The 226,984-nt window shown below is 56.6% G+C and carries 213 protein-coding genes, 1 tRNA gene, 1 other RNA gene and 1 riboswitch (1 of these 216 cut by a window edge); of the genes, 123 read left to right on the top strand and 92 right to left on the bottom strand.

The features are described 5' to 3' along the window. The 7 genes from ACFOSS_RS02145 to ACFOSS_RS02175 all read left to right on the top strand — a co-directional run. A partial coding sequence (locus ACFOSS_RS02145) for a cadherin domain-containing protein (protein ID WP_377150367.1) occupies positions 1-3,578 on the top strand: 3,578 nt, incomplete at its 5' end. A 240-nt stretch (positions 3,579-3,818) separates the two neighbouring features. Then, positions 3,819-5,963 (top strand): type I secretion system permease/ATPase, encoded by a 2,145-nt coding sequence (locus ACFOSS_RS02150; protein WP_377150368.1) that lies wholly within the window; start codon positions 3,819-3,821, stop codon positions 5,961-5,963. Further along, positions 5,956-7,347 carry an HlyD family type I secretion periplasmic adaptor subunit gene (locus ACFOSS_RS02155; RefSeq protein ID WP_377150369.1) on the top strand — a complete coding sequence of 464 codons (1,392 nt, stop codon included), beginning with the start codon at positions 5,956-5,958 and terminating at the stop codon, positions 7,345-7,347. Before ACFOSS_RS02150 ends, ACFOSS_RS02155 begins: the two co-directional genes overlap by 8 nt. A gap of 24 nt (positions 7,348-7,371) precedes the next feature. Next, positions 7,372-8,673 carry a TolC family outer membrane protein gene (locus tag ACFOSS_RS02160; protein WP_377150370.1) on the top strand — a complete coding sequence of 434 codons (1,302 nt, stop codon included), beginning with the start codon at positions 7,372-7,374 and terminating at the stop codon, positions 8,671-8,673. Positions 8,674-8,766: 93 nt separating this feature from the next. Further along, positions 8,767-9,465, top strand: coding sequence for a transglutaminase-like cysteine peptidase (locus tag ACFOSS_RS02165; RefSeq protein ID WP_377150371.1), 699 nt, complete (start codon positions 8,767-8,769; stop codon positions 9,463-9,465). Between the two features lie 3 nt (positions 9,466-9,468). Beyond that, a complete protein-coding gene (locus tag ACFOSS_RS02170; RefSeq protein WP_377150372.1) occupies positions 9,469-11,394 on the top strand; it encodes an EAL domain-containing protein in 1,926 nt (641 codons plus the stop codon). Between the two features lie 115 nt (positions 11,395-11,509). Then, the gene (locus ACFOSS_RS02175) at positions 11,510-12,301 is read left to right on the top strand and encodes a substrate-binding periplasmic protein (protein ID WP_377150373.1); all 792 of its coding nucleotides are present in this window, start codon (positions 11,510-11,512) and stop codon (positions 12,299-12,301) included. A 3-nt stretch (positions 12,302-12,304) separates the two neighbouring features. On the opposite strand, the gene ACFOSS_RS02180 is transcribed toward ACFOSS_RS02175, so the two are convergent. Continuing rightward, on the bottom strand, positions 12,305-12,691 hold the full coding sequence (locus ACFOSS_RS02180) for a VOC family protein (RefSeq protein ID WP_377150374.1): 387 nt from the start codon (positions 12,689-12,691) through the stop codon (positions 12,305-12,307). A gap of 12 nt (positions 12,692-12,703) precedes the next feature. After that, positions 12,704-12,862, bottom strand: a complete 159-nt coding sequence (locus ACFOSS_RS02185; protein ID WP_377150375.1) for a hypothetical protein — start codon at positions 12,860-12,862, stop codon at positions 12,704-12,706. 103 nt (positions 12,863-12,965) lie between these two features. On the opposite strand from ACFOSS_RS02185, the gene sgrR reads away from it, so the two are divergent. After that, positions 12,966-14,657, top strand: a complete 1,692-nt coding sequence (gene sgrR / locus ACFOSS_RS02190; RefSeq protein ID WP_377150376.1) for an HTH-type transcriptional regulator SgrR — start codon at positions 12,966-12,968, stop codon at positions 14,655-14,657. Positions 14,658-14,659: 2 nt separating this feature from the next. Here sgrR and ACFOSS_RS02195 read toward each other — a convergent pair whose 3' ends face one another. The 5 genes from ACFOSS_RS02195 to ACFOSS_RS02215 form a co-directional block, all read right to left on the bottom strand. Further along, a complete protein-coding gene (locus tag ACFOSS_RS02195) occupies positions 14,660-15,136 on the bottom strand; it encodes a Dps family protein (protein ID WP_377150378.1) in 477 nt (158 codons plus the stop codon). Positions 15,137-15,251: 115 nt separating this feature from the next. Further along, positions 15,252-15,650, bottom strand: coding sequence for a phosphate-starvation-inducible protein PsiE (locus ACFOSS_RS02200; protein ID WP_377150379.1), 399 nt, complete (start codon positions 15,648-15,650; stop codon positions 15,252-15,254). Between the two features lie 59 nt (positions 15,651-15,709). Further along, positions 15,710-17,680, bottom strand: a complete 1,971-nt coding sequence (locus ACFOSS_RS02205) for a transglutaminase TgpA family protein (RefSeq protein ID WP_377150380.1) — start codon at positions 17,678-17,680, stop codon at positions 15,710-15,712. Positions 17,681-17,763: 83 nt separating this feature from the next. Beyond that, on the bottom strand, positions 17,764-18,786 hold the full coding sequence (locus ACFOSS_RS02210; protein WP_377150381.1) for a DUF58 domain-containing protein: 1,023 nt from the start codon (positions 18,784-18,786) through the stop codon (positions 17,764-17,766). Positions 18,787-18,788: 2 nt separating this feature from the next. Continuing rightward, a complete protein-coding gene (locus ACFOSS_RS02215; RefSeq protein ID WP_377150382.1) occupies positions 18,789-19,694 on the bottom strand; it encodes an AAA family ATPase in 906 nt (301 codons plus the stop codon). Between the two features lie 180 nt (positions 19,695-19,874). On the opposite strand from ACFOSS_RS02215, the gene ACFOSS_RS02220 reads away from it, so the two are divergent. The 15 genes from ACFOSS_RS02220 to ACFOSS_RS02290 all read left to right on the top strand — a co-directional run bounded on the left by ACFOSS_RS02220 (position 19,875) and on the right by ACFOSS_RS02290 (position 33,274). Continuing rightward, the gene (locus tag ACFOSS_RS02220) at positions 19,875-22,712 is read left to right on the top strand and encodes a DUF2339 domain-containing protein (protein WP_377150383.1); all 2,838 of its coding nucleotides are present in this window, start codon (positions 19,875-19,877) and stop codon (positions 22,710-22,712) included. 272 nt (positions 22,713-22,984) lie between these two features. Further along, positions 22,985-23,137, top strand: a complete 153-nt coding sequence (locus ACFOSS_RS02225) for a hypothetical protein (RefSeq protein ID WP_377150384.1) — start codon at positions 22,985-22,987, stop codon at positions 23,135-23,137. Positions 23,138-23,248: 111 nt separating this feature from the next. Next, the gene (locus ACFOSS_RS02230; RefSeq protein WP_377150385.1) at positions 23,249-23,590 is read left to right on the top strand and encodes a hypothetical protein; all 342 of its coding nucleotides are present in this window, start codon (positions 23,249-23,251) and stop codon (positions 23,588-23,590) included. After that, positions 23,587-24,930 (top strand): translesion error-prone DNA polymerase V subunit UmuC, encoded by a 1,344-nt coding sequence (gene umuC / locus ACFOSS_RS02235; protein WP_377150386.1) that lies wholly within the window; start codon positions 23,587-23,589, stop codon positions 24,928-24,930. Before ACFOSS_RS02230 ends, umuC begins: the two co-directional genes overlap by 4 nt. Before the next feature lie 109 nt (positions 24,931-25,039). After that, entirely contained in the window at positions 25,040-25,447 is a 408-nt protein-coding gene (locus tag ACFOSS_RS02240; RefSeq protein ID WP_449301173.1) for a VOC family protein, read from the top strand. Between the two features lie 444 nt (positions 25,448-25,891). Next, the gene (locus ACFOSS_RS02245; protein ID WP_377150387.1) at positions 25,892-26,557 is read left to right on the top strand and encodes a hypothetical protein; all 666 of its coding nucleotides are present in this window, start codon (positions 25,892-25,894) and stop codon (positions 26,555-26,557) included. A gap of 213 nt (positions 26,558-26,770) precedes the next feature. Then, positions 26,771-27,364 carry a hypothetical protein gene (locus ACFOSS_RS02250; RefSeq protein ID WP_377150388.1) on the top strand — a complete coding sequence of 198 codons (594 nt, stop codon included), beginning with the start codon at positions 26,771-26,773 and terminating at the stop codon, positions 27,362-27,364. Positions 27,365-27,717: 353 nt separating this feature from the next. Beyond that, positions 27,718-28,359 (top strand): LysE family translocator, encoded by a 642-nt coding sequence (locus ACFOSS_RS02255; protein WP_377150389.1) that lies wholly within the window; start codon positions 27,718-27,720, stop codon positions 28,357-28,359. 266 nt (positions 28,360-28,625) lie between these two features. Next, positions 28,626-29,159 (top strand): hypothetical protein, encoded by a 534-nt coding sequence (locus ACFOSS_RS02260; protein ID WP_377150390.1) that lies wholly within the window; start codon positions 28,626-28,628, stop codon positions 29,157-29,159. Positions 29,160-29,424: 265 nt separating this feature from the next. After that, positions 29,425-29,781 (top strand): DUF4156 domain-containing protein, encoded by a 357-nt coding sequence (locus tag ACFOSS_RS02265; protein WP_377150391.1) that lies wholly within the window; start codon positions 29,425-29,427, stop codon positions 29,779-29,781. Positions 29,782-30,300: 519 nt separating this feature from the next. Next, positions 30,301-30,720, top strand: a complete 420-nt coding sequence (locus ACFOSS_RS02270) for a DUF3465 domain-containing protein (protein ID WP_377150392.1) — start codon at positions 30,301-30,303, stop codon at positions 30,718-30,720. An 11-nt stretch (positions 30,721-30,731) separates the two neighbouring features. Then, on the top strand, positions 30,732-31,034 hold the full coding sequence (locus ACFOSS_RS02275) for an excalibur calcium-binding domain-containing protein (protein ID WP_377150393.1): 303 nt from the start codon (positions 30,732-30,734) through the stop codon (positions 31,032-31,034). Between the two features lie 50 nt (positions 31,035-31,084). Further along, complete coding sequence (locus ACFOSS_RS02280) at positions 31,085-31,699, top strand: DUF2314 domain-containing protein (RefSeq protein WP_377150394.1); 615 nt, start codon at positions 31,085-31,087, stop codon at positions 31,697-31,699. 165 nt (positions 31,700-31,864) lie between these two features. After that, positions 31,865-32,344 (top strand): MgtC/SapB family protein, encoded by a 480-nt coding sequence (locus ACFOSS_RS02285; RefSeq protein WP_377150395.1) that lies wholly within the window; start codon positions 31,865-31,867, stop codon positions 32,342-32,344. 306 nt (positions 32,345-32,650) lie between these two features. Then, entirely contained in the window at positions 32,651-33,274 is a 624-nt protein-coding gene (locus ACFOSS_RS02290; RefSeq protein WP_377150397.1) for a DJ-1/PfpI family protein, read from the top strand. Positions 33,275-33,305: 31 nt separating this feature from the next. Here the strand turns inward: ACFOSS_RS02290 and ACFOSS_RS02295 are convergent, their stop codons facing one another. The 3 genes from ACFOSS_RS02295 to ACFOSS_RS02305 all read right to left on the bottom strand — a co-directional run bounded on the left by ACFOSS_RS02295 (position 33,306) and on the right by ACFOSS_RS02305 (position 35,124). Further along, positions 33,306-33,800, bottom strand: a complete 495-nt coding sequence (locus tag ACFOSS_RS02295) for a type II secretion system protein (RefSeq protein WP_377150398.1) — start codon at positions 33,798-33,800, stop codon at positions 33,306-33,308. Between the two features lie 262 nt (positions 33,801-34,062). Further along, positions 34,063-34,953 carry a cation transporter gene (locus ACFOSS_RS02300; protein WP_377150400.1) on the bottom strand — a complete coding sequence of 297 codons (891 nt, stop codon included), beginning with the start codon at positions 34,951-34,953 and terminating at the stop codon, positions 34,063-34,065. 9 nt (positions 34,954-34,962) lie between these two features. Continuing rightward, positions 34,963-35,124, bottom strand: a complete 162-nt coding sequence (locus tag ACFOSS_RS02305; protein ID WP_377150401.1) for a hypothetical protein — start codon at positions 35,122-35,124, stop codon at positions 34,963-34,965. Between the two features lie 111 nt (positions 35,125-35,235). On the opposite strand from ACFOSS_RS02305, the gene ACFOSS_RS02310 reads away from it, so the two are divergent. From ACFOSS_RS02310 to ACFOSS_RS02325, 4 genes are all read left to right on the top strand, one after another. Continuing rightward, entirely contained in the window at positions 35,236-35,835 is a 600-nt protein-coding gene (locus ACFOSS_RS02310) for an HAD family hydrolase (RefSeq protein WP_377150647.1), read from the top strand. A 506-nt stretch (positions 35,836-36,341) separates the two neighbouring features. Beyond that, positions 36,342-37,550 carry an acetate kinase gene (locus ACFOSS_RS02315; RefSeq protein WP_377150402.1) on the top strand — a complete coding sequence of 403 codons (1,209 nt, stop codon included), beginning with the start codon at positions 36,342-36,344 and terminating at the stop codon, positions 37,548-37,550. Between the two features lie 135 nt (positions 37,551-37,685). Further along, complete coding sequence (gene galE / locus ACFOSS_RS02320; protein ID WP_377150403.1) at positions 37,686-38,699, top strand: UDP-glucose 4-epimerase GalE; 1,014 nt, start codon at positions 37,686-37,688, stop codon at positions 38,697-38,699. A 135-nt stretch (positions 38,700-38,834) separates the two neighbouring features. Then, on the top strand, positions 38,835-39,866 hold the full coding sequence (locus ACFOSS_RS02325; protein WP_377150404.1) for a hypothetical protein: 1,032 nt from the start codon (positions 38,835-38,837) through the stop codon (positions 39,864-39,866). Positions 39,867-39,929: 63 nt separating this feature from the next. On the opposite strand, the gene rpiA is transcribed toward ACFOSS_RS02325, so the two are convergent. The 4 genes from rpiA to zapA form a co-directional block, all read right to left on the bottom strand. Beyond that, positions 39,930-40,589 carry a ribose-5-phosphate isomerase RpiA gene (gene rpiA, locus ACFOSS_RS02330; RefSeq protein WP_377150405.1) on the bottom strand — a complete coding sequence of 220 codons (660 nt, stop codon included), beginning with the start codon at positions 40,587-40,589 and terminating at the stop codon, positions 39,930-39,932. A gap of 61 nt (positions 40,590-40,650) precedes the next feature. Beyond that, complete coding sequence (locus ACFOSS_RS02335; RefSeq protein ID WP_377150406.1) at positions 40,651-41,238, bottom strand: 5-formyltetrahydrofolate cyclo-ligase; 588 nt, start codon at positions 41,236-41,238, stop codon at positions 40,651-40,653. A 4-nt stretch (positions 41,239-41,242) separates the two neighbouring features. Then, positions 41,243-41,426, bottom strand: a non-coding RNA gene (gene ssrS, locus ACFOSS_RS02340) — 6S RNA. A gap of 14 nt (positions 41,427-41,440) precedes the next feature. Continuing rightward, positions 41,441-41,758, bottom strand: a complete 318-nt coding sequence (gene zapA, locus ACFOSS_RS02345) for a cell division protein ZapA (RefSeq protein WP_377150407.1) — start codon at positions 41,756-41,758, stop codon at positions 41,441-41,443. Between the two features lie 168 nt (positions 41,759-41,926). Here zapA and ACFOSS_RS02350 point away from each other — a divergent pair, with 168 nt between their 5' ends. The 3 genes from ACFOSS_RS02350 to ACFOSS_RS02360 are packed head-to-tail and all read left to right on the top strand — an operon-like array spanning position 41,927 to position 44,941. Further along, on the top strand, positions 41,927-42,496 hold the full coding sequence (locus ACFOSS_RS02350) for a UPF0149 family protein (protein ID WP_377150408.1): 570 nt from the start codon (positions 41,927-41,929) through the stop codon (positions 42,494-42,496). A gap of 55 nt (positions 42,497-42,551) precedes the next feature. Further along, a complete protein-coding gene (gene ubiH / locus ACFOSS_RS02355) occupies positions 42,552-43,748 on the top strand; it encodes a 2-octaprenyl-6-methoxyphenyl hydroxylase (RefSeq protein WP_377150409.1) in 1,197 nt (398 codons plus the stop codon). A 2-nt stretch (positions 43,749-43,750) separates the two neighbouring features. Further along, positions 43,751-44,941, top strand: a complete 1,191-nt coding sequence (locus ACFOSS_RS02360; protein WP_377150410.1) for an FAD-dependent oxidoreductase — start codon at positions 43,751-43,753, stop codon at positions 44,939-44,941. Here ACFOSS_RS02360 and ACFOSS_RS02365 read toward each other — a convergent pair. Continuing rightward, positions 44,915-47,308, bottom strand: a complete 2,394-nt coding sequence (locus ACFOSS_RS02365) for a putative bifunctional diguanylate cyclase/phosphodiesterase (RefSeq protein WP_377150411.1) — start codon at positions 47,306-47,308, stop codon at positions 44,915-44,917. The genes ACFOSS_RS02360 and ACFOSS_RS02365 overlap by 27 nt on opposite strands. A 271-nt stretch (positions 47,309-47,579) precedes the next feature. Between ACFOSS_RS02365 and gcvH the strand changes: the two genes are divergently transcribed. Then, entirely contained in the window at positions 47,580-47,975 is a 396-nt protein-coding gene (gene gcvH / locus ACFOSS_RS02370; RefSeq protein WP_377150412.1) for a glycine cleavage system protein GcvH, read from the top strand. A gap of 216 nt (positions 47,976-48,191) precedes the next feature. Here the strand turns inward: gcvH and ACFOSS_RS02375 are convergent, their stop codons facing one another. After that, positions 48,192-49,022 carry an ATP-binding protein gene (locus ACFOSS_RS02375; protein ID WP_377150413.1) on the bottom strand — a complete coding sequence of 277 codons (831 nt, stop codon included), beginning with the start codon at positions 49,020-49,022 and terminating at the stop codon, positions 48,192-48,194. After that, complete coding sequence (locus ACFOSS_RS02380; RefSeq protein WP_377150414.1) at positions 49,012-49,716, bottom strand: DnaT-like ssDNA-binding domain-containing protein; 705 nt, start codon at positions 49,714-49,716, stop codon at positions 49,012-49,014. Before ACFOSS_RS02380 ends, ACFOSS_RS02375 begins: the two co-directional genes overlap by 11 nt. A 220-nt stretch (positions 49,717-49,936) precedes the next feature. Between ACFOSS_RS02380 and ACFOSS_RS02385 the strand changes: the two genes are divergently transcribed. Continuing rightward, complete coding sequence (locus ACFOSS_RS02385; RefSeq protein ID WP_377150415.1) at positions 49,937-50,932, top strand: response regulator; 996 nt, start codon at positions 49,937-49,939, stop codon at positions 50,930-50,932. Here the strand turns inward: ACFOSS_RS02385 and ACFOSS_RS02390 are convergent. After that, on the bottom strand, positions 50,926-51,420 hold the full coding sequence (locus ACFOSS_RS02390; RefSeq protein ID WP_377150416.1) for a MarR family winged helix-turn-helix transcriptional regulator: 495 nt from the start codon (positions 51,418-51,420) through the stop codon (positions 50,926-50,928). The two genes, ACFOSS_RS02385 and ACFOSS_RS02390, sit on opposite strands and share 7 nt — an antisense overlap. Before the next feature lie 117 nt (positions 51,421-51,537). Between ACFOSS_RS02390 and ACFOSS_RS02395 the strand changes: the two genes are divergently transcribed. The 3 genes from ACFOSS_RS02395 to gstA all read left to right on the top strand — a co-directional run bounded on the left by ACFOSS_RS02395 (position 51,538) and on the right by gstA (position 53,801). After that, positions 51,538-52,683 (top strand): aminotransferase-like domain-containing protein, encoded by a 1,146-nt coding sequence (locus ACFOSS_RS02395; RefSeq protein WP_377150417.1) that lies wholly within the window; start codon positions 51,538-51,540, stop codon positions 52,681-52,683. A gap of 19 nt (positions 52,684-52,702) precedes the next feature. After that, positions 52,703-53,134, top strand: coding sequence for a Cu(I)-responsive transcriptional regulator (cueR, locus tag ACFOSS_RS02400; RefSeq protein WP_377150418.1), 432 nt, complete (start codon positions 52,703-52,705; stop codon positions 53,132-53,134). 61 nt (positions 53,135-53,195) lie between these two features. Further along, the gene (gstA, locus tag ACFOSS_RS02405) at positions 53,196-53,801 is read left to right on the top strand and encodes a glutathione transferase GstA (RefSeq protein ID WP_377150419.1); all 606 of its coding nucleotides are present in this window, start codon (positions 53,196-53,198) and stop codon (positions 53,799-53,801) included. A gap of 102 nt (positions 53,802-53,903) precedes the next feature. Here gstA and ACFOSS_RS02410 read toward each other — a convergent pair whose 3' ends face one another. Then, positions 53,904-54,206, bottom strand: coding sequence for a DUF2845 domain-containing protein (locus ACFOSS_RS02410; RefSeq protein ID WP_377150420.1), 303 nt, complete (start codon positions 54,204-54,206; stop codon positions 53,904-53,906). A 510-nt stretch (positions 54,207-54,716) separates the two neighbouring features. Between ACFOSS_RS02410 and nifH the strand changes: the two genes are divergently transcribed. The 9 genes from nifH to fdxB all read left to right on the top strand — a co-directional run bounded on the left by nifH (position 54,717) and on the right by fdxB (position 63,580). Continuing rightward, positions 54,717-55,598 (top strand): nitrogenase iron protein, encoded by an 882-nt coding sequence (gene nifH, locus ACFOSS_RS02415; protein WP_377150422.1) that lies wholly within the window; start codon positions 54,717-54,719, stop codon positions 55,596-55,598. A 59-nt stretch (positions 55,599-55,657) separates the two neighbouring features. Continuing rightward, positions 55,658-57,106, top strand: a complete 1,449-nt coding sequence (gene nifD, locus ACFOSS_RS02420; RefSeq protein ID WP_377150423.1) for a nitrogenase molybdenum-iron protein alpha chain — start codon at positions 55,658-55,660, stop codon at positions 57,104-57,106. Positions 57,107-57,170: 64 nt separating this feature from the next. Then, positions 57,171-58,733, top strand: coding sequence for a nitrogenase molybdenum-iron protein subunit beta (nifK, locus tag ACFOSS_RS02425; protein ID WP_377150424.1), 1,563 nt, complete (start codon positions 57,171-57,173; stop codon positions 58,731-58,733). Positions 58,734-58,792: 59 nt separating this feature from the next. After that, complete coding sequence (nifT, locus tag ACFOSS_RS02430; RefSeq protein ID WP_377150426.1) at positions 58,793-59,014, top strand: putative nitrogen fixation protein NifT; 222 nt, start codon at positions 58,793-58,795, stop codon at positions 59,012-59,014. Between the two features lie 16 nt (positions 59,015-59,030). Beyond that, a complete protein-coding gene (locus ACFOSS_RS02435; RefSeq protein ID WP_377150427.1) occupies positions 59,031-59,726 on the top strand; it encodes a NifB/NifX family molybdenum-iron cluster-binding protein in 696 nt (231 codons plus the stop codon). A 300-nt stretch (positions 59,727-60,026) separates the two neighbouring features. Further along, positions 60,027-61,424, top strand: a complete 1,398-nt coding sequence (nifE, locus tag ACFOSS_RS02440; RefSeq protein ID WP_377150429.1) for a nitrogenase iron-molybdenum cofactor biosynthesis protein NifE — start codon at positions 60,027-60,029, stop codon at positions 61,422-61,424. Between the two features lies 1 nt (position 61,425). Then, positions 61,426-62,805 (top strand): nitrogenase iron-molybdenum cofactor biosynthesis protein NifN, encoded by a 1,380-nt coding sequence (gene nifN / locus ACFOSS_RS02445; protein ID WP_377150430.1) that lies wholly within the window; start codon positions 61,426-61,428, stop codon positions 62,803-62,805. Beyond that, entirely contained in the window at positions 62,798-63,262 is a 465-nt protein-coding gene (locus ACFOSS_RS02450; protein WP_377150432.1) for a NifB/NifX family molybdenum-iron cluster-binding protein, read from the top strand. The genes nifN and ACFOSS_RS02450 overlap by 8 nt, the downstream gene beginning before the upstream one ends. A 33-nt stretch (positions 63,263-63,295) precedes the next feature. After that, the gene (gene fdxB / locus ACFOSS_RS02455) at positions 63,296-63,580 is read left to right on the top strand and encodes a ferredoxin III, nif-specific (RefSeq protein ID WP_377150433.1); all 285 of its coding nucleotides are present in this window, start codon (positions 63,296-63,298) and stop codon (positions 63,578-63,580) included. A 79-nt stretch (positions 63,581-63,659) separates the two neighbouring features. Here the strand turns inward: fdxB and ACFOSS_RS02460 are convergent, their stop codons facing one another. From ACFOSS_RS02460 to ACFOSS_RS02475, 4 genes are all read right to left on the bottom strand, one after another. Further along, the gene (locus tag ACFOSS_RS02460) at positions 63,660-64,082 is read right to left on the bottom strand and encodes a DsrE family protein (protein WP_377150434.1); all 423 of its coding nucleotides are present in this window, start codon (positions 64,080-64,082) and stop codon (positions 63,660-63,662) included. Between the two features lie 30 nt (positions 64,083-64,112). Further along, positions 64,113-64,460, bottom strand: coding sequence for a hypothetical protein (locus ACFOSS_RS02465; RefSeq protein ID WP_377150435.1), 348 nt, complete (start codon positions 64,458-64,460; stop codon positions 64,113-64,115). A 151-nt stretch (positions 64,461-64,611) separates the two neighbouring features. Further along, the gene (locus tag ACFOSS_RS02470) at positions 64,612-65,520 is read right to left on the bottom strand and encodes a DUF2628 domain-containing protein (RefSeq protein WP_377150436.1); all 909 of its coding nucleotides are present in this window, start codon (positions 65,518-65,520) and stop codon (positions 64,612-64,614) included. Between the two features lie 131 nt (positions 65,521-65,651). After that, a complete protein-coding gene (locus tag ACFOSS_RS02475; RefSeq protein ID WP_377150437.1) occupies positions 65,652-67,139 on the bottom strand; it encodes an HDOD domain-containing protein in 1,488 nt (495 codons plus the stop codon). Positions 67,140-67,423: 284 nt separating this feature from the next. Here ACFOSS_RS02475 and ACFOSS_RS02480 point away from each other — a divergent pair, with 284 nt between their 5' ends. From ACFOSS_RS02480 to nifM, 7 genes are all read left to right on the top strand, one after another. Further along, positions 67,424-67,768 (top strand): hypothetical protein, encoded by a 345-nt coding sequence (locus tag ACFOSS_RS02480; RefSeq protein WP_377150438.1) that lies wholly within the window; start codon positions 67,424-67,426, stop codon positions 67,766-67,768. Between the two features lie 32 nt (positions 67,769-67,800). Beyond that, entirely contained in the window at positions 67,801-68,709 is a 909-nt protein-coding gene (gene nifU, locus ACFOSS_RS02485; RefSeq protein ID WP_377150439.1) for a Fe-S cluster assembly protein NifU, read from the top strand. A gap of 14 nt (positions 68,710-68,723) precedes the next feature. Next, positions 68,724-69,932 carry a cysteine desulfurase NifS gene (nifS, locus tag ACFOSS_RS02490; RefSeq protein ID WP_377150440.1) on the top strand — a complete coding sequence of 403 codons (1,209 nt, stop codon included), beginning with the start codon at positions 68,724-68,726 and terminating at the stop codon, positions 69,930-69,932. 238 nt (positions 69,933-70,170) lie between these two features. Continuing rightward, a complete protein-coding gene (gene nifV / locus ACFOSS_RS02495) occupies positions 70,171-71,304 on the top strand; it encodes a homocitrate synthase (protein ID WP_377150441.1) in 1,134 nt (377 codons plus the stop codon). A gap of 17 nt (positions 71,305-71,321) precedes the next feature. Continuing rightward, positions 71,322-71,642 (top strand): nitrogenase-stabilizing/protective protein NifW, encoded by a 321-nt coding sequence (locus ACFOSS_RS02500; RefSeq protein ID WP_377150442.1) that lies wholly within the window; start codon positions 71,322-71,324, stop codon positions 71,640-71,642. Next, the gene (locus tag ACFOSS_RS02505) at positions 71,639-72,109 is read left to right on the top strand and encodes a nitrogen fixation protein NifZ (protein ID WP_377150443.1); all 471 of its coding nucleotides are present in this window, start codon (positions 71,639-71,641) and stop codon (positions 72,107-72,109) included. Before ACFOSS_RS02500 ends, ACFOSS_RS02505 begins: the two co-directional genes overlap by 4 nt. Further along, positions 72,106-72,990 carry a nitrogen fixation protein NifM gene (gene nifM / locus ACFOSS_RS02510; protein ID WP_377150444.1) on the top strand — a complete coding sequence of 295 codons (885 nt, stop codon included), beginning with the start codon at positions 72,106-72,108 and terminating at the stop codon, positions 72,988-72,990. Before ACFOSS_RS02505 ends, nifM begins: the two co-directional genes overlap by 4 nt. Before the next feature lie 191 nt (positions 72,991-73,181). Here nifM and ACFOSS_RS02515 read toward each other — a convergent pair whose 3' ends face one another. Continuing rightward, complete coding sequence (locus ACFOSS_RS02515; RefSeq protein ID WP_377150445.1) at positions 73,182-73,718, bottom strand: flavodoxin; 537 nt, start codon at positions 73,716-73,718, stop codon at positions 73,182-73,184. A 187-nt stretch (positions 73,719-73,905) separates the two neighbouring features. Between ACFOSS_RS02515 and ACFOSS_RS02520 the strand changes: the two genes are divergently transcribed. Further along, the gene (locus ACFOSS_RS02520) at positions 73,906-74,079 is read left to right on the top strand and encodes a hypothetical protein (RefSeq protein ID WP_377150446.1); all 174 of its coding nucleotides are present in this window, start codon (positions 73,906-73,908) and stop codon (positions 74,077-74,079) included. Positions 74,080-74,260: 181 nt separating this feature from the next. Here the strand turns inward: ACFOSS_RS02520 and ACFOSS_RS02525 are convergent, their stop codons facing one another. The 9 genes from ACFOSS_RS02525 to ACFOSS_RS02565 all read right to left on the bottom strand — a co-directional run bounded on the left by ACFOSS_RS02525 (position 74,261) and on the right by ACFOSS_RS02565 (position 81,041). Continuing rightward, complete coding sequence (locus ACFOSS_RS02525) at positions 74,261-75,586, bottom strand: citrate transporter (protein WP_377150447.1); 1,326 nt, start codon at positions 75,584-75,586, stop codon at positions 74,261-74,263. Between the two features lie 90 nt (positions 75,587-75,676). After that, the gene (locus ACFOSS_RS02530; protein WP_377150448.1) at positions 75,677-75,937 is read right to left on the bottom strand and encodes an RnfH family protein; all 261 of its coding nucleotides are present in this window, start codon (positions 75,935-75,937) and stop codon (positions 75,677-75,679) included. Next, positions 75,934-76,626, bottom strand: a complete 693-nt coding sequence (locus ACFOSS_RS02535; RefSeq protein WP_377150449.1) for an electron transport complex subunit E — start codon at positions 76,624-76,626, stop codon at positions 75,934-75,936. The genes ACFOSS_RS02530 and ACFOSS_RS02535 overlap by 4 nt, the downstream gene beginning before the upstream one ends. Positions 76,627-76,628: 2 nt before the next feature. Further along, on the bottom strand, positions 76,629-77,243 hold the full coding sequence (rsxG, locus tag ACFOSS_RS02540; RefSeq protein ID WP_377150450.1) for an electron transport complex subunit RsxG: 615 nt from the start codon (positions 77,241-77,243) through the stop codon (positions 76,629-76,631). Beyond that, positions 77,240-78,217, bottom strand: coding sequence for an RnfABCDGE type electron transport complex subunit D (locus ACFOSS_RS02545; protein WP_377150451.1), 978 nt, complete (start codon positions 78,215-78,217; stop codon positions 77,240-77,242). The genes rsxG and ACFOSS_RS02545 overlap by 4 nt, the downstream gene beginning before the upstream one ends. Then, the gene (rsxC, locus tag ACFOSS_RS02550) at positions 78,214-79,653 is read right to left on the bottom strand and encodes an electron transport complex subunit RsxC (protein ID WP_377150452.1); all 1,440 of its coding nucleotides are present in this window, start codon (positions 79,651-79,653) and stop codon (positions 78,214-78,216) included. The genes ACFOSS_RS02545 and rsxC overlap by 4 nt, the downstream gene beginning before the upstream one ends. After that, positions 79,646-80,182, bottom strand: a complete 537-nt coding sequence (locus ACFOSS_RS02555; RefSeq protein WP_377150453.1) for an RnfABCDGE type electron transport complex subunit B — start codon at positions 80,180-80,182, stop codon at positions 79,646-79,648. Before ACFOSS_RS02555 ends, rsxC begins: the two co-directional genes overlap by 8 nt. 15 nt (positions 80,183-80,197) lie before the next feature. Beyond that, complete coding sequence (gene rsxA / locus ACFOSS_RS02560; RefSeq protein ID WP_377150454.1) at positions 80,198-80,776, bottom strand: electron transport complex subunit RsxA; 579 nt, start codon at positions 80,774-80,776, stop codon at positions 80,198-80,200. After that, complete coding sequence (locus ACFOSS_RS02565) at positions 80,730-81,041, bottom strand: hypothetical protein (protein WP_377150455.1); 312 nt, start codon at positions 81,039-81,041, stop codon at positions 80,730-80,732. The genes rsxA and ACFOSS_RS02565 overlap by 47 nt, the downstream gene beginning before the upstream one ends. 71 nt (positions 81,042-81,112) lie before the next feature. Here ACFOSS_RS02565 and nifL point away from each other — a divergent pair, with 71 nt between their 5' ends. Together nifL and nifA are read left to right on the top strand one after the other, a co-directional pair. Next, on the top strand, positions 81,113-82,642 hold the full coding sequence (gene nifL / locus ACFOSS_RS02570; protein ID WP_377150456.1) for a nitrogen fixation negative regulator NifL: 1,530 nt from the start codon (positions 81,113-81,115) through the stop codon (positions 82,640-82,642). Further along, positions 82,642-84,231 carry a nif-specific transcriptional activator NifA gene (gene nifA / locus ACFOSS_RS02575; RefSeq protein WP_377150457.1) on the top strand — a complete coding sequence of 530 codons (1,590 nt, stop codon included), beginning with the start codon at positions 82,642-82,644 and terminating at the stop codon, positions 84,229-84,231. The genes nifL and nifA overlap by 1 nt, the downstream gene beginning before the upstream one ends. A 52-nt stretch (positions 84,232-84,283) precedes the next feature. On the opposite strand, the gene mscK is transcribed toward nifA, so the two are convergent. Beyond that, complete coding sequence (gene mscK / locus ACFOSS_RS02580; RefSeq protein WP_377150458.1) at positions 84,284-87,685, bottom strand: mechanosensitive channel MscK; 3,402 nt, start codon at positions 87,683-87,685, stop codon at positions 84,284-84,286. 155 nt (positions 87,686-87,840) lie between these two features. Next, positions 87,841-89,250 carry a pyruvate kinase PykF gene (gene pykF, locus ACFOSS_RS02585; protein ID WP_377150459.1) on the bottom strand — a complete coding sequence of 470 codons (1,410 nt, stop codon included), beginning with the start codon at positions 89,248-89,250 and terminating at the stop codon, positions 87,841-87,843. 563 nt (positions 89,251-89,813) lie between these two features. Here pykF and nifB point away from each other — a divergent pair. Both nifB and ACFOSS_RS02595 read left to right on the top strand, forming a co-directional pair. After that, positions 89,814-91,238 (top strand): nitrogenase cofactor biosynthesis protein NifB, encoded by a 1,425-nt coding sequence (gene nifB, locus ACFOSS_RS02590; protein WP_377150460.1) that lies wholly within the window; start codon positions 89,814-89,816, stop codon positions 91,236-91,238. A gap of 180 nt (positions 91,239-91,418) precedes the next feature. Further along, positions 91,419-92,021 carry a nitrogen fixation protein NifQ gene (locus ACFOSS_RS02595; RefSeq protein ID WP_377150461.1) on the top strand — a complete coding sequence of 201 codons (603 nt, stop codon included), beginning with the start codon at positions 91,419-91,421 and terminating at the stop codon, positions 92,019-92,021. Here the strand turns inward: ACFOSS_RS02595 and ACFOSS_RS02600 are convergent. From ACFOSS_RS02600 to ACFOSS_RS02610, 3 genes are all read right to left on the bottom strand, one after another. After that, positions 92,014-92,511 carry a hypothetical protein gene (locus tag ACFOSS_RS02600; RefSeq protein ID WP_377150462.1) on the bottom strand — a complete coding sequence of 166 codons (498 nt, stop codon included), beginning with the start codon at positions 92,509-92,511 and terminating at the stop codon, positions 92,014-92,016. The genes ACFOSS_RS02595 and ACFOSS_RS02600 overlap by 8 nt on opposite strands. A gap of 218 nt (positions 92,512-92,729) precedes the next feature. Next, positions 92,730-92,806: transfer RNA gene (locus ACFOSS_RS02605), tRNA-Pro, on the bottom strand. Positions 92,807-92,930: 124 nt separating this feature from the next. Beyond that, entirely contained in the window at positions 92,931-94,277 is a 1,347-nt protein-coding gene (locus ACFOSS_RS02610) for a dihydroorotase (RefSeq protein WP_377150463.1), read from the bottom strand. A 77-nt stretch (positions 94,278-94,354) separates the two neighbouring features. Here ACFOSS_RS02610 and ACFOSS_RS02615 point away from each other — a divergent pair, with 77 nt between their 5' ends. Beyond that, positions 94,355-95,236, top strand: coding sequence for a 6-carboxytetrahydropterin synthase (locus ACFOSS_RS02615; RefSeq protein WP_377150464.1), 882 nt, complete (start codon positions 94,355-94,357; stop codon positions 95,234-95,236). 87 nt (positions 95,237-95,323) lie between these two features. Here the strand turns inward: ACFOSS_RS02615 and ACFOSS_RS02620 are convergent, their stop codons facing one another. Then, on the bottom strand, positions 95,324-97,342 hold the full coding sequence (locus ACFOSS_RS02620) for a methyl-accepting chemotaxis protein (RefSeq protein ID WP_377150465.1): 2,019 nt from the start codon (positions 97,340-97,342) through the stop codon (positions 95,324-95,326). A 228-nt stretch (positions 97,343-97,570) separates the two neighbouring features. Here ACFOSS_RS02620 and hinT point away from each other — a divergent pair, with 228 nt between their 5' ends. From hinT to ACFOSS_RS02650, 6 genes are all read left to right on the top strand, one after another. Further along, complete coding sequence (gene hinT / locus ACFOSS_RS02625; protein WP_377150466.1) at positions 97,571-97,927, top strand: purine nucleoside phosphoramidase; 357 nt, start codon at positions 97,571-97,573, stop codon at positions 97,925-97,927. Between the two features lie 106 nt (positions 97,928-98,033). After that, positions 98,034-98,678, top strand: coding sequence for a hypothetical protein (locus ACFOSS_RS02630; protein WP_377150467.1), 645 nt, complete (start codon positions 98,034-98,036; stop codon positions 98,676-98,678). Further along, positions 98,678-99,496, top strand: coding sequence for a phosphotransferase (locus ACFOSS_RS02635; RefSeq protein WP_377150648.1), 819 nt, complete (start codon positions 98,678-98,680; stop codon positions 99,494-99,496). The genes ACFOSS_RS02630 and ACFOSS_RS02635 overlap by 1 nt, the downstream gene beginning before the upstream one ends. Then, positions 99,496-100,341, top strand: coding sequence for a DUF6279 family lipoprotein (locus ACFOSS_RS02640; RefSeq protein WP_377150468.1), 846 nt, complete (start codon positions 99,496-99,498; stop codon positions 100,339-100,341). Before ACFOSS_RS02635 ends, ACFOSS_RS02640 begins: the two co-directional genes overlap by 1 nt. Positions 100,342-100,452: 111 nt before the next feature. Beyond that, positions 100,453-100,992 carry an alpha/beta hydrolase YcfP gene (gene ycfP / locus ACFOSS_RS02645; protein WP_377150469.1) on the top strand — a complete coding sequence of 180 codons (540 nt, stop codon included), beginning with the start codon at positions 100,453-100,455 and terminating at the stop codon, positions 100,990-100,992. Positions 100,993-101,055: 63 nt separating this feature from the next. After that, positions 101,056-102,369 (top strand): NAD(P)/FAD-dependent oxidoreductase, encoded by a 1,314-nt coding sequence (locus ACFOSS_RS02650; RefSeq protein WP_377150470.1) that lies wholly within the window; start codon positions 101,056-101,058, stop codon positions 102,367-102,369. Positions 102,370-102,467: 98 nt separating this feature from the next. Here the strand turns inward: ACFOSS_RS02650 and ACFOSS_RS02655 are convergent, their stop codons facing one another. The 4 genes from ACFOSS_RS02655 to ACFOSS_RS02670 are packed head-to-tail and all read right to left on the bottom strand — an operon-like array spanning position 102,468 to position 107,679. Beyond that, entirely contained in the window at positions 102,468-102,974 is a 507-nt protein-coding gene (locus ACFOSS_RS02655) for a DUF2919 family protein (protein ID WP_377150471.1), read from the bottom strand. Beyond that, complete coding sequence (locus ACFOSS_RS02660; protein WP_377150472.1) at positions 102,971-103,630, bottom strand: CsiV family protein; 660 nt, start codon at positions 103,628-103,630, stop codon at positions 102,971-102,973. Before ACFOSS_RS02660 ends, ACFOSS_RS02655 begins: the two co-directional genes overlap by 4 nt. A 7-nt stretch (positions 103,631-103,637) precedes the next feature. Next, complete coding sequence (gene mfd, locus ACFOSS_RS02665) at positions 103,638-107,096, bottom strand: transcription-repair coupling factor (protein ID WP_377150473.1); 3,459 nt, start codon at positions 107,094-107,096, stop codon at positions 103,638-103,640. Positions 107,097-107,109: 13 nt separating this feature from the next. Continuing rightward, positions 107,110-107,679: a PilZ domain-containing protein gene (locus ACFOSS_RS02670; RefSeq protein WP_377150474.1), complete on the bottom strand. Its 570-nt coding sequence runs from the start codon at positions 107,677-107,679 to the stop codon at positions 107,110-107,112. Positions 107,680-107,759: 80 nt separating this feature from the next. Between ACFOSS_RS02670 and ACFOSS_RS02675 the strand changes: the two genes are divergently transcribed. The 3 genes from ACFOSS_RS02675 to lolE are packed head-to-tail and all read left to right on the top strand — an operon-like array spanning position 107,760 to position 110,927. Next, positions 107,760-108,995 (top strand): lipoprotein-releasing ABC transporter permease subunit, encoded by a 1,236-nt coding sequence (locus tag ACFOSS_RS02675; RefSeq protein WP_377150475.1) that lies wholly within the window; start codon positions 107,760-107,762, stop codon positions 108,993-108,995. After that, positions 108,988-109,674: a lipoprotein-releasing ABC transporter ATP-binding protein LolD gene (gene lolD / locus ACFOSS_RS02680; RefSeq protein ID WP_377150476.1), complete on the top strand. Its 687-nt coding sequence runs from the start codon at positions 108,988-108,990 to the stop codon at positions 109,672-109,674. The genes ACFOSS_RS02675 and lolD overlap by 8 nt, the downstream gene beginning before the upstream one ends. After that, on the top strand, positions 109,674-110,927 hold the full coding sequence (gene lolE / locus ACFOSS_RS02685) for a lipoprotein-releasing ABC transporter permease subunit LolE (protein ID WP_377150477.1): 1,254 nt from the start codon (positions 109,674-109,676) through the stop codon (positions 110,925-110,927). The genes lolD and lolE overlap by 1 nt, the downstream gene beginning before the upstream one ends. 102 nt (positions 110,928-111,029) lie before the next feature. On the opposite strand, the gene ACFOSS_RS02690 is transcribed toward lolE, so the two are convergent. The 3 genes from ACFOSS_RS02690 to ACFOSS_RS02700 form a co-directional block, all read right to left on the bottom strand. Next, positions 111,030-112,667: a methyl-accepting chemotaxis protein gene (locus tag ACFOSS_RS02690; RefSeq protein WP_377150478.1), complete on the bottom strand. Its 1,638-nt coding sequence runs from the start codon at positions 112,665-112,667 to the stop codon at positions 111,030-111,032. Between the two features lie 127 nt (positions 112,668-112,794). Beyond that, positions 112,795-113,412 carry a DedA family protein gene (locus ACFOSS_RS02695; RefSeq protein ID WP_377150479.1) on the bottom strand — a complete coding sequence of 206 codons (618 nt, stop codon included), beginning with the start codon at positions 113,410-113,412 and terminating at the stop codon, positions 112,795-112,797. 165 nt (positions 113,413-113,577) lie between these two features. Then, a complete protein-coding gene (locus tag ACFOSS_RS02700; protein WP_377150649.1) occupies positions 113,578-114,078 on the bottom strand; it encodes a DUF2062 domain-containing protein in 501 nt (166 codons plus the stop codon). Positions 114,079-114,142: 64 nt separating this feature from the next. Between ACFOSS_RS02700 and ACFOSS_RS02705 the strand changes: the two genes are divergently transcribed. From ACFOSS_RS02705 to fbp, 6 genes are all read left to right on the top strand, one after another. Beyond that, positions 114,143-116,353, top strand: a complete 2,211-nt coding sequence (locus tag ACFOSS_RS02705) for a DNA internalization-related competence protein ComEC/Rec2 (RefSeq protein ID WP_377150480.1) — start codon at positions 114,143-114,145, stop codon at positions 116,351-116,353. Positions 116,354-116,393: 40 nt separating this feature from the next. Next, positions 116,394-118,160: a lipid A ABC transporter ATP-binding protein/permease MsbA gene (gene msbA, locus ACFOSS_RS02710; RefSeq protein ID WP_377150481.1), complete on the top strand. Its 1,767-nt coding sequence runs from the start codon at positions 116,394-116,396 to the stop codon at positions 118,158-118,160. After that, positions 118,157-119,149 (top strand): tetraacyldisaccharide 4'-kinase, encoded by a 993-nt coding sequence (gene lpxK / locus ACFOSS_RS02715; protein ID WP_377150482.1) that lies wholly within the window; start codon positions 118,157-118,159, stop codon positions 119,147-119,149. The genes msbA and lpxK overlap by 4 nt, the downstream gene beginning before the upstream one ends. After that, positions 119,133-119,321 carry a Trm112 family protein gene (locus ACFOSS_RS02720; RefSeq protein ID WP_377150483.1) on the top strand — a complete coding sequence of 63 codons (189 nt, stop codon included), beginning with the start codon at positions 119,133-119,135 and terminating at the stop codon, positions 119,319-119,321. Before lpxK ends, ACFOSS_RS02720 begins: the two co-directional genes overlap by 17 nt. After that, positions 119,318-120,067: a 3-deoxy-manno-octulosonate cytidylyltransferase gene (gene kdsB / locus ACFOSS_RS02725; protein ID WP_377150484.1), complete on the top strand. Its 750-nt coding sequence runs from the start codon at positions 119,318-119,320 to the stop codon at positions 120,065-120,067. Before ACFOSS_RS02720 ends, kdsB begins: the two co-directional genes overlap by 4 nt. Positions 120,068-120,198: 131 nt before the next feature. Next, the gene (gene fbp / locus ACFOSS_RS02730) at positions 120,199-121,209 is read left to right on the top strand and encodes a class 1 fructose-bisphosphatase (protein ID WP_377150485.1); all 1,011 of its coding nucleotides are present in this window, start codon (positions 120,199-120,201) and stop codon (positions 121,207-121,209) included. A 59-nt stretch (positions 121,210-121,268) separates the two neighbouring features. Here fbp and gltA read toward each other — a convergent pair whose 3' ends face one another. Further along, on the bottom strand, positions 121,269-122,561 hold the full coding sequence (gene gltA, locus ACFOSS_RS02735) for a citrate synthase (protein ID WP_377150486.1): 1,293 nt from the start codon (positions 122,559-122,561) through the stop codon (positions 121,269-121,271). A 621-nt stretch (positions 122,562-123,182) separates the two neighbouring features. Here gltA and ACFOSS_RS02740 point away from each other — a divergent pair. The 4 genes from ACFOSS_RS02740 to sucD are packed head-to-tail and all read left to right on the top strand — an operon-like array spanning position 123,183 to position 129,306. Then, on the top strand, positions 123,183-125,984 hold the full coding sequence (locus tag ACFOSS_RS02740) for a 2-oxoglutarate dehydrogenase E1 component (RefSeq protein WP_377150487.1): 2,802 nt from the start codon (positions 123,183-123,185) through the stop codon (positions 125,982-125,984). A gap of 21 nt (positions 125,985-126,005) precedes the next feature. Further along, on the top strand, positions 126,006-127,211 hold the full coding sequence (odhB, locus tag ACFOSS_RS02745; protein WP_377150488.1) for a 2-oxoglutarate dehydrogenase complex dihydrolipoyllysine-residue succinyltransferase: 1,206 nt from the start codon (positions 126,006-126,008) through the stop codon (positions 127,209-127,211). Between the two features lie 56 nt (positions 127,212-127,267). Continuing rightward, positions 127,268-128,437, top strand: a complete 1,170-nt coding sequence (gene sucC / locus ACFOSS_RS02750) for an ADP-forming succinate--CoA ligase subunit beta (RefSeq protein ID WP_377150489.1) — start codon at positions 127,268-127,270, stop codon at positions 128,435-128,437. Further along, the gene (sucD, locus tag ACFOSS_RS02755; protein WP_377150490.1) at positions 128,434-129,306 is read left to right on the top strand and encodes a succinate--CoA ligase subunit alpha; all 873 of its coding nucleotides are present in this window, start codon (positions 128,434-128,436) and stop codon (positions 129,304-129,306) included. Before sucC ends, sucD begins: the two co-directional genes overlap by 4 nt. A 290-nt stretch (positions 129,307-129,596) precedes the next feature. Here sucD and asnS read toward each other — a convergent pair whose 3' ends face one another. From asnS to bioA, 3 genes are all read right to left on the bottom strand, one after another. Continuing rightward, on the bottom strand, positions 129,597-130,997 hold the full coding sequence (gene asnS, locus ACFOSS_RS02760; protein ID WP_377150491.1) for an asparagine--tRNA ligase: 1,401 nt from the start codon (positions 130,995-130,997) through the stop codon (positions 129,597-129,599). A 131-nt stretch (positions 130,998-131,128) separates the two neighbouring features. Then, positions 131,129-131,875: a HAMP domain-containing protein gene (locus ACFOSS_RS02765; protein WP_377150492.1), complete on the bottom strand. Its 747-nt coding sequence runs from the start codon at positions 131,873-131,875 to the stop codon at positions 131,129-131,131. A gap of 97 nt (positions 131,876-131,972) precedes the next feature. Further along, a complete protein-coding gene (gene bioA, locus ACFOSS_RS02770) occupies positions 131,973-133,247 on the bottom strand; it encodes an adenosylmethionine--8-amino-7-oxononanoate transaminase (RefSeq protein WP_377150493.1) in 1,275 nt (424 codons plus the stop codon). Positions 133,248-133,348: 101 nt separating this feature from the next. Here bioA and bioB point away from each other — a divergent pair, with 101 nt between their 5' ends. The 6 genes from bioB to ACFOSS_RS02800 all read left to right on the top strand — a co-directional run bounded on the left by bioB (position 133,349) and on the right by ACFOSS_RS02800 (position 138,684). Then, the gene (gene bioB, locus ACFOSS_RS02775; RefSeq protein ID WP_377150494.1) at positions 133,349-134,440 is read left to right on the top strand and encodes a biotin synthase BioB; all 1,092 of its coding nucleotides are present in this window, start codon (positions 133,349-133,351) and stop codon (positions 134,438-134,440) included. Beyond that, a complete protein-coding gene (locus ACFOSS_RS02780) occupies positions 134,385-135,602 on the top strand; it encodes an aminotransferase class I/II-fold pyridoxal phosphate-dependent enzyme (RefSeq protein WP_377150495.1) in 1,218 nt (405 codons plus the stop codon). Before bioB ends, ACFOSS_RS02780 begins: the two co-directional genes overlap by 56 nt. Beyond that, positions 135,595-136,380, top strand: coding sequence for a malonyl-ACP O-methyltransferase BioC (bioC, locus tag ACFOSS_RS02785; protein ID WP_377150496.1), 786 nt, complete (start codon positions 135,595-135,597; stop codon positions 136,378-136,380). The genes ACFOSS_RS02780 and bioC overlap by 8 nt, the downstream gene beginning before the upstream one ends. Continuing rightward, positions 136,377-137,060, top strand: a complete 684-nt coding sequence (gene bioD / locus ACFOSS_RS02790; RefSeq protein WP_377150497.1) for a dethiobiotin synthase — start codon at positions 136,377-136,379, stop codon at positions 137,058-137,060. The genes bioC and bioD overlap by 4 nt, the downstream gene beginning before the upstream one ends. A gap of 225 nt (positions 137,061-137,285) precedes the next feature. Continuing rightward, positions 137,286-138,170, top strand: coding sequence for a protease HtpX (htpX, locus tag ACFOSS_RS02795; RefSeq protein ID WP_377150498.1), 885 nt, complete (start codon positions 137,286-137,288; stop codon positions 138,168-138,170). A gap of 91 nt (positions 138,171-138,261) precedes the next feature. After that, a complete protein-coding gene (locus tag ACFOSS_RS02800; RefSeq protein ID WP_377150499.1) occupies positions 138,262-138,684 on the top strand; it encodes a CBS domain-containing protein in 423 nt (140 codons plus the stop codon). A gap of 54 nt (positions 138,685-138,738) precedes the next feature. Here ACFOSS_RS02800 and ribB read toward each other — a convergent pair whose 3' ends face one another. After that, a complete protein-coding gene (gene ribB / locus ACFOSS_RS02805; protein WP_377150500.1) occupies positions 138,739-139,395 on the bottom strand; it encodes a 3,4-dihydroxy-2-butanone-4-phosphate synthase in 657 nt (218 codons plus the stop codon). An 89-nt stretch (positions 139,396-139,484) separates the two neighbouring features. Next, positions 139,485-139,629: riboswitch (FMN riboswitch) on the bottom strand. 49 nt (positions 139,630-139,678) lie between these two features. After that, positions 139,679-139,954, bottom strand: coding sequence for a peptidylprolyl isomerase (locus ACFOSS_RS02810; RefSeq protein WP_377150501.1), 276 nt, complete (start codon positions 139,952-139,954; stop codon positions 139,679-139,681). A gap of 174 nt (positions 139,955-140,128) precedes the next feature. Here ACFOSS_RS02810 and tamA point away from each other — a divergent pair, with 174 nt between their 5' ends. Both tamA and tamB read left to right on the top strand, forming a co-directional pair. Beyond that, a complete protein-coding gene (gene tamA / locus ACFOSS_RS02815) occupies positions 140,129-141,850 on the top strand; it encodes an autotransporter assembly complex protein TamA (RefSeq protein ID WP_377150502.1) in 1,722 nt (573 codons plus the stop codon). Further along, positions 141,847-145,629: an autotransporter assembly complex protein TamB gene (gene tamB, locus ACFOSS_RS02820; protein WP_377150503.1), complete on the top strand. Its 3,783-nt coding sequence runs from the start codon at positions 141,847-141,849 to the stop codon at positions 145,627-145,629. The genes tamA and tamB overlap by 4 nt, the downstream gene beginning before the upstream one ends. Before the next feature lie 44 nt (positions 145,630-145,673). Here the strand turns inward: tamB and ACFOSS_RS02825 are convergent, their stop codons facing one another. Beyond that, the gene (locus ACFOSS_RS02825) at positions 145,674-147,254 is read right to left on the bottom strand and encodes a hypothetical protein (RefSeq protein WP_377150504.1); all 1,581 of its coding nucleotides are present in this window, start codon (positions 147,252-147,254) and stop codon (positions 145,674-145,676) included. 108 nt (positions 147,255-147,362) lie between these two features. On the opposite strand from ACFOSS_RS02825, the gene ACFOSS_RS02830 reads away from it, so the two are divergent. After that, positions 147,363-149,069, top strand: a complete 1,707-nt coding sequence (locus ACFOSS_RS02830; protein ID WP_377150505.1) for an FAD-dependent oxidoreductase — start codon at positions 147,363-147,365, stop codon at positions 149,067-149,069. A 72-nt stretch (positions 149,070-149,141) separates the two neighbouring features. On the opposite strand, the gene ACFOSS_RS02835 is transcribed toward ACFOSS_RS02830, so the two are convergent. The 6 genes from ACFOSS_RS02835 to ACFOSS_RS02860 form a co-directional block, all read right to left on the bottom strand. Continuing rightward, positions 149,142-149,771 (bottom strand): hypothetical protein, encoded by a 630-nt coding sequence (locus ACFOSS_RS02835; protein WP_377150506.1) that lies wholly within the window; start codon positions 149,769-149,771, stop codon positions 149,142-149,144. A gap of 112 nt (positions 149,772-149,883) precedes the next feature. Next, positions 149,884-150,645, bottom strand: coding sequence for a substrate-binding periplasmic protein (locus ACFOSS_RS02840; RefSeq protein WP_377150507.1), 762 nt, complete (start codon positions 150,643-150,645; stop codon positions 149,884-149,886). A 97-nt stretch (positions 150,646-150,742) separates the two neighbouring features. Further along, on the bottom strand, positions 150,743-151,474 hold the full coding sequence (locus tag ACFOSS_RS02845; RefSeq protein WP_377150508.1) for a peptidase: 732 nt from the start codon (positions 151,472-151,474) through the stop codon (positions 150,743-150,745). 22 nt (positions 151,475-151,496) lie between these two features. Beyond that, complete coding sequence (locus ACFOSS_RS02850) at positions 151,497-152,288, bottom strand: transglutaminase family protein (RefSeq protein ID WP_377150509.1); 792 nt, start codon at positions 152,286-152,288, stop codon at positions 151,497-151,499. Further along, on the bottom strand, positions 152,285-153,217 hold the full coding sequence (locus ACFOSS_RS02855; protein WP_377150510.1) for an alpha-E domain-containing protein: 933 nt from the start codon (positions 153,215-153,217) through the stop codon (positions 152,285-152,287). Before ACFOSS_RS02855 ends, ACFOSS_RS02850 begins: the two co-directional genes overlap by 4 nt. After that, complete coding sequence (locus ACFOSS_RS02860) at positions 153,211-154,647, bottom strand: circularly permuted type 2 ATP-grasp protein (RefSeq protein ID WP_377150511.1); 1,437 nt, start codon at positions 154,645-154,647, stop codon at positions 153,211-153,213. Before ACFOSS_RS02860 ends, ACFOSS_RS02855 begins: the two co-directional genes overlap by 7 nt. A gap of 416 nt (positions 154,648-155,063) precedes the next feature. On the opposite strand from ACFOSS_RS02860, the gene ACFOSS_RS02865 reads away from it, so the two are divergent. Further along, positions 155,064-155,486 carry a YeeE/YedE family protein gene (locus ACFOSS_RS02865; protein WP_377150512.1) on the top strand — a complete coding sequence of 141 codons (423 nt, stop codon included), beginning with the start codon at positions 155,064-155,066 and terminating at the stop codon, positions 155,484-155,486. 10 nt (positions 155,487-155,496) lie between these two features. Next, on the top strand, positions 155,497-155,967 hold the full coding sequence (locus ACFOSS_RS02870; RefSeq protein ID WP_377150513.1) for a DUF6691 family protein: 471 nt from the start codon (positions 155,497-155,499) through the stop codon (positions 155,965-155,967). An 89-nt stretch (positions 155,968-156,056) separates the two neighbouring features. Here the strand turns inward: ACFOSS_RS02870 and ACFOSS_RS02875 are convergent, their stop codons facing one another. Continuing rightward, a complete protein-coding gene (locus tag ACFOSS_RS02875; RefSeq protein ID WP_377150514.1) occupies positions 156,057-156,557 on the bottom strand; it encodes a YfbU family protein in 501 nt (166 codons plus the stop codon). 220 nt (positions 156,558-156,777) lie between these two features. Here ACFOSS_RS02875 and ACFOSS_RS02880 point away from each other — a divergent pair, with 220 nt between their 5' ends. The 4 genes from ACFOSS_RS02880 to ACFOSS_RS02895 are packed head-to-tail and all read left to right on the top strand — an operon-like array spanning position 156,778 to position 159,869. Next, complete coding sequence (locus ACFOSS_RS02880) at positions 156,778-157,320, top strand: hypothetical protein (RefSeq protein WP_377150515.1); 543 nt, start codon at positions 156,778-156,780, stop codon at positions 157,318-157,320. A gap of 6 nt (positions 157,321-157,326) precedes the next feature. Continuing rightward, complete coding sequence (locus tag ACFOSS_RS02885; RefSeq protein ID WP_377150516.1) at positions 157,327-158,301, top strand: glycosyltransferase family 2 protein; 975 nt, start codon at positions 157,327-157,329, stop codon at positions 158,299-158,301. Further along, entirely contained in the window at positions 158,298-158,669 is a 372-nt protein-coding gene (locus ACFOSS_RS02890; RefSeq protein WP_377150517.1) for a GtrA family protein, read from the top strand. Before ACFOSS_RS02885 ends, ACFOSS_RS02890 begins: the two co-directional genes overlap by 4 nt. An 18-nt stretch (positions 158,670-158,687) precedes the next feature. Further along, positions 158,688-159,869: a hypothetical protein gene (locus ACFOSS_RS02895; RefSeq protein WP_377150518.1), complete on the top strand. Its 1,182-nt coding sequence runs from the start codon at positions 158,688-158,690 to the stop codon at positions 159,867-159,869. Between the two features lie 116 nt (positions 159,870-159,985). Here the strand turns inward: ACFOSS_RS02895 and ACFOSS_RS02900 are convergent, their stop codons facing one another. From ACFOSS_RS02900 to ACFOSS_RS02935, 8 genes are all read right to left on the bottom strand, one after another. After that, positions 159,986-160,492, bottom strand: a complete 507-nt coding sequence (locus ACFOSS_RS02900) for an ASCH domain-containing protein (protein WP_377150519.1) — start codon at positions 160,490-160,492, stop codon at positions 159,986-159,988. A 3-nt stretch (positions 160,493-160,495) separates the two neighbouring features. Next, a complete protein-coding gene (locus ACFOSS_RS02905; RefSeq protein WP_377150520.1) occupies positions 160,496-161,341 on the bottom strand; it encodes a formyltransferase family protein in 846 nt (281 codons plus the stop codon). Next, positions 161,332-162,675, bottom strand: a complete 1,344-nt coding sequence (locus ACFOSS_RS02910; protein ID WP_377150521.1) for a DUF4910 domain-containing protein — start codon at positions 162,673-162,675, stop codon at positions 161,332-161,334. The genes ACFOSS_RS02905 and ACFOSS_RS02910 overlap by 10 nt, the downstream gene beginning before the upstream one ends. 118 nt (positions 162,676-162,793) lie before the next feature. Then, positions 162,794-163,486: a type 1 glutamine amidotransferase gene (locus tag ACFOSS_RS02915; protein WP_377150522.1), complete on the bottom strand. Its 693-nt coding sequence runs from the start codon at positions 163,484-163,486 to the stop codon at positions 162,794-162,796. A 219-nt stretch (positions 163,487-163,705) separates the two neighbouring features. Next, the gene (locus ACFOSS_RS02920) at positions 163,706-164,104 is read right to left on the bottom strand and encodes a carboxymuconolactone decarboxylase family protein (RefSeq protein WP_377150523.1); all 399 of its coding nucleotides are present in this window, start codon (positions 164,102-164,104) and stop codon (positions 163,706-163,708) included. A 69-nt stretch (positions 164,105-164,173) separates the two neighbouring features. Next, a complete protein-coding gene (locus ACFOSS_RS02925; protein ID WP_377150524.1) occupies positions 164,174-164,542 on the bottom strand; it encodes a MerR family transcriptional regulator in 369 nt (122 codons plus the stop codon). A gap of 105 nt (positions 164,543-164,647) precedes the next feature. Next, positions 164,648-165,115, bottom strand: coding sequence for a thioredoxin-dependent thiol peroxidase (gene bcp, locus ACFOSS_RS02930; RefSeq protein ID WP_377150525.1), 468 nt, complete (start codon positions 165,113-165,115; stop codon positions 164,648-164,650). Continuing rightward, a complete protein-coding gene (locus ACFOSS_RS02935; RefSeq protein ID WP_377150526.1) occupies positions 165,103-165,654 on the bottom strand; it encodes a glycine cleavage system protein R in 552 nt (183 codons plus the stop codon). Before ACFOSS_RS02935 ends, bcp begins: the two co-directional genes overlap by 13 nt. Positions 165,655-165,781: 127 nt before the next feature. Here ACFOSS_RS02935 and dapA point away from each other — a divergent pair, with 127 nt between their 5' ends. The 3 genes from dapA to purC all read left to right on the top strand — a co-directional run bounded on the left by dapA (position 165,782) and on the right by purC (position 168,561). Next, positions 165,782-166,669, top strand: a complete 888-nt coding sequence (dapA, locus tag ACFOSS_RS02940) for a 4-hydroxy-tetrahydrodipicolinate synthase (RefSeq protein ID WP_377150527.1) — start codon at positions 165,782-165,784, stop codon at positions 166,667-166,669. After that, the gene (gene bamC, locus ACFOSS_RS02945) at positions 166,662-167,783 is read left to right on the top strand and encodes an outer membrane protein assembly factor BamC (RefSeq protein WP_377150528.1); all 1,122 of its coding nucleotides are present in this window, start codon (positions 166,662-166,664) and stop codon (positions 167,781-167,783) included. Before dapA ends, bamC begins: the two co-directional genes overlap by 8 nt. A gap of 64 nt (positions 167,784-167,847) precedes the next feature. Next, complete coding sequence (gene purC, locus ACFOSS_RS02950) at positions 167,848-168,561, top strand: phosphoribosylaminoimidazolesuccinocarboxamide synthase (protein WP_377150529.1); 714 nt, start codon at positions 167,848-167,850, stop codon at positions 168,559-168,561. 115 nt (positions 168,562-168,676) lie between these two features. Here purC and ACFOSS_RS02955 read toward each other — a convergent pair whose 3' ends face one another. The 7 genes from ACFOSS_RS02955 to ACFOSS_RS02985 all read right to left on the bottom strand — a co-directional run bounded on the left by ACFOSS_RS02955 (position 168,677) and on the right by ACFOSS_RS02985 (position 173,341). Further along, complete coding sequence (locus tag ACFOSS_RS02955) at positions 168,677-168,907, bottom strand: hypothetical protein (protein ID WP_377150530.1); 231 nt, start codon at positions 168,905-168,907, stop codon at positions 168,677-168,679. A gap of 36 nt (positions 168,908-168,943) precedes the next feature. Continuing rightward, complete coding sequence (locus ACFOSS_RS02960) at positions 168,944-169,621, bottom strand: M15 family metallopeptidase (RefSeq protein ID WP_377150531.1); 678 nt, start codon at positions 169,619-169,621, stop codon at positions 168,944-168,946. Between the two features lie 7 nt (positions 169,622-169,628). After that, positions 169,629-170,762, bottom strand: a complete 1,134-nt coding sequence (gene dapE, locus ACFOSS_RS02965; RefSeq protein WP_377150532.1) for a succinyl-diaminopimelate desuccinylase — start codon at positions 170,760-170,762, stop codon at positions 169,629-169,631. Positions 170,763-170,783: 21 nt separating this feature from the next. Continuing rightward, complete coding sequence (locus tag ACFOSS_RS02970; RefSeq protein WP_377150533.1) at positions 170,784-171,131, bottom strand: ArsC family reductase; 348 nt, start codon at positions 171,129-171,131, stop codon at positions 170,784-170,786. 70 nt (positions 171,132-171,201) lie between these two features. Beyond that, entirely contained in the window at positions 171,202-171,447 is a 246-nt protein-coding gene (locus ACFOSS_RS02975; RefSeq protein ID WP_377150534.1) for a DUF2498 family protein, read from the bottom strand. A gap of 82 nt (positions 171,448-171,529) precedes the next feature. After that, on the bottom strand, positions 171,530-172,570 hold the full coding sequence (ompA, locus tag ACFOSS_RS02980; RefSeq protein WP_377150535.1) for a porin OmpA: 1,041 nt from the start codon (positions 172,568-172,570) through the stop codon (positions 171,530-171,532). Positions 172,571-172,762: 192 nt separating this feature from the next. Then, entirely contained in the window at positions 172,763-173,341 is a 579-nt protein-coding gene (locus ACFOSS_RS02985) for a hypothetical protein (protein ID WP_377150536.1), read from the bottom strand. Positions 173,342-173,630: 289 nt separating this feature from the next. Between ACFOSS_RS02985 and ACFOSS_RS02990 the strand changes: the two genes are divergently transcribed. The 7 genes from ACFOSS_RS02990 to carB all read left to right on the top strand — a co-directional run bounded on the left by ACFOSS_RS02990 (position 173,631) and on the right by carB (position 181,845). Beyond that, positions 173,631-173,894, top strand: coding sequence for a helix-turn-helix domain-containing protein (locus ACFOSS_RS02990; protein ID WP_377150537.1), 264 nt, complete (start codon positions 173,631-173,633; stop codon positions 173,892-173,894). Positions 173,895-174,040: 146 nt separating this feature from the next. After that, the gene (locus ACFOSS_RS02995; RefSeq protein WP_377150538.1) at positions 174,041-174,844 is read left to right on the top strand and encodes a M48 family metallopeptidase; all 804 of its coding nucleotides are present in this window, start codon (positions 174,041-174,043) and stop codon (positions 174,842-174,844) included. Further along, on the top strand, positions 174,832-175,335 hold the full coding sequence (locus ACFOSS_RS03000) for a GNAT family N-acetyltransferase (RefSeq protein WP_377150539.1): 504 nt from the start codon (positions 174,832-174,834) through the stop codon (positions 175,333-175,335). The genes ACFOSS_RS02995 and ACFOSS_RS03000 overlap by 13 nt, the downstream gene beginning before the upstream one ends. A gap of 82 nt (positions 175,336-175,417) precedes the next feature. Next, positions 175,418-176,029, top strand: coding sequence for an FKBP-type peptidyl-prolyl cis-trans isomerase (locus tag ACFOSS_RS03005; protein WP_377150540.1), 612 nt, complete (start codon positions 175,418-175,420; stop codon positions 176,027-176,029). A gap of 108 nt (positions 176,030-176,137) precedes the next feature. Next, on the top strand, positions 176,138-176,950 hold the full coding sequence (gene dapB / locus ACFOSS_RS03010; protein ID WP_377150541.1) for a 4-hydroxy-tetrahydrodipicolinate reductase: 813 nt from the start codon (positions 176,138-176,140) through the stop codon (positions 176,948-176,950). A gap of 519 nt (positions 176,951-177,469) precedes the next feature. Further along, positions 177,470-178,600 carry a glutamine-hydrolyzing carbamoyl-phosphate synthase small subunit gene (carA, locus tag ACFOSS_RS03015; RefSeq protein ID WP_377150542.1) on the top strand — a complete coding sequence of 377 codons (1,131 nt, stop codon included), beginning with the start codon at positions 177,470-177,472 and terminating at the stop codon, positions 178,598-178,600. Between the two features lie 14 nt (positions 178,601-178,614). After that, the gene (carB, locus tag ACFOSS_RS03020) at positions 178,615-181,845 is read left to right on the top strand and encodes a carbamoyl-phosphate synthase large subunit (RefSeq protein ID WP_377150543.1); all 3,231 of its coding nucleotides are present in this window, start codon (positions 178,615-178,617) and stop codon (positions 181,843-181,845) included. 85 nt (positions 181,846-181,930) lie between these two features. Here carB and ACFOSS_RS03025 read toward each other — a convergent pair whose 3' ends face one another. Both ACFOSS_RS03025 and ACFOSS_RS03030 read right to left on the bottom strand, forming a co-directional pair. After that, the gene (locus ACFOSS_RS03025) at positions 181,931-182,392 is read right to left on the bottom strand and encodes an LEA type 2 family protein (RefSeq protein ID WP_377150544.1); all 462 of its coding nucleotides are present in this window, start codon (positions 182,390-182,392) and stop codon (positions 181,931-181,933) included. A gap of 20 nt (positions 182,393-182,412) precedes the next feature. Beyond that, complete coding sequence (locus tag ACFOSS_RS03030; protein WP_377150545.1) at positions 182,413-183,207, bottom strand: PhzF family phenazine biosynthesis protein; 795 nt, start codon at positions 183,205-183,207, stop codon at positions 182,413-182,415. A gap of 142 nt (positions 183,208-183,349) precedes the next feature. Between ACFOSS_RS03030 and putP the strand changes: the two genes are divergently transcribed. Together putP and glgC are read left to right on the top strand one after the other, a co-directional pair. Further along, the gene (gene putP, locus ACFOSS_RS03035) at positions 183,350-184,873 is read left to right on the top strand and encodes a sodium/proline symporter PutP (RefSeq protein WP_377150546.1); all 1,524 of its coding nucleotides are present in this window, start codon (positions 183,350-183,352) and stop codon (positions 184,871-184,873) included. Positions 184,874-185,107: 234 nt separating this feature from the next. Next, positions 185,108-186,352 carry a glucose-1-phosphate adenylyltransferase gene (gene glgC / locus ACFOSS_RS03040; RefSeq protein WP_377150547.1) on the top strand — a complete coding sequence of 415 codons (1,245 nt, stop codon included), beginning with the start codon at positions 185,108-185,110 and terminating at the stop codon, positions 186,350-186,352. Positions 186,353-186,514: 162 nt separating this feature from the next. On the opposite strand, the gene ACFOSS_RS03045 is transcribed toward glgC, so the two are convergent. Continuing rightward, positions 186,515-187,138 carry a hypothetical protein gene (locus tag ACFOSS_RS03045; protein WP_377150548.1) on the bottom strand — a complete coding sequence of 208 codons (624 nt, stop codon included), beginning with the start codon at positions 187,136-187,138 and terminating at the stop codon, positions 186,515-186,517. Positions 187,139-187,203: 65 nt separating this feature from the next. Between ACFOSS_RS03045 and ACFOSS_RS03050 the strand changes: the two genes are divergently transcribed. Further along, entirely contained in the window at positions 187,204-187,863 is a 660-nt protein-coding gene (locus tag ACFOSS_RS03050; RefSeq protein ID WP_377150549.1) for a DUF2845 domain-containing protein, read from the top strand. A 38-nt stretch (positions 187,864-187,901) separates the two neighbouring features. On the opposite strand, the gene ACFOSS_RS03055 is transcribed toward ACFOSS_RS03050, so the two are convergent. After that, entirely contained in the window at positions 187,902-188,111 is a 210-nt protein-coding gene (locus ACFOSS_RS03055; RefSeq protein ID WP_377150550.1) for a DUF1107 family protein, read from the bottom strand. Between the two features lie 174 nt (positions 188,112-188,285). On the opposite strand from ACFOSS_RS03055, the gene ACFOSS_RS03060 reads away from it, so the two are divergent. Then, positions 188,286-190,172, top strand: a complete 1,887-nt coding sequence (locus ACFOSS_RS03060) for a Na/Pi cotransporter family protein (RefSeq protein WP_377150551.1) — start codon at positions 188,286-188,288, stop codon at positions 190,170-190,172. Between the two features lie 144 nt (positions 190,173-190,316). Then, positions 190,317-191,789 carry an inorganic phosphate transporter gene (locus tag ACFOSS_RS03065; RefSeq protein ID WP_377150552.1) on the top strand — a complete coding sequence of 491 codons (1,473 nt, stop codon included), beginning with the start codon at positions 190,317-190,319 and terminating at the stop codon, positions 191,787-191,789. A 50-nt stretch (positions 191,790-191,839) separates the two neighbouring features. On the opposite strand, the gene ACFOSS_RS03070 is transcribed toward ACFOSS_RS03065, so the two are convergent. Further along, positions 191,840-192,322 carry a GNAT family N-acetyltransferase gene (locus ACFOSS_RS03070; RefSeq protein WP_377150553.1) on the bottom strand — a complete coding sequence of 161 codons (483 nt, stop codon included), beginning with the start codon at positions 192,320-192,322 and terminating at the stop codon, positions 191,840-191,842. An 83-nt stretch (positions 192,323-192,405) separates the two neighbouring features. On the opposite strand from ACFOSS_RS03070, the gene yfcD reads away from it, so the two are divergent. Then, positions 192,406-192,906, top strand: a complete 501-nt coding sequence (gene yfcD / locus ACFOSS_RS03075; RefSeq protein WP_377150554.1) for an NUDIX hydrolase YfcD — start codon at positions 192,406-192,408, stop codon at positions 192,904-192,906. 38 nt (positions 192,907-192,944) lie between these two features. On the opposite strand, the gene corA is transcribed toward yfcD, so the two are convergent. Further along, complete coding sequence (gene corA / locus ACFOSS_RS03080; protein ID WP_377150555.1) at positions 192,945-193,892, bottom strand: magnesium/cobalt transporter CorA; 948 nt, start codon at positions 193,890-193,892, stop codon at positions 192,945-192,947. Positions 193,893-194,114: 222 nt separating this feature from the next. On the opposite strand from corA, the gene ACFOSS_RS03085 reads away from it, so the two are divergent. Next, complete coding sequence (locus ACFOSS_RS03085; RefSeq protein WP_377150556.1) at positions 194,115-194,741, top strand: DUF922 domain-containing protein; 627 nt, start codon at positions 194,115-194,117, stop codon at positions 194,739-194,741. A 51-nt stretch (positions 194,742-194,792) separates the two neighbouring features. On the opposite strand, the gene mnmC is transcribed toward ACFOSS_RS03085, so the two are convergent. Next, on the bottom strand, positions 194,793-196,772 hold the full coding sequence (gene mnmC / locus ACFOSS_RS03090; RefSeq protein WP_377150557.1) for a bifunctional tRNA (5-methylaminomethyl-2-thiouridine)(34)-methyltransferase MnmD/FAD-dependent 5-carboxymethylaminomethyl-2-thiouridine(34) oxidoreductase MnmC: 1,980 nt from the start codon (positions 196,770-196,772) through the stop codon (positions 194,793-194,795). A 118-nt stretch (positions 196,773-196,890) separates the two neighbouring features. Here mnmC and fabB point away from each other — a divergent pair, with 118 nt between their 5' ends. Continuing rightward, on the top strand, positions 196,891-198,105 hold the full coding sequence (gene fabB / locus ACFOSS_RS03095; protein ID WP_377150558.1) for a beta-ketoacyl-ACP synthase I: 1,215 nt from the start codon (positions 196,891-196,893) through the stop codon (positions 198,103-198,105). 301 nt (positions 198,106-198,406) lie between these two features. Here fabB and ACFOSS_RS03100 read toward each other — a convergent pair whose 3' ends face one another. Further along, positions 198,407-199,606 carry an HD-GYP domain-containing protein gene (locus tag ACFOSS_RS03100; protein WP_377150559.1) on the bottom strand — a complete coding sequence of 400 codons (1,200 nt, stop codon included), beginning with the start codon at positions 199,604-199,606 and terminating at the stop codon, positions 198,407-198,409. 137 nt (positions 199,607-199,743) lie between these two features. Here ACFOSS_RS03100 and rsuA point away from each other — a divergent pair, with 137 nt between their 5' ends. Next, positions 199,744-200,433, top strand: coding sequence for a 16S rRNA pseudouridine(516) synthase RsuA (gene rsuA, locus ACFOSS_RS03105; protein WP_377150560.1), 690 nt, complete (start codon positions 199,744-199,746; stop codon positions 200,431-200,433). Between the two features lie 20 nt (positions 200,434-200,453). On the opposite strand, the gene ACFOSS_RS03110 is transcribed toward rsuA, so the two are convergent. The 3 genes from ACFOSS_RS03110 to ACFOSS_RS03120 form a co-directional block, all read right to left on the bottom strand. Next, positions 200,454-201,347, bottom strand: a complete 894-nt coding sequence (locus tag ACFOSS_RS03110) for a DMT family transporter (RefSeq protein WP_377150561.1) — start codon at positions 201,345-201,347, stop codon at positions 200,454-200,456. A gap of 70 nt (positions 201,348-201,417) precedes the next feature. Then, on the bottom strand, positions 201,418-202,560 hold the full coding sequence (locus ACFOSS_RS03115) for a PilT/PilU family type 4a pilus ATPase (RefSeq protein WP_377150562.1): 1,143 nt from the start codon (positions 202,558-202,560) through the stop codon (positions 201,418-201,420). Positions 202,561-202,698: 138 nt separating this feature from the next. Beyond that, positions 202,699-203,055 carry a DMT family protein gene (locus tag ACFOSS_RS03120; protein ID WP_377150563.1) on the bottom strand — a complete coding sequence of 119 codons (357 nt, stop codon included), beginning with the start codon at positions 203,053-203,055 and terminating at the stop codon, positions 202,699-202,701. 134 nt (positions 203,056-203,189) lie between these two features. On the opposite strand from ACFOSS_RS03120, the gene ACFOSS_RS03125 reads away from it, so the two are divergent. Together ACFOSS_RS03125 and ACFOSS_RS03130 are read left to right on the top strand one after the other, a co-directional pair. Continuing rightward, positions 203,190-204,158, top strand: coding sequence for an iron chelate uptake ABC transporter family permease subunit (locus ACFOSS_RS03125; protein WP_377150650.1), 969 nt, complete (start codon positions 203,190-203,192; stop codon positions 204,156-204,158). Then, on the top strand, positions 204,151-204,912 hold the full coding sequence (locus ACFOSS_RS03130; RefSeq protein ID WP_377150564.1) for an ATP-binding cassette domain-containing protein: 762 nt from the start codon (positions 204,151-204,153) through the stop codon (positions 204,910-204,912). Before ACFOSS_RS03125 ends, ACFOSS_RS03130 begins: the two co-directional genes overlap by 8 nt. Here ACFOSS_RS03130 and ACFOSS_RS03135 read toward each other — a convergent pair. Further along, positions 204,902-205,966 (bottom strand): 3-deoxy-7-phosphoheptulonate synthase, encoded by a 1,065-nt coding sequence (locus tag ACFOSS_RS03135; RefSeq protein WP_377150565.1) that lies wholly within the window; start codon positions 205,964-205,966, stop codon positions 204,902-204,904. The two genes, ACFOSS_RS03130 and ACFOSS_RS03135, sit on opposite strands and share 11 nt — an antisense overlap. A gap of 146 nt (positions 205,967-206,112) precedes the next feature. On the opposite strand from ACFOSS_RS03135, the gene ACFOSS_RS03140 reads away from it, so the two are divergent. The 4 genes from ACFOSS_RS03140 to ACFOSS_RS03155 all read left to right on the top strand — a co-directional run bounded on the left by ACFOSS_RS03140 (position 206,113) and on the right by ACFOSS_RS03155 (position 209,966). Then, entirely contained in the window at positions 206,113-206,493 is a 381-nt protein-coding gene (locus ACFOSS_RS03140; protein ID WP_377150566.1) for a diacylglycerol kinase, read from the top strand. A gap of 297 nt (positions 206,494-206,790) precedes the next feature. Continuing rightward, a complete protein-coding gene (locus ACFOSS_RS03145) occupies positions 206,791-207,003 on the top strand; it encodes a cold-shock protein (RefSeq protein ID WP_377150567.1) in 213 nt (70 codons plus the stop codon). Positions 207,004-207,163: 160 nt separating this feature from the next. Further along, the gene (locus tag ACFOSS_RS03150) at positions 207,164-209,407 is read left to right on the top strand and encodes a YgiQ family radical SAM protein (RefSeq protein ID WP_377150568.1); all 2,244 of its coding nucleotides are present in this window, start codon (positions 207,164-207,166) and stop codon (positions 209,405-209,407) included. 76 nt (positions 209,408-209,483) lie between these two features. Beyond that, complete coding sequence (locus ACFOSS_RS03155) at positions 209,484-209,966, top strand: DUF2059 domain-containing protein (RefSeq protein ID WP_377150569.1); 483 nt, start codon at positions 209,484-209,486, stop codon at positions 209,964-209,966. Here the strand turns inward: ACFOSS_RS03155 and ACFOSS_RS03160 are convergent. The 4 genes from ACFOSS_RS03160 to adhE all read right to left on the bottom strand — a co-directional run bounded on the left by ACFOSS_RS03160 (position 209,921) and on the right by adhE (position 216,327). Further along, complete coding sequence (locus ACFOSS_RS03160) at positions 209,921-211,657, bottom strand: bifunctional diguanylate cyclase/phosphodiesterase (RefSeq protein WP_377150571.1); 1,737 nt, start codon at positions 211,655-211,657, stop codon at positions 209,921-209,923. The two genes, ACFOSS_RS03155 and ACFOSS_RS03160, sit on opposite strands and share 46 nt — an antisense overlap. Positions 211,658-211,753: 96 nt before the next feature. Further along, the gene (locus tag ACFOSS_RS03165; protein ID WP_377150572.1) at positions 211,754-212,233 is read right to left on the bottom strand and encodes a YchJ family protein; all 480 of its coding nucleotides are present in this window, start codon (positions 212,231-212,233) and stop codon (positions 211,754-211,756) included. 68 nt (positions 212,234-212,301) lie between these two features. After that, positions 212,302-213,567 carry an HD-GYP domain-containing protein gene (locus ACFOSS_RS03170; RefSeq protein WP_377150573.1) on the bottom strand — a complete coding sequence of 422 codons (1,266 nt, stop codon included), beginning with the start codon at positions 213,565-213,567 and terminating at the stop codon, positions 212,302-212,304. Between the two features lie 102 nt (positions 213,568-213,669). Beyond that, complete coding sequence (gene adhE, locus ACFOSS_RS03175; RefSeq protein ID WP_377150574.1) at positions 213,670-216,327, bottom strand: bifunctional acetaldehyde-CoA/alcohol dehydrogenase; 2,658 nt, start codon at positions 216,325-216,327, stop codon at positions 213,670-213,672. Positions 216,328-216,944: 617 nt separating this feature from the next. Here adhE and ACFOSS_RS03180 point away from each other — a divergent pair. The 7 genes from ACFOSS_RS03180 to ACFOSS_RS03210 all read left to right on the top strand — a co-directional run bounded on the left by ACFOSS_RS03180 (position 216,945) and on the right by ACFOSS_RS03210 (position 225,152). Next, positions 216,945-217,583: a YchE family NAAT transporter gene (locus ACFOSS_RS03180; protein WP_377150575.1), complete on the top strand. Its 639-nt coding sequence runs from the start codon at positions 216,945-216,947 to the stop codon at positions 217,581-217,583. Positions 217,584-217,813: 230 nt separating this feature from the next. After that, positions 217,814-219,493, top strand: coding sequence for an ABC transporter substrate-binding protein (locus ACFOSS_RS03185; RefSeq protein ID WP_377150576.1), 1,680 nt, complete (start codon positions 217,814-217,816; stop codon positions 219,491-219,493). Positions 219,494-219,582: 89 nt separating this feature from the next. Further along, a complete protein-coding gene (gene oppB, locus ACFOSS_RS03190; protein ID WP_377150577.1) occupies positions 219,583-220,503 on the top strand; it encodes an oligopeptide ABC transporter permease OppB in 921 nt (306 codons plus the stop codon). A 14-nt stretch (positions 220,504-220,517) separates the two neighbouring features. Beyond that, positions 220,518-221,423, top strand: coding sequence for an oligopeptide ABC transporter permease OppC (gene oppC / locus ACFOSS_RS03195; protein ID WP_377150578.1), 906 nt, complete (start codon positions 220,518-220,520; stop codon positions 221,421-221,423). Positions 221,424-221,433: 10 nt separating this feature from the next. Beyond that, on the top strand, positions 221,434-222,396 hold the full coding sequence (gene oppD, locus ACFOSS_RS03200; RefSeq protein WP_377150579.1) for an ABC transporter ATP-binding protein: 963 nt from the start codon (positions 221,434-221,436) through the stop codon (positions 222,394-222,396). A gap of 3 nt (positions 222,397-222,399) precedes the next feature. Next, entirely contained in the window at positions 222,400-223,389 is a 990-nt protein-coding gene (gene oppF, locus ACFOSS_RS03205) for a murein tripeptide/oligopeptide ABC transporter ATP binding protein OppF (RefSeq protein ID WP_377150580.1), read from the top strand. 380 nt (positions 223,390-223,769) lie between these two features. Next, positions 223,770-225,152 carry an amino acid permease gene (locus ACFOSS_RS03210; RefSeq protein ID WP_377150581.1) on the top strand — a complete coding sequence of 461 codons (1,383 nt, stop codon included), beginning with the start codon at positions 223,770-223,772 and terminating at the stop codon, positions 225,150-225,152. 170 nt (positions 225,153-225,322) lie between these two features. Here ACFOSS_RS03210 and ACFOSS_RS03215 read toward each other — a convergent pair whose 3' ends face one another. Beyond that, positions 225,323-226,984 carry the 3' portion of a transglycosylase domain-containing protein gene (locus ACFOSS_RS03215; protein WP_377150582.1) on the bottom strand. 1,527 nt of this gene lie beyond the right edge of the window, so only the last 1,662 of its 3,189 coding nucleotides appear in the window; its start codon lies off the right edge, out of view — the gene reads right to left on this strand; its stop codon occupies positions 225,323-225,325.

Below are 226,984 nucleotides of genomic sequence, written 5' to 3' on the forward strand. Positions count from 1 at the left end.
TGACTCCGGTTAACGACGCCCCGGTGGCGGTGGCGGACAGCATCACCGTCGCCGAAGGCGGCACGGCCACCGTGCTGGTCGGCGGCGCCGGCAGCGTGTTGAGCAACGACAGCGACGCCGAGCAGAACAGCCTGTCGGCGATCCTGGTCACCGGACCGGCGCACGGCAGCCTGACGCTGAATGCGGATGGCACCTTCAGCTACGTGCATGACGGCAGCGAGACCACGGCAGACAGCTTCAGCTACAAGGTCAACGACGGCACGGCGGACGGCAATACCGTGACCGTGAACATCACGGTCAGCCCGGTCAACGACACCCCGGACATTGATAACAGCCTGGTATCTGTGGCTGAGGATATTCCCTCTGGCACTACCTTGGTCAACATCAACGATCGCTTTACCGGTACCGATCTGGATCGTGATGGTCAGCAGATCAATTATCAGATTACCGCGGGTAATGAGGCGGGCTTGTTTACGATCAATAGCTCGACCGGCGTCATTACATTGGCTGCCGGTCAGCATCTGGACTATGAAACAGTGCCTCAGCATGTTCTGACGGTGACAGCCAGCGACGGTAGCCTGAGCGATACCGCGACCGTGACCATCAACGTCGGCAACATAAACGATAACGCGCCGAATGTTCTCGACAGCTCGGTTACCGTTGCCGAGAGCACAGCCGCGGGAACCGTGCTCGTTAACGTCAATGACAGTTATACGCTCAACGACACCGATCGGGATGGCCAGGCAATTCGATACCAGATCACTGGCGGGAACGCAGCCGGGTTGTTTGTGATCGACAGTGCAACGGGAGCCATCTCTCTGGCGACGGGTCAGCACCTGGATTATGAGACGGCCCAGCAGCACCAACTGACCGTGAGTGCCACGGATGGTACGCGGAGTGATACCGCAACCGTGACCATCAATGTGGGTGATAGCAATGACAATGCGCCGACCAGCAGCAATACCATCCTTGATCTGGTTGAAGATCTGGGCAATACCAGCTCAGCGTATGCTCTCGGTCTGGCGAATTTTGGTGTCTTCCAGGATCAGGATGCAGGTAATAGTCTGCAAGCTGTGCGTATCGACGCGCTGCCAGGGAATGGCACCCTCTATCTGGATGGAGTGGCAATCACGACCAGTATGGTCTCGTCCGGTGGCCTGGTTGTCAGCGCGGCGGATATCAGTGCCGGCAAGCTGACATTTGATCCCACCGATCACAGCGATGTCGACAGCGCAGTGACCTTCCATGTCAGCGATGGCACCAACTGGAGCAGTCAAAGCTATACCACCACGATCAATCTTGAAGCCGTGGCGGATAAGCCCACCTTGTCGGTGTCGATCTCTTCTGTCACGACAGGCGGGGGGTTGGCACCGGACGAGACGCAAAAAGGCAATGGCCTGACACTCAACTACTACGATAATGTGGCGGGGCTCAATACCGGCAATGCGTCTTCTACTACCAGAGTGGAGTCGGTTCTGGAGTCTACGACTCCGACCTCGCAAACTGTCGCTACCAACTTGGGGACTCGACTCGATGTCCCTGAAGATGATGCCTACAGTGCCAATGGGCTGATCTATCTGGAGGCAGGGCACACCTATACCTTTACCGGCTATCATGACGACACCCTGAGGCTGGAAATCGGCGGTACCGCCATCATAGCGGTTGGCTACAACCATTGGGGGAACTATACCGCCAGTTATGTGCCGGCGGTCAGTGGTTACTACTCGTTCGAGATGTTTGCCTACAACGGCAATAATGTTGGAGCCATCTCGGTCATGGTATCGGTAGACTCTGGCGCGGCGGTTGATCTGTCGACCAGCAACATCCCGCTCTATACCGATATCAGCCAGGTTGATGCGCTGGGATTGCAACATGCCGGCATGACGTCGGTGGGTGATGGTGGCTATTACGCCTCAACCTATAACCACGGCATGGTCGGTACCACGATTCATCTTGCCTCCATTTCCGCGACCACGGCAGATACCGATGGTTCCGAAACGCTGACACTGGTCGTCAGCGCCCTGCCTGAGGGCAGTGTGCTTTCTGATGGTACTCATACCTTTGTGGCCACCACCGCAGACAGTGCTGTGGATATTACCCAATGGGATGGCTCAGCCTTGTTGTTTACCCCGCCACTGGGCTTTACCGGTACCGTGGATATGGTGGTGACGGCGACTACCACAGAAGCAGCCAATGGTTCCCAGTCTTCAACCCAGAGCACCTTGACGGTAACGGTCGATGCGGACTCCATTCAGACATTGAATGCCAGCTATACCGCCGTCGCGACGTCGGCGATGGGGTTAAGTGGCGAATACTACGGCTATAACGACAGTGCTTCGCCCGGTAACAATTACCAAAAAGAGAGTGGTGACGGCTCGGTTGGCAATCTCGATAGTGTCAGCGATGCCAGCCGTATTATTTTTACCCGGACCGGCATCACGATTGGGGCCAGCAATCCCGTCGCGGCCAGTGATTCCAGTATGGATGCACGCTTCGTTGCGACCAGCCTGAACTATGGCAGTGTCACCAGCGGTAACCTGGGCGCCTCGGCCCAGACGCTGTACTACAAGAACGTCACATCCGGCAATCTGTACAACTTCCTGCATAACAGTGGCAACGGGCACGATGCCTCGTCTTTGTATGCGACCAACAACTATGGCAATACCACGGATGCGATCATTCGAATTCTGGGGTCGGTCTATTTTGGTGAAGGAAGTTACCAGTTCAAGGTGACGGCGGATGACGGCTACAAGGTCTATATCGATGGCGTCGAGGTTGTTACCTATGATGGTAATGTGGCGACGGCCACCACGACAGGGGCGAGTGTCTCCCTGTCCGAAGGTTTGCATCAGGTAGAAATTGTCTACTGGGATCAAGGTGGTGCGGCAAACTTCAGCATGTCTTACAAAGAGACAGCGGATAGCAGTTGGTCTCAATTCAACAGCAGTAACCTGTTGATGTTGCAAGAGGGCTACACCCTGAGTGACTTGCAGGATGTCGTTCAGGACAGCACGGGAACCTGGATGATTCGAACCGGCGAATCGGTCACAGGTACCACGGGGCAGGACTTGATCACGGGTAGCGAGGGTCGGGACATCATCCATGGCGCCGCAGGCAATGACGTGCTGCAAGGCGGCGGTGCGGCAGACCAGCTGTATGGGGACTTGGGCAACGACATTCTGGTGGGGGGAGAAGGCAGTGACACCCTGACAGGTGGCGGTGGTAAGGACATCTTCTCATGGCAGCAGGGTGATCAGGGCAGTGCATTAACGCTGGCCACCGATCACATCACCGATTTTGACAAGAGTGCGGATGTCATCGATATCAGTGACTTACTGGATCATGGTGGTGATAAGAGTGCGGATGTGCTCAAGTCCTACCTCTCGATTGGTGCCGACAATAACAATGTCACGATCGAGATTCACGATCCAGAAGGGACGGGAGCGGCAGGTGCCGTGGTCGAGAAGATTGTGCTCGATAATGTCAGCTTCAGCGATATCACGGGCTCCAGCAGCAGTACCGCGGATCAGGTGTTGAATTACATGCTGAACAACGGCTTGCTGGATATCGATAAATAACGAAGGCGTCACAGATGGCAAAACCCGGCTCGAACGAGTCGGGTTTATTTTTGTTTATCACCCGGCATTACGCTGGCCGCGTTTATCCTGTCATCACGACCTGCCAGTTACGAGTGAACGTGGTAAGGTGGGTTGATCTTTGATTGTCAAATTTATGCTAAGCTATTGTCACAAAAATAAAAATTATATTAAGAATCACTGGATTCTGATTACTGTCTAGCTTGTCCGGATGGAGAAAGAATGGAACGCTCCCGGGAACACACCGATCAACTGCTGGAATGTCTGGTCTTTTTGTCCAAGTTTTACGCGGTGCCGAATAGTCGTGATGCCCTGATTGCAGGTTTGCCACTGGTCGATGGCCGTCTGTCTGTCCCGCTATTTTCACGCGCCGCCGAGCGGGCCGGGTTTGCTTCGCGTATCTATAACTCGGACATTGCATCCATTTCGGCATTATTGTTGCCATGCATCCTGTTATTGAAGGATGGCGGGGCTTGCGTTCTGTTGTCGCATGATGAAGCAAGTGGTCAGTGCCAGATCATCTTGCCCTTGCTGGGTGGTGGGCAACAGGAGCTCTCCCTTGAGAGCCTGAATCAACAGTATGCCGGCAGCTGCATACTACTGAAGAAGCAGTTCAAGTACGATGCCCGCTCTCCGAAGGTGCTGGAAACCCGTCATGGCCACTGGTTCTGGAGCACCTTGCTGGAGTCCAGAGGCATCTACCGTGATGTGTTGATAGCGTCGATCCTGATCAACCTCTTTGCCATCGCCAGCCCGCTCTTCACCATGAATGTCTATGACAAGATAGTGCCTAATCTGGCATTTGATTCGTTATGGGTACTGGCGATCGGGGTATCGATCATCTTCCTGTTCGACTTTTTGATGCGGCAACTGCGCAGCTACTTCATCGATATTGCCGGTAAAAAATCCGACGTCCTGCTGTCGGCAAAGATCTTTGCCAAGGTGATGGGGATTCGAATGGAGGCCAGACCAGCCTCGACGGGAGCGTTTGCCAAACACTTGCAAGAGTTTGAAGCGATTCGCGAATTCTTCACCTCGGCCACGGTGGCGGCCTTGATTGACCTGCCGTTTGCATTCTTTTTCCTGCTGATTATCTGGATCTTCGGCGGCTACATGGTGGTCGTTCCGCTGGTTTGTATTGTCTTGCTATCGGTTTACAGCTTCTACATCCAGGAGCCGCTAAAACGCAGTATCGAAGAGGGCTCACGCCTTGCTTCACAGAAATACGCCAATCTGATTGAAGGTCTCGCCGGGCTGGAAGCGGTCAAGGTATTTGGTGCCGAGGGCAATTTTCAATACAAATGGGAACAGGCGGTTAGCCACATGGCGAACTGGGGAATCGAAACCCGCCGCATCACGAACCGTATCGCGACCTTGGCCAGTTTTTGTCAGCAGATGGCCACGGTGGCACTGGTGGTATTGGGTGTATACCTGATTTCGGAAGGTGAGTTGTCCATGGGCGGCATGATCGCTGCCGTGATGCTCTCGAGCAGGGCCATAGCCCCACTGGTTCAGCTCTCGGTATTGTCTACCCGCTATAACCAGGCCAAGTCAGCGCTGGATATTCTTGGCAAGATCATGGATAGCCCAAGCGAACAAGAAGATGACCGGCAGTACATTCAACACACGGTATTGCAGGGGCAAATCGAATTCGACAACGTGACGTTTCGCTATCCCGATAGCGAACAGGATTCGCTGCGCAACGTCAGCTTGCATATTCGGCCGGGAGAAAAAGTGGCCATTATCGGGCGAGTCGGAGCCGGCAAGACCACGTTGGAAAAGCTGCTGCTCGGTCTGTATCGACCGCAAAGCGGAGCCATCCGTATCGATGGTTACGATTTGGCCCAGTTACACCCCGCGGTCATCAGACGTAACATCGGCTGTGTACCGCAGGACATCACGCTGTTTTTTGGTTCTATTCGCGACAATATCATCGTCGGTAACCCGCTGACCGATGACATGCGGGTCCTGCGAGCCGCGCGGCGTGGCGGGGTGACGCAATTTACCAATCGTGATCCCAATGGCCTGGAGCGACAGGTTGGTGAAGGAGGGCGGTTGCTATCCGGGGGGCAGCGGCAGGCCATCGCCTTGTCGCGGGCTTTGCTCAACGATCCGCCTATCTTGTTGCTCGATGAGCCAACCTCCAACATGGATAACCGTTCCGAAGGGTTGGTGAAAGAGGAACTGGCCCGACTAGGCGCCGATACCACACTGGTTTTGATTACCCACAGAACCACTATGCTGGATGCCGTCGAGCGACTGGTCGTCTTGGACATGGGCATTGTGGTCGCCGATGGCCCCCGGGATCATGTCTTGCAACTGTTGAAAGAGGGCAAGGTGCGGGCGCGGGAGGGGCAAAATGAGTAAAAAAACCGGTTTGCCTCATGCCGAGCAGCTGGAGTTTATTGATGACAGCTCAGCGGCCATTTTGCTCAATACCCCCACTCAGGCTCGGATCTTGCTGTGGTGCTGTTTTGCGTTCTTCGTGGTGGCCATCCTCTGGGCGGGGTGGGCCGAGCTGGACGAGGTGACGTCCGGCCAGGGCAAAGTGATTCCATCCCGACAACTGCAGGTGGTGCAGAACCTGGAAGGCGGTATCGTCAAGCAGGTGTTTGTCAAAGAAGGGCAGATAGTGCTGCAGGGTCAGGAGCTGATGCAGATTGATGACACCCGTTTTCGCTCCGATTTTCGCGAGCGCGAGCAGGAGATCATCAGCCTGAAAGGCGATGTCTCCCGACTCAAAGCCGAGCTGGCAAGCCTGAAGGTGAATAACGATGCCAAGCTCAGTTGGCGAGAGCAGATAGTGGTGGAGTTCGAAACCATCGTCTTCCCGGATAGTTTTGATAACGTATTTCCCGAGGAGGCCAAGCGGCAGAATAACGCTTATACGGTGTCCCTGAATAATCTCAATAATGAACTGTCGATTATGGCGCAGCAGATTGAGCAGAAGGAAAACGAGATATTTGAAATCAACAACCGTATTCGCACTCTGGGGCGCAGCGTGGATTTGGCAAGCCAGGAATTGGCCATGAATCGACCGCTGGCCAAGGAGGGCATAGTGCCGCGGGTTGAATTGATCAAATTGGAACGCCAGGTCAACGAAATGCGTGGCGAATTGGAAAATGCGCGTTTGTTGCTGCCCAAACAAAATGCGTTACTGCGTGAGACCATCCTCAAACGCAATGATGTCGCGTTGAAGTTCCGTGTCGATGCACAAAAGGAACTGGATGAAAAACAAAGCAAACTTTCCCAGCTCTCCGAGGGGCAAGTCGGGCTCAAGGATCGGGTAGAACGCACCAGTGTGCTGTCTCCGGTCAAGGGCACAATCAAGACCATCAAGGTAAATACGGTCGGTGGGGTGGTGCAACCCGGGATGGATTTGATTGAGATCGTTCCCATTGAGGACAATTTATTAATTGAAGCCAGAGTGTTGCCAAAAGATATTGCCTTCCTGCGTCCGGGTTTACCGGCGGTAGTGAAAATTTCGGCCTATGATTTTGCTATCTACGGCGGGCTGAAAGGCACGCTGGAGCATATTAGTGCCGATACGATTCAGGATGAAAAAGGGAATGCGTTTTACCTGGTTCGTGTTCGGACTGATAAGAGCTATCTTGGCGAAGCCAGTAAACCGATGCCGATCATTCCCGGCATGATGGCCAATGTGGACATCATTACTGGCAAGAAGAGTGTGTTGGAGTACCTGTTAAAACCCATTCTTCGGGCCAAGCAAAGTGCGCTGAGAGAGCGCTAGTTCCAACAATCAAGGAGACTGGAAATGAAACACAGACTACTGGTCGTGGCGATCGCCGCGGCGCTGGGCTCGATGAGCTCAATAGCCGCAGCCGATAGCCTGGAACAGAGTGTGGCGAACACCTTGCTGAGTCATCCGCAAATCAAGGAAGCTTACGACCTCTATCAAGCCCGAACCCATCAGGTGGATCAGGCCAGGGCGGGTTATAAGCCCAAGATTGACCTCAGTGCTGGAGTGGGGCCGGAGTGGATTAAATCGGTTGGTGCTGATGACAGAACCGACTTGACCCGCAAGGATGCCAGTGTGTCGCTCACCCAGATGCTGTTCGATGGTTTTGATACCAGCAGCAATGTGGACCGTACCACCTCGGAAGCCAAGGCACAAAAGCTGATGCTGATGTCGACTGCGGAAGATGTCGCTCTGCGTGTGACCGAAGTGTACCTCAACGTGCTCAAGCAGCAGGAAATTTATGAGCTGTCCAAGGAAAACCTGGCAACTCATGAGCAGATCCTGAGCGATATCACCAAGCGTACGACCTCTGGCGTGGGATCCTCTGCGGACCTGACTCAGATTCAGGGCCGTGTGGCTCGTGCCTACTCGAACATGGCGGCAGCCCAGAACAATCTGGATGATGCCAAGGCAGAGTTTATCCGGGTAGTGAACAACGAACCTGCCGATCTGATCGAGCCAACGTCCGACAGCGTGACCCTGCCGGCCTCATTGGATGATGCACTCAAACAGGCGACCGGCAGCAATCCTGTGCTGCTCTCATCGCTGGAGGATATCGAGGCTGCCAAGTATCAACACGAGGGCGCCAAGGCCAATAACTATCCGAAGGTAAATATCGAAGCGGGTCAGAGTTGGTATGACGATGCCGATGGCGCCGAGGGCTCTAAAGATGAAGCCAGCGTCATGCTGCGCGTACGCTACAACCTCTATAACGGGGGAGCAGACAGCGCCAACATGAAGGCTACTTCAGCACTCTATTCCCAGGCCAAGGACATTCATCTGAATGCCTACCGTCAAGTTGAAGAGGGCACCCGTCTGGCGTGGCAAGCGTTGCAGACCCTGCGTAACCAGAAGGACTATCAGCAGCAGCACGTCGAGTACAGCTATGAGACGGTCCGGGCTTACAAACAACAGTTCACCTTGGGGCAACGTACCTTGCTTGACGTGTTGAACACCGAGAACGAATTGTTTGAAGCCAGAACCAGTCTGATCGGTACCCAGTATGATGAGCTGTATGCCCAGTATCGGGTGTTGAATGCGACAGGCTCGTTGCTGGACTCACTCAAGGTGCAAAAGCCGGCTGAATGGGCTCAGTAATCTGCGTTAAACGTGTGTATGTGTGTGGTTATGGCAGGTGGTTGACACCTGCCACCCTCTCTTTTGCCTGCAAGTTGGCTAACGGAGCCCGCCATGGTTCCTGAACGCCGTCGCCTGCTGTCGAGACGCTGGTTCTACCTGTTGTTGTTGCTGCCCGGATTATTGTTTGCCTTGCCGCTGGCCGAGGAAGACCTCAACGCGATACGCAGCGTGACCGATTTTTACGGTCAACGCGCCGGCAAACGTATGCAGGCATGGCGCGAGTTGATCCAGCGCGGCAAACAGCAGCAGTGGGATGAAAAAAGAGCGTTGACCGAGGTGAACCGCTTCTTTAACCAGATGAAGTTTCTCAGTGACGTCGTGCTCTGGGGCAAGAATGACTATTGGGCGTCGCCGATGGAGTTTATCGGTGCCGGCGGTGGTGATTGCGAAGATTACAGTATTGCTAAATATTTCAGCCTGCTCGAGTTGGGGCTGAATGATGAAAAGTTGAGAATGGTTTATGTCAAGTCTTTGACATATCAGCAATTTCACATGGTCGTTGCCTATTATCCTACTCCGGCAGCGATTCCTTTGATTCTCGATAATATCGACGTGGCGATTAAACCGGCGACACAACGCAAGGATTTAGTCCCGGTCTTCAGTTTTAATGGTTCCCACTTGTGGTTGATGAAAGAACGCGGACAAGGTCAGCTGGCAGGCAGCTCTTCGCGGTTGACGTTATGGAATGACCTGAGAAGCCGTTTTAGCAGTGAAAAGTTGAAACGTCCCAAATTGAATCTGGATGATTGAATTATGACTCTATACCGACAACTCCTGGTCACCATGCTGGCACTGTTTGCCACCTTGTTTGTGGCGGCCTATCTGGTGCAGTTCAACTCGACCCGGGCTTATCTCGCCGGTCAGCTTGAGCTATCTGTCACCAGTACAGCCAATTCGTTGGGGCTGGCTTTGACACCGTATCTGGAAACAGGTGATGCGGTGGGGGCCGAGTCGGTCATCAATGCCGCCTTTGACGGTGGTTTCTACCGGCGGCTGCGGCTGGATCTGCTTGCCAGCCAGAGCGTCATCCAGCGTGAAAACAGTGCCGATATTCAGGGCGTGCCGCAGTGGTTCCTGTCGCTGCAGCTGTTCAAGCCGGTGAGTTTCGAATCGATTCTGACCTCGGGCTGGCTGCAACTTGGCAAGCTCAGAGTAGAGGGGCACCCGGGGCAGGCATACTACGAGCTGTGGAACGGCATGAGCCGGCTCTTCATCGCCTTCGTCGTGACGTTCCTGCTGGTCACCGTTCTGTTGATGCGGGCGTTGCAATACCTGTTGCGGCCGCTGGACGAGATCTGTGTACAGGCCACCGAGATAGAACAACACCATTTTGGACATGTCATCCCATTGCCGAGAACCCTTGAGTTGCGCAAGGTTGTCCAGGCGATCAATACCATGGCGACCAAGCTGGCCCAGCAATTCAAGGAGCAAGCCGAAGCCGCGGAGCAACTGCGTGAACGGGCGTTCCGTGATGCCGTCTCCGGATTGGGCAACCGCGCCTATTTTGTCGGCCAGGTGAATGCCTGGCTGGCAGAGTCGGGACAGGGTGGCATCATGCTGGTGGCGGTCGACATGCTGGACGAAGTGTATCGTGAAGAGGGCTACGCGGCGCGTGACAGCATGGTCAAGGCGGTAGCCAACAGTATGCAGGATGTGCTCAAGGTCTATCCCGGACATGCATTGGCGCGGATCTCGGCGACAGAATACGCGGTGTTGTTACCGGCGCTGGAGATCGGTGAACTGGCAGAGGTGGCGGATCAGCTGAACCGTTCCATTGCCGAACTGGTGATCAACCCGATCGAGCGCGACATCGCCATTTCGGTGATCGGCGTGGCCCCCAGAGAGCGGCACGATGATCTCTCCGTAATGCTGACCAAGGCGGACAGCGCATTGCGTCGTGCACGCAGTGAGCGTCTGGGCACCGTGGTGGTGGACAGTCGTGGTCAGCATGATGATATCGGTCGTCTGGGCTGGCGCGACTTGTTGCTGAACGCCCTGCACAGCAAGCAGTTGGTCTTCAAGGTTCAGCCGGCTATCCTGCTGGCCAACCAGCAACCCCATCATGCCGAGCTGTTTACCAGCATTCATCGCGATGGCGAGGATTTCTTTGCCGGCCAGTTCATGCCGGCGGTGGAACAATTCAAGCTGGGGTCCGAATTTGACCGTTATGTGCTTGAGCAAATTGGTGATGAGCTGAGCCGGCACAAGGGGCTGCGTCTGGCCGTGAACCTGACGCAACATGCCATCTCATCTGCAGCATTCCACGAATGGCTGGATGCGTTCCTCGTCGCCCATGGGTCGCTGGCGGGCCGCCTGTTCCTCGAGTTGCCAGAATCGGCCATAGTGCATGCCCGCGACCACGTTGAGACGCTGCTGCAGATTATCCGGCGGCACAAGTTTGAATGGGGCGTGGATCAGTATGGACGTAACTTCCAGTCACTCGATTATCTCGAATCGCTGCATCCTGCCTATGTGAAGATCGATCACGGCTACACCGGCATGGTGTTGAAGGAGGAGGGCGATCAGGCGTTTCTCTCCGCCGTGTGTCGCGCTGCGCACAATGCCGGCATCGTCACCATCGCCACCCGGGTCGAGAGTCAGGAGCAGGTCAATGCCTTGTCCCGCCTGTTCGTCGATGGCTATCAGGGATTCATCTCGCCGCCTTATCCTCTGGGCTAAGCCAACAGGGAGCCTGGGCTCCCTGTTTTTTTGCCGATAACAGAGGTCGTGGCCACAGCCTCAGTCTCAGCCACTACACTCTAGAGGACGTGATGCATATCCAGTGAGGTACCGGATGCGAGGAACTCTGCGCCAGCTGTTTATCGCTTGGCTCATCCTGTGGTGGTCGGGAGCCGGTGCCGCCGTCACCGCGGTTCCTGTCCGCCTTGGATATGCCAATCAGCCCTTCGAGCCTTATCAGCGTGGCTATGGTGAGCAGCAGGAGGTGCCGCCGGGACTGGCCGTCGATCTGATTGTCGATACGGCACGGGAGCTGGGTATCCGGTTGAAGATCGACAGAATGCCTCTTCGCCGTCTGGTTCAGGAGACGCGTTATGGCGGGCTGCAGGGGGCCTTCAGCTTCTCCTATTCACCAGAGCGACTTGGCTACCTGGCCTATCCCATGACCCATGATGGCGAAATCGATGGCAACAAGGCGCTGTTTGCGGTGGATTATTACTTTTTTACCCGCCCGGGTTTTGATACTCACCTGTTGGCGTTGGGTCCTCAGGCGCTGGCGCACTACCGCGTAGGGGTATTGAAGGACTCTGCGGCCGCGCAATATCTGGATGCGCTGCATATCCACTATGACGCAGCGCGAACGGCCGAGTTAAACCTGGAAAAGTTGCGTCGCGGTCGGTTGGATATGGTCCTGGGGCCGGAGGAGCCGACGCTGCGCCAGATCCGTGAATTGGGATGGTCACGCGAGATCCGCCGATCCAGCCGGCCGCTGTTTCACTGGAACTACTTTTTAGTCTTCAAGCGGGAGTTCTATCAGCAGAACTGGCCGCTGTGCGAAGCCTGGTGGCGCCAGATTCAACAGCGACGAGACAGCGTGATACAGGAGCGGATGCCCCTGTATCGCTGAGGCTCAGGCACACAGTTCGATGCGGTTGAGCTCCGGGTCCAGAATACAGCTCTCATAGTAGCCGTCCCCGGTGACTCGGGGGCCGCTGACACAGGTATAGCCATCTTGCTGCAGTTTGCGGGTCAGGTTATCCACCGCTTCCCGGCTACCGAGCGACAGCGCGATATGACCGAGTCCGAGAAACTGACGCTCGGCGTCATTGTGTCCGGTGCTGACCTGGTCCCACTGCATCAATTCGATGCGGCAACCCGAGCTGAAGCGCAAAAAATAGGACTGAAAACCGCGTGCGTTGGTGTATTTGTGGTTGGACTGCAACTGGAAATAGTGCTGATAAAAGGTGCGCATTTTCTCCAGATCCTGACACCAGATAGCGACATGCTCGATAACCATATGGACTCCTTGTTAGAAATGGCGCCGATAGAGCGCATCGGGTAACTGCAGTGCATGCCACTGCATCAGTTGCTCAAGTCGAGCCAGATTCTCCCGTGCCAACCCGCTGCCATTAAGACCCAGCCACAGGTGGAAAAAGTGCAGTTGTTGCTGACGGTTTGCTCTTTTCATCATGTACTCCCGCTGGATGATGTGCTTGCTTTTCGAAAGCGATCATCGCTGTAATATGGGGAGAGAAAAATTGCTGACTTAATGCAATTGGAGTTCCTCTTTTATGTCGGGTCGCCTGGAACACTATTATCAGAAATTGCTGGAGCAGTATGGGCTGGAGCCTGCCGCAACCACGCTGCAGCAGCTGGCAGATCTGCTGTTCTGCTCGCGGCGCCATGTCCGCTCCCTGCTGCGCAGCATGGAGCAGGCGGGCTGGATCCACTGGCTGGCCGAATCGGGAAGAGGGCGGCAATCCCAGTTGCAATGCCGCCTCGCCCTGGATGCGTTTCGTCGCCACCAAGCGCGTCATCTGCTTGCCGAAGGCAAGTTGCAGCAGGCTGTGGCTACGGTGGGCGCCTCGGCAGAGGAGGTGTCGCGCTTTATTTTGTCCGAGTGCGGCCGTGTCACCGAGGGCGAGCGTCAGCTGTTGCGGGTTCCCTATTACCGCCCGTTACCAAACTTGCTGCCGGGATTGCCGCTGCGACGTTCCGAAGCCCACCTGGTTCGACAAATCTTCAATGGCCTGACGCGGGTAAATGAGGAAAATGGGGAAGTAGAGGCGGATCTGGCGCACCACTGGCAGGCGCTCACGCCGTTGTGCTGGCACTTCTTCTTGCGCCCGGCGGTACGTTTCCACGATGGCCGCCGCTTGCAGGCAGACGACGTTGTCGCTTCGTTGCAAGCCGCCAGCCATTTACCGCTATTTGCACATTTACAGCAGATCCGGGCCCTTTCCCCCCGTCAGATCGAAATTAACCTGAGTTGCGAGGATGGCCATCTGCCCTGGCTGTTGGCGCAGTGCGAGGCCATGATTCAGCCGGCCAGTCATCTGCGGCAGGGCCTGGTGTCCGGGCGTCTGCCGTTGGGGACGGGCCCCTACCTGGTCGCGGAGAACAGCAGCGAACGGCTGCGCCTGCTGGCATTTGATGACTACTTCGGCCTGCGTGCCTTGCTGGACGAGGTTGATATCTGGATGTGGCCGGCCCTGGCACAGCAACTGGAGCTGGGAAATCGGCAGGTCTGCGGTCTGGAGGTCAGCAGCGGCCAGGAGGAGGGCTTCGACAACCAGGAGATGGCGCTGGAGCAGGGGGGATATTTCCTGCTTTACGATCCGCGCAGCCAGCAATTGGCCAGTCCCCAGAGCCGGCGCTGGGTGCAGCAACAGTTGGCGCCGTGGCAACTGATGGCGGCGGTGCCTGCGGCATTTCGCCGTTACTGGGCGCCAGCCTACAGCCTGCTGCCACAATGGCTGCATGCGGCGCCCGATCCGGAACCCTCGACCCTGTCGGCTCCCGGCATCCAAAAATTGACACTGGTTTACTATGAACAGCAGCCGGAATATGCCTTGCTGGCTGAGCAGATGGCAGCACGCTTGCGGCAATCCGGTATCGAACTGGAGTGCCAGGAGCTGGATTATGCCAGTTGGTGGCGTGGTGATGGGCAGGCAGATTTATGGCTGGGTTCGGTCAACTTCCAGGCGCCCGCCGAAACCGGCCTGGCCGCCTGGTTGCTGGGTACCCCTTTGTTGCGGTCGGTGATCAGTGGCGGGGATGCGGCCACACTCGCGTCCTGGCAGCGACAGTGGCAACAGGGCACCTTGGCCCCGGTGACGTTGATGCAGGAGGTGATGACGCTGGGCTGGTTACAGCCACTGTTTCACCATTGGTTGCGGTTGCAAGGAACAGCCCAGGCGCGAGGCATGCGCCTCAACAACCTGGGCTGGTTTGATTTCAAATCGGTCTGGTTAAAGCCGTGAGCTTATTCGAGCAGGCTGCGCAGCATCCAGGCTGTCTTCTCGTGCAGCTGGATACGCTGGGTCAGCAGATCGGCGGTGGCCTCATCCTGCGCCTTGTCTACCAGTTCGAACAGTGAACGGGCAGTACGCACCACCGCCTCCTGGCCGCTGACCAGCTGGGTGATCATCTCGGTGGCCTTGGGTACTCCGTCGCTCTCGGCAATCGAGGTCAGGGCGCTGAACTCCTTGTAGGTGCCGGGGGCGAAGAAGCCGAGGGCGCGTATCCGTTCCGCGATCAGATCCACCGCCAGTGCCAGCTCGTTGTACTGGGTTTCGAACATCAGGTGCAGCGTCTGGAACATGGGCCCGGTGACGTTCCAGTGAAAGTAGTGCGTCTTCAGGTACAGGGTATAGGTGTCAGCCAGCAAACGGGAGAGGCCGTCGGCAATGGCGTGACGATCCGTTTCACTGATACCAATATTGATGCTTTGTGTGCTCATATTCGTTTCTCCATCAGAAGGTCAGGGGTCATCTGCTACTGGAGACACTATAAGACCCAATCATTCGTAAGGACAATGAATCCTTTCGTTTGCACCAATCTAAAAATTAGAACGACTATTCACTTTTGTCGTAAGGAAATCGATAGTGGCCATAGCGGATCACAAACACGCAGACGGCCAGCAGCAGGGCCGTGCCCGCCACGCCGATCAGTCGCAGCGAGTCCATCTCTTTCATGTCCAGTATCAGATAGCGCGCCAGCGCGACGATGGCGATGTATAGCGGGATGCGGATCGGCAGCTTGCCCATTTCCAGATACATGGCCACCATGGCCAGCACTTCCAGATAGATAAACAGCATCAGCAGGTCGGCCAGGGCCACGTTCATCACCGCGATCATGGTGTAGACCTGATGCCCGATGGCGAAAATGGTGGCGATGGCCACGATGATCAGGCCGAACAGTTGTGCCCATTGCAGGAGTTTATGCCCCAGATCCTGCATCATTTTTTGTGCCATGTGTGAATGCCTTGTTATAAAAATGTGGCTTGCATGATGACAATAAAGTGTGACCTGTATCAAGTTCTTTGCGCTAGCTGGCGCTGCAGTTGTCGTAGCTGCTGGCGTAGCGGGGCCAACGATGTGCCGGGGGGGGCGGCATAGCGGTACTGCAGGAAGTGGCTTGTCAGTGCCGCCAGTGCCGGTGCGGCCGGACAGTCCGCCAGCTCCAGGCGCTGCAGATACTGCAGTGGTGTCTCGGTCGGCGAGCGAGGGTAGCCTCCCTGTGCCAGCCGGCGGCAGGCCTGATGGTAGAGTCGTACGGCCGGATCCTGCTTCACCCGAGCGCGCAGCAACCACTGCAGGCCGGCAACCAGCGCCAGGCACGCCAGAGCACCGCCCAGCAGTAGCAGGGCGCGCATCCACAGCGCATCGCCGAATAGCCGCTTGAGCAGCGCCGTCTGCCGGTTTTGATCGTAATTCAGGATCCAGACGGTCCATTGATAATCGACGTTGGCGAGCCACAGTCGCAGCGTATTCAGCAGCATGACGTGGCGATAGCGGGACAGGCTGAACGGATCCTGGGCCAGAAAATCGCCTTCGCCGAGCAGGGTATCCAGCCCCTGGGTCAGCCGTCCTGGAGAGACCCACAGCGTCGGGTCAACGCGTTGCCAGCGGTTATCCAGCCATACTTCGACCCAGGCATGGGCATCGAACTGATGCACGCTGAGCAGTTGCTGCTGTGGCTGGTATTCACCGCCCAGATAACCGCCGACCAGGCGGGCCGGTATGCCGGCGGCACGCAGCAGGAACGCCAATGCACTGGCATAGTGAGCACAAAACCCTTCGCGTTGCTGAAACAAAAACTGGTCCAGGCCGTCGTTGTGAGCCATCGCCACCGGGCTTAGCGTGTAGCTGAACGGATGCTGGCTGAAAAAGTCACGCGCCTGCTGCAGGACGAGGCGATCATCCTGAGCCTGCTGACGCCAGCGGGCGGCCAGGGCGCGCGCCTGGGGATTTCCACCGTGTGGCAGTTGCAGGTTGTCCATGCGCCGTTTGGCGCTCAACCTCGACTCCTGGGGCAGATCCGCGGGCCAGTCCAGATCAAATCGTGCTGCTTGAACCAGCGGCAACCGGCTGAGCAAGGTGCCGGTCGGCGTCGCGACCGCCTCGGCAGTGCGGCTACGACTGCCTTCGAGGGTATATAACCAGTGCTGATTACTCGGTTCGACGTACAACGCATAGCCGACTGGTGCCGAAGCTGCGGGGGGCGTCGGGTAACGACCACTCAGCGCCTGTTGCTGCCACAGGAGCTGAATATAGGACTGGCTCCAGGCATGGCCGTCGAACTGCTCATAGACCAGGGTTCGCCAGTAGCGAGCCTGGGGCGGTTGCCCGGTAAAGCGGGCTCGAAACACCAGTTCGCTCGATTGCGTCAGCTGGCTGATCTGTTCCGGATTGATCTGCTCGCTCAACCCGGTCCTGGCTTGCCGGGCATCCGGCATCTTCCACAGCGGATCGAGGCGCGGCATGATGACGAAGAACAACAGCATCAACGGCAGACTCTGCACCAGCAGCAGAGCGGCCTGGCGCAGCTGCTGTCGTGCCGGCGCAGGGAAGTAGAGCGACAGCAAGGCGGCCATGTTCAGTGTCACCATCGCCAGCAGATAGAGCACCATCAGCCAGTGCTGGTGGTAGACAAAGGTCAGGGCACCGAGAAAAAACAGGGCCAGGATGTGACCACCGATATCGCGCCTATGTCGGCACTCGACAAATTTCAGTGCGCTGGCCACGACCAGCAGGTTCAGCATCGCGACCAGCAGACCGGCGTGGCGCGACAGCAACAGTATGCCCAGGCCGCACAGCAGTGCGATGCCGTTGAGCAGGAGGCGTGACGGTAAAGACCATCGGCGCAGCAGGCTGCCGATGCGCCAGCCGATCGCCAGCAGACTGACCAGATAAACCACCAGGTTCAGCTCGCTGTAAAGTGGTGCCAGTGCCAGCAGATAGCTGACACACAGGCAAGCCAGCGTCACCTGTTTCTGTTCCATCCTCTGATGCCATTCAAGCTGCATGGGGACTCTGCCTCGTCAATCGTGCTGGCTGGGGGCGGCGTGCCCATGGCACGGGTGTGTTAACCGACATACAGCGCCAGCCGCGTCAAGGCCTGTTCCCGGTGCGCATCGCCACAGCCCGGTGCCAGGTGTTGGCCGCCCAGCTCCAGCCCGTAGGCGGTGCCGCGCTGTTCCAGCTGCAGCACGGCATGGGTCAGGTAGCCGAGGCGCTCCTCGGTATGCTGGCCGGGTGTCATCTGCCAGCGCAGCCAACGTCCCTGTTCCGGAGCGCCGGCAAACGCCTTGCTGTGCCAGCCGCGGCCTTGTGCCAGTTGTTTCCACGCCACCCGGCTCAAGGGTTCGCCGGGCCGATAGGGTTGCAATCCGGCCAGTTCGCTCTCCGGACTGGCCTGTGCGGCGCGGCCTTGGGCCGGCGCTGTGTCCGTGGCGAGGCCATCGTCTGTCCCGGCGGCAGGCTCGCCAGGACCGGGATGCAGCACCGGTGTCCACGCCAGCGGGCGCGGATAGATCAGCCAGCGGCTGTCTGCGGCCAGCGAGGTCCAGCAGTGCAGCAGGCCCAACGGATAGTCGCTGCCCAGATGCAGGCGCCCCGGGGTCAGCCAGCCGCGCCGTCGCGGCTGGAAGAGGACGCCCAGCGTACCGCTGTCAAGGCTGCTGGCCAGCTCTTCACCGGTCGCGTCGGCACATCGGATCTGCAGCGCATAGCGCGGTCGGTCGCTCTCGAGGCGCAATGCCAGCCGGGACACCTCGCCGACAAACCCCGCTGCCGTCGGGAGCAGGGTCAGACGTAAACCAGCCAGATTGCGGTAACAGTGGCCGACCACGGTGACAAACAGGCTGGCCAGCAAAAAGGCGAGGGCGAGGATCAGGTTGTTTTGATAGTTGGTGCCGAGCAGGAACAGCGCCAGCACCAGTGCCAGATAGAGCAGGCCGAGACGGGTCGGCAGAATAAACAGCTGGTGATGGCGCAACTGCCACTGCCGTGCCGGCGGCAGGCGCTTGTCCAGCCAGCGCCGATAGTAGCCGCGCAATGTGGCAAAGCGCGAGGGCGGCGGCGTGGCGCTGCTCGAAGGCCGCGTCATGGTCACTGCACCGGATCGACGCTGGCCAGCAGCGCCTGGCTGAAACTGGCCGGGCTGCCGATGGCCACCGGGCCACTGCGCATGCGGTGTTCGGCGACGGCGGCAAACACCGCCTGTACGTCATCGGGCAACACATGGTCGCGGTGCGCCAGAAAGGCCCAGGCCCGTGCCGCTGCCAGCAGAGCCTGGCTGGCACGTGGCGACAACGGGTTGGGTACCCGGCCCGGTTGCCGGCTGAGGTTGACCAGTGCCAGCAGGTACTCCAGCAACGCCGGCGAGGCGTTGACGTTGGCCACCGCCTGCTGCAGTTGTAGCAACTGGTTGGCGTCCAGCAGTGGTGTAATAGGTGCATCTTCATGGCGTAACAGCATCTGCAGTTCGGCTTCGCGCTGCGGATAACCCAGCTCGATGCGCATCAAAAAACGGTCCAGCTGGGATTCGGGAAGCGGATAGGTGCCGGATTGATCCTGCGGGTTTTGCGTGGCAATGACGAAAAAAGGCGCCGGCAGCGGTCGGGTGACGCCATCGAGCGAAATCTGGCGTTCGGCCATTGCTTCGAGCAAGGCACTCTGGGTGCGTGGGCTGCCGCGGTTGATTTCGTCAGCCAGCAGCACCTGGCAGAACACCGGGCCGGGGTGGAACACAAATTGCTGGCTGGCCGGGTCGAGGATCGACAGACCGAGCAGATCGGCCGGCAGCATGTCCGACGTAAACTGCACCCGTTGATACTCGAGGCCGAGGATGGTGGCCAGGGCGTGGGCCAGCGTGGTTTTGCCCATGCCGGGCAGATCCTCGATCAGCAAGTGGCCCCGTGCCAGCAGGCAACACAGCGCGAGCCGGATCTCATCCGGCTTGCCAAGGATGGCTTGATTGAGGCGGGTCAGTACCGGATCCAGCGACGGTGTCATGGCAGTGTCTCTTGGTAGTGTTTGCTGAATTATGAACACATTTTATCGCGACTGTCTGTGCTCATCTGTGTGAAGTGTCTGATTCATTTGAATATATCCTGCTTCGGGCTTGAGGTCATCGCCGGAACTGCCTAACCTGAAGCTCAATCTGCAGAGGGTGCAAGGCGCGGGGGTGAGGAGATGGATGGCATCATTTGGCTGGGGTTGCTGGCGGCGGTCGTGATCCTGGTTGGTAGCTTCGGCGGCTTGCTGGCCATCGGTCGCTGCTCGGCGCTGGAGCAGGATCTGCGCAAACTGCGCCAGCGTCTCGAGGCGCTGGAGGCGCGCGTTGGCGTGCCTGTCGCAGCGGCTGCACGCCAGGACGCGCCGTCCCAGGCGCCGGCAGAGTGGCTATCCGGCACGGCACAGCCCACCGCATCGCCACCGCTTTCCCCACCTCTTATCTCTTCGCCGCCTATCTCTTCGCCGCCGCTCACTGCCACCACCAGCTCATCGCCAGTACCTGACCCGGCGCGCGACACAAACCCCGTGCCGGCCGCCATGGCTGCGGCAAGCGAGCGGGCGCCGGACGTGACCGCAGACGAGGCTCCCCCTGCGGCGGCGCCCAGCGCCCGGGTCCAACCGCATGCCGATGCTCTGCGTTTCGAGCAGGCGGTGGCCTCGCGTTGGCTGGTCTGGGTCGGTGGCTTGGCACTGGCGCTGGGGGCGGTCTTTCTGGTCAAGCTGGGCATCGATGAAGGGCTGTTCGGCCCGCTGGCGCGAGTCTGTGCCGGCCTGGCGCTGGGAGTTGGTCTGCTGGTCGGTAGCGAAGTCGTGCGCCGTCGCTCGGCGCCGCTGCCTGACAGCGAGCTGGATTATGTCCCTGCGGCACTGGCCGGTGGCGGTGTGGTGGCCGGTTACGCCAGCCTGTTGGCGGCCTTCGATCGCTATCAGCTGTTACCGGCCGTGCCGACCTTCATCTTGCTGGCGCTGCTCTCCTTGTCGGCGCTGCTGCTGGCGCTGCGTCAGGGACCTCTGCTGGCGGTGCTCGGGCTGTTTGGTGGCTACCTGGTGCCGGTACTGGTCTCTACCGGCCACGGTTCGCTGCCCGGACTGCTCGGCTATGTCGGCTTGATCTCGGCTGCGGGTCTGCTGTTGCAAAGTCAGGTGCAGCGCCGCTGGCTATGGTGGGGCACCCTGTTGGCCCACGGCCTCTGGCTGCTGCTGGTGCCGGAGCTGTATCAGGGCGAGCAGGGGTTCCTGTTTGCCTATCTGCTGGGCAGCCTGTATCTGTTTTGTGCCTTGCCGGCGCTGGGCTGGCGCTGGCAGTTGCGCTTCTGGCACTGGCCCTTGTCCTGGCGGCCTTGTCGCCCGGCGGTACTGGATGTGCACTGGGTCTGGCTGTTCGCCGGTTTGTTGTGGCTGGCGTGGATGCGCTGGCTGGCCATGCCGCTGCTCGGCTGGAGCATGCTGGCAGTCCTGATGCTGGCGGCGGCCTGGCTGGCATGGCGCAGCCCGGCATTGATGCTGTTGCCGCTGTGGTGTGGCCTGCTGCTGGTGTTGGCCACCCTGACCGCCAGCAGCCACTGGGGTTATCTGCCGGCGTTGAGCCGCCCCGAGCTGGCGTCGTCTGCGCTATGGGCGCTGTGGCGGCCGGCGATGGTGCTGGCCCTGTTGGCGGCCCTGCTGGCGTGGCCGCGGTTGCGGCACGGCCCGCATTGCGGTCTGTGGGGGAGCCTGCTGGCGGGGCTGCCACTGCTGGTGCTGGCGTTGATCTACTGGCGCCAGTCTGGCGTCGATGCGCTGCTGGTGCGCGGCGACGGCGGGCTGTGGGCCGATGCCCATCTGCTGTGGCCGCTACAGGCATTGGGCTGGTTCCTGCTCTGCTCCTGGCTGGTCTGGCGTCATCAGTGGCCGCGTCTGGCGGCGCGAGTGGCCTTGCTGGCTGGCGGCCAGGCGGCGCTGACGCTGGCGTGCTGGATGTTCTTTGCCGAATCCAGCCTGACGCTGGCGCTGGCGGTGCAACTGGCCGCCTTGGCGCGGTTGGCGCAGCGTGAGGGGGACCTGATCCCGCACTGGCTAATCAAATTGCTGGCGATGCTGGTGGTCGGCCGTCTGTCACTGAACCCCTGGTTGCTGGAGTATCCGCTGCAGGGCGTCGCCGGAGTGCACTGGTCGCTGTACGGCTATGGCATTCCGGTGCTCTGCCTGTGGCTGGCCGCGCGCTGGTTGCCGTGGCGTCCCGGCCAGCAGACCCAACGCTGGCTCGAGGCGGGGGTCATCCAGTTGCTGACGCTGTGGCTGGCGGTGGAGGGGCGCTACTGGCTGACTGACGGCCAACCCTGGTCAGCCCCGTTCGGTCTGCTGGATACCGCGTTTCTCTCGGCCGGCTGGGGGGCGATGGCACTGATTTATGGCTGGAAGAGCCGGCTGGGTGGCCCGCTGGCGGCGGTCTACCGCTGGGCGGCGCCGCTGTTGCTGGGCCTGATGCTGCTGCTGACCACCTTCGGCTCCTCGCTGTGGTTCAACCCCTGCTGGCGTCCCGAGCCGGTCGGCAGTTGGCCGTTGCTGAACCTGACGCTGGTGGCCTGGGGCATGCCGACGCTGATCGCCCTGCTGGCGATTCGCCTGCTGCCGCTGCCGCGAGGCCTGGAGCGGCTGGTTGCCGGATTCGGCTTTGTCTGTGGCTTGCTCTACCTGACGCTCATGGTGCGCCAAGTCTGGCAGGGGACCCTGCTCAATAGCCCCAGCCTGCCCAGTGGTGAGCAGTACAGCTACTCGGCGCTGTGGTTGCTGACCGCGGTGGTGGTGATGTGGCTCGGCGGGCGCTTTGGCCAGATGCGCTGGCGTCAGGCCTCGCTGCTGATTCTGCTGCTGGCGGTGCTGAAAATCTTCCTCTGGGACATGGCCGATCTGACCGGCCTGTACCGGGCGCTGTCGTTCCTCGGCCTGGGCTTGTGTCTGGTCGGGGTCGGCTGGTTCTATCAGCACAAGGTGTTGCCGGCTGCCCGCCAGCAGGTTTTGCCGCCGCTGGAGTAACTGGAGTAACTGGAGTAACTGGAGTAACTGGAGTAACTGGAGTAACTGGAGTAACTGGAGTAACTGGAGTAACTGGAGTAAGTGGAGTAAGTGGAGTAAGTGGAGTAAGTGGACGGCGCTGGCGCGGAGACGCCGCCGGACCCAGCCGGTGCTGGATGACGGCGGGAACCTGCGCCACCGGCGCGGGTCGAAGAGAAAAGGGTTCGTGCTCGGCTCGCGACGATGCGGCGCCGGCACGACAGGGCAAGGCCCCGCTGGGGCAAGGAGGAGCGATGCGACGTCTGACCCGCTGGCGCGTCCATCGGCGCAAGGTGCGCCGCGCCACGCTGTTGCATGGCTGGCTGAGCCAGAATCACCTGCATGTCGGCGTCGGCTTGCCGCCACGCCCGCCATCGCCGCTCATCGATCCCGTTACGGCCGACTAGCGACGGCCTCTGCGGCAGCGGCCGCGGTGCCTTGAGTTGTGGCCGAGTCAGCAATATACTGTAAATAAATACAGTATATTGTCGAGGCATCTCATGACGCAGGCACCGCGGATGACCGGCTTTCCTTCGCCGGCCCAGGATTTCATGCAGCAGGAGCTGAGTCTGGATCGGCTCTGCATGCCCCATCCCGAGTCCACCTTTCTGGTCCGTGTCGCGGCCGGCGGCGGTCACGGCTACCCGCTGCAGGCCGGGGATGTGCTGGTGGTGGATCGCGCGCGCCTGCCACGGCGCGGCGACTGGGCGCTACTGGATCACGATGGCCAGTTCAGCGTGCAGCCGCTGCCCGCCACGGTGCCGTATGATGCGGCCGCTGACGATCCCGCCAGCCTCGGCAACAACTGCACGCTGTTTGGCGTCGTCACCTACCTGCTGCGGGCGGTGAGTGCGCCATGAGCCGCTGCTATGCGCTGGTGGATTGCAACAGTTTCTACGCCTCGTGCGAGCGGCTGTTTCGCCCGGATTTGCGCCAGCGGCCGGTGATCGTGCTCAGCAACAATGACGGCTGCGTGGTGTCGCTGAGCCGCGAAGCCAAGGATCTCGGCATCCCGATGGGGGTGCCCTACCACCAGATCCGCGACTGGGCGCAGCAGCAGGGCGTCGCCGTCTTCTCGTCGAACTATGCGCTGTACGGCGATCTGTCGAACCGCGTGATGCGCACGCTGGAGCAGCTGGCGCCGCGCATCGAGATCTACTCCATCGACGAGGCGTTTGCCGATTTGGGTGGCATGCAGCGCTGGGATCTGACGCAGTGGGGGCGTCAGGTGCGGCAGACGGTGCTGCGCCATTGCGGCCTGCCGGTGTGTGTCGGCATCGCGCCAACCAAGACGCTGGCCAAGCTGGCCAACCATGTTGCCAAAGGGCAGCGCGCCCAGGGCGGCGGCGTCATCGTCTGGCAGCAGGCGGCACAGTGGCAGCCGCAACTGGCGCAGACCGAGGTCGAGGCGATCTGGGGCATCGGCCGTCGCCTGGGGCGTCAGTTACGGCTGCTGCAGATCGACAGCGCCGCCGATCTGGCTGCCGCCCACCTGCCAACGCTGCGCAAGCAGTTTTCGGTCAGCGTCGAGCGCATCGCCCGCGAGCTCAATGGCGTCGCCTGCCTGGGCTATGCGCAGATGCCGGCGGCGCGCGCGCAGATCCTCTGCTCACGCTCGTTTGGCCGTCGCCTGACGCAGCAGCAGGATCTGGCCGAAGCGCTATGCCACTTTGCCTGTCAGGCCGCCGAGAAGCTCCGCGCCCAGCAGCAGCGCTGCCGCGAGCTGACGATCTTCATCCGCACCCATCCGTTCGCTGCCAGCGGCCAGACGCCGCGTCCGGCCTATGCCAATCAGGCTGCCTGGCGCTTTCTGGAGCCCACCGCCGACAGCCGCGATCTGATGCAGGCCTGCCACGCCCTGCTGGCCAGCATCTGGCGCCCCGGTTACCAGTACCTGAAGGCCGGCGTCATCCTGCGCGACTTCTACGCCGCCGGCAGCTTCCAGCCCGAGCTGTTTGTCCAGGCGCCACCGCGGCCGCGCAGTGCCGAGCTGATGCAGGTGATCGACCGCATCAACCGGCGCGGCGGCGCCCCGATCCGCTTCGCCGGCCAAGGGCTGGATCCGCAGTGGCAGATGCGCCGCGAACACCTGTCGCCGGCCTATACCACCGACTGGCGCCAGCTGCCGCTGGTCACGCTCGGCCCGTGCGCCGCCACGCTGATGCGGCGCTCGCCAGCCACCGAAAACCCAGTGCCGTAGAACTCGGCACCCGCTGTGCGCCAGCGCGGGCAGGAGTGCAAAGCGGCGCCTCTGCTTTGGAGTACAATCAACCCCTTACTCTCTAGCGGAATGTTGAACGGAGACGACGATGACGCAGCAGGTGCAGCAGCAGATCGGCAATGTGGCGCTGGTGGTGGAAAATTACGATGACGCGATAGCGTTTTATACCGACAAGCTCGGCTTTGAGCTGATCGAAGACACCGATCTTGGCAACGGCAAGCGCTGGGTGCAGGTGGCGCCGGCACATTCGACGGGCACCCGCCTGCTGCTGGCTCAGGCCAGCAACGCCGAGCAGGCGCGCTGCATTGGCCAGCAAGCCGGTGGCCGGGTTTTTCTGTTTTTAGAGACGGATGATTTCTGGCGTGACTACACGGCGATGAAAAGCCGAGGCGTCGAGTTCATTGAAGCGCCGCGCGCCGAAGCCTATGGCACTGTGGTGGTATTCAAGGATCTTTACGGCACCAAGTGGGATTTGCTGCAGCGTCGCTCCGACTGATCACGTCACATCGCTATGCTACGTCCGGGGGCGCGTGCGGATTAAAAAACCCAAGCGCACGCACTTTTCCGGGTCGTTGCAGTTTCCACGCTAAAACGATTGCGCTAGCCTAGGGACTCAAAAAGCGCAAGGTGCCTGTTGGCGCTGACAGGTCGCGCCACCCTCCACCCATCGGCACTGTGACAGCCGCAAGTCAGGGGCGGTAGCCATGATGTTTGCCAAGCGTCGCTCGGTAACGGCCCAGGCTCCAGCACGTCCAGATGCGATCTAGACGGCCATTTTGCCGCCTATTCCGCCGCGAGTTGGCTCCACTGGAAAAACTGTGCAGGGATAACGGGATGGGAGTGCTATCTCTACGCGCGTTGGCGGAATAAATGGCGAGAATATTCAGAATATGTGGCATGCCGCCGCTTAAAAAAGGTTGTTATATTCCTTGAGGTAGCAATGGACTATGTAATCGAAACTCTCAAATCTTTCAATGCCAAAATTGAGCGCTTAGAGCGTTCAGGCTTCGCAAAGAAATTTGAGAATGAAGTACCTGAGGTTATGGCTAAATTTGAGTCTCCCATTAATTTCCAAAGCCATGGTGACGGTAATTTTACTCTGGGCGGAAAAATTGAATCTTGGGTGCCTGATTACAACGAAGATGAAATCGACGCGGTAGTGTTAACTTATCGGGTTCTGACTCAAAACAATGACCGGATCTCCTTGGCTTCACTCGCTAAGATATACAATTCCGATTGGTTCCCAGAAGAAGGCATGCAGAGATTTAACGAAGCCAGAGAAAAAGTGAATGAATATCTCGATTCTCCTGCAACAGTGTATTTCGAAGACGGCTGGATTACTATCCGTTCTCTCATGGATATAATAATCTATGGCGGCTTAGCTCATACCAACTTAAAAAAAGAAAGAATATTCAATTCATGGGTACGCTCGGGCGCTTCTGGTTTTTTCAAAGTAGAATTTATGGCTGCGCTCAAGTTTATGCTTTCATACTTCAAGTATTTCAAAGAACTAAATGAAGTTACCATCCAAGTAATAGAATATAACAAGCAGCTAAACGCGGACTCCGGCGCTGTCGCGCCTCTGCCAGCACGTAGGTTGGGCTGAGCTTGCGAAGCCCAACGTTTACCGAGCCGCTAACGGCTTTTATACATTAACACTGCTGACTATTAAACCGACGATTACTGCCAGGCCATGGTATTGAACTTAACCGCAGTAAACGTTGGGCTTCATTTCATTCAGCCCAACCTACATGCTGAATTTATTCGCCATTTTCACTTAAGCCGGTATGGTAAGAAATAAAAAGGGAAAAGAAAGTAGATGCAAAGCATAAATGTGCGGAGAATTCGATTAGGATTATGCTTATTCTTAACAATGCCGTTGGCCGCATATGTCCTGTTATTGATGATTTATACGCCGCTTGAGGCGTATTGGCCGCTTAAAGTTGATCATTCAACGACTGGACTAGACAAGTCGTTCGAACTCTTCTCACCGATGCCATATAGTGCCGGATTTGGTTTTGAGGTTGATGGTCAGATTTTTGATGTGAATCATGTCGAAACTAACATAAATAAACTTCCTGCTTGTACCATGCGCCTGACAATAACGCCTATCTTTGCAGTGGGGCAGGATGAACGCACCTATGAGTTTGATTGTTTTAACCGATATGTTGGCAGCTACTCTGGTACGACGTATCCTCCAGGTGATGTCATATTACCGGTAGGTTTTTTCAAGGTGAGTTATTCGGTGCAGATCGATACCCCTGAATCTCATAATGTGACGTTGAGAGTTGCTTATTCGGGTGCGGAAGGGGGCTGGTCTGTTTTATACGACATAATCCACTTGATGGCTTGTTACATAATATTCCCATTTTATATGGTGTTTTCCTTCATTAATTCAATTTTTAATTCATAGAAATGACTTTTTGTATGTAATATTATCATAGCACCTACAGCACGTAGGTTGGGCTGAGCTTGCGAAGCCCAGCGTTTACCGAGCCGCTAACGGCTTTTATACATTAACACTGCTGACTATTAAACCGACGATTACTGCCAGGCCATGGTATTGAACTTAACCGCAGTAAACGTTGGGCTTCATTTCACTCAGCCCAACCTACATGCTATTCATCATTTCATCGATATGTTGCGGATGGAACATATCCAATAAATTGGTGTGGCGATGCGTATATTCGCCAGCAATCGTACAATTAACATGCCTGCGATTACGCTTCGCTAATCGCACCTACGGTTCTAGATCTAGGGGGTCATATGTTTGGTATTCATGATATAGCGCTATTCATTATTTCCGGCTTTCTTTTAAATTTAACCCCTGGCCCAGACTCCATTCTCATCATGTCGAGAAGTGCCTCTAACGGTTGGCGCGCGGGTTCTGTTGCAGCTTTCGGTGTTTGCACTGGTTGTTATGTGCATGTGTTTGCTGCGGCACTTGGTCTTTCTGCGATCCTTGCTAGTTCAGCGATGGCTTTCACGATTGTAAAATTAATCGGAGCTGCTTATTTGGTTTACATGGGCTTGTCGGCTTTATTTTCCCATTCAAAAACAAAACCAGACAAACCAGAAAATAAACGTGAAATGCAATTTAGCCATAAATCCATATTCATTCAAGGCTTCCTGTCAAACGCCTTGAATCCCAAAGTTGCCTTGTTTTTCTTGGCATTTGTTCCTCAGTTTATCGACCATGACGCATCAAACAAGGCGCTTGCATTCCTTATTCTCGGCTCAATGTTTATTTTCAATAGCCTGATTTACTGCAATCTGCTGGCTGTGTTCACTGCTGTCGCAAGCAGTCGTTTAAAAGTAAACCAAACTATTGCCAACATACTAAATAAAACTATTGGTGCTTTGTTCATTTCCTTTGGACTGAAATTGGCATTCATGACTAGAAATTAACAAAAAATGGGTGTGGGCAGCACGTAGCACCTAGGTTGGGCTGAGCTTGCGAAGCCCAACGTTTACCGAGCCGCTAACGGCTTTTATACATTAACACTGCTGATTATTAAGCAAAAAATTACGGCTAGACCATGAAGTTTAACTTAACCGCGGTAAACGTTGGGCTGCATTTCATTCAGCCCAACCTGCGTGCTGGGGCGCGCATAAAGCCGTGTACCCAATAACAAAATGTTAGATGGACACTATGCGCAGGGAAAATGGAAAATATGCATAACATAATTAAATACGAAATAACCAAACATGATCTTATTGATTTTCATCTTTATTACGCAAAAAATTCTAAAGCCATCAAAAATCAAATAAGAGGGGCGCAAATTACTTTACTTGTAATGTTTGCAGTTTCAATTGTCTGCTTTTGCATTATTTTTGATGGGCTACCCAGGGTGTTTTCGATTGCTTTCGTTCTTTTATTTGGATTTGTGCAAATAATTACATATGAATATCGGCAAAACAAGAAAATTATCCGTTATGTAAATAAACTTGTTGCAAGCAATACTAGCAAGCACTTTTTAGGAAGAAAGTCCCTAACAATAAACACTGATTCAATAATATTTACCGACGAAAACACTGAATTAAAATTTTCAATCACCCCTGACGTAACCCTCAAAGAATCAGAGAAAAGTTATTTTATTTTCAGAAGCGAAACCCCTGCGGTAATCTTACCAAAGAAATTCATATCCAATGAAAGTGGAACGGAAGAACTCCTAAATAATCTGAACAAAAAATCACCTGGTAAATAGTTTAAGCACCTGGGTTGGGCTGAGCTTGCGAAGCCAAGGTTGACCAAGCTTCTAACATTTTTTAAATTCACGATGCAGATTGTTAAACCGCAGATTACGACTAGATCACAGTATTTAATTTAACCGCGGTAACCGTTGGACTTCACTTCATTCGGTCCAGCCTAAGTGCTTTTTTTAATCAAAAATATAAGATAATATCGCGCAGAGTTTAATGATGTGAATTGCGCACACATTTTTGTCGGTGTAGCTGTTTTAGGGGTTAATTATGTATAGAATAGTTTTTTTTGCTTCACTCTTTACGTTAGCTGGTTGTTCAGCGACTGAATTAAATTCGAAAGGTTCAACCGTCCGTATCATCGATAATGAAATTTTAGCTGCCGAGATCGAAGAATCATGTCAGTGGTTAGGTGAAGTTAATGGGTCTCAAGGGAATGTTTTTACCGCAGATTTAACTTCAGAATCGAATATGATGGCTGGTGCTCGGAACATTCTTCGTAATCAAGCCGCTGGAATTGGTGCTAATACCGTCATAATCCAAAGGCATCAATCGGTTGAATCTGAAGCGTTTATTGGTACTGGAGGGCATACATTCATTGGACAAGCGTTTATCTGCAAACGTTGAACAAGCACGCAGGTTGCGCTGCATTTCATTCAGCCCAACCTGCGTACTGCTGCATTTTTTATAGGGTGATTTTTGCCGCTAGCAGAGTAGGCAATCACCTCTCGGTCACCCCTGGTTTTTTCTTGGTCAGCATCGGTTTTGGTTTGCCATCATATAGGTACTTAATAAATAGCATGTTGATTGTGACATTGATTCTGCCGTCGATCATTACGGTTCTATGTTGGTTTGGTGTGGTTGCCAATATTAAAAATGAATATCATGGCAGCGTTTTTTCGAATGATTGGCTGTTTAATCCTGAACAGCTGGAGCCGCCGGGGCTAAAATATCGGCTGGCTATTATAGTGATCTCGCCAATATGGTTCTTTGGCGCTTGTTACTATTACTATTGGCGCTAGCTGATGCGGTGCTGAGGAATTCTATACTCAAGCGCGCTGGAGCGTTGCGTGATCACCGCATATCTGGGTTGATTCGTCATTGAGTGGTTATGTTTATGATGTCATCGCCTGATGATTTTCTGTTATGAGCGTGGTTATGAGGTTATTCTTCTGGTTGGATATGGTGTTACTGGCGCTGGCGTTAAATATCGCAACAGCGTTGGCCGGTGAGTCTGACGAACAACTTGCTGTTGCCTTTGCAAATCAACAACGCAATCTGCAAATCCAAGGCGAAGGCCTGGTATCTGCCATGCTGCCTGACGACACCACAGGTTCACAGCATCAGCGTTTTATTCTCAGATTAACCAGCGGGCAAAGCTTGTTGATTGCGCATAACATCGATTTGGCGCCCAGGATCGCGGATTTAAACATCGGCGATAGGGTTGAGTTTTATGGTGAATACGAGTGGAATCCGGAAGGCGGTGTGGTGCATTGGACACATCATGATCCTGATGGTCGTCACGCGGCGGGTTGGTTAAGACATAATGGTAAACTCTATCAATAAAGGATTTTATTTTGCGTAAATTTATTCTCTTAATCGCTATCGGCGTCGGCTTGTATCAATATTTCAATAAGCCGGGCGCAACGGTGTCGGAGCCCATTTATTATGATGATGTTGGTATCAGCGCTTATCAAACGTCGACTTCGACCTCATCTTCTGTGGTCGCTTCGACGCAATTTAGTTGTCAGGGCAAGACCCACTGTAGTCAAATGGGATCATATGAAGAGGCTAAATTCTACTTGGATAACTGTCCTGGAATGAAAATGGACGGTGATGGCGATGGGATTCCATGTGAACAGCAATTTTCATCATGGTGATCAGTGAACGCCCCGGTTATTCAACCCCGTGGATATAAGGAAGATAAGCCATGCGGCTATTGGTCATTGCCCTGCTGGCGTTAGTGTCACTGTTTCCGCTGCTGCTGTTCACCACCAACGTCTGTGGTTTAAATAATGATGCCGGGGCCGTGGTGTCCGTTATTCTTGGCTGGGTTGTACTGCCCATCATTCTGTTGCACTACTGGCAAGGCAAACCTGATCCGGCAGTGATGGCGGTGGCTGTCGACGATCCGATCATGCAGGCCCACATCGCCCGCGCCACAGCCCAGTTGCCGCGCTTTATCGACGGTTTGCAGCGCGGTGAATGGGCGGCCTATATCAAGTTCCCGTATGCCTTCGATGGCGAGATTGAACATGTCTGGGGCGAGGCCCATGCCTATCAGGATGGCGAGTTTGTGACCTCGCTGGCGTCAGCGCCGGTCGGCGCCCTGCCTGAAACCCTACCTCCGCGCCTCAGGATCCCGGTAGCCGAGATTGAGGACTGGACCCTCACCGATGCCCATGGCCGCAGCCAGGGCGGGTATACACTGTTGGCCACGGCGCTGTTATATGAACAGCGCTACGGCAAGTTGCCGCAGCGCTATGCCGACGAGCTCAGGCGCTTCGTCGATTTTTCCTGGCCGCTACCCCCTCATCAGGTTTGATATTCACTAGGCACCTTTTTTCGGTCGCCTGATACAGGACAGCGGCCGGGCCGGATGGTGGTGCTCGGCCCACTTGCGTTGAGCATGCTGGTGTGGCGAGATCAATCCGGCGGCACAGCGCACAGGGCGCGCAAACCGGATCGTGCAATCAAGGGAGAGATCACTATGTGGCAGCAAATTCATGCGGTGTTGGTGGCGGAGTTCTCCGATGTGACCGATCTGGCCGGCCTGGTCAGAATTGTCGTGCGTTTGTCGGTCGCGGCGCTATTGGGGGGGCTCTTGGGGCTGGAGCGGCAGCAACAACGGAAAAATGCCGGTGTGCGTACCCATATGCTGGTCTGTATCGGCGCGGCACTATTTGTCCTGATTCCGCAACAGGCGGGGGCATCAGTTGGCGATATTAGCCGCGTGCTGCAAGGGCTGGTGGCAGGGATTGGCTTTTTAGGGGCGGGCGCCATTATTCAGGGCGCATCGCAGACTGAAACCAAAGGCTTGACGACGGCAGCGGGCATCTGGGTCACGGCCGCCGTCGGGATTGCCGCCGGCATGGGACGCGAATTAACCGCCATCATCAGCACGCTGGTGGCGCTGTTTATCTTGTCCGTCATCCCGCGCCTTTATGCGCTGGGGGCGAAAAAACCCTGATGTGCTCGTTCTGTGCATCCAGTGTCAGTTATGCGCTGGGGGCGAAAAAACCCTGATGTGCTCGTTCTGTGCATCCAGCGTCAGCAACCGGTATCGGCAGCACGCTCCAGGCGTGCCACCAGGCATGGGTCACCAGGTGGCCGACAATGCCGAGCCGCATCGCTCGTCCACCGTCGCTGGCGGCACCCTGTGTAGCGTCGACTGAGCGCCGCTTGTCCGCACTAGGGGCCGCTGCGGCGGCGTGCTAGGGTAGCGTCCGGACAAGAAGGGGGCGGCAGATATGTGCCGCCGGCAAGGGAGAAACGGATGAAACGGGCGTTGCTGGTGTTGTGTCAGGGGGTGGAGGAGTATGAGGCGAGCGTGTTTACCGATGCGCTGGGCTGGACCACCACCTATGGGCTGGAGCCGATTGCGCTGCTGACGGTCGGGCTGCGACCCAAGGTGCGCTGTGCCTGGAATTTCACCATCGAGCCGCAATGCCAGCTGGAGCAGGTCGACGTCGCGGCCTTCGATGCGTTGCTGATCCCCGGCGGCATGGGGCGGGCCGGCTTCTATGAGGATGCCTATGATGGCCGGCTGCTGGCGCTGATCCGCCAGTTCGATGCCGAACGCAAGCTGATCGCCTCGGTCTGCGTCGGCGCAATGCCAATTGCCCGCAGTGGCGTACTGCAGGGGCGCCGCGGCACTACCTATTGCCGCAGCCCGGAGCGACAGCAGCAGATGGCGGCGCTCGGCGTGCAGGTGCTGGCCGAGCCGCTGGTGGTGGATGACAACATCATCACCTGCAGCAGTCCGGGACAGGCGTTGCAGGTGGCATTCATGGTGGTGGAGCGATTGAGCTCGGCGGCGAACCTGGCGCGCATCCAGGAGGGGATGGGCTTTGATGGGCGGTCGTCATGGCCTGAGCGGCCTGAGCCGCGGTGCACATGACGACCGTTCTGTGTGTTTGTTACACCCGCTATCAGCAGCCGGAATAGGTGGTGATGAGCGGTAGCGCGCCCGAGGCGGTGGCATCAATGTAGGTGACGTTACACTTCGTCTCCCGGCTGCTGGCCGAGGCATAACCGCCCACGGGCCAGATGCCGATGGTGTTGGGGGCGGTATCCAGCGAGGCGTAGATGAAATCGACGCCGGTGGCATTGACGGCACTACTGGCCGAAATGTCGAGTAGCAGGAACAGGTCCTGGCCGTTTGGATATCCGTACACGGTGCGGACTGTCTGGCCCGGGGTGATGGTCACGACGGCTGCGCTGGCATTTTCCACGCCGGCGATCACGGCCTTGTCATAAACCATGCTGGCAGCGCTCTGCACTGCTGCCTTGACGCCGTTCAAACTGGAGACACGGGCATCAGCCTGCAAATCGAGAAACTTTGGGGCGGCGACCACAGCCAGGATCCCCAGCAGAACAATCACTATCACCAGTTCAATCAGGGTAAAACCGTTTTGACGTTGCATAACTCATCCTGTCTCTGTCTTGGGAAGATGTGGCCAGCCTATCGCTACCCACGGCTCGTGGCTATTGTTTAGCATAGACAGGATCCCCGGCGTGATCGGTATCAGAAAAAGGTGCCGCTTGAGGCAGAACATATCGATCTCCTGGCGCGCGGGGGCTGCAAACCACAGTGACCGCAGCCGGGCAGTCAGCAGACGGGCCCATTATGGGCCCGTCTGTGTTTACGATCCGCCAGGGATGCCGTTGTGACGTGCGGGCCTGGCCTCAGGCCAGGCCGAGCACCAGTTCGACGCTAAGCAGCGGTGCGCAGTCGTGGGTCGCCTCACGCACCCGCCGGCACAACGCCTGGGCCTCGTCACGGCTGATGCCGGGCGCCTCGGGGTGCCAGTACAGCTGGATGCGCACGCGCCGCCCCTGTTTGGTCAACCGCGACTCCAGATGGCGTTGCTCGTCGCCGCGCAACACCGCATGGATGCGGGTCTCCAGCTGCTGCTGCCAGTGACGGTCCGCCGGCAGGCACAGCAGTTCGCAGCCGCCCTGATAGCTGACGCGCAGTGCCGATGGCAGCGTCAGCGCCACCATGATCAGGCTCAGCAGCGGGTCGATATAGCTGGCCAGCGGCTGCAGGCGCGTGCCCTGCAACAGAAACGACAGACCAAACGCCAGCATGACGCCAAGGCTCAGCAGGGCATCAAAGCGGAAGTAGTACTGCTCGGTAGCCAGGATCGGTGAGCGCAGGCGCCGGGCCACCCCGCCCAGCCACAGCGAGACGCCGCCACATACCAGCAGGCCGGTGAGGCCGTAGCCGATCAGTGGCCAGTCGCGGGTAGCGTAACCGCCCTCCAGCAGGCTGAGCAGCGACTTGCCCAGCGTCAGCAGGCAGATCAGCGTCAACACCACGCCCTTGAGGGTCAGCAACAGCGGTTCACAGGCGGCGAGGCCATTGGGCCGCAAGCGGCTGGCCGGTTCGCGCAACCGATCGACGAGACCGGATTCCACGGCGATCATACTGGCGCACAACAGCGAAAACAGCGCATCCAGCCAGACGGCCTGGGAGTCGGAATAACAGGCAATGACGATGCCGAGCAGCGCAAAGCTGCCGTCGACCAACACCAGCAATCGCAGGATGCCGGCTTCATGAGTCAGAGAAAACATGCTGCCCCCTTAACCGCGACGGTTAACGGGACCTTGGACATGCAACGAGGAGAGGGACCAACCTACCGGGACGGGGATGACGAACGGGGTGACGAGGGGACGGTTAAGACTCTGCAGTAACCTGTGGTATAGCTCGTAGAGCATAAGATAGGGCAAACGCTCTGTTTGCATAACGCCTCCTGGGGCAAAAATGGTATCGTGTCGTTCCTGCGCCAATTGGCGCGCAAGCAGTATGACAAGCAAGCCCGGCCGCAACAAGAGGCGGACCGACAAGGAGGGGGCGTGAACCTGATTTTTGATTTGGGCAATGTGCTGGTGCGGTGGGATCCGGTGGCGATCACCCGCAGTGTGGTGCCGGGACCGGGCGCGGTGCGTCTGGCCGAGCACCTGTTTGCCCATAGCGACTGGCTGGACGTGGACCGTGGCGTCCTGACGCTGGAGCAGGCGACAGCCCGTGCCGTCGAGCGCACCGATGTGGATGAGCACATCGTTGCCGGCGCCTTTGCTGCCGTGGCGCCGTCGCTGCAACCGTTGCCCGAGAGCGTGGCGCTGCTGCGTGAGCTTCAGTCTCAGGGTCATGCGCTGTATGCGTTGTCCAACATGGGCCACGACAGCGCCCACTGGCTGGCACAGCATGCGCCGTTCTGGGATGCCTTTCGCGGCGTCGTCATCTCGGCGCAGGAGCAACTCATCAAGCCCGAGGCGGCACTGTTCGAGCGCTTGCTGCAGCGCTATGCGCTGAGTGCCGCCGAGTGCGTGTTCATCGACGACTCCCAGGCCAACGTCGATGCGGCGCGGGCGTTGGGCATGACGGCACTGCACTTTACCGATGCGGCCAGCTGTCGCGCCGAACTGGTTCAACTGGGAGCATTGCCCGCCTGAGGCGTGGCAAGCTCACGGATGAAACCAAGCATCATGCTGGAAGCACAACCGGGCCTGGATGGGGTTGCGAACCGCCTGCGAACACGCAGTAAGCGTTTTCATTCTGACCAGGCAAGAGTGTGAGCCTGATCCTAATCAATAAACAGCCGGATCCGCCCGGTTGTCGGCTTTAGCCGCTGCGCTGAAAGTGGTACTTTTAGCGCGACTTGAAACAAATTGATACAGAGGCTGGCCGGCCCGGGGTCCGTCATCTGTCTGTCAGCTCCCTGACAATTCCGCTGCGCCGGTTGTCGGAAACCCGGTCGCCATGGCATCTGACGCGCCGTTTCGGCCGCCACCAGACGCCGATGTGCGTTGGCATGGTTTCTGATGGTGTAAGCGGGGTTGCTCCGGGCTGTTTGCCGGGACGATTAATTTGGTGGCCATCGCTGGATGCCTGATGGGCGTTCACCCTGACCTTGAACAGCGTTGGCATCGCAGGATGCCTGCAGCAAAGCGAGGAGAGAATGGATACAAGCAAAAACCAGACTGTGCTGGTACTCAACTGTGGTAGTTCTTCACTGAAGTTCGCGATCATCAATCCCGAGAGTGGACAGCAGTACCTGAGCGGTCTGGCCGAGGCACTGACCCTCCCGGAAGCCCAAATCAGCTGGCGTTTCGGTGAGGACGGTGACAAGCAAAAAGCGGCCCTCCCTTCCGGCGCCGATCACACCGCCGCCCTGACCTTCCTGGAAGAGCAGGTGCTGCATGGCCAGCAAGGATTGCTGGACTCGCTGGTGGCGGTAGGGCACCGCGTGGTGAACGGCGGCGAATACTTCTCTGAACCTGTGCTGGTGAATGATGAAGTCGAGCAGATCATCGAAAAATGTATCCCGCTGGCGCCACTGCACAACCCCGCCCACCTGCTGGGGATCCGCGCCGCCCGCCGTCTCTTCTCCTCCTTGCCTCACGTCCTCGTCTTCGATACCGCTTTCCACCAGACCATGCCTGCGGCCGCATTCCGTTATGCACTGCCGGACGAGCTGTATCACGAGCACGGCGTACGCCGTTACGGCATGCACGGCACCAGCCACTACTATGTCGCCGTCAAGGCCGCTGAATGGCTGGGCCAGCCGGTGGAGGAGACCAACGTCATCACCGCCCACCTGGGTAATGGTGCCTCGGTCTGCGCGGTGAAGAACGGCAAGAGCGTCGACACCAGCATGGGCATGACTCCGCTGGAAGGGCTGATGATGGGCACCCGTTGCGGTAACGTCGACCCGTCTATCGTCTTCTTCATGGTCGATGAGCTGGGGTACACCCTGGATCAGGTCAAGGATGTGCTGAACAAGAAGTCCGGTCTGCTCGGTATCTCCGGCAAGACCAGCGATTTTCGTGGTATCACCCAGGGCGTGGAAGAGGGCGACGAGAATGCCAAGCTGGCCTTCGACATGTTCTGCTACCGCCTGGCCAAGTTCATCGCTTCCTACTATGTCAGCCTGGGCCGTGTCGATGCGCTGGTGTTCACCGGTGGCATTGGCGAGAACTCGCTGATGATGCGCAGCCGTGTGCTGGAGCTGCTGGCACCGTTCGGCTTTGTCGAAGACGTCAAGGGCAATGAAGCCGCGCGCTTCGGTAACGGTGGTCTCATCACCGTTGCGGATTCAGCCAAGGCATTTGTCATTCCGACCAACGAAGAGCTGGTGATCGCCCAAGGCGCCGCGCGTTTCGCCTGACCGGTTTGTCATACCGCAAAGCCCGCCGATTTGGCGGGCTTTTTGTTTCGGTTGGCAGGGGATGGGTTCCGGTTGCCGCTGCAGTCGGCTACCATGGGGCCGCTGGTTTATAACGAATAACGAAAGGAATGAGTCATGCAAGTACTGGTTACCGGCGGTGCCGGCTATATCGGCAGCCATACCGTGGTTGAGCTGCTCAACGCTGGCCATGATGTTGTGGTGGTCGACAACTTCTGCAACTCGCAACCTGTGGTGCTGGATCGTATCGAGACCATCTGTCAGCGCCGGCCGGTATTCTATGAACTGGATGTGCGCGATGGTGCGGCACTGGACAAGGTGTTTGCCGCCCATGCCTTCGATGCGGTGATCCACTTCGCCGGTCTCAAGGCGGTAGGGGAGTCGTGCCGTATTCCGTTGACCTATTACCAGAACAATATCGCCGCCACGTTGACGCTGTGCGAGGCGATGAGCCGCGCCAATGTTTTCAATCTGGTATTCAGTTCGTCGGCTACCGTATATGGCGACCCGCAGTCGGTGCCGATCCGCGAGGATTTCCCGTTGTCGGCGACCAATCCGTATGGCCGTTCCAAGCTGATGGTCGAGGAGATTCTGCGCGATCTGGTGCGCGCCGATGAACGCTGGGGGGTGGTGCTACTGCGTTACTTCAACCCGGTCGGCGCCCACAGCAGTGGTCTGATTGGTGAAGACCCGAACGGCATTCCGAATAACCTGCTGCCGTTTATCACTCAGGTGGCGGTCGGACGCCTGCCGCAGTTGTCGGTATTCGGTGATGACTATGCGACCCCGGATGGCACTGGCGTGCGCGACTATATCCATGTCGTCGATCTGGCGATCGGCCACCTCAAGGCCTTGCAGCGTATCGTCAGCGACCGCGGTGTGTTCACCTACAACCTCGGCACCGGCAAAGGCTACTCTGTACTGGAGATGGTCAAGGCATTTGAGGCTGCATCCGGTACGGCGATCCCGTACCGCATCACGCCGCGCCGGCCAGGTGATATCGCCGAATGCTGGGCCGATGCGGCATTAGCCCGTGACGAGCTGGGCTGGCGCGCGGAACGGGGTCTTGAGCAGATGATGCAGGATAGCTGGCACTGGCAATCGAGCAATCCGCAAGGCTATAAGTGCTGATCGGAGCTGAAGCACGATTTCCGCATTCAGCGCTAGAGTCAGGTGCAGTCCGGCAGTAAATAACGTACTATGCCTGTCTCTGCGCGGAGGTCCGCCAGGGTGTTTACAAAAAGAATGCGGTGAGCTTTTATCTCTATGATGCTCTATTTCCTGTCGTTTTTTGTGCTCTGTTTCGCGATGACGGGCGTGGCCCGTCGTTATGCCATCTGGCGGCATGCGATGGCGATCCCGGAATTCCGGCATCATCATCTGGAGCCGGTACCTCGTGGCGGCGGCATTGCGCTGGTCATCACCATGATTACGCTCAATCTGCTGATGTACCGCTTTCACCTGATCGATATTGCGACGGCACGTAGCCTGAGTTTTTCCGGCTTCTTCCTGCTGCTGGCGTGTATTGCCAACGATCTCAAGCCTCTGCCTCCCCTCGGGCGCTTCGTGCTGCAGGTTGTTGCCGTGGTCTTGGCATTGATCTGGTATAACCGTGATCTGATCGTCATCGTACTCGACAGTTACCTGTACTTATCGGGTCTCTGGATCCCGGTGCTGGGTTTGCTGCTGCTCGGGCTTATCAAGCTGAATAATGTCATGAACGAGGTGGATGGCATGGTCGCCAGCCAGGCGTTCACCATGGTGTTTGCATCCGCCTGTCTGCTGGCTATCTCGGGGGAAGAGCAGTGGACTGTGCCGTTGATTCTGATCTGTGCTCCTATCCTCGGTTTTCTGGCGTGGAACTGGCCGCCGGCGCGCATCATGATGGGGGATGCCGGCAGCAGCTTCCTCGGTCTGTTCATCAGCCTGCTCGGCCTGCACCTGGCCGGAGATACCTCGATCAACCTCTGGGTCTGGCTGGTGATGATGTCGGTGTTTATCAGTGACGTTGTGACTACGCTGGTGTGTCGCCTGTTGCGCAAGCAGGAGTGGCGGCCATCACTGCATAAGATGCACGGCTATCAGATCCTGGCGCGCCGCTGGGACAGTCACTTCTATGTCACGCTGTTGCTGTGCGTATTGAACTGGCTGTGGCTGTTCCCGCTGGCCTGGCTGGCGATGGAGTTCGAGAACTATGGTCTTTTCATCTGGTTTGCATCCTTGCTACCGCTGGTGGCCGGGACTCTCTATCTGCAATATCGTCCTGATGACGAGCATGAACCCCATGCTCAGCTCTGAGCCTGAGGCGCAACCAGATAACAAAAAGCCCGCGGATGCGGGCTTTTTGCATTTATCAGCCGCTTAGCGGCTCAGGGTGCGCACCCCTTCCGGTGCGCCGACCAGCAGCACATCTGCACCGCGATGGGCAAACAGCCCGACGGTGACAACGCCAACCAGATTGTTGAGGGTGTTTTCCAACCCCTTGGCATCGGTGATCTGCAGACCGTGGACATCGAGGATGTCATTGCCATTGTCGGTGACAACGCCCTGACGGTAGACAGGGTCGCCGCCGAGTTTACGCAGTTCGCGCGCCACATATTCGCGCGCCATCGGAATCACTTCGACCGGCAGCGGGAACTTGCCGAGCACGTCCACTTGCTTGCTGTTATCGACGATGCAGATGAAACGCTTGGCAACCGCGGCAACGATCTTTTCGCGTGTCAGCGCGGCACCGCCGCCCTTGATCATTTCCATCTGGGCGTTGATTTCGTCGGCACCATCGACATAGATGTCAAAACCGTCAATGTCATTCAGATCCATGACCGGAATGCCAAGCGCCTTGAGGCGTTCGGTTGAGGCGATGGAGCTGGATACCGCTGCCTGGATCTGATCCTTGATGCTGGCGAGCGCATCGATGAAAAAGTTGACGGTAGAGCCGGTGCCGACACCGACAATGGTGCCTGGCTGAACATAGGCCAGTGCTGCCTGACCGGCCGCTTTTTTCATTTCATCTTGAGTCACTTGCTTCTCCTGCGTGTGTGGCTGCGGCGGATTATAGCGAAGAAGTGACGTCACTGCAGCGTCAAGCTGGCCAGTGCCAGCGACGGGCCGGGGTGAGAATTTCCGGTAGCGGTACATCCCAGCTCTCCACCGGAATCTGTTCGACCTGCTGGCAATCGTGTGCCAGTCCGATCGGGTAGGGGCCCAGGCGGTGATGATGCCAGCTGCTCAAGGTTCGATCGTAGAAGCCGCCACCCATGCCGAGCCGGTTACCGAGCTGGTCAAATGCAACCAGCGGCGTGAACAGGATATCTATGCTGGCTTTGCTGATGATGTGCTGACAATTGAGCTCGGGCTCGGGGATGCCAAAGCGGTTGCTGCTCATGGGGGTCGTCGGTGTGAAATCGACAAACAGCAGATGTCCCTTGCTGAACGGGTGCAACACCGGCAGGCAGACGGCGATGTCATGCTGCCAGCACCAGGCAATCGCCTCCCGGGTATCGAGTTCACCATCGCTGGCCAGATAAAGCGCCACTCTGCGGGCGCGGCGAATCAACGGATGCTGTTCGAAATGGGGCACCAACGACAGTGCTGCCTGCCGTTGTGTCTCGGCAGGCAGTTCACGTCTGAGTTGGCGGACAGTATTACGCAGGGATTGTCTGGTAATCATGGAATGGAACCCCGGTGGTGCCGTTGCAGGTCGTGGCCCTTGAACCCAAAAGGTTCAAGGCGGAAATCTGGATCCAACCGTAGGCTTCTCGGTACGAGCCGAGCATGCTCAATAGTCAGAAGGCGACTTCCTAAGGTAAACATATCGGCTCAGGGACTTTAACCCGCTGACGCACACCCCAGGGAGAATCTTTTACTAAAATTTATTGGCGCAACAGTCTTCCCTGCTCCTGCAGGGCTTCTTCTATGGTCGTTTGCAGCATTCTGATGCGCTGATCCATAGTTTCAGAGTATTGGCGGTTCTTGTTTTTTTCAAGTGCCAATTCATGACAAAAATTAAGTGCCGCCATAACTGCCAACTGCTCGTTGTTGCTGCTACGGGAACGTTGACGCATTTGAGCCAGCAGCTCGTTAAGCTCGGCAGCGGCAGCGCGCAAAGCACCACCCTGACCGGTTTGGCAAGAAAGCTTATAGATGCGTCCCATGATATTGATTTCTACCGCTTCAATCCCGGTGGTCATGCGATCCTCAGTGTCTCTTCTTGCTGCGGGGGCTGGATTCTTAAGGGGCGACTATATAGTGCAGATCCCCAAGTTTCAAGGCTTGGCTGGCCGCCAAACAGTGGCAGTGATAGGATCATCGCCTTTATTCCGAGTGAATGCCGATTTCTTGTTCAGGGGAACCAAATAATGAGCACACACAATCTGTTTGAGCACTACGAAGAGGCCTCAGCCCTGCTGTCATCCCAGGATGTCATGGCTTCTCCGGCGGAGTTGCATGGCGTGCTGTGCGGGTTGTTGTGTGGTGGTGCTCCGATAGCCAAGAGCCTGTGGTTGCAGGAGTTCAATGATCTGGTTAACGACGGAGCTCCCTTGCCGGAAGGGGTGACCAGCTGGTTGCGCGAGCTGTTTGCCGAGACCTTGGCGGGTTTGAGCGAGCAGAAGAGCCTGGTCCTGCTGCTGCCGGATGATGACGAAGGGCTGGATGAGCGTCTGCTGGCCATGGCCGAATGGGCTCAGGCATTTTTGGCCGGGTTTGCCGTCATGCAGCGTGACCTGAACAAGGTCTCGGAAGAGTTGCAGGAGATGCTGGGTGACATCAGTCAAATCACCCAGCTCGATCAGGAGCTGGAAGAGAATGCCAGCGAGACCGAAGCCGATTATGTCGTCATCTACGAACACCTCAAGTTGGGGACCATGATGGCCTTTGAGGAGTGCGGGGTACGTCTTGCCGACGACGCCTCACCGACCATCCACTGAGATAGACCCAACTGTTACGCAGCTGATCCAACCGGCCAAGTGTAGGAATGCAAGCATGATGCAGTATGACTTTGTGATCGTCGGTGGTGGCATGACCGGCGCTACCATGGCGCTGGCACTGGCTTGCATGGGGCGCCGCTCAGGTCGTGCCGCCCGGATCCTGTTGCTGGACCAGCGGCGACTGGGGGCGGGAGCGCATCAAGGGTTTGATAGCCGGGCGATAGCCTTGTCCTACGGTAGTGAACTGGCCCTGCAGCAACTGGGCCTCGAGCGGGCGTTTCTGGCGCGTTGCGGGACCATCTCGTCCATTCATGTCAGTGACCGTGGCCATTACGGTCGGGTTGTCATGCGTGCCGATGAGTACCAGTTGCCGCATCTGGGGCGAGTTGTCGAGCTGAGCGATGTCGGACACGGCTTGCTGCAGGCGTTGCAGCAGGAGGCGCAGATTGAATACTGGGCGCCAGTCAGTGTAACGGCACTCACCCATAGTGATGCAGGCATGACACTGCAACTTGCCGATGGCCGGCAACTATGGAGCGCACAAGTGCTGCTGGCCGATGGCGGTGAGTCCCATTGGCGTGCAGCGCTGGGTTTGCGCTGGCAGGAGGTGCATTTTGCCCAGCAGGCACTGGTTACCACGGTGCAGAGCCAGAGCGCATTGCCCGGTCGCGCCTGGGAACGGTTCACTGACGAAGGGCCGTTGGCGTTGCTACCGCTGGGCGATGGCCGTTTCTCGGTGGTCTGGACACTGGCGCCAAAGCGGGTCGAAGCGATGATGGCACTGACCGATGCCGCCTTGCTGCAGCACTTGCAACACCGATTTGGTTATCGCGCCGGCCGGTTCTGCCGGATTGGGCAGCGTACAGTCTATCCCCTGGTCATGCGCCAGGCGCTGGAGGTGGCTCAACCCGGTTGTGTCTTGCTCGGTAATGCAGCACACCAGTTGCATCCCGTTGCCGGACAGGGTTTCAATCTGGCGCTGCGCGATGTGATGACCTTCTACCGCTTGCAATCGGCGTGCTGGCAGGCTGGGGCCGCAGCCGGCGGTGCTGGGCTGGCTGAGGCGTACCAGCAACAGCGGCATGCCGATGTGACGCGCACGCTGGGTCTGACGCAGAGTCTGGCGACCCTGTTTGCCAGTAATGCCGACCCGCTGGTCTATGGCCGAAACCTCGGCCTGTGGGCGATGAACCGTTGTGCCGATCTGAAGTGGGTGTTGGCCCGTCAGGCACTGGGAATGCTGGAGTCATGACTATGAGCAAGCAGAGTGATGTCATTATCGTTGGCGCCGGCATGGTCGGGCTGGCGTTGGCACTGGGTTTACAGCGTCTTGGGTTGAAAGTTCGGGTGTTGGAAAAGACGTTGCTAGCGGATACTCAACATGCGGATCACCGGGTGAGTGCGCTGAATCTGGCGTCGGAACGCATGTTGCGTCATCTCGGTGTCTGGGACCTGATCGCCGCGCGACAACCCTACCGGCAGATGCAGGTATGGGAGCAGGATGCGCATAGTCGGCTCTCCTTCTCGGCCGATGAGCTGCTGCAACCGGCGCTGGGACACATAGTGGCCAATCAGGCGGTGGTGGAGGCCTTGTTCCAGGCCCTGCAGAGCAGTGGTACCGAGGTGCGCTATGGTTGTGAACCGTTGCAGATTGAGGCGAGCGCCGAGGGCGTGAGTGTCAGGCTGGAGCATGACACGTTACAGGCTGCCTTGCTGGTTTCAGCTGAGGGGGCGCATTCCAGGCTTCGGGCTCACTATCATTTTCCGATGCTGGAGTGGGACTATGGTCATACCGCCCTGGTCGCCACCATAGCGACAGCCTTGCCCCATGAAGCGTGTGCCAGGCAGGTGTTTCTCCCCTCTGGCCCGCTGGCGTTGTTACCGTTGCCCGATGCACATCACTGCTCGATTGTCTGGTCGCTGCCGCCACAAGAGGCACAGGCGCTGCTGGCTCTGGATGCACCGGCATTTGCTCACCGTGTCTCGGTGGCCTCGGATATGGTGCTTGGCATGTGTCAACTGCTGACGCCGCGTCAGTCATTCCCATTGCGAGCCCGAATGGCGCGCGACTTGCTCCGCGGTCGCTGCCTGCTGGTGGGCGACGCGGCCCATACCATACACCCCCTGGCGGGACAAGGCGTCAACTTGGGGCTCATGGATGCGGCCGCCATCATAGAGGCGTTTGCCCGGTTGCCGAGTGGCAGCCAGTGGGATGGTGAATTGGCGTTTTTGCAACCCACCTTGCGCTGGCGCAAAACGGAAGCCGCTCAGATGCTGGCGGGCATGGAGGGCATCAAACAACTGTTTGCCACCGGAGGCGTCGTTCCTCCGCTGCGTCAGCTGGGTATGGCGGCCCTGCAACGCTCACCGGCGCTCAAGCGCCGGTTGATGCGTATTGCAATGGGGCTGGATGGCGAGTTACCGCTTATGGCTCGGGGTGGCTAATCCTAGCTGTTGCAGTTGAGTGAGGCTCGGTGTTGTGAGCTGGCTGCGCAGATCGCATTCGCCGATCGGAGCCATCAGCAGATTGCCTTGCAGCCGATCACAGCCGTATTCCTGCAACAGGCTGGCTTGTTGGCTGCTTTCTACCCCTTCACCAATGACGCGTTTACCCATGGAGTGGCTCATGCGAATGATGGAGCTGACCATCTGGCGATCGATCTCGCTATCGAGCATCTTGTCGGTAAAGCTGCCGTCGAGTTTGATCAAGTCAAACGGTGAACGGCTCAGGTAGGTCAGCGCCGAGTAGCCGGTACCAAAATCATCCAGCGTCAAGCGGAAGCCGGCCTGGTGCAGGCGGCGCAGCGCATTCTGTCCGGCGACGTAGTCGACCCGCAGCGCCTGTTCATTGACTTCGATAGCTACCCGGCCGGGAATAATGTGGTAAGTCAGTGTCAACTTTTCCAGAACGGATAATAAATCGGGATCCAGCAACTGATGGCCACTGAGGTTGATCGCCAGTTGCAAACCGGCCAGCCCGGCGCTATCAAGCTGACGCAGCTGGTTGAGTGAACGTTCGATCACCCAGTGACTCAATTCGCGCCCTTGTCGGCTGGCATCGAGGATCGGCATGAATTCGCTGGGGGCAATTGGCCCTTCCAGAGGGATCTGCCAGCGACACAAGGCTTCGATCATGGTCCAGCGGCCAGTGTCCGTAGCCATAATCGGTTGAAACTGCAACTGCAGTTCACCGTTGCGCAGCGACAGCGGAAAGCGTTGCTCGATAAACTGGGTGCGTACCGATTTCTGCTGCAGCATGGGGTTAAACAACTGATAGTACTGTTCGTCCTGGCGTGCGACTTCATTGAGTGCCAACTCAGCTTGACGCAGCAGTTCGGTCGCATCACAGCTGTCATTGTCGACATGCACTATCCCGGCAGCAAAGTGCAGCGTCTGTGGATAATTCCCCAGGCGAATGGCGTGATCCAGACGCTCCTGAAGCTTGCTCATCACCAGGTGCAGCTGATCTTTGTCTTGCAGGTGGGTCAGCAGGATGGCGAACATATTGCCCTGCAGATAACACAGCAGATCTGATTCCCGCATGGTATTGCGTAACACTTCCGCCACCTGCTGTAGTTGCCGCTCACCATCACCGGGTTGCACCAGCCGTTGTCGCATGCCGCGCACTTCCAGCAAAATGAGGGCTAACTGATCGGGATGGCGCTGCAGTGAGGCGATCTGACGGCGGACCTCAAAAATAAAACAATCCCGGTTGGGAAGCCCGGTCAGGGCATCATGCAGGTTACGCTGCTCCAGCAGGTGACGCTGTTTCTCCAGTTGCCGTTTTTGTTCATCAAGCTGGTGATGCAGACGACAGGAGAGGGTATGTAGATCGCTGATTTCATCAAGCTGCGGGTGCGGATCTCCTTGCACCATGGGCTCAAGCGCCAGCAGTTCACGGCGAAAGCCCAGTACGCGTTTGACTAGCACCATGATCCAGCACAGCAGCAGCAGACAAAGCAGCGCCAGCGCCATGAGCTTGCCGTCAATCCCTCCGGCATGCCATAACCCGCCGGACGCCGAAGCGGGCAGGAACAACATCAGGAATTGCTCTTCTGGTTGTTCCTCTGGCGCCATGTTCACCAGCACAGGATGTCGCTCTTCAAGCACACTCTGCTCCAGCAGTCCGATCAGGTCTCCCAGGGTGCGTAGCGGCCGAGGGTCCAACCCCTGCAGTGCGTGCTTGAGTTTATCGCCGACTGCAGTGGCGTTGAGCGAACTCCAGACGCTGTTCATCGACAGGCTGGCCCAATCCGGTTGGTTGTTTTCGGCATAGGGTAGGGCGCCGACAAAAAACAGGGGTGCCTGCATCTGGAGCGAAAGTTGTGCGAGGGTCTCATCCAGTGGGGAGATCAGCAATAGCCGGCCGGTTGATTGCTGTTGATGCAGACTGATGGTCTGCAGCAGCAGACAGCGGCGTTGGCAACTGATGCGCATCTGGATCCCGGAGCGGGGTTGCAGCTGTCTGAGCATGTCGTTGATCATGTCAACGTCAAACATCTCTTCGTGTTGCAGACGCGGCAGTGCCGTGTTGTCGGCAATCCATTGTACCAGCAGCAGCGGCGAGGGCAGATCAGACGCCTGTTGCGGAGTTTGTTGCCAAAAGTGTTTAGCGCTAGCTCTGTCGCGAGCGGCCTGTTGCTGCAGCAGGTAATGCAGCCAACGATCGGCGTCCCGCTGGTCGCCGAGTTGTGCTACGTACTGACGCTGATCGCTGATATAGCTGCTCCCGATCACCACAATACCGGTGATAAGCAGCACGGCGACTAACAATTGCAGTTTGAGAGGGAAGAGGCGTTGATTGAAAAACACGCTGTAATTCTCGTAATGGCCCACAGATTCGGGCGCTTCAGCCTTGATGCATGATGTAACGATAGTGGAAAGCAAGTCGCTCGCCCAGCAGCAGAGCCTGCTTTTCTCGATGTGATCCCGAATTCGAGGTCACATTTCTCATAACAAAATGCCGCCCGATTCAAGAAATTGGTGCAAACCTTTTCAACATGTCTCGAGCCGCTGTCTACACTGCGATGAGATAACAAGCCAACCTGCTGGTGTTGGTTGGTCGGACAGGTAGGAGTAGAAGATGAGTCATGTGCCTAGCGAACTGCTCTACACCTCAACCCATGAATGGTTGCGGATTGAAGAAAACAACGAGGCGGTGATAGGCATTACTTATCATGCCCAGCAGTTGTTGGGGGATATGGTGTTCGTCGAATTGCCAGAGTTGGGGACTGTGTTGGTGGAGGGCGATGATGCGGCGGTAGCCGAATCGGTCAAAGCGGCCTCGGATGTCTTCACCCCGGCGTCCGGCGAGGTGATCTGTATTAATGACGAACTGGAAGGGGCTCCAGAACAGATCAACCGCGATCCTTATGGTGCTGGCTGGTTATTCCGCTTGAAGTTGACCGATCTGGATGAGCTGGATGAGTTGATGGATGCCGAAGATTACCAGCAGTTGATCGAGAGCGAGCGCGACTAGTTCTACACAGGGTAAAGTGATTTATTATGCATTTTTGATGGTGATTAACACGATTAAATGCAATGTAAAACGTTTGCGCATTGCGTTAATTGTGGTAACTTATGCTCATTCAACGAGGGCGTGTCTCTCTTGAACATGCGATCGTGTATCGCGATTCCGTAGCACTTGTTTCTGCCCGGGTTGATCCCGGGCTTTTTTTTATTCGCACTGCGGCCGTTAACCTGGATAGTTACCGATATGAGGGCGACGGCTAGGCCCCGACAGATGAATATCGACCGGATTGAATGCCTTGATCGCCTCAAAGCAGAAGTCGCCCAGCGCTTGATGGAGTGAGGCGGGCGCATGGTTGGTAATCAAAATCACGCTTCTGGATAAATTCTTGCGACGACGCAACAGATGACCGAGGAAACTCGATTGGCTTTCCAGCAGCTTAGTCCGGTTGGAACCTATCTCGTCAATGATGAGCAGGTCGACCTCTTCCAACGCACGTCGGTAGCGGTTCCGCTCCTCCTGATCCTCGATCACACCAAAGAACAGCCGATCAACAATGGATGACCATTGCTGAAAAATGACCGACTTTTGGTGTTGGGCGATCAACTCATGCGCAATGGCGCCAGCAAGTGTGGATTTGCCAGTTCCATAACCACCGTAGATCAGGACACAGCTGCCACCATGGGCGGCCCAGTGTTCGAAGCCGCTGATAAAGGAGTGGGCGGTCTGGATGGCGTACTCCAGTGCTGGATCTTGATGATCCATGCGCGAGAAGAGCCAGTCCGGGCTCAAGTCTGCCTGCGCAATCAGCCGGGCGATGCGCTGCTGGCGGGCTAACTGCTGCTGTTGCTGGACATCCCGATTGGCTTGAGCCTCGTAGAGTTTGCGCAACTCATCATAACTGAGATCATGTTGCGAGGAGGCGTTGCGGCGTAAACGCTGGATGCGTTGCATCAGGGCATTCATCTGCTGATTCAACTGGGGATCCCGTTCCTGTCGTCCAGCTTCTGTATCCTGGCCGGCACTGTTAGTCGTGCGTTCGTATTCATTCTTCATGATCGGGTATTCCTGATTGAGATAGCGCATTGAGGCGCCGTGCTTCATCGATCATCTGCAGCGCGCGCTCACTGGGTTGACCAGCCTGTTCTGGCGACGCGGCAAGCGTCACGCTCTGGAAGCCGACGCGTGCAGTTTGTTCGGGATCGTGGCGCAAATAGCGACGCACCTTGAGTTTCTTGATGAATTTCAGCATCCACTGGTGATCGGTGGCATAGACTTCTGGCCGACCCAGCCAGTAGGCGATGAACTCGCCGAGCTCATCTTCGGCATACTGGCTGTCCGCCAGGCCACATAACTTGGCTAAATCGCCAAACTGGCTCCCTGGTCGCCAATCTGCCTGCATCGGTACCGCACTGGCCGCCACCGGCAGCGCAGCGCTGACCTGAGGTAACAGCGGTAAAAGCAGCTGGCAGCCGTGATAGTTAACGGGCGCAGCCGCCAGGGGATCCCGTAACAGTCCGGCATGCAGCAGTTCCTGCAGCAAGGCAGTGAGTTGACTGGCGTTGACTTGATAACTAAAACCGCCTATCTGTCGTGGATCTTCGACCGCAAGTGCCCGGCCGAGTACCGGATAGTTGATTACCACATAGCCCTGAGCATCTGCTTGCCTGCGCAAATGCAGATAGTACAGGCTGCGAGCCGGGTGGCTCAGCGTTGGCAGATTAAGTTGAGAGTACTCGGCTGGTGTCATCGGTCAGGCAGGGAAAAAATGGTAGGCCATTATCGGCCAAATGCCGTGCTTAGCCAATATTTTCACCGCGGAGTCTTGACTAGGCTTGCGCGTCACCACATTTTGCGAGCTATTACTCAAGACATAGAAAAAGCCACGGCTATTCAGGCCGGCGCCTTTTGTTATACCGGCCTGTTGTCTACGCTCTATACGTAACAACGCATTTTTTAGCAGGCAGCGTATGTTGTATTCGGAAAAACAGAAAAAAATTCTGATTATCGATGATGAGCCAGTATTCCGGGCTACGCTGACCGCTTTTCTCCAGCAACAGGGCCACCTGGTTTACCAGGCTGAGAACGGCGTCGATGGTTTGGCTGCGGTGGCGGTCTATCACCCTGAACTGGTGATGTGCGATCTGAATATGCCGCGCATGGACGGTCACCAGGTCATCCAGATTATCACCCAGCGTTTCCCCGAGTTGCCGGTCATTGTGGTGTCTGGTGTCAGCAACCTTGAGGCGGTGACAGGAGCTCTGCGTGCCGGGGCGCGGGACTATTTGATGAAACCGTTGCGCAACTGGCAGCTTGTTGCGGAGGCTATCGACGAGGTGTTTACCCACCTTGTCGAGCAGGACGATGTAGGTGAACTCAATCACCACCTCCACCGACTGCAGCGGGATGACATCGCCGCGACGCAATTACTGCAGGCGATGGCTCCACCGCGGGAGCAGAGGTTGCAAAACTGGCAGGCGCGGTATCAAAGCAGCAGCCCGTTGCTGATCCCCGAGTTTCTCGAGCTCAACGGGCAACTGCTGGTGATTGTCATGGAGCTCTCGTTCATGGGGGCTGATGCGGCCTTTATCGGGGCCATGATCCGCTTCCTGTTGCATGGACCTTATCGCCAATACCAACAGGGGGAGAGCCGTCTGCTTGCTTCGCCAGGCAATGTGCTGGAATACCTGAATTGGAACCTATATGAATCCGGATTGCCCGCCAACGTCAACATGGCGGTATTGCTGTTTTCCCAACATGATGAGCAGATCCGTTTTGCCAACGCCGGGTTGAGTTCCCCCTCCTGGTTACAGCGAGCCAATGGCATGCCGTTGGGAATGCTACGCCAGACGGATTACCCCACCTTCCAGCGCGTGCTCAACAAGCCGTGCCAGCTCTCATTTCACAGTGATAACGGCGACTCGTTGCAGATTGAATTGACATCAATGCTGCAACGGCATCACTGATCCTCGGCCGTATCCGAGCGGCGCAAGGTATCGGTATCCTCTGCCAGGTGGGCAAACTGGGTCATGGCGATGGAGTGCATGATCTGGCGCCAGTGCTGTTCTGCCTCGGGTCCTAACTGCTCGAACACTTGTGACATTAACAGCCGTTGCTTGCCGGACAGCCGCTCTTCCATGGCGATGCCTTCGGTGCTGAGTTGTAAGCGCTTGATGCGTCTATCCCGCGGGTCGGGGTGAACCGCGATGAGGCCGGATGCGATGACGGTTCGCAATGGGCCGTTCAACGCCTGCTTGCTGACACCGAGAATGCGTAGCAGCTCATTGATGCTCAGTTGCGGATAGCGGCCGACAAAATAGAGAATGCGGTGATGTACCCGCTGCAGCCCCTGTTCTGCCAATAAGGTATCCGGGCCAGTCGTGAAGGCGCGAAACGCAAAGTGAAACAGCTCGAGAGCCTGATTAAGAGGCGCGCGTTTATTTTGTCCCTTCATATTGACTTGCTGTCATCCGCTGGCAAGATAGGTCAACCTAACTGACGTATTTAACCTGCCATTCTGCCGGAATGCAACCGCAGCATGGCTTTGCAGACGCTTTGACAGGAGGTCAGCATGTTTGCCGAGCGGATCCAGCACCTAACCTCATCCATCATTCGCGAGATCCTCGCCGCGGCGCAACAGCCGGGTGTGATCTCCTTTGCTGGGGGGTTACCGGCAGCAGGGAGCTTTCCGGAGCCGGATTGGTCGGTGTTGCCTACCTATGTCAAACAGTACGGCATGAGTGAAGGGGAACCCGAACTGCGTGAGGCCATTGCCGCCGATGCGCGCGCCAAGGGCATCCGTTGCGAAGCGAACCAGGTACTGGTGTTATCCGGCTCCCAGCAGGGGCTGGATCTGGTGTCAAAACTGTTTATTGACCCGCACAGCAGCGTGCTGGTGGAATCGCCGACCTACCTGGCGGCGTTACAGTGTTTTCGACTGTTCCAGGCCGATTGCCAGGGGGTGCCTTTGAAGGCTAACGGTCTGGATATGGCCACCTTCGAGAGCCAGGTCCGTGACCACAAGCCCCGTTTTGCCTACCTGATTCCGAGTTTCCAAAATCCGTCCGGCACCTGTTATGACCAGGCTGCGCGTCATGAGACGGCGGCCATGCTCGACAAGTACGGTTTGCCGTTGCTCGAGGATGAACCCTATTGCGAGCTGGATTACGACAATGTAGAAAAGCCGCCAATTTGCTCGCTGTTGCAACGAGCTCCCTGGATCTATCAGGGCAGCTTCTCGAAGATTTTAATGCCGGGCTTACGGGTCGGTTACTTGATTGCCCACCCGAGCCTGATAGCACCGCTAGTCCGTCTGAAGCAGGCGGCAGACTTGCACACCAACCGGCCTGGTCAGTGGCTGGCGCTGGATTATTTGCGCTCGGCTGAAAAACCACAACGCCTGGCCAGGCTACAAGGCTTCTATCGCGAGCGTCGTGACGCCTTTGCCGCTGCCCTGGAGAGCGAGTTTGCGGATATTGCCGAGTGGCAAGTGCCGTCAGGTGGCCTGTTTTTCTGGTTGAAACTTAAACAGGTTCGTGACACGCGCCCCTTGCTGCAACCGGCACTCGAGGCGGGTGTCGCATTTATGCCAGGTGAGGCGTTCTTTGCCGAGGAGCAACCGCCGCTGGGCTATCTACGGCTGAACTTTAGCCATACTGAGCCTGAACTGATGGTGGAGGGCTTGCAGCGCCTGCGCAAGGTGCTGGAGAGCGCTTGAGCCAACGGGGAGGGGGAGCATGAGCCAGAAATCAGCACACTGGTTGATTGGTGATGTCGCCGCGGCCAGTGGTTTGACACCCAAGATGATTCGCCACTATGAGTCTCTGGGTCTGATCTCCCCTCCTGAGCGCAGCCAGAGTGGTTACCGCTACTACGATCAACCCGTGATTGATGAACTGGTGTTTATCCGTCAGGCGCGCGAGCTGGGGTTCGGTCTGCCGCAGATTGCCGACTTGATGCGCCTGTGGCGCAATGAATCACGGCATGCTTCCGAGGTACATGCGCTGGCGACGCGCCATCTGGCTGAGCTGGATCGCAAGATTAGCGAATTACAACGCATGCGGACCATCCTGACCCAGGCCGTCTCCTCTTGCCCTGGAGACCAGCAGTCGGATTGCCCGATTCTCGACCAGTTGGCGCCTGCGGCAAAAAAAGGTTGCCATTCCTGAGGCGCTCGGTTAATCCTCAGCAGAGGCTGTAGCTTTTTTCTGTATTCTGCGAGGAGACCCCATGAAACTCTATTTTGCCCCTGGTGCCTGCTCATTGGCTTCGCACATTGTGCTGTGTGAGCTGGGGCTGCCGTTCACGTTGGAGCGGGTAAACCTGCGCGATAAAACCATCGCTGATGGTCGCGATTTTCGGACGATTAACCCGTTGGGTTATGTTCCGGCGCTGGAACTCAATGATGGTGAGATCCTGACCGAGGGGTCGGCGATCCTGTTTTATCTGGCTGATCTGGTGCCGTCAGCGCATCTGGTGCCACCGGCCGGTGAAGTATCGCGTTACCGGTTGCTGGCCTGGTTGAATTTTATCGGCAGCGAATTGCACAAGAATTTTTCACCTTTGTTTGCCAAGGACACGCCGGCGGAATACAAGGCGGTGGTCAGTGAACGCCTGGCCGCCCGTTTTGCGCATGTAGATGGCGTCTTGGCCTATAGTCCCTACCTGGCGGATGACAGCTTCTCGATTGCAGACGCTTACCTGTTTGTCGTCAGCAACTGGGCGTCTGTGGTCGGGTTCGATCTGTCGCCTTTCCCGCACCTGCTGGCTTTCCGCGAGCGTATTCTGGCGCGTCCGGCGGTACAAGCCGCGATGAAGAGCGAAGGGCTGCTGTGACGATGAGCAAGCCTTGAGATGAGATAGCAAAGAGGGGGCCATGGGCCCCCTCTTTGTTAGCCTGGCTCGCCACGCAGCCCTGGCGTCAGCATACGTTGGTTATCAGTCGTGGCGGGCGCCATTCTCGATCGCAGTGATCAAGCCGTTGACTACGGTGACGCGCTGCATGAACTGGCCTTTACCCATATCAATGGTCAGGATCTCGCCAATCTTGACGGTTTGCTGGTTGCCGTCATTGTCTGTGCGGGTCTCCAGCTTGTCCTCGCGATCGAGCGGGCTACCGCATTTGGCCACCAGCTCGCTCTGCGAATCGCCGGTGGCAATCAGTGCATTGCCACAGCGTAGCGCGTCGGCCTGAGCGGCAGAGGCGGCCAATGCCAGGAAAAGCCAGTATTTGGGTGTCATGGTATTTATCTCCACAGCTAAATGTCCGCTTCTTATACGCCGGTGCTGACAGGCTTTCAAGCCATATGAGTCCCAATTCTGGCTTGAACGTATTCACAACTTTCATGTTCTGCGGCAGTGCCCTGGCTCGCAATGCAGCTCTGCTAAGGCCGGCTGTCATGACTCCGTGGCGGCGGACCGGAGTCGTCAGCGAGCATTCAGGGAGGAGCCTGGCGTGTTGCTGAACAGGATGTATGCTGCCTTTTGCTTCCAGCGCACAGGGCGAGCGCTGCAGGCGCCATGCATTCCGTCTGCGGCCTAACGTTTGGCACGCACGCAAAAACTGACAAAAATGTGCATTTCATGTGTGAACAAACGCACAAAAAGCACGGACTTTGTTCTCTTCATCGCGGGAGCTTTTCGGTGCTTCAGTTGAATATTTAATAAAAAACAATTAGTTAAGTTATTTTCACGCTTTGGTATGCGCTGTGCACTCTTGTAGACGTCAACTGTCAACAAGGAGATATCGACATGGCGCTTCGTCAATGTGCAATTTACGGCAAGGGTGGTATCGGTAAGTCTACCACTACACAAAACCTGGTGGCCGCACTGGCCGAAATGGGCAAGAAGGTGATGATCGTCGGTTGTGACCCCAAGGCCGACTCTACCCGTCTGATCCTGCACGCCAAGGCTCAGAACACCATCATGGAGATGGCGGCCGAGAAGGGCTCCGTTGAGGATCTGGAACTCGAAGATGTGCTGCAAATTGGCTACGGTGGCGTGCGTTGTGCCGAATCCGGTGGTCCTGAGCCAGGAGTCGGCTGTGCCGGCCGTGGTGTTATCACTGCCATCAACTTCCTCGAAGAAGAGGGTGCCTACGATGCCGATTTGGACTTCGTGTTCTACGACGTACTCGGTGACGTAGTGTGTGGCGGTTTTGCGATGCCAATTCGCGAAAACAAAGCCCAGGAAATCTACATCGTCTGTTCCGGCGAGATGATGGCGATGTATGCAGCCAACAACATCTCCAAGGGCATCGTGAAATATGCCAAGTCCGGTAGCGTGCGTCTGGGCGGCCTGATCTGTAACTCCCGCAAGACCGACCGTGAAGATGAACTCATCATCGCGCTGGCCGACAAGCTGGGCACTCAGATGATCCACTTCGTGCCGCGCGACAACATAGTGCAACGTGCCGAAATCCGCCGTATGACCGTCATCGAGTATGACCCGAAGGCGCAACAAGCCGACGAATACCGCTCTTTGGCCCGCAAGGTGGTCGACAACAAGCTGCTGGTGGTTCCGACCCCGGTCACCATGGATGAGCTGGAAACGCTGTTGATGGAATTCGGCATCATGGACGAGGAAGACGAGAGCATCGTTGGTAAGACCGCCGCCGAAGAGGCCATGGCCTGAGTGATGTCGGGGCCGGCGCTGCGTCGGCCCGGGCATCCTTCGCCAGAAGGAGATACAGCATGACTGATAGAACGCGTGAACAGAATGAAGCGTTGATCCAGGAGGTCCTCGAGGTCTACCCGGAGAAGGCGCGCAAGGACCGGGCCAAGCACCTGACCGTCAACGATCCTTCACTGGAAAAAGCCAGCAAGTGCATCACCTCCAACCGTAAGTCGTTGCCTGGCGTCATGACCATTCGTGGTTGCGCCTACGCCGGCTCCAAGGGGGTAGTGTTCGGGCCGATCAAGGACATGATTCACCTGTCCCATGGTCCGGTAGGGTGTGGCATGTACTCCAGCGGTGGCCGTCGTAACTACTATACCGGCCTGACCGGGGTCGACAGCTTCGGCAGCATAAACTTCACCTCCGATTTCCAGGAGAAGGACATCGTCTTTGGCGGCGACAAGAAGCTGCTGCAGATCATCGACGAGATGGAGACGCTGTTCCCGCTCTCCAAGGGCATCACAGTCCAGTCCGAGTGCCCGATCGGCCTCATCGGCGACGACATTGAAGCCGTGTCCAAGAAAGCCAGTGCCCAGACCGGCAAGGCGGTGGTGCCGGTGCGCTGTGAAGGCTTCCGTGGCGTATCCCAGTCATTGGGTCACCACATTGCCAACGACGTGATCCGTGACTGGATCCTGCCGAACCGCGATGACGTTGCCTTCGAGGGGACGCCGTATGACGTTGCCATCATCGGTGACTACAACATCGGCGGTGACGCCTGGTCCTCGCGCATCCTGCTCGAAGAGATCGGTCTGCGTGTGGTCGCTCAGTGGTCAGGTGACGGTACGCTGCCAGAGATGGAGAACACCACCAAGGTCAAATTGAATCTGGTGCACTGCTACCGCTCGATGAACTACATCTCCCGTCACATGGAAGAAAAGTACGGGATCCCGTGGATGGAGTACAACTTCTTTGGCCCGACCAAGATTGCCGAGTCACTGCGCAAGATTGCAGCCCAGTTCGACGAGACGATTCAGAAGAATGCCGAAGCGGTGATCGCCAAGTACGAGGCGCAGACCGCAGCCATCATCGCCAAGTACAAGCCCCGTCTGCAAGGCAAGCGGGTCATGTTGTACGTCGGCGGCCTGCGTCCACGCCACGTCATCGGTGCCTATGAAGATCTGGGCATGGAAATCGTCGGTGCCGGTTATGAGTTTGCGCACAACGATGACTACGACCGGACCCTGCCGGAGCTGAGCAACACGGCGCTGCTGTTCGATGACGTCACCGGGTATGAGTTCGAAGAGTTCGTCAAGGCGGTGAAGCCGGATCTGGTCGGTTCGGGGGTCAAGGAAAAGTACATCTTCCAGAAGATGGGTATTCCGTTCCGTCAGATGCACTCCTGGGACTACTCAGGTCCGTACCATGGCTACGATGGCTTTGCGATCTTCGCCCGTGACATGGACATGACGCTGAACAACCCGTGCTGGTCACAACTGACCCCGCCCTGGAAGAAGTCTGCCTGATCGGCAGGGAACGCAATCCTTTAACCCGTCAGTTCACAGATGAGTGGCGCGGGAGGAGATGGATATGAGTCAGAATGTAGAGAACATCAAAGCCTGTTATCCCCTGTTCGAACAGGATGAGTATCAAAGCCTGTGGGAAACCAAGAAGCAGGGTTTTGAAGAGGCACACAGTGATGCCAAGGTCCTCGAGACCTTTGAATGGACCACCACGGCCGAGTATCAGGAGCTGAACTTCAAGCGTGAAGCCCTGACTATCAACCCGGCCAAGGCCTGCCAACCGCTGGGCGCGGTACTGTGCTCCCTGGGGTTTGAGAAGACGTTGCCCTATGTGCACGGCTCTCAGGGCTGTGTGGCGTACTTCCGTACCTACTTCAACCGTCACTTCAAGGAGCCGGTCGCCTGCGTCTCCGACTCCATGACCGAAGATGCGGCGGTATTTGGTGGTCACGGCAACATGAATGATGGCTTGCAGAATGCCTTTGCGCTCTACAAGCCGGAGATGATTGGTATCTCCACCACCTGTATGGCGGAAGTTATCGGTGACGACCTGCAGGCCTTCACCAACAACGCCAAGAAGGACGGTTTCGTTCCCAACGAGTTGCCGTTGCCTTATGCCCATACTCCGAGCTTTGTCGGCAGCCATGTCACCGGCTGGGACAACATGTTCGAAGGTTTCTGCCGCTCACTGGCCCCGGCGGCCGCTAGCGTCGGCAGCAATGGCAAGCTGAACCTGGTCACCGGTTTTGATACCTATCTGGGTAACTACCGTGTTCTCAAGCGCATGATGACCGAGATGGGCGTGCCATTTAGCCTGCTCTCCGATCCGTCAGAAGTGCTGGATACTCCGGCCGATGGTGAATACCGCATGTATTCCGGCGGTACCACCCAGGCCGAGATGAAAGATGCGCCGAACGCCATCGACACCCTGCTGCTGCAACCCTGGCAACTGGTGAAGACCAAGAAAGTGGTCACCGACACCTGGGGCCAGCCGGCCACTGCTGTGGATGTGCCGATCGGCCTGGCAGCGACCGATGAGCTGCTGATGAAGATCAGTGCGCTGACCGGCAAGGCGATCCCGGAGTCTCTGGCGCTGGAACGTGGCCGCCTGGTGGACATGATCACTGACTCCCACACCTGGTTGCATGGCAAGAAGTTTGCCCTGTACGGGGATCCGGATTTCGTCATGGGACTGACCAAGTTCCTGCTCGAGCTGGGTGCCGAACCGACCGTGATTCTGTGTCACAACGGTTCCAAAAAGTGGGAAAAGGCACTGAAGAAGGTGCTCGAAGCCTCACCGTATGGCCAACAGAGCGAAATTTATGTCGGTTGTGACCTGTGGCATCTGCGCTCGCTGATGTTCACCAACAAGCCGGACTTCCTGATCGGTAACAGCTATGGCAAGTACATCCAGCGCGACACCCTGGCCAAGGGGAAAGCGTTTGAAGTGCCGTTGATTCGCCTCGGCTTCCCGATCTTCGACCGTCACCATCTGCATCGCATGACCACCTGGGGTTATGAGGGCGCCATGTACATTGTCACCACCCTGGTGAACGCCGTGCTGGAGCGCCTGGATGAAGAGACCATGGTGCTCGGCAAGACCGACTACAACTTCGACCTGATTCGCTAAGGTCCCTGCGGGTGGAGTCTGTCTCCACCCGCTTTTTTGTCTGCGTCAAGGAGAGACCCATGCCGAATGTCATGTTTCGTCAGCAGGCCGATGGCCTCTACTGCTATATCGCCAAACGCGATCTGGAAGCCAAGATCACCGCTATGGAATTCGAAAGTGCCGAATGCTGGGGCGGACGATTTGAGCTGGCCGATGGTCAGGCTTTTTATCTGCAACCGCTGAATCAGATGCCCGCGTTGCCGACCACGTTGCGCGTCACCCGCGCTGACGGTGACGACTAACTAGAAGGAGCCCCCCATGAGTACGCTTCTTGAGAGTCAGGTTTACTGGCGCTTGCTGGCACTGGCCCAGCAGCTACCCGCTATCGAGCAGGGACAGTTGTTTGACTGGGTCTGTTCGTTGCTCTCCGGGCCGCTGAACAGTGCGGCACTGGAAGCCTTGACGCTTCCACAACTGCATGCGGCGGCACGGCCAGAGATGGCCTCGCTGTCGACAACCCAATGGACCGCCATGCTGGCAACCTTGCAGGGTGAACTGCCGGCACACCTCGAGCCCAAGCCGGTGGCTGGTTCCGCTCAGGGGGCCTTGCGGGCTGCCTTTGCCTCGACGGATGGTCTGAGAATCAATGGTCACTTTGGCTCCTGCCCGCTGTTTTTTGTCTATCAGCTGACGGCCACCGAGCATCGCTTGATCGATATTCGTCGTTTCAGTGCCCGGGATGCCGATACCGCCGGTAGCGAGAGCAATGAGGCGCGCGCCGAACTGCTGGGCGATTGTCAGCTGCTGTTTTGTGAGGCCATTGGCGGGCCGGCTGCCGCCCGGGTGATCCGCCACGGTATTCATCCGGTGAAGATCAAGCGCGATCCGGTGATCGCCGTTCAGGTCGCCGAGTTGCAGCACCTGCTGGCCGGGCAATTGCCGCCCTGGCTGGCCAAGGCGCTCGGGCGCAAGGATGACCTGGCCAGCCGTTTCGATCTGGAGACCGAAGAGTAAGGTGTCGATCCGTTCCCAGCCCGGATCGGTCCGCGATCAGTCACATGCAGTGTGTAACCCGTGATAAGGCTCGGGGCGGCTCTGGCTGGGGGGCGATCCGCCCCGATGCCTTCCCGACCTGTTCACCACCTTGTCCGTAACGACAGCCGTGTGTGGTGGAGCCGACAAGCGTGTGGAACTGTGTCGCATGTCGGAAATACTACAATAAATAAACCATAAAAATCATGTAATTAGAGTTGGTTTGTCCTTTGCAGTTCATTCATCAGGCGCAATGGCGCCAGTGCAGTCGCAGGAGGCGTTATGAAGGGAAATGAAATTGCTGCCTTGATGGATGAACCGGCCTGTCAGCATAACAACAAGAGTAAGTCCGGTTGCAGCGCACCCAAGCCTGGCGCAACGGCAGGCGGCTGTGCCTTTGATGGGGCACAGATCACCCTGTTGCCGATTGCCGATGTGGCGCATGTGGTTCATGGCCCCATCGGCTGTGCCGGTAGCTCGTGGGACAACCGTGGCAGCCGTAGTTCTGGTCCGCAACTCTTCCGCCTGGGCTTTACCACCGACTTGAGCGAACAGGACGTCATCATGGGCAAGGGTGAACGTCGCCTGTTTCACGGCATCCGCCAGCTCGTTGAGCGTTATCACCCGGCCGCCGTGTTTGTTTACAACACCTGCGTGCCGGCGATGGAAGGCGACGACATCGACGCCATCTGTCGTTTGACCTCGGAGCGTCTCGGGCTGCCGGTGATCGGTGTCGATGCCGCCGGTTTCTACGGCAGCAAGAATCTGGGCAATCGGATTGCCGGTGACGTGATGGTCGATAAAGTCGTTGGCCAGCGCGAGCCGGCCCCCTGGCCTGAGGATGCCGCCATTCCCGCGGATCGTGGGCATAGCATTGCCTTGATTGGTGAATACAACATCGCCGGCGAGTTCTGGCACGTGCTGCCACTGCTGGATGAGCTCGGTGTCCGCGTATTGTGCACCCTCTCCGGTGATGCCCGTTTTGCCGAGGTTCAGACCATGCATCGCAGCGAGCTGAACATGCTGGTTTGCTCCCGGGCGCAGATCAATGTGGCGCGCAAGCTGGAGGAGCGTTACGGCACCCCCTGGTTCGAGGGCAGCTTTTACGGGGTCCGTGACATGTCTGACGCCTTGCGCTGCATTGCGACCATGCTGGGGGATAGCGATCTGCTGGCCCGCACCGAAGCGCTGATCGCCAGGGAGGAGGCGCGGGTCGATCGCTTGTTGGCCGAGTTCCGCCCCCGCCTGCAGGGCAAGCGTGTGCTGCTGTATACCGGTGGCGTCAAATCCTGGTCTGTGGTGTCCGCCCTGCAGGATCTGGGCATGGTGGTGGTCGCCAGCGGCACACGCAAGTCGACCGAGGAAGACAAGGCGCGGATCCGCGAACTGATGGGGGAAGATGCCATCCTGCTGGACGAGGGCAACCCGCGCCAGCTGCTGGATACCGTCTATCAGCAGAAGGCCGACATGATGATCGCCGGTGGCCGCAACATGTTTACCGCCTACAAGGCCCGGTTGCCCTTTCTCGATGTCAATCAGGAGCGTGAACATGCCTTCGCCGGTTATGACGGCATGGTTGAGCTGGCACGCCAAATTTGTCTGACCCTGGAGAGCCCGATCTGGGCCCAGTCGCGCAGCAAGGCGCCATGGCAGGGTGCAACACAGATGACAGGGGGTTGAGATGGCGCTGGTGATCAAGAACAGTAAACCGATGGCCACACGGCCAATCAAGAGCGGCCAGCCACTGGGGGCGATCCTCGGCAGCTTGGGGCTGGAGCGCTGCATTCCGCTGATTCATGGTGCTCAGGGCTGCAGTGCCTTTGCCAAGATATTTTTTATCCAGCACTTTCATGAGCCGATTCCGTTGCAATCCACGGCGATGGATCCCATCGCCACCATCATGGGGTCGGATGAGAATATTGTGCAGGCGCTGGCCACCCTGTGTGAACGTAACAATCCGCGTCTGATCACCTTGATGAGTTCCGGGCTCGCCGAGGCGCAAGGCGCCGTGCTGACCCGCGCCATCAAGAGTTTCCGTCAGGCCTGGCCGCGTTATGAGCGCGTCGAGATAGTGCACGTCAATACCCCTGATTTTTATGGTTCGCTCGAGAATGGTTATGCCAGCCTGGTGGAGAGCCTGATTGAACAGTTAGTGCCCGAACAGTCGGTGCGCGCGATCCGCAAGAAACGCGTCAACCTGCTGCTCAGTCACATGCTGACACCGGGTGACATCGAGTTGATCCGGGATTATGTCGAGGCGTTCGGTTTGCAGCCGGTGCTGGTTCCGGATCTCTCCGCGTCGATGGATGGTCATCTGGCGCGTGGTGATTATCTGCCGGTTTCGCAGGGGGGCAGCGATCTGCAGTCACTGCGACAGCTGGGGCAGAGCGTTGCCACCCTGAGCATAGGGGCGTCGATGCAGCGTGCTGGTCAATTGCTGCAGGCGCGCAGTGCTGTGGCCTGTCATCACTTTCCGCACCTGATGACGCTTGCCGAGATGGATAGATTCATCCTGACGTTGCAGCAATTGAGCGAGCGGCCGGTCCCCGGCTGGATTGAGCGCAGTCGTGGCCAGCTGCAGGACGCCATGATCGATACCCACAGCTGGGTCAATGGCCGGCGGTTTGCCATCGGCGCCGAAGCCGATCTGCTGGTGGCCTGGCTGGCCTTTGGTCACAGTGTTGGCTTAAAACCGGTCAGTATCGTCTCACCGGTCAATCAACCCTCACTCGCCGGTTTACCCGTCGAGTCGGTACAGATTGGTGATCTGCAGGATCTGCAGGATGGGATAGCGCGGGCGGGCGGCACAGATTTGCTCCTGGTCAATGCCCATGGCGCCGATCTGGCGGCCGAATTGTCCTGTCCGTTGTTACGCATTGGCTTTCCTATCTACGACCGCTTCGGCGAGTTTCGCCGCGTGCGCCAGGGCTATGCCGGCATGCGCGATACCTTGTTCGAACTCGGTAACCTGATGCAGGCGGATTACCACGGCCTGCCAGCCTATCACTCGCCATACAAACAGCACTTTGCTGACATGGCGCCGGAGGTGACGTGTGTCTGAACACATTGAGCGTCAATTGCAATTGGCTGATGGACTCTCGGCATCCCTGCGGGTGGCCTTTGCCAGCGGAGATCACAAGCGGGTCGATCAACATTTCGGCTCCTGTGAGGCATTGATGGTGTATGGGGTGGCGCCGGATCGGGCCGAGCTGCTGCAGGTCACCGAGTTTCGCGTCGAGCATGGGCACAGCGTGAGCAAATTGGAGACGCGCATGGAGGTGATTGCCGGTTGTTTCGCCGTGTTTTGTGTCGCCGTCGGGGAATCGGTGTTTCGCCAATTGCTGGCGGCCGGTGTTCGCGCCATTCGCGTCGACAGCGGCACACCTATCAGTCAGTTGATCCGCCAGTTGCAGCAACAGTGGCCGGCCAATGCCGACAGTGGGCGGCGTCAGCAACGGCGCGAGCAGCAGGATGATCGCCTCGCGGAACTGGCTAATTCGAGCTGGGATGATGAATAACCCGTACCACCCAATCTAAGGAGAGCATCTACCATGAGCATGACCATATCCGGTCTGACCCGGGGCGGCAGACCCTGGCAGCCGAAGTTTGTTACGGCTGTCAATTACGAGACCTGCATTGGCTGCGGCCGCTGCTACAAGGTCTGTTCCCGCGATGTATTTGATCTTAAAGAGAAAAGTGACGTCATGGGCGATGACTTTGATGATGAGGATCAGGACGATGTCGCCATGGTCATGACGGTCTCCGATGCCGATGATTGTATCGGTTGTGGCGCCTGTTCGCGGGTATGCCCCAAGAACTGCCACAGCTATTGCTGATGGCTCACTCCCGGAATTTCCACACCACCAACCGAGGGAAACCTCATTTGCCCGGCCAGTCGGCCGGGCTTTTTTTCGGTTACCAGGAGAGGGTGCGGGTGTCTGGTGCAAACAGGGCGGCCCCGGTGAGATCCGGATTACTGACCTGGATACCGGGGAGAACCTGCGCGGCCTTGACACCATATTTTTGCATGCACATGGCGCAGATCAGCACCTTGCCACCGGCGGCCAGCGTCGCGCTGAGCAGTTTTTGCTGTTCCGGATATTTGTCGGCGTTGGCCGTGTTGGCGACCAGCACGCCCCCATCATTGAGGAACAGTGTCAGCGGATGGCCCCGGTCGAGCTGATTTTTGCCAAACGAGATGGCCATCAGGGCCCGGTGCGCATCCTGAGTCGTCATATTGATAAACAGGGGATCGCCTTTGGTGGTGGCTTGAGCAACGCTGGCGCCAACCATACAAAGCCAGATCACCATCCAGCCAGCACGAAGCAGTGTCATCATGGTACCTTCTCCTTGTGTGCGGCGGCCCGGCTATTCGGGCATGCCAGCGTCAGTGTAGTGGCTTATCAGGCGCGACAGGGTGTCATCCAGCTGGGTCTCGATCCGCGCCAGTTCGAGTCCATAGTGTTCGAGCAAGCGGATGGCTTGATCGCGATTGAGCGTCCGTTCACCGAGTAAAAATTCACGCTCAGGTAGTTGCTTGTCATATCGGGGCACAAATTCAAACTGCACGCCATTCAGCGGGTGTCGCAGATAGACCTGCTCGGCCAATTTGCAGAAAGTCTCGATATGCTGGCGGCCATCCGGTCCCAGACATCCCGGCTCGATACGAAACAGCAAGGTCATGGCGGCGAGGGGGGGCGACGAGAGGTCGGGCATCAATAGGCTCCTGTCAGCGAAAACAGAGGGTTAATAAGGCTGATGTCTGACAGGTTAGCCGCTTGACGCCGATTTTCCGATGTTGGATGTGCGACGTTGTGAGCCAGATGGGTAACTGGGGGAGCAGACACGCTGCTCCCCGCGCTGTTCGTTACGGACATTGTGCCGGGCGTTGCCGTTGCGGGATCTGATCCGCCTGGCAATGCCAGCGCAGAGCACCCTGGTCGTCGCTGTGTGCCTGCAGACGTAAACTGGCGTTGGGCAACTGGTTCACGCTCGGCTTGATCACCAGTTGGCCCTGTTGGGCGTCGTAGTCGATGTAGCCAATCGTCGAGTGCGGGGCCAGCTGGAAGCCGATTTCATCCAGCGTGGATGGCAACTGCTGGTGCTGCCGGTAATAGTCATCCAATTGCAGGGTCAGGCGTTGCGTCTCGAGCATGGCGCCATTGAGCCTGGCGCGAACCGTGTAGTCCTGATACGCCGGGATGGCGATGGCCGCCAGAATACCGATCAGGAACAGCAACAGAATCGGCAACACCACCAGAACCAGGCTACTGGTACCGCCACGGGCTTGCAACAGTCCCAGTCGACGTCTGGCATCGGGCTCTTGCAACCTGAGCTGCGCCAACTTGCGTTGGCAGTGCTGATAATAGAGTCGGGTGGCGAGCATGGGTGGTAATAACAGCACCAGCAACCAGAGAATCAGCGCGCCACCCGTCGTCACCGCCGGCGAGTCAGGTGCGATCAGGCCGGTGATAAAGCCAATCAGGAAAGCCAGCAGCGACGGGGCGAAAAAGTAGACCAAGGCGGCCAGCCACATCTTGCGATACAGCAGCCAGAAGAAGGTGACAAACAGCGATGGCCAGTGCCAGCCGAGACTGGAGCCTCCTTGTGCAAAGCGGGCAAACCGCTGCAGGTACCACTGCTGGTTATTCGGCCCCAGCAACGCCGCGAGTTCTTGCTCCTCGGTGATGGGCTCTCGGCCGGGGATGGGGGTGTGACAATGAGGGCACTGTTGCGCCTCATCCTGAAGGGGCTGGCCACATTGCATACAGTACATCTGACACTCCTGGTCTGGATTTATTGTTATTCCCTGGTGGGTGGATCCGGGGCGTAACTATCCTAGCCGAGGTGATCTTGCTGGCTACGGCCGTTATGCCAGAGTGTGCGGCCAGACACACAATCGCCGGCTCAATTGCTCGCTGCAGAGCCCTCCTTGTTTTTGACCACGGCAGACAGACAGAGGTTGGTCTGTTGCACGAAGTGGGTAAAACTAAAAAAGTCATCGCGCGACAGCACCTTGCCTGAATCGGCGCGGTCGGCATAAAAGACGCCGATAGCCTGCTGATCGATGACGATCGGTGCCAGTAAAAACCCCTTGTGGCTGACTGCGGCGCGCATTTCGGGGCTGACAAGCGGACTCCAGCGTGGCTCATTGAGCGAGGTGACCCACACCGGCTCCTGGTTGAGCAGCAACTGGCTGAACAGGTTGTTGCGTTCACTGACATCCAGCGTGAAGCGTTGGCGTAGCAGTTCGCCGTCGCGTCCGGCGATGAAGCGCGGGGTCAATTTTTTCTTGTCCCGGCTTAGCATTAGCACCAATACCCGATCCATGCCGACGCCTCGGGATATCCCTTCCAGCGCCGTGTGAATCATCAGGTTGATGTCGGCTTTCTCCATTGTCATGAAGGTCAGTTCGCGCAACATACGCAACTGCAGGGCCTCGTTGCTCTCCACGGCCTCCACCGGGATTTCCGCCTCCGGTTGCAACAGCGCATTGGCGCCCTTGTCGAGAAACGGTGTCAGCATCTTGGCGCCATAGCTGGACACCATGCGTACCGCCTCGTAGTTGCAACGCTTGAGGCGTTGACGCACTTCTGCCACATCCAGCTCCATGGTCTTGGCCAGCGTGGCGATGCCCTGTTGCAGTTGCGCTGGCGTGGTACGCGGATCCAGCATCAGGGCGCTGAAGTTGTCGGCCTGGCCGATCGCTTGCAACTCCGGGGTTCGACGCTGAGGATCCTGCAGTGAACTGATTAACAACTTGCCCATGTTCCAGGACTGGGCCAGCCCTATCGTCAGCTTGCTGAATGTCGTGCCGAGGGCTTCGCGGACTATCTCGTCCTCCTGTTGCGGTGAGTCGAGCTGACGCAGGCGTTCATCCAGCTCTTCGGCCATAGGCCCGCCTGAACTCCAGAAGGCGCTTTCCCCCAGATGACGCAACAAGGTGGCAATGAAGGCTTCCTCCTGCGTCTCCTCGCTGTATGCATCGAGCAGCATGCGCGACACCATGCCGGCATGGAACGATTGTGCCATCAGTCGCAGCAGGCGCTCATAGACACCGCTGCTGATTTCTCGATTCCGCAACAGGCTGTCGACCAGGGTGGCGGTGATGCAGATGTGTTTAAGCGCATTGAAGCCCAGCAACACGGCAGCCCGACTCATGGTGGTGATCTGGGTACCGCTGCGCCGGTAGGTCACGCTGTTGGCGACGCGCAGAATGCGGGTTGTCAGGCCGTGATCGTGCAGCACGGATTGTCCCAGATTGGCCAGCGAGGCGGTGTCGTCATTGGCCATCTGTTCCAGCATGCGTACCGTCGAACACAAGGCGGGCATTTCGCGGACGCTGATGCGTTCAACCCAGGCATCTGTACCCCGGGTAGTGGATTTACTGCTCATGGTGCGCTCACTTGGCGAGTCAAAAGTAACAGGTATGCCTTAAGCATATGTCTGGGCAGGAAAAATGCGAAAGCCGGCACCGAGGAAGGCGGAGCCGGATCCCATTTGCCATCCGGATTGCACCTGGCTGTCGAAAGTGTGACAAAGCCGACAATACCGGCCGCCATTGTGGCCCATAAAACGCATCTTTAAATGCTAAGTACATGAGTTTAAACGTTTTATTGGTTGGCTCGCCATTTGCTCTTCATCTTGCTGTCGTCATCGGATGTCACGAGGAGAGCCCCATGATCCAGATCGATTCTGCCGCCCTGTCGGCCCTGCGCAACCTGGCCGCCGAGCTGCCGGAGACGGTAGCCGGTTTGCGCCTGGTTCCCTCAGGGGATGCCTGTCAAGGCTGGCAAGTGGCGCTCTCCTGGTGCCAGGCGCGTGACAGCAACGATCTGTGCTGGTCGCAGGAGGGGGTGACACTGATCGCCGATCGCCGCCACTGGCCCACGCTACAGGGTTGCGAGATAGCGCTGGCCGAGCGTAACGGCGAGACCGGCCTGAACATTCGTCTGCAACCAGCGGGCTGCCAGTGTGAACGCGGCAGTTGCAGCCCGGCTGAACCGGTGTCCATGGCCGGATAACCCAAAATAACCATCCGCGGGAGGTGTGAACCATGTGGAATTACTCGGAAAAGGTCAAAGATCACTTCTTCAATCCACGCAATGCCCGCATCCTCGAGGATGCCAATGCGGTGGGTGATGTCGGCTCCATCAGCTGTGGTGATGCGTTGCGGCTGATGCTCAAGGTGGATCCGGATAACGAGATGATCCTCGATGCCGGTTTTCAGACCTTCGGTTGCGGCAGTGCCATTGCCTCCTCCTCGGCGCTGACCGAGATGATCATCGGCAAGACGTTGGAAGAGGCAGAAGGGATCAGTAATCAGGACATCGCCGATTACCTCGACGGTTTGCCGCCGGAGAAGATGCACTGTTCGGTGATGGGCAAGGAGGCGTTGGAGGCGGCGATCGCCCAGTACCGGGGCGTCGAGTGGTGTGATGACCACGAGGAAGGAGCGCTGATCTGCAAATGCTTCGCTGTCGATGAGGCGAAGATCGTCAAAGCGGTGCGCGAGAACGGGCTGAAGACGCTGACCGAGGTCATTCACTATACCAAGGCTGGCGGCGGCTGCAGCACCTGCCACGAGAAGATTGAACAGGTGCTGGACAAGGTGCTGGCCAGCAGTGCCTGCAGTGAGACGCAACAGAAGGCCTACGCCAAGTCCGGATCGGTGGCAATGCCGGCGGCCAGCGTCACCGCGGCGGTCAAGCCGGCGGCTGAGCAGGGCGGTCCCTTGTGGCAGCAGGTCTCGGCGGTGCTGGCCGAGATGCGTCCCCACCTGCAGGCCGATGGCGGGGATGTCACGCTGATTGCGGTCAGTGAAGACAGGGTCGAGGTGGCGCTCTCCGGCAATTGCATGGGCTGCATGATGACCGATATGACGCTGGCCTGGATCCAGCAAAAACTGATGGAAGCGCTCGGTCGCTATATCCGCGTCGTCAGCGTCACCGAAGCCTTGGTCTGACAGGGAGAGTCACGATGAAAGCCATTTATCTGGACAACAATGCCACCACCCGGCTCGACCCGGTGGTTCTGGATGCCATGATGCCGTTCCTGACTGAACACTACGGCAACCCGTCATCGATTCATGGGTTTGGCGACCCGGTACGCAAGGCGATTGAGCAGGCGCGCAACCAGGTGGCCACCCTGCTCGGGGCGGAGCACGCCACCGAGATCGTCTTCACCTCCTGTGCGACCGAGGCGAACAGCACAGTGCTGCTGTCCGCGGTGGAGGCGCTGCCGGATCGGCGCACCCTGATCACCAGCGCCGTCGAACATCCGGCAGTGCTCGAGGTGTGCGAACACCTGGAGCGTCAGGGCTACACCATTCATCGCCTCGGCGTCGATGGCTGTGGCCGTCTCGATCTGGCCGCCTATGAAACCCTGCTGAGCGACGATGTGGCACTGGTATCGGTGATGTGGGCCAACAACGAAACCGGAACCCTGTTCCCGGTGGAGCAGATGGCGCAAATGGCCAAGGCACGCGGCATCCTGTTTCATACCGATGGCGTGCAGGCGGTGGGTAAGCAGCCCATCAACCTGGCGCAATCGGCAATTGATTTCCTGTCGTTCTCCGGCCACAAGCTGCACGGGCCCAAAGGGGTGGGGGCGCTGTATGTGCGTCGTGGCACCCGCTTCCGTCCGTTGCTGCGCGGCGGCCACCAGGAGCGCGGCCGGCGCGCCGGGACGGAAAATGCCGCCGGCATCGTCGGCCTCGGCATGGCGTGTGAGCTGGCAGAGTTGCACATGCCGATGCTGACCGGCCCGATTCAGGCGCTTAGAGATCAGTTGCAAGCCGGCTTGCTGGCGAAGATCCCCTGCGCGCGTGTCACCGGCGATCCGGATCATCGCACCCCGAACACGCTGAACATTGCCTTCGATTACGTTGAAGGCGAGGCGATCCTGCTGATGCTCAACCAGCTGGGTATCGCCGCCTCCAGCGGCAGCGCCTGCACCTCCGGCTCGCTGGAGCCCTCTCACGTGATGCGCGCCATGGGCATTCCTTATACGGCAGCCCACGGCAGTGTCCGCTTCTCACTGTCACGCTATACCCGCGAACGAGAAATCGAACAGGTGCTGACTCACTTGCCGTTGATCATCGAGCGCTTGCGGGCGCTGTCGCCCTACTGGCAACAGAACAAGCCGGCGTTGGCACAACACGGTGAGTTTGCTCCGGCCTACGGTTAAACCTCCGATAATAACCACCCACTCTGGTCTCCCTTCTGCCGCCCATGCCGGGCGGCTTTTTTATCCTCGCGCCTGGCGATAACGAGCGCGGCGGCGGCATTGTCGGTTAGTTGACAATGTGGGTCACAGAATGCGACACGCTGGATTTCTTCGTGATTAACCTCATGAAAATTAACACTTTTATATTGGAATGCTCCTTGCTGTACTGCTGTATTCCCGTCGCTGAGGAGTCTCCATCATGGCCGCGACCCTGATCATCAATGACACCACGCTGCGCGATGGCGAGCAGTCCGCCGGCGTGGCCTTTACCCGCGACGAAAAGGTCGCGATCGCCTGTGCGCTGGAGGCGGCCGGCGTGCCTGAGCTGGAAGTGGGGATCCCGGCGATGGGCGAGGAGGAGTGTCAGCGTATCGCCGCGGTGCGGCGTGCCGTACGCCATAGCCAGCTGATGGTCTGGTGCCGCGCTCAGCCATCGGAGATCGAACAGGCGGCGCGGCTCAAGGTCGATTGGGTCGATATCTCGATGCCGGCGTCGAGCCAGATGCTGGCCCGCAAACTCGGCCTCAGCCGTGTTGCGGCCGATGAGCGATTAGCCGGCATGGTGCAGTACGCCGTCAGCCTGGGGCTCAAGGTGTGTGTCGGCTGTGAGGATGCCTCGCGGGCCTCGGAGGAGGAGTTGGCCGCAGTGGCACATCTGGCGGCCGCCGCCGGCGCGCAGCGCCTGCGCTACGCCGATACGGTCGGCATCCTGGATCCCTTTTCGACCTACGAGCGCCTGCTGCGGTTGCGACAGCACTGGCACGGCGAGCTGGAGATCCATGCGCATGATGATCTCGGTCTGGCGACAGCCAATACCCTGGCGGCGTTTCGTGCCGGTGCCACCCATGCCAACACCACCGTCATGGGGCTCGGTGAGCGAGCCGGCAACGCGCCGCTGGAGGAGGTGGTGCTGGCGTTGACCCAGTGTTATGGCGCCGGGACCGGCATTCACACCCGGGCCTTGCCGGGCTTGTGCCGTCAGGTGGCGCAGGCGGCCGGACGCCTGATTCCGACCCAGAAGTCGCTGGTCGGCGAGCTGGTCTTCACCCACGAGTCCGGCCTGCATGTCGATGGCCTGCTCAAGGATCGGCTGAATTATCAGGGGGTGGATCCGGCCTGTCTGGGACGTGAGCATTCGCTGGTGCTGGGCAAACACTCCGGACGCCATGGCGTCCAGGCGGTGTATGCCCATCTGGGGTATCAACTCAAGCATGACGAAATCGACCGCTTGTTAGCGGCGCTGCGTCAGTTTGCCGAACGTTACAAACGCAATCCGGAGGAGACCGAATTGCATCAACTCTATCAGCACTGCCGTGCCATGACGGCAGCCTAACCAGCAAGGAGTACGCTATGGAATGGTTGGAATCTCTCGAGGGGATCGAGGAGCTGGAGAGCGCCGAAGCGTTCCTCGACTACTTTGGTGTCGCCTATGATCCGGCACAGGTGCGGATCAGCCGCCTGCATATCATGCATCGCTTTCATCAGGCGCTATGCGGCGCCGCTGCGCCGGAGGAGTTACCCGGTCGGCATGCCCTGGCCGCTCGTCTGCTCGCCGAGGCCTATCAGGCGTTTGCCGGCATACCGGTGCGCGAGCAGTCGAGTCTGCGCGTGTATCAGCGCCTGGAGCCCCAGTTTGTGCCCTTGAGTGCACTGCGTGAGGTGCGACCATGAAAGCGCAGTTTGATTACGGGGCCGAGGTGCGGGTGATCCGTGCCATTCATGACGATGGCAGCTTTCCCGGCAAGCAGCGCGGCGATCTGCTGCTACGCAAGGGGAGCATCGGTTATGTACGCGATGTCGGGGTCTTCTTGCAGGATCAGATCATCTATCAGGTCTATTTCATCGAATTGGGCTATACCGTCGGCTGTCGCGAGCAGGAGCTGGTTGCGGCCGATGCGCCCTGGATTGACAGTGTCTACGAATTTGGCGACTGGGTGGCGGCGGTGCATGGTTTGAGTGTGCGCGGTGAGCTGGTGGTGCGTGGTGGCGATATCGGCCAGGTGATGTCGGTACGTCGTGACCTGGTGCCCATTCGTTACGAAGTGCTGTTTGGCGATCGTCTGCTGCAGGTGCCGCTCGAGGTATTGCGCTGGCCGCTGGCGCAAGAGCGGAGCCATGGTGTGGAGGTACAGGCATGAGCTGGCAGGCCTATTCACGATTACAACTGGCGCTGGCCCACTTCGGCCAGCCGTGCTGGGCGTTGGCGGCCGAGCAATTGCCGGAGCTGGAGCGGCAGCTGGCGCGCAAGCTGATGCTGGAGCACCAGGTGCTGGCTCACCCGCTGGCGGCGCAGATCCAGATCACCCCGCAAGCCATCTATGCCGCCCGCGCCGAGGTGTTGGCGCGCTACGGCTCCGAGGAGGCATTGCACCAGGCGTTGCAGCAGGCCGGGCTCAGCGATGCCGAGTTGCAGCAGGCGTTGTTGCATGAGCTCAGCGTGGCGGCGGTGCTCGAGCAGGTGGTGGCGGATATTGCGCCGCTGAGTGACGCCGAGGCGCGACGCTATTATCTGGATCATCCGCGGCGCTTCTTGCGTCCGGAGCGGCGTGAAGTGCGCCATATCCTGATCACCACCGACGAACAACAAGCCGATAGCCTGCCGGCGCTGGTCTTGCGCCGCATGGTGCAGCTACGCAGTGAACTGCTGGAACACCCACATCGCTTCGGTGAGTTGGCGCTGCGCCATTCCGAGTGCCCGACCGCGATGGAGCGCGGGCGCATCGGCTATGTGGTCGCCGGCCAGCTCTATCCCGAACTCGATAGCGTGCTGTTTGCATTGCGCCTGGGTGAGCTCAGCGAGGTGGTGGAGAGTCCGATGGGCTTGCACCTGCTGCAGTGCCTGGATATCCAGGAGGCGGCACCGATGCCGATGGAGGAGGCGTTGCCCTTGATCATTGAGCGTCAGCTGCAGCAGGCGCGTCAGCAGCAACAACGGTTGTGGCTCAAGCGGCTGCAGCGGCGGGCCCAGGATGCCGCCGTCACGGTGACAGATCCCCAAACCTCGGATCCCTGTCATTAAATGCCGGCTTAGGGCCCTGGTTGCCGGGATGGAGTGCGCAGCCCAGCGCAGGTCCTGGCCGTCAGGGCGCGAGGTTCGCTCGCCCGCTGTGGCGTGGTCGGGAACCTGTGCACGCTACGGTCAACGGACACAGCAAAAGGGCGCCTTCGGGCGCCCTTAATCGTGCCAGCAGCGAGCTGGCGTGACCGTGCTTACAGCCCCAGTGCCGGTTTGATGCTGGCTACCCAGCTCTTGATGCGTTCGGCGGTCTGATCGGCCTGATTGTCCTGATCGAGTGCCAGACCGACAAAATCGTCGCCATCCAGGGCGGCGGAGTCGTTGAACTCGTAACCGGCGCTGGAGCAGAAGCCGACCACTTCGGCGCCGGCGGCGCTGACCAGATCGTACAGCTCGCCCATCGCACTGACGAAGTCATCCGGATAGCTCTGCTGATCACCCAGGCCGAACAGGGCGACGGTCTTGCCGCTCAGATCGGCGCTCTCCAGCTCCGGAACAAACTCGCCCCAGCTTTCAGCCTGACAGTCGGCGTCCAGTCCCGGCAATTGGCCGGTGCCCAGGGTCGGGGTGCCGAGGATCAGGGCGTCACAGGCCAGCAGGTCGTCAATGCTCGCCTTGTTGATGTTGACCGGGGCGGCCACGGCATCACTCCCGAGCGCCTCGTGGATCTGCTTGGCGACTTTACGGGTCTTGCCGGTGTCGCTACCAAAAAAGATGCCTACCTTTGCCATTGTGTTGCTCCTTAGTCCCGCAAACGGGCTGTCCCTGATGGAATACCGTGACGGCTGTCCCGGCCTTTGCCAGAAGCGTTGCATGGATAGTGCCGTGGCGGGCTTGTTTTTATGGGATTGAAATATAAGGATTTTTAATTTATTCGCTGCCGGATGGCGTGTGCGGAATCCGACAATGACGGCCGCAATGTGGCATCTGCTGCGTGTTGTGATGCGCGCAGGCCGGCCGGGCGGACACGCCGGCCTCTGCGCTGCGGTCTATTATTTTGAGCGGGATGATGAATTAATATTAAATAGTCAGTGTGCAGCGGAAGAAAATTCGATTTTTATTTTTAAAGACTATTTGAATATTATTATTTAAATAAGTGCTTTGTTGCATGCTATTGATTATGTGTGCTTTTTATTTTGTGAATATATTTTCATCACTATTAGCTTTGTAAAGCGGATAATAATCTCCGTATGTCAGAAATAAAAAAGGAGAATATCACGATCATATTCTCCAAAAACCACAGGGAAACGCGGTGACGCCGCAGGTTGCCGGGTTATGGGGCGGCGACCTCGGCGGTCATCATCTGGCGGGCGGGCGTTTGTACCACCTCTTTATGTGGCGCATGGGGCTGCCAGCCAACCACGGCCAGCATAACGAAGAAGCCAATCACATACGCGGCGGCAACATGCCAGCCGTGTCGCAGCCACTGTAGCGCCGAGCGGGCCTGCGGATACATGTTGGAGAGGGCTACACCGGCGGAGGAGCCGAACCAGAGCATGGAACCACCAAAGCCGACGGCATAGGCCAGCATTCCCCAGTCATAGCCACCCTGTTCCAGACAGAGTTTGGTCAGCGGAATATTGTCGAATACTGCCGAGATGAAACCGAGGAAAAAGGTGGTGACCCAACTGGCCGGTGGCAGTTCATCGACCGGCATCAGCGAGGCGCAGGTGACCAGCCCCATCAGGAAAATCGTACCACCGACGGCACTCTTGAGCTCACCCCAGGGCGTCTTGATCCACAGGGCACCCAGCAGTATGGCGCCCCAGACTCCCAGTGCCGGGAAGTCGAACAGGTAGTTGGTGACGATGGCCAGCAGCAGGATCAGTCCGACCACGGCCAGCTTGCCACCTTTTACCCTGACACCGGCCGGGGCATCCTTGACGATGCGCTGGAACCGATCCTGCTGTCGGGCAGCGACGACGCCAAACAGCACGAGCGCAATCAGCGCGGCGACATAGGCGTGCAAGACATGCAGCGGATTGACACCGTCGATCCACATCAAGGTGGTGGTGGTATCACCGACCACCGAGCCGGAACCACCGGCATTGCTGGCGGCGACGATGGCGGCCAGATAGCCGATATGTACCTGCTTGTTGAACACGATATAGGCGATGGCCCCGCCGATCATCGCCGCGGCAATGTTGTCGAGGAATGAGCTGATGACAAAGATCATCACCAGCAAGACGAAACCGCCGCGCCAGTCATCTGGCAGGTAGCGTGGCAAAATCTGGGGTAACTCGGACTCCTCGAAGTGTTTGGCCAGAATTGCAAACCCGAACAGCAGGCCGACCAGGTTCAGCAGGACTCGCCATTCGCCCTCCTGGCTGGCATCGCCCAGCAGGTGATGCAGCAGTGAGAAGTCGTCGAGGAACAGGTACTTGCTCAGCAGGACCGCCGTCAGGCCGCCCAGCGAGACCCACATGGTGTAGTGGTGAAACAGGGCGACACCGAGCAGCGTCAGGGCAAACAGAATGAACTCAAGACGGATGCCGGCAAGGCTCGGCATGCCACTGCCATCGGCAGCCAGGGCCAGACCGGGCAACAGGGTGAGCAGTAGCAGGAGGCCGCAACGGCCCCGGGTAAACAGTGGTTGCATGTTGACTCCTTGATGAAAGGCGTGGTGTCGCCACCTCCCGGCATCCCGCCGGGCTGAGAATGACCGGACGGCCAGGCCGTCCGGTGGGGATTACTCGTCGTCGTCCTCGTCGTCACTGACCTCACGTTGCAACGGCAGGTAGATTTCGACGCGGTCACCTTCTTGCAACGGGGTGTCCGGTTTGCAGGGTTTGCCAAAGATGCCGAGCTTGTGCTGCGCCGGATCCAGATCGGGGTATTGCGCCAGCAACGGCGAGGCTTGCAGCGCCTGCAGCGCTGTCACCGGCTCCGGCAGGTTCAGGTGGTACCAACTGCCGCGCGCACCGCGGGCATGAGCAACACTGATCTTCATACGTGACACCCTCCCGGTTGCCCTTCGCTGCGGCTGGGTTGCGCGGCCTTGACGCGCAGAGTGCTGCCCAGACGGATGGCTGACAGAATCAGGCCGAGCATGATGAAGCCCCCCGGTGGCAGCATCATCAGCAAGAAGCCGCGGTAGCCGGGAAGCAAGGTCAGCTCCATGAATTTGAAGTGCGGGCCGAGCAGTAGCGAGGCACCGGCAAACAGGGTGCCGCTACCGATGACTTCGCGACAGCCACCGACGATGACCAGCGCCAGTGTGAATCCCAATCCGATGCCAAGGCCATCGGCTGCCGAGGCCAGGGGGCGGTTTTTGATGGCAAACGCCTCGGCGCGGCCCAGAATGGCGCAGTTGACGACAATCAGGGCGATAAACAGGCCCAGGACCCGATGCAAGTCATGCAGCCAGGCGTTCATCGCCTGATCCACCAGCGTGACGAGGGCGGCAATCAGCAAGGTGAAGATCGGGATGCGGATCGAGTTCGGTACCCAGTTGCGGATCATCGAGACCAGCACATTCGAGGCGATCAGTACCACCATCGTCACCAGCCCCATGCCGAGGCCGTTGGTGGCCGTGGTGGTGACCGCCATCAGCGGACACAGTGCCAGCAACTGGGTGAAGATGACATTGTTGCTCCATAACCCATCGGTCAGCAGCTTGCGGTAGGAGGGTGCGTCCATGGTTACTCCTTGATATCGAGCAGGGTGGCTCGGTGGCGGGCGAACAGCGTCAGGGTGTCATGCACGCCCTTGACGACCCCTCTGGGGGTGATGGTGGCTCCGGTGAAGCTGTCGAACTGGCCGCCATCCTTCTTGACATGCCAGCCGGCCTCATCCGGCTGGCCTAGTGACAGACCGGTAAATCCCAGAATCCAGTCTGACTTGCTGGTTTCAATCTTGTCTCCGAGTCCGGGCGTTTCGGTGTGGCTGATCACCCGCACGCCGCTCAAGGTGCCATCGGACTGGATGCCAACCAGTAACTGGATGGGACCACCGTAGCCGCGCGGGCTGGCGAACAGGGCCACCGCCGAGACGGCACCCTGCTGGCGGGCGCGGAAGAAGTGCACGGTTTGGCCATCCAGCGTCAGCGAGACCTCTTCCTGGCTTGGCATGCTGTCGTACTGGCTATTGGGCAGCACTTGTGCGAGCAGGCGCTGGGTATCCTCCTGCTGGCGGGCCGTGATCAGCGGCAAGGTCAGTTTGGCACTGATGGCCACGGCGGCGCAGACCAGCAGCGCAAAACCACCGAGCAGGCTGCCAAGCATTGTCGGGCGTTCACGCCATGTCAGGGTTGTCATGCTTGTTCCTCCTTGGCTTGGTGTCCGTACACGGTCTGGCGGGTGAAGTTGTCAATCAGCGGGGTGGCGGCATTCATGATCAGCACCGCGAAAGCGACCCCCTCGGGGAAGTTGCCGAAGGCGCGGATGGTGAAGATCAATAAGCCCAGACCGGCTCCAAACCAGAGTTTACCGCTGGCACTGGTCGGGCTGGTGACCGGGTCGGTGGCGATGAAGAAGGCGCCGAGCAACAGGCCGCCGCTGGTCAGCTGGGCCAGCGGGGTCGGTATCGCGGCGGGATCAAACCACCACAGCAGGCTGCCGGGCAGCAAGCAGCACACCAGGGTTGCCACCGGCACGTGCCAGGTGAACACCTGTTGCTGCATCAGCCACAGGCCACCGGCTACCAGCAACAGGGCGGCAGTTTCGCCCAGGCTGCCACTGGAGAGCCCCATCAGGTGTGACAGCAGGTCGAACTGCTCCTTCCCCTCTTTGTACAGACCCAGAGTGGTCGCCCCGGAGAGGCCATCAATGTTGAGTCCGTACCATTGGCCGGAGAAGATGTCACTCGGGGTGATCCAGTGGGTCATCTCCACCGGGAAAGCGATTAACAGCACCACGCGTGCCAGCATCGCCGGGTTGAACAGGTTCTGACCCAAACCACCATAGATCTGTTTGCCAAACAGAATGGCAAATGCGGTACCCAGGGCACCGATCCACATCGGGGCATGCGGCGGCAGGCTCATCGCCAGCAGCAAGGCCGTCAGCAGCGCCGAGCCATCGTTGAGCTTGCCGGCCGCCGCCGGGTTGAGTTTCTGGCAGGCCGCCTCGCACACCAGTGCCGTCACCAGACAGGTCAGCAACAGGAACAGGGCCGGAAAACCGAACTGCAGGGTGCCGAGCACCGCAGCAGGCAACAGGGCGAGGATGACCTTGAACATCAGGGTTGGGATCGTGATCCCTTCATGTGCATGGGGGGCGCGCAGTGCCATCATACTTCCTCCGTGGCTTGACGACGTGGACGGCGCGGGGACGCCGCCTTGGCAGCCTTGGCTGCCTCCTTCTCTGCCGCTTCACGGCTCAACCGTTCGCGACGGGCATCACCTTGGCTACGGGTGCGTTCGGACTTCTGTTCACTCAAGCGCCGGCGCTGCAGACTCTGTTTTCCCCAGTCGAAAAATTCGGTCAACGGAATGGCGGCCGGGCAGACATACGCACAGGAACCACATAACAGACAGTCATTCAGACCGTGGTTGGCGGCCTCGGCCAATTTGTCCTGCCGCAGCTCGTTGACCAGCTCCAGCGGGGTCAGGCTCATCGGGCAGGCGGCTACACAGCGGCCGCAGCGGACACAGGCACTGGCGCGCTTGCGTGGTACTTCGCTGCGGGTCAGCAGCAGCACGCCGCTGGTGCCTTTGGTGATCGGCGCATGGATATTGTCGATGGCCTTCCCCATCATGGGGCCACCGAGGACGATGCGTGCCGGCGTCGATTTCAGACCGCCACACTGGCTGATGATCTCGCTGATCGGCATGCCGATCGGCGCCAGCACGTTGCACGGCTGTTCGAGCGCATCTCCGCTCAGCGTGATGACCCTGTGTGTCAGCGGACGGCCGAAGCGCAGGGCCTCGAAGATGGCGATGCAGGTGGCGACGTTCTGCACTATGACGCCGACATCGGCCGAGAGCTTGCCACTGGGTACCTGGCGTCCGGTTACGGCTTCGATCAGCTGCTTCTCCGAGCCCATCGGATAGAGCGCCGGCAAGGCGACCACGTCAATGGCCGGCTCGTCACGGCACAGTGTGTCCATGGCCTGCAGGGCGTCGGGCTTGTTTGATTCGATGCCGATGAAGGTATGGGTGGCTTCGGTCATCTGCATCAGGAAACGGATCCCGCCGAGGATCTGCTCGCCCTGCTCCTGCATCAGCCGGTCATCACAGGTCAGATACGGCTCGCACTCGCTGCCGTTGATGATCAGGGTGTCAATATCGTGTTTTAACGATAGCCGCAGTTTGTCCGCCGTCGGGAACATGGCCCCGCCCATGCCGACGATGCCCGCACTCTCGATGAGCTGGATCATCTCGTGGCGATCCAGCGGGCCGAGATCGCGATGCAGTGGCGGCGCACTGCGCAGCGGTGCGGCCTCGGCGACGCGCAGCGTGATTTTCTCCTGATCGATGGCGGTGACACTGGCCGCCAGAGGGGCATGAATGGGCATCGAAAAGCGACCATTGCCTTCGGCCAGCAGCTGATTGGCCAACACCTGGTCACCCACGTTGACCACAGGGCGTGCGGGGGCACCGGCATGCTGCTTTAACGGCAGGATCAGGCGCCATGGATGTTGCAGCTGACGAATCGGCTCCTGGCTGGTCAGCTCTTTATGGCTATCGGGATGGATGCCACCATGGGGTTTGAGGCGGGCCTTAAGCATGACGGGCTCCTCCGAGTGTCGGTTTGAGCAGCGGAACCGCAAACTGTGGATCCGGGTAGAGGCTGATGCCGCCATGGGGGCAGACGGCGGTACAGAGACCACAACCGGTACAGGCATCGGCGATCACACCGTGCAACTGGCGCGGGGCACCGACGATGGCATCAAAAGGACATTTTTTAAAACAGCGGCCACAGCCATCACACTCGCTCATATCGATGGCGGCGACGACAGGGCCTCGTTGACTGCCGGCCGACAAGGAGACACCGAGCAACGCGGCGATTTTCTCGGCCAGTGCCTGACCGCCGGGCGGGCAGCAGGCCGGACTGGCGCTGCCATCGGCAATGGCTTGCGCGGCCTGGCCACAACCGGGGAAACCGCATTGACCACATTGGCCGTTGGGCAGCAGGGCGGTGATCTGTTCTACCACCGGGTTGGCTTCCACTTTCAGGTAGAGGGCGGCCAGGCCGAGGGCGTAGCCGATCGCGCCGGCAACGAGGGGCACGGCCAGCAGGGATAACAGCAGCATCATATCGAGTTCCTCCTGTTAACCGGCCAGGCCGGCAAAACCGGCGAAGGCCATGGCCAGTATGCCGGCAGTGATGAAGCTGATGGGCGTACCACGAAATAGTGCCGGTTGTTCGGTTTGCTCCATCCGCACCCGCATGCCGGCGAACAGCACGATCACCAGGGAGTAACCCAATGCCGAGCTGAGGCCGTAGACCAGCGTTTCCAGAAAGCTGAGCTTCTCCTGAACCGTCAGCAGCGCTATCCCCAGCACCGCGCAGTTGGTGGTGATCAGTGGCAGGAAGATCCCCAGAGTGCGATGCAGCTCCGGGCTCTGCTTGGAGACAAACAGTTCGGTCAGCTGGACCAGGGAGGCGATGACCATGATGAACGCCAGCAGACGCAGATACTCGAGGCCCAGCGGCTGCAGGATCCAGTGCTCCAGTATCCAGCCAACACAGGTCGACATGGTCAGCACAAAGGTCGTGGCCATCGCCATCCCCATCGCCGACTCGATCTTGTTGGATACCCCCATAAACGAGCAGAGGCCGAGGAACCTCGACAACACCACGTTATTGACCAGCCCGTTGGCCAGTACCATCAAAAACAGCTCCTTCATGCACGTCGTCCTTGTCGGAAAATGAATGCTGTCGAGGGCTATAGCGAAAGCTGTGCCAGCTGTCGGGGCGCTGCGTCGGCATGGACATTGTTGGCGCACAGAGCCCCAAAACAGGGCGCATGTTCGTCAAATGAAGACCACTGACCAGTGTTTTCGGCTCTATTTCCCTGTTTATGGTGCGGTTTTGTGGCAATGCCGACAGGCTAAGCCAGCGAAAGCGATAGCTTGCGACAAATCGGCGTGCTCCTTGCATTTTGTTATCCAACCGCGCTCCGCATCTGTCGTCGGCGCGCCTTGTCGGACAAATTGTGGCATTACGCACAGAGAGGTAAGCCTATGGCACCAGGGTCCATGTCGCTGGTCGGCGGTGGCGAGTCACCGGCTGGCCTGGTTGATTCCACCGCCCGGCTCGATAGTTCCACACTGCAGGGCCTGATGACCCTGCTGCCACCCTCCTTGTTTCTGGAGGTGGTCGAGCAATCGTCGATTGCCATCTCGATCACGGATCCCGAGGCGCGCATTATCTATTCCAATCAGGCGTTCAGTCGCCTCACCGGTTTTAGCCGTAGCGAGCTCAAGGGGCGCAACCATAATGTGCTGGCCAGCCAGCAGACACCGCGCAGCCGCTATCAGGCGATGTGGTCGGCGCTGGAGGCCAAGCGGGCCTGGAGCGGTCGGCTGATCAACAAACGCAAGGATGGGAGCCTCTATCTGGCGGAAGTGACGGTGACGCCGGTACTGGATAATGCCGGTCATATCAGCCACTTCCTGGGGATGCACAAGGATATCAGTGAACGGCATGCCCTCGATCAGCGTCTGCATAACCAGATGGCACTGCTGGAAGCCGTGCTCAACGCGGCACCGATGGCGGTGGCGGTGCTGGATGATAACGAGCAGATCCTGCTGGATAACCTGGCCTACAAGACGCTGCGCAGCGATCTAAACGGAAGCGAGCCGGCGGTGTGTTTGCAACAGGTGTTGCCCCATGTCAGCCCGGCCGGGGTCTTCCTGCCGTTGCGCATTCGGCAGCAGACCCACTGGTACACCTTGACCCGCTTGCCGATTGAAAGCCTCAGCGAAGAGGCCGGGCACTATTTTGGCCATGGCCGTCGTACATTCAGTCTGCTGCTGATTCAGGACTGCACCCAGGAGTTTGTCCGTCTGGAGCAGGCGCGTCTGGAGCAACTGCGACTGCGGCTGGATGAGCAGCGGTTGTTGCTGGTGGTCGAGGAGACACTGCAGGCGGCGTCGCTCAAACTGCGAGCGCCGCTCAACCTGCTGCAGGCAGCAGAACGGCTCGAACCCGGGAATCAACTCAATCCGGCGGTTCGCGCCGCGCGCGAGGAGGGGGAGCGCGCCTGGCAATGGCTGCAGGACAGCCGCCCGGCTCCGGCACCGGAAGCGCACCAGGTATTGTCGCTGGCTCCACTGTTATCCGATGTCGAAGCGCTACTGCAGACTCGTCTGCAGTCCGGACAGCTATTTGAACTGGTTCTGCCGGATGCGGCCTTGAATGTTGATGCCCAGCCACTGCGTCTGACATTGGCATTGTGGCAGTTACTCGAACAGCTGCGCCTGCGGCTGCCGGCCGACGGCGGAACACTGCGCCTGACCAGCCAGATCAATGAACAGAATGTCTGTCTGCTGTTGGAGGACTCGGGCCCTGCCATCGAGGAGCTGGCGGATTATCACAGTCTGCCATTTAGTTGTCTGTGGCAGCGCAACGAAGGCGCCGAGCTGGCGTTGTCGCTGGTGCAGGAGATCGTCAACGACCACAACGGCATTATTGCCGTCATGGCCAGCGCGCTCGGCGGAGTGCAGATCCATCTTGAATTGCCATTGATGCTCGACGACAGGAGGTCATGATGAGCAGTACGATTTCTTCCTCTTTAGGCACTGGGGTTGCCGGCGCGCAGAAAGGACTCAGCATGCAGCAACAATTGGCGGCCCTGCATCAGATCAGCGTGGTGCTCAGTCGCTCGCTGGATCTGGAGCAGACGCTGTCGGCGATGTTACAGAGCCTGCATGAACATGCGCAGATGCAGTTTGGTCTGGTGTCACTGTTCGACCATAACCGCAGTGCATTGTTTATCCAGGCGCTGCACGGTGTCGATCCGGAAGTGATCAAGGACATGAAGAGTATCCGTTACCGTATCGGTGAAGGGATCCTCGGCACCGTGATGCATCAGGGGGAGTCGGTGGTCGTGCCTCGGGTGGCAGATGACCCGCGCTTTTTGGACCGGCTGAACCTGTTTGAGTATTCGCTGCCGTTTATCTGCGTGCCGATCCCCGGGGCCGATAATCGTCCAATCGGTGTGTTAGCGGCCCAGCCGAAGTCGGCTGATGTCGAGAGTCTGCCGGTGCGTACGCGCTTTATGGAGATGGTGGCCAATTTGACGGCCCAGACAGTGCGCCTGGTTGGTCAGGCGCGTTCCGAGAGCGAAGCGCTGCGCAGCGAGCGTGACAGCCTGCGACGCAAGGTGCGGCATCAGTATGGTTTTGACAACATGGTGGGGCAAACGGCCTCGATGCGGCAGATCTTCGATTCCATTCGCCAGGTCGCTAAATGGGATACCACTGTGCTGGTCCGCGGCGAGAGCGGTACGGGTAAGGAGCTGATCGCCAACGCCATCCATTACAACTCGCCACGGGCCAGCGGCCCGTTCGTCAAGCTCAACTGCGCGGCCTTGCCGGACACCCTGCTGGAGAGCGAGCTGTTCGGTCATGAGAAGGGCGCGTTCACCGGCGCAGTTAAACAGCGCAAGGGGCGTTTTGAACTGGCTGATGGCGGTACCCTGTTTCTCGATGAAATTGGTGAAATCAGTGCCTCATTCCAGGCCAAACTGTTGCGCATCCTGCAAGAAGGGGAGATGGAGCGGGTCGGCGGTACGGATACCCTGTCGGTCGATGTGCGAGTGGTTGCCGCGACGAACCGTAATTTGGAGGAGGAGGTACGCAAAGGGCATTTCCGTGAGGACCTGTACTACCGCTTGAATGTGATGCCGATCCAGCTGCCGGCGCTGCGCGAGCGGCTGGAGGATATTCCGGAGCTGGCGCGCTTCTTGTTGCAGAAGCTGTCGCAAAAGCAGGGTCGTGAGCTGAAGATCAGCGATGGTGCCATCCGCATGCTGGTCAGCTACGGTTGGCCGGGCAACGTGCGCGAGTTGGAAAACTGTCTGGAACGTGCGTCGATCATGTCGGAAACCGGGCTCATCGATCGGGATGTCATCCTGTTCAATACCCAGGAGGCTGCGGCAGTGACGCCGGTGGCCCATGTGGCACGGCCGGTGATTCCTGACGGCGGGGATGAGGAGCTGGATGAGCGTCAGCGCTTGATCGCCGCGCTGGAGAAATGTGGTTGGGTACAAGCCAAGGCGGCCCGATTGCTGGGGATGACTCCGCGGCAGATCGCCTATCGCATCCAGATTATGAACATCAATATGCGCCGGATCTGAATGCGATAAAACACAGGGCCCCGACGGGGCCCTGATAAGTGAATGGTGAGGGTTATGGCGCTGGTGCTGCCGGCGTCGGTGGGGTACCGGCTGCGGCGGCCGCCGCTATCACACCGTTGGATTCCAGCTTCTGTTCCTGCCCGGTACTGATGTTCTTGACGTACACATCGACCTGATTGAAAGCAATCTCGATACCGTGTTCGCGGAACAGTTGATCGATCCGGCGGTTGATTTCATCAATCGCCGGATTGCGATCGCCGAGCTCCTGCACGAACATCCGCATCTCATGGTCCAGGGTGCTGGCGCCAAAATTCAGGAAGTAGACGACCGGCTCAGGGTCGTGCAGCACCCGGCTGTTCTCGTGTGCCGCCTGCAGCAGCAGCGCCTTGGTCTTGTCCAGATCCGAACCGTATGCCACGCCGATGCGCAGAATCACGCGGGTTGTGGTATCCGATAGCGACCAGTTGGTCAGCTGGTTGGTGATGAACATCTTGTTGGGAACAATGATCTCTTTGCGGTCAAAGTCAGTGACCGTGGTGGCGCGAATGCGGATCTTGCTCACGGTACCGGAGAAGGTACCGAGCGTGATGACATCGCCGATCCGTACCGGACGCTCGAACAAAATGATCAGGCCGGAGACGAAGTTGGCAAAGATCTCCTGCAGACCGAAGCCCAGACCGACCGACAAGGCTGCGACCAGCCATTGCAGTTTGTCCCACGACAACCCCAGTGACGAGAGGGCGGCCAGGGCGCCCAGGCTGGTAATGGTATAGGAGAGCATGGTGGTGATGGTGTAATTGGCGCCTTGCCCCAGCTCCATGCGCGATAGCACCAGCACCTCCAGCAGACCTGGCAAGTTTTTGGTCAGCACCCAGGCGGTGACCGCAAACGTCACTGCCAGCAACAGATCGCGCAGGCTGACCGGCTGCAGCACTTCGCTGCCGGCACTCCCGACCGAGTGGTGCCACAGCGTAATGCTGTCCAGATAGGAGAGCACAGCAACCAGATCCGACCAAAGCCAGTAGAAGCTGCCGGCAAACAGCACAAACAACACTATCTTGGTCAGGCGCAGTGACTGCTGGTTAACCTCTTCCAGGGAGATGGGTTTATCCTCGACCAGTTCAGTGGTGTCGGTATCTTCCTGCTGTTTGAGCTGTTCACGACGCGCCACGGCACGACGATGTGCCAGACGGCGGGCGGCAACGGCCAGCCCGCGGAAGGCGGTCTGCTGAATGATGCTCCACGCCATGAACAAGTAGAAGGTATCGATGAAGCGGTTGGTGAGCTTCAGCGCCGTGTAGTAGTACCCCATGACCACCAGCACGATCAAGGCTATCGGCGCCAGCGCCAGCATGACGGCTGCCAACCAGCGCAGAATGTCGCGCTCCTGGCCGACACGAGCCCGGAAGATCGGGAAGATCAGGACCAGGGTAACAATCAGCATGGTCAGGGTAACCAGCTGGCCAATGGCGTCGGTCGCCAATCGTGATGGCTCCAGTTCACCGAGGGTCGCGACTATGATGAGCGGGATCAGTGAGCGCCAGACGTACTTCAGTGAGCGGTACTTGTGAGCGACCTCGACCGGAGACTGGCCAAAATGGCTCTCGGCCATCCCGCCCGGGCGCAGGATTTTCAGCAGTACGCTGAAGGCCATGTAGGCCGCCGTCAGGCGCAACGACATGAACCAGATGACCTTGGGTTCACTCAAGCCGCTGAACAGGAACAGGAAACCGGCGGCCATGATCAGCAGTGCTCCCGGGAGCACTTCCAGTCCGGTGAACAGCAGGGCCTTGGGGGTGTGCAGGTGGCTGTCTTTGCTCAGTCGGCCAATGTCCTTGCTCAGTTTGCTGACCTTGTCGCGCAGCAGTTTACGCTTCCAGCGCAGCAGTATCGCCAGCACGATCATCGGCACCACCAGAATCAGCAGTGGCCAGGTTTTCTTCAGCCACTCCTCCTTGTGGAAGCTGATTGTCGCCGCATCGAACTGGCTCTTGATCGCTTTGGGTAGACCGGTAAACCAGGCCCAGTCGAGAGGCTTGTTGCTGCTGACCCAGAAAATCTGCTGCTGCAGCGTGAATTGCAACGAGCTGTTGATGCGTTGCAGCTGCTGTTGATTCAGCTTGATGTTGATGGCCTGGTTCAACTGGCTGCCGAGTTGTTTGTTCAACTGGTCGAGCAACTCCTTGCGACTGTCCAGGGCATCGTTGAGCTCCTGGCGCAAGGTGCCCTGATCGGCAAACGGGACCCCTTGCAACATCTTGTCGAGCAGGCTTTCGCGCTGGAACAGTTGGTCACGTTGCTGATTGATGTCGAACTGGGCCAGCCGCAGATCGGCGATCATCTCATCAAGATCGATAGCAACCTTGGCATCCGGCAGCATCTGCCGTTGTTGATAGAGGATTTTAGAAAGCAGCAGACTGCCCTTGAGCATCGAGATCTGCTCGTTGAGGTTGCGTTCGGTTTGGGTTACCCGCTCCAGCCAACCTTTGATCTTGATGTTTTCCTGTACCAACAGGTTGATCTGTTCGGTGGTGCTGATCAGTCTTTCGCTCAACTGCTGATTGACCTTGAGCTCCTTTTCTAGCACCGGATTCTGGTTGCCAGTGTCCTTGGCTTCGGTCAGGGCGTCTGCGGCTGTCTGTTCGCTGCTGTTCAAGCGCTTTGAATTGATACGGCTTTGCAGTGCCTGGATCTCTTGTTCCAGTTGGGTAATTTGCAGCCCGGCGAGACTTTGACGCTTCAGCGCCAGGTCCTGCAAGGTCGTGTTGTTGTCCAGATCCTTTTGTTGCTGGGCTAGCTGTAGCGTCAGCACAGCGAGTTCGGCATTTAGCGCGTTCCTCTGGCTGGCCGTGAGTTCACCTTTGTTGCCCACACCATTTAACTGGTTACGAATATCCTGGCTGCGATTAAACGACTGGCTCATGCTGACTTGAGCCCGCTCCGGCAGGGTTTGCAGGTTGGTCAGCTGGCTGCTGGCCGCGGCCAACTCTTCCTGTGCCTGCTGCATCTCGGACATGGTTGCAGTCAGACGTTTGTCGAGCTGAACCAGCGGCAGTGCGTCGAGTTGCTTGCCCAGCTTGTCGGCATCGACCGGCTTGCGTAAGCGCTCCAGATCGCTGTTGTATTGCTGCAGCTTGGCTGGGGCTGCTTCCAGCATCTTCTGCTGGTTTTTGTATTTTTCCTTTTCCTTGGCAATGCTCTCGAGCAGCGCCAGTGTCTTTTCCAGATCCTCTCGCTTGGCCTTCTCCGATAGGGTCAATGCGTCGCGCTTGCTCAGTTGATCAAGTTGATCCTGCACCGAGCTCAAGGTCGGTAGATCGGGCAGACTGACCGTTGAGGGAGCTGACAGGGCTGGCATGGCCAGCAGCAGCATGGCAGTAAACAACAGACGGGTTGGTGTCAGGCAATGACGGCGGCAGAGTGCAACCCAGCGGGTAAGGAGCGGATGCGTCATGGTGAGATGAAATCCTGTTGGCTGAAGACATGGTGTCGGCCCCACGGGACCGGCGCGGTATTCTAGCACCATTGGCCACAGGCAAAACAAAAAAAAGACGACCCGTTTGGGTCGTCTTGATCTCTGCCCATCCGTTGCCGGCGGGCTGACAAAGCTTACAGTACGTGTACGGAAGCCGTGTTGGTGGTACCGCTCGGTACCAGAGCACCGGAGACCATGACCACGGTATCACCCTTGGCAGCCAGGCCTGACTTCAGGGCTTGTTCTTTGCCCAGACGGTAGAAGTCATCGGTAGAGGCGATCTTGTCCACCAGTACCGGCACCACGCCCTTGGACAGCAGCAGCTGTTGAGCGGTCTTGGCGTTGGTGGTCATGGCCAGGATGAAAGCGGTCGGGAAGTACTTGCGGATAGCGCGAGCAGACTTACCACCTTCAGTGGCAACCACGATCAGCGGGGCATCCAGCTTCTCGGTGGTTTCAACAGCACCCTTACAAACGGCTTCGGTGATGCTGCGCTTGGCCGCTTCAGCGACGTCCAGACGTGACGTCATCACACCATCGGTACGGTTACAGATGGTAGCCATGATGGTAACGGCTTCCAGCGGGTACTTACCCTTGGCGGACTCACCAGACAGCATGACGGCATCGGTGCCATCCAGAACGGCGTTAGCGACGTCACCGGCTTCGGCGCGAGTCGGACGCGGGTTCTTGATCATGGAGTCGAGCATCTGGGTGGCAGTGATGACAACCTTGCGTGCCTTGTTGCACTTTTCGATCATCATCTTCTGGGCGAAGATAACTTCTTCAACCGGGATTTCCACGCCCAGGTCACCACGTGCAACCATGATACCGTCAGACACTTCGAGGATTTCGTCGAAGTTGTCCAGACCTTCCTGGTTCTCGATCTTGGAGATGATCTGGATGTTCTGACCGCCGTGGGCGTTCAGGTGTTCACGCATGGTGATCACGTCTTCCTTCTTACGGATGAAGGAGGCCGCGATGAAGTCAACGCCTTGCTCACAACCGAAGACCAGGTCAGCCTTGTCCTTTTCGGCCAGAGCCGGCAGGGAGGTCTTGACGTTCGGCAGGTTAACGCCCTTGTTCTCGCCCAATGCACCGTTGTTCAGAACCTTACAGATCACTTCTTTGTCGGTAACGGCAGTGACTTCCATACCGATCAGACCATCGTCGACCAGTACAGTGTTACCGACCTTCAGATCCTTGGCGAAACCTGCATAGGTGACCGCTACACGATCCTTGTTACCAACCACGGTGGTGTCGGTAGTGAAGGTGAAGGTTTGACCTGCAACCAGATCAACATCGTTACCGCCTTCCAGCTTGATGGTACGGATTTCCGGACCCTTGGTGTCCAGCAGGATGGCGCACTGCTTACCGGTTTCAGCACAGACTTCACGCACATTCTTGATGCGGTTGCCGTGTTCGGTGTAGTCACCGTGAGAGAAGTTCAGACGCATGACGTTCATGCCGGCATCCAGCATCTTGGTCAGCATTTCCTTGGACTCGGTCTTCGGACCGATGGTGCATACAATCTTGGTCTTTTTCATCGAACTAGAATCTCCGAACGTTCATATCCAAAATTTCCCGCGAGCATTCTACAGGGAATGCGGCAAAGTGGAGAGACAGGAAAACCGTTTCATATGAAATTCTTCACTTTTATTGCGCTGGCGCAGGAATGTAAGGGTTTTCTTTCCACTGTGTAACATGACGGTAACCTCAAAAAATGAACGATTGATGAAAAAAAGAGCGACCTTGCGCCAATTGTTCCATTTTGGTGCTTGTCAGAACGGCGGGCAGGATGATGGTGGCTGGGGTGTTCGTGTATACGTTTTCACAGGGTTGCGGCAGCGGTGAAAGGGACGCCTGAAGCGTGCTTTTTATATGCCTGAAATCTCGCGCAAGTCGCTCCGGATGCCGATGCTTCCGAACCCGGAGTGCTGTTGTGTTTGTCGCAAAACAATCATCGCTGTTTGATTTGCACGGCAGGCACCAAGAGCAACTAGTGGTTAATGCATTGAATAATATAGCAATATTTTTCAGCTGGCAGCGGGTGCAATCTTTGCAGTGGCGGTAGTAATCGAATCGAAACCGCATGATGCAAGGATTGCTTATGTCTTCATCCGCAAAGACCAACACCAAAAGCTGTGCCAGCAGTTGTCATCCGAGCAGCGGAGCTGCATCGGCAGGGCTCAACCGGGCAACGCTCGACAAGGTTGCTCAGCATCCCTGTTATTCGCCCACGGCGCATCACCGTTACGCGCGTATGCATCTGGCGGTCGCGCCGGCGTGCAACGTGCAATGCCACTACTGTAACCGCAAGTTCGATTGTGCCAATGAATCCAGGCCCGGAGTGGTCTCTGAGGTTCTGAGTCCAAATGATGCGATCCGTAAGGCCAAGGCTGTTGCCGCTGCGATTCCACAGTTATCGGTCATCGGTATTGCGGGGCCTGGTGATCCGCTAGCCAATCCGACCCGCACCTTCGATACCCTCGAAGGGCTGCGCAGTGCCTTGCCGGATGTCAAATTGTGCGTCTCCACTAATGGTCTGGCCCTGCCAGCATCGGTCGATGCCTTGGTTAAGCTGGGCGTGGACCATGTGACCATTACGATGAACGCCATCGATGCCCATGTCTCGGCCAACATCTATGACTGGTTCTATTTTGAAGGGCGCCGCTTGCAAGGGCGACAAGGAGCCCAACTGCTGATTGATCAGCAGATTGAGGGCTTGCGCAAATTGGTCGAACGTGGGGTATTGGTCAAAATCAATTCCGTACTGATTCCGGGAATCAACGATGCTCACCTGCCCGAAGTCAGCGATGCCATTCGCGGTATGGGGGCGTTCTTGCACAATATCATGCCGCTGATCGCCCGCCCTGAACACGGAACCTTCTTTGGACTCAATGGCCAGCGCGAGCCTTTGCCCTATGAACTGGATCAGGTGCGCGACTTGTGTGGTGGCTCCATGCCGCAGATGAGTCATTGTCAGCAGTGTCGTGCCGATGCCGTTGGCATGCTGGGCGAAGATCGCAGTCAGGAGTTCAATCTTGAGCAACTGCCGCCACAGAGCGAACCCTACCATAACACCATGCAACGTCGGACGCGTATCCAGGCGGCTCTTTCAACGCAGGGGGCATCCGAGGATGAAGATGCCTGTCTGGTTGCGGTGGCCAGCGAGAGTGGGGAAGCTATCGATCAGCACTTTGGACATGCGCGACGCTTTCATATTTATGCTGTTTCCTCTGAGGGGGCGGTTCGCGTCGGAGAACGTCATGTACCGCTTTATTGTCATGGCGCCAGCGAATGCGATGAAAGTGAACAGCACAACAACCTGATGACGGTGCTGGATCTGCTCAGTGATGTCGATGCCGTGTTCTGTGCCCGGGTCGGGATGGCGCCCTGGCAGCAGCTGGAAGAGGCCGGGATTGCACCTGTGGTCGATCATGCCTGGCAACCGATCCGTGAGTCGTTGCAGAGCTGGTGGTCGCAACGAGCAACGGCCATCAGCCGGAGTGCTATCCGCAGAGGGGTGGCCTGACATGAGTATGCGCATCACACAGGCCTGTGTCTCTTGTTATAACTGTGAGGCGGTGTGTCCGCGTCAGGCCATTATCTTGATGGACGGACGATTTGCGGTCCGTGCTAAACGTTGCAATGAGTGTCGGGAGAATAAGCAGGGGCCGCGGTGTCGTCTGGTTTGTCCGGTGGAGGGTGCCATATGTACCAATATGCAATGAGTCAGGATGCGTCCGTGGCGCAGGAGTGGTTGCCGGACACGCGCTGGGAATATTGTGATGTCGAGATCACCACGCCGCGTCGCTGGTTATATCATCTGCTGCAGCTGTTTATGCAGGGTAAAGGGCGTCTGCCGGAAGCGATGGGGCTGCCGATGGAGAGCTATATTCAGCTCTGCGATGAGGCCGCCATCGTAGCCCATGGTGACGAATCGCTCCTTGAGCGGCGGCAACTGATCAGCAGCCTGCTGGCCTGCCGTCAGCACGAATGTGCTGATTTGCAGCGATGGTTGCAGCAGTATGTTGCGGTAGAGGTCCCCGAGATGGCCGGAATCATTGCAACAGCCAGCATGGGATTCAATCATCTGTGGGAGGACCTGGGGCTCGATTCGCGCGCCCGGCTGCGCGAACTGATCCATTGCTGTTTTCCGGCATTGATAACGATGAATGTCGACAACTTGAGGTGGAAAAAGTTCTTTTATCGCCAACTTTGTCAGACGCAGGGCGGGTATGTGTGCCGGGCCCCCAGTTGCCACGCCTGCTATGAGCGCAGCAACTGCATGGAGCCGGTTGATGAGGTTAGTTGAATAACAACGCCAGGCTAGAGAGTGGTTTTTTGTTCAACAGTCCGTGGCTTTGCTGGCTAAACCGGCTGAGCCAGGGCGAGGGGTCAAAACGCAGACTATGTTTGTTGGCCTGGCGCAACGCCTCTTGCAAGAATTTGCCATAGGCATCGATATAGCCGGCCAGTACATCCTGATTGAAATGGTGCAGGTAGAGCGCAATGCTGCACAGGCCCGCGGCCCGGATGGTATTGGCCAGCTCGTCAAGGTCATGCTCCGATTCGATAAACCCCCAATGCGGGCCGTCGGGGTAGTGTGTCGGAGAAAAAAAAGCATCATCGGAAAGTTGCACGGCGGCCAACACCTTGCTGTCACCGATGCTGCCGCTGTCATCCAGCATCCGTACCAGATGACTATAATTTTGGCCAAACAGCCCATGTATCAGGCGGGCATCCTCACCACAGACGCCATACTTTTCGTAAACGTTGGCCAGTGCCGGTTTGAAAAAAGACATTGCTACGCGCCCTCGAACAAAATGAAACCGTTATCATGGAATCATATGGATTCCATTTTGCCGGTGAAACGAGGCATGTCACAAAATGAACAAGCATGCGGTGTGTGAATTTATGCAAAATCTGCAGAACGTGATGAGGCGCAGCTGCGGGAAACGAAATATTTTCCGTTTGATAGAAATGAAAAAGCCTCGCTATGCGAGGCTTTTTTCGAGGATTTTGGTCGGCGCGAGAGGATTTGAACCTCCGACCCCTGACACCCCATGACAGTGCGCTACCAGGCTGCGCTACGCGCCGAATGATCAAGCTTGATGCTTAACGGCTGGAGAGTCTAGGGGGCATAGCCGCGAGTGTCAACCACTTGTCCTAACTCGAAATCCTGTTCGCCGATAATCTGCACAATTTGTGACGGTGTTGTGCGCTATCGGCAAAATTCCAGACGTTTGCCAGGACGTGCGGTGATGATCTGTCCCCCTGTATAGGCAATTTGTCCGTTCACTATGGTGGTTTCGATACGACTCCGGAACTGGAAGCCGTCAAAAGGCGACCAGCCACAGTGGTAGAGAAGTGAGTCGCGGGTCACAAGTGACGGTGCATCCAGATCCAGCAGGACCAAGTCGGCATAATATCCTTCGCGCAGGTAACCGCGGTCACGGATCTGGTAACGTTCTGCCACGGCATGCGATGTGCGCTTGACGATGGTGGGCAGATCCAGCACGCCGTCATGAACATGTTCCAGCAGTGATAGCAGGGCGTGCTGACATAACGGTAAGCCGGACGGTGCTTTGAAATAGCTGTTCTGCTTTTCCTCCCAGGTATGGGGGGCATGGTCGGTCGCGATGATGTCGATCACGCCGCTGCGCACCGCGTCGAGCAGGGCCAAACGGTCTGCGGCTGTCTTGACTGACGGATTGCACTTGATCTGATGGCCGAGGCGATCATAGTCCTGTTGTTGAAAATGGAGGTGGTGCACACAGGCTTCTGCCGTGATGTTCTTGTCCTTCAATTCACTCAGGTTGGCACTGGCGGTGAATAGAGACAGCTCCTTGGCCGTGGTGATATGTAACACATGCAATTTGGCCGCGTAGCGGCGGGCTAATTCGACGGCCAGCGAGGAACTGGCATAGCATGCCTCGGCATGACGGATGTTGGCATGTTCACGCGCCGGAATGTCTTCACCATAGCGGGCTCGAGCCTCGGCTTCTGCGGCTTGAATCAACGGCGTATTTTCACAATGGGTGGCAATCAAGACCGGGCTTTCACGAAAGATAGCGGCTAATGTCTCGGTGTTATCTACCAGCATGTTGCCGGTAGAGGCGCCCATGAACACCTTGATACCACAGGTCTGATTTGGTGCCAGGCGTTTAATCTGTTCCAGGTTGTCGTTGGTTGCGCCCAGATAGAAGCTGTAGTTTGCCAGGCTGCGACAAGCGGCGAGCTGATACTTGGCTTCCAACGCCTCGAGCGTCGTTGTCTGGGGCTGGGTATTCGGCATTTCCATGAAGCTGGTTGTTCCACCGGCTAATGCTGCCCGAGATTCGCTGGCCAAGGTCCCCTTATGAGTGAGGCCAGGCTCACGGAAATGCACTTGATCGTCTATCATGCCAGGGATCAGATAACGTCCTGCCGCGTCAAGGACCTGAATGTTACCCTCGGCACGGATATCGGTTGCAATCTTGAGGATGCGTTCATCCTGTACCAGCATGTCGGCGGCGAAAATGCTATCTTCGTTGACCAATTTGGCGTTTTTGATTAGCAACTTGTTCATGAAACTGCGGTCCCTGGCATGAGTGAGGCCGCCAATCATACCCAATCCCCCCTGACAAGCCGAGGGCCTGTGAAAGAATGAAGCTGTTTGTCCGCGATCTGACGGTTATTGATGTCTCGTTGTTATCTGCCACGCGGGGCATGGTGGGTGAAAGCTGGCTGGTTGATATCGAATTGACCGGCGAGCTGAACGAGATGAGCATGCTGCTCGATTTTTCCCGTGTCAAAAAGCAGATCAAGAGCATCATTGATGCCGAGGTCGACCACCGGCTCTTGGTGCCTGCGGCTCACGCTGCCGTGCAGTTGCAAGCGACGACTGATGAGGCGCTGTGGTTGGATTTCATTCCTCAATGTGGGCATTCGATCCATCTACGGGCTCCCTCTCAGGCGTTTGCTCTCATTCCGAGTGACGAGGTGAACCGCGAGTCGGTCACTGCCTACCTGCAACAACTGATTCGGCGTCAATTGCCAGCCAACATAGCGAGTCTGATGATTACTCTGCGCCCAGAGCGTATTGAGGGGGCCTACTACCACTACAGCCATGGCCTGAAAAAGCATGATGGTAACTGTCAGCGAATCGCACACGGCCACAGATCCATGATTGAATTGTGGGTGGATGGCGCGCGGGATGTCGAGCTGGAGCAGCAGTGGGCATGTCGCTGGGCGGATATCTATCTTGGATCGCAGGAAGATAGCGTGGCCACCGGGTCGCTACAACTGAGTCCGAAGGCTGGCGCACACCTGACATCCGATCATCTCGGCTTCAGTTATCAGGCACCACAAGGCCTGTTTCAGTTGGCCATACATTCGCAAGTGTGTGAGCTGGTCGATACCGATACCACGGTGGAGCTGCTGGCCGATTATATTGCCCGTCAATTGGCCCCGACGCTGACAGGGCGGCACTTGCGGGTGGTGGCCTATGAAGGGGTAGGCAAGGGCGCCATCGCCGAGTCCAAGTGACGTGATACGCCGTATCCATCGATAGCTAGCAACGACACAATAAAAAGGGAGCCTGGTGGGCTCCCTTTTTCGTGCTGTGCGGTAGGGTTACAACTGGAATTGCTTGACCAGTCCTTGTTGCTGATTGGCCAGATCATCAAGTACCGAGCTGGTCTTGGCGACCTCCTGAATCCCTTCATAGTTGGAGTCAGAAATATCAGAGATGCGGTTGAGGTTGGCGGAGATATCGGCACTGGTGGCCTGCTGCTCTTCGGCCGCCGAGGCGATCTGGCTCGACATGTCACTGATCATGGTGATGATGGCTTGAATCTCTTCCATGGAGCTGTTGGCATTCGAGGTCTGCTGCACGCTGGCTTCCATTTCACCGCTGCATTCGTTCATGACGCGAACGGCACGTTGAACGGCTTGCTGCAAGCCCTCGATCATGCTGCGGATTTCAGCCGTGGAGTCAGCGGTCCGGCGAGCCAGTGTCCGAACTTCGTCCGCGACGACGGCAAATCCGCGACCATGTTCACCAGCTCGTGCCGCTTCAATCGCGGCGTTGAGCGCCAGCAAGTTGGTCTGTTCGGCAATGCCACGGATGACATCAAGAATATTCCCGATGTTCCCACTCATATTATTGACTTCACCGATGACGCGACCGGTTTCTGTCAGCTTGTTGGCCAACTGATGTGTGGTCGAGATGTTGGTCGCCATAATACTGCGTCCGGCCTCGGATGCTTTTTCCACCGCCATCACCTGCTCCAGGGTATGGTGTGCAGCCTGAGCCACTTCGCGGACCGACGCTTCCATCTCCGTCATGGCAGCTGCAACGCTGGAGGTTTCCTGGCGTTGCAGATCGAGCTCCTTACGTGAGCGCTCTGCGGTGGTGCGGTTATCATGGGCGGCTTGATTCAGCTGATTGGCCGCCAGCGACAGTTTTTTCAACACATCACGCATCTGCTCGACCAGGGTATTGACCTGGGTACCCAGACGGCCAAACTCATTCTGGCTGTGATAATTCACGCGGCTGGTCATGTCACCTTGCGTCACCGCATTGAGGACATTCAACAATTGACGCAACGGAGTACGAATACTCTTGGCCAGACCGAGCGCTACGGCCACGGCGAAGGCAACTGCCAACAGAACACCGGTAATCAGTTGGATGCGTCCAGTCGCCAGGGTGCTATTGGCGTTGGCGATACTCTGATTCATGACGTTTTGAGCCACTTGTTGCAATTTTGCCAGCTCTTCCTGGACTGCAACGACCTGCTTGCTGGCCTCTTTAGCCTTGTTTTCCAACTCGACCTGGTTTTTCACCAAATCCAGATAGCGGTTCAATAATCCCTTCTCGGAGGTTGTGTCGCGCACAAAGTTACGCAGGTAGAGGCCGACATCGTTCTCGAGATTGGGGAGCTCGACCTTCAGATCCGAGACTGCCTTGTTGTAGTCAGTGATCAGCTTGCGGTTGCGCTCCAGTGCTGCGGCAATCGGTGCGGTTGTGGTTTGGTTCAACGCATCCAGCGTGACGACTTCGATCGGAGATTGGCGAGATTGCATCTCGCGGAACACCCCGGCGACATAGCTGTCGTCGATGTTCATCAGCATGTTGGACAGTTCCTGCTTGAATAACGGCAGGAAGGTCTGGAATTCGCTCTTGGCCTTATTGGTTTGCTGAAGCATCACCAGCAGCTGTGCGCGTTTCTCCGCCAGTTGTGCCGTGTCATCCAGATAGGTCTTGGAGGCTTTTTCAAGCGGCTCGACATAAGGCTGAATCCGCGCCATCTGTTCGGCTTGCCGTTTGAAGTTATCGAGCGCTTCGGTAAACAGCTTGCGGGAAACCAGGAGCTCCTTGCTCAGTTTGCCCAGTTCAGCGGGATCTTTTTCCGATAACACATCGGTCAGGCGCTTGTTGGTGGATAACAGACTGACTTCCAGCTTGTTGGCCAACAATACGATCGGCGAAGCTTCCTCTGTGACCGAGACCAGCGCCGAGTTCAGTCGGTTTTGACTGAGATAGTTAAGGACAGAACCTGCGATCAATACCCCTATCAGGACGGCAAAGCCCAGATAGACGCGATGCAAAATAGACAGATCCGAGAGGTCCGATAGTTTTATTCTTTTCATGTAATACACCCGCCGAGTTAACTGCAATCGATCGCAAATAAAGTAGACACTCACGTCTAGGGTAACGACCAACCTTGTATATCTTCTGTAAAAGCTGTCAAATAATTAACAACTTTTCGTGGCGGCACAGACAAAGCCGGAGCTGAATCACACTCGTTTGCCCAAACAGACTCAGCCATGGCTATTCATAAACCGTTTACATTCAAGACACTTGCAAAAGGAGCGGCTATGGCAGTGGAAGAGACCATTTTCAGCAAGATCATTCGTCAGGAGATCCCGGCAACCTTGCTGTATCAGGACGACCTGGTCAGTGCATTTCGGGATATCCAGCCGCAGGCTCCCACCCATATTCTGATCGTACCGAACAAAGTGATTCCGACGGTCAACCAGGTGACGTCAGAGGATGAGCTGGCGCTGGGGCGTCTGTTCACCGTAGCGCGTACGTTAGCCGAGCAGGAAGGCATTGCCGAGGATGGTTATCGCCTGATTGTCAATTGCAACCGGCATGGTGGGCAGGAGGTCTTCCACCTGCACATGCACCTGCTGGGTGGCAAGCCGCTAGGTCGCCTTGTGGCGCATGATTAGGTCGCCAGTGGCGCATGATTTAGTGACCAGATAGAGTATCCGTCGCTGTGCAGTCGGTCGTTCTTGACCAAGGGTATAACGACAAATAAGCAGGTGGACTTCGCTGATGGGAATGCCTTTTTTAACCGCTGTGTTTGCCCTTTCTGCTCGCCATGTCTGGCGCATGCTCTTGTGCAGCCTGTTGCTGTTAACCGGTTGCAGCCAATTGCTGGACACCCAGACCCAGGCTCCGGTCAGTAGTTCGCATCCTGGCAAAGGAGAGCAGACTGCAGGTGGTCACGACGCTGTTTCTGGCGTGACATACGATTTGCGCCCGCTAGGAACCCGGATGGCTGAGGCTTTTTTGAAGAGTTCGGCGAAAACAGAGCTGAATGCCGCCCCCGGCGCCGTATTGTTGGTTGCGCCGCTGGCGCAGCGCGCGGATGGCATTGACGGCGAGGCGGTCACCACAGCGTTGATGGCGCGCCTTAACTCGGCAGGCATTGTACTGGCCGATACCCGACAGGTTGCAGCACTCCGTCAGCAGTTGGAATACCGCTCTGCTGAGGGGGGGGCTGCCACGGCATCCCTGGTGCGGCTCGGGAAACAAAGTGGTGCCAGCCATATGCTGTACGGCCAACTAACGCCTGCATCTGCAAACCGCAGTCATCGTTTTACCTTGACGATGACCCTGATGGCGCTCGCAAGCGGCGAGCTGATTTGGCATAAACAACTGACGATGACGGTGCAACCGGCGAGGACGGCGCAGTGATGGTGGCGCATTTGCCACCACGTTTTAGCGGTGGAGCACTAACGTCGCTCTCTGGTGGCTTGACCAATCAGAGTTATCGGTTGGACGTCGCTGGTCAGCGCTTTTTCCTGCGCCAGGGCACGCCCATGGCCGCGCGGCTTGGGATCCGGCGGCAACGCGAACAGATCTTGCACCACCTCGCCGCACAGGCAGGCTTGGCTCCGGCGCTGCACTATGCCGATCCAGAACGTGGTTTGTTGATTACCGACTGGGTCGACTGTGGCGGGTCAGCCATCGATTGGCGGGCCGACGACCAGTTGACCAGGTTGGCGCGCCAGGTGGCTCGGCTACATGCGATTCCAGTGGCGGCACCGGCATTAGAATTGAATCTAATCTCTCACCTGCAGTTTTATCTTGCCCGGATCTGTATTCGCGAACCCCGGCTACTATCGACATTCCATGCTATCCGGGCGCAACTGATGGCGCTGCCCGCGGTTCCTGCGGTGTTTTGCCATAATGACATCCATCCCGAGAATGTGCTGGGAGAGGCGTTGCTATTGGTGGATTGGGAGTACGCCGGGCTTGGCGATGCAGCGTTTGACTTGGCTGTCATCTGCCGTTCATTCGCACTGGACAGACTGCAGCAACAGCAGATGCTGTCGGCGTATCAGGCCGCAGGTGGAGCCTGCGAGCTACAACGTGTCAGGCAGATGCTGGTTGTTGCAGACTTTGTGGCCTTGTTGTGGGCGCGGGTATTCTGGGAGTCAACAGGAGACCTTCGCTTCGATACTATGTATAAAACACTGCTGGAACGCTGCCAGCCTGCAGAGGATGCCTGATGATGCGCTCGTGGCGACATCTCGTGATGATAGTGTGCTGTCTGTTTCTACTGAGTGGTTGCGCGGTGCGCATGCTCTACAACTGGCTCGATTGGGCGATTGTCTGGAAGCTGGACGATTACTTTGACCTCAGTCGCAAGCAGAAAAATGTGCTGGGTGAACAGGTGGACGAGTTGTTGCAGTGGCACCGTAAGCAGGCGTTGCCCGACTATGTTGTCGCTTTGCGCGCCTTGAGCTTCGATTTGCGACGTCCTCTGACCGAGGCGGAAGTCGAACATCACCTGCAAACCTTTGAACGCCTTTCTCGACAGCTGGCCGAGGGGCTCAAGACGCCGGCCAACCGCTTTGCCGTGGTCTTGACGGATGAGCAGATCCAGCAGTTTGTGCATGAGCGGTGGAAGAAGCTGCGAGAACAACGTGATGAGTTCAAAGAGAAGAATGGCCAGAAGGTCTATGCCAGTTTCAAGAAGAAGCTGGAAAAGAACTTGCGCAACTGGATTGGCGATCTGGACCCGGCCCAGCAACCCTTGATTGAACAGTCCTCGCAATGGCAGCGCCAGTACTATGCCTCTTGGCTTGATTATCAGGAAGTATGGGTTCAGGCCGTCGAGAAGACGCTGGCCGCACGGGGGACTCCGGAGTTTGAGCGCGGCCTGGTCTTGGTCCTGCTCAATGGTGATGAGCTTGGTGATGGGCGCTTCAGGCAGTATCTGGCCGATTCCCGAGCGCGTTCTGTCACCTGGTTCGCTGCGTTGTCCGCTTCCTTGACGCCACGCCAGCGCGAAGAGCTCAGGGGGCGATTGAGCGATTTGGCCGCAGATCTTGAGGCGTTGCACAAAGGCTGATGACCGCAACTGTTAGCGGCAGTTTGTCCGCAGCGTGATGAGCTTGGTGTAATGACCTATAACTGTTATGGTTTTACCAGAGCGCAGACTTATCAGTGACGAGAGGACAGTATGATTATCTATCTGCATGGATTCGATGCAACCAGTCCGGGCAATCATGAGAAGGTGCTGCAGTTGCAGTTTATCGACGAGGACGTGCGTTTCGTTCACTACAGCACTGTGCATCCTCGTCATGACATGAGTCATCTGCTCAAGGAAGTGCACAAGCAATTGACGATGAGTCAGGACACCAAACCGTTGATATGCGGTGTCGGGCTCGGTGCCTACTGGAGTGAGCGCATCGGCTTTTTGTGTGGCATTCGCCAAGTCATGTTCAACCCGAATCTGCACCCCGAGCAAACCATGCTCGGGCGCATCGAACGGCCTGAAGAGTACACCGATATTTCGACGAAATGTGTAACAGAATTTCGTAAAAAAAATGCAGGTAATTGCATTTGTATCCTTTCTGTTAACGATGAAGTGGTGGATAATAGGCAAACTGAGCAAGAGCTGAAAGATTATTACAACATCGTCTGGGATGACCGCGAGACGCATAAGTTCAAAAATATCTCCGCGCACCTGCAGACGATCAAGGCTTTCAAGCAGTCCTGAGCTGATAGAATCTCTTTTCGGGGAGCTCATCGCAGCTCCCCTTGTTTTTTACGGAAGGTAGTGATGACCAAGATTGTTGTTGTAGGCGGTGGCGCCGGTGGCCTTGAGCTGGCTACCAAACTGGGTCGCAAGCTGGGCAAGCGTGGCAAGGCTCAAATCACGCTGGTAGATCGTAATCGTACCCACCTGTGGAAACCGTTGCTGCATGAAGTTGCGGCCGGTTCCCTGGATGCCGGTATTGACGCCCTGAGCTATCAGTCCCATGCGCGTAATCACGGATTCGAGTTTCAGCTTGGCACTCTGACCAACATCAAACGCGACAGCAAGCATATCGTGCTGGCTCCCATCTATGGTGAAAAAGGGGAGTTGGTACTCGGTGAGCGAGAGCTGGCGTACGACTATCTGGTGATGGCGCTGGGCTCTGTTTCCAACGATTTCAACACCCCGGGTGTGCGTGATAATTGCATCTTCCTCGACAGCCCGGATCAGGCATTCCGGTTCCATGGCCTGCTGATGAACCAGTTTTTGAAGTTTGCCGGTGATTGCAAGCCCGGTGACGCGACTTGCGTGCCCGCACAACAGGTGAAAATTGCCATTGTGGGTGCCGGGGCCACCGGGGTTGAACTCTCCGCCGAACTGTACAATGCGGTCGAAGAGCTGGCGGCGTATGGCTACCGGAATCTGTCCCGCAACAGTCTTAAGGTGACCATAGTGGAAGCCGGGCCGCGTATTCTGCCTGCACTGCCAGAGCGCATTTCCGCCGCAGCGCACCATGAGCTGACTCAGCTGGGGGTGGATGTTCGCACGGCTACCTTTGTCAGCGAGGCAACACCTGAAGGGCTGAAAACCAAGGATGGCGAGTTAATCGAAGCTAATCTGATGGTTTGGGCGGCAGGTATCAAGGCGCCTGATTTTATGAAGGAGATCGGTGGCCTGGAGACTAACCGTGTCAATCAGCTGATGGTGAAGACGTCGTTGCAGACCACGCTGGACGATCACATCTTCGCAATTGGAGATTGTGCGGCCTGTCCGATGGAAGAGGGCAAGTTTGTACCGCCTCGTGCACAATCGGCGCACCAGATGGCCGATCGCGCCCTCGATAACATTCTTGCCATGATGCAGGGTAAAGAGGTTAAACCTTACACCTATATGGACTACGGCTCGCTGGTTTCCATGAGTCGCTTCAGTACCGTCGGCAGCCTGATGGGTAACCTGATGCGTGGCTCTATGATGGTGGAAGGGCGTCTGGCGCGTTTTGTTTACATCTCGTTGTATCGAATGCACCAGGTGGCGCTGCATGGTTACATCAAGACGGGTTTGATGATGCTGGTTGGCCAAATCAACCGCATCCTGCGGCCACGACTCAAGCTGCACTAAGACGCCTGCTGCATCGAAGCGCAACCCAAAGCCACCCAAGCGGTGGCTTTTGTTTTTGGCGTCCAGGCTGAAGCGATGTGTCACACGGCTCAGTGCTGCTATTTGTCCGATGAGGTGTCATGCGCTATCTGGGGTGGTTCCGGATGGAGTACCGAGAAGCGCACACGAAGCTGGGGCGTTGATAGCAAGTACAGCAGACACCAGAAGCCGATCAGCAACATGGCCAATTGTGGAGCATCCATCTCCCAGCGTTGCTGATGCAATGTCCACAACTGTAACGCCAGTTCACTGCCCGCCGAGGTGAGCGCCAGCCACCAGCCTCGCCGCCATAGCCAGTGATAGACAGGGTGGCCAGCTCGGTGGCGATAGGCGGAAGACAACCAACAGACGGTCGCAGGCAACGCCAGTAACAAGGTCAGGTAAAGTTGCTGCGGCTCTGGATAGAACAGTGCCAGCAGGTCGGCGCTCTGTGCGCGACTGGCTAATGCCATCAGCACCAGCCAATAACCCCGGCTCAATAGCAACAGACAGATCAGCAACGGCACCGGTAGCGCCGTGTAACCATCCGGATCCAGCTGCTGCGGCCAGTGGGCCTGGCGCGTCATTTCACAGGCCAGGCTTGCACCAACAAGCTCAGCATCGGGCTGTCATAGTAGGTGATTTGACCTTCCATCACCCGGCTGCTGCCAACCAGCGGGTATTCGCGCAACTGTGGTTGTGGCATGGGGGACTCTGTTCCGGCCGCCTCATCGGCAGTGCTGCCGGCATATTGGGTATCGTCGGCTTTGGGTGTGGTGAGGGCCGGTGCTGCCGACGCCAGATGGCGATACAGCAGATCGGCATCCAGCATCAGGTTGGGGTTGCGGTACAGCTTCACCAGCCCTTCCAGCTCCGGTTGGCTGCCGCCGTCGGCATTCACGGAGCCCGCGGCGATATGGAGCCAGGGTGCGCTGGCAGAACTTCCGACCGGTTGTCGCCAGGCCTGATGGAGCAAGACCTGATACTTGCCACCTGACGTCAAGCGGGCAGCCACATTGCCTAGTCGAAGCGTGTTAATCGGCAGACCGCCGAGCATATCCAGCTCGAAACCACTGTCGAGATTGGGTCTATGGCTGGAGAGGCTGGCATCTTCACCCCCATGCAGCGCCGGATCGGACGTCCGCACGAAGGCGATCACTTCGACTTCGTAGACAGGATCGGCGGCCTGGGCTGGCAGGCAGACGAAGAGGGATAACAACAGGCAGGTAACCAATCGCAGCATAATGTCCTCAGCAGGCATGTTTGTTCATGTCACAGAGCAGATCTTGCACCAGCGTCAGGCGCTGATCGGCCTCGTTGGTCGGGATCTGAAAACGTAATCGGGTCGGACCTTCCATCCGGTAGACTCGAGGCTGGCTTTGCAGCAGCCCCACCAGATAAGCCGGGCTGACTTTGGGTTGTTCGGCGAAGTCAATATACCCACCACCTTGCCCAACCTCAATGCGGCGGATGCCCAGACGCGTAGCCAACTGCCGGAATTCGGCGATGTGTAACAGGTTCTGAGCCGGTTTTGGCAATAGACCGAAACGATCGATGAGCTCGATGCGCAGGTCATCGAGTTCATCGCGCGTGGCACTGCTGGCGATGCGCTTATAGATCGACAGACGCATGTTGACGTCCGGCAAGTAGCTTTCTGGTAACAGGGCTGGCAGATGTAATTCGATGTCGGTGTGTTCGCCCAGCAACTGATCGAGCGACGGCTCGCGCCCTTCGCGCAGGGATTTTACCGCCTGCTCCAGCATCTCCATATACAGGGTGAAGCCGACGCTCTCGATTTGCCCGCTCTGCTCTTCGCCGAGCAACTCACCGGCGCCACGGATTTCCAGATCGTGAGTGGCCAGGACAAATCCAGCGCCGAGATCTTCGAGCGATTCGATGGCTTCCAGGCGCTTGATGGCATCCTTGGTCATCTGTTTGGGGTGTGGCGTCAGCAGGTAGGCATAAGCCTGGTGGTGTGAACGGCCGACACGGCCGCGCAACTGGTGCAACTGCGCCAGACCGAGGTGGTCGGCGCGCTCCATGATGATGGTATTGGCCGATGGCACGTCGATACCGGTCTCGATGATGGTCGTGCACACCAGCAAGTTATGGCGCAGGTGATAAAAATCGCTCATCACCTTCTCCAGCTCGCGCTCACGCATCTGACCGTGAGCGATGCTGATACGCGCCTCAGGTAACAGCTCGGTCAGTGTGGCCGCGCAGGCCTCGATGCTCTCGACATTGTTGTGCAGGTAGTACACCTGGCCACCGCGCTTGAGCTCGCGCAGCACGGCTTCACGGATCACCGCTTTATCATATTCGCGAACAAAGGTCTTGATCGCCAGCCGTTTGGCCGGGGGGGTGGCGATGATGGACAGGTCGCGCATGCCGGACATGGCCATATTCAGGGTACGCGGAATCGGCGTGGCGGTCAGTGTCAGTATGTCGACATCGGCACGCAGTGCCTTGATTCGTTCCTTCTGCCTGACGCCGAATCTGTGCTCCTCATCGACGATCAACAGCCCCAAATCTTTGAAGCGCACCTCTTCGGAGAGCAACTTGTGGGTGCCAATGACGATATCGAGCTTGCCATCGTTCAATTGTTGCAGCGCAACCTGTTGCTCCTTGGCGCTTTTGAAACGACTCATGACTTCAATGTTCACCGGCCAGTTGGCGAAGCGATCGCGGAAGTTCTCGTAGTGTTGCTGAGCCAACAGTGTTGTCGGTACCAGCACGGCTACCTGACGACCGGCATGTACGGCAACAAAGGCGGCCCGCATCGCCACCTCCGTCTTGCCGAAGCCGACATCGCCACAAACCAGGCGATCCATGGTTTTGGCCTGGCACATGTCACCCAGCACCGCATTGATGGCATTGAGTTGATCCGGTGTTTCTTCAAAGGGGAAGCCAGCAGCAAACTTGGCATAGGCTTGCTTGTCGTGGCGGAAGGCAATACCGCTCCTTGCTGCGCGCTGAGCGTAGACATCCAGCAACTCGGCTGCGACATCACGTACCTTCTCGGCGGCTTTGCGCCGCGCCTTACTCCAGCTTTCACTGCCGAGCTTGTGTAACGGCGGGTTCTCGCTGCCACTGTAGCGGCTGATCAGGTGCAGCGCCGTGACGGGCACATACAGTTTGTCATGACCGGCATATTCAAGCATCAGGTACTCGGCAGGCATGCCGCCGGCATCGAGTGTTTGCAACCCCAGATAGCGGCCGACACCATGATCCAGATGCACCACCGGTTGGCCAATCGACAGTTCGGCCAGATTGCGGATGATGGCATCGTTACTGCCACCACCGCTTTTGCCGCGATCACGGCGGCGGCGCTGAACGACTCGCTCACCCAGCAGGTCGTTTTCACAGATGACGGCCAGTGCGGATTCGGGCAGCACAAAGCCGGACTCCAGCGGACAGACCAGGATCCCGCAGCGCGCCGTGCCTTCGGCGAACAGGGCTAAGCTGTCGAACTCCTGTATTGCCAGCGCCAGGGGTTGCAGCAGCTCGCGCAGCGATTCGCGACGACCTTCGGACTCGACACAGAACAGCACACGGCCGCTGAACTGGGACAACATCTGTTGTAATCGCGCCAAGGGGTGTGTGGATTGACTTTCTATTGTCAGTTCCGGTAGCCGACCCACCGGCAGATTGTGCCGCCCAGCCTTCTGCTCAGCTGGGAGAGACTGCAGGCAAAACTGGGCATAGCCTTTGAGGGCGGCAAACAGATCATCGACGGGCAGATAGAGATCGCGTGGCGGGAGTAACGGCCGATGCTGGTCATGGCGGCGATCCTCGTAGCGGCGCTCGATATCCTGCCAGAAGGCAATCCCTGCATCGTGAAGCTCTCCGCAGGTCAACAGCAGGCTCTGCCGTGGCAGGTAGTCGAGCAAGGTGGTCATCTGTTCGAAGAACAGCGGCAAGTAGTACTCGATCCCCGCGGGCCACATCCCCTTGCTGACTTGTTGATAGACACACTCCGGCGCCCGGCTGATATCGAACCGCTCGCGGTAACGCTGACGAAATTGCTCTATGGCTTCCTTGTCTGTCGGGAATTCGTGTGCAGGTAGCAGACGCACTTCCGGGACCGGATCGCTGGAGCGCTGGCTATCTGGGTCAAAGGCGCGGAGCGTATCGACCTCGTCATCGAAGAAATCGATACGATAGGGGTGGGTTGCCCCCATTGGGAAAAGATCCAGCAAGGAGCCGCGGGCGGCAAACTCGCCGTGTTCCAGCACCTGTTCGACGGCGTGGTAACCGGCCTGTTCCAGTCGCTGGCGCAGCCCGTGCAGATCGAGCTTATCACCCGGTTTTACCAGCAGGCTGAAACGGTCAATAAAGCTTTGCGGCGGCGTTCTCAACATCAGGGTAGCAATCGGCAGGATCAGCACGCCTTTGCGCATGCGCGGCAGGTGATAGAGGGTTTCCAGCCGTTGCGAGATGATGTCCTGATGGGGAGAGAAGCTGTCATAGGGCAGGGTTTCCCAATCGGGAAACAGCCAGACGGGCAAATGCTGATCCGCCAGCAAAAAGCGGACCTCCTGTTCAAGTCGTAACGCGGTCGGGGTGTCCGCAACCAACAGGACCACAGGGTGTTCGTGTGCACCAACCAGTTCGGCAATGGCCAGTGACATACTGCTGCCGCTAAGTTGGCCCAGCGTCTGACGTGAACCTGAGGCCAGCAGCGGGGCCAGAGAAAAGAGGGTATTCATCTATCGTTAACTTCTACTTTGTCGGGTTGGCTCGTTGCTCGGCGCGTAGTTTGAGCTGACGAGACTGAACATGCAGGCTGGCGCGAACCAGCAACTCCTGATCATCGTGACGCAAACGTACGTATTCGACATCCAGCTGATAGCCTGTCGGCACGGGATGACAGGCGACTATCCGCCCATAACAGTAGATGGCAGAGGCTTCATCCTCTAAAAACAGTTTGATTCTGAGCAGGCTCCCCGGGGGCCAGGGGTTGGTATCGTGAAAGCTCATGCCACTGCCGCCAAAACGGCTGGTGATGCGTCGCTGGCTAGGCTCGTCCATCTGGGACAGCAAATAGCCCAGTAGCAGGTTGATCTTGGCCGATTGCTGGTTGATCACCTCGACCAGCACGCCAAACTCCTCTCCCATGCTGCGTAATTGGCGTGCCGTGCCGACATCAACATGGGTAATGGCGCCAGCGATGCGAAATGGCGCCGGCAGTTCTTGCTCAAGGGCTTCGAGCGTCGGCAGCACAAAATCGGCTGGCAATGGCTCAACATTCAGCGGTATCCCGTGTTCCACACTGAAAAACTGTTCGCTCACGACAGGAGATTCCTTGTTGCCATCAGGTATTTACATTTATTATCCGCTATCCCTCTTTAATAGCAACGCTCGGGAAAGGCGTGAAATCCTCTATCTTCCAACCGTTAAGCCTGGCAATTGGCTTACGATATGCTGGCGCCCGCGGCGATAACCGCTTTGCCTCTTTTATTTCACTGTTCTCAACCTTCGGCATCGCCATTGGTGTGATGGCGTTGATCATCGTCAGTTCAGTGATGAATGGTTTCGAAGGGCAGTTGAAGAATCGTATTCTCGGGGTCATTCCCCATGCTGTGATTACCCAGGATGCAGGGCGTCTTGCGGACTGGTCACACTGGGCTCCGGCGCTTTCAGCGCTGCCGGGGGTTGTGGCCGTAGCGCCACTGGTACGAGGCGAAGCCATGGTGCAAGGGCGCGGCCAACTGGCGGCGGTCATGCTGCAGGGCATCGATCCTGACCATTACCCGGCGGATGATCTGTTGCGCCAGAGTATGGGGGTGGATCGTCTGGCATCCCTCAAACCGGGGAGTTTCAACGTCATTCTTGGTGCCGCATTGGCGCGCAAGCTCGATGTGTTACCGGGCGACAAGGTCCGTCTACTATCGGCCGAGGGAAGCCGCTTTACGCCGATGGGCCGCATGCCGAGCCAGCGCCTGTTTACGGTCAGCGGAACCTTTGAGGTGGGGGCGGATGTCGATGATCAGGTCGTGGTTGTGAACCTCGATGATGCCCGTCGGTTGCTGCGTTACCCCGCCAATACGGTAACCGGCCTGCGGGTCTGGATGCTGGATGCCTTTGCGGTCGGTGAACTGGCCCGGCGACTGCCGGATGCCAGTCTGCAGCAGCAGGATTGGCGTCAGGAACGGGGCGAGCTATTTCGCGCCGTGGCGATGGAAAAACAAATCATGGGGTTGATGCTGGTGCTAATCATCATGGTGGCGGCATTTAACATCCTCTCGGCGCTGGTGATGGTGGTGCTGGATAAACAAGGTGAAGTGGCCATTTTACGGACCATGGGCATGCAGCGGGCGACCGTGCTGCGCATCTTCATGATTCAGGGCGCCTGGAGTGGCATGCTGGGCGCCTTGATTGGCTCGCTGCTCGGTGTCTTGCTGGCGTTGTTTATCAACCCGTTGCTGCAACTGCTGGGATTGAACCTGTATATGACTGCTGGTGGCGTCGGGTTGCCGGTGCACATAGTGCCGTCGCAAATCCTGCTCATCACATCGGGGGCTTTGCTGATTAGCTTTTTAGCCACTCTGTATCCTGCTTATCGTGCCACTCAGATCCGACCTGCCGAGGCGTTACGTTATGAATAAAACCCTGTTGCTGTCCTGTCAGGGACTGACTAAAACCTATCGAGAAGGCAAACTGGAGACACCCGTATTGCGCGGTGTCGACCTGGCCTTGTCTGCCGCTGAGATGTTGGCGGTTGTCGGCAGCTCCGGTTCCGGCAAGAGCACCTTGTTGCATCTGCTGGGGGCACTGGATACCCCGAGCAGTGGCCAAGTGCTGTTCGGCGCTCAGGACATTCATCAGTGGTCCGGACGAGAGCAAGCGCTATTTCGCAACCGTGAACTGGGCTTCGTGTATCAGTTTCATCATCTGCTTGGCGAGTTTACTGCGTTGGAAAATGCGGCCATGCCACTTTTGATTGCTGGTGAGGCCGTCAAGGTAGCCAGTGCCAAGGCGGCTGCCATGCTGGAGCGTGTTGGTCTGGGTCATCGGCTTGAACACAAGCCCTCCGAGCTGTCTGGCGGGGAGCGGCAGCGTGTGGCCATTGCACGGGCGCTGGTCAATGCACCTAAGCTGGTGTTGGCGGATGAGCCGACCGGTAATCTTGACCACAAGAGTGCCGACAGCATCTATGCCCTGATGTGCGAACTCAATGCCGATCTGGGTACGGCTTTTATCGTCGTCACACACGATCGCGCCCTGGCCGCCCGTTTGCACCGACGCATCTCGCTGGTCGATGGACTGGTCGTGGAGGCGCAGTAATGTATCGTCCTCTGGCGCTGTTTCTCGGTCTGCGTTACAGCCAGGCCCGTCGTAGCAGCGGATTTGTCTCTTTTATCTCGGCGTCATCCGTAATTGGCATTACGCTGGGAGTTATGGCGCTGATCCTGGGCCTGTCGGCGATGAATGGCTTCGAGCGAGAGTTGCATAACAGGGTGTTGTCGGTTGTCCCGCATGCTGAAACGACGCTGGTGCGCGGTGAGATGGCCGACTGGCAGAGTGCACGTCAGTTGCTGGAGTCCAGCACGGGTATTACCGCCGCAGCGCCATTGATCGTGCTGAATGGGCTACTGGAAAACGGCTCGCGGATGAAAGCGGTACAACTGCGGGCGGTATTGCCTGAGGCGGAAGGCCATGTCTCGGCGGCCGGGCGCTTCATGAGTGGACAGGGGTTGCTTGCCCTGAAACCCGGAGAGGATGGCATGGTGCTCGGCAAGGGCATTGCTGACAAACTTGGCGCCCAGGTTGGTGATACCTTGACGTTGATGCTGCCCGATGTGACTGCCAGTGGTGAGGATGCCGGGCTCAAATCGCCGCAGCAGCGCCGCTTTCGGATCGTCAGTCTGCTGGAGATTGGGGGGCAGCTCGACAGCCTGCTGGGCTTTATCCATCTCAACGATGCCCAGCAAGCGTTAAACCTGGGGGATCGGGTGCAAGGCTTCAGTCTGAAGACGACCGATCTGATGCATGCCGAGACCCTGGCGTTTGCTGCAGCCAGTCGCCTGGATGCTCCTATGTATGTACGTAGCTGGAAAAATTCACAGGGTTATCTGTATCAGGACATCCAGCTGGTACGCACCGTCATGTATGTCGTCATGCTGATGGTGGTTGCCGTGGCCTGCTTTAATATCGTATCGACCCTGGTGATGGCAGTGAACGAGAAGCGCAGTGATATTGCCATCCTGAAGACCATGGGGGCGGGAGCTTGGCAAATCCGTTTGACATTCATGATCCAGGGGCTGGTGAATGGATTGGCGGGATCTGTGTTGGGAGGCGTGTTGGGGGCCGGTTTGTCACGCTATCTGACGGCCGCAATTCATGCCATCGAAGGCTGGCTTGGACACCGTTTTCTCAATCCGGACATCTATTTCATCGATTTCTTGCCGTCGGAGCTGCATGGTTCGGATGTCATCATCGTCTGTGGGTCTGCGCTATTGATGAGCCTGCTGGCGACCCTCTATCCAGCATGGCGAGCCAGCGGTCTGCAACCGGCACGCGAGCTGGGGCATGGCTAAGCCACAGCCTGGTTTTCGCGCGGGGCGTCATCTTGGCGCCAGGTTCGCGCAGTAAATGAAACGGGCACCCAAGAGGTGCCCGCTTTACATGTGTCCGAGCCCTCAGATTCTAAATCGGGTCACCATACCACTCAGGTGACTGGCGAGCTGGTTCAGCTCCTCGCAAGCATGAGCCATCTCTTTGGAGCCGGCAGCGACTTCATCCGATGCCTGACTGATACGCACTATGTTGCTATTGAGCTCGTCTGAGACCGACCCTTGCTGTTCGGTGGCAGTGGCCACCTGCGTCATCATATGCGAGATGCTGCTGGCCGAACCGCTGATTTCAGAAATAGAGGCGCCGGCCTGACGGGCGATATCGATGGTACTGTTCATCATCTGCTGGCTCTTTTGCATGCTCTCGCCGGCTTGAGTGGAACGCAGTTGCAACTCGGAGATGATGCGGTTGATTTCGGCGGTGGAGTCTTGCGTGCGTTTGGCGAGGGTTCGTACCTCATCGGCGACGACGGCAAAACCACGGCCCTGTTCGCCGGCACGGGCAGCTTCGATCGCTGCGTTGAGTGCCAGCAAGTTGGTTTGATCGGCGATGCCGCGGATGACTTCCAGTACGACACTGATATTGCGGCTGTCGGCATCAAGTTTATGGACGACGTTGGCGGTCTGCTCCAACTCGCTGGCCACCTTATCGACGCTATTGATGGTGTTATTCACCATGCTGGCGCCGTGATCGGCACGGGTACTTGCGTCTTCTGACGCCTTGGCGGTGTCGTTGGTATTGCGGGCAATTTCCTGAACCGTAGCCTGCATCTCGTTCATTGCCGTTGCCAGCATGTTCAGCTCATCTTTCTGACTGTGCATGTTACCGGCTGACTGGGTGGCCAAGGCACTGATCTCGTTGGTGGCCGAGGAGAGCTGGTCGACGCAGTGGTGAACATCCGTCACCAACATGCGCAAGTTAACGCACATCTTGTCAAAGCCGGCGGCTAGCTCACCGATCTCATCGCGTTGGAAATGGGTCAGATCAATTTGCTGGCTTAGATCGCCGTTGGCAACTCGGTGAATGTCGTTCAGTAGCCGTTGCAATGGCTGGCGGATCTGCCGAATCAGCAACCAGGCACCAGCAATCACCAGCAAGGTGGCCACCAGGCTGATGACCACACTGATCCGGCTGGCTTGATTAAACACGTCGTCGGCCTGCCTGGTCAGAATCCTGGCACCCTCGGCATTGAGCTGGATCAGTTTGGCGACTTCAGTGGAGGCGGCGTTTACCGCATCCCGGGTCAGAATGCGTTGCTGTTTGATCTGTTCGACATTCCTGTTCAACAGCGCCTGGGAGAGATTTTCATGGGCGCGCAGATAGCTCTCGGTCAGTGTTTTCGCCTGCTGATAGCGCTGCTGTTCTTCGCTATCCATCTGGGCTGTGTTCTGGTAGTCGTCGAATGCCTTGTTCAGCGTTGTCTTACTGCCGGTAAACCGGTCCAGCTGTTTTTGCACTTCGGCCGCATCGTTGTCGAGAAAGCCGATGATGGCACCCATTTCGGCGCGGCGTGCATTGAGCAACGACTCTTCGATTAAGCCGGCATACTGCATGGATGGTAACAAATCGTTGGTAATGGACTCTGAAACATCATAAATGCGGCCCATTTGACTGCTGGCAAACCAGGCCAGGCCGGCAATGATCAAAACGCAACCGCTAAAACCCATGACCAGTTTTCGGCCAATCGACTGATTGTTAAGCATAACTCCCCCGAACACGGCTGATGCCAATTTGCTTTGAGCATAGTCGAGCACAGCGCAATGCGCGCTCCCGTCGGGGTTGGTGGCAGGCGCAGAAATGAAAAGGGGTGGCTAAGCCACCCCGTCTGATTCATTCGGTACTGTCTTCTCGTCGGCGGCGCAAATACAGGCGCAGATAATAGCCGCCAACCAGCAAGATGATCACTGCAGCAAGAGCTAGCAAGCTGACTTGACCGCGTTCGACCCATTTCATCAACCAATCCCGGTTATAAGCACCGAAATAGCCAAGGTAAACCCATAGCGGAACGGAAATGAGTGCGGCGAAACCGTCCATCAATAAGAATCGCAGGTAGCTGACCCTGCGGCTCATTCCTGCGGTAATGAAGATCGGTGAGCGCAGACCGGGTAAGAAACGGGCGATAAACAATACCCAGTGGCCATATTTCTCAAATTTTTCTTGAACGTGAGCGAAGCGATGGGGGGGGAGTAGACGACGAAATAACGGAAACTGCTGGATTCGTTCCCCGAAGATTCGCCCCATGGTGAACATGGTGCCATCACCAATCAGTACGCCAGCCATACCGACCAGAAACATCAAGTGCACGTCGGCAAACCCCAAGCCTGCGATGATGCCGCCAGCCACCAGCGTAATATCCTCCGGGATAGGGACGCCAAAACCGCAGATCAGCAGAATGAAAAACACGGCGAAATAACCGTAATCGGTAAACAGCGCGATCAGAATATCCATCGTCTTGTTATGACCTCGAATGCGAACGAGCCGGTAATATGTCTGTTACCAATACTCGGCTCACTACATGACAAGCGTGCGAGCGGGGGATGTAAACCGTCCCACACTCTACCCGAGGGGAGCGGTTCCGCCTAGCAAAATCATGTCATTGTGCCGTTTGATCGTTCAGGGTTGCATCAATCCCCGGCGCCGTAGCCGCTGACGATAGCGCAAACGCACTGAATAGCGCCAACCTCCTTGCACCAAGAGGTACCCAACCACGCTGCTGACGAGCGCCATGACGACACATCCCAGCAAAAATGGTTTGCCAATCGTTTCCATCACGCTAGTCAGCCAGCTCCATGACAGAACAGGTGAAAACTCGACAGGTGGCAGCCCTAGCAGCAGGCGACCAACATAGTAAGCCAGATAAAACAGGGCTGGCATGGTAACGGGGTTGGTCAGCCAGACCGTGGCGACCGAGATTGGAATATTGACTCGCCAGATGATGGCCGCGCCGGCAGCCAGAACCATCTGGAACGGGACGGGGATCCAGGCCATGAAGAGTCCGACTGCGATAGCCCCTGCGGCGGAGCGGCGATTAAGGTGCCACAACCCGGGGTGGTCCAGCCAGCGGGCAAAACAGCGCAGGTGTTTGTGGTGGCGCAGTTTGTGCGGGTCTGGCATCCAGCGTTTCATCAACTCTTTCACGTTGTTCTCTCGTCGACACGATCAGCTTGCAAGCTGTCTGATGGGGGTGGCCTCGGGGGCTACCAGTTGTCTGTTCTGGCCAATGTTGCCTGGCTTGTGGTGGTTGCTACCACTGCTGTGTCTCAGCATACCACTGCTGTGCATGAGACGTCTTGGGCTTGCCGGCTTGCTGCTGGGGGCAAGCGCCATGCTGCTGTTTTTCAATCTGCAACTCAGTTGGCTGGCCATACTGCCGTCGAAGGCTTCGGAACATACCATAGCCGGCCAGGTGGTTGAATTCGAACAAAGCGAATATGGACCTCGAATTCTATTTCGTTTGCGGCAACTGGATGAACAGCACCTCTGGCCAGCCCCCCTGCTGCGACTCTATTTATCTCCATCGCTGTCACTGACCCGCTGGTTTGCCGGCCAGGAGATTCAGGGGCGCGCCAGATTAAAACCGCTACATGCCGTTGCTAATCCTGCAGGCTTTGATCGCGAGCGCTGGATGCTGGGCCAAGGCATTACCGCTACCGGGACAGTACAACTGGCTCAACTGAGTTCGCCGCATGCGGGCCCCCATTGGCGTGACCGCTGGGTTGCGACAGCCGAACCGCTGCTGGCAAAACTGGAGCAAGGAGCGGTGTTGAATGCCTTGGTGTTTGGTGAGCAGCACGCCATCTCTTCAGCGACATGGCAAGCGTTCCGTTATGGCGGCATCGTGCACCTGGTTGCCATCTCCGGCATGCACATCGCCTTGGCGGCTGCGCTAGGGTGGGGGCTGGGTCGCCTGTTGGCTATCCCGTTGTCAGCCACCGTTCTGTCGCGCTGGTTACCGCCGGCCTGTGCACTGGGGCTATCGGGTTTCTATGTCCTGCTATCCGGCGCATCGCTGCCAACGCAGCGGGCTTTCTACATGCTTTGCCTGTGGTTGGGATTAAGACTGCTGGCCTGTCGTTGGTCACATTGGCGTATCTGGTGGTCTACCCTGGCGTTGATGTTACTTGGTAGTGGCTGGAGCCTGTTCAATAGCGGTTTCTGGTTGTCGTTTTTGGCCGTCGCCTTGCTGTTGATGCTGTCGTTGTGGTGGCGGCGGCCTGGATTATGGCGACTGCAGCTTGGAATGCTGTATGGCCTGTTGCCTCTGCAGATAGCGTTGTTTGACGGCCAAGGACTCCTGGCATTACCTATCAATTTGTTGGCCATTCCGTTCTTTACCCTGCTGCTGATTCCGTTGAGTTTTTTCAGTGCCTTATGGGTTCCGGTCTGGCCGACACTGGCCTATGCCGGTTTTTGGCTATGCGATCAGCTATTAAGCCCTGCAATTTCAGGGTTGGTGTGGTTGACGTCCCGGTTCGATGGTTGGTTTGTTCTGTCTGCGCGCCAGCAACAGCACTTGTGGTTGGGGTGGGCGCTACCAATCGTCTGGTTCTTCCCTGGTGGACGGAGCTTGGTGTGCTGCTTGCTATTCGCGCAGTTGTGCCTGTTTATCCAGCCTGCGCCTGGCTGGCAGCTGCATGTCCTCGACGTCGGACAGGGACTCTCTGTCCTTATACAACAGGGCACGCGAGGCATAGTCTACGATGTCGGCGATCGTTTCCCTGGTGGTCAGTCATTGGCCGAATCCGTGGTGTCGCCCATGTTGCAGTATCAGGGGATTCGACAGCTCGATTATCTGATCATCAGTCATGACGATCGCGATCATGCCGGGAAATGGCGCTGGCTTGAACAACAGTGGCCAGTTCATCATCTGGTCTCTTCTGCCGCCTTGCACCGTGCGCAACGCACATGCCTGGCAGGTGTGAAGGAGCGGTGGGGCGAGCTGACGTTAAGCTGGTTGTGGCCATTGACGGTCGTCACCGGTAAGGAAAATGCGCACTCGTGTGTGTTGTTGATTACGGATGGCCGCTTCTCCGTCCTGCTGACCGGGGATTTGCCTGCACGACAAGAATCAGAGCTGATACGCCGCGGTCAATCACCGGTCACAGTGCTGCTGAGTGCACACCATGGTAGCGCCTCTTCTTCGTCATTGGCCTGGGTTCAGGCCACTCGCCCGCAGTGGGTCGTGCACAGCGCCGGTTATGCCAATCGCTGGGGTTTTCCCCGGGCGGAGGTTGTCGCGCGGTTTAACAGCGTTTCTTCCAGCCAGATGACCACGGCTGATACCGGCGCCATTTCGTTTACGTTTGGCGATGAATCGGTCGCGGTGACGGCTTGGCGTGAGCAAGGTCCCTGGTACCACCGCATCGAGGCTTGGTTGGGGCGCGACTAATCGGTAGAATGGCCGCTGATGTCCCCCTTAGAGAGCCCGAATGCAACGCTCATCTTCCCCTGCGGTCCCTGATTCAAGCTGGCCTATCCTCAAACGCCTGTTGGGCTATGTCCGCGATCGAAAAGCCGGTTTGGTTCTCGCCATCCTCGGCATGGCTGGTTACGGTGCTGTCGATACCACGTTTGTCTATTCGATCCAGCCGCTGATTGATGATGGCCTCAGTGGTAAAGATCCCTCGGTGTTGATGTGGATGCCCTGGTTCGTCATCGGCATCGTCACCGTGCGCGGGCTGTGCAATTTCTTGTCAGATTATTTCATGAGTTGGGTGGGTACCCATGTCGTGATGAAGCTACAGCGTCAGGTGTTCAGCCATCTGATGGGGATGCCGATGTCGTTTTTCGACAAGCATAATACCGGTCATTTGCTCTCCAAGGTGACCTACGATGCCGGTCAGGTCTCTTCGGCTGCCAGTTCGACGCTGGTGTCATTGGTCCGCGAGGGTGTGACTGTGCTGGGATTGCTCGGCATGATGATCTATCACTCCTGGCAGCTGTCGCTGATTTTCTTTGTGGTCGGTCCGATCGTCGGTGTGCTGATCTCCATCATCAGCAAGCGCTTTCGGCGTGTTAGTCGACAGATTCAACAGGCCATGGGGGGCTTAACCACCTCGACCGAGCAGATGTTGCGTGGGCATCGCGAGGTGTTGATGTTTGGCGGACAACAGGTTGAGGCCGATCGTTTTGCCAAAGTCAGCAATCACATGCGGCATCAGAATATGAAAATGGTGATTGTGGATGCTGTGGGCTCGCCGCTGGTTCAGGTCATCGCCTCCAGTGCATTAGCCGTCCTGCTGTTTGTCGCGGCTATGCCTGGTGTCCGCGAGAGTCTGACGGCGGGGACCTTCACGCTGATTGTCACCTCGATGATGATGATGATGAAGCCGCTCAAGAGCCTGACCCAGATAAATAACCAATTTCAGCGTGGCATGGCGGCATGTCAGAGTCTGTTCGAGTTGATGGACCAGCCGCTGGAAAACGATACGGGCTCCCGGGATTTGGTTCGGGCGCAGGGACGGGTCGAACTGAAAAACGTGACCTTCACCTACCCAACCAAGGAACAGCCGGCATTGCGTGATGTGTCTCTGGTCATCGAGCCGGGGCAGACAGTGGCATTGGTGGGGCGCTCCGGCTCTGGCAAGAGCACCATCGCTTCATTGTTGACGCGTTTTTACGATATTGAACAGGGCGCCATTCTGCTGGATGGCGTCGATATTCGCGACTACCGTCTGCACGCCCTGCGTCGCCAGTTCGCCCTGGTTTCCCAGCAGGTTCACCTGTTTAACGATACTGTGGCCAACAACATTGCCTATGCTGCAGAGGGGGTTTACAGCCGGGAACAGATCGAGCAAGCGGCGCGGATGGCCAATGCAGACGAGTTTATTCGCAAGATGCCGGAAGGCTATGACACCTTGATCGGCGAGAACGGCTCCAATCTGTCCGGTGGTCAGCGTCAGCGTCTGGCGATTGCCCGGGCCCTGTTGCGTGATGCCCCCATTTTGTTACTGGATGAGGCTACTTCGGCATTGGATACCGAGTCGGAACGCTACATCCAGAGTGCGCTGGAGAATCTGGCCCGAGACCGTTCGACCTTGGTGATAGCGCATCGACTTTCAACGATCGAGAATGCCGACCTGATTCTGGTAGTCGATGAAGGGCGCATCATAGAGCAGGGGACGCATGGCGAGTTGCTGGCTCGCAACGGCGCCTATGCCCTGCTAAGGCAAACCCAATTCGGTGAGGCTCAATGAGCCTGGCGGCACTCTGGTATCGCGCCAACTGGCTGGTGTGGGGCCTGTGGCCGTTGGCATTGCTCTATCGGTCGCTCACCGCGCTTCGTCGTCTGGCTTATCGCCTTGGGTGGCTTCGCGTCTATCGAGCCCCCGTCCCGGTGATTGTCGTGGGGAATATCTCGGTCGGCGGTAATGGTAAAACGCCGGTCGTGATCTGGTTGATCGAGGTGTTGCGTCAGGCGGGCTACCACCCCGGGGTGGTCAGTCGTGGTTATGGTGGTCGGGCCGATCGTTACCCGTTACAGGTGACGGCCATGACCCCTGCTAGTGCCTGTGGTGATGAGCCCAAACTGATTTTCAGGCGTTGCGGATGTCCGGTAGTGGTGTCACCGCGTCGCGCCGAGGCGATCGCCTGTCTGTTGGCCGGCGGTGAGGTGGATGTCGTCATCAGCGACGATGGCTTGCAGCATTATGCGATGGCTCGGGATATCGAGCTGGTTGTCGTCGATGGTGAACGGCGTTTTGGAAATGGTCATCTGCTCCCTATGGGACCGTTGCGTGAAGGGCTCGGGCGTTTGGCACAGGTCGATGCCATTTTGTGCAATGGTGGCGTCGTGGCGGCTGGGGAGTATCCGATGCAATTGATCGCCGATTCGTTGCGCCCCGTCGGCTCCTCGACCCATTTGCAGCCTCCGGTGCCGGGCGAAGAGGTCGATGCCATGGCCGGAATCGGTCATCCACCGCGTTTTTTTACGACCTTGCAGACATTAGGTTATCGGCTACGACAGGCGGTGGCATTTGCCGATCATCAGGCATTTGATCTTGAGGCCTTGCAGCAGCAGTTTGCTGCCAGACCGTTGCTGATGACAGAAAAAGATGCGGTGAAGTGTAGTCAGACGACCCGTCAGGATTGGTGGTACCTGCCGGTATCTGCTCAATTGCCGCCGACGCTACTCGAAAAAATCATCCGTTTGTTGAAGGAAAAAAAGCATGGCCCTCGATCATAAGTTACTGGAAATCGTCGCCTGCCCGGTGTGCAAGGGCAAGCTGAATTATGACAAGGAGAAGGGCGAGCTGGTATGCCGTCAGGACCGACTGGCCTATCCCGTAGATGAGGATATTCCGGTGTTGCTCGAAACCCGGGCCCGACGTCTCGACAGTGATGAGCTGCCGTCATGAGCTTTGTGGTCATTATCCCTGCGCGCTACCAGTCGACGCGATTGCCGGGCAAACCCCTGGCAGACATTCATGGTAAACCGATGATTCAATGGGTGGCTGAGCGATCCCTACAGGCCGGTGCTGCTCGGGTGATAGTCGCGACCGATGACCGCCGTGTTGCCGATGCGGTGAATTGCAGCGGGGTCGAAATCTGCATGACCTCGGCACATCATCAATCAGGAACCGAACGGCTGGCAGAGGTCTGTCAGCATTACGATTTTGCTGCCGATACGATTATTGTCAATGTGCAGGGCGATGAGCCTCTTATCCCGCCTGCCATCATTCGACAGGTTGCGGATAACCTGGCGGCGTCCACTGCCCCGATGGCTACTCTGGCGGTGCCGATGAGCGCGGAAGAGCTGTTCAACCCCAATGCTGTCAAGGTGGTCATGGATGCTCAGGGTTATGCGCTCTACTTCAGTCGCGCACCCATCCCATGGGAGCGAGATAACTTTGCAAGCGCGTCGCGGCAAGTGTTGCATCCTCATGCCCGTCACATAGGTATCTATGCTTACCGGGCCGGCTTTATCCAGCGCTATGTCGCCTGGGGGGCGAGCCAGTTGGAGCAGATCGAGGCCCTGGAGCAGTTGCGCGTGCTATGGCATGGCGAGCGCATTCATGTGGCCATGGCGGCTGAATGCCCGGAGGCGGGGGTAGATACCCCTGAGGATCTGCAACGGGTGCGCTCGGCCTTGGTCAACGGATAATTTACAGGCGGCGCAAGTCGCCTTTTTTGTGAGCAGTATCGCTATAACAGTCAAGCTGAAACGATTCTTCTTGTTTTGTCATGTTGACACTCCTTACCTTGAAAGCGATTTCATTGACGGGGAGATAAACAATGGAGTGTGTAGCCGGAACAACCTTGGGTGAATTCATCATCCGCCAGCAATCCGCTTTCCCTGATGCGACAGGCGAGCTCAGTACCCTGCTTTCTTCGTTGCAGCGCGCCGCACGCGTGGTGAACCGCGAGATTAATCGCGCGGGCATTAGTGACGTGCTCGGAAGCATGGAGCAACTCAATGTGCAGGGGGAAGAACAGCAGAAGCTCGACTGGTTTGCCAACGAGCGCTTCAAGGAGGCGCTGGCTGCGCGTGGGGAAGTCTGTGGTCTGGCCTCGGAGGAGGAAGAAGGCTTTGTCTCCTTTTCTCCGGTCAACACGCGTCCCGGAAAGTACGTGGTCCTGATCGACCCTCTGGATGGCTCCTCAAATATCGATGTCAACATCTCTATCGGGACCATTTTTTCGATCTACCGTCGCGTGAGTCCGCTAGATGGTCCGGCTCAGCTGGAGGACTTCCTGCAGCCCGGATGCAAGCAGGTTGCGGCTGGATATATCATTTATGGCTCTTCGACCATGCTGGTGTATTCGACCGGGCAGGGGGTCAATGGATTTACGCTCGATCCTTCGCTGGGGAGCTTTTTCCTGTCCCATCCTAATATGCGCATTCCCGAACGGGGTCGCATCTATTCGATTAATGAAGGTAACTATCAAGACTTTCCGACAGGGGTGAAACGCTTTATCAAGCACTGCCAAGAGGATAGTCCAGAGCAAGGACGTCCCTATAGCTCGCGCTACATCGGTTCTCTGGTTGCGGATTTTCACCGCAATTTGATCAAAGGCGGGATCTACCTTTATCCGCCAGGAACAAACTTGCCAGATGGCAAATTACGCCTGCTCTATGAAGCCAATCCGTTAGCATTCTTGATGGAGCAGGCCGGCGGGCTGGCGACGGATGGTTCAACGCCCTTGCTGCAGTTGCAACCGCGAACACTGCATCAGCGCACACCCTGCTATCTGGGATCCCGTTACCTGATGCTGCAGTTGATGAAGACACTGGTCGAGGCGTAGATGCTGTAATAAGACACAGGGCAACCTGATGGTTGCCCTGTGGTTGCGAGGCATCGCTGTTACCGTTGTTCAAACGGTGTCACATGACGAGTCGGTGCGCCGGTATAGAGCTGGCGTGGACGGCTGATGCGGCTGGCAGGGTCGGATTGCATTTCCAGCCAGTGCGATATCCAGCCAATTGTCCGCGACAGTGCGAAGATGACCGTAAACATCGAGGTTGGAATACCGATGGCCTTGAGAATGATGCCGGAGTAAAAATCGACGTTCGGATAGAGTTTCTTTTCGACGAAATACGGGTCAGACAGCGCGATGCGCTCCAGCTCCATGGCGACGTCGAGCAAGGGGTGATCGGAGACATTGAGCTCGTGCAGGACTTCGTGACAGGTGTCGCGCATTACGGTAGCCCGGGGATCGTAATTTTTGTACACGCGGTGACCGAATCCCATCAGACGGAATGGGTCATTCTTATCCTTGGCACGTGCGATAAAGTGCGGAATGCGATCGACAGAGCCGATCTCCTCAAGCATTTTCAGGCAGGCTTCATTGGCGCCACCATGTGCCGGTCCCCACAATGACGCAATACCAGCTGCAATACAGGCGAAGGGGTTAGCTCCTGAAGAGCCGGCCATACGCATGCTGGATGTCGATGCATTCTGCTCGTGATCGGCGTGCAGGATGAAGATCCGATCCATGGCGCGCTCGATCACCGGGTTGACCTTGTACTCCTCGCAGGGTACGGCAAACATCATATGCAGGAAGTTACCGGCATAGCTCAAATCATTACGCGGATACATGAATGGCTGGCCGATGGAGTACTTGTAGGACATTGCCGCCAGGGTTGGCATTTTGGAAATCAGACGGAACGCGGCAATTTCGCGGTGTTTGGGATTATTGATATCCAGTGAGTCGTGGTAGAACGCGGACAGGGCGCCGGCGACACCACACATGACGGCCATCGGATGCGAGTCACGGCGGAAGGCCTTGAACAGCGATGTCATCTGTTCGTGAACCATGGTGTGACGTGTCACGTGGGCTCGAAACTGTTGGTATTGCTCCTGGGTTGGCAATTCACCGGAGAGCAACAGATAACACACCTGCAGGTAGTCCGTCTCGATGGCCAGCTCGGCAATGGGGTAGCCGCGATGCAACAGGATCCCCTCATCACCGTCGATATAGGTGATCTTGGATTCGCAGGATGCCGTGGAGAGGAACCCGGGGTCAAAGGTGAAAAAGCCATGGGCTGCCAGAGCCCGGACGTCGATGACCTCTGGGCCTTCGGTTCCGGCCAGTATCGGTAACTCGATCGGGTCACGGCCCGGTATATGTAGTGTGGCTACCTTCTTGTCAGCCATAGCGCGTCTCCTTTGCTTCAAATTGCGGCGGGCCCTGTTCCAGTCATGCCCAAACAGGTATCAAAATGAGTATAAAGCAGGGCCCAGATGTGGAGTATTTGTATCAGAAGAGGGGGGCTTGTCAATTTAACCATCCCTGCTTGGTCAATATGGCATCAAAGACTGGGATCTGGATTGAATAATTGATGTTCAATGAATGTTATGGGTTTGTAATAAAAGCAGGGGGCTGGATATACTCGTAAGCATGTTCTGGGTAAATGTCGGTCGCGTTAAGAAATAGTGGTTTAAAACAATTATGCAGGTAGAAGTTCTAAATTATCCCGTTTAATTTAATTTAAATGCGCTTTTTCTATGTTTTTTTTGAAATATTTGCCGACCGTGCATAACGAAGTGGTAGAGGGGCATTTAATCTGTACCTATTGATAATCCTACCTTTTTTAAGGATTATTTCGCTCCCCGCAGATGTGCCTTTGATGATGAAAGCTCAATTCGGCAACTTGGTCCTTTTTTGATGAAAAATCGATCAATTTTGTCATTCCATTCCTTCCAAGGGTCGGGAATGGTTCGCTGCAAATGACCCGAGCGACGCTGCACAGCAGTATCTGTGTTTAAGGGATCACCATGCATGAAAGTCACATGACCGCCTGGATTGACTCATCCCATCTGGCCGGTGCGAATGCAACCTATATCGAAGACCTCTACGAATCCTATTTACGGAATCCATCGTCTGTCAGCGACGAATGGCAACGTTGCTTCTCGGACATGAATGGCGGCGAGGCCGAAACAGTTCATAGTGCCGTGCAGGATTACTTCCGTCGCGTTGCCATGGACGGACATGCCCGTCAGTCAATGGTTGAAGTCAAGACGGACATTCGCCAAATCCGCGTCCTGCAGTTGATCAATGCATACCGTAGTTACGGCCATCAGGTGGCCAAACTTGATCCGTTGGGGTTATGGCAACGCGATGAAGTCCTCGAGTTAAGCCCGGCGTTTTATGAGCTCAGCGAGGGGGATCTGGATACCCGTTTCAATGTTGGCTCCTATCAAGGGGGCCTGCCGATGATGAGTCTGCGCGATCTGCTGAGCTCACTGCAGAAGACTTATTGTGCGACCATCGGTGCTGAATATATGCACATGAACTCGATTGAGGAGAAACGCTGGATCCAGGCGCGCCTTGAAGCTGCGGAAGGGCACCCCAATCTCGATGCCCAAGAGCGCCGGCAAGTGTTGTGTGACCTGACTGCGGCGGAAGGGCTCGAGCGTTACCTCGGTGCCAAATTTCCGGGAGCAAAGCGCTTCTCGCTGGAGGGGGGTGACATGCTGGTGCCTATGGTCAAGGCGCTGTTTCGCGAAGCGTCCCGGGCCGGTACGGAAGAAGCCGTCATGGGGATGGCACACCGCGGCCGCCTGAATATGCTGATCAATGTTCTTGGCAAGCGCCCGCAGGAGTTGTTTGATGAGTTTGCAGGTAAACATGGCGAGTCGTGGGGCACGGGTGATGTTAAATATCACATGGGTTTTTCATCGGACTTTGCGACGAACAGTGGCCATATTCACCTGGCGTTGGCATTTAATCCCTCGCACCTTGAAATCGTCAATCCTGTGGTAATGGGGTCAGTCAGAGCTCGCCTTGATCGTCTGAAAGACCCAAGCGGGATCAAGGTGTTGCCAATCACCATCCATGGCGATTCGGCGATGGCGGGGCAGGGTGTGGTCGCCGAAACGTTCAATCTGTCGCAAACCCGGGCCTTCTCGGTTGGGGGGACGGTACGAATTGTCATCAACAACCAGATCGGCTTCACGACATCCAATCCGCAGGACACCCGTTCGACACTCTATTGTACGGATGTCGCCAAAATGGTTGGGGCACCGATTTTCCATGTCAATGGCGACGATCCCGACGCTGTGCTGTTTGTCACCAAGCTGGCGTTGGAGTATCGCAATACGTTCCACCGTGATGTGGTTATCGATCTGGTTTGTTATCGCCGCAATGGTCACAACGAAGCAGATGAGCCGAGTGCCACCCAACCCTTGATGTACCAGAAAATTAAGCAACATCCGACCACGCGCCAGCTCTATGGCGAACGGCTTGCTTACTGTGGCGTCGTGACGGATGCCGAGGTCGAGCAACTGGTCAATGATTACCGCAACGCGCTCGACAAGGGGGACTGCGTCGTACCGGAATGGCGTCCTATGGGGCAGCAGTACCAGCAAAACTGGACGCCCTATCTGGGTCATGACTGGGATATTGGCTATGACTCTCGCTGCTCACGCCAGCAGTTGCAGGCATTGGGTGAGGCCATTTGTCGCTATCCGCAGGAGTTTGAGCTGCAGCGTCAGGTGCAAAAAGTGTATGACGATCGCCTGCTGATGAGCCGTGGTGAGAAATTGGTGGACTGGGGGTTTGCGGAGAATCTCGCCTATGCCAGCCTGGTCTCTGCCGGTTATCGGGTGCGTCTGACCGGGCAGGACTCCGGGCGCGGAACCTTCTTCCATCGGCATGCCGTGGTGTTTAACCAGAAGGATGGTCAGCGGCACGTCCCGTTGGAAGCCCTATTACCAAATGGACAGGGTTTTGAGGTCTACGACTCGGCATTGTCCGAAGAGGCCGTATTGGCATTCGAGTATGGTTATGCCACCGCCGCGCCCTCAGGGCTGACGATATGGGAAGCCCAGTTTGGCGATTTTGCCAACGGGGCTCAGGTGGTGATCGATCAGTTTGTCTCTTCTGGCGAGCAGAAATGGGGGCGCCTGTGCGGTTTGACTCTGTTGTTACCGCATGGCTATGAAGGGCAGGGACCAGAGCATTCATCGGCTCGCCCTGAACGCTACCTGCAACTGTGCGCACAGCATAATATGCAGATTTGTGTGCCGACAACGCCCGCTCAGGTGTTCCACATGTTGCGGCGGCAGATGGTGCGTCCGTTACGTCGCCCGTTGATCGTGTTCACACCCAAATCGTTGCTGCGCCATCCGTTGGCTGTCTCCTCGTTAGACGAGCTGGCTGACGGGCACTTCATGAACGTGATTCCAGAACAGGACACGCATGATCCTGCTGCTGTGACGCGGGTCGTCCTGTGTGCTGGCAAGGTCTATTATGATTTGCTCGACGCGCGGCGAAAGGGAGATCTGAAGCAGGTGGTGATTGTACGGATCGAACAACTCTATCCGTTCCCTCATGCTGAGCTGGCCGAAGTGCTGGCACCCTATCCCCATGTCCGCGAGTTTGTCTGGTGTCAGGAGGAACCTCAGAATCAAGGCGCCTGGTACTGTAGTCAGCACCATTTTCGCGAGGTGATGCCGGAGGGGGCGCGACTGTTCTATGCCGGTCGTCCGGCGTCAGCCTCTCCTGCTGTAGGCTATATTTCGTTGCACTTGAAACAACAAAAAGCGCTGGTCGAAGATGCGCTGGGCCAGTCCTGATTTTGACCAAGGATGAGAAACATGACAGTTGAGATCCGAGTTCCCGATTTGCCTGAATCTGTCGCCGATGCCACCGTAGGCAACTGGCACAAGCAACCCGGTGAGCGAGTCAAGGCCGGCGAGTTGCTGGTGGAAATCGAAACCGACAAGATAGTGCTTGAAGTGCCGGCCCCGGAAGAGGGCGTATTGCAGTCCATCCAGTTTGAGCGGGGCAGCACAGTTACCTCGCGTCAGGTGCTGGGTCTGTTGGCTGCGGGCTCTGTGGTGGGCATGGCGTCAGAACCTGCAACCGTGGATACCTCTGATGCCGATATCATCACTCCATCTGTGCGTCGCCTGCTGGCCGAAAAGGGACTGACGCCTGCCGGCATTAGCGGCAGCGGCAAGGGTGGACGCGTGACGAAGGAGGATGTTGAACGCCACTTGGCGGCGCTGGCGGCGCCGGTGCCCGTTGAATCCAAGGTCTTACCGCCACAGCCGGCGATCAAGGTGGAACCGGTCGGTGAGACGCAGACGACGTCAAGTTTGCGAGAGGAGAAGCGCGTCCCGATGACCCGCTTGCGCCAACGTGTCGCAGAACGCCTGCTGGATGCCAAAAACACCACTGCGATGTTGACGACGTTCAACGAAGTCAACATGAAGCCCATCATGGATATTCGCAAGGGCTACCAGGAGCGTTTTGAAGCACGGCACAACATCAAACTGGGCTTCATGTCGTTTTACGTGCGCGCCGTGACAGAGGCACTGAAGCGGTATCCGATCATCAATGCTTCGATTGATGGCAGCGACATCGTTTACCACAACTATTTTGATATCAGCATTGCGGTTTCAACCGAGCGGGGTTTGGTGACGCCGGTCCTCCGCGATTGTGACAGCATGTCATTGGCGGGTATTGAACATGGTATCAAGTCATTGGCGGACAAGGCGCGGGATGGTAAGTTGACGGTCGACGATCTGTCGGGCGGCAATTTTACGATTACAAACGGTGGGGTGTTCGGGTCCCTGATGTCGACGCCGATCATTAATCCTCCGCAGAGTGCCATTCTGGGAATGCATAAAATCCAGGACCGGCCAATGGCGGTGCAAGGAGAGGTAGTGATACTGCCGATGATGTATCTGGCGTTGTCTTATGATCACCGCATTATCGATGGAAGGGATTCAGTTGGTTTCCTTGTTACCGTCAAGGAGCTGCTTGAGGATCCAACCCGCCTGCTGCTGGACATCTGATCTCGTTCTGTGCCGGCGCCTCGCGCGCCGGACTCTTTACAACAGGGAAGCGTGTCATGAATTTGCATGAATACCAGGCAAAACAGTTATTTGCCGAATATGGATTGCCGGTGCCTGCCGGTATGGCGTGTGAGAGTGCTCAAGAGGCCGTCGATGCGGCGACCGCTCTGGGGCAGGATAAGTGGGTCGTGAAATGCCAGGTGCATGCTGGTGGTCGCGGCAAAGCAGGTGGCGTCAAGGTCGCCAAAAGCAAGGACGAGGTCCGGGCATTTGCCGAGGCCTGGTTGGGGAAACGGCTGGTTACTTACCAGACCGATGCGGCGGGGCAACCGGTCAACAAGATCCTGGTGGAAACCTGCACCGACATCGCCAAGGAGCTCTATTTGGGCGCAGTCGTTGACCGCTCATCACGTCGCGTGGTCTTCATGGCATCCACCGAGGGAGGCATGGAGATAGAAAAAGTTGCCCATGACTCACCGGAAAAGATTCATAAAGCCGTGCTGGATCCGCTGACCGGTCCGCAGCCCTATCAGGCGCGTGAGCTCGGCTTCAAGCTCGGCCTGGATGCCAACCAACTCAAGCAATTTACCAACATCTTTCTTGGCCTAGGCAAGATGTTTGTGGCCCACGATTTGTCACTGCTCGAGATCAACCCGCTGGTGATCACCGGCAATGGCGACTTGCTCTGTCTGGATGGCAAGATCAATATCGATTCCAATGCCTTGTATCGTCAGCCGAAATTGCGCCAGATGCACGACATCACTCAGGAAGATGAACGCGAAGCTCATGCTGCCCAGTGGGAGCTGAATTACGTTGCCCTGGATGGCAACATTGGTTGCATGGTAAATGGTGCTGGGCTGGCCATGGGAACCATGGACATCATCAAGCATCACGGGGGCCTGCCAGCTAACTTCCTGGATGTTGGTGGGGGGGCAACCAAGGAACGGGTGACAGAGGCATTCAAGATCATCCTCTCCGATGACAAGGTGCAAGCGGTGCTGGTGAATATCTTCGGTGGCATAGTGCGTTGTGACTTGATTGCCGACGGCATCATCGGCGCCGTGTCTGAAGTGGGAGTCAAGGTGCCTGTTGTGGTGCGGTTGGAAGGTAACAATGCCGAGTTGGGGGCAGAACGCCTGGCTCAGAGCGGATTGAACATCATTGCCGCCAAGAGTCTGACTGATGCGGCCGTTCAGGTAGTCAAGGCAGCGGAGGCCAAGGCATGAGCATTCTGATTAACAAGGATACCAAGGTTATCTGCCAGGGATTTACCGGTGCACAAGGTACGTTCCACTCCGAGCAGGCCATTGCCTATGGCACACGTATGGTTGGCGGGGTTTCACCGGGTAAAGGAGGGAGTGAACATCTGGGGCTGCCGGTGTTCAACACGGTGCGTGATGCGGTCGAGGCCACTGGTGCCACGGCTTCGGTCATCTATGTCCCGGCGCCGTTCTGTAAGGATGCCATTCTCGAGGCGATCGATGCCGGTATTGAACTGATCGTCTGTATCACCGAAGGCATTCCGACGCTGGACATGCTGCAGGTCAAATGCCGCCTCGAGCAAACCGGCGTCCGCATGATAGGACCAAATTGCCCAGGCGTGATCACGCCAGGAGAATGCAAGATTGGCATCATGCCAGGCCATATTCACCTCCCTGGCAGGGTCGGGATTGTATCGCGCTCTGGGACCTTGACGTACGAGGCGGTCAAGCAGACAACCGACGCGGGATTTGGTCAATCAACCTGCGTCGGTATCGGTGGCGACCCGATCCCAGGCTCGAATTTCATCGACATACTGCGTGAATTTGAGGCAGATCCCCAGACCGAAGCGATTGTGATGATCGGCGAGATCGGCGGCACGGCGGAGGAGGAGGCAGCGGCCTTCATCAAGGCGAATGTCACCAAGCCCGTGGTTTCCTATATCGCCGGGGTCACTGCGCCGGCTGGAAAACGCATGGGGCATGCTGGCGCCATCATTGCCGGAGGCAAGGGTACCGCAGCCGAGAAGTTTGCAGCGCTGGAAGAGGCGGGCGTGCGCACAGTCCGTTCACTGGCAGACATCGGCAGCGCGCTCAAGGAGATTACCGGCTGGTAATGGCCAAGAAATATTGAAGCGACATCTTGGCGGCCAGGTGCAAGTCACCTGGCCTTTTTATTGCAGCGCCACTTTGTTGGACACCGGCTGTTTTCTCTGTGTTCACCACGGCAGTTGGCCGTGCTGACCGAGGGATTCCACGCCAAAGGGACTGCTTTTTTGCACAGATTATTAAATAGAACTTAATAATCCACGGTTTTGGCGTGTCGTTCGCTGCGGCCAGCGGCGCTGGTGCCATAAAAAAACCGCAGCTCAAGGCTGCGGTTTGACTGTGCTACGTGGTGCGATTGTTAGAAGTCGGCGGTGCGTGGGGTCCGCGGGAACGGGATCACGTCGCGGACGTTACCCATGCCCGTGACATAAACCACCAGACGTTCAAAGCCCAGGCCGAAACCAGCATGTGGCACAGTGCCATAGCGGCGCAGATCGCGGTACCACCAGTAGTCTTCCTTGTTCAGTTCCATCTCGGCCAGGCGGGCATCCAGAACCTCCAGACGCTCTTCACGTTGCGAGCCGCCGATGATTTCGCCGATGCCTGGTGCCAGCACGTCCATTGCGGCGACGGTTTTGCCATCATCGTTGAGGCGCATGTAGAAAGCCTTGATATCCTTGGGGTAGTTCTTTACGACCACCGGGGCCTTGAAGTGCTCTTCGGCCAGATAGCGTTCGTGTTCGGATTGCAGATCGATGCCCCATTCGACGTCATAGTCGAATTTCTTACCACAGTTTTTCAGGATCTCGATGGCATCGGTGTAATCGACCTGGGCAAAGTCGGAGGAGACAAATTGCTCCAGACGGGTAATGGCGTCTTTGTCGACCCGCTCGGCAAAGAATTCCAGGTCATCACGGCGTTCATTCAGAACGGCACGGAACACATATTTGAGCATGGCTTCGGCCAGCGCGGCGTTGGCTTCCAGATCGTTGAACGCCACTTCCGGTTCGATCATCCAAAACTCGGCCAGATGGCGACTGGTGTTGGAGTTCTCGGCACGGAACGTCGGACCAAAGGTATAGACTTTGGACAACGCGCAGGCATAGGTTTCGGCATTGAGCTGACCGGAGACGGTCAGGAACGCCTCTTTGCCAAAGAAGTCCTGGCTGTAGTCGATGGCGCCCTTGTCGGTGCGCGGCAGGTTTTCCATATCCAGCGTCGAGACGCGGAACATTTCGCCGGCGCCTTCGCAGTCGGAGGCGGTGATCAGCGGCGTGGACACCCAGACGAAACCCTGCTCGTGGAAGAAACGGTGAATGGCTTGCGCCAGACAGTTACGCACCCGAGTGACGGCACCCATCAGGTTAGTACGCGGGCGCAGGTGAGCCTGTTCGCGCAGGTATTCAACGGTGTGGCGCTTGGCGGCCATGGGATAGGTATCCGGATCATCGACCCACCCCACCACTGTAATGGCCGTCGCCTGCAGTTCGAAAGCCTGACCTGTGCCTTGTGACGCGGCGACAGTGCCGGTAATGGCTACGGAGCAGCCGGTGGTCAGACGCAGCACATCCTGTTCGTAATTATCCAGATTACTCGGTACGACCGCTTGCAGCGGATTAAAACAGGAACCGTCGTGTACGGCGAGGAACGAGATCCCGGCTTTGGAATCACGGCGAGTGCGGATCCAGCCCTTGACGGTCAGGCTGGTGCCGACAGCGAATTTGCCGTTCAGTACATCGGCGATGGATGCATGCGTCATCTGATTATTGTCTCCAGCTAATACTCTTTATCCCGGACTCCCGGCCCGGTTTTGCGATCGCATCATCTTACCTGTGTCGAATCAGGACTCAAGCAAAAGATGCGCCAGCGTGGTGCTGTGTTGGCTCGTCATTAGCGCTTCGGCGACAGGCTGTCCATCAAATGATTAAAGTTTTCGCTCAAGCGGGACAATTCATCATTGCGGGGGGAGACCGGCAGGCGGATGGTATGATCGCCCAGATCGCTGGCGCGCTCCATAGCCAGAGAGATTCGTTGCAGTGGCGAGACAACCTGGCGCCGAATGATGTAGAGAGCCAGCAGTACGCCAGCGCCAAACAGCAGACTCAGCAACAGTGCTGTTTTGAGCACGTCGGCCTCAATTTTTTCCAATGCCGTTGTGACCGGAATCTCGACACGAATCCAGCCAAATGTCTCAGTGGATGACAGCGCCTGGCAGGCTGTGCAGCCCAGTGCCGTGAGTTGCGGATTAAGTTGCCAGGGCGTGACCACCACCATCCAGGACTCCTGTCCACGGCTCTCAAGCTGGAAACCTGATTGCATCGGTTCGGTGCTTGCCGCGAACGGCAGCTTGGCTTGTATGCTCTGCGGCAGGCGCGGCGTGGCGGCAGAGACAAACAATTTAGGCACTGGCTGCAAAGGCTGATGTGCCGGCTGTGGTAACGAGGTGCTGGCGGGGGCTAGCAGCAGCAAGTCCAGATAGTGGGCATAGTGCTCAGCTTGCTGTTTGGCCAACTGCAAGCTGTAGGATTCCAACTCAGCTTGCTCACGTTGAGCTTGCTGACCTGTAATGGCGACCAGCACCGATGAAAAAATCATCAGCAAGACAAAACAGACTTTACCGGCGATAGAGATGCGCATGAACGGCTTCCAGTTGAGGCCTGTACAAGAGGGCTGCATGGTATCACAGACCTCATGTTGGCGGCGTCCCAGGTATCGTCAACGTGACCAAGACCCTTTATGCCGCGATGCGATCCAGCGCCTGGCGGATAGCATTGGTCAATTTAAGTAATTGAACCGGCGTGATGACATACGGCGGCATCAGGTAGATCAGGCGTCCAAAGGGCCGGATCCAGACCCCCAGCTCGACAAACAGCGACTGCAACCAGGCCATATCCACTGGTTCGCGGGTTTCGACCACGCCGATGGCGCCAAGAACGCGTACGTCGGCTACGGCCGGGTGTGAGGCGAGGGGTTGCAACTGTGCCAGCAAATGCTGCTCTATGTCCTTTACCCGTTGTTGCCATGGGCTGGCTAGCAACAGTTCGATGGAAGCACATGCCACCGCACAGGCCAGCGGATTGGCCATGAACGTTGGACCATGCATCAGAACGCCGGCCGCACCCTCGCAAATGCCACGCATGACGCAGGATGTCGTCAAAGTCGCTGACAGCGTCATGTAGCCGCCGGTCAGCGCCTTGCCAACACATAGAATATCTGGGCTGATCCCGGCCCATTCACACGCGAACAGCTTTCCGGTGCGGCCGAATCCGGTCGCGATTTCATCGGCGATCAGCAGTATGCCGTATTGATCGCACAAGGCTCGGACAGCTTTGAGATAGTCAGGATGATAGAAACGCATTCCGCCAGCGCCCTGAACGATCGGCTCCAGTACAATGGCGGCAACCTGCTGATGTTCAGTGGCCAGCAGGGTTTCGAGCTCCGTCATTTCCTGAGGATCCCAGGGACCACCGAACTGCGAACGCGGTGCACTGATAAACCAGTGTTCGGCGACAAATCCCTGGTACAGGCTGTGCATGCTGCCGTCTGGGTCGGTCACGCTCATGGCTCCAAACGTATCGCCATGATAGCCATTGCGCAACGCAACGAAGCGAGTGCGAGGAGTGCCGCGGCTCTGCCAGTACTGCAGCGCCATCTTCAATGCGACTTCAACGGCAACGGATCCGGAATCGGCGAGGAATACGTGTTGCAGGGGCTGTGGTGTCAGTTCAACCAAATGACGACATAGACGCGTTGCCGGCGAGTGCCGAATGCCACCAAACATGATATGAGCCATCTTGGCTAGTTGAGTCTGAATGGCAGCATTCAATTCAGGCACATTGTACCCATGCAGACAGGCCCACCAGGATGACATGCCATCTACTAGCTGACGGCCATCCGCCAACGACAGCGTGCAGCCTTGGGCGGAGGCGACTTCATAGGTCGGGAGCGGCTGGGTCAAGGAGGTATAGGGGTGCCAGATATGCAGGCGGTCAAAATCCAGATCGTTCAAAAAACACTCCGATGTCAACGTTACTTTGGTGCTTGAGGTTGACAGGATACGGCGTCAACATAGACTAGCCAAGTCTATTCATAACACGATAAGAGGGAACCATGGAGGCATTGGTCCGCCACGATTGGCGTGTCGCTGAGGTGAACGCACTGTTTGCGCTCCCGTTCAATGACTTGCTGTTTCGGGCGCAGCAGGTACACCGTCAGCATTTTGATGCCAACCAGGTGCAGGTTAGCACCCTGTTGTCTATCAAGACCGGTGCGTGTCCGGAGGACTGCAAATATTGTCCGCAAAGTGCTCGCTATAAGACCGGACTTGAAGCTGAACGCTTGATGGAAGTCGAGCAGGTTCTGGAACGGGCGCGAGAGGCCAAGGCGGCGGGTTCATCACGTTTTTGCATGGGGGCTGCGTGGCGCAATCCTCACGACCGCGATATGCCTTATTTGTTGCGTATGGTGCAAGAAGTCAAGGCCATGGGCATGGAAACCTGCATGACCCTGGGCATGCTGACCGCAGACCAAGCGCTCCGCCTGGCGGATGCCGGGCTGGATTACTACAACCACAACCTGGATACCTCGCCGGAGTTCTATGGCGAAATCATCTCCACTCGCACCTACCAGGATCGGCTGGATACGCTGCAGAACGTACGTGATGCCGGGATGAAGATTTGCTCTGGCGGCATTGTCGGTTTAGGCGAATCGGCCAACGATCGGGCTGGATTACTGGTGCAGCTGGCTAACTTGTCGCCACAACCGGAAAGCGTACCGATTAACATGCTGGTCAAGGTGCAGGGGACTCCGTTGGCGCAACAGGATGAGGTTGATCCATTCGACTTCATCCGTATTATCGCTGTTGCCCGTATCATGATGCCGACATCCCACGTTCGTCTCTCTGCCGGGCGCGAGAAGATGAACGATCAGATGCAGGCACTGTGCTTCCTCGCGGGCGCCAATTCGATTTTCTACGGCTGTAAGTTGCTCACAACCGCCAATCCGGATGAAAACAGCGACATGCAGCTATTCAAACGGTTAGGTATCCTGCCGGAGCAACGTGTGCAAAAGCCAGATCTGATGCAGGAGCAGGCGCTGCATGAGGTCATGCAGGCCAAGCGAGATGACGCAGAGGCGCTGTTCTACGATGCGACCAAGCCGCGCAGCAAACAATCGCAATTGGGATCGCTTCGCCGTGACTGAGGCTCCCTTTGCTCTGCTTGCGGCCTTGCAAGCACGACGAGATCAAGGATTATTGCGGACTCGTTGTTGCAGCGAGCATGTTTCCGGTTCACGCATGGTGGTGGCAGGGCGAGAACACATAAATTTCTCGTCTAACGATTACTTGGGTGCCAGTCAAAATCCGTTGATCCGTTCTGCATGGAAAGCTGGTTTGGATGTCTGGGGCGCAGGCTCTGGTGCTTCCCCTCTGGTGACGGGTTACACAGCAGCGCATCGTGAACTCGAAGAGGCGATTGCCGAGTGGCTCGGCGTCGAAGCGGTGATGTTGTTCTCTAGCGGATTTGCCGCCAATCAGGCGGTGATCAAGAGCTTGCTGACGGCTGAGCATACGGTTTGGCAAGATCGTCTCAATCATGCCTCACTGCAGGAGGCTGGCAGTCAGCATGCTTGCCGCCTGCGGCGGTTTCGGCACAATGATCTTGCCCATCTCTCCTCGCTATTGGCAACCGCGCAGGGCCTCATTGTCAGCGAGGGGGTCTTCAGCATGGATGGTGATCAGGCCCCCTGTGCCGGCTTGCATGAGCTGGCTCATCAGAGCCAAAACTGGTGGATGCTGGATGATGCGCACGGTCTTGGTGTGCTCGGCGCCCAAGGCCGGGGAACCCTGGATCATCAAGGGCTGGGTAGCCTGCGTCCAGATGTTCTGATGGCCACGTTCGGCAAAGCCCTGGGAACCTCAGGAGCCTTCGTGGCTGGTCGACGCGAGCTAATTGATTATATGGTTAATTTCTCACGCGATTATGTGTATAGCACCCATATGCCCCCGGCCCAGGCGGTGGCAACGTTGGCAGCAGTACGGTGGGTGAAGCAGGCCGATGCCGCCAGGGCCCATCTTGCGGAATTAATTCATCGGTTCCGCACGGGGGCAATGCAAGCTGGTTTGCCATTGCTCGATTCAGCGACGCCAATTCAACCACTCTTGGTGGGTTGCAGTGAACAGGCACTGGCGCTGGCCACATCACTGCGTGCTCAAGGGCTGTGGGTGACAGCGATCAGACCACCGACCGTGCCGACCGGAACGGCGCGTCTGCGTCTGACTCTGACTGCGGGGCACAGCGTCGACGATATCGAGACACTGGTTGTCGCATTGGCACGCGCATGGCAGGAGAGCCGGCATGTATAGCCAAGGTTCGTCACCGGTCGACAAAACGGCGCTGGCGAAACGCTTCGGAAAGGCCGCCGTGCATTATGACCACTACGCCAAGCTGCAAAAAGAGGTCGGTGAGCATCTGCTTGGTTTGATTCCGCCAATAAAATATGAAGTTGCTCTCGATTTGGGATGTGGCACCGGCTTTTTTTTACAAAGTCTGCAACCTTTATCTGAGAGGTTGCTGGCGCTGGATCTTTCGCTCGGTATGTTGCAGCAGGCGCGTCTTCGTCATGCGTTGGCGGAGTTTATGTGTGCCGACGCCGAATCGCTTCCTTTGACGACCGGCAGCGTGGATCTGGTTTTCACCAGTCTTGCGATCCAATGGTGCCATTCCTATCCTGCTTTGCTGTCGGAATTGCATCGGGTGTTGCGCCCGGGAGGGGTTCTGGTGTTCTCCACCCTGTGTGCTGGCAGTCTCGATGAGTTGCGTCGGGCGTGGGCACAGTGTGATCAGCACGCGCATGTCAATCAGTTTGTGGCACAGCAATCGTTGATGACTTGGTGTAAAGCGCAGGGCTTTACTGTTTCAACATGGGAAATTCGAAAACACAGCTTGCAATATCCAGATCTGCATGCCCTACTGATGGGCCTCAAAGGAATCGGTGCCAGTCAGGTGCTGGGGTCACGCCCTGCTGGTCTGGGAGGCCGGGCTCGTTTGCAACAGCTGGCGCTTGCGTATGAACGACAGCGCAATGAGGATGGATGGCTGCCTCTAAGCTATGAAGTCTGCTACGGAGTTTTAGTAAGATGACAAAGACCTTCTTCATCACGGGAACAGATACTGAAGTAGGCAAGACAGTGTCGACGGTCGCTCTGTTGCGAGCGGCCAATAAACAGGGGTTGCTGACGGCAGCCTACAAGCCGGTCGCATCAGGTTGTGATCTGATGGAAGGTGGCTTGTGTAATCAGGATGTGGTGATGCTGCAAAAAAACACATCACTGCGCTTGGCCTATGACGAAGTGGTAGGCTACTGCTTCGAACCGCACATTGCCCCCCACATTGCCGCCGAAGAGAGCGGTGTGCCCATTGAATTCGACGTCTTGTCTGAAGGTTTGAATCGTCTGCGTGAAACCGATGCCGATCTGATCTTTGTCGAAGGGGCAGGTGGCTGGCGTCTGCCATTGGGACACGGTCACTTTATGTCGGACTGGGTTCGGCACGAAAACCTGCCTGTGATTTTGGTGGTTGGCGCCAAACTTGGCTGTATGAATCATGCCATGTTGACCTATGAGGCCATTCAACGCGACCATTTGCCACTGGCAGGCTGGTGTATCAATCAGATACATCCGGGTATGAGTCACTATCAGTCCAATGTCGACACGCTCAAAAGTTTGATTCAGGAGCCCTTCCTCGGTGAAATACCATATCTGGCTCGACCATTCGAGTCCGATCTCGGTCATTATCTGAACATATCGGCACTGCGCGGGTGATGTCTCGCCGGCAAGGTATGGCGTTATTTGGTTTTCATTAAGAAAACATCAGGTATTTTTCGTTATGCTGTCTTCCATGGCCAGTCTTCGGCCATGTGCTCTTTTGTCAGGTTTAACCTGACAAAAAAACAGGCGTAAGACTGTTAAACCCTGATTGAAAAATGTGTTATTAATGCATCATTCAAGCAATTGCTTGATGTTAATCTGTTGAATCGAGGTGAAAAGATGAAACGCATTGTGTTGTTTCTGTTGACCAACCTGGCAGTCATGCTGGTGCTGTCGATCGTCTTGAGTATCGTCACACGCTGGTTCGGAATCGATAGTGGCAGCACCGCAGGCCTGCTGGTGCTGGCAGCTGTTTTCGGTTTTGGTGGTTCCATCATTTCGCTGTTAATCTCCAAGTTCGTTGCCAAGCGCAGTTACGGGGTTCAAGTGATTGAACAGCCGAGGACGGAGATCGAACACTGGCTTGTCAGCACCGTCCAACGTCAGGCGCAGCAGGCCGGTATCGGAATGCCAGAGGTTGGTATTTACGAGTCACCGGATATGAATGCCTTCGCAACCGGAGCGAATCGTAATAATGCGCTCGTCGCGGTCAGCTCTGGTCTGCTTTACAGTATGAGCCGTGACGAAGCGGAAGCTGTGCTGGCGCATGAAGTTAGCCACGTAGCCAACGGCGACATGGTCACCCTGACTTTGATTCAGGGCGTGGTGAATACCTTCGTCATTTTCTTTGCGCGTGTGGTTGCCGGCATCATCAGCAATGTGTTCCGCAGCAATGATGAGGAACAGGGGGCTGGAGTTGGTGGACTGGCCTACTATGCCATTGTTTTTGTGCTGGAAATGGTGTTCGGCATTCTGGCGTCGATCATCGTCATGTGGTTCTCGCGTCAGCGCGAATTTCGAGCCGATGCGGGTTCTGCACAGTTGGTCGGGCGCGATAAGATGATCGCGGCCCTGGAGCGCTTGCGCCGTGGTCATGAACCACAGATGGAAGGCACCATGATGGCATTTGGTATCAATGGAAAACGCTCGATGAGCGAGCTTTTCATGAGCCACCCTCCGCTTGAAAAACGCATCGAGGCACTGCGTCAAACCATGATGCACTAAGGCGTTATGCAAACATTAAAGGGCTGCTCAGGCAGCCCTTTTTATTGGCGGAGTTCTATTCTTACAACAACTAATGATGAGGATGAACGCCATGAAATCCATTCGAATCGCTGACTATATGGATCCACGACCGACCACATTTCACTCGGGTGACAGTGTCTATGCCGCTTTGATGGCGTTATCCCAGTCGCGCGAAGGCGGCGGGCCAGTTCTCGATGCTGAGCGCAGAGTGATTGGATTTTTATCCGAGCAGGATTGTCTGCGAGAAGGTTTGGAGGCCTGTTATCTGTGCGATCAGTTAGCGACTGTCGAGCAGATGATGCAGGTAAACGTGCTGACGGTGAAACCCGACGATAGCATCGTTGAGTTGGCCCAGCGGATGATGAAGCCGCAGCCGCGGACCTATCCTGTTGTTGATGAGGACGGACGCTTGCTGGGTCTCATCAGCCGTCACCATGTTGTCAAGGCCATGGTCGTGACCATGGCCAGCTGTTATTCGCACACTAGAGCCTAGGGCTTTGGGCCGTCTTGGGCTTACATTTTACGGTAGGAAGACGGGCCAAAAGGCTTATATGGCCGTTGCCAATTCGTGTTGCAGACGGTACTGCACCACATCTTCGACACTCAGCACGGGCATGCCGTGCCGATCAGCAAATGCGACGACCTCTGGCAGTCTGGACATGCTGCCATCAGGGTTCATCAGCTCACAGAGCACACCATAGGGTTCAAGACCTGCCAGTCGCATCAAGTCAATGGTGGCCTCAGTGTGGCCACGCCGCTCTAGCACTCCACCATCTCTAGCGCGCAGCGGAAATACGTGTCCTGGTCGATGTAAATCATCAGCGTGGGCGTCATGGGCGGTTGCGGCCTTTATGGTCGTGACGCGATCCTGCGCCGAGACGCCGGTTGTCACGCCTTGAGCCGCTTCGATGCTGACGGTAAATGCTGTTTTGTTTTGACTGGTGTTGTGTTCAACCATCATCGGCAGTGCCAGGCGTTGTACCTGGCCCGAGGTAAGACACAGGCAGACAATGCCTGATCCATCGCGAATCATCATGGCCATCTGCTGCGGGGTAAGATGTTGGGCAGAAAAGATGAGGTCGCCCTCATTCTCTCGATCCTCATCATCAACCACCAGTACCCCTAACCCATCGCGTAGCGCAGCCAAGGCGGTTTCGACGCGCTCCAGTGGGGAACCAAATGCGGAAAGTAACGACTGATCCATGGTAACGCTCCTTAATAAATGATTACCAGAATCAGGGCGTGGAACAGGCAGTCACGCATCTCCCGTATGGGAAATGTTGAAGTGGGCTGTCCTATTCTCTTTCATCCGGACTATACCGTCGGCTCCGGAGTTACACCGGATCTGCTGACTCTCCGCTGATGCGGAAACGCTCGCGGGCTGACCTGAAACAGGATTACCGCCGGTGGGGAATTACACCCCGCCCTGAGAATAAGCAGGCACAGAGTAAAGAGAGTGAACCCGGATTACCAGCGCTTTGCGGTTATTAGCCGCGATAGAGAACCTTGATCAGATGAAAGCCAAAGCTGGTCTTGATGGGGCCGAGAACCTTGAGCAACTCGCCACGGAATACGGCATCATCAAACGGCTTTACCATCTGACCACGGCGAAATTCGCCTAAATCGCCACCGCGCTTGCCAGAGGGGCAGAGTGAGTGTTTCTTGGCCAGGGCACTAAATGAGGCACCGCGCTCCAGCTGCAGGAGCAATTTCTCTGCTTCAGGACGGGTTTTGACGAGAATATGTACAGCGGCGGCTTTCATTTTGTACTCCTAAAAATAGATGCCAAATTTTGTGACAAGCGGTGTAGATGCGCAAGCTGAGAGTCAGCTGGTACACATAGCCAGCTGTGATAGTATCTTGGTGATAAACAAGCGGTATTCCGGCCACAATGCAACGACGTCGGGGCAGTTACAGATGTTAAACAGGAACGCAATATGCGCAGAGTGATTAGTCTTTATCTGGCTGTTCTGGCCGGTGCGCTGTTTGCTACAGGAGCCCATGCCCGAGATGTTCGATATCAGGTGTCTGGTATCGGTGGTGAGTTGCAAGATAACGTCGAGATTCATCTCGACGCCCTGCCTGGGATCCCCCCTGGCCGTCTTGAATACCGACGCGAACAGATCACGACCACGGTACAAAAAGGCTTACAGGCGCTGGGTTATTATCATGCGCGCATTACCTTGACGGAAGACGAAAAAGACCGGTCCTTGTTGCATGTGGAAATAGATAAGGGCAAGCCTGTTATCGTGCGCTCTATCCAGATCAAACTGTGGGGCGATGCATTGAATGATGATGCATTTAGCCGTTATCTGGGCGCGTTGCCGTTGAAGCAGGGGGATGTGCTGAACCATGGCCAATATGAGGCAATCAAGTCCGGGCTGCAGACTCGCGCATTGAATCGAGGCTATTTCGATGCCGAGATGGTTGATTCGGTTATCCGCGTTTTCCCCGACGATAATGTTGCTGATGTTGTCATCGAATATTCAACTGGACATCGTTATCGTTTTGGCGAAGTGCAGATTGAAGGGGTGCAACAGAGCCAACGTCTTATCAGGCCATTGGTTCCTTTCAAATCAGGTGACCCGTATCAGGCTCAGCAATTGGCGAACTTGAGTCAGTCTTTATCGGAGACCCGATATTTCCGTCAGGTCGATGTGCGCCCGTTACTGGATAAGGCATCGAGCTATCAGGTGCCAATCTATGTCGGCCTGGAACCTAAAAGCGACAATCTGGTGGAGACCGGGATCGGCTATTCCACCGATGAAGGCCCGCGACTTCAGGTCAATTGGGAGAAACCGTGGCTGAATGATTATGGCCATAGTTTAACGACCCAGTTCAAACTCTCCGAACCGGTGCAACAGCTGAACTTCAATTATCGGATCCCCGGATATGATCCGATCAATGACTATTACAATCTGCAAACGGGCTACGAACGCAAAGATCTTAACGACACAGAGTCAAGCAAGCTACAAACCGGCATTCACTATTGGACCAAGTTGCGCGGTTCATGGGAGCGAGATTATTTTTTCCGCGTCGAGTATGAAGACTTTACGCAAGGTGATAGCTCGGGGAACAGTTTTCTGCTGTTACCAGGTGTCAGCCTCAATCGTTTGCGTGTGGACAAGGCGGTCGATCCCGAATGGGGTGACCGACTGCTGCTCACCACGGAATTTTCCCAGCAAACGTGGGGATCGGATCTGAACTTCACGCGTCTTTGGGGAAGAAGTAAGTGGATCCGGACGCCCTGGGAAGGGGCGCGCTTTGTGGCACGGGTTGAGCAGGGGGCCATTATGGGGGCGGACCTGGATGATATTCCTCCCAGCCTGCGTTTCTTTGCCGGCGGTGATCAGTCGGTTAGAGGGTTTGGCTTTGAAACCATATCCCCGACAGACAGCAGCGGTTCGCTCACGGGGGCTCGGTATGTCACCAGCGGCTCGCTAGAGTATGCCCATCCGGTAGCGGAAAAATGGCGACTTGCTTCGTTTGTGGATGCTGGCACAGCCACCAATAACTATAACGATCCGATTAAGGTCGGAACCGGTCTCGGCTTACGCTGGGTCTCTCCATTGGGACCCATCCGACTCGACCTGGCGTTCGGCGTGTCGGAAACACATGTGCCATGGCGGATCCACTTCGGTCTGGGGTCGGAACTATGAGCTGGTTGCGCCTGATCCTGATTTCGTTGACCAGCTTGATGTTGCTGTTGCTGTTGCTGGTGATGCTGGGTTTGTTACTGTTCACCCCGGCAGGCAATCAGCTGATTTGGCAGCAGGCGAAGCAGACGCTGCCGGAGTTGAAGGGGGACTTGCTGGCTGGTCATCTGGGCGTCGGCTGGCAACTGCGTGGGCTAAGCTGGCACTCGACACTGATAGATATCGAGGCTGAATCGGTGAGTCTGCGCTGGCAACTCGGCGGGCTTTTGTCGGGGCGTCTACCTATTGAGCAATTGGCAGTGGATAAAGCCCGCATCCGGCTGCATCCCATTGCGGATGCAAACCACACGGGGGAAGAGACGGTAGAGTCGTCAGATGATGCCACCCCACTGCGTCTGAATTTACCGCTTGAATTGGTTATCGCCGATCTGCAATTGCACGATGTGCGGTTTGACAGTCAGTACATCCAGGTTGCGACGCAGCAATTGGCAGCCAGTGGCCGTTGGCATGGCGAGCGCTTTGACATTCATAATGTTTTGGTCAGCGATGTCGATGTGGCGCTACCGGATGCCATGCTTGAGAGTGAGCCATCTGGCGGTGAGTCTGCCAAGGAGAAGGCGCGTTCAGTGCCGTTAAAAACGCCGTTTGACGAGCAGGAGATCCGCAAGCGCATTGCTGTGTTGAGCGAGGTCATACTGCCGTTTGATCTCTATGTTGATCAGTTGCAGGCGCGCCAGATCCGTTATCACCAACGCGGCTTTGATACGCAACGGCTTGACTTCGAACTGGCGGGCAGTTTTGTCGGTTCTCTGATTCAGATTTCATCCCTGCAGCTCCGCCATCCCTGGGGCGATCTGGTTCTGGATGGTGAAATCGGTTTGCACGACTACTATCCCATGTCAGTGCAAATTCGCGGTGTCGAGCGACTTCCGCAACTGCCTCCGGCTTTGTTTGGACGACAGCTTGACCTGCGGGTTAACGGCTCGCTGACCGATCTTAAATCCCAGCTCAGACTATCCGGCAGTGAGAAGCTGACGCTCTCTGCCCGCTTAAATACGCTGGCACCCGACCTGCCATTTGAATTGCAGGGAGAATGGCAAGCGTTGCGGTGGCCTCTGCAGGGTGAGGCCGAATATCAGGCAGGGAAAGGTCAGCTCATCGCCAGCGGTCGATTAAATAAGTACCACTTGAATCTTAATAGCCGGGTGCAGTTGTCTTCGTTGCCCAAGGGACAACTGGCCGTTGAGCTGGATGGCTCACTCGATGCTATTGCTATCAAGCAGCTAAAGATTGAGGCTGGCGATTCTGCGTTGGCCACCCAAGGCCAGTTAAGCTGGACGCACGGTTTGCATTGGCAAGGCAAGAGTCAGTTAAAAAGTACAAATCTGCATGCACTGCTACCAGACATCAGTGGTCGAGTCAGCGCCGAGCTCGATAGCCTGTTCACGTTCCAGGGGAACAAATGGGAGTTGAAGCTGGATCGCATGTCGGCCCATGGGCAACTCAATGGCTACCCGCTCTCGATGCAAGGCAAGCTCAGTGGCAACCAGTTGCTGCACTGGCGGTTTGAGAACATTCAGCTGACCAGCGGGCAGAATCGATTGTTGCTTGATGGCGTGCTGTCTGACCGTTGGCAGGCGAAAGCCAGCTTGCAGGCGGGGGACTTGAAACAACTGGATCCGGAGCTGACTGGTTCTGTCTCCGCCAAATTGCAGTTGAGTGGTGATAGACATGCGCCGGAGATCGCCTTGTCGATGACGAGCGATGAGATACGGCTGCCTGGGCTGCGTCTGCGTCAGCTTGCGGTTGACGGTTATCTGAAAATGGCGGCCGTCTGGTCGGGGCGCTTGCAAGCCAATATGGCACGCCTGCGTAGCGGTGCGATGCGATTGGACGGCGTAGACTTGCATCTGGATGGTGATGAGCAGGCTCACCAGCTGCAACTGTCGTTTGAGGGCCAGCCGCTGAGCAGCCAATTGCAACTGGAGGGGAGTTGGGGGAAGACGGGGTGGCAGGGCAAACTGCTTCAGGCACACGTGAAGACGCCGATAGCAGACTGGGTCCTGCAGTCACCGCTGATGATGACACTCAATCGTACGCTGACGACATTGGGGTTAAGTGAACAGTGCTGGCTGGCTGATCAGCAGGGGATGCTGTGCGCCTCTGCCGCCTCGCTCAGTCAAGCACAAGGTGAGTTGGCCGTGACGCTGAAGGCGTTTCCAACGCAAAAGCTTGCGCCGTTCATGCCAGAGCGGTTGGAGTGGTTAAGCGAGATTAATGCAGACGGCAAATTTGGCTGGAGTAAACAGCAACCAACGGCGGAGCTGACCATTACGGCCGCACCGGGCAAGTTGATCGCCGATCGTCTCGAGACCCAATACGACGTTTTGCAGGTCAACGCCAAACTGGAGGCGCAACTGGCCCAGGTTGCATTGCGTTTTGCCTCGAACCAGCTTGGCAAGGCTGATGTCGTATTGCAGGTGAGCGACCCTATGTCTGAACGCAAGCTCAGCGGCAATGTCGATATCAGTGGTTTGCGCTTGTACGGCCTCGCTCCGCTGTTAGATGAGCTCAAGCGGACGAAAGGGCGTATTGATGCCCATGGTCGTATGGATGGCACCCTCGATAAACCCCTGTTTTTCGGGCGAGTCACCTTGGACGAAGGCGAAATTGAAACTTCATCCGACATTGCCGTAATTCGTCAGTTGCACAGTGAGCTCGACATTCGCGGCTCGCGTGCGGATCTTTCAGGTCGCCTCATGGTGGGCAAGGGAAGCATGGAGCTGGGCGGGTTTGCTGATTGGTCAAGCCAGCCCCTTACCGGACGGCTGACGATTCATGCGGACACGCTGGAAGTCGGGCTGGCGGGTTATGGCCGAGCACGCGTCAGTTCCGATCTTGCCATGGCCCTGGGCGAAGAGTTACGCCTGGAGGGGCGAGTACAGATCCCGTGGGCGCGTATCAAGGTCAAGAGTGTACCCGACAGTGCGGTCAACGTGTCCGAGGATGTGCAGATCATCACCCAGCGGCGGAAGAAAGCCGCTCCTGCTGTCAAACCGTTACCGATGCATATTGACCTGACGGTTGGCCTCGGAGGGGATGTACAACTGGATGCGCTGGGGTTGAAGACCAAACTGCTGGGTGGCATACGGCTGACGCAATCACCGGAGAATGCGTTCCGTGCCGATGGTGAAATTACACTCGATGATGGGCGCTTTAAATCGTTCGGCCAAAATCTGTTGATCGATGAGGGTAAACTCAGGTTCAGCGGCAATATCTCTGCGCCTTATCTGGCGGTGAAAGCCTATCGGGACCCAGATACGATGGAGGACTCCAATATTACCGTCGGGGTTAAAGTCAGTGGGCCGGCGACGCAGCCCAAAATTGAGATTTACTCTGAACCCCAACTGTCGGAAACGGAAAAACTCTCTTACTTGTTACGAGGCAAAAGCACCTCTTCCAGTGGCAGCACGTCGAATGATGAGGCGATGACCGGCATTCTGCTGGGCGCCGGGCTGAGTCAGGCTAACGGCCTGGTATCCGGTATCGGCGAGAGTCTGGGGCTCAGTGATGTCAGTTTGGACTCATCGGGGAGTGGCGATGATACCCAGGTCAGCATCAGTGGCTATCTGATGCCGGGGCTGCAGGTGCAGTATGGGGTGGGTGTCTTCACCTCGATAGGTGAGGTCAAGGTCCGTTATGAACTGATGCCTCGGCTCTATCTGCAGGCCTTGAGTGGTCTGAATCAGGCGCTGGATCTGTTTTACAAGTTCGAGTTTTAATCGTCGCATCGCGGACATCCGGTCCCGGCGTGCGCCTGTGCTGGCTAATCCTGGGGAGCAAGCGGCTCAACCCGAACATGCCAGCGGTGCAATCTGCCATGTCGCCGCTCCGGTTGAATATGCAGCCGGACTGCAAGGGGGCCGCGAGTCAGTTTGAGCGCTCCGTCGACGCAGCTGAGGTGGGTGCGCAACAGTTTGCGCAGCTCTCCGGTCGTTAGCTCCAGAGACCACCAGCGACAGTGGCGGTCGCGCCATGGTTCACCGTCGCACAACTGTATCAGGGCCGGGCTGGCATAGCAGACATCAAGATAGCGGTCTAGCTCCACCACTGGCGGTAGCCACTGCGCCCAGCTAGCTTGTCGCAGTGGCGGCCGGCGGGGAAGTGCGGTCAGGACCTGCGGACCCAAACATCGCCACATCTGCTCTATCAGCGTAGGGGCCAGACGCCCCCGCAGTGCAAGGAGGGCGCACAGTTGACGCTCGTCATCCTGCAGGGGCCACAGCCAGACTGCGCTGTCGTTTTCATCGTTCTGACGTAGCGGTGCAAAGTGGGACAGTTCACTGCTGGCAATCAGCCGGGATAAGCCGGCCAGCTGACGGCGCTCCAGGCTTGTCATCTGCCATGACGTTACGCTATCCGTTGGCTGGTTTAAGCCGTTTACCCACTCACCGGGTATGTCTGATGGCATCCAGAGGGTTAATTCCGTTTGCCAGTCATGTAAAAAGGCGGTTTGCAACGCCTGCAGTCCGGCCAGATTGGGTTGCTGTTGCAGCTTTTCCCACTGCGCCATCACCCAGGGATCGACCAGTTGGAAGGGACCAACACCATCGGGTAGTGGCTGCATCAGACGCTCGGCAACTTTAGATGCCAGGACAAATAACCCCTCTTCGAAACGTTGCTGCCAGGAGCGATACTCCAGCGTCAGCACGCCATACGATTGCTGATTGCGCAGTATGAGCGCATCAAGCCGCGCCAGAATGCCATCCTGAAGCAGATAACGCTGTGTTGCCAGGGTCGGTTGATGTCGAACCTCGGAAAAGCCCAGCGTGCCGCGGGCGCGTAACGCTTTGAGGTAGCGAGTATCTACGGCTTGGCTTTGAGGCAGTTGACTCTCTCCCATGACGTACCTGGGGTGCATCTGCTCACGTGCAAACTCCCAGATAATCAGCCGATCGCAGCCACTCGCCTGGTATAGCTGCTGCAACAGTGCCCGGTTATGTTCACTGCTGGGTCCTGCTGGTTTTGGACGGTCGCATTCAAGAGCATGCAGCCCCAATATGCCTGAGGTGGCGATGGGCAACTGAAGGTCATGTGCCAGTATCAGAAAGCGGTCCGGTCCATCGGGAATGCACTCTAACAACCAGCGCTGTCTGGCCGCTTCGCAGATGATAAATCCCCCCACGTGTTGTTCACGTAATGCCAGCAATGGCTGCTGAACCTTGGGCGCCAACTGTGGGAGCCAGGGGCATTCGGGCTCGGGGCAGATCTCGGGCGGAATAGTCCATGCCGTCAGCGCTTCGAGCCGATCCGAGTCCAGATGCCAGCGCAATATGGGGCTGTGGGTGAGAGGACGATGGGCAGTAATTTGAGCAGGCAACAGGACAGGCATCTCAGACAAGACCATGATTTAAATCTAGTTCCAGCATACCTTGAGTCGTAGCGGCTGTAACTGGCTATTGCATAATAAATTAGAAGATTCTAAAGTAACGGCAATTTCATCTAGGAGAATCCTATGACCAAGATAGTGATCATCGGTGGTGTGGCCGGTGGGGCTTCCGCAGCCGCACGGGCGCGACGCCTGTCAGAGACGGCAGAGATTATCGTGCTGGAGCGAGGTGAACACGTCTCTTTTGCCAACTGCGGACTGCCATATCACATCGGTGGCGATATCAAGCAGCGTGAGGCTTTGTTGCTACAGACACCGTTAAGCTTCAAGCGTCGTTTCAATGTCGATGTGCGAACCTTTCATGAGGTGGTTGCTATCGATCCGCAAGCGCGGCTGCTCACGGTCAAGATGTGGCCGAGTGGCGAGACCTATCAGGAGTCCTATGACAAGCTGTTGCTTAGCCCGGGGGCGGCGCCGGTTGTACCACCCATTCCTGGTTTAGACAATCCGGCAACGTTCGCGCTGCGCAACGTTCCGGATATGGATCGTATCATCGCCGCTCTGGATAGCCGCAAACCTGCCCATGCCACTGTGGTTGGGGGAGGCTTCATTGGCCTGGAGATGGTCGAAGCCTTGCATCAACGCGGCATCAAGGTAACCCTGCTGGAATTGGCTGCGCAGGTCATGGCGCCAGTCGATCCGGAAATGGCCAATATCCTGCATCACGAATTGGTACAACAGGGCATTGACCTGCGCCTCAACCGTGGTTTGACTGCGGTGACCCAAGGCGTGAGTCCGGAAGCTGACCGTGACGCCACTGGCTCTTGCGAGCAAGGAAGCGATAATGGCGATCTGACCCTGCAACTCAGCAGTGGTGAGACGCTGATGACAGATATGCTGATTTTGGCTATCGGTGTCAAACCGGAGGTTCGTCTGGCCAATGCCGCGGGCCTGGTGCTGGGTGCCAGTGGTGGTATCAAGGTGGATGCCAGCATGCGTACATCGGATCCGCACATCTATGCGGTCGGCGATGCGGTTGAGACGCCAGAGTTTGTCACCGGCAAGCCAGGAGTGATCCCGTTGGCAGGACCGGCAAATCGACAGGGGCGTATGGCTGCGGACAACATGCTGGGTCGCGATATCAGCTATACCCGTACGCAAGGGACGGCCATCTGTAAGGTGTTTGACCTGGCGGTTGCGAGCACGGGGCTGAATGAGAAACGCATCAAGGCGCTGGGCTTAGCCTATGAGAAAATCTACGTGCATCCGGCCAGTCACGCCAGCTACTATCCCGGCGCCCATCCGGTCAGCTTCAAGCTACTGTTTGATCCGCAAAATGGCCGTATTCTTGGCGCCCAGGCCGTGGGTAAGGACGGCGTCGACAAGCGTATAGATGTCCTGGCGGTGGCGATGCGTGCCGGCCTGACGGTCATGCAACTCGAAGAGCTGGAACTGACGTATGCACCGCCATTTGGTTCTGCTCGCGATGTTATCAACCAGGCCGGCATGGTGGCCGCGAATGTCATCAATGGCGATGAGGTGGTATGTCACAGTGAGGATATTCTGGCGCTGACGGCAGATCAGCTGCTGCTGGATGTTCGCAATCCTGGTGAGTTGACCAGCATTGGCCAGATCCCGGGTGCTATCAATATTCCCGTCGATGAGCTGCGTCAACGTCTGTCCGAGTTGCCTACAGACAAGGAGATCCTGGTCACCTGCCAGGTGGGTCTGCGCGGCCACGTGGCTTGCCGCATGTTGCGAAATGCCGGCTTCAAGGCGCGGAACCTGTCGGGTGGCTTCAAGACCTTCCAGATGGCCACGGCTCGTTTTTAACGCGCCAGGGTAAGCTTGAGAACACACCAGGCCAGCGCATGCTGGCCTGGTTATGCTGTTCTTGGGGCCGCGTCACTCCAGATCGGGCAGGTTGGCAAAGGGATTATCCAACTCCATCATGCTCAGACGTGCTGTCTCGATAAATTTCGGTACTTGCCCCCTAAGACCCCATACGCTCAGCTCGCCAGCCCGGAAATGGTGGCCTGGGTAGGATTCATCATCGGTGCGGAAGTCATCAATCCGGGCACTGTCAAAGTCGAGTGGATGCAGGACCAGAATGGGCCGCAGTGCGGTGAAAAGATCGCGCGTTAATTCAGTGCCGAGACTCAGTGGCCGCCGTTCTTCATCAAATAGCCAAGTTCCTTCCCCAAGCATGTTATTGAAAAAACCACCGCGTAATAAAAATAGCTTGGCCAGCCGGATCGCCTGTTCGATGGTGATGGGGGCATGATGTGGTTGCGGGCGCCAGAATACCAGCTCTTCAATTCGGGTCAGACTGAGCAACTGTTCGGGCCGGGTTTCAGCGTCGACGCGATCCCAAAGCTGACTGACAGCCAACTGGATCTGGAGATTGATATCGGCTAACCGTTCAATGGCTTGTTCGGGGGCAAGTGAGTCATCCGAGAGCAGGTGATTGACGGCAATGGCCGCCTGCAGATCATCGCTGCCGGCGGTAGGATCCTGATGTGTTGCTGCGGACATGACGAACTCCTGAAAGTCGGGGGTGGCACCGGTTTATTGAGCATAACGTACTGCAACACAGTGCCAAACTTCGTGATGCGTCTATGTGCGCCGGCTCAGAAGTTGACGAGAATCAGGGCGTGATTTTGGTGTATTTATCCAAAACCAGTTGGTATCGACCGTCTTTTTTCGCCTGTTGTAGCGCGGCGTTAAAACGGGAGACGAATTCGCTCGACAGCCGGCGTTTGCTCAGCATGAAGAAGGCCGGCGCTTCGTAAACCTCAACCGGTGAGCGGACGATTTTGTACTGTAACCCGTGCTGCTTGAGATTCCAGGTGGTGGCCAACCAATCGCCAAGAAAGCCGTCGATGCGGCCTTTGAGCAATTTGCTGTAATTGGTCTCTTCGGCAAAGACCTCCTGTACATTGCTCAATTTGCGATTCCGCTCGACAACCGGGCCATAGTAGAAATCTTTGGTGACCCCGATCAGCGTCCCTTCGGACAACAAAGTGGCAATTTTGTCGGCCTTGAGCTGGTTCCCGGACTTAACCCACAGATGGGCGCGGCTGGGGCTATAGGCATCGGAGAAGACTGCATATTCGGCACGATCAGGGTTGTAATACGCCTCCATGGCAATGTCCGTCATACCCTCCTTGAGCTCTTGTAATTGGCGCTTCCAGGGGCGTTCCCGATACTCAATTTCGCAGCCGATGTCATGGACGATCAGATTGAGCACATCGATGGCAAATCCGGTCATCTCTCCTTTTTCCGTCTGGAAATGGTATGGTGGCCAAGGGTCCCATCCGACTTGCAGGGGTTGCGGACAAAGTGGATTGGCGGCCATGGCGGTCATGGCAAACGGGGTGAGGAGTATGACAACTGGCCACAGGCGCATAGGGTTGTAGATTCCGTGCTTTTATCATTATGAGGCAGATTAGAGCACAGCGGCGGTGGCGAAAGGATGACCGTGGCCACGTTATTGCACAAGCAATCTACTTCGAATGAGTCCATTTTTGTGGTGGCAATTGTGCGAACAATTCCAGTAAGCCGTGTGACCAGGCCTGACGCAGGCGGTGAAAATCGGGGTCATCTTCGCTGATCCTGTGTTGATCCGTCGCATCAAAACTGTCTCGTCGGTAGCGCATGACATCCAGTGGCATACCAACCGAGAGGTTGCTGCGCAATGTTGAGTCTAGCGAGATCAAAGCGCACTGCATGGCCTGGTCCAGTGGCGTGTCGTGAGCCAATACCCGGTCAATGATGGGTTTGCCATATTTACTTTCGCCGATTTGAAAGTAGGGAGTATCGTCACTGGCCTCGATGAAGTTGCCTTCTGGATAGATGTGAAACAGCCGGTGAGGTTGACCATGGATCTGCCCACCAAGGAGCAGGTTGCAACTGAAGTTGATGCCGCTTTGCTGCTGCCCGCCGTCGCGGGCGATCACCTCGCGTACGGTATTGCCGACCAGTGTAGCCGCATCATACAGCGAGCCGACATTCATCAGATTCAGCTTCTCTTCCTGACAGCGTTGCCGTAGCAAGCTGAGGACACTCTGGGTGGTTGCCAGATTGCCGGCACTCTGCAGCACGAGTACCCGTTCGCCGGCTTGGGCAAACACATTGAGTTTACGAAAGGTGGCGATGTGATCGACACCGGCGTTCGTGCGCGAGTCCGAGGCAAAGACCAATCCCTCTTGCAGCCGCATCGCCACACAGTACGTCATGTTAGCTGTCCCTTCACTGATGTTATTGCTGTTGTTGCTGCTGCAGTTGTACTGCGGCATGAGCCTGCATGGCTTCAGTGCCACCCCCAATGCGGACACCCCGCACCGGGCATGCGTCGAGGTAATCAATGCCGACAGCCAGCTTCAAATGCTGGGTTGGACTCAGACATTGATTCGTCACATCAAAGGTATGCCAGCTGTCCTGGTACCACACCTCACACCAGGCATGCATGGCGACATGGCTGGAGTCGGCCGTATAAAGGTAGCCGCTGACATAACGTGCCGGCAACCCAAGGCTGCGACAGCATGCAACAAATACGTGGCTATGATCCTGACACACCCCACAGCCACGGGCAAAACTCTCTGCGGCGCTGTCGCCAACCTGAGTTGCGCCCGGAGTGTAGGGCATTTTTTCCAGTACGGCCTGCATCAGAGCTTCGAGATTTGGATGCCCCTGCGGGTCGAGGCAGCGAGCCGCGAATTGCCGAATCGCTGCATCAGGTTGTGTCAACGGGCTATGACGCAAGAAAATCAGTGGTGAAAGCGACTCCGTCTCTGGGGCATTCTCCTCGAGGATCTCAACTTCACCGCGTGCCAGAATATGAATATCTTCGTGCGGCTGCTCCAGCGTCAGCACATGTAACACATTGCCAAAGCCGTCCGTGGTGCACGTGGCGTGTTCTGGCAACGATAGCTCCCAGCTGATGATTCGCTGCCGCTGACTGCTCTTCGGGGTGAGGCGCAGATATTGGGTACTGCGGCGAACTTCTTCCCGATATTGGTAGCGGGTGTGATGCTCTATCGTCAGTCTCATGTTGACGCCTCCAGGTAGGCTTTATGGATGCTGTCGGCGATGGCATTGATGTCGCCGAGGAAACGGTTCAGATAGTCGTGTAGTCCGGTCACGAACAACTCCTCTTTGGTGTCAAACCGCAGTCGGGCATGCTGGATGGCCGTTAACCGGCGCGGTTCACGGCCAGCATCGCCTTCAATGCGTTCCAACAGATGCTCTACCTCTTCGACACTGGCTCGCAGGGAACGGGGAACCTCGTTGCGCAAGATGAGCAATTCGGCAACCAGCTCCGGAGTGGGACTCTGTTTGTAGAGCTCCTGGTAGGCTTCATAGGCACCGACGGAGCGTAACAGCGCATTCCAACGATAAAAGTCGCGCACCGGGTCTTCCTGGTCGTTCATTACCTGGTATTTAACATCCAGGATCCGCGCCGTGTTATCCGCCCGTTCGATAAAGGTTCCCAGCCGGATGAAATGCAAGGTGTCGCTGCGTAAAATGGTGCCAAATGTTGCCCCCCGTACTTGATGCGAGCGCTCCTTGACCCAGTCAAAGAAGGCGATGGCCTCTTCCGGTGTGATCCCCTGTTTGCGCCGCGAGCGGATTTCGAGCCAGGTAGCATTCAAACTTTCCCATACCTCAGCGCTGATTCGTCCTCGCACCGCGTGAGCATTGTCCCGGGCCGCTTTCAGGCAGCTATAGATGCTGACGGGGTTGGTATCATCGAAGATGAAAAAGTCGAGCAGACGCCCCATGCTGACATGCTGGTGGCGTGCCAGATAGGGCTCGTGAGTCCCGGTGATGGTCAGCGGGGCAATCAGCTCGCTGTTCTCTGCGTCAATCTGTGGCATCAACGACATCGAATAGGTGACATCCAGCATCCGCGCCGTGTTTTCTGCGCGCTCCAGATAGCGCGACATCCAGTACAGTTCGCTGGCGGTTCGGCTTAGCATAGGTGGTCCTCCACAACCCAGGTGTCTTTCGTTCCCCCGCCTTGCGAGGAGTTGACGACCAGTGATCCTTCCGTCAAGGCCACGCGAGTCAGGCCACCTGGGACGATACGGGTTTCACGACCGGTCAACACAAACGGACGCAGATCGATATGTCGCGGTGCAATGCCGCTGTCGACAAAGGTTGGACAGGTCGATAGCGACAGGGTGGGTTGTGCAATGTAATGGCTGGGGCGGGCTTTGATCCGCTCAGCAAAGGCGGCAATTTCATTGCGCGTTGCGCACGGGCCGATCAGCATGCCGTAGCCTCCGGCGCCATGCACTTCCTTGACGACCAGTTCCGGAAGATGCTCGAGGACATAGCGCAAATCGGTTTCACGACGGCACTGCCAGGTCGGGACATTGTTGAGGATCGGCTCTTCGTGCAGATAGAACCGTATCATTTCCGGGACATACGGGTAGATGGATTTATCGTCTGCCACCCCTGTTCCGACCGCATTTGCCAGCACGACGCCGCCATCTCGATAAACTGACAGCAGCCCCGGGACGCCGAGCATGCTATCCGGGCGGAAAGCCAGCGGATCGAGGTAGGCGTCATCGATGCGGCGATAGATGACATCAACCTGACGCGGGCCGGCAGTCGTGCGCATGAAGACCCGACTCTCCTTAACAAACAGGTCGGCGTTTTCCACCAGCTCGACACCCATCTGCTGGGCCAGGAAGCTGTGTTCAAAATAGGCACTGTTGAAGCGCCCCGGGGTCAGGACGACCACGCAGGGATTGTCTACGGCGGCGCTTTCACGCAGTGTCTGCAGTAGCAAAGAGGGGTAGCGCTCCACGGGGGCGATGCGCTGGCGAGAGAACAGCTCCGGATAGAGCCGCATCATCATTTTCCGGTTTTCCAGCATATACGAGACACCGGATGGCGTGCGCAGATTGTCCTCAAGCACATAGTAGTCGCCATCGTTGTTGCGGATCAGATCGACGCCGGTGATGTGGGCATAGGTGCGACGGTGAAGCGTGACGCCTTGCATGCAAGGTTGGTACTGCTCATTGGCTAACACCTGCTCTGCAGGCAGGATCCCGGCTTTGAGGATCTGCTGCTCGTGGTATATGTCGTGCAAGAAAGCATTCAGGGCCGTCACGCGCTGGCGGATGCCGATTTCGAGTTTCTGCCATTCGGCGGCGGGGATGATGCGGGGCACGTTATCAAACGGGATGAGGCGCTCGGCGCCTTCGTCTTCGCCATACACGTTGAACGTGATTCCAACGCGGTGAAACAGCAGATCCGCTTCTTCGCGCTTGTGCTGGATATGTTTTGGATCGGTTTGCTGCAGCCACTGCCAGTAGGGCAGATAGTGGTTCCGGCAAGAGCCATCCGATAACAGCATCTCGTCATACAGGGGGAAGGGGGGGGGCGCTAGGTTCAACATCATAAACCTCATTCTGACATCCTGTCCTGCCAGTGACATCGCAAATGGCGTGCCAACGAATGGGGCAATCCGGCGAATGTCATTCAGGTAACGAAAAATGCAGAACGCATCCTTTTGAGCAACCGGCCGCAAACCCGTCCATGGCGGCGCGTTGCCGGCATTCCGGTTGGCCAAGGTTGCTGCAATGGAGTCACGTTCGGCCTTATCGGATCAGCATTCGGCACCCCCCCTTGCGTTTGCGCATGCTGCGCACTGTTTTGGTGGCATAGCGGCGTGAATGGTTGTTTTTGGTGCGAGCGCGTGTCGGGATGAACAAGGCAGGGATTGTAATTAAGGGTTTTCTAATGTTTGATTTTCAGGTAGATTATATGCATTATTTCTAATGTATTGAGTCATTTACCTTCTGGGAGTATGCAATGGAGCTCTTTACTCCGCTGCCGGCATTGGCTGGTGGTGTACTGATTGGCGCGGCTGCCTTGCTGTTGTTGTTGGGGGCAGGGCGGATCGCCGGGATCAGCGGCATTCTAAGCGGAGTCATGCTTCGCCCCTGGTCTGAACGAGGCTGGCGCCTGTTGTTTGTAGCGGGTTTGATTGCGGGGGGCTGGCTCGGATTCACCTGGCTGGATCTGCCTGCTCCACAACTGAACCTAGCCGACTGGCCGGTATTGGCCATTGCCGGTTTTTTGGTTGGCGTCGGGGCCCGCTTGGGTAATGGTTGCACCAGTGGTCACGGCATCTGTGGTATCGGTCGACTCTCGGTGCGCTCTATCGTTGCCACCCTGGTATTCATGACCACGGGCGCGCTGACGGTGTTTGTCGTTAACCATCTGCTGGTTTGAGGAAGGACGCATGATTGGTTTGTTGAGCGGTTTGCTGTTCGGTCTGGGACTGGTTGTCTCCGGTATGGTGTTACCACAGAAGGTTCAGGGTTTTCTGGATATCAGTGGCCAGTGGGATCCCTCCTTGATGCTGGTCATGGGGGGGGCATTGGCAGTCTTTCTTCCTGGCTATTTCTGGCTGATCAGACCCCGTCGGCGGGCGCTGAACGGTAGCCCGTTCCACCTGCCGACCAAGACACGGCTGGATCGGCATTTGCTGCTGGGCAGCGCGCTGTTCGGTATTGGTTGGGGGCTGGGCGGCATCTGCCCCGGGCCGGCCATGGCATCACTGCCAGTGGGAAGTGCCGCGCTGTGGATCTTTGTGCTGGCCATGTTGGCTGGTATCAAGCTGGTGTGCTGGTGGGAAGCCAAACGCCATGCTCAATCGCCCAAGTTAGCTGGTGATGAGAACGTGATCTGCGTGCCCAGGGTGTCACATTGAGTTCGCATTGAGTTCGCATTGAAGAGTGGACAAAAAAACGGTGCCATGCAGCACCGTTTTTGTTGGCATCGAGAGGCGCCGGATGTGACTTACGCGTTAAGCACCTTGCGGATCTCTTGAATGGAGAGCTTGTAATGACGTGGACAGTCCTGCCAGGCCAGCAGCATGCGCTGGTACTTGTCACGCATGGCCAGTTCGGAGTTGAGCATAGCGCAACTCTTGCCCAGTTCTGGGAAACGCCCCTCTTCATCGAGCAGGAAGCAGACATAGTCGGCCAGCTCTTTTTCGTGACCGCGGGAGTAGCCGATGAACTCCAGACGGTTGGCAGAGACATCCACAGTTTCATCCGGGCTCAGGTTCTCGTAAGAGACCTTCAGCGCATGATACATTTCGAGCGTCGAGATGACTTCGCGACAGGTTGCCTCGTCCAGATGGCCAAACTCCTTCTCCAATTCCAGCATTTGCAGGCAGTAGCCGCGCGCTATGATGGTCTGGCAACGACGGTAATAATCGGCGCGCTCAGGATTCAGCCGGATCAGGATTTCGTACTGGTTGCTCAGGATAAGGCGCTGGGCGTGGTTCATGTTCATGGCACTGTCCTTCGATAGACAAATCAGGATTAATGTGGAATCTGAAATGCAGCATTACTGCTTTTCATCCCCGACTCCATGATCTGGGTCATTTCGCTGTCTTGCCGGACGATTCTGCTGCAGGTGCGCACTTTTTTTATGTGAGCCTCGACGCATTCTCTGTTGTTTGTCGGCCAACTGCTTTAGCATTGGCATACCTGAAAAATAGCCCCCAGTTGTTATGTCACGTACCGTCAAAGCTCTTTTTATTCTGGCGCTGCTTTGCCTGTCTGCTTACTACCTCGTGGTCCTATATCTGGCTCGACATCCCGACGTCAGCTATGCCTACCGCATGTACTATCTGGAAATGAAGACTCGCTACTGGAATCGAAACCAGACGCTCGCCTACATTCCAGGGTACCGTTTCGACATGGTTAATGATCGAGCCTGGATACTCAGCCGTCAGGGCTGGACCTTACCGAAAGACGATGGTTCGGGCACTGAATTTACTGGCCGTGGTGGGCTTTATTTCACCCTGCACCGGGTACCCACGGCACTGCGCCTAGTTGCCGAGGTGCGCAATATGCAGCCGAACAACCAGCTGACGCTGCGCATTGGCGCCTGGCAGCAGGATGTCGTATTGAAAGAAAAAGGTCCGCAACGCCTGATCGTGCCATTGCCGACTGACACCTTAGTAGCCGATCCGCTGGAAGCCAATCATATCGAAATGCAGAGCCTGGCTCCCATTCGCTTCCAGACGATGATGATTGATAACGGGGAATAACAACTGATGGAAAAGAAACAGGATTTTACGCTGTCACTGGTGGTGCCGGCGTATAACGAAGAAGAGAGTATTCAGACTTTTATCGATACGATCGACAAGGAGCTGGCCTCGTTGAGTGACCGGCTGCAAATTGTGTTCGTCAACGACGGCAGCCGGGATCGAACCCGTCAGGTCATCGAAGAGGTGATCACCCGTGATCCCCGGGTTACGCTCGTCAACCTGGCTCGCAACTTCGGCAAGGAAGCGGCGATGACCGCCGGGTTGTTTCACGCCCGTGGCGATGCCGTGATTCCGATGGATGTCGACCTGCAAGATCCACCGGCCTTGATTCATGAGTTTGTGCGAATGTGGCAACAAGGCTATGACACTGTCTACGGTGTGCGTACCGACCGCAATGCCGACACGCCGATGAAGCGTTTGACTGCCGGTGGCTTCTACCGCCTGTTCAATGCCGTGTCTACGACCACCAAAATTCCGGAAAACGCCGGTGATTTTCGTCTGATGGATCGCCGTGTCGTTGAAGTGATCAAGCAATTGCCGGAGCGTAACCGCTTTATGAAGGGGTTGTTCGCCTGGGCGGGATTCAACTCGATTGGCGTGCCTTATGAGCGCCCGGCCCGTGCGGCAGGGGAAACCAAGTTCAACTACTGGAAGCTGTGGAACTTTGCACTGGATGGCTTCTTCAGTTTCTCCAGCTGGCCGCTGCGGGTTTGGAGCTATATTGGTGCCAGCGTCGCGCTGTTGAGCTTCATTTACATGCTGGTGATCATCACCAAGGTGATCTTCTTTGGCATTGACAGCCCAGGTTATGCGTCACTGATGTGCGTCATCCTGTTCCTCGGCGGTATGCAGCTGATCTCGATCGGTGTGATCGGGGAGTATCTTGGCCGTATGTTCCTCGAGGTCAAACAGCGTCCGGTCTTCGTCGTCGAAGGCATCTATGGTCAGTATGCGCGTGATGATCAGCAGGAGCGCGCATGATCTCCCGTGACGAATTCTGGCGTCTGTTCCGGTTTGGATTAGTGGGTGGCGGTGCCACCCTGATCGATCTGGGCACCGCGGCCTTGTTGCTGTGGTTATGGCCCGCTCTGGCCGAAAATCTGGTGAGTACCCTGGCGTTCTTTGTCGCCTTCTGGTTCTCGTTTTTTGGCCATCGCTACATTACGTTCCAAAAGCAGGGCGCAGTCGGTAAGTTCCTGCTGGTGGCCCTGTTCTCGCTGGCGGTCAGAAATCTGCTGCTGCTGGCGCTATTGTGGTTCGGCCTGAGTGGGTTGTTGCCGATTATTATCGCAACCCTGTCTGTCACCATCCTGACCTACCTGCTGTCGCGGGTTTGGGTTTTTGTCTAATTCAGGAGAGACGAGTTCATGCATCTGGATCCTGTTCAGGTGGTCCCGGAGCGGCTACGCATAGGTCGCCGCGATTGGATGATGATCGCGCTGGCCTTTGTCGTCAGTCGCATTGCGCTGTATTGCATCGGCTACTTTGGGGCCATGCATTACAACGTCGAGACGGATTTTATCGACGCCATCAACTTCGTTGCCGCGGTTGAGGATGACATCCCCAGCATGTTCTGCCAGTTCGACTGTGGCTGGTTTCAGAGTATCGCTGATGTGGGTTATGACACTTACCCACATGGTTTGACGACCGGGCATGCGGCCAACTGGGCCTTCTTGCCTGGTTTCCCGATGACCGGGTACTGGATTGGCAAGGTGCTGGGCATTGGCACCCTGTACGGCTTCTATATCCTGACCAATCTGATGTTCTTTGTCTGCCTGCCGTTGTTCTTCCTCTGTCTGCGTCAGTTGGGACAGGATCTGGAGACGGCGCGGTTCGGTGTCTGGTTGCTGGCCTTCTCTCCTTATTCAATCTATTTCATCGCGCCGTATACCGAGTCCACCTTCCTGGCATTCACCATGATGGTGTTCCTGTTCTCCTATCGACACCGCTGGTTATGGGTTGCGGTAGCGGGTGCCCTGATGACTGCGACGCGTAATCTCGGTGTCATGGTGGTGTTTTCGGTCGCGATTCTGGCGTGGCAGGCCTATGGTTGGCGTGAGCTGTTGCGTTTTGGCGAGCGGTCATTGCGCGTGCTGCTGACGCTGTGGGTGATACCGTTGGCGTTATTCAGTTACATGCTCTACCTGCATCTGCATGTGGGGGATGCGTTTGCCTTCAAGAATGTGCAGTTGGCCTGGGGACGTGTCTTTGACAATCCATTCCACTACTGGTGGGAAGGCTTCAGCACCGGAGGTCGTAAATACTATCTCTCGGTGGTGATCGCCCTGGGGTGGGCGATGAACATGTATCTGCTCTATCAGCGTCGCTACGCCGAAGCACTGTTTATGCTGATTTGCACCATGGTGCCGCTGGTGACCAGTACCAATGCTTTCCCGCGTTACCTGTTCGGACTCTATCCGACCATGCTGGTTCTGGTGTTGTGGATCCGCAACAAGCCGATGTTGCGGCCGCTGCTGCTCGCCTTGTCGGCACTGTTATCGGCCTATTTCACTATCGCCTGGGTGAACGCCAAGTTCTTTGTGGTCTAAGTAATCCAAGCCCTGAAAGCCAGTCTGCAGACTGGCTTTTTTGTTGCTGGCATGGAGCCGGCCAGCAGCCTGGTCGGTGATTGTAGTGAAAATGCAGTGTAATAGTGGGCGGATTATTAAGTCTGATTTAAGAGTGCAGAGTACGCAGGGTGTACGGCCAGCAGTTGGAAGTGTTCCTGCACCAGCATCATCTGTGGGTCTGGCGTCAGGCCGAGCTCAGAACAGTCGCGACTGAAGAATGCCCAATGCGCGGCTTGCCACGCGGCCAAGCTAGCATCACCTTCGCCCTCGGCCGCGGCGAATTCGGCATCGACATCCGCAAAAGCACAGCTTTCGACCCGGGTGATCTCCACCAGGGCGACCGGTGACCCGCTCCAGTCGGTCACGATCAGCCAGTCCTCCTTCTCAGGTCTTCGCTCCGCGCCTGGTTGATACCAGGCCTCCAGACTGCAAGTCGCCCGTTTGATGCCCTGCGCAACCAACAGGGCGCATTGGTTGGCGCTGTGCTCATCGGCACAGAAGTAGTCAGCCTCAATGTGCCGTTCACGCCGCGCCTGAGGGTGCTGTTGGTAGTAGTGTTCAACAAAGGCTTGCGCTCGCGGCTCCAGTTGCGGCTGTGTCATGGCTTAGTTGCTCAGTGTGGCAGGCGCATGCCGCGAGGAAAGGAGCGGCGCGAGGGACTCGACACACAAGAGCTTGGCCGCCGGCATCGCCACGCCACTATCGAGACAGTAATCGACAATCTTGTCCTCCATCTGCCCATAGATCAGCTCAAGGTGTTGAGGTTGCCACATGCGCGCCGTCCAGATGCGTCCGCTGCTGGCGGGTCTGATCCCCGCAACCGGCTGCCCGGAGGCCAGCAGGGTGCCTAGTACCTCGGGCAACGCATCGCTAAACTCCCGTACGGCACGGCAGGCCAGGTCGTGCAACCGGTCACCTCTGCGAGGCGTCACGGCACTTTGGTAGAGAATATCGCCGCCATCTATCGCCTCGGTGGTGGTATGCAGGGTCATGCCGGTCATCTGCGGCTCCAGTAGATAGCTGGGCCAAAAGTGCGTGATGCAGCCGCGATACCAGGGCGAGAGCCCCCCATGAACGTTCCAGGCCATGCCGTCGAAGCAGCTTAGCAGTGCCGGCGAGAGCTTGTGGCAGCCATAGGAGAGCAGCAGTCGGGGTTGCAGTTGTCGCAGGTGGCTGATCAGGTCGTCAGCATTAAGCTGCGCCGAGGTAATCGGAATAGCGGCGTCGAGTGGGGCGCCGTGCTGGGAAAAGTAACTGTGCTCGCATTCATCCCGCAATGAAAAGTGACGCTGCCACAAGGTGGCCAAATGCCGATTCAGGTGCGCCGGGGGGGGCGGAGTGAAATGCTCGCGCTGTTCAGCAAACCAGGTAACCGGTAACCCGCAAGCCATGACCTGGCGAGCCAGATAGCGATGGCGCGGGTGATCGCCGGTAATGAGCACTATCGACATGGCTTCTCCTCAGGCTGCATGGCCGTAAAGCGGATCAGGTCTGCCTCTTCCAGTCGGGGTACCACTGCCAGCAGTGTGCTGAGTGGCATGCCGGCGCGATGGGCCATTTGTGGCAACGTGTGTTGGCCATCCGCGAGATTCAGTATCCACTGCATCGCCATCAGCTGGGTTCGGCCATCAAGCAAGCTATCGGTTGATTTAGCATGGCTGTGCGGGGAGTTCATGTTCGGATACAGACCGCGTCGGCCAAGTTGCGGCTCGCCATAGGGATTGGTGCGTTCGAACACGCCGGAGTTTTCATGCTGTAACAGCAGTTGCTCGAGTTGATCTATCGCGGCCACCAGCTGGTCGACTTGCATGAACTCCTTGGTATCACCACTGGTATGGTATTCGGCGAAGGCGCCATATACGGTGCGTGCAGCCTGCGCGACCGGCAGATTAAAACCGGGAGAACAATACTGCCGTTCATCGGAGCCGTGACAGGGGGTAAACTCGCGGATCTTCCATTGCTGCGGCCGCTCACTGGCCAGGCGTCGCACCAGCTGGTTGAGCAGGCAGTGTTCATTGCGCGCCAGTTTGATGGAGAGCGCCGTTTCCGGGCCGCCCAGACAAGTCAGAACCAATCCGCCGATACAATGCTGCTTGAGGTGCTCACCATAGCGATCCAGATAGCAGAGGCTGCCGATGGTTTCGGGTGCGAGCACGAATCGGTAGCTGAAACGCCGCTTGGGCCAGCGGAGTAAACGCTGATACAGGCCGAGCAGTACCAGCGGACCACTGAGTTCATTGTTGGCCATGCTTGGATGGCACAGATAGCTCGATAGCAGGAATTCCTGCGCCGTGTCGCCGGTGAGCAGGGTCGAGCCATAATTGATTTCGCCGGGAGTGAACTGGCTGTCGATGCGGACCTGATACTCTCCTGGAATCAGCTGATTCAACTCGTTATGCGTCAGGCAAAATCCCCAATTCGGTTGATAGTAGGAGGTGACATACGGAATCAGATCCGGCTGCTGGGGCAGGGTGTGCAGTTGCGGGCGCAGCGCCTCCAGTGACACCTTGCCAATCATCGGCGCCGAATAGTTCACTACCCGCAGGTTATGGTCGGCAAAGTCGGCGACCACCCGGCCATCGGGAGCGGTCAGGGTCGCGGATTCAATATGCCATTCGTGCGGCACAGTCCAGTCGAAGACCTGGGTACCAGAGGGGGTGCTTTCCAGATGCAGAGGCATCTGTTCTGCGAAGATGGCCAGACTCTCGCGCAAGCCGTGACCGGAAATGCTGCGACAGATGGGGAAGAGGCGGTCAAACAGAGAATCCAACTGCTCGATAGTCATTTTTATTGTGTGTCATCAAGGTGTTAATGATTGTATGCCACTATACCTGCTTTGACAGGTGACTTAAAACCCGACCTTTACCCTGCATCAGTCGCGACGCTTGCACTGGCTGCGCTGCTTACTCTGGTGCCCGCAACAGATAGTCGAGCAGCTGCCCCATCAAGGCATGGGGAGGCGCATAGCGCTCGAACGGGGTGGCCAACAGACTGGCCTCATCCTGTACGAATTGACCTGGCTGCAGTTCCTCCTTGCAGGCTGCGATCAGACTCGCGGCGCTTTGCGGCGTGATTTCGAGGTGGCATTGCAAGCCGATGGCGCGTGGACCGATCTGGAACGCCTGATGACGGCAGCCTTGGCTGCTGGCCAACAGGGTTGCGCCGGCTGGCAGCTCAAAGGTTTCTCCGTGCCAGTGAAAGACGTCAAGCTTGGGGGGAAAAGCAAACTGATCGCCCAAAGCCGTGACCGCATGGATTGGAAACCAGCCAATCTCTTTGCTCGGCGCAGCATAGACGCGGGCCCCCAGCGCGGCGGCCATCAACTGGGCGCCAAGGCAGATCCCCAGCACAGGTTTGCCTGCGGCAATGACACGAGCTATCAGGCGTTTCTCCGCAGCCAGCCAGGGGTAGATGGCCTCGTCATTGACACTCATGGGGCCACCCATCGCGATTAACAGGTCAATCTCCTCCTGATGCGGCAAGGGGTCTTCGGCAAACAGGCGAATGGTCCTGATACTGGCGCCGCGGGTGTTCAACCAGGCTTCGATACAACCAGGGCCTTCAAACGGAACATGTTGCAAGATGATGACACGCATTTCCCACTCCTTGTGCACCGCGATGCCCCTTTGTATACCGCCCTGTTCTCGCTGTCCAGACCGGGGGGCGCTGCCAGCAAGGCGGATGCAACATGCGGTCGGCTGCTGCGCTACCGGCTGGCCAAGACCGGCCAGGGGAATCGAACGCTATGGTCAGACATCGCAAGTATCTGGACCGGCACCACATGTGCCGGTCCAGATGCCTTCTGGGCGTGATGTTTATTTCACGGCCGTCGCGGGTAACAACGGGTGCTCGCGGAAGACCTCCTTGGCGATCAGCATGGCATTGATGGCGGCCGGAAAGCCGGCATAAGCCACCATCTGCAATATGACTTCAATTAATTCGGCCGGTTGGCAGCCGACATTCAGTGCCGCCTGCAGATGTACCTTGAGTTGCGGAGCGCTGTGCCCCTGTACTGTCAGTGCCGCGACGGTCGCTATTTCGCGTGCGCGCAAATCGAGACCCGGCCGGGAGTAGAGATCGCCAAACGCAAACTCAATGATGTAACGCCCAAGATCCGGACAGATGGCCTCCAGGCTGTCTATCACCGTCTGACCGGCCTGACCATCAATGCTGGTCAGTTGCTGCCAGCCCTGTTCATAACGTGTCGTGCTCATGCTGCGCCCCTCCTGTGGACAAAGACCACAAGAGGCTAAAACCTCGAGCGCACTCTAGCGCAAGGGCTTTTATTGGTCGGCTACCTTGTTCAGTTGCTGCTGATAGAGGGCTATCTTGGCCTCCAGCGCATGCAGGTGTTCGAGGTCTTGCTGCAATCGCTGTTGCAATGCATCCCTATGCTGACAGAGCAGGCGGTTCCGTGCCGCCAGCGTGGGCGTTCCGAGCGCGCGCAGCCTGGCATAATCGATAATTTGTCGTAACGGCATCCCCGTGGCCTTCAGGCGGTTGATGAAGTTTACCCACTGGGCATCGGCCGGCGTGTAACAGCGGTGTCCGCTGGCGTTGCGCCCGATGTTACTGAGCAGCCCCAGTTTTTCGTAATAACGCAAGGTGTGTATCGATAATCCGGTGAGCTTGGCAAACGTCGAAATGTTCATGGCCGTGTTCAATCTGCTAGCGGCTGTGCATGGCGTCTCAGGTCGCAGATGCCGTCCTGCACAGTGCGGTCGGGGAGGTGACAGCCGGGATAACCCGGCTGCTGCTTAGCGGTTTTTAAGATAATTGAGCACCACGTCGTGGTGGTTACTGGTTTTGAAGTCGTCAAACACCTGGCTGATGAGACCTTGTTCATCAATGAGAAAACTGATGCGGTGGATGCCATCAAATTCCTTGCCCATGAATTTTTTCGGTCCCCAGACGCCAAACGCCTCGGCAACGGCATGATCTTCATCCGCCAGGAGTGTGAAGTTCAGTTGCTGCTTGTCTGCAAATTTTTTCAGTTTGGCCGGCGCGTCAGGGCTGATGCCAAGCACACGGGTGTTCAGGCTGTTGAACTCGGCTGCGGTATCTCGCAGCCCACAGGCTTGCGTCGTGCACCCGGGTGTCGCGGCTTTAGGGTAGAAGTAGATCAGCACCTTTTGTCCACGCAAAGACGACAGGCTGACGGCAACGCCGTTCTGATCTGGCAAGGTGAAGTCTGGGGCCGGCTGGCCGGCTGTTAATCTGGGCATGTATGACCTCCGGGCTTGTGCAGGATAGAAAATTCGTATTGTTCGGCCCCCAACTGCTGACAAAAGTCAGCAAACTGAGCGGCTAACATCGGTTCACTGTCGATCTGAGGCAATTGCAGTTCAAATCGGGCGTGCAGCATGTCATGGGGTGTCATCGGCAGGGTTTCCGAACGCAGTGCATGCAGATCCCAACCCTGGGCACTGAAAAAACCGGTACATTGGCTTACGATGCCGGGTTCGTCCCGGATCAACAGTTCTGCCTGGGCGCGCAGCGGATAATCCGTTATCTGGTGCCGTGTCGTGCGTTTCATCAACGTCACAAGATTAAGCTCGTGGCTCCTGGTGGGTAATATCGACTCCAGCCGCGTCAGCGCATTCCACTCGCCGGACAATAACATGGTAAAGGTGAACTCGTTGCCCAGGATGGCCAGACGCGAGTCGACGATGTTACAACCACATTCGCTGATAACATGGGTAACCTGGTTGACGATACCCGCGCGATCGCTACCGAGTGCGGTCACCACAAGATAATGAATCATGGGACATTTCCGACTGTAACCTATGGGGGGATGGTAGCACAGACTGCTGGCGGGTCTACTGCCTTCCCTTGTAATTGGCGGGGTCCGGCCTTACCATAGCGCCCTCGCCAAAGCGGAGTTCAGATTCATGTTAAGCGGTAGTCTCGTTGCCCTCATCACCCCCATGGACGAGCAGGGGGCGGTGGATTTTTCCTCATTGCAACGTCTGGTCGAGTATCACCTCGCGGCGGGTACTTCGGGACTGGTTGTCGTCGGTACGACAGGTGAGTCGGCTACCCTGGACATGGCAGAGCATCTGTCTGTCGTTGAGGCGGTACTGACTTACGCGGCTGGACGCCTTCCTGTGGTCGCTGGCTGTGGTAGTAACAATACTCGTCATGCCATTGAACTGGCCCGTCAGCTGAAGGCCATCGGGGTTGAATGGGGGTTGTCCGTCACGCCCTACTACAACAAACCGACTCAAGAAGGGCTTTACCGCCACTATGCAACGATCGGTGAGGCTAGTGGTCTGGCTCAAATCCTCTATAATGTTCCCGGCCGAACGGGCTGTGATTTGCAACCCACGACAGTCGCACGATTGGCCCATCAGTTTGGTATTTGTGGTCTGAAAGAGGCCACAGGTGACGTGTCCCGTGTAGAATCATTGCGTTCGGGCTGTGGGCATGACTTTGCGCTCTATAGCGGTGATGATGCCAGTGCGTGCGATTTTATGCTGCGCGGCGGTAATGGCGTGATTTCAGTTACCGCTAACATCGCAGCGGCCGAAATGGCACTGATGTGTCGTCAAGCCTTGGCGGGTGATCGCGATGCGGCGCTGGCCTTGAACGAACAGTTGATGCCGGCTCACCGGACGCTGTTTATCGAATCGAATCCAATCCCGGTCAAGTGGGCGTGTGCCCGGCTGGGCTTGATAACCAATAGCGGATTACGACTGCCGCTGACACCGCTGAGCCCTGCCGGGGTCGAGGCGATGGAGCAGGCGTTGAACCGAGCGGAGTTAATCAAGCGTGCATAAACATCAAACGTTCCCGTTCTCCATGCTGGTGGCAGGGAGCCTCGTAACACTGATGCTGGTAGGGTGTTCCTCGGAGGCAGATCGTCGACAAGCTGATCGCGGATTTGACTACCTGGATGTCAAACCTGTGACTAAGCCATTCGTGGTGCCGAGCGGGCTTGATTCTCCAGGTTTTGTCACCGAATACCGGATCCCGGCTCTGGCGGCCGGGGTTGCGAACAGCCCGTTGGGTGCTGATGTCGATGTTCGGACACCAATGCAGGTCTTCACCCTGGTTCCGGGCAGCCGGGCCGAGCCGGATGGCAAGGGCATGACCTTGTGGTTCACGGCGCGCAGCGTGACGCAGCAGATTGACAACGATATCTGGAACGAAGTGATAGGGTTCCTGCGTCGGCGCGGTATTGCCATTGAAGATATGAATGTCGCCAATCGCAGTCTGGATACGGGCTGGTTCTATGCCAACACGCGCCTTGCTCCCTGGACGGATAAGTCAGCAGATGATGAGGAGATTCAGGTTCATCAACGCTACCGATTTGTTATCAAGAGTGACAAAGAGCGTCACCGTACCGGGCTGGCCGCTCAGTTGCTGAGCCATGAATATGGTGAGAACGGCGATGACATGCCGGCGTTGACTGCGTTTGATCAGCAACGTTTCTCGGCACTAATGCTTAATCAGGTCGCTATCGATTATGACCAGCAACTGCGGGCTGGTGTTATCAACCAGGACAGCAACCGGCTGCAAATGTCATTGGGTGTGGATGACAACGGTTTGACGGCCTGGTTGGTCGATGCCTCGTTCGAGACGGCCTGGAACCGTATCAATACACTGTTGCCGCAACTGAACTTTGAAGTTACTACCAAGACCCAGTCCAAGGGACTGATCGTCGTGGATTATGACGAGCCGGACAGTGATTTCTGGAAGGCGAAAGATATCGAGCCGTTCGGGCTGGATTCTGGCACCTATCGCCTGCAATTTGGCGAGTATAAGGGCAAGACGTCCATTACCCTGTTTGATGAGGACAAGAAGCCGGTACCGTCTTCTGTCGTCAGTAAGATGTTCCTCGGTTTGTCCAAGGCATTCAGCCGTCAGCAGACCGTCGTGACGAAGAAGTGATTGCAAAGGGGCCTGTGTGCCCCTTTGTCTTTATCTGCTAACACCACACTGGAGTGAGTTCTAAATGGAAAAGAAAGCCGAACTGTATCGTGGCAAGGCCAAATCCGTGTACACCACTGACGATCCGACCCGTCTCGTCCTGCTGTTCCGCAACGATACGTCAGCTTTTGATGGTCAGAAAGTTGAACAGCTGGACCGCAAGGGCATGGTCAACAACAAGTTCAACCATTTCATCATGACCAAGCTGGAAGAAGCCGGTGTGCCGACCCAGATGGATCGTCTGTTGTCCGACAACGAGGCGCTGGTCAAGAAGCTGGAGATGATCCCCGTTGAGTGCGTGGTGCGTAACGTCACGGCCGGCTCGATTTGCCGTCGTCTGGGCGTGCAGGAAGGGATGGAACTTAATCCGCCGACCTTCGAATTCTTCTTGAAGAATGATCCGCTGCATGACCCCATGGTCAACGACTATCACATCCGTTCTTTCGGCTGGGCGACCGACGAACAAGTGGCCAAGATGAAGGAACTGACCTTCAAGGTTAACGATGTGCTGAAGGCCATGTTTGATGCGGCAGGTTTGATCCTCGTCGATTACAAGCTGGAATTCGGTGTATTTGAAGGTCAGGTGGTGTTGGGCGATGAGTTCTCACCGGATGGTTGCCGCCTGTGGGACAAAGAAACCCGTCAAAAGCTGGACAAGGATCGTTTCCGTCAGGGGCTGGGTGGCGTCGTTGAAGCCTACGAAGAAGTGGCACATCGTCTGGGCGTTAAGCTCGACTGATTTTGTCCGGCACACAAACGTTTGCCTGACATCGATAAAAACGGCGCCGCAAGGCGCTGTTTTTTATTCTGAGGGCATATCAGCCGCTGAATGGACATGGGGTGTTTGCCGGGGATTATGGTTGGCTATCCTTGCGCTCCGGCGATGAGGCGGCCGGTTTTGATTGACAAGGAGCCGTCGGTCGATTGAGCCAATGATCGGCATCGTCTTCGTCATCGACCAGGCGCCGAACCTTATCCCGGTAGTTCGGTAGCTCTCGCTCCAGACGTTTCATGTCACGCACCGCGTTAAACAGCAAGCCTATCAATAAAATAATGGGCAGCGCGATTACAATCCATAGCCACATACTTCCTCCCGAGACATACCGTGGGGGCATGTCACCCTATTTGCCCATGTTAACCAAGACATAATTTTGCCAAAGTTGAGGTAGACGCGCTAACAATAGCTGGCTGCCGGCAACCTGACTGGCAAGCAGCAGCTCCGCCAGGGCATCGATGCTCAGCTGTTGTTGAATCGCCTGAGCTTCCGGCTGATGGCTGATATGCCATGGTTCGGCGGCAACCGACTGGCCGTCGCCAAAGGGTCGATAAAACCCAAAAACTGCCATGTGCTCATCCAGCCAGTGTGTGAGAGGACTGAAATAGCCATCATCGGCATATTCCCACGGTTCCAGTTGCAGCCGTTGTCCGTCCGGGAGCAGGGCTGGGGCAAACAGATCCAGATCCGTCCCCCAGTGATGGCGGCTAGCGCCGGGTATGGCACTAAAGCGCAAGATGGCATCCACTTTGGCCTCATCATCCAACCGGCTCATGTCGACCGTGCGGCCGGCATCGTCGTGAACATGTCGAGAGCCGTCAAATTTGCCATTCCAGATTTGGCGCTGACGTTGAAAATCGCGATACGAGGAGGCGATTCCAACCCTCAGTCCATCAGCCGCTGCCGCCTGTTGCAGTTGGCAAAAGGCGATGGCAGTGGCAGCCGTCAAGCGGTGTGGTGCATTATTCGGCACCTCCACCAGGTGACTATCATCCAAGCCGAGCCATTGAGCCGTACTTAGCATCGGAACCTCAGGCCAACAAGCGTCGTAAAATATCGGTATATACGTCGCTTAATAGCTCCAGATCCGACAGTTTTACGCATTCATTCAGTTTATGAATGGTTGCGTTGACCGGGCCCAATTCGATCACTTGTGCACCGGTGCGGGCGATGAAGCGGCCATCAGAGGTTCCACCGGAAGTCGATAGTTCGGTTTGACGTCCTGTCTGACTATGAATTGCAGCCACCGTCGCATCGACCAGATCACCGGCGGCGGTCAGGAATGGATGACCGCTCAGCGTCCAGTTTATTTCGTACTCGAGTTCATGCTTGTCGAGAATGTCGACCACCTGTTGCTTAATCTGCGCAGCGGTCAATTCGGTACTGAAACGAAAATTGAACTGGACGTCGAGCTCGCCGGGGATCACGTTAGAGGCGCCGGTTCCACCACGAATGTTGGCAATCTGGAAGCTGGTTGGCGGGAAGGATGCATTGCCCTGATCCCATTGCATGGCCGCAAGTTCAGCCAGTGCAGGAGCCGCTTGGTGGATCGGATTTCGCCCCAGATGTGGGTAGGCCACATGTCCCTGGATACCGATCACTTTCAGATCGCCGGTAATGGATCCGCGCCGACCATTTTTGACGACGTCGCCGAGTAACGCGGTAGAGGAGGGCTCGCCGACCAGGCACCAGGTGATTTTTTCACCGCGCGCTTCCAGTGTGTCGACCACCTTGGGCGTACCATTGATGAACGGACCTTCTTCATCACTGGTGATGAGGAAGGCAATCGAGCCCTGATGATCGGGATGCGCGTTGATGAAACGCTCGACGGCCACCATCATGGCAGCAATTGACCCCTTCATGTCGGCAGCGCCGCGCCCGTAAAGGTAGCCGTCACGCAATGTCGGCTCAAACGGGGGGGTGTGCCATTTCTCCAGCGGCCCCGGCGGAACAACGTCCGTATGCCCGGCAAAGCAGAAGACCGGCCCCTCGGTGCCGCGTCGAGCCCACAGGTTCGTTGTATCGTGAAAGATCATGGGTTCGATGGTGAATCCAAGGCGGCTCAGGTAATCGGCCATCATCTGCTGGCAACCGGCATCCTCAGGGGTGACAGAGGGGCGACGGATCAGATCGCAGGCAAGCGTATATACAGGGGAGTCAGACATCGGGCATCCTTGCGGTGAAATTTAGAGCATCAATTCGGTCAGAGTATCGGCATCAAACCCGATTAGCCATTGGCCCTCGTGTTCAATCAGAGGACGTTTGATGAGCGCAGGGTGTTGCTGCATTAGCAGCAGTGCCCCCTGCTGGTCCAGATTGGCGCGCAGTTTTTCATCCAGCGTGCGCCATGTGGTGCCCCGACGGTTCAACATCGCTTCCCAACCGAGTTTCGATTCGACGGCGGCGAGCCAATCGGCATCAATGCCCTGCTTGCGGTAATCGTGAAAATGATGCGCTAGGCCCTGCTGTTTAAACCAGTTCAGGGTTTTCTTGATGGTATCGCAATTGGCGATACCGTAAATCGTCGTGGTCATGTTACAAATTCACAACATTCAGGGTGGACGAATTCTGTCATTCGTCATCTGGATAGGCAAGCTGTCGCTGTCAGTCTATCAGCTGGTATTGCCCCGACAGGGTTTGGGCCAGGTGTTTGAACAGATTGAATACCATCATGCTCTTGGGGGACGGCAAGCCCTGCTCATCGAAGAAAAACTCACCCTTAAACACCAGGATGCCGTTCTTTTGCTCGACCGACTGGGCTTCTATACCAGACATATAATCTTCATGTTCGCGCAGCATCTTGTTGGCCAGCTCCAGCAGAGCGGCAGAGGTAATCGGTTGTTTCTCCATTTCAGTCACCTATGAGTCTCTGTTTGCTAATAAAGAACGCCCGGATCTCCGGGCGTTCGAGTATTGCATGGCGCAGTCGCGATTACTGTTGAACTACGACTTCTTTGATGCCCTTGACTTCGATTTCTACACGACGGTCAGAGGCCAGGCAAGAGATCAAATTCTTGCGGTTCTTGATGCCATTGCAGGTCGTGCCGGTCACCGGGTTGGCTTCGCCACGGCCGGTCGCCGTGATGCGATCAGCGGCGATACCTTGTGCCTTCAGGTAGTTGACGACGGATTGGGCACGTTGTTGCGACAGTTTCATATTAGCGGCATCGCTACCGATACGGTCGGTATAACCAAACACCACGGTCTGGTGATCCTTCATGTCCAGGGATGAAATTTCGTTGTACAGCTTGGTCAGGGCGGCCTTGCCTTCCGGCTTCAGGGATGCCTTGCCGAAGTCAAACAGGACATCTGAGGTCAGCGTAAAACGCTTGGTCTCGACAACTTCCTGCGGCGCCGGGGCAGCTGCGGTTTCGGCGACAGGTGCCGGAGCGACAACCGGTGCGGGGGCACTGCTACGGGTCGGGTAGTAAACAACTTCAAAACCCAGGTTGTTTACATCGGTGTTGCCGGCAGCCTGGCGACCTGCGTCATCGACGATGCGATAGCGCGCCTGCAGATCCACGGCATCGTTAACACGGTACGCAGCACCGATACCGAAGACCGGTGAGTAGCCATGAGATTTGGTTTGACGGTCATCATTGGTCGCGTAATCACGCATCAGACCGACTTCACCCAGCAGGGAAATTTCTTTGCTCAGCGGGTAGCGCGGCAAGGCGGACAGTGTCCAGCCATCGATACGATAAGTGTCATCGCCGACTTTACCATGGCCCATCCAGTCATAACCGGCTTCCAGACCAAAGAACTCATTGAAGGTATAACCACCGAGCAGACGACTGGAGAAGGCATCGCGGTTAACGCCGGTATTTGCGACATCGTTCAGATCGCGATACTGGGACCAGCCAGCACCAGCGCCGAAGTAGGCACCTTCGGCATCGTTAGCGTGGGCGGAGGCACTGAACATCAGACCAGCCATCAGGCTGGCAACGAGGGATGAAGCCACTGTCAATTTCATTGTTATCTCCAACATGGATAGGCCCCGCTCTCGGGCGGGATTGTGACGCGCGTCATATTATGAGCCGAGTCCCATGCGCTGCCAATACCCCATGATGGTTAAAAAACAACAAGAAAGTCTTATTCATCATGTAGTTGGCTGAAAAATGAGCAGAATGGAGTGGTTTTATCAGATATTGTAGTGGTGATGGACTCAATGGCCGCGGTACTGTCTGACAAGCTTTTTTTCGAACTGCCGGTAGGCCTGTTGCCTCTCGGTCAACAAGCCTGATTCGGCCCCTAGCGCCTGCATGAGTAGCGCCTCGTGATCGACGCCTGTCAGATGGCTGAGTATCGGCGTTAGCTGGCGGAAATAATGACGGGAAAGATATGGATCCAGGCGATGGATTGACACCAGGGCCCTGGCCAGCGGGAGCATGAAAGCCGGTACGACGAGCCAGAGGACAGGCTGTTCGCCATCCCATTGCTCAAATGGTAGCAGCTGTTGTTGTTGAATCCGTTCATCATCATTTGCACTTGTTGGCGTTCCGCGAGAGGCCGATGGTACAAGGTGATGCAGACGATACCCATGCTCCGTTTCCTGCACGAGCAGCGGTTTGCGCCAATGTTGGCTCAGACGCAGCCATTGTGCACCTGTTTGCGAATTCAGCGCAGCAACGAAAATGGCATCGCTCTCGCTAATGTCCAATTGCAGCAGTTGGCTATCATGTTGATGGGCATGGCTTGGGTTAACGATGGATGAAGGGAAGCTGACGGCAAGCGAGTGTGACATGCGTTGACAATGCTCCAAATGGGCTACACTAGAATTCAAGTGGAAACTGTTTTTTTGTTTACCCTGTCAACTGATAGGTTTAACATGCGCATCGCCGAGGAACAATTGTGTAATTGCACAATTGTCATACGGCAAGTAAGCACGCGAAGATGACACAACGATAACGACACAATAACGACAGAACAAAGATACAGCCGAGCAGGATAAAACTGACGTACTAAAACTGGTCTACTTGGTCTGAATCATTTTTGCGGCCTTTGGTCGCAACGCTAGCTGTGTGAGGAATCGTATGAATAACAGTGAAGTCTCTGTAGGACAAAAAATCCGTCAAATTCGCGAAACTGTAGGTCTGAGTCGCCCGAAATTTGCCGAGCTGCTTAGTGTGCCACCGACAACGTTGAAGAACTATGAGCTTGGCTACCGTGAGGTAGGTGGAGCTTTCCTCGTGGCGTTGTCCCATCACGCCCAGTTGCATCAATTTACTCTGTGGCTGTTGTCTGACAAGACTGCGCCGGAAATCGGCCAAATCAGTCCGGAACAGTTCCAGCGCTGATCTTCTGATGTTAAATAACGCACCTGCACAGGTGCGTTATTTTTTTGCAGCAGCGACAAGCAAATCCTGATGCAGAGACGATAGCCTTTACTTGTCAAAGCCCTTGAATGGATTAACATTCGGTCATAAATAATAAGGGGGATGGCATGAAGAAGCGTTGGATATCCGGAGCACTGGCCTGTGTTTTGTTAGTGGCCTGTGCGACATCACCGACTGGCCGCAGACAGTTGATACTCTTTAGCGATGGTGAAGTGGCTCAACTTGGCTTGACATCATTCGAGCAACTCAAAAAAGAAGAAAAAATTTCGACTGACAAGAAAAAAACGCGATTTGTTCGCTGCGTGGCCGATGCCATCGTGCATCAAATTCCAGCCAGCTATAACTACTCCACACAGGACTGGCAGGTGGAACTGTTTGACTCCCCAGATGTGAATGCGTTCGCCTTGCCTGGTGGGCGTATTGGTGTCTATACCGGTTTGTTCAAAGCTGTCAATAATCAGGATCAGCTGGCGGCCGTGTTGGGGCATGAGGTGGCGCATGTGTTAGCTCGCCATTCAAATGAACGGTTATCGCAGAGTCAGCTGGCCGGGGTGGGTATGGTCGCGGCGGATGCCGCACTTGGCGACGCCAGCTACCGTGAACCGGCGATGGCAGCTCTGGGCATCGGTGCCCAGGTTGGCGTGTTGTTGCCATATGGACGGATTCAGGAGACGGAAGCGGATGTATTGGGCCTGCAACTGATGGCGATGGCCGGATTCAAGCCGGAGCAGGCGATTTCCTTGTGGCAGAACATGGCCCAGATCAGTGGCGGCAAGAAGCCTCCGGAGTTTTTGTCTACGCACCCCTCGGATCAACACCGGATTGACGAACTGAGTCGCCAACTGGATGCGGTAACTCCGCTTTATACTAAAGCCCGCGAGTTGGGTCGAAAGCCGCAATGTCAGTTTTAACGCTGCGCCCGGCGCAAAGCAAGGACGCGCCGGAAATTGCCAGAGTGCAACAGGAGAGCTGGTCTGCAGCCTACAGCGGACTGCTGCCTTCGTCGTTTCCGTTGCGATCTGAGCAAGAGCGCATTGCCATCTGGATGCAACGCCTGGTGGATTGGCCATGCCATACCATACTGGCCGAGATAGATGATGGCTTGGTCGGTTTTTTATTCTGGCACCCGGAGTTGCGATCACAAGCGTTGCTGAAATCACTTTATCTGCATCCGTTTTTCTGGAATCAGGGTATAGGTCATCAACTCCTGCAACAGGGGCTAGACGACATGCGCACTGAGCAGATGCAGCGCGTTGATCTCTGGGTGCTGGCCAACAACCTGCGTGCAGAACATTTTTATCTGCGCGAAGGCTTTCGGTATGACGGTCGTCATCATCAGCAAATGGTAGGGCAAGGGCAGTATCAACAACGGCACATGTTCCGCTCATTAAGTCTCCGCTAGCACGCCAGCATGCCGGCAAGCACAAAACTCTGCTATCATCCGGGCTTCATTGATGCCATCACGGCCTACCTATGGAGTATCCATGACGCAATTTACTACCCACGAACAGAAAGCCAGCTACGGTATTGGGCGCCAAATCGGTGACCAGCTTTCCCAACAGTCCTTCGATGGACTGGACCTGGCTGCGGTCAAGCAGGGTATCGAGGACGCGGTACTGGGCAAAGCGTTTGCTGTTGACCAGCAGGAGATCGGCGAAGCCTTCGAAGTGATCACCGAGCGTCTTGAGGCGGCTGAACGTGAGCTGGCCGTTACCGCACAAGCGCAGGGCGAGGCCTTCTTGTCGGCCAATGCGGCTCGTGATGAAGTGACGGTGACCGATTCTGGGCTGCAATACGAAGTATTGGTCGAAGGCAAGGGCAGCATGCCGGCCAAGGGTGATAAGGTGCGAGTGCATTATCATGGTACCTTCCCGGATGGTCGCGTGTTTGATAGTTCGGTACGCCGTGGGCAACCGGCCGAATTCCCGGTGACTGGTGTGATTGCCGGTTGGGTTGAAGCGTTGCAACTGATGCCGGTAGGTTCCAAGTGGAAGTTGACGATCCCGCATCATCTGGCCTATGGCGAACGCGGTGCCGGTTCGATTCCACCGTTCTCCACCCTGGTGTTTGAAGTTGAGCTGTTAGACATCGTCTAATCGCGAAAAAGGCCGGAGTCATCCGGCCTTTTTTTGCCCCCTTTTCAAAGCGGCCAGCGTCTGGGTAAACTGCCGCACCAAGCTAGGCGAAGAAAAAGGAAAAAGGATATGGATAATCAAATCCGTGTTGCGTTGGTCGGCTGTAATGGTCGTATGGGAAAGATACTGATCGACGCCATCGCCAATAATCCGGCGACCCGTTTAACCGTTGCCACCGAGCGGCCAGGCGCTGCCGTGATTGGAATGGATGTCGGTGAGATTAACGGTATTGGGGCTTTGGGAGTCAATATCGTCGCTGATCTTGCCAACGTGATTGATCAATTCGATGTCATCATTGATTTTACCCGCCCTGAACCCACGTTATCCCATCTCCAGCTGGCGGTTGCTCATGGTAAACGCATTGTGATTGGCACCACCGGATTTGATGATGCTGGTAAGGCCGCGATTGCTGCTGCCGCTAAACAGATTGGGGTCGTATTTGCTTCTAATTACAGTGTCGGCGTGAATCTGGTATTCAAATTGCTGGAGCAGGCGGCACGGGTAATGGGTGAGTATACCGATATCGAGATTATCGAAGGACATCACCGACATAAGGTGGATGCCCCGTCCGGGACTGCGCTTAGCATGGGCGAAGTTGTGGCTAAAACATTGGGCCGAGATTTGAAATCGTGTGCTGTTTATGGTCGAGAAGGGATCACTGGTGAGCGGGAGCGCAGCACGATCGGTTTTTCAACCATTCGCGCCGGTGATCTGGTGGGTGAGCATACCGTGATGTTCGCCGATATTGGTGAGCGGGTTGAGATAACGCACAAAGCGTCAAGCCGGTCCACATTTGCTAATGGCGCAGTTCGTGCGGCAGTTTGGTTAAAAGAGCAAACACCGGGTTTGTATGACATGCAGGATGTTCTGCAGTTAAAGTGATGAAAAACCGCCGTAAGGCGGTTTTTTTTTGAGTGCCACTTATGGGTGGCGAGACGGGCGCTGATTGTCCCTTAGGAAGTGTGCTGCCACGCTATGCTGTCAATCATCATTTGAATTTTTATGCGCCATTGATTTTGGCTGGATTGTTTGGTGTCTTTGCGGTGTATTATGGCGAAAATTGTTGATTTAATTTTATTTGATTGATTTTTTTATTTCATAAAATACATGAAGTTAGATTTGTTTGTTGTCGTTTTTTTGATTCATGTGTTCATTGGTGTCGTGTAAAACGTTTTTGCTTGTATTCCGTGTTTTTTCTTGCTGTCAATTAATGCGTAAATTGAAAATATATTCCTTTTTTTAGAATTAATTTTCTTTTGTGGTTTATGCGGGGTTGAAAAGAATCTTCGTTCATGTAAAATGCGCGAAATTTGCCTGGAGATAGAGGCTTGATTCTAAAAAATCGGGCTTTCATTACCAAATAGGGCAAACCCCCAAAAAATCACGAAATTGGAGGTCGTCTTGACTCATACTGCCTTACTCGTGTTGGAAGATGGCACGATATTCAAGGGCGTTTCAATTGGCGCCGAAGGTTGTTCCGTTGGAGAGGTGGTCTTCAATACCTCGATGACGGGATATCAGGAAATCCTTACTGATCCTTCCTATTCCCGCCAGATTGTTACCCTCACTTATCCTCACATCGGCAACACCGGCACCAACAGCGAAGACGAAGAGTCCGCAAGTATCCATGCACAAGGCCTCATCATTCGCGATCTCCCGCTCATCGCCTCCAACTTCCGTTCCGAACTCTCTCTCTCCGATTATCTCAAGCGCCAGAATGTGGTGGGTATCGCCGATATCGATACCCGCAAACTGACGCGCATCCTGCGTGAGAAGGGCGCGCTGGCTGGTTGCATCATGACGGGCAAACAGCTCGACGAAGCAACGGCACTGGCCCACGCCAAGGCGTTCCCTGGACTCAAGGGCATGGATTTGGCCAAAGAGGTCACGGTCGCCGAGGCTTACAGCTGGACGGAAGGCAGCTGGGAGCTGGGTAAGGGCCACACGACGCCGGCTGAACTGCCATTCCATGTCGTGGCCTATGACTTTGGTGCCAAGCGCAATATCCTGCGCATGCTGGTTGATCGCGGTTGCCGCCTGACAGTCGTGCCGGCCAAGACACCCGCTGCCGACGTTCTGGCGATGAATCCGGATGGCATCTTCCTCTCCAATGGCCCGGGGGATCCTGCGCCCTGTGATTATGCCATTGCGGCGATTCAGGAATTCTTGAAGACCGAGATCCCGGTTTTTGGTATTTGCCTTGGCCACCAGTTGCTGGGCTTGGCCTCCGGCGCCAAGACAGTGAAGATGAAGTTTGGGCACCACGGTGGTAACCACCCGGTGAAGGACCTGGACCGCGATGTGGTGATGATCACCAGTCAGAACCACGGTTTTGCCGTGGATGAAGCCACGCTGCCTGCCACGCTGCGCGCAACGCACAAGTCGTTGTTCGATGGCTCCCTGCAGGGTATTCATCGTACCGACAAACCGGCGTTCAGCTTCCAGGGCCACCCTGAGGCCAGCCCGGGCCCGCACGATGCGGCGCCACTGTTTGACCATTTCATCGAGCTCATCAAGAAGTACCGCGCGTAAGGAGTAGGGCTGCCATGCCAAAACGTACAGACATTAACAGCATCCTGATTCTGGGTGCCGGTCCCATCGTCATCGGTCAGGCGTGTGAGTTTGACTACTCTGGTGCCCAGGCCTGTAAGGCACTGCGCGAAGAGGGGTATCGCGTCATTCTGGTCAACTCCAACCCGGCGACCATCATGACGGATCCCGAGATGGCCGATGCCACTTATATCGAACCCATTACCTGGGAAGTGGTGCGCGAGATCATCAAGAAAGAGCGACCGGATGCCGTACTGCCGACCATGGGCGGCCAGACCGCGCTGAACTGTGCGCTCGATCTGGAGCGTCATGGTGTGTTGGCCGAATTCGGTGTCGAGATGATCGGTGCTACCGCCGATGCGATTGACAAGGCCGAAGATCGCCACCGCTTCGATCTGGCGATGCGTAGCATCGGTCTGGAGTGTCCACGTGCCGGCATCGCTCACAACATGGATGAAGCCTGGGATGTGCAACGCAAGGTGGGTTTCCCCTGCATCATCCGCCCGTCGTTCACCATGGGTGGCTCAGGCGGCGGTATTGCCTACAACCCGGAAGAGTTTGTCGAAATCTGCGAACGTGGTCTGGATCTCTCGCCGACCAAGGAGTTGCTGATCGACGAATCGCTGATCGGGTGGAAAGAGTACGAAATGGAAGTGGTGCGGGATCGTAACGACAACTGCATCATCGTCTGCTCAATTGAAAACTTTGACCCCATGGGGGTGCACACCGGTGACTCCATCACGGTCGCGCCAGCCCAGACGCTGACCGACAAGGAGTACCAGCTGATGCGGAACGCCTCCATGGCGGTACTGCGTGAAATCGGCGTGGAAACCGGTGGCTCCAACGTCCAGTTCGGTATCAATCCGAAGGATGGCCGCATGGTCATCATCGAGATGAACCCGCGGGTTTCCCGCTCCTCGGCACTGGCCTCCAAAGCGACCGGCTTCCCGATTGCCAAAGTCGCCGCCAAGCTGGCAGTGGGGTATACCCTGGATGAGCTGATGAACGACATCACCGGTGGCAAGACACCGGCCTCGTTCGAACCTTCTATCGACTATGTCGTTACCAAGGTGCCGCGCTTTAACTTCGAGAAGTTTGCCGGCGCCAACGATCGTTTGACGACCCAGATGAAGTCTGTGGGTGAAGTCATGGCAATTGGCCGTAACTTCCAGGAGTCGCTGCACAAGGCGCTGCGTGGTCTGGAAACCGGCAAGACCGGGTTTGATCCCATGGTCGATGCCAAGGATCCGGCCAGCTTCTCGCGGATCAGCCATGAGCTGCAAAACGCCGGTGCCGAGCGGATTTGGTACATCGGCGATGCGTTCCGTGCCGGCCTGTCGGTTGAAGGCATCTTCAAGCTGACCAAGATTGACCCCTGGTTCCTGGTGCAGATCGAAGAGATCATCAAGCTCGAAGATCAGGTGCGGGAAGGCGGCATGACTGGTTTGACGCCGGAAGTTCTGCGCCTGCTCAAGCGCAAAGGCTTTGCCGATGCCCGTCTGGCCAAGTTGCTGGGTGTCGGTGAAGGCGAGATCCGCAAGCTGCGCCACAAGCACGCTATCGTGCCGGTTTACAAGCGTGTCGATACTTGCGCCGCCGAGTTTGCCACCAACACCGCCTACATGTATTCCACCTATGATGAAGAGTGCGAAGCGGCACCGACCGATCGCCAGAAGATCATGGTGCTGGGTGGTGGTCCGAACCGTATCGGCCAGGGTATCGAGTTTGACTACTGCTGCGTACACGCCGCACTGGCACTGCGCGAAGACGGTTACGAGACCATCATGGTCAACTGTAACCCGGAAACCGTCTCCACTGACTACGACACCTCGGATCGTCTCTACTTCGAGCCGGTGACGCTGGAAGACGTGCTGGAAATCGTCCGTGTTGAACAGCCGAAGGGTGTCATTGTGCAGTACGGTGGCCAGACGCCACTGAAGCTGGCGCGTGCTCTGGAAGCCGCTGGCGTACCGATCATCGGTACCAGCCCGGACGCCATCGACCGCGCCGAAGACCGTGAACGCTTCCAGCAGGCGGTTGAGCGTCTTGGCCTGAAGCAACCGGAAAACGGCACTGTTACCACCATCGAGATGGCGGTGCAAACGGCGAACCGCATCACTTACCCGCTGGTCGTGCGTCCGTCCTACGTGCTGGGTGGCCGGGCGATGGAAATCGTCTATGACGAACAGGATCTGCGCCGCTACTTCAACGAGGCGGTCAGTGTCTCCAACGAATCACCGGTGCTGCTGGATCGTTTCCTCGATGACGCCACCGAGGTGGATGTCGATGCCATCTGTGACGGTGAGCAGGTGGTGATCGGCGGCATCATGGAGCACATCGAGCAGTGCGGTATTCACTCTGGTGACTCCGGCTGCTCGCTGCCGCCGTACACCCTGTCTGCAGACGTTCAGGATCGAATCCGCGAACAGGTACGCAAGCTGGCGATGGAGCTCGGCGTCATTGGACTGATGAACGTGCAGTTCGCGGTCAAGGATGACGAAATCTACCTGATTGAAGTCAACCCGCGTGCCGCCCGGACGGTACCGTTTGTCTCCAAGGCCACCGGTGCACCGCTGGCGAAGATCGCAGCACGCGTCATGGCTGGCCAGTCGCTGACCGAGCAGGGCTTCACCAAGGAGATCATCCCGCCGTTCTACTCGGTCAAGGAAGTAGTGCTGCCGTTCAACAAATTCCCGGGTGTCGATCCGTTGCTCGGCCCGGAAATGCGTTCTACCGGTGAAGTGATGGGGGTTGGTGACTCCTTCGCCGAAGCCTATGCCAAGGCGCAGCTGGGTGCCAACAGTGCCATTCCGCGTACTGGCCGCGTGCTGTTGTCGGTGCGCAATGGTGACAAGCAGCGGGTGGTCGATTTGGCTTCCAAGCTGATTGAGGCCGGTTTCGAGCTGGATGCGACACACGGCACGGCGGTGATCCTGGGTGAAGCCAGCATCAACCCGCGTCTGGTGAACAAGGTGCACGAAGGCCGCCCGCACATTCTCGACCGCATCAAGAATCGGGAGTACACCTATATCGTCAACACGGCTGAAGGTCGCCAGGCGATCGAGGACTCCAAGCAGCTACGCCGTGGTGCCTTGCAACACAAGGTCTCCTACACCACGACGTTGAATGCTGCGTTTGCCTGCTGCATGGCCATGCCGGTGGATGAAACCGCCAGTGTCAGCTCGGTACAAGAGCTGCACGCACGGGTTCAGGAGAGCCTGGTCTAAGCCTCCCCACTGCAGCGTGTCAACGTACACGTCATAAAGAAAAACCCGGCCGAGCCGGGTTTTTTTATGCCAGATGCATCCTGACTTAGCGCTTCCCAGCCGGCAGCGAGAGCGCGCCCTCTTTTTCAATCACCAGATCGGGTAACAGCGCGGCCAGATCGAGGCGTGCGGTGAATTTGTATCGCAGCTGGCTGATGTTCTGGCTCTGCAGTAGTTTCTGCGCCAGTCCCAGCGTGCCCAAGACATCCGGGGTGGCGGTCAGCGTCACATCGGCTTCGCCATAGGCGCGTAGTGTGGGCAACTTGCTGGCCACACCGCTGACTAACTGCTGGTCATCGATACTCAGCGTATAGCTGGCACCGCGCAACGACAGCGCCTGATCGTTCGGATTGGTCAGATGCAGATCGATGGCAAAATCCGGCAACATGCCTTTGCCCTGGATCGGGCGTACCGCGGTGACGGTGGCGTTAGGGGCCTTGAGTTGATTCAGGCTGCTGCAGGCGGCCAAAAGAACCAGCAGCGGTATTAAAATGAGACGGTAACGCATGGGATCTCCGTGCCAAGGGTTCAAGGTAACAACCATTCACCCCGGCTGAGGGTGACGGCCTGGCCAAAGAGTAACACTCGCTCTCCAGTCAGGTGAACCTCCATTTCGCCGCCGCGTGCGGACGCTTGCCATGCCATAAAACGGGTTTGCTGCAGGATGGGCTGCCAATAACTAGCCAAAATACCATGGTTGGAGCCGGTAACGGGGTCTTCATCCACGCCTACCCAAGGCGCGAAATAGCGCGATACGAAGTCATAGCCTGAGCGTGAGGCCCGGGCGGTGACCATGACGCCGCGCCCTTCGAGCTGGCGCAACGCGTTAAAGTCCGGCTGCAACGCCAGCACCTGTTCCTCGCTATCGACTTCGATAATCCACTTGCCATTGGCACTGCCGGTATAACGCGTCGCTGTGAGACCGAGTGCCGCAAGCAAGCCTGTGGGTAGTGTTATGGCTTGCGGCTTGGCAGCAGGAAAGTTGAGTTCAATGCCGTTATCACCGCGTCTGGCGGTCAATTCACCGCTGCGTGTGGCAAATCGCAATACCGGGTGCGGACAGTCAAGTTGTTGCCAGAGTACGTGGGCACTGGCCAGGGTTGCATGACCGCAGAGTTCGACCTCGGTCTGCGGAGTGAACCAACGCAACAGAAATAGATTCTCTTGCTGTGGAAAGACGAATGCCGTCTCTGACAGATTCATCTCGGCCGCAATAGCCTGGAGTGTCGTGTCAGGGAGTGGGGCAGATGCATAAAGCACCGCCGCAGGGTTACCGGCAAAGGGCTGAGCGGTAAAGGCGTCGACGTGAAATAACTGTGGCATCCGAGACTCCAAAATTTGATCGCACGCAGCAAAGAGGTAAATGAATGTCTTTTTTTCATTGACGTGGCGAACTAGCTCTTGTCGGTAGATTAATCCTTCAGCAAAATCAACCCTTCATATTATAAATTGAGGCAGGAAGCCGATGAATTTCTCTAATCCAACAACGATCACCTTCGTGGTTTACATCTTGGCCATGGTGGGGATCGGGTTCGCCGCGTGGCGTTATACTCGCAATCTATCAGACTATATCCTGGGTGGCCGCTCACTGGGCAGCTTCGTCACGGCAATGAGTGCCGGAGCGTCCGATATGAGTGGCTGGTTGTTGCTGGGGCTGCCCGGTGCCATCTTTGCGGCCGGGATATCCGAGAGCTGGATTGCCATCGGCCTGATTCTCGGCGCCTGGTTTAACTGGCTGTTTGTGGCCGGTAGGCTACGGGTCTACACCGAAATCAGCCACAATGCATTGACCCTGCCGGATTTTTTCACCCACCGTTTCGAGGATCGCAGTCGTTTGCTGCGCCTGTTCTCCGCCATCATTATCCTGCTGTTTTTCACCATCTATTGTGCTTCCGGCATGGTGGCGGGAGCGCGGTTGTTTGAGCAGACCTTCGGACTGGATTATCAGACTGCACTGTGGGCTGGGGCGCTGGCCACCATTGTCTATGTCTTTGTCGGTGGCTTCCTGGCGGTGAGCTGGACTGACACAGTGCAGGCAACGCTGATGATTTTTGCGCTGTTGCTGACGCCCGTTATGGTGATGGTCTCATTGGGCAGCTTTGATGAGAGCTTGCAAGCCATCGAGAGCATCAACTTAAGCTACACCGATATGTTCAGCGGCACGACGGGTATCGGTATCGTATCGCTGATGGCATGGGGGCTGGGCTACATGGGGCAACCGCATATCCTGGCCCGTTTCATGGCCGCCAATTCGGTACAGACGATCACCAAGGCTCGTCGCATCGGTATGACCTGGATGATCCTCTGCCTGGGCGGCGCCATTGCCGTCGGTTTTTTCGGTATTGCATTTTTTGCCGCTCACCCCGAACTGGCGGCGCCGGTGCAAGAAAATCGGGAGCGGGTGTTTATCACCTTGTCTCAGGTTCTGTTTAATCCGTGGATTGCCGGTATTTTGTTATCCGCCATTCTGGCCGCGGTGATGAGTACCCTGTCATGCCAGCTGTTGGTGTCGGCATCGGCGCTGACCGAGGACTTTTATAAGGCGTTTTTCCGTCCGCAAGCCGGGGAGCGGGAGCTGGTATGGTTTGGCCGTTGCATGGTGCTGCTGGTAGCGGTGATCGCTTTGGTGATCGCCCGCAATCCCGATAGTCAGGTGCTGGGGCTGGTGGGGTATGCCTGGGCTGGCTTTGGTGCGGCCTTCGGTCCTGTGGTGCTGTTTTCGGTACTCTGGGGGCGCATGACGCGTAACGGTGCGCTGGTCGGCATGATTGTCGGGGCTGTGACCGTCATCGTCTGGCGCAATGGCGCCTGGTGGGGGCTGTATGAAATGGTGCCGGGTTTCATGTTGGCTTCTCTTGGTATCGTCGTGGTCAGTCTGTTGGATAAGGCACCCGCGGCTTCGATACAACATGCCTTTACTCTGATGGAACGCGAGATGGCCGGTGAAGATCTGACGGTTGTCAGTCAGGCACCGGAATCGGTGAGTTGAGGTCAGCAAATAATCGCGGGTCAATGTACAAAGGCAGCACTATGGCTGCCTTTGTTTTATCCGTGACAAGGCAGATTATAGGCACAGCGTAACAAAGTGAAACCGATCCCTCTGTAGCTGGTAAAACTGGATCCAGTTAGCAGAATCGACATCTTGCTGCGGTAGACTCGGAGTGGTCTTGATACCGTTTTCAAGGCATTCTTGGCACGATAACTAAGCACAAGGGATTACATAATGACAGCTATCAACCCTACATCCCGTAAAACTATCGCTATGGTGTTGGCTGGCGGCAAAGGTGAGCGCTTAAGCCCACTGACGCTGTCCCGTCCTAAGCCAGGCGTATCATTTGGCGGGAAATACAAAATCATCGATTTTGTGCTCAGCAATTTCTTCAATTCGAACATCAAAAATGTTTATGTCCTGACACAGTACAAGTCCTATCAACTCAATAAGCATATTCGGGACTCATGGGATAAATGGACCGGATGGGATGAGCATTTCGAAGCCATCTCTCCTGAAACCAACAGTGATGGTGAGGAGTGGTTTAAAGGCACTGCGGATGCGATCGGCCACTACTTGCGATTTGTTGAAGACTCAGATGCCGATTATGTGGCGGTGTTTGGCGGGGACCATATTTACAAGATGGATATTCGCCAGATGATCGACTTCCACAGTGCTCACCAGGCGGACATCACGATTGCCTCGCTGGAAGTACCACAGGCCGAAGCCCGGCGTTTTGGGGTGTTCAGTGTCGACGAGCAGGGGCGTGTACTGGAGTTCGCTGAAAAACCCGAACAGCCCCAGTGTATTCCCGGGCGGGATACCTGTTTCGCTTCCATGGGCAACTACATCTTCTCTCGGCAAAAGCTGATTCAGATGATTAAGGAAGGCAAAAAGCGCTATGCCGATCTCGACTTTGGCAAACATGTGATCCCCATGATGTTGGCGCAGGGCGATGCCGTATATGCCTATAACTTTAATGAAAATCTGATTCCGGACATGACGCCTGAGGAAAAAGGCTACTGGAAGGATGTCGGCACGCTGGATTCTTACTACGAGGCCAACATGGATCTGGTTGCCGTGTCTCCTCAATTGAATTTGTACAACTATCGTTGGCCGATCCTGACCAAACCGAGCAATCTTCCGCCGGCCAAGACGGTGTTTGATGATGATGATCGTCGCGGACAATGCCTGGACTCTTATGTTTGCGGGGGGTGTGTCATCAGTGGTGGCACGGTACGGCGTTCGGTACTGGGGCAACGTTGTCGCATCAACAGCTTTTCGGTAGTCGAGGATTCGATACTGCTTGAAGGGGTGAATGTGGGCCGTGGTGCGCGCATTCGTCGCGCCATTATTGACGAAGGTGTGCAGATCGAGGACGGAGCCGTAATTGGCTATGACCGCGACGCAGACCAGAAAGCCGGCTACACCATCACTCAGGGGGGTATCGTGGTAGTCTCGGCCTGCAAGCGCGATTAGCGGCCAAACGCCAGGCCACGGCGAATCGCCATGCCAGGCTGCTGACGCGACGGGATTATTCAACCGCTAGCGTCATGGCCTGTTATCTTGGTGATGTGACAGAGTTAAGGCGCCATTGGCGCCTTAACTCATCAGCCACAGCAAATGCGTGGCTCGCGGCCATCAGGGTTGTAAAAAACTATGCTCTCTGCGGTAGAGAGCCAGCTGTTGCGGTCCATATCCTTTGAGACTGTCCAGCAGTTTGCTGATCACAGCCTCCTCTTTCTTTACAATTTTGTCGCTGTGCTGAATCGGAATGATGAGTTGGTCATGGTATTCAGAGCGATAAATTACCTCGGTCTGTAACTGGATGCGGATGTCGTCATTCCACATGGCGGTTTCGTATTGTACGGCCTTGAAGTTATCGCCCTGTTGCGCCTGAGCCTGATCGTTGATCTTGCGAATATCCTGCAGCACTTTTTCGACAGCCATCGGATAGAGGGCATCAGGTTGCGCATCGATTCTCAACAATTCGCTGTTATCTACTACGCGGGTGATCAGTAGATGAGATAACAGCTTTTCCTGATACACCAAACCTAGACGAGCGGCTCCGTCCGGAGTCGATGCCACATTCTGTTGTTGAATCCATCGGCTCCAATCCGGGAATTGGCAGAGCACAGTGATGACGATCAGGGCCAATGCGACCAGTAGGCCGCAGTTGCGCCAGGCAGGGGAAGTTTGAGCGTGTAGCTGGCGAGAAGGATGGGGCTCATGTGGCTGGCCTGGTTTGTCGTAAGGCATTTTCATCGGCACTAAAGTCTCCACAGACAAGAGAATGCAAATTAGATCAAGGTTTTAGACTAGCTTACCAGATGGCAGCGCCACTCGTTGAGCTGGCGTTCCCACAAAACAGGCTCAGCGTGAGGGGATTCCACCAGATTCAGCCACCTGTTGCCAAGTACGATACAGGCTCGGATCTCTCCTTCCGCCTCTTCCAGTGTAAAACTGGCACCGATTTGCTGACAGACCTGATACAGGTTCTGGCGGAGCAGCTCGACATTCATAATGCCTCCACTGGCGGCTGGTTTGATCTTTTATCGGCGTCGTTGACGGATTGTTTAGTGATTTCCGACAGCCGACTGCTGCGTGCCTGGCTGGATCGGATATGCTCAAAACAACAAGCAGATTGGGAGCAAGATCAGATGAGCCGCCAACATTACCAACGAGTTCTTCCTCTGTGGGCTGGCGTGTTACTGGCAGCCGCGCAGGTGAATCTGGCTGAAGCAGGGACACTGCGCTGCGGTAACTCATTGCTGACAGAAGGAGATAGCACCGCGAAATTATTGACCAAGTGTGGCAAGCCGATGCTCGTGGAGCCGTTGACCCGCACGGCGTATAGCCGTGATGGGGAGCTAACCCAGGTATCGGCAGGGGAAAGGTGGACGTACGATCGGGGGCGCGGCAGTTTCTACCTATTCGTGATGGTAGAAAACGGCATCATCCGCGCCATAGAGGATGGCCCCCGCAAGTGATGGGACCCGTTGCACATACGCGCAGGGCAGGTGCAGTCTCATGGACGAAACTGCCGGAGGTCACGGACTTGCCGGTTTATTTCGGCAATTGATCTCAGGCCGGTCGTGCCGAGGTGACTATCGTAGCAGACATGGCCGTTCTCAAAGCGGAAAGGCCCGCGCTCTTCAATGAAGAACATCCCTTGGTGAAAGGTTTTGACGTAACGAGCAATCTGTAGTGGATGAAACCACCTGAATACCTTGACCATGCTTTCCTCCCTCGAGCGTGATTGCCGACTGGCGAAGGCATGCTAATAGGCATTTATGGCAAAAATGTGGATCTCTGCTGACGCGCAGATGACATTCACGCGCTGTGCGTGACGCATCATTCCGTTCACCCGGATCAGACTAAGGTTAAGACAGCGGGTCTATGGGAGTTGCCTATGGAGTCTAAACCCCTGTTGTCGCATCGCGGTCGTGTCTGGCTGATGAGTCCTCTTGGCGCCCTGAACAGATGGATGGGGCAGCGAAGTCGCTGGCTAATCTTGGTCGGATCCCTGGTACTGCTGTGGTGGTTACAGCGAGCGGCCAACCTCAGTGCGATCGCAGCCGGCATTGCCATTTTTCTGTTTGGTCTCTTTTTTCTGGAGCAAGGTTTCTCTCAGCTGGCCTCCGTACGCTGGCGCAAAGGAATACGTCGCTGGACTTCATCCTTGCCCCATGCCGTTGGCTTCGGTGCCGTGGCTGCTGTGATGACGCAGTCCAGTGCGCTGGTGGGACTGCTGACACTCTCCTTTTTGTCAGCCCGAATGATCGAATTTGTCGCAGGAATTGGTATTTTGGCGGGAGCCACTATCGGTACCACCTCTGGTGGCTGGTTGTTGGCGGCGTGGGGATTGAAAGTCAGCATTGGACAGTATGCGCTGCCTCTGCTGGTCTTGGGCATGTTGCTCATTTCGATGCCGCGCTGGGGCACGCGCGGCATCGGCATGGTTATCTCTGGTGGCGGATTCCTGTTTCTGGGGATCGACTATATCCGCGGCGGCTTTACTGCCATCTCCAGCGTGCTGGTATTGCAGCAGTTGGCGCTACCCGGCTGGAACGGATTGATCCTGTGCGCGCTGGCGGGGATGCTGGTTACGCTGGTACTCCAATCGAGTCATGCCAGCCTGTTGCTGGTGATGGTCGCCCTCAATACCGGCCAACTCGATTATGACGTGGCCCTGGCGTTAACCCTTGGCATCAATGTTGGCGCCACATCTCCTGTTCTACTGGGGGCAATGAACTCATCGATAGAAGGCAAGCGACTGGCATGGCTCGATCTTGGCTTCAAGATGGTCACCATGCTGTTGTGTTTGGTCCTTTTCTACCCATTCCGCTGGTTCACTGATCGTCTGGGCGATCTCTGCGGTCTCGCCGAGTCGGAGCTCGCCTTGCGCCTGGCGTTGTACCATAGCTTGTTCAATTTGCTCGCAGTTAGCTGGATGTTGCCCTTGCGGCACAGGTTGACCATGTATTTGCAGCGCTGGTGGCCGGAACACAGGTCACGCGTCGCTGTACAGGCCCGTTATCTGGATCGGGTCGTGGCAGCACATCCGGCCACGGCAGAGCAGGCATTGCTGCGCGAGTTACTCCATCTTTTAATGCACTGTCAGGATACGACGGCGCGCGCCATGCTGGGGCTGTCGCGGCAAACCATGTTGGCGCATGCGGCCGTTCAGACGGTACGTCTGGGTGAGGATTTACCATCCGTCAGTCACCTCTATCAGCAAACGATCAAACCGCTATTTGGCGAAATCATTCGCTTTGCTGCCTTGTGCAAATCAACGATGACCCAGGAGCAGGGCGAACGTATCGATTCCTTAGTCGCCATTGCGCGCAGCATGACTGAGGCGGTTCGGCTGGAAAGACAACTTCAGGCCAACCTGCTAGAGGTGTTCGCTGCCGAGGATCCCCTATTGGTCCAACGCTATCGAGGATTGCAACACCGTCTGCTGTGGCTGCAACAGGCCATCCATGCATTGATGACCTCACAGGAGTTGCAGCCGCACTATCTCTCGCGTCTGGAGAGTATGGCTGCTCGCATCGATGTCGAGAGCAAACGTGACCGTGAAGACATCGAATGGTTGATCCGCAGCGATAAGCTGGACGCGATAGCGGCGGCAACCTTGATGCATGATGTGTTGACGTTACGTCGTCTGCAACGGCAGCAGATCAAGGCAACCCGTTGCCTGCTAACGACCATTTTTCAGCAACAAAATGGTAATTCATCACAACTGGTAGAGTGGTTGAATGCAGAGGAGCAATTGGGGCTCAAATTGGTGGCATGAGGAAATTGCAAGCATTTTGATAGAAAAACAGTCAATAAATGTCGCTTTTTTTAGGGGTTATTTATCCCTCGTCATCTTTCGTTAACAGAACTTTCTGTCATAATTCGCCGCGGTCAATTTCCGACTCTAACCTGTCCAATACATATGTTAGAAATGTTCACTGGCCTGAGTCCTGTACTCGGCATCAGTTTATTTTTGGCGTTATTGTTCGTACTTGCTTACGAATTCATTAACGGCTTCCATGACACCGCTAACGCTGTAGCCACTGTTATCTACACCAAAGCCATGCCGCCCCATATGGCGGTGGTGGCGTCCGGCATTTTCAATTTTGCCGGCGTCATGCTGGGTGGACTGGGGGTTGCGTACGCCATCGTTCACTTGCTCCCGGTCGACCTGTTGTTAAACGTCGCATCGACGCATGGGCTGGTCATGGTGTTCTCACTGCTGGCCTCGGCCATTTTATGGAATCTCGGTACCTGGTACTTGGGATTGCCGGCATCCAGTTCTCATACCCTGATCGGTGCGATACTGGGCGTGGGTGCCGCCAATGCATTCATAACCGGCATGCCGCTGAGCAGTGGTATCAATATTCAAAAAGCCATCGATATTATGTTGTCACTGATCATCTCTCCAACTGTCGGTCTGATTGTGGCGGGCTTGTTGTTGATGTTGGCCAAGCGCATCTGGGTAGGCAGTAAAATTCACAAGACGCCTGAAGAGCGTCAACTGGTTGATGGCAAAAAACACCCGCCGTTCTGGACGCGGTTTACACTGATTGCCTCAGCAATGGGGGTCAGTTTTGTTCATGGTTCTAACGATGGCCAAAAGGGCATCGGCATGATCATGCTGGTTCTGATCGGCGTTGTGCCTGGCGCCTTTGTCGTCAATCTGGAAAGCACGGCATACCAAATTGCCCGCACTCGAGATGCTGCCCTGCATATGCAGACCTTCTACGAGCAGAGCCAAGACAAGCTCTCCGAGTTGATGGTGCTGGGTAAGGATGCCAACCATACACTGCCGCCTATTTTCAAATGCGACACCAAGCAGACGGTGGCTGAGATCCAGACTCTGGCCTCGCGGCTCGAGAACATCACCCATTACAATCAGCTGGATGTAGACGGTCGCCGTCAGGTGCGCCGCCTGCTGCTGTGTATTGACGACACCGCCAAGAAAGTCAGCAAGATGCCGTTTATCTCCGCGAAAGAGAAAGACGATCTGTCTCGTTTGCGCAAGGATCTGACTCTGACGACTGAATACGCCCCGACCTGGGTGATTGTGGCGGTCGCCCTGGCGCTTGGCGTCGGGACCATGATCGGTTGGAAACGTATTGTGCTGACGGTCGGTGAGAAAATCGGCCAAAAGGGCATGACCTACTCGCAAGGGATGGCCGCGCAAATCACGGCTGCTGCCGCTATCGGTATCGCCAGCGTCACCGGCATGCCGGTCTCGACCACGCACGTTTTGTCATCGGCCGTAGCCGGCACCATGGTGGCTAACCGCTCCGGACTGCAGTCTGGTACCGTCAAGAACATACTGCTGGCCTGGGTGCTGACATTGCCGGCGACCATACTGCTGGCAGGTGGCATGTTCTACGGGCTGATTAAGTTGTTCAGCTAAATACAAGAACCGGGCGAATGCCCGGTTTTTTTATCTCTCGTCGCCGCCGGTCAGGCGGTTCGATGTTGCATGTAGACGGCGTTTGGACCGTACGCGGAGAGGTCCTTGTCGCATGCACGGGGTACAAACTGGTAGCGTCTCCAGTATCTGTCTGCGCCCTGGACGGCCACCAGTGCCACGGTAGACATGCCGGCCTGGTGTGCCTTGTGTTGTAGATGGGCCATAAAGCGTCTGGCGATCCCCCGTCCCTGCGCGCGTGGCGAGACCACCATGTCGTGTAGATAGAGTCCCTGGTGGCCGGCTGGCTGCGGATAAATGCGGTAAAGACTGGCCGGCTCATCTGCTAGCCATGGATGGGCGAGGCAGTAGCCGACAACTTCATCGTCCAGACAGGCGACAAGACAGGTGTCAGGGCCGAGTTTTGTTTTGGATTGCAGTACCGCTTCACTCTCGGGGGCGAGTGCGTGATAGGCTTCTTGCTGCAGTTGCAGTATGACAGGCCAGTCGGCCGTTCGAATAGCGCGGATCAACATGAGAACAAGGGGCTTGCGCGATGAATAACGGACGGACAGGGTAACAAAATGCGCATGCGAGCGCCAAATATGAGGAATTTGGTATGAGTGATGAAGAGTGGGTCGACTGGGTGGATGGCGACAACAGGGTCATCATGGCGGTACCCCGCAGTCGTATGCGTCGTGAGCGACTCCCCCACAGGGCGAGTTATATCTTCATCAGCGATGCGGGCGGTTTGCTGTATGTGCAACGGCGAACCCAGAGCAAGGACTATTGCCCGGGCATGCTGGATGCGTGCTGTGGTGGAGTCGTTCAGGCGACAGAGCCGATCTTGGCCAGTGCATTACGCGAGCTGGAGGAGGAGATGGGCATTCGCAATATCCCACTGACGTCGTGGGGCGATGCCTGGTTGGCGGATACGGATAATCAGGTGTGGGGGAGTCTGTTCAGCTGCCAGTATGAAGGTCAGCTGGTACTGCAGCAGAGTGAAGTCGAGTATGTGGTGATGATGAGCGAGGCGGAGATCATGTCACGTTCCGCTGAATTCACACCAGATTCGATCGCAGCATTACGAGTCTGGCAGCAGCGGCGCAGCAAGCTATGAGACAAAAGGGCCAGCAGTGCTGGCCCCAGGTGCGTGGTTTACAACCAGCCTTTGCGTTTGAAGAAGTAGTAAGTACAGAACGCCGAGAACAGCATCAAGCCGATGGAGAATGGATACCCAAACCACCAGTGCAGCTCAGGCATTTCGTCAAAATTCATACCATAGATACTGGCAATCCAGGTCGGAGGCAGGAACACCACGGCGGCAACCGAGAAGATCTTGATGACCTTGTTTTGCTGCAGGTTGGTGAAGCCCATCGCCGCTTCGAGTTGGAAGTTGATCTTGTCGAACAAGAACTGAGTGTGGGGTAACAGCGATTCGATATCGTGCAGGACCTCATCAATCGTCTTCTTCTGTTCAGTCGTCAACTGCTGGCGGACCGTTCGCCGCAAGAAACGCAAGGCGCGCCGGGTATCGTGCAGCGCCAGGCGGATTTGACTGTTGGTTTCCTCTTGCGACATCAACTCCTGCAACATCGCATGGATTTCATCGTCATTGAGAACCTGTTCCGACGTCTCTTCAAGGGTGGTGTAACCATCCTCGATCAGATCGGACAAGTATTCGACCTTCAAATCCTGCAACTCGAGCAGAATGTCCATGGCATTTTCAATTTCGACCCGGTCGTGGCGCATGTAATGACGCAATAGACGTACCACGCCGATGTCTTCTTCGCGGAAGCTGATCAGCAGGTTGTTGCGCAGCGTAAATGACATATTCACACCACGGGTCTCGCCACCGATCCGTTGCGGGAACAGTGACAAAATATGTAGCCCATCAGAGTCCCAATAAAACCGGGCGGAAGCCTCGATCTCGTCGAGCTCTTCTTCCTCTGGTACATCTTCCAGAAAGAGACCACTTAGCCAGTCACGCTCGTCGTCATCCGGTTTATAGGCATCCAGCCAGATGGTATTGGGCGGCAATACATCACTGGTGGTGAGTGGAATCACCTCCAGGATCTTGTTATTCAGCATGTAAGCGGTGATCATTGAGTCCCCTTGTTGCTTCCGAAGGCGGGGTGGTTTTTGCCAGTCGCACTATACGCGCCCTCGTGGGCATTGTCAGGTGCGAGCCGGCGACAACCTGAAAAAAATCATTCGGATGCCGATGTTTGATTCTGGACTCACCGATTGTAGATCACAGATTCGAACTCAATTGTGAACGGCTGATGTATTCTTGCCGCAGCCATGGGTAACCTCTTGGGCATGATAATGATCTTTTTATCTCAGTTTATGAAAAAGGGATGGCGGCTACTGCTGGTATTGGGGCTGGCTCATGGCGATATGGCATGGGCCGCGGACACCTATTCAAATGTCAAAATCACCCCGCAAAGCCAGATCAGCATGCATTTTTATGATATTCAGGCCGATACCGCTCCCGGACTCAAACAACAACTAATGGCCAGTGCCCCGCAAGTGGCGCCAGGTAAGCGGGCTATCGGCAAGGCGGTATATCAATTGAGCTGGCAACTGGATGCCAGTCAACAACCGCAAGGGTGCCAGCTTTATGGCGTCCAGGTGACGACAAAAGTGGAGCTGATACTGCCGAACTGGCTGCAGTTGGCGACGATGCCTGCGGATGCCCAAGCCAGTTGGAACACGTTTTTGGGCGCCATGCAGGAATATGAAGGCAAACACAAGGCCATCATAAAGCAAGCGGCGCTGGCCATCGGAGATGGCTTGGCTACCCTGCCAGTCAATACTTCCTGTCAGGCACTGCGTGTCGAAGCGGACAGGCTAGGGGAGATGAAGATCCGCGAGGCGCAGGAGCAGGCTCGTCGATATCAGAGTGAAACCGGCAATGGGCGCTACATGGGGGTTGCCTACCCGAACCTGTGATGGAAGCGCACAAAGTTAAAGGGACGCCTGTTGTTCCTTTATCGTTGGCGCTTAGCGCGAGGCAATGCCCGTTTTTGCCTTGTCTGTGTCAAACCGTGTCGGCGCCAGAGCGTGTTGCAACTCGGGTGCGAGGGGCAAGGGCTCACGGCAGATTGCACTGGCAAGGTATTCGGCCAACAGTGGCGCGGAGCAGAGTCCTCGTGAGCCGAGCGCACCGAAAAGCCACAAATTCAGCGGCTTCCCCTCCTTATCGGGAATGGACAGTGCACCTGCGACAGGCAGGTGATCACGGGTTGCGGCGCGCAGACCGACACGTCCTTGAGCCGCTGGCTGCAGCGTCATTGTCCAGGGCTGAGTCGGCAGGCTCTGCTGTAATCGTTGCAGGTTGCTGCTGTGTTCTTCTGCACGCTCGGCCAGATCGGTGTCATTGCGGCCATAGCTGGCCCCCAGACAATGCTGACCTGCGTTATCCGCGGGTGTCAGATAACCATCGGCACATAATACGCGCCTTAGTTGCAATAATTCGGTCGTGGTTTCCAGGTGGCTGACTTGTCCGCGTACCGGGTAGATGGGAAGCCGACGCTCAGGCAACAGATCCGGCAAGGTGTGGCCGCTGGCGAGGACCAGCGCCAGCGTCGTAATCGTCTCGCCAGAGGCGAGGTGCAGCTGCCATCCCGCCTCCGTTGGCATCATCCTGTCCACACGGCACTCGGTGCGCAATGTCGCCAGGCCTGTCTGGTCGATCTGGCGCCACATTGCCTGTGCCAGACCGGCCGGTGCCAACCAGCCACCATCGGGGTAGAACAGGCTGGCGGTGGCGTTCCAGTCATTGCCAAGCGGTAGCCCGGCCAACCGATCGCGTTCATCGCTGCTCACCGCCTGAACCAGGTCGGTCGGAAAATCTGCCGCCGACAGCCGTTGCAGCTTTTTCTGGCTGCGAGCATCGCTGGCAAACTGGATAACACCACACCAGTCATGGGCTACGGGGTGTCGAGTAAACAGCTGTTGATAAAAACGGCGGGCAAAGCCGAAGGCGGGCGCATAGAAACGGGATAAGCGGTCGTGATCCGCGTTGAGCAGGGGATACAGCGCGCCTTGACGGTTGCCGGAAGCGCCCTGTGCCAGGCTGGCGTCGGCACACAACAGTTCGACATGTACGCCGCGGCGTGTCAAACACCATGCCAGTGCCAGGCTGGCCATGCCGCCGCCAATCAGCGTGATGCGGTCAGGCTTAGTCACGCTGGCAGGCGGCATGTCGTCACCAGCTTCCATGGGCCGGGGCTGACGGATACCACGTAACATTTCCCGTTTGTTGCCATGTCCCTTGACTTTTTGCATGGCAAATCCGGCCGCCTGCAAGCCGCGGCGCACGAAGCCGGCACAGGTGAAGGTTGCAATTGTGGCGTTATTGCGGGCCAGACGGGCCAGTCCGGCAAACAGCTGCTCGGTCCACATTTCGGGATTTTTGCTGGGGGCAAACCCATCGAGAAACCAGGCATCGATGACGCCCTGTTGCGCATTACCGCTGACTTGAGGCAGCGTATCCTTGATGTCGCCGAGCCAGAGATCGAGTGTCACGCGCCCCTCGTCAAGCAGGAGACGGTGACAACCGGCAAGCAAATGGGGGTAGTGGCGCAGCAGTTCGCTGCTCACATCGGCCAGTTCAGGCCAATGTGTCAGTGCCTGTTGTAGATCGGCCCGCGTGAGCGGATATTTCTCGAAGCTGATAAAATGAAGTCGTCTGGCTCCGCTCGACGCGCTATGCAGGTGTTCGCGAAATGCATGCCAGATAGCCAGGAAGTTTAATCCCGTGCCGAAGCCTGTTTCGCCGATGACAAACAGGTCGCTATCGTGCTGGCCGAGTCGTTCCGGCAGGCCATTTTGTGTCAGAAAGACGTAACGGGTTTCTGCTAGACCATTGTCATTGGAGAAATAGACGTCACCAAAAGCACTGGAGACCGGAGTTCCGACATCGTTCCACTCCAGTTGGGCTGATGCGATGGCGTTAGGGACGGGGGAAGCTGATGACACGCAGACCTCGACATAAATCACAGATGCAGTCGCTATTTTACGTGAAAGCAGACCAGTTTTGCAGGCTGGTCGGAGTACACTAGGCGGCGACATTCTGTATCTATTTGGAATTCATTCGATGAGAAGAGCAGTTATTACCGGTATTGGTATTGTCTCCAGCATTGGCAACAATGTTGCCGAGGTGCTGGCCGCGCTGAAAGCCGGCAAGTCCGGTATCACTTATTCCGAACAGTTCGAACAGATGGGCCTGCGCTCCCGCGTTTGGGGCAACATCAAGATGGACGTGTCCGAACTGATTGACCGTAAGGTCCTGCGTTTCATGGGCGAAGCCGCGGCTTATGCCTATCTCTCCATGCAGCAGGCGATCGCCGATGCGGGTCTGGCCGAGGATCAGGTATCCAATGACCGGACCGGTCTGGTTGTCGGCTCAGGTGGCGCCTCCTCCAAAAACCAACTGGAAGCTTGCGATACGCTGCGTGAGAAGGGTGTGCGTCGTGTGGGGCCGTACATGGTTACCCGCACCATGTCCTCAACAACCTCGGCCTGCCTGGCGACGCCGTTCAAGATCAAGGGCATCAACTACTCGCTGAGCTCGGCCTGTGCCACCTCGGCTCACTGTATCGGCCACGCTGTCGAGCAGATCCAGCTCGGCAAGCAGGACATCGTGTTTGCCGGTGGTGGCGAAGAGCTGGATTGGACGATGGCCTGTCTGTTTGATGGTATGGGCGCGCTGTCCAGCAAGTACAATGAAACACCTGAGCTGGCCTCGCGCACTTATGATGCGGAGCGTGATGGCTTTGTCATCTCCGGTGGTGCCGGTATCGTCGTCGTTGAAGAGCTGGAACATGCCCTGGCCCGTGGCGCCAAGATTTATGCCGAAGTCACCGGGTATGGTGCCACGTCGGATGGTTATGACATGGTTGCCCCGTCTGGTGAAGGCGCCGCCCGATGCATGCGTCAGGCGATGGCCACCGTTCAGGGACCGATTGACTATTTGAACACCCATGGCACGTCAACTCCGGTCGGTGATGTCAAGGAGCTTGAAGCGTTGCGTGCGGTGTTTGGTGATAAGGCGCCGGCACTTTCTGCCACCAAGGCGATGACCGGGCACGCACTGGGTGCAGCGGGTGTCCACGAAGCGATCTATTCACTGCTGATGATGGAGCATGGCTTCATGGCGCCGAGCATCAACATAGAGCAGGAAGATGAATTGGCTGTAGGCTTGCCGATCGTCAAGCAGTATCAAGAGGCCGAGCTGAACAACGTGATGTCCAACAGCTTTGGTTTTGGTGGCACCAATGCCACCTTGGTATTTAGCAAATACAAGGGCTAATCTCTCCAGCGTGGATTGTCCGGTAAATAAACCCCGCTTCGGCGGGGTTTATTTTTATCCGCGGCAGCGTGGCAGCAATCAATCATCCAATTGCGGTTTTATATTCCTGTTTCAATGCAGGGGTAAATTATTTTTTCTTTATAAAACAGATGGATGAGAAACACTGTTCGGCAGATATAATATTCTTGCCAAGTCGCTCTTTCCCCAAATTAACCCAAAGGTCTCGCTGCAGGAAATACTGGGCGGGATAGGCGTGCAAGGATGAAAATATCCCTGTCATCGTTGACAGGGATCTCTGTTCTTACGCCAGATAGCGGCTCATGTCGATGCCGAAACTCTTGGGATCGACGACGCCTTCTATCGTCTCGTTGACCCCGGGACGAGCCAAATCCAGCAGTTTGACCTCAAGGTGGTGCTGGCCGATGGTGCTGTAGATGACCTTGACCTTGGGTTGCAGTGGCGCCTGCTCATTGCGCTCGACGACAATCGCCAGCTTGCCGCTTTGCAGCTTGACCAGGGTACCGACCGGATGGATCCCCATGCATTTGATGAATTTGCGGACCAGCTCTTCATCAAATTGGCTTCCAGCACCCTGTAACAGGATACGAAACGCTGCCGTAGCCGGCATGCCAGCCTTGTAGCAGCGATCAGCCGTCAACGCATCATAGACATCGACGATGGTACTCATGCGGGCATACAGGTTCAGGCGTTCGCCTTCAAGGCCATGTGGGTAGCCCTTGCCGTCGAGGCGTTCATGATGGCAAGCGGCGACCGTCATCATTACCGGTGTGATGCCTTTGGACTCTTTGAGGATGCTGATGCTGTGATTGACGTGACTCTTCATGATGATGAATTCATCTTCAGTCAGGCGTCCGGGTTTGTGCAGGATATGGTCGGGGATCATGATCTTGCCAGTATCGTGCAGTAACCCGCCGATGGTCAGCTCGCGCAGCACTGGTCGTTCGAGCTCGAGAAAACGGCCAAAGTTGGCGAGCAGCATGCCAACATTCAGCGAATGCTCCATCAGGTAACTGTCTTTCTCGCGGATACGGGCCAGGCAAAACAGCGCGTCCCGGTTCTCAAAGATAGAGTCGACCAGCTCGTCGGCAATGGCTTCGAGCTCATCGACCTGCACCGGCTCACCGCGCTTGAGATTGTGGAACAGCTTGTTTTGCATCGTCTTCGCCTCCTGGTAAAGGCGGCGGATGCGGATCTCCTGGCGAGGACGGTTATCGCGTTCAGGTTGGGGCGTGTCGATGGCTGTGTCCGGGCTGGCGTGATTCGGACTATCGGCGGCGGCCAGCGTTTTGCTCGGGTCAATCCAGACGCTGAGCACACCGAGGTTCATCAACTCTTCGAGCTGGCGGTGCTGGGTGATGCGCCCGGAGCGTTTGATCTCGTTCTGCTGACGCTGCTGGCCGATGGCGACCACATACATGCCAATTCGCAGATCTTGTACGGCAACCAGTTGCGGGGAGCTGAGCTTTTTTTCTTCGGTCATGGTGACACTTTATCTTTATCTACGGCTCAGATGATTTTCGCCCAGACCGCGCGGCTTGTCAGCTACATAAAGTAGCATCGCTATCACTCTTTACTGCAGTTGCCTATAATGTGCCACTTTTAGTGCAGGAGAGTGATATGAGGCTGGATCGTTTTTTAACCGAGAGTCTGGGGATCAGCCGATCCCAGGCCGGCAAGTTGATTCGGGCTGCCGAAGTATTGGTTAATCAACTGCCGGTACGCAATGCGGCGCACCATATCACCGAGGCTGATACTGTCGAGGTTGCTGGCCAGCAATTACAGATCATGGGGCCGCGCTATTTCATGTTGCACAAGCCAGAAGGCTATGTTTGCTCGAATGAGGATCCGGATCATCCGACGGTATTCTTCTTGCTCGACGAGCCGGCCATCGGCAAGTTGCACTGTGTTGGGCGACTGGATCTGGATACCACCGGGCTGGTGTTACTCACCGATGATGGACAGTGGTCGCATCGCATTACATCGCCGCGCCGCGAGTGTGCCAAGACCTATCGCGTCTGGTTGGCCGACCCGGTCGCAGCGGACACTGCGGCGCAGTTTGCCGCCGGAGTGCAGTTGCGTGGCGAGAAAAATCTGACCCGACCGGCGGAATTACAGTTGGTCAGTGACACGGAAGCACTCTTGACGATCCATGAAGGCAAATACCACCAAGTCAAACGCATGTTCGCCGCAGTTGGCAATAAGGTGGTGAGATTGCATCGAGAACAGATCGGTGCCGTCAGCCTCGACCCGCAGTTAGCGCCTGGTGATTATCGTCTGCTGACCCGCGAGGAGATCGCCGCGTTCTGATTTGCGGCGAGCGGCCTCACTCAGTGTCCGGCGACGGCGATCAGTGCGGTTCCGCCAACTACGGCGGCAGCAGCCAGCCAGGCGCTGTTGGCCGGCCGCTGCCTGGTGTAGAGCCACAGCAGTGGTAGCATCATCACCGGTGAGGTAGACGAGAGAATGGCCACCATACCGACATCGCCGTAGCGCAATGCGGTCATGATCAGCGTCATACCCAGAGCCATGGCCAGAAAGCCGTTCGTCGCGACGATACCCAATATTCGCCAGGTAATCGGCTGACGCGGACGGGCAATGGCCGTGCCACTGGCCCGTAGCAACAGGTGCGCGCCCAGCGCTGCGGCCATCCTGACGGCAGAGGCGGCGACAGGATCGACGGCGGTGATCATCACGGGTTTGGCAATCAGGGTGCCGATAGACTGGCAGAGGCCAGCCAGCAGTCCCAACGCGATGGCTGGTAACAAGGGCCCTCTGGTTATCTCCAATGTGCGTTGCCGGTCGCGGCGAGAGAAGGCGATGGCGATGCTGACACCACTCATCACCAGTATTGCTCCCAGCAGGCGCTGGCCCGTCAGGTATTCAGCAAACAGCCAGGCGCCGAAGAGCGCTGAAAAAAGCGCATGGCTGGCAAATAGCAGCCCGGCACGACGGGGACCGAGACGATTGAGTGCTCCGTAAAGTGCGGTATCGCCGATAAATATGCCGATGAGTCCGGAGCCTGCCATCAACAGCCACTGATGGCCATTGAGAGATGAAAAGCCGTTGTTGAACAGCGCAGCTGAGCCCAGCATCAGTGTGACACAGGCCATTCGCCAACGGCTGAAGGCAAAGGCGCCGAGATGCTCTGCCGGTCGGACTGAGAGCAGGCCGGCGATCGCCCACAGCAGGGCGGCCACCATGGCCAGCCATTCGTAATGCATAAGGTTGCCTTATCAAAAAATCGGGCCCCGTAGGGGCCCGCAGTATAGGCGTTTTTGCACTAAACCGATATCAGGCAAAGGGATCGGCATTCGGATCGCCAAGGGGATCCAGGCTCCAACCGGCAGAGTCGGTGCTTTGCTTGAGCTGCCCCCCTTCATTGAACAACTTGATGCGTAATTTGAGGTTGTTGGCCGAATCGGCATTTTTCAGCGCCTCTTCCTCGCTGATCACCCCTTCAGTAGCCAGTTCAAACAACGAATTATCAAACGTCTTCATCCCCAACGCGGCGGATTTTTCCATGATTTCCTTGATGGAACCAAACTCGCCCCGCTTGATCAGATCGCGGATGGTGTGAGTGCCGAGCAGCACCTCGATTGCGGCGCGGCGTTTGCCATCCACTGTCTTGACTAGGCGCTGCGAGACAAAAGCTTTAAGGTTGTTGCCCAAATCATTCAGCAACTGCGGGCGCCGCTCCTCCGGGAAGAAGTTGATGATGCGGTCCAGTGCCTGGTTGGCATTGTTGGCGTGCAACGTCGAGATCGCCAGGTGCCCGGTTTCGGAGAAGGCCAGGGCATGCTCCATGGTCTCGCGGTCGCGAATTTCGCCGATCAGGATGACGTCCGGTGCCTGACGCAGCGTGTTCTTCAGTGCGGCGTGGAAGCTGCGGGTATCAACACCGACCTCACGCTGGTTGATGATGCTTTTCTTGTGGCTATGAACGTATTCGATGGGATCTTCTATCGTGATGATATGGCCGCTGGTGTTACGATTGCGATGATCGATCAATGCCGCCAGCGATGTCGACTTACCCGAACCGGTACCGCCAACGAACAGCACCAGACCACGTTTTTCCATGATCACATCCAGCAGGACTGGCGGCAGGAACAGGTCTTCAAACCGGGGAATATCCAGCTTGATATTCCGGGCAACAATCGAGACTTCATTGCGCTGTTTGAAGATATTGACGCGAAAACGACCGACTTTGGGCAGGGATAAGGCCAGGTTCATTTCCAGATCCTTGTCAAAGGCCTGCCGCTGTTCCTCATCCATGATGCGATGGGCTATCTGCGCGACATCGCCGGGTTGCAGCGGAGTATCGGTCAGTGTCTTGAGTACGCCTTGAAATTTGGCACAAGGGGGGGCATTGGTCGCCAGGTACAGGTCGGATCCGTCCTGACGAGCCAGGATTTCCAACATTTGCTCGAGTTCCATGTGCTGCATGCTCCTTGGTTGTTTTATTCAAGCCTAGCAGTCAAGAACAGGTTAACGCTGTGGCTCGCTAAGATGGGCAGGGGCTCATGATAAGCAGGCTTCAGCCTGTGCCGGTTGGGGAATGTGAAAATATCAGAATCAGCTCGCAAAGATTTTTTCGCGGAAGATGAAAAAAACCGCACCCAGAATGCACAGACCCGCCCACAGATAATCGAGCTTGATCTGCTCCTTGAGGTAAAACACCGAGAACGGCACAAACACCGTCAAGGCGATAACCTCCTGCAGGATCTTCAATTGGCCGACACTCAGTGTCGTGTGCCCGATGCGGTTGGCCGGAACCTGAATCAGGTATTCAAACAGCGCGATACCCCATGACAGCAAGGCCGCGATAATCCAGGGTTTATGGCTCATCTCCTTGAGGTGGGCGTACCAGGCAAAGGTCATAAAAACGTTGCTGAGCAGCAACAGCAGCGAACTGGTCAATATCGGATTCATGATAGTGCTCCTGAGACAACGCTGGCGGCCAAGAAGGGCGGGCTGGGGCAGCGCCTGCGCGGCCAGCATGCTAACATGCGCGCTTGTGGTTGATAACAGCAGGCCGGACCGTGACCGTTATTTTTTCACCCGCGATGAGCGCCCGTTTATGGATAGCCCTGTTAGTGGTGCTGTTGGCGTTGTCGTTGCTGCTGACATTGTGCCAGGGACCGGTCGAACTGGACTGGCCGTGGGCACAGAATGCATTTGAACGCCAGGTGCTGTGGGATCTGCGTTGGCCCAGAGCCTGTCTGGCGATGTTGCTTGGGGCTGGATTGGCTGCCAGCGGCTGCGTATTACAAACATTGATGCAAAATTCGCTGGCCGAGCCCGGATTGTTGGGTATATCCAGCGGGGCTTCCTTACTGGCGGTCGCAACCTTGGTTCTTAGCCGGGTGCTGGGAATCAGCTTGCCAAGCTGGGGACTCTCGCTGGCGGCCTTTAGTGGAGCCATCCTGATGACGGTATTGTTGCTTGCGCTGGTGCGCCGGCAACGGCTAGACATCTCGCGCCTGCTGCTGCTGGGGGTGGCCTTGGGGATCTGTGCCAGTGCCGCGACGACCTGGTTGCTATTTATGGCCAATGACGGAACCCTGCGGGAAATCCTGTTCTGGATGATGGGTAGCCTGGCATATGGGCAGAGTCGGCCCGTCTTGTGGTGGCTGCCTTACCTGCTGGTATTGGGGTGGCTGATGTGGCGTCGTGACTGGCTTGCCCGACTGCAACTGGGTGAGCAACATGCGCTTTTGATGGGACTGGATCCTGCTCGGGTGCGTTGGCAATTGATCCTGGCTGTGGCTTTCCTGACTGGCATGGCCGTGGCGTTGGCAGGGGCTATCGGTTTCATTGGTTTACTCTTGCCGCACCTGATGCGATTGCTAACCCGGCGCGGTGTGGCGACTGTTCTGCCGGTTGCAACACTGGGGGGGGCCATTGCTCTGCTCTGGGCCGACTGGCTGGCACGGATGCTGCCCCAGGCTGGCGAGTTACCGGTTGGTATTGTCACCGCCACTCTGGGCGCTCCTGCGCTGGTGATGCTGTTATTGCGGAGGCAGTATGATTGAGCTGGATGGCCTGGAAGTCGCTCATCGCCTGGCGCCGTTGTCGCTGCGCTGGGAGCAGCCGGCTCTGGTGGCGCTAATTGGGCCGAACGGTAGTGGCAAATCAACATTGCTGCATGCTGCCGGTGGGGTGTTGCCAGCGCGGGGAAAGGTTCTGATTGAGTCGACAGATTTGCTGGCACTGGATGTCCGGGCGGCGGCGCATATTCGAGCCATGCTGCCACAGCGTTTGCCACATCTGATCTCGATGCCAACTCAGGAGGTCGTGCGTTTGGGATTATGCGTCCATGGCGCGTCTGAGTCGGCAGCCTTGCCGGTTTGGCAGCACCTGATGGCGCGATTGGAGCTGACCCCCTTGCTGGCGCGTGATTTCACGCTGCTTTCCGGGGGCGAGCAACAACGTGTGCTGATTGCCAAAACAATGTTGCAGATATGGCCGACGCTAAACCCTGCGGCGCGTTTGCTGTTACTCGACGAACCACTGGCCGGGTTGGATTGGCACCACCAGTTACAGGTCCTGGCGTTACTGCGGGAGCTGGTTGAGGCGGGCATCCATGTCATCTGTGCACTGCATGACTTCAATCTTGCGCTTGGACACGCGGATGCGCTGGTTTGTCTGCAACACGGGACGCTGGTGCGCGCCGGGGCGATGACACAACTGGATGGTACTCTGCTTGCAGACGTGTTCAAGGTTCAGACACGCAAGTTGCAGGCCGATGGCCTGCAACTGTACTTGCCGATAGGTATTACCCTCTGACCAGGCGCTGGCGCACGCTCGCGGCGGCAGCCAGTTTCTCCAGCAGGCCGGCGGTCTGCTCCCAACCGAGGCAGGCGTCGGTGATGCTTTGGCCAAACGTCAGCGGGCAACCCGGTGTCACATCTTGACGGCCTTCTTCAATGAAACTCTCGATCATGACACCAGCGATTGCCGTCCGCCCCCGTTTGAGCTGATCACAGATATCCGCTCCCACCTCCAGCTGCCGGCGATGGTCTTTCTGACTGTTGCCGTGGCTGAAGTCGACGACGAGGCGCTGTGGCAAGCCGGCTTTGGCCAGATCATCACAGGCGACATCAATGCTGGCGGTATCGTAATTAGGCCGCTTGCCACCGCGCAGAATGACGTGACCGTAGGGGTTACCACTGGTCTGGTAGATGGTCATCTTGCCGTCTTTGTCGGGTGAGTTGAACATGTGACTGTGTGCCGAGGCGCGGACAGCATCAATCGCAATTCGAATATTGCCATCGGTACCGTTCTTGAAACCGACCGGGCAGGAGAGCGCTGAGGCCATTTCGCGGTGAACCTGACTTTCCGTGGTTCTGGCGCCAATAGCTCCCCAGCTGATGAGATCCGCAATATACTGACCGGTCACCATATCCAGAAACTCGGTGGCGGTTGGCAGCCCGAGCGCATTGATGTCATGCAATAACTTGCGCGCCAGGCGAAGCCCGGCATTGACGCGGAAGCTGCCGTCAAGGCCTGGGTCATTGATCAGCCCTTTCCAGCCGACAACGGTGCGCGGTTTTTCAAAATAGGCACGCATGACGATGCATAAACTATCGGCATAACGGGCGCGCAACGCCGTCAGTTTTTGTGCATACGCGACCGCGGCCAGGGGATCATGCAAAGAGCAGGGGCCGACAATGACCAGCAGTCGCTGGTCATCACCCCGCAAGATGGCTTCTATGTCATGGCGCGCCGTGAGGATATGCTCGGCAAGTTCGGCGTGCACCGGGGTCTCTACCGCCAGCTCGCGCGGGGTGATCAGGGCCTCTATTTTCTTTGTTCTCAGTTCATCGGTATGAATAGACATTCCAGCATTCCCAGATACGGATTTCGTGCGTCCGTTTAATGTGGCCTTTACCTTAAATCAAAAAAAACACCAAAGAAAGGCAGTGCCTGTTCTGTCGGCGCAAGGGCTTTGGTAGCATTTGCACCTTATTGATGGGGGAATGCAGATTGGCTAAACCAGGTAATACCGGCTTGTACCGGATTTTCAAGGCGACTGGCTACAGTGCTATGGGGTTGCGCTCGGCATGGCGGCATGAGGCGGCATTTCGGCAGGAGCTGATGCTGATGATTATCCTGACACCGCTGGCGTTTTGGCTGGGGGAGGGGGTGACGCAGACGTTGCTACTGTTGTTGGTGGCGTGGCTGGTGGTGATTGTGGAGATCATGAACTCTGCGATTGAAGCGGTGGTTGACCGTATTGGTTCCGAGCACCATGAGTTGTCCGGTCGCGCCAAAGATTTGGGTTCAGCCGCTGTGATGTTGAGTTTAGGGCTGACATCGGTCACCTGGATTGCGGTAATTGGCCAAAATCTGTTGGGATGGTGGTAGATGCGGTCATAGGGCCAGCATTGAAACCGGATCAATCCTTCGGCTCAGCTTACTTATAACGGCCTGTTAGCGCGACATTAGTCACTGTTTAAAAATTGGCATATCGTTTTTCCCGAAACCCCGATTGACATATGAGGTCAGCCGCTTACAATGCAAGCAGCTTGAAAGTGTGCCGCTGCTTATTTGTTCGACCATGGCTTCCTTGCGGGACGTCTTAGTTGTTACGTAAGTCAACACCTCTCAGCTGTTACCGCCTGATTACAGGCACAGTTATATATGTTACTTAGGAAATTGATTATGTCTGACGTCCGCACTGGCAAGGTAAAATGGTTCAACGAGACCAAGGGTTTCGGCTTCATCGAGCAGGACCAAGGCCCGGATGTGTTCGTACACTTCAGAGCAATTAACTCTCAAGGTTTCAAGACCCTGGCTGAAGGCCAACGCGTTCAGTTCAGCGTGACCCAAGGTCAAAAGGGCCCGCAGGCTGAAAACGTCACCGTTATCGCCTAATTGCGGGCAACCGTGTTGACACGGTTGTGACAGAAAAAAGCGCCTTCCGGGGCGCTTTTGTTTTTTTAGATTTGACTAATTTCCGCTCAAAAAATACCCATCGCCAACATTTTTTTCACAAGCTATAATGCCGCCCCTTTGAGTTTTGCTTTGAGTCGCTATGCAACAGCCTGACGTTACCTTGTTCTCCTATCCGAAGTATTGGGCCGAGTGTCTCGGTCCGGCGCCGTTTCTGCCCATGTCGCGTGATGAGATGGATCAGCTTGGCTGGGATAGCTGTGACATTGTCATCATCAGTGGTGACGCCTATGTCGACCATCCGAGCTTTGGCATGGCGGTTATCGGTCGTTTTCTTGAGGCGCAGGGTTTTCGCGTCGGCATCATTGCCCAGCCGGACTGGAACAGCAAAGAGCCATTTATGGCGCTCGGTAAACCCAATCTGTTTTTTGGTGTTTCTGCCGGCAACATGGACTCGATGATTAACCGCTATACGGCTGACAAAAAGCTCCGGCATGATGACGCCTATACCCCAGGCAATGTCGGCGGTAAACGTCCTGATCGGGCTGTGCTGGTCTATAGCCAGCGTTGCAAGGAAGCTTATAAGGACGTGCCTGTCGTGGTGGGTGGCATAGAGGCGTCACTGCGCCGTATCGCCCACTATGATTATTGGTCGGAAACGATTCGTCGTTCCGTACTGTTTGACTCCAAAGCGGATATCCTGGTCTACGGTAATGCCGAGCGACCGATTGCCGAGATCGCTCATCGCTTGTCTCGGGGTGAACGTATCGACCAGATGCAAGGTATTCGCGGTACCGCTGTGTTGCGGCGCGAGGCGTTGCCTGGTTGGCGAGGGGTCGACTCAACGCGCCTGGATAAACTCGGCAAGATAGACCCGATTCCCAACCCGTATATGGAAGATGCGCCCTGTGCCAGCACAAGCGCGCCTCAGCCAGAGACCGAAGCCAAGCCAATTTTGGTTCAGCCTGCCAAGCCCAGACCATGGGAACAAACTTATGTCCTGTTACCATCTTATGAGAAGGTGAAAGCAGATAAGGTTCTGTATGCCCATGCCTCGCGGGTATTGCACCATGAGACCAACCCGGGGTGTGCCCGTGCGTTGATGCAAAAACATGGTGATCGCTATGTATGGGTGAATCCACCTGCTTATCCGTTGTCGACAGATGAGATGGATATGGTTTTTGCGCTGCCTTATCAGCGGATACCCCATCCGGCATACGGTCAGCAGAAGATCCCGGCTTATGACATGATCAAAACCTCGGTCAACATCATGCGTGGCTGCTTCGGCGGTTGCACCTTCTGTTCCATTACCGAACACGAAGGCCGCATCATTCAAAGCCGTTCTGAAGAATCGATACTCAATGAAGTGGAAGCCATCCGGGATAAGGTCCCTGGATTTACTGGCGTGATTTCTGATCTCGGTGGGCCCACCGCCAACATGTACATGTTGCGCTGCAAGAGTCCGAAGGCTGAAGAGAGCTGCCGGCGCGCCTCCTGTGTCTATCCCAGCATCTGTCCGCACATGGATACCGATCATACGCCGACCATCAATCTGTATCGCAAGGCGCGGCAGATTAAAGGCATCAAGAAAATCTTGATTGCATCCGGTGTCCGTTATGACCTGGCGGTAGAGGATCCTCGCTATGTTCGCGAACTGGTGATGCATCATGTCGGTGGCTACCTGAAGATTGCACCAGAGCATACAGAAGAGGGCCCGCTGTCCAAGATGATGAAACCGGGGATGGGCAGCTATTACCGTTTCAAGGAGTTGTTTGACAAGTACTCCAAGGAAGCGGGAAAAGAGCAGTACCTGATTCCTTATTTCATCTCGGCGCATCCAGGGACGCGCGACGAAGACATGATCAATCTGGCGTTGTGGCTTAAGAGCAATAATTTCCGCCTCGACCAGGTGCAGAATTTTTATCCGTCCCCGCTGGCCACGGCCACCACCATGTATTATTCGGAAGTCGATCCGTTACATAAGGTGACGTATAAATCGGATTCGGTATTTGTCGTCAAAGGCGAACGTCGCCGCCGTCTGCACAAGGCCATCTTGCGTTACCACGATGCAGCCGGGTGGCCCATGATCCGCGAGGCGCTTCAGGAGATGGGGATGGCGCATTTGATTGGCAGCGGTCCTCAGTATCTGATTCCACCTGAGTCACAGAGCCGCAATCGTGCGCCGAAGAAAGGCCAGCCGGCCCTGACCAGGCACACGGATATTGCGCATCAGCGCAACCATGGTGCGCCGAAGGCCAAACCAGCCCACGCTTCGGCTCGGCGTGAGGCGCCCCAGGGTAATGGCAAAAGTCCGTCCAGGCCAGCGTCTCACCAGGGACGGGGACAGCCGAATACGGCAAAAGCCTCTCGCCAGAAGTCGCGCTAGACTCACGCTTCCTTGACCCGGCTCTTGCCGGGTCAGTTTTTTATTGTCATCGTGTGCGTAACCAAGGAGGGATTCGATGAGAACAGTCTGGTGCGGGCTGCTGAGCGTTCTGATGACTTGTCATGTGTGGGCGGGTGACAGTGCGCTGGAGTTGGCAGATCTGATTGGCGGCAAGGAGCAATATCAGCGCCAGAGTCATCAGGTGCTGTTAGAGATGATCCGTAAGCAACCGGCAATGGCGCGCTATCAAAGGGTTGTGCAACGATGGGCCCAGGAGTATCTGACGTGGGAGCGGATGCGGGCCGAATTGGCGATGACGTATCATGCCCACTTTACCCATCAGGAAATTGAGCAGATGGTGCAGTTTTTCCGCACCCCGGTTGGCCAGAAGTATGTTCGCTATACGCCGTTGATGCGCGAAGAGATGATCCGCATCGGTCAGCGGTTGGCTCGGGAACAACAACCACGCTTGATCATGATGCTGAGAGCGGCAGGCGCCAAGGTGGAGATGCGTCAGCCGGCGAGCAGCGCAACCTCTTCACAATCAAACAGCCAATAACTCGCAGTCTGGTTCTGCTTGGCCCGTTTCTTGGCGACAGTTAGAGCATCAATGAGCTGACTGCGGTTCATATCGCTGTCATCAGACCAGGCAACTACCCCGATGGCTAACGTCAGCAGTGGAAACAGGCGTTTGTTGCCATCGCGGTCCAATCCCTCGATACCACCTCGCAACCAGTCCGCTTCCCGATAAAACTGTCGCCGTGCTTGCTGGAATGCGTGCTGCAGTCGCTCCAGTCTACCAGACCAGTCGCTTGCCTTGAGGATAAGAATAAAATCATCACCACCAAGGTGGCCAAGGAAATTGTGGGGATGCCCTACGTGATGTCGTAATAGATCGGCTAGTTGGCAGATTACCTGATCACCTCTGTCATAACCGCAGACATCGTTATAGGGTTTGAAATGGTTTAAATCGCAATACACCAGATAAAACGCCTGCTGCTTGTCTATTGCTTGCTCGATAGCCATGTGGATCGGGACGTTACCGGGTAACAACGTTAGCGGATTGGCATGCTGCGCCATCCGAATTTTATACTCGGTGAGCTGTCGGACCAGCTCGCTGAGATAGCCAAGCCCAAGAAAACGTCCCTGTTCACAGATCAGAAACCAGCTGTCCATGTCCAGATTGTTTTGCTCCAGTAACTGCTGGCTCACTTGTAATGGGTCCAGGCTGCTTTCGATGAGGATGGGCTCGGGATCCATTAATCGGCTCACGGGTTGGCGTGAGTAGAGTGCATGGCCAAAGCGCTCGGCAAAACGCGTCAGTAGCTGCTCCCTGCGCAATAGCCCCTGAGCAATGCCTTGTGCGTCGACCACGGGTATACATTGCAGGTTAAGTTGCGTATTAAATAGTTCCAGTGCCTGCTGGCAAGGTTGGTTGGCGGTCAGGGTGGGAACGGGATGGACGAATTGGCGCATTTTTCGAAGATTGCCTTCCCATATCTCGCTGTGCGGTATGGGTGGCATCTCCGGAAGTTCGATAGCGAGGTCGGCAGCCGGACAGGCGATGGCAAATCCTTGAACGTGACGCACACCAAGCCCAAGTAAGCATTGCCACTGGCTACGTGTTTCCACGCCTTCTACGATAAATTGACTGCCGGTATCCTGAGCCAGCCTGATTAGTTGACTGACAAAGCGCTGTCGTTGAGTGCTTTGCTCAATGTCTGTGACAAAACAACGATCGAGTTTGACATAATCCGGCTTCAGCTCCATCCAGCGCCGTAATCCCGAAAAAGCACTTCCCAAGTCATCCAATGCGACACCGATACCACAATGTTGCAGCTCAGCGACCAGATTGGACAGCGGGATCTCCTCCTGACTCTGCTGCTCCGTAATTTCGATCACCAGTCGTTCTGGGGCCAGGTTATAGCGTTGCGTCAGCTGATAAATCGGATTGACCCCGATCTGGAATAGCACCGAGGGGGACAAATTGACAAATAACCGGCTGCGGCTGGGTGACGCTAATTGCTGGAAGCGGGCCAGCGCCAACTCGAGACAATGCTGCTCCAGTAACGTCTGTTTTGCCGTTGCGCGGGCGAGGGCAAACAAGGCACCGGCACTGAAATAGGGGGTAAATTGCGGACCTCTCGCCAAGGCTTCATAGCCCAGGGGGGATGCATGTCCCGCCGAAACAATGGGTTGAAACAGTATTGAGATGTGATTGTCAGCCAGCAACTGCTCAATGGATGTCATGGCGTCTTTCCGTCCTAGTCATGTCTGCGCACTATAAGGCGAGCACATGACATGGCCATGACAACCGTTGCAAAAGCGTGTTCGTAGATGACAGCATCAGTGGCAATCGCATTTTTTCAGTTTCTTGCCACTGCCGCAGGGACATGGGCTATTGGGACCGATTTGCAACGCTTTGGGGACAGGTAAAAACCGCCCTGTGGTATAGACCCAGCGACCAGCCAGCTTTTCAAAGCGTGACTCCTCATGATGTGCGTGGATTCCTGAGTCATCGCGGTACCACGCCAGGAATAGGACTGTGCCTTGCTGTTCATCCTCTTGAACTTTGCTAGCCATTACCTGCAATTTCAACCAGTGTCCATCTTGACTGTCACGGGCTAATGCTTGGGCGTCGCTCACAGGGCAATAGTCTGGGTGCCAGGTTTCAACCAGATAGGGCCAGGCGGCCACGACAAACGCGCTAAAGCGAGAGCGCATCAGTGCTTCTGGCGATGTCGGCAGCCTTTTCCCAAGAATATAGGGCTCACAACATGATGCAAAGGGTTGTTGACTGCCACACGGGCAGGATGTCAGGGACACGAAATACTCCTTGATACGGTAGTTGTGTTACGTCGCACACTCGTGTTGGGGTTCGAAAATTGGATGCCCTACTCGGCGGGCATGGCGGTCAGTTCTGATTGCTCACCCGACGAAAAATAGTAGCAGTAGCGTTTGCCAAGACTAAAGAAGTCGCGTTGTGGTGGTGTTAGCTCGTCTAATTCGAGGGTGCGGGCTATGGTTCTTTCATCTTGTCGCAGATTAATCAAATCCACACCTTCAGGCACTTTCCCTTTCTGGAAGGGGAGGATACAAGGTTTGAGGGCGGCGCTGGGATCACTGGACATGACCAGTGCCACTGTTTCATCACTCAGTTGCACCAGGCTGCCAGGCGGGTAGATGCCCATGACCTTGATAAGCAACTGGATAAAGTTACCATCGAGTTGTTTATTCGCTCGTTTATACAGTGCAGCAATGACCTGATTCGGAACAACAGCCTTGCCAAGGTGCCGCGGATGCAACTGTTCATCATAACTGTCGACGACTGCCAGTAGTCGGGCGAGTGGCTCTATTTTGTCGCCTTGCAGTGCCTGCGGATAGCCTGAGCCGTCCAAGCGCTCATGGTGTTGGTGAACAGCTTGGCGGATCCGTTGTGAGAAGGCATTCATCTGGCCGAGCTGATCGAAACCATATTGTACGTGCATATTCAAGAAGTTGGTTTCTGCCTTGGTTAACTCGGTGCGCTTGCGCAGGATCTGCGACGGGATCTTGAGTTCGCCGATATCGTGTACCAACCCCGCCAGGCCAGCATCTTCGATTTCCAGCGGTGGCCAGCCGGCTTCACGAGCCACTAGCATGCTGATGAAGGCTACATTCAGGCTATGCAATAACAGGCTATCGGCCTGTGCAGGGAGGCGCACCAAATGCAAGCCAACCGGCCCCTCCTGCTGACAGAGATACTGACTGGCTTGGCGCACCAGTTCGGCAACAGTACCAAGCCCTTCATCCGGATTGATATTCAGACGGCTTAAGGAGTCGCGCAAGGGGACGACAGAATTACCGTAGGCGCGTTCAGCATTGCGAATGGAGCGTCGCAGTTGTTGTTGTTGTAACTTGTGACGCTCGAGCTCGGGATCCACCGCCGGAGCGACGATTTCTTCTTCCGTGATCGGCGGGGGGGTGATAATCACCTCAGTGGTGCTCTTATCGGGATCGACGATGATCTCTCGTAAACCAATTTGGCGCACGATATCTAGTTGGGCGTCGTCTTTGATGCGAAATGAGCTGAACAAGAAGGGGTGCTGCTTCCAGCTGAGAGGCAACTTGATGTAGTGACCAACACGTAAATCTGCAACAGGTACCGAGATGTCCGCCATGAATTCCTCCTGTCTTCATCGGAAAAGTTAGCAAATTCAGGCGGTGCAGGCAAAAGAAAGGCCCGCACAATGTGCGGGCCTTATCAGTCAGCAGGAGAAGAATTACTTCTTCTTCTTGCCTTCTTCTTTCTTCTCTTCCTTGGCTTCTACAACAGTGCCTTCAACATAAGGACGGCCGTAGTAGGAGTCGAGCAGGACTTGCTTCAGTTCGCTGATCAGCGGGTAGCGCGGGTTGGCGCCAGTGCACTGGTCATCGAAAGCTTCTACAGAGAGCTTGTCGACAGCAGCCAGGAACTTCTCTTCCGGTACGCCTGCTTCGCGGATGGACATCGGGATGTCCAGATCCTTCTTCAGGCCGTCCAGCCATGCCAGCAGCTTCTCGATCTTGGCTGCGGTACGGTCACCAGCAGCAGTCAGACCCAGATGGTCAGCAACTTCGGCATAACGACGACGCGCTTGCGGACGGTCGTATTGAGAGAACGCAGTTTGCTTGGTCGGGTTGTCGTTAGCGTTGTAACGGATCACGTTGCTGATCAGCAGGGCGTTGGCCAGACCGTGCGGAATGTGGAATTCAGCACCCAGCTTGTGCGCCATGGAGTGGCACACACCCAGGAAGGCGTTGGCGAATGCGATACCAGCGATGGTAGCTGCATTGTGTACCTTCTCACGAGCAACCATGTCCGCCTTGCCGTTCTTGTAGCTAGAAGGCAGGTATTCCTTCAGCATCTTCAGCGCTTGCAGGGCTTGGCCGTCAGAGTATTCGTTAGCGATAACGGATACATAGGCTTCCATGGCGTGAGTCACGGCGTCAACACCACCGAACGCACACAGGGACTTAGGCATGTTGGCAACCAGGTTGGCGTCAACGATGGCCATGTTCGGGGTCAGCTCGTAGTCGGCCAGTGGGTACTTAACACCAGTGGTGTCGTCAGTTACTACGGCGAACGGAGTAACTTCAGAACCGGTACCGGAGGTGGTGGTGATACAAACCAGCTCGGCCTTTTGACCCATCTTCGGGAACTTGTAGATACGCTTACGGATGTCCATGAAGCGCATGGCCAGATCTTCGAAGGCAGTGTTCGGATGCTCGTACATTACCCACATGATCTTGGCAGCGTCCATTGGTGAACCACCACCCAGCGCCAGGATGACATCCGGCTTGAAGGAGTTGGCCATTTCTGCGCCCTTGCGGACGATGGACAGCGTCGGGTCAGCTTCTACTTCGTAGAACACTTCCACTTCCATGGACATACCCTTCAGCAGGCGAACCAGCTCATCGGCATAACCGTTGTTGAACAGGAAGCGGTCGGTGACCACCATGGCGCGCTTCTTGCCTTCCAGATCGCTCAGTGCGATCGGCAGAGAACCACGACGGAAGTAGATAGATTTCGGAAGTTTGTGCCACAGCATATTTTCAGCCCGTTTAGCGACCATCTTCTTGTTGATCAAGTGCTTCGGACCAACGTTTTCGGAGATGGAGTTACCACCCCATGAACCACAACCCAGAGTCAGGGAAGGAGCCATTGCGAAGTTGTACAGGTCACCGATACCACCGTGAGTGGTCGGAGTGTTGATCAGGATACGTGCGGTCTTCATCTTGTCACCGAAGTACTTGACGCGATCGGCGTTCAAGTCCTGGTCGGTGTACAGGCCAGAGGTGTGACCGATACCACCCAGGTTGACCATGTCACAAGCCATGTCGACGGCTTCTTCAAAGTTCTTGGCGCGGAACATACCCAGGGTCGGAGAGAGCTTCTCGTGAGCGAACTCTTCTTCTTCACAGATCTTCACGCCTTCACCGATCAGGATCTTGGTGTCAGCAGGAACCTTGACGCCAGACATTTCGGCGATCTTGGTAGCCGGTTGACCCACGATGGCGGCGTTCATGGCGCCATTGATCAGGATAACTTTACGTACCTTGTCGGCTTCTTCCTTGGACAGGACATAGCCCTTGTGGCTGGCGAAACGTTCCTTGACCTGGTCGTAGATAGCATCAACAACGATGACTGCCTGTTCAGACGCACAAACCACACCGTTATCGAAGGTCTTGGACATCAGGATAGAAGCAACAGCACGCTTGACGTCGGCAGTTTCGTCGATGACAACCGGAACGTTACCTGCACCAACACCGATAGCCGGCTTACCAGAAGAGTAAGCAGCCTTCACCATGCCAGGACCACCGGTGGCCAGGATCAGGTTGATATCGTTGTGCTTCATCAGCGCGTTGGACAGCTCAACAGACGGTTGGTCGATCCAGCCGATGATGTCAGCCGGTGCACCAGCAGCGATGGCTGCATCCAGTACCAGCTTGGCAGCGGTATTGGTAGAGTTCTTGGCACGTGGGTGCGGGGAGAAGATGATGGCATTGCGGGTCTTCAGAGCAATCAGAGACTTGAAGATCGCAGTGGAGGTCGGGTTGGTGGTCGGAACGATACCACAGATGATACCAACCGGCTCAGCGATGGTGACGGTACCGAACTCGTCGTCTTCGCTCAGGATGCCACAGGTCTTTTCGTCCTTGTACTTGTTGTAGATGTACTCGGATGCGAAGTGGTTTTTGATAACCTTATCTTCGATGATACCCATGCCAGATTCAGCAACGGCCATTTGAGCCAGCGGAATACGGGCATTGTTGGCAGCCAGGGCAGCAGCGCGGAAAATTTTGTCTACTTGCTCTTGAGAGTAAGTAGCAAATACACGCTGGGCGGCCTTGACACGCGCAACCAGTTCATCCAATTCGGCAAGATTTGTAACTGCCATATCTTTCTCCTACTGAGTTTTGAAAACTGTTTACAAAGATGGCGCTTTACTTGAGGAAGGAAACGTGAAACCAGCGTTGACGAGTATACACAATGCTGGCTTTACAACAATTTTCCTGCCGGCGGTGCTTTAGAAACAACTTTCGTATCGGATTATAGAAGCGGTGTTAGGGTGGCTAACTTGATCCAGGTCAATTGTTGTAAAATGACAAAAGAAATTTTATTTCATGATAGCGATTGCATCTGGATTGGATTTTTGCATGTCTCTGATACCACAAGAAAATGTTCGGTTTCTGACAAAGTAAAAACTAACTGTTTGTATCTATTGGCGCAGTGGGGTATGCAGTGTTTGCGACAAGCCAAGTTCTCCTTTGAGGCCGCACGAAGACTGGAATTACCGTTAAATGAGTCCGCAGTATCAGGTTGGCGTATCGATGGCGTGGCCAAGAGCATCGGTGATGATATAAGCCTGAAATGTTCTAATTTGATAAAAAAAACTAATGTAAAAAGTAGGGGATTATTTTAATTGATTGGTCATTTGTAGCATGCTGAGCATAATCGGCGCGCCGAGCAGGCGGCTTAAAACTTGGTGTCGGTTTTCAATATTGTGGATGTGACATGGAACAGCTCGAATTTTCTCTTTATCTAAAGTTCTTTATTGGTCTCGTGGCTATCATTAATCCGCTTGGATTGCTGCCGGTTTTTGTCAGCCTGACCAGTCACCAGACGCCGCAAGAGCGCTTGAAAACCAACACCACGGCCAACCTCGCGGTCATGATTATTCTGTGGATATCGATGTTCTTTGGGCAGGTTATCCTGGATCTGTTCGGGATATCGATTGCGTCGTTTCGTATTGCCGGTGGCTCGCTGATTACCTTGATCGCTTGGTCGATGTTGCAGGGCAAGTTGGGGGAAGTGCGCCACAACAAGGAGGAGAAAGGGGAGTCGGTGGCCAAGGAGTCAATCGCGGTAGTTCCGCTGGCGCTGCCGCTGATGGCGGGTCCGGGTGCGATCAGCTCGACAATTGTTTATGCCAGCCAATTTAATTCTCCAGGCCAGCTATTGGCACTGAGTTTGGTTGTCGTCGTCTTCTCTTTGTTTTCATGGCTGGTATTTCGTGCCGCGCCTTTGCTGTTTCGTCTGATGGGCAAAACCGGTATCAACGTGGTGACGCGTATCATGGGGCTGATCATGATGTCTCTTGGTATTGAGATTATTGTCGCCGGACTGAAACACATGTTCCCGGGCTTGATGTGATACTTTGGTGAATAAAAAGCACCGTTTTTGTGCAATTGTTCTATATGTATTCATATCCTCTGCATACTTGTGGTGAGGCGCGATAAATAACGCGCCACTAAAGGCTTTTCCCACAAAATCTGTTGCATTCTGCTGCGCGTCAGGGAATTATTCCTTGGTTCGAATATTGACCTTTGGCTCATTTGTAGCCGGGCGATTCGATCAAGGATAATCTGATACGGAGTAAGGACATGACGCATAATAAAAAAGCGCTCGCACTGGCAGTTGCCACATCCGTGCTGATGTGGGGCTGTGGCCAACCACAACAGGCTGAAGAAGCCAAGCCTGCGGCGCCGGAAGTTAAGAAGGAAGCGGCCGCCAAGCCGGTTTCCAAGGCAGATGTAAAACTGGCTGCTGTTCAGGAGCTGGTAAAAGGGAATGGAGCCGAGCCAGCTACGCTGGACCCGGCCAAGACAGAAGGGACGGTAGAGTCCAACATCCAGCGTGACCTGTACGAAGGTCTGGTCACCACTGGCCCGAACGGCGAGATCCGTCCGGCTGTCGCAGAAAGCTGGGAAACCAAGGATAACAAGGTATTTGTATTCCACCTGCGCAAGGATGCCAAGTGGTCGAACGGCGATCCGGTAACAGCCGGTGATTTCGTATACGCCTTCCGCCGTGTTGTCGATCCGAAGACGGGCTCCCCCTATTCTTGGTACTTGGAAACCCCGGGTATCGTGAATGCTTCCAACATCATCAATGGCAAAGCCAAACCGGAAGAGCTTGGTGTCAAGGCCATTGACGACTACACCTTCGAAGTGACCCTCGAGAAGCCAATCTCCTATTTCGTCAGCATGATGGCACACACCACCGTCTATCCTGAGCCGCAAAAGGTGATCGAGAAATTTGGCGACAAGTGGACGCAGCCGGGCAACCTGGTCGGTAACGGTGCTTACACACTCAAGGAGTGGGTGGTTAACGAGAAGATCGTCCTGGAACGTAATAACAAGTACTGGGATGACAAGAACACCACCATCAACAAGGTCACCTACCTGCCGATTCAGTCGCAAAATGCTGACATGAACCGCTATCTGGCTGGCGAAGTCGACATGACTTATGAAACGCCGATCGAGCAGTTTAAGCGTCTGCAAAAAGAGCGTCCGGATGAAGTTCGTGTGACGGGTTATGTCGGTACCTACTACTACGAATTCAACTGCAAGAAGAAGCCGTTTGACGACGTTCGCGTTCGTAAAGCCCTCTCTTATGCTATTGACCGCAACGTGATTGCCGAGGCCGTCATGGGACAAGGTCAGAAGCCTGGCTATGGCCTGGTACCTGACTTCGTCGATGGTTTCGTACCGCAAGTTCCGGCCTATGCCAAGCTGAGCCAGGAACAGCGTAACGAAGAAGCCAAGAAGCTGTTGGCTGAAGCTGGTTTCAACGATAAGAACCCGCTGAAGTTCGAACTGCTGTACAACACCAGCGAAAACCACAAGAAGGTGGCGGTTGCTGTTGCTGCCATGTGGAAAAAGACGCTGGGTGTCGACGTGGCGCTGGTCAACCAGGAGTGGAAGACCTACCTGGAAACCAAATCTGGCGGAAACTTTGACGTAGCGCGTGCGGGCTGGATCGCCGACTACAATGAAGCCTCTTCCATGCTGGATCTGAAACAGACCACCCATGGTAACAACGATGGTAAGTACTCCAATGCCAAGTATGACGAACTGATGGCCAAGAGCCGTGAGGTCGCCAATGCTGAAGAGCGTAATAAGCTGTATGCCGAAGCTGAAGCGATTCTGGCTGAAGACATGCCATTGGCTAACATCTACCAATACGTGACTGCACGTCTGGTCAAGCCGTATGTTGGTGGTTATCCGAACAACCCGCTGGATAACCTGTATACCAAGGATATGTACATCATCGCTCACTAAGGTGACTGCGAGACCGTGACATAAAACCCGCCTTCGGGCGGGTTTCTTCTGTCCGGTTTCTCGGCGCCTGAGTCTGTGCCGGAATCGATATGATCAAATTCATACTAAAACGTCTATTGGAAGCTATTCCTACTCTGCTGGTGCTAATCACCGTATCCTTCTTCATGATGCGGTTTGCGCCTGGCAACCCTTTCTCCACCGAGCGGGGACTACCGCCGGAAGTGATGGCCAACATCCAGGAAAAATATGGTCTCGACAAGCCTGTCTATCAGCAGTATCTGACCTACCTGGGTAATCTGGTGCAAGGAGATCTTGGCCCATCATTCAAGTACAAGGATTTCTCCGTCAACGATCTGGTGAGCAAGGCGCTGCCTGTTTCGGCGACCATTGGCTCCTTTGCCTTCCTGCTGGCATTAGGGTTGGGGGCCTCGCTCGGCGTCTTCGCCGCCTTGAAGCAGAATAGTTGGGTCGACTATTCGAGTATGACGTTGGCGATGCTCGGGGTGGTTATGCCCTCGTTTGTCCTGGCGCCGGTATTGACCCTGATCTTTGCCATCGGACTGCGCTGGTTGCCGGCCGGAGGCTGGAACGGCGGACAACTCCAATTCATGATTCTGCCGGTCATCGGCATGACCATGTATTACATCTCCTCGATTGCACGCATCATGCGCGGCAGCATGATTGAGACGATGAACTCCAACTTCATCCGCACCGCCCGTGCCAAGGGGTTGCCGCTGCACTACATCATTCTGCGTCATGCGTTGCGTCCGGCCATGCTGCCGGTGGTTTCCTATCTGGGCCCGGCCTTCGTCGGTATTATCACCGGCTCCGTGGTCATCGAAACCATCTTTGGTTTACCGGGGATCGGTCAGCTGTTCGTCAATGGTGCGCTGAACCGTGACTACTCCATGGTGCTGGGGCTGACCATACTGGTGGGAGCCCTGACGATCACCTTCAATGCGGTCGTTGACATCCTGTATGCCTTCATCGATCCGAAGATCCGCTACTGAGGTGGAAGTGTAAAATGGTCAATAAAGAATCCAAACAGGCCGTGTCTCACTTTGCCAGTGAACTCGATATCAAGGGGCGTTCGCTGTGGCAAGATGCCGCGCGCCGCTTCTTTAAGAACCGGGCGGCACTTACCAGCCTTATCGTGTTGTCGCTGATCACTGTGCTGGTGATCCTCGGGCCTTACTTGTCAGCGTATGCCTTTGATGAACCGGACTGGGGCGCCATGCACACCGGACCGGACTTTGCCACCGGGCACTATTTTGGTACCGATAGCCTCGGGCGTGATTTGTTTGTCCGTACCCTGATGGGGGGGCGAATCTCACTGATGGTCGGGATCCTCGGTGCCCTGGTTGCTGTCGTCATCGGTACCTTGTATGGCGCTGCGGCAGGTTTTATCGGTGGGCGCGTGGACCGCGTCATGATGCGCGCGCTGGAAATACTCTACGCCTTCCCGTTCATGTTCTTCGTCATCATGTTGGTGACCTTCTTCGGACGTAACCTGTGGTTGATCTTTATCGCCATCGGGGCAGTGAGCTGGCTGGATATGGCGCGGATTGTCCGTGGCCAGACCTTGAGTCTGAAGAGCAAGGAGTTTATTGAGGCTGCACATGTCTGTGGCGTGTCGCAATGGAACATCATCACCCGCCATATCGTACCCAACGTACTGGGGATTGTGGTGGTGTACTCCACCCTGCTGGTGCCCGGGATGATTCTGTTTGAATCTTTCCTTAGCTTCTTGGGGCTGGGGGTTCAGGAGCCGATGACCAGTTGGGGCGCATTGCTGGATGAAGGGTCGAAATCCATGGAGGTAGCGCTGTGGCATCTGCTGTTCCCCGCGGGCTTCATGGTGGTAACCCTGTTCTGTTTCAACTTCCTGGGTGACGGTCTGCGCGACGCCCTGGATCCGAAAGACCGCTAAGGAGCACGCCATGTCATTGTTGGAAGTCAAGGATCTGCGTGTCGAATTCAAAACGCCCGAAGGGAATGTCGTCGCGGTCAACGATCTCAATTTTTCTCTGCAAGCCGGGGAAACGCTCGGTATTGTCGGTGAATCCGGATCCGGCAAGAGCCAGACAGCCTTTGCCCTGATGGGGCTGCTGGCCAAGAACGGCGTCATCACCGGTTCTGCCCAGTTTGAGGGGCGTGAAATCCTCAATCTGCCGCTCAAGGAGCTCAACAAGATCCGTTCCGAGAAGATTGCGATGATCTTTCAGGACCCGATGACCTCGTTGAACCCGTATATGAAAGTCGGCAAACAGTTGATGGAAGTGTTGCTGCTGCACAAAGGCATGAGCAAGGCGGAGGCCTTCGAAGCCTCGGTGCGCATGCTGGACGCGGTCAAGATCCCCGAGGCGCGCAAACGGATGAACATGTTCCCGCATGAATTCTCCGGTGGCATGCGTCAACGTGTGATGATCGCGATGGCGTTGCTGTGCAACCCTAAACTGCTGATTGCCGATGAACCCACCACAGCGCTGGATGTGACAGTTCAGGCCCAGATCATGACGTTGCTCAACGAGCTGAAACGGGATTTCAATACCGCCATCATCATGATTACCCACGATCTGGGGGTTATCGCCGGTCTGTGTGACAAGGTGCTGGTGATGTATGCCGGACGTACCATGGAGTATGGCAAGGTCAACGATATCTTCTACCACCCATCCCACCCCTATACCGAAGGGCTGCTCAAGGCGATTCCACGCCTGGACAGCGAAGGGGAGATGCTGGCGACGATTCCGGGCAATCCGCCGAATTTGCTGCGTTTGCCGCAAGGCTGTCCGTTCCAGGAGCGTTGCCATCGCGTCAGCGAACGGTGTTCGCTCTCGTCACCGGCATTGACCGGGTTTGGCGAGGGGCGTTTGCGCGCCTGTCACTGGGATTGGAAGGAGTAAGGCATGAGCGACAAGAAACTACTGCTTGAAGTGAATAACCTCAAAGTTCACTTCAAGATCAAAAGCGACAAGGCCTGGCCCTGGTCTCCGGCGTTGACGCTCAAGGCGGTCGATGGGGTCTCCATCAAGCTGTATGAAGGCGAAACCCTGGGGGTGGTTGGCGAATCGGGATGCGGTAAGTCAACTTTTGCCCGCGCCATCATTGGCCTGGTGCCTTCCACCGAAGGTAATGTGGTCTGGCTGGGTCAGGACTTGACCCGACTGCCACACCGAGAACTGCGGGAGAAGCGCAAGGAAATCCAGATGATCTTCCAGGATCCGCTGGCTTCATTGAACCCGCGCATGACGATTGGCGACATCATTGCTGAACCGTTACGGACCTTCTATCCCCAGCTGCCCAAGCAGGAGGTGATGGATAAGGTCAAAGCGATCATGATGAAAGTCGGTTTGCTGCCGAACTTGATCAACCGCTATCCGCACGAGTTCTCTGGCGGGCAATGTCAGCGGATCGGCATCGCACGGGCGTTGATTCTCGAGCCGAAGATGATCATCTGTGACGAGCCGGTTTCGGCGCTGGATGTCTCGATTCAGGCCCAGGTGGTGAACTTGCTCAAAGCGCTGCAGAAGGAGATGGGGTTATCGCTGGTGTTTATTGCCCACGATCTGTCGGTCGTCAAACACATCTCTGACCGGGTTCTGGTGATGTACCTGGGCAATGCCGTCGAGCTGGGAACGGGCAAGCAAATCTACGCCAACCCGCTGCACCCCTACACTCGGGCGCTGATGTCGGCGGTTCCGATTCCGGATCCGGAGCTGGAGCGGAACAAAACCATTCAGCTGCTGGAAGGTGACTTGCCATCACCCATCCGCCCTCCCAGCGGATGTGTGTTTCGCACCCGCTGCCCGCTGGCCGATGCCGAATGTGCCAAGACACGGCCATCGATTCAAGGCAGCGATGACCACGCGGTTTCCTGTCTGAAAGTGAAATTGTAACTCCCAAGCCCCGTTCGCGGGGCTTGTTCCTTTCCAAGAGACCCGTTGCTCTTGTCCAAATGAAAACCTCTGCTATGGCGCGCTGCGGCGCCTAGAGATTAAATACTACTCAAAGTGCGACCAGGTAGCCGTTATGGCTAATGAATGGCGGCTTCACGCAATTTGACCACTGTTTTTAGCGGCAATTGGTAGTATTCTAGCTGACGGCTTAACCAAGACAGGAGCATGCCCGCGTCCAATCTTGTATTGCAGGCTGAAATGGGCTGCAGTGCGCACAGGTGGACGGTCTGCCGTCATGGTTCGCTTGCCGGGAGTGGCGGGGAACGATGGGATGGCGGACATACAAATCAAATCAAGACAAGTGTGAGGAACCACATTCCATGGACGTCAGACATCAGGATGGCGAGCTCAAGCGCGGCTTGAAGAATCGTCATATCCAGCTTATTGCCCTCGGCGGTGCTATTGGTACCGGCCTGTTTTATGCCATTGGCTCCACCATAGCGATGGCAGGCCCTGCCGTGCTGCTAGGTTATGCCATCGGCGGTTTTATCGCTTTCCTCATCATGCGCCAACTGGGCGAAATGGTGGCCGAAGAGCCGGTTTCCGGTTCGTTCAGTTTCTTCGCCAACAAGTACTGGAACGGTTTTGCCGGTTTCCTGGCTGGTTGGAATTATTGGGTGCTCTATGTGCTCGTCAGCATGGCCGAGCTGACGGTGGTAGGAAAATACATACAGTTCTGGTTTCCGGATATTCCGACCTGGATGTCCGCCGCGTTCTTCTTCGTGGTGATCAATGCCATCAATCTGTCTAACGTCAAGCACTTTGGCGAGATGGAGTTCTGGTTTGCCATCATCAAGGTGGTGGCCATCATCGGCATGATCGGTTTTGGTAGCTACCTGCTGTTCAGCGGCAAGGGCGGAGAACAGGCAAGTATCAGCAACCTCTGGGCACACGACGGCTTCCTGCCTCACGGCTGGAGAGGGTTGGTGATGTCATTGGCGATCATCATGTTCTCGTTTGGCGGTCTGGAGTTGGTCGGCATCACCGCCGCCGAGGCCGATAACCCGCGCAAGAGTATTCCGCGCGCCATCAACCAGGTGCTGTACCGCATTCTGATCTTCTACATCGGTGCCATGACGGTGTTGCTGGCACTCTATCCTTGGAACATGATTCAGGCGGATAGCAGTCCATTCGTGATGATCTTCAACTCTATCGGTGCCGTGCCAGTCGCCCATGTCTTGAATATCGTGGTATTGACCGCAGCACTGTCGGTCTATAACAGCTGCGTCTACTGTAACAGCCGTATGCTGCATGGACTGGCGCTGCAGGGTAATGCGCCACGGGCGCTGCTGAAGGTGGATCGTCGCGGCGTGCCGGTATGGGCGATCCTGGTCTCGGCCTTGACGACGCTGATCTGTGTGGTCATCAACTATGTGATTCCCGGTGAAGCCTTCAAGCTGTTGATGGCTCTGGTTGTCGCCGCACTGGTTATCAACTGGGCCATGATCAGCCTGACGCATCTGAAATTCCGTCGTCGCATGGTGGCGCTGAAAACCGAGCCCGTATTCAAGGCATTCTGGTTCCCGGTGGCCAACTATCTGTGTCTGGCCTTCCTCGGTGGCATGCTGGTGATCCTCTACCTGCTGGATGAGAAGATCTCGGTTTATCTGGTGCCGGTGTGGCTGATTGTCATGGCTATTGGCTACTGGTTCAAACAGCGTCGGGATCGTCTGCAGCTCTCCTCGGCGGCCAGTGCCCTCTGATGATGGCAACGCCCTATAAAGCCAGCGCAAGCTGGCTTTTTTGTGGCCGTTATATTAAGGCGCGCAACGCAGCGCATCAGCGCCGATGTTCCCGACAGCATCGGGCGCAGTTCATGCACTGGCCGCGGGAATGGCACGCCGCCACACTGCCAGATTACGCCCCCCGACAATCAATGCGCCGGTTGGGGAGGCAGGGGTAGGCGCGTCAGGTCGCGGGGCAATTGTGCCATCTGCGCCGTACAACCCAGCCCACTGACTGGCGTCGCGGTTGGTGGTTGTAAATAGGGCATCAACAGCGGCGCCATCCCCTTGAGCACCTGGACCGGCAGGGCGGAGGTAAAACGGAAGTTATCCGCGGAGCTGCCTTCGACATAGGCCGTCAGCGTCCCAAAGTGCTGCTCGCCGAGATAGAACACGAAGGTGGCGGTCCGGTTCATGGCCTTGGAGGTGATGATTTGGCCGTAACGGCCTACCTTCTCGATGCGGTTGTCACCGGTGCCGGTTTTTCCGCCCATCTTGAGCGGCGTGCCGTCTGGCAAGGTAAAGGTGCCGGCAATGCGACGAGCCGTGCCAGCCTCCACCACCTGTGACAGCGCGGCGCGCAGGGCCTGGGCGACTTCAAGGGGCAATACCCGCTGTGCCTGGTTTTGTGCCGGCACCAGCAGCGACTCGTAAGGCGTGTCCGCCGCAAAGTGCAACCAGCTCAAGCGTCTGACCGGTTGGCGGATCCCATCGTTGAGGATGATGCCCATCAACTCGGCCAGCGCCGCCGGTCGGTCTCCCGAGCTGCCGATGGCGGTGGCGAGCGACGGTACCAGATGATCGAATGGATAGCCCAGCTGTTGCCAGCGCAGGTGGATATCACTGAATGCCTCTATCTCCAGCATGGTGCGGATACGGCTATCACGCGCGCTACGGTGCCGTGACTTGAACAACCAGCCATACACCTCCTGGCGCTCGACACTACTGTCGTGGACGATATCGGCAAAACTGGCATCTGGATGGTGGTTCAGATAATCCAATAGCCACAACTCCAGGGGATGAACCCGCGCCACATAGCCCTGATCAGGCAACGAGAATTTGCCCGGGCCGTAGGTTTGGTACAGGTAGTCCAGCCGCGTGGTGGTCAGCGGCACCTGCGGTTGATAGGTGCGAATGAAGGTCGCCAACTGTTCGGGGCTACCCTGCGGCGACAAGAAGCGGTAGATCGCAGCCAGCCGGCTCTGATTTAATTTCAGTCCATCCAGCAGGGTGCTGAGGCGCTCCTCGGCGCTCTTGCCTTGGTACTTGCGCCAGAACCGGCTCAAGTAGGTCTTGCCTTCGCGATCGGCAAAGCGCGCCAGATACTCTTGCCGGCGCGGGTCCTTGTCATCTTGCAGCAGTAGACGACGATGTGGATCCTGATACAGGGTGTAGCGCACCTCGTCGCGCAATAACCGTATGAATGGCAGGTTGATCGACTCCTGCAAGGCCTGACGCAAGGTCGGGATCCGGTTGTTATCTTCCTTGCGAAAATTGGCGAAGGTATGCAGGCCGCCGCCAGTGAAGAAGCCCTCATACGGACTGGCGGAGTAGCGCCGGTCCAGTGCGGCATCCAGCATCAACGTCAGGCTGCGGTCCGCCGCGCGGGTGAGGTAGTCAATGGCCCAGCGACTCAGGTTGTCCTGCGGATCCACCTCCTGTTGGCGCAATTCCTCACGACTGAGCAAGGCATATTTGCCATGCAGTTCGTGCACCATCTGCAGGTAGGTGGTCAGCACGCGCAGCTTGGCGGTCGAACCCAGCTCCAGCTTGCTGGAGTCGTTGATATCGAAGGGCTGATCGGTGTTATC

The sequence above is a fragment of the Pseudaeromonas sharmana genome (assembly GCF_042649925.1).
GTDB classification, from domain to species: domain Bacteria; phylum Pseudomonadota; class Gammaproteobacteria; order Enterobacterales; family Aeromonadaceae; genus Pseudaeromonas; species Pseudaeromonas sharmana.

What these genes read in the sequence shown, in the direction of transcription:
- ACFOSS_RS02410 (WP_377150420.1), bottom strand. Translation starts at nt 54,206, where the DNA reads ATGACACCCAAATACTGGCTTTTCCTGGCATTGGCCGCCTCTGCCGCT.
- ACFOSS_RS03110 (WP_377150561.1), bottom strand. Translation starts at nt 201,347, where the DNA reads ATGCATTACGAATGGCTGGCCATGGTGGCCGCCCTGCTGTGGGCGATC.
- nifV (WP_377150441.1), top strand. Translation starts at nt 70,171, where the DNA reads ATGGCCGCGACCCTGATCATCAATGACACCACGCTGCGCGATGGCGAG.
- ACFOSS_RS02970 (WP_377150533.1), bottom strand. Translation starts at nt 171,131, where the DNA reads ATGACCACGACGATTTACGGTATCGCCAATTGCGATACCATCAAGAAA.
- bioD (WP_377150497.1), top strand. Translation starts at nt 136,377, where the DNA reads ATGACAAAGACCTTCTTCATCACGGGAACAGATACTGAAGTAGGCAAG.
- ACFOSS_RS02285 (WP_377150395.1), top strand. Translation starts at nt 31,865, where the DNA reads ATGTGGCAGCAAATTCATGCGGTGTTGGTGGCGGAGTTCTCCGATGTG.
- ACFOSS_RS02865 (WP_377150512.1), top strand. Translation starts at nt 155,064, where the DNA reads ATGGAGCTCTTTACTCCGCTGCCGGCATTGGCTGGTGGTGTACTGATT.
- ACFOSS_RS02825 (WP_377150504.1), bottom strand. Translation starts at nt 147,254, where the DNA reads ATGGTCTTGTCTGAGATGCCTGTCCTGTTGCCTGCTCAAATTACTGCC.
- ubiH (WP_377150409.1), top strand. Translation starts at nt 42,552, where the DNA reads ATGATGCAGTATGACTTTGTGATCGTCGGTGGTGGCATGACCGGCGCT.
- hinT (WP_377150466.1), top strand. Translation starts at nt 97,571, where the DNA reads ATGGCAGTGGAAGAGACCATTTTCAGCAAGATCATTCGTCAGGAGATC.
- gltA (WP_377150486.1), bottom strand. Translation starts at nt 122,561, where the DNA reads ATGGCTGACAAGAAGGTAGCCACACTACATATACCGGGCCGTGACCCG.
- mfd (WP_377150473.1), bottom strand. Translation starts at nt 107,096, where the DNA reads ATGAATACCCTCTTTTCTCTGGCCCCGCTGCTGGCCTCAGGTTCACGT.
- ACFOSS_RS02910 (WP_377150521.1), bottom strand. Translation starts at nt 162,675, where the DNA reads ATGACTATCGAGCAGTTGGATTCTCTGTTTGACCGCCTCTTCCCCATC.
- sgrR (WP_377150376.1), top strand. Translation starts at nt 12,966, where the DNA reads ATGTCGGGTCGCCTGGAACACTATTATCAGAAATTGCTGGAGCAGTAT.
- sucD (WP_377150490.1), top strand. Translation starts at nt 128,434, where the DNA reads ATGAGCATTCTGATTAACAAGGATACCAAGGTTATCTGCCAGGGATTT.
- ACFOSS_RS03145 (WP_377150567.1), top strand. Translation starts at nt 206,791, where the DNA reads ATGTCTGACGTCCGCACTGGCAAGGTAAAATGGTTCAACGAGACCAAG.
- ACFOSS_RS02905 (WP_377150520.1), bottom strand. Translation starts at nt 161,341, where the DNA reads ATGTCGATAGTGCTCATTACCGGCGATCACCCGCGCCATCGCTATCTG.
- ACFOSS_RS03120 (WP_377150563.1), bottom strand. Translation starts at nt 203,055, where the DNA reads ATGAATCCGATATTGACCAGTTCGCTGCTGTTGCTGCTCAGCAACGTT.
- ACFOSS_RS02850 (WP_377150509.1), bottom strand. Translation starts at nt 152,288, where the DNA reads ATGAGACTGACGATAGAGCATCACACCCGCTACCAATATCGGGAAGAA.
- bioC (WP_377150496.1), top strand. Translation starts at nt 135,595, where the DNA reads ATGTATAGCCAAGGTTCGTCACCGGTCGACAAAACGGCGCTGGCGAAA.
- ACFOSS_RS02695 (WP_377150479.1), bottom strand. Translation starts at nt 113,412, where the DNA reads ATGGATATTCTGATCGCGCTGTTTACCGATTACGGTTATTTCGCCGTG.
- galE (WP_377150403.1), top strand. Translation starts at nt 37,686, where the DNA reads ATGCAAGTACTGGTTACCGGCGGTGCCGGCTATATCGGCAGCCATACC.
- ACFOSS_RS02855 (WP_377150510.1), bottom strand. Translation starts at nt 153,217, where the DNA reads ATGCTAAGCCGAACCGCCAGCGAACTGTACTGGATGTCGCGCTATCTG.
- ACFOSS_RS02465 (WP_377150435.1), bottom strand. Translation starts at nt 64,460, where the DNA reads ATGCCCGACCTCTCGTCGCCCCCCCTCGCCGCCATGACCTTGCTGTTT.
- ACFOSS_RS02895 (WP_377150518.1), top strand. Translation starts at nt 158,688, where the DNA reads ATGCATCTGGATCCTGTTCAGGTGGTCCCGGAGCGGCTACGCATAGGT.
- ACFOSS_RS02845 (WP_377150508.1), bottom strand. Translation starts at nt 151,474, where the DNA reads ATGACGTACTGTGTGGCGATGCGGCTGCAAGAGGGATTGGTCTTTGCC.
- ACFOSS_RS02325 (WP_377150404.1), top strand. Translation starts at nt 38,835, where the DNA reads ATGATGCTCTATTTCCTGTCGTTTTTTGTGCTCTGTTTCGCGATGACG.
- nifU (WP_377150439.1), top strand. Translation starts at nt 67,801, where the DNA reads ATGTGGAATTACTCGGAAAAGGTCAAAGATCACTTCTTCAATCCACGC.
- ACFOSS_RS02810 (WP_377150501.1), bottom strand. Translation starts at nt 139,954, where the DNA reads ATGAAAGCCGCCGCTGTACATATTCTCGTCAAAACCCGTCCTGAAGCA.
- ACFOSS_RS02215 (WP_377150382.1), bottom strand. Translation starts at nt 19,694, where the DNA reads ATGACACCGTCGCTGGATCCGGTACTGACCCGCCTCAATCAAGCCATC.
- ACFOSS_RS02985 (WP_377150536.1), bottom strand. Translation starts at nt 173,341, where the DNA reads ATGTCACACTCGCTTGCCGTCAGCTTCCCTTCATCCATCGTTAACCCA.
- ACFOSS_RS02720 (WP_377150483.1), top strand. Translation starts at nt 119,133, where the DNA reads ATGGCCCTCGATCATAAGTTACTGGAAATCGTCGCCTGCCCGGTGTGC.
- ACFOSS_RS02635 (WP_377150648.1), top strand. Translation starts at nt 98,678, where the DNA reads ATGGTGGCGCATTTGCCACCACGTTTTAGCGGTGGAGCACTAACGTCG.
- ACFOSS_RS02880 (WP_377150515.1), top strand. Translation starts at nt 156,778, where the DNA reads ATGTCACGTACCGTCAAAGCTCTTTTTATTCTGGCGCTGCTTTGCCTG.
- ACFOSS_RS02555 (WP_377150453.1), bottom strand. Translation starts at nt 80,182, where the DNA reads ATGATGCTGCTGTTATCCCTGCTGGCCGTGCCCCTCGTTGCCGGCGCG.
- nifD (WP_377150423.1), top strand. Translation starts at nt 55,658, where the DNA reads ATGACTGATAGAACGCGTGAACAGAATGAAGCGTTGATCCAGGAGGTC.
- ACFOSS_RS03180 (WP_377150575.1), top strand. Translation starts at nt 216,945, where the DNA reads ATGGAACAGCTCGAATTTTCTCTTTATCTAAAGTTCTTTATTGGTCTC.
- ACFOSS_RS02180 (WP_377150374.1), bottom strand. Translation starts at nt 12,691, where the DNA reads ATGGTTATCGAGCATGTCGCTATCTGGTGTCAGGATCTGGAGAAAATG.
- ACFOSS_RS03210 (WP_377150581.1), top strand. Translation starts at nt 223,770, where the DNA reads ATGGACGTCAGACATCAGGATGGCGAGCTCAAGCGCGGCTTGAAGAAT.
- ACFOSS_RS02195 (WP_377150378.1), bottom strand. Translation starts at nt 15,136, where the DNA reads ATGAGCACACAAAGCATCAATATTGGTATCAGTGAAACGGATCGTCAC.
- nifM (WP_377150444.1), top strand. Translation starts at nt 72,106, where the DNA reads ATGAGCTGGCAGGCCTATTCACGATTACAACTGGCGCTGGCCCACTTC.
- ACFOSS_RS02220 (WP_377150383.1), top strand. Translation starts at nt 19,875, where the DNA reads ATGGATGGCATCATTTGGCTGGGGTTGCTGGCGGCGGTCGTGATCCTG.
- ycfP (WP_377150469.1), top strand. Translation starts at nt 100,453, where the DNA reads ATGATTATCTATCTGCATGGATTCGATGCAACCAGTCCGGGCAATCAT.
- rsxA (WP_377150454.1), bottom strand. Translation starts at nt 80,776, where the DNA reads ATGAAGGAGCTGTTTTTGATGGTACTGGCCAACGGGCTGGTCAATAAC.
- ACFOSS_RS03045 (WP_377150548.1), bottom strand. Translation starts at nt 187,138, where the DNA reads ATGAAAATGCCTTACGACAAACCAGGCCAGCCACATGAGCCCCATCCT.
- zapA (WP_377150407.1), bottom strand. Translation starts at nt 41,758, where the DNA reads ATGACCACCGGGATTGAAGCGGTAGAAATCAATATCATGGGACGCATC.
- ACFOSS_RS02800 (WP_377150499.1), top strand. Translation starts at nt 138,262, where the DNA reads ATGAAATCCATTCGAATCGCTGACTATATGGATCCACGACCGACCACA.
- ACFOSS_RS02620 (WP_377150465.1), bottom strand. Translation starts at nt 97,342, where the DNA reads ATGAAAAGAATAAAACTATCGGACCTCTCGGATCTGTCTATTTTGCAT.
- ACFOSS_RS02165 (WP_377150371.1), top strand. Translation starts at nt 8,767, where the DNA reads ATGGTTCCTGAACGCCGTCGCCTGCTGTCGAGACGCTGGTTCTACCTG.
- ACFOSS_RS02700 (WP_377150649.1), bottom strand. Translation starts at nt 114,078, where the DNA reads ATGCCAGACCCGCACAAACTGCGCCACCACAAACACCTGCGCTGTTTT.
- ACFOSS_RS02250 (WP_377150388.1), top strand. Translation starts at nt 26,771, where the DNA reads ATGCAAAGCATAAATGTGCGGAGAATTCGATTAGGATTATGCTTATTC.
- nifN (WP_377150430.1), top strand. Translation starts at nt 61,426, where the DNA reads ATGGCGCTGGTGATCAAGAACAGTAAACCGATGGCCACACGGCCAATC.
- ACFOSS_RS02390 (WP_377150416.1), bottom strand. Translation starts at nt 51,420, where the DNA reads ATGAAGGGACAAAATAAACGCGCGCCTCTTAATCAGGCTCTCGAGCTG.
- htpX (WP_377150498.1), top strand. Translation starts at nt 137,286, where the DNA reads ATGAAACGCATTGTGTTGTTTCTGTTGACCAACCTGGCAGTCATGCTG.
- ACFOSS_RS02265 (WP_377150391.1), top strand. Translation starts at nt 29,425, where the DNA reads ATGTATAGAATAGTTTTTTTTGCTTCACTCTTTACGTTAGCTGGTTGT.
- ACFOSS_RS02185 (WP_377150375.1), bottom strand. Translation starts at nt 12,862, where the DNA reads ATGAAAAGAGCAAACCGTCAGCAACAACTGCACTTTTTCCACCTGTGG.
- rsxG (WP_377150450.1), bottom strand. Translation starts at nt 77,243, where the DNA reads ATGACAACCCTGACATGGCGTGAACGCCCGACAATGCTTGGCAGCCTG.
- ACFOSS_RS02380 (WP_377150414.1), bottom strand. Translation starts at nt 49,716, where the DNA reads ATGACACCAGCCGAGTACTCTCAACTTAATCTGCCAACGCTGAGCCAC.
- kdsB (WP_377150484.1), top strand. Translation starts at nt 119,318, where the DNA reads ATGAGCTTTGTGGTCATTATCCCTGCGCGCTACCAGTCGACGCGATTG.
- dapA (WP_377150527.1), top strand. Translation starts at nt 165,782, where the DNA reads ATGTTAAGCGGTAGTCTCGTTGCCCTCATCACCCCCATGGACGAGCAG.
- ACFOSS_RS02765 (WP_377150492.1), bottom strand. Translation starts at nt 131,875, where the DNA reads ATGCGCATCTCTATCGCCGGTAAAGTCTGTTTTGTCTTGCTGATGATT.
- nifB (WP_377150460.1), top strand. Translation starts at nt 89,814, where the DNA reads ATGTCTTCATCCGCAAAGACCAACACCAAAAGCTGTGCCAGCAGTTGT.
- ACFOSS_RS02995 (WP_377150538.1), top strand. Translation starts at nt 174,041, where the DNA reads ATGAAGAAGCGTTGGATATCCGGAGCACTGGCCTGTGTTTTGTTAGTG.
- ACFOSS_RS02650 (WP_377150470.1), top strand. Translation starts at nt 101,056, where the DNA reads ATGACCAAGATTGTTGTTGTAGGCGGTGGCGCCGGTGGCCTTGAGCTG.
- lpxK (WP_377150482.1), top strand. Translation starts at nt 118,157, where the DNA reads ATGAGCCTGGCGGCACTCTGGTATCGCGCCAACTGGCTGGTGTGGGGC.
- nifH (WP_377150422.1), top strand. Translation starts at nt 54,717, where the DNA reads ATGGCGCTTCGTCAATGTGCAATTTACGGCAAGGGTGGTATCGGTAAG.
- rsuA (WP_377150560.1), top strand. Translation starts at nt 199,744, where the DNA reads ATGAGGCTGGATCGTTTTTTAACCGAGAGTCTGGGGATCAGCCGATCC.
- ACFOSS_RS02255 (WP_377150389.1), top strand. Translation starts at nt 27,718, where the DNA reads ATGTTTGGTATTCATGATATAGCGCTATTCATTATTTCCGGCTTTCTT.
- ACFOSS_RS02205 (WP_377150380.1), bottom strand. Translation starts at nt 17,680, where the DNA reads ATGGAACAGAAACAGGTGACGCTGGCTTGCCTGTGTGTCAGCTATCTG.
- ACFOSS_RS03070 (WP_377150553.1), bottom strand. Translation starts at nt 192,322, where the DNA reads ATGTTGATCCGCGCTATTCGAACGGCCGACTGGCCTGTCATACTGCAA.
- ACFOSS_RS02690 (WP_377150478.1), bottom strand. Translation starts at nt 112,667, where the DNA reads ATGCTTAACAATCAGTCGATTGGCCGAAAACTGGTCATGGGTTTTAGC.
- oppB (WP_377150577.1), top strand. Translation starts at nt 219,583, where the DNA reads ATGATCAAATTCATACTAAAACGTCTATTGGAAGCTATTCCTACTCTG.
- ACFOSS_RS03160 (WP_377150571.1), bottom strand. Translation starts at nt 211,657, where the DNA reads ATGACATCCATTGAGCAGTTGCTGGCTGACAATCACATCTCAATACTG.
- ACFOSS_RS03065 (WP_377150552.1), top strand. Translation starts at nt 190,317, where the DNA reads ATGTTAGAAATGTTCACTGGCCTGAGTCCTGTACTCGGCATCAGTTTA.
- odhB (WP_377150488.1), top strand. Translation starts at nt 126,006, where the DNA reads ATGACAGTTGAGATCCGAGTTCCCGATTTGCCTGAATCTGTCGCCGAT.
- ACFOSS_RS02915 (WP_377150522.1), bottom strand. Translation starts at nt 163,486, where the DNA reads ATGCGTGTCATCATCTTGCAACATGTTCCGTTTGAAGGCCCTGGTTGT.
- ACFOSS_RS02210 (WP_377150381.1), bottom strand. Translation starts at nt 18,786, where the DNA reads ATGACGCGGCCTTCGAGCAGCGCCACGCCGCCGCCCTCGCGCTTTGCC.
- ACFOSS_RS03050 (WP_377150549.1), top strand. Translation starts at nt 187,204, where the DNA reads ATGGCAGCGCCACTCGTTGAGCTGGCGTTCCCACAAAACAGGCTCAGC.
- ACFOSS_RS02920 (WP_377150523.1), bottom strand. Translation starts at nt 164,104, where the DNA reads ATGAGCACGACACGTTATGAACAGGGCTGGCAGCAACTGACCAGCATT.
- ACFOSS_RS02260 (WP_377150390.1), top strand. Translation starts at nt 28,626, where the DNA reads ATGCATAACATAATTAAATACGAAATAACCAAACATGATCTTATTGAT.
- nifS (WP_377150440.1), top strand. Translation starts at nt 68,724, where the DNA reads ATGAAAGCCATTTATCTGGACAACAATGCCACCACCCGGCTCGACCCG.
- nifA (WP_377150457.1), top strand. Translation starts at nt 82,642, where the DNA reads ATGAGCAGTACGATTTCTTCCTCTTTAGGCACTGGGGTTGCCGGCGCG.
- yfcD (WP_377150554.1), top strand. Translation starts at nt 192,406, where the DNA reads ATGAGTGATGAAGAGTGGGTCGACTGGGTGGATGGCGACAACAGGGTC.
- mscK (WP_377150458.1), bottom strand. Translation starts at nt 87,685, where the DNA reads ATGACGCATCCGCTCCTTACCCGCTGGGTTGCACTCTGCCGCCGTCAT.
- oppC (WP_377150578.1), top strand. Translation starts at nt 220,518, where the DNA reads ATGGTCAATAAAGAATCCAAACAGGCCGTGTCTCACTTTGCCAGTGAA.
- nifE (WP_377150429.1), top strand. Translation starts at nt 60,027, where the DNA reads ATGAAGGGAAATGAAATTGCTGCCTTGATGGATGAACCGGCCTGTCAG.
- putP (WP_377150546.1), top strand. Translation starts at nt 183,350, where the DNA reads ATGAATTTCTCTAATCCAACAACGATCACCTTCGTGGTTTACATCTTG.
- ACFOSS_RS02860 (WP_377150511.1), bottom strand. Translation starts at nt 154,647, where the DNA reads ATGTTGAACCTAGCGCCCCCCCCCTTCCCCCTGTATGACGAGATGCTG.
- ACFOSS_RS02230 (WP_377150385.1), top strand. Translation starts at nt 23,249, where the DNA reads ATGACCGGCTTTCCTTCGCCGGCCCAGGATTTCATGCAGCAGGAGCTG.
- ACFOSS_RS02630 (WP_377150467.1), top strand. Translation starts at nt 98,034, where the DNA reads ATGGGAATGCCTTTTTTAACCGCTGTGTTTGCCCTTTCTGCTCGCCAT.
- ACFOSS_RS03025 (WP_377150544.1), bottom strand. Translation starts at nt 182,392, where the DNA reads ATGCGTTACCGTCTCATTTTAATACCGCTGCTGGTTCTTTTGGCCGCC.
- ompA (WP_377150535.1), bottom strand. Translation starts at nt 172,570, where the DNA reads ATGAAATTGACAGTGGCTTCATCCCTCGTTGCCAGCCTGATGGCTGGT.
- ACFOSS_RS02530 (WP_377150448.1), bottom strand. Translation starts at nt 75,937, where the DNA reads ATGAAGATCAGTGTTGCTCATGCCCGCGGTGCGCGCGGCAGTTGGTAC.
- tamA (WP_377150502.1), top strand. Translation starts at nt 140,129, where the DNA reads ATGCGCAGAGTGATTAGTCTTTATCTGGCTGTTCTGGCCGGTGCGCTG.
- ACFOSS_RS02660 (WP_377150472.1), bottom strand. Translation starts at nt 103,630, where the DNA reads ATGCTGCGATTGGTTACCTGCCTGTTGTTATCCCTCTTCGTCTGCCTG.
- ACFOSS_RS02475 (WP_377150437.1), bottom strand. Translation starts at nt 67,139, where the DNA reads ATGAGCAGTAAATCCACTACCCGGGGTACAGATGCCTGGGTTGAACGC.
- ACFOSS_RS03100 (WP_377150559.1), bottom strand. Translation starts at nt 199,606, where the DNA reads ATGACCGAAGAAAAAAAGCTCAGCTCCCCGCAACTGGTTGCCGTACAA.
- lolE (WP_377150477.1), top strand. Translation starts at nt 109,674, where the DNA reads ATGTATCGTCCTCTGGCGCTGTTTCTCGGTCTGCGTTACAGCCAGGCC.
- bioB (WP_377150494.1), top strand. Translation starts at nt 133,349, where the DNA reads ATGGAGGCATTGGTCCGCCACGATTGGCGTGTCGCTGAGGTGAACGCA.
- ACFOSS_RS03170 (WP_377150573.1), bottom strand. Translation starts at nt 213,567, where the DNA reads ATGGCGGACATCTCGGTACCTGTTGCAGATTTACGTGTTGGTCACTAC.
- ACFOSS_RS02885 (WP_377150516.1), top strand. Translation starts at nt 157,327, where the DNA reads ATGGAAAAGAAACAGGATTTTACGCTGTCACTGGTGGTGCCGGCGTAT.
- ACFOSS_RS02520 (WP_377150446.1), top strand. Translation starts at nt 73,906, where the DNA reads ATGTGGCATCTGCTGCGTGTTGTGATGCGCGCAGGCCGGCCGGGCGGA.
- umuC (WP_377150386.1), top strand. Translation starts at nt 23,587, where the DNA reads ATGAGCCGCTGCTATGCGCTGGTGGATTGCAACAGTTTCTACGCCTCG.
- ACFOSS_RS02395 (WP_377150417.1), top strand. Translation starts at nt 51,538, where the DNA reads ATGTTTGCCGAGCGGATCCAGCACCTAACCTCATCCATCATTCGCGAG.
- ACFOSS_RS02830 (WP_377150505.1), top strand. Translation starts at nt 147,363, where the DNA reads ATGACCAAGATAGTGATCATCGGTGGTGTGGCCGGTGGGGCTTCCGCA.
- ACFOSS_RS02435 (WP_377150427.1), top strand. Translation starts at nt 59,031, where the DNA reads ATGAGTACGCTTCTTGAGAGTCAGGTTTACTGGCGCTTGCTGGCACTG.
- ACFOSS_RS02780 (WP_377150495.1), top strand. Translation starts at nt 134,385, where the DNA reads ATGCGACCAAGCCGCGCAGCAAACAATCGCAATTGGGATCGCTTCGCC.
- ACFOSS_RS02505 (WP_377150443.1), top strand. Translation starts at nt 71,639, where the DNA reads ATGAAAGCGCAGTTTGATTACGGGGCCGAGGTGCGGGTGATCCGTGCC.
- ACFOSS_RS02640 (WP_377150468.1), top strand. Translation starts at nt 99,496, where the DNA reads ATGATGCGCTCGTGGCGACATCTCGTGATGATAGTGTGCTGTCTGTTT.
- ACFOSS_RS02705 (WP_377150480.1), top strand. Translation starts at nt 114,143, where the DNA reads ATGGGGGTGGCCTCGGGGGCTACCAGTTGTCTGTTCTGGCCAATGTTG.
- adhE (WP_377150574.1), bottom strand. Translation starts at nt 216,327, where the DNA reads ATGGCAGTTACAAATCTTGCCGAATTGGATGAACTGGTTGCGCGTGTC.
- ACFOSS_RS02655 (WP_377150471.1), bottom strand. Translation starts at nt 102,974, where the DNA reads ATGACGCGCCAGGCCCACTGGCCGCAGCAGCTGGATCCGGATGGTTAC.
- ACFOSS_RS03000 (WP_377150539.1), top strand. Translation starts at nt 174,832, where the DNA reads ATGTCAGTTTTAACGCTGCGCCCGGCGCAAAGCAAGGACGCGCCGGAA.
- pykF (WP_377150459.1), bottom strand. Translation starts at nt 89,250, where the DNA reads ATGAAAAAGACCAAGATTGTATGCACCATCGGTCCGAAGACCGAGTCC.
- ACFOSS_RS02240 (WP_449301173.1), top strand. Translation starts at nt 25,040, where the DNA reads ATGACGCAGCAGGTGCAGCAGCAGATCGGCAATGTGGCGCTGGTGGTG.
- ACFOSS_RS03055 (WP_377150550.1), bottom strand. Translation starts at nt 188,111, where the DNA reads ATGGTCAAGGTATTCAGGTGGTTTCATCCACTACAGATTGCTCGTTAC.
- ACFOSS_RS02990 (WP_377150537.1), top strand. Translation starts at nt 173,631, where the DNA reads ATGAATAACAGTGAAGTCTCTGTAGGACAAAAAATCCGTCAAATTCGC.
- ACFOSS_RS03030 (WP_377150545.1), bottom strand. Translation starts at nt 183,207, where the DNA reads ATGCCACAGTTATTTCACGTCGACGCCTTTACCGCTCAGCCCTTTGCC.
- ACFOSS_RS03085 (WP_377150556.1), top strand. Translation starts at nt 194,115, where the DNA reads ATGATCTTTTTATCTCAGTTTATGAAAAAGGGATGGCGGCTACTGCTG.
- ACFOSS_RS03125 (WP_377150650.1), top strand. Translation starts at nt 203,190, where the DNA reads ATGAGCGCCCGTTTATGGATAGCCCTGTTAGTGGTGCTGTTGGCGTTG.
- ACFOSS_RS03135 (WP_377150565.1), bottom strand. Translation starts at nt 205,966, where the DNA reads ATGTCTATTCATACCGATGAACTGAGAACAAAGAAAATAGAGGCCCTG.
- ACFOSS_RS02890 (WP_377150517.1), top strand. Translation starts at nt 158,298, where the DNA reads ATGATCTCCCGTGACGAATTCTGGCGTCTGTTCCGGTTTGGATTAGTG.
- ACFOSS_RS02225 (WP_377150384.1), top strand. Translation starts at nt 22,985, where the DNA reads ATGCGACGTCTGACCCGCTGGCGCGTCCATCGGCGCAAGGTGCGCCGC.
- ACFOSS_RS02385 (WP_377150415.1), top strand. Translation starts at nt 49,937, where the DNA reads ATGTTGTATTCGGAAAAACAGAAAAAAATTCTGATTATCGATGATGAG.
- ACFOSS_RS02170 (WP_377150372.1), top strand. Translation starts at nt 9,469, where the DNA reads ATGACTCTATACCGACAACTCCTGGTCACCATGCTGGCACTGTTTGCC.
- ACFOSS_RS02525 (WP_377150447.1), bottom strand. Translation starts at nt 75,586, where the DNA reads ATGCAACCACTGTTTACCCGGGGCCGTTGCGGCCTCCTGCTACTGCTC.
- ACFOSS_RS03130 (WP_377150564.1), top strand. Translation starts at nt 204,151, where the DNA reads ATGATTGAGCTGGATGGCCTGGAAGTCGCTCATCGCCTGGCGCCGTTG.
- carB (WP_377150543.1), top strand. Translation starts at nt 178,615, where the DNA reads ATGCCAAAACGTACAGACATTAACAGCATCCTGATTCTGGGTGCCGGT.
- oppF (WP_377150580.1), top strand. Translation starts at nt 222,400, where the DNA reads ATGAGCGACAAGAAACTACTGCTTGAAGTGAATAACCTCAAAGTTCAC.
- ACFOSS_RS02155 (WP_377150369.1), top strand. Translation starts at nt 5,956, where the DNA reads ATGAGTAAAAAAACCGGTTTGCCTCATGCCGAGCAGCTGGAGTTTATT.
- tamB (WP_377150503.1), top strand. Translation starts at nt 141,847, where the DNA reads ATGAGCTGGTTGCGCCTGATCCTGATTTCGTTGACCAGCTTGATGTTG.
- purC (WP_377150529.1), top strand. Translation starts at nt 167,848, where the DNA reads ATGGAAAAGAAAGCCGAACTGTATCGTGGCAAGGCCAAATCCGTGTAC.
- msbA (WP_377150481.1), top strand. Translation starts at nt 116,394, where the DNA reads ATGCAACGCTCATCTTCCCCTGCGGTCCCTGATTCAAGCTGGCCTATC.
- ACFOSS_RS02280 (WP_377150394.1), top strand. Translation starts at nt 31,085, where the DNA reads ATGCGGCTATTGGTCATTGCCCTGCTGGCGTTAGTGTCACTGTTTCCG.
- ACFOSS_RS03060 (WP_377150551.1), top strand. Translation starts at nt 188,286, where the DNA reads ATGGAGTCTAAACCCCTGTTGTCGCATCGCGGTCGTGTCTGGCTGATG.
- ACFOSS_RS02595 (WP_377150461.1), top strand. Translation starts at nt 91,419, where the DNA reads ATGTACCAATATGCAATGAGTCAGGATGCGTCCGTGGCGCAGGAGTGG.
- ACFOSS_RS02375 (WP_377150413.1), bottom strand. Translation starts at nt 49,022, where the DNA reads ATGAAGAATGAATACGAACGCACGACTAACAGTGCCGGCCAGGATACA.
- gcvH (WP_377150412.1), top strand. Translation starts at nt 47,580, where the DNA reads ATGAGTCATGTGCCTAGCGAACTGCTCTACACCTCAACCCATGAATGG.
- sucC (WP_377150489.1), top strand. Translation starts at nt 127,268, where the DNA reads ATGAATTTGCATGAATACCAGGCAAAACAGTTATTTGCCGAATATGGA.
- rsxC (WP_377150452.1), bottom strand. Translation starts at nt 79,653, where the DNA reads ATGCTTAAGGCCCGCCTCAAACCCCATGGTGGCATCCATCCCGATAGC.
- lolD (WP_377150476.1), top strand. Translation starts at nt 108,988, where the DNA reads ATGAATAAAACCCTGTTGCTGTCCTGTCAGGGACTGACTAAAACCTAT.
- ACFOSS_RS03115 (WP_377150562.1), bottom strand. Translation starts at nt 202,560, where the DNA reads ATGGAACTCGAGCAAATGTTGGAAATCCTGGCTCGTCAGGACGGATCC.
- ACFOSS_RS02975 (WP_377150534.1), bottom strand. Translation starts at nt 171,447, where the DNA reads ATGGAGAAACAACCGATTACCTCTGCCGCTCTGCTGGAGCTGGCCAAC.
- cueR (WP_377150418.1), top strand. Translation starts at nt 52,703, where the DNA reads ATGAGCCAGAAATCAGCACACTGGTTGATTGGTGATGTCGCCGCGGCC.
- ACFOSS_RS02335 (WP_377150406.1), bottom strand. Translation starts at nt 41,238, where the DNA reads ATGATTACCAGACAATCCCTGCGTAATACTGTCCGCCAACTCAGACGT.
- nifL (WP_377150456.1), top strand. Translation starts at nt 81,113, where the DNA reads ATGGCACCAGGGTCCATGTCGCTGGTCGGCGGTGGCGAGTCACCGGCT.
- ACFOSS_RS02960 (WP_377150531.1), bottom strand. Translation starts at nt 169,621, where the DNA reads ATGCTAAGTACGGCTCAATGGCTCGGCTTGGATGATAGTCACCTGGTG.
- ACFOSS_RS02535 (WP_377150449.1), bottom strand. Translation starts at nt 76,626, where the DNA reads ATGGACGCACCCTCCTACCGCAAGCTGCTGACCGATGGGTTATGGAGC.
- fdxB (WP_377150433.1), top strand. Translation starts at nt 63,296, where the DNA reads ATGAGCATGACCATATCCGGTCTGACCCGGGGCGGCAGACCCTGGCAG.
- glgC (WP_377150547.1), top strand. Translation starts at nt 185,108, where the DNA reads ATGACAGCTATCAACCCTACATCCCGTAAAACTATCGCTATGGTGTTG.
- ACFOSS_RS03150 (WP_377150568.1), top strand. Translation starts at nt 207,164, where the DNA reads ATGCAACAGCCTGACGTTACCTTGTTCTCCTATCCGAAGTATTGGGCC.
- ACFOSS_RS03155 (WP_377150569.1), top strand. Translation starts at nt 209,484, where the DNA reads ATGAGAACAGTCTGGTGCGGGCTGCTGAGCGTTCTGATGACTTGTCAT.
- ACFOSS_RS02315 (WP_377150402.1), top strand. Translation starts at nt 36,342, where the DNA reads ATGGATACAAGCAAAAACCAGACTGTGCTGGTACTCAACTGTGGTAGT.
- ACFOSS_RS02290 (WP_377150397.1), top strand. Translation starts at nt 32,651, where the DNA reads ATGAAACGGGCGTTGCTGGTGTTGTGTCAGGGGGTGGAGGAGTATGAG.
- ACFOSS_RS02870 (WP_377150513.1), top strand. Translation starts at nt 155,497, where the DNA reads ATGATTGGTTTGTTGAGCGGTTTGCTGTTCGGTCTGGGACTGGTTGTC.
- ACFOSS_RS02615 (WP_377150464.1), top strand. Translation starts at nt 94,355, where the DNA reads ATGAAGCTGTTTGTCCGCGATCTGACGGTTATTGATGTCTCGTTGTTA.
- ACFOSS_RS02245 (WP_377150387.1), top strand. Translation starts at nt 25,892, where the DNA reads ATGGACTATGTAATCGAAACTCTCAAATCTTTCAATGCCAAAATTGAG.
- ACFOSS_RS02200 (WP_377150379.1), bottom strand. Translation starts at nt 15,650, where the DNA reads ATGGCACAAAAAATGATGCAGGATCTGGGGCATAAACTCCTGCAATGG.
- ACFOSS_RS02175 (WP_377150373.1), top strand. Translation starts at nt 11,510, where the DNA reads ATGCGAGGAACTCTGCGCCAGCTGTTTATCGCTTGGCTCATCCTGTGG.
- ACFOSS_RS02610 (WP_377150463.1), bottom strand. Translation starts at nt 94,277, where the DNA reads ATGAACAAGTTGCTAATCAAAAACGCCAAATTGGTCAACGAAGATAGC.
- ACFOSS_RS02150 (WP_377150368.1), top strand. Translation starts at nt 3,819, where the DNA reads ATGGAACGCTCCCGGGAACACACCGATCAACTGCTGGAATGTCTGGTC.
- ACFOSS_RS02500 (WP_377150442.1), top strand. Translation starts at nt 71,322, where the DNA reads ATGGAATGGTTGGAATCTCTCGAGGGGATCGAGGAGCTGGAGAGCGCC.
- ACFOSS_RS02740 (WP_377150487.1), top strand. Translation starts at nt 123,183, where the DNA reads ATGCATGAAAGTCACATGACCGCCTGGATTGACTCATCCCATCTGGCC.
- bcp (WP_377150525.1), bottom strand. Translation starts at nt 165,115, where the DNA reads ATGCCCAGATTAACAGCCGGCCAGCCGGCCCCAGACTTCACCTTGCCA.
- asnS (WP_377150491.1), bottom strand. Translation starts at nt 130,997, where the DNA reads ATGACGCATGCATCCATCGCCGATGTACTGAACGGCAAATTCGCTGTC.
- ACFOSS_RS02295 (WP_377150398.1), bottom strand. Translation starts at nt 33,800, where the DNA reads ATGCAACGTCAAAACGGTTTTACCCTGATTGAACTGGTGATAGTGATT.
- ACFOSS_RS02955 (WP_377150530.1), bottom strand. Translation starts at nt 168,907, where the DNA reads ATGTGGCTATGGATTGTAATCGCGCTGCCCATTATTTTATTGATAGGC.
- corA (WP_377150555.1), bottom strand. Translation starts at nt 193,892, where the DNA reads ATGATCACCGCTTACATGCTGAATAACAAGATCCTGGAGGTGATTCCA.
- ACFOSS_RS02900 (WP_377150519.1), bottom strand. Translation starts at nt 160,492, where the DNA reads ATGACACAGCCGCAACTGGAGCCGCGAGCGCAAGCCTTTGTTGAACAC.
- ACFOSS_RS02875 (WP_377150514.1), bottom strand. Translation starts at nt 156,557, where the DNA reads ATGAACATGAACCACGCCCAGCGCCTTATCCTGAGCAACCAGTACGAA.
- ACFOSS_RS02835 (WP_377150506.1), bottom strand. Translation starts at nt 149,771, where the DNA reads ATGTCCGCAGCAACACATCAGGATCCTACCGCCGGCAGCGATGATCTG.
- ribB (WP_377150500.1), bottom strand. Translation starts at nt 139,395, where the DNA reads ATGGATCAGTCGTTACTTTCCGCATTTGGTTCCCCACTGGAGCGCGTC.
- ACFOSS_RS02460 (WP_377150434.1), bottom strand. Translation starts at nt 64,082, where the DNA reads ATGATGACACTGCTTCGTGCTGGCTGGATGGTGATCTGGCTTTGTATG.
- nifT (WP_377150426.1), top strand. Translation starts at nt 58,793, where the DNA reads ATGCCGAATGTCATGTTTCGTCAGCAGGCCGATGGCCTCTACTGCTAT.
- ACFOSS_RS02935 (WP_377150526.1), bottom strand. Translation starts at nt 165,654, where the DNA reads ATGATTCATTATCTTGTGGTGACCGCACTCGGTAGCGATCGCGCGGGT.
- dapE (WP_377150532.1), bottom strand. Translation starts at nt 170,762, where the DNA reads ATGTCTGACTCCCCTGTATATACGCTTGCCTGCGATCTGATCCGTCGC.
- nifK (WP_377150424.1), top strand. Translation starts at nt 57,171, where the DNA reads ATGAGTCAGAATGTAGAGAACATCAAAGCCTGTTATCCCCTGTTCGAA.
- fabB (WP_377150558.1), top strand. Translation starts at nt 196,891, where the DNA reads ATGAGAAGAGCAGTTATTACCGGTATTGGTATTGTCTCCAGCATTGGC.
- ACFOSS_RS02300 (WP_377150400.1), bottom strand. Translation starts at nt 34,953, where the DNA reads ATGTTTTCTCTGACTCATGAAGCCGGCATCCTGCGATTGCTGGTGTTG.
- ACFOSS_RS02270 (WP_377150392.1), top strand. Translation starts at nt 30,301, where the DNA reads ATGAGCGTGGTTATGAGGTTATTCTTCTGGTTGGATATGGTGTTACTG.
- ACFOSS_RS02515 (WP_377150445.1), bottom strand. Translation starts at nt 73,718, where the DNA reads ATGGCAAAGGTAGGCATCTTTTTTGGTAGCGACACCGGCAAGACCCGT.
- ACFOSS_RS02350 (WP_377150408.1), top strand. Translation starts at nt 41,927, where the DNA reads ATGAGCACACACAATCTGTTTGAGCACTACGAAGAGGCCTCAGCCCTG.
- ACFOSS_RS02160 (WP_377150370.1), top strand. Translation starts at nt 7,372, where the DNA reads ATGAAACACAGACTACTGGTCGTGGCGATCGCCGCGGCGCTGGGCTCG.
- ACFOSS_RS03005 (WP_377150540.1), top strand. Translation starts at nt 175,418, where the DNA reads ATGACGCAATTTACTACCCACGAACAGAAAGCCAGCTACGGTATTGGG.
- ACFOSS_RS02600 (WP_377150462.1), bottom strand. Translation starts at nt 92,511, where the DNA reads ATGTCTTTTTTCAAACCGGCACTGGCCAACGTTTACGAAAAGTATGGC.
- fbp (WP_377150485.1), top strand. Translation starts at nt 120,199, where the DNA reads ATGGAGTGTGTAGCCGGAACAACCTTGGGTGAATTCATCATCCGCCAG.
- gstA (WP_377150419.1), top strand. Translation starts at nt 53,196, where the DNA reads ATGAAACTCTATTTTGCCCCTGGTGCCTGCTCATTGGCTTCGCACATT.
- ACFOSS_RS02470 (WP_377150436.1), bottom strand. Translation starts at nt 65,520, where the DNA reads ATGTACTGTATGCAATGTGGCCAGCCCCTTCAGGATGAGGCGCAACAG.
- oppD (WP_377150579.1), top strand. Translation starts at nt 221,434, where the DNA reads ATGTCATTGTTGGAAGTCAAGGATCTGCGTGTCGAATTCAAAACGCCC.
- dapB (WP_377150541.1), top strand. Translation starts at nt 176,138, where the DNA reads ATGGATAATCAAATCCGTGTTGCGTTGGTCGGCTGTAATGGTCGTATG.
- ACFOSS_RS02305 (WP_377150401.1), bottom strand. Translation starts at nt 35,124, where the DNA reads ATGCAAACAGAGCGTTTGCCCTATCTTATGCTCTACGAGCTATACCAC.
- ACFOSS_RS02480 (WP_377150438.1), top strand. Translation starts at nt 67,424, where the DNA reads ATGATCCAGATCGATTCTGCCGCCCTGTCGGCCCTGCGCAACCTGGCC.
- ACFOSS_RS02925 (WP_377150524.1), bottom strand. Translation starts at nt 164,542, where the DNA reads ATGAACATTTCGACGTTTGCCAAGCTCACCGGATTATCGATACACACC.
- ACFOSS_RS03185 (WP_377150576.1), top strand. Translation starts at nt 217,814, where the DNA reads ATGACGCATAATAAAAAAGCGCTCGCACTGGCAGTTGCCACATCCGTG.
- ACFOSS_RS02360 (WP_377150410.1), top strand. Translation starts at nt 43,751, where the DNA reads ATGAGCAAGCAGAGTGATGTCATTATCGTTGGCGCCGGCATGGTCGGG.
- ACFOSS_RS02840 (WP_377150507.1), bottom strand. Translation starts at nt 150,645, where the DNA reads ATGCGCCTGTGGCCAGTTGTCATACTCCTCACCCCGTTTGCCATGACC.
- ACFOSS_RS02545 (WP_377150451.1), bottom strand. Translation starts at nt 78,217, where the DNA reads ATGATGGCACTGCGCGCCCCCCATGCACATGAAGGGATCACGATCCCA.